General features: G+C 73.5%; 216 protein-coding genes, 1 tRNA gene, 4 pseudogenes and 1 riboswitch (1 of these 222 running past the window's edge). Of the genes and pseudogenes, 90 read left to right on the top strand and 131 right to left on the bottom strand.

The annotated features are described in order from the left end of the window. The 14 genes from mgtE to IF27_RS08300 form a co-directional block, all read right to left on the bottom strand. On the bottom strand, positions 1-1,023 hold the 5' portion of the coding sequence (mgtE, locus tag IF27_RS08365; RefSeq protein WP_052848757.1) for a magnesium transporter. It extends 303 nt beyond the left edge of the window; 1,023 of the gene's 1,326 nt are visible here — the first part of the coding sequence; the start codon lies at positions 1,021-1,023; its stop codon lies beyond the left edge, outside the window. A 316-nt stretch (positions 1,024-1,339) separates the two neighbouring features. Further along, complete coding sequence (locus IF27_RS08360) at positions 1,340-2,623, bottom strand: thymidine phosphorylase (protein ID WP_052848756.1); 1,284 nt, start codon at positions 2,621-2,623, stop codon at positions 1,340-1,342. A gap of 10 nt (positions 2,624-2,633) precedes the next feature. Then, positions 2,634-3,044, bottom strand: a complete 411-nt coding sequence (locus IF27_RS08355; protein WP_223290959.1) for a cytidine deaminase — start codon at positions 3,042-3,044, stop codon at positions 2,634-2,636. A gap of 14 nt (positions 3,045-3,058) precedes the next feature. Next, on the bottom strand, positions 3,059-4,357 hold the full coding sequence (locus IF27_RS08350) for an ABC transporter permease (protein WP_052848754.1): 1,299 nt from the start codon (positions 4,355-4,357) through the stop codon (positions 3,059-3,061). After that, complete coding sequence (locus IF27_RS08345) at positions 4,354-5,490, bottom strand: ABC transporter permease (RefSeq protein ID WP_052848753.1); 1,137 nt, start codon at positions 5,488-5,490, stop codon at positions 4,354-4,356. Before IF27_RS08345 ends, IF27_RS08350 begins: the two co-directional genes overlap by 4 nt. Continuing rightward, a complete protein-coding gene (locus tag IF27_RS08340; protein WP_338058199.1) occupies positions 5,487-7,133 on the bottom strand; it encodes an ABC transporter ATP-binding protein in 1,647 nt (548 codons plus the stop codon). The genes IF27_RS08345 and IF27_RS08340 overlap by 4 nt, the downstream gene beginning before the upstream one ends. Positions 7,134-7,311: 178 nt before the next feature. Continuing rightward, the gene (locus IF27_RS08335) at positions 7,312-8,388 is read right to left on the bottom strand and encodes a BMP family lipoprotein (RefSeq protein WP_052848752.1); all 1,077 of its coding nucleotides are present in this window, start codon (positions 8,386-8,388) and stop codon (positions 7,312-7,314) included. Positions 8,389-8,546: 158 nt separating this feature from the next. Beyond that, positions 8,547-9,758 (bottom strand): amidohydrolase, encoded by a 1,212-nt coding sequence (locus tag IF27_RS08330; protein WP_052848751.1) that lies wholly within the window; start codon positions 9,756-9,758, stop codon positions 8,547-8,549. Positions 9,759-9,913: 155 nt separating this feature from the next. Then, positions 9,914-10,966, bottom strand: a complete 1,053-nt coding sequence (locus tag IF27_RS08325) for a hypothetical protein (RefSeq protein WP_052848750.1) — start codon at positions 10,964-10,966, stop codon at positions 9,914-9,916. 57 nt (positions 10,967-11,023) lie between these two features. Then, on the bottom strand, positions 11,024-11,959 hold the full coding sequence (locus tag IF27_RS08320; protein WP_052848749.1) for an N-acetylneuraminate synthase family protein: 936 nt from the start codon (positions 11,957-11,959) through the stop codon (positions 11,024-11,026). Next, positions 11,956-13,197: an acylneuraminate cytidylyltransferase gene (locus IF27_RS08315; protein ID WP_052848748.1), complete on the bottom strand. Its 1,242-nt coding sequence runs from the start codon at positions 13,195-13,197 to the stop codon at positions 11,956-11,958. Before IF27_RS08315 ends, IF27_RS08320 begins: the two co-directional genes overlap by 4 nt. 58 nt (positions 13,198-13,255) lie before the next feature. After that, positions 13,256-14,611, bottom strand: coding sequence for a DUF6716 putative glycosyltransferase (locus IF27_RS08310; protein WP_052848747.1), 1,356 nt, complete (start codon positions 14,609-14,611; stop codon positions 13,256-13,258). A 600-nt stretch (positions 14,612-15,211) separates the two neighbouring features. Next, the gene (locus IF27_RS08305; RefSeq protein WP_338058197.1) at positions 15,212-15,766 is read right to left on the bottom strand and encodes an RNA polymerase sigma factor; all 555 of its coding nucleotides are present in this window, start codon (positions 15,764-15,766) and stop codon (positions 15,212-15,214) included. 322 nt (positions 15,767-16,088) lie between these two features. Then, the gene (locus tag IF27_RS08300; protein ID WP_052848745.1) at positions 16,089-17,096 is read right to left on the bottom strand and encodes a helix-turn-helix transcriptional regulator; all 1,008 of its coding nucleotides are present in this window, start codon (positions 17,094-17,096) and stop codon (positions 16,089-16,091) included. Between the two features lie 162 nt (positions 17,097-17,258). On the opposite strand from IF27_RS08300, the gene IF27_RS08295 reads away from it, so the two are divergent. Continuing rightward, complete coding sequence (locus IF27_RS08295; RefSeq protein ID WP_052848744.1) at positions 17,259-17,651, top strand: RidA family protein; 393 nt, start codon at positions 17,259-17,261, stop codon at positions 17,649-17,651. A gap of 139 nt (positions 17,652-17,790) precedes the next feature. Here IF27_RS08295 and IF27_RS08290 read toward each other — a convergent pair whose 3' ends face one another. After that, positions 17,791-19,386 carry a beta-N-acetylhexosaminidase gene (locus IF27_RS08290; protein ID WP_052848743.1) on the bottom strand — a complete coding sequence of 532 codons (1,596 nt, stop codon included), beginning with the start codon at positions 19,384-19,386 and terminating at the stop codon, positions 17,791-17,793. 211 nt (positions 19,387-19,597) lie between these two features. Here IF27_RS08290 and sdhC point away from each other — a divergent pair, with 211 nt between their 5' ends. From sdhC to IF27_RS08270, 4 genes are read left to right on the top strand one after another with little or no spacing between them, the layout of a single operon-like run. Next, positions 19,598-19,978 carry a succinate dehydrogenase, cytochrome b556 subunit gene (gene sdhC / locus IF27_RS08285; protein ID WP_110945669.1) on the top strand — a complete coding sequence of 127 codons (381 nt, stop codon included), beginning with the start codon at positions 19,598-19,600 and terminating at the stop codon, positions 19,976-19,978. A gap of 6 nt (positions 19,979-19,984) precedes the next feature. Then, positions 19,985-20,446 (top strand): succinate dehydrogenase hydrophobic membrane anchor subunit, encoded by a 462-nt coding sequence (locus IF27_RS08280; protein ID WP_052848741.1) that lies wholly within the window; start codon positions 19,985-19,987, stop codon positions 20,444-20,446. A gap of 39 nt (positions 20,447-20,485) precedes the next feature. Further along, positions 20,486-22,240 (top strand): succinate dehydrogenase flavoprotein subunit, encoded by a 1,755-nt coding sequence (sdhA, locus tag IF27_RS08275; protein ID WP_052848740.1) that lies wholly within the window; start codon positions 20,486-20,488, stop codon positions 22,238-22,240. Then, positions 22,240-23,019 carry a succinate dehydrogenase iron-sulfur subunit gene (locus IF27_RS08270; protein WP_052848739.1) on the top strand — a complete coding sequence of 260 codons (780 nt, stop codon included), beginning with the start codon at positions 22,240-22,242 and terminating at the stop codon, positions 23,017-23,019. The genes sdhA and IF27_RS08270 overlap by 1 nt, the downstream gene beginning before the upstream one ends. A 343-nt stretch (positions 23,020-23,362) precedes the next feature. On the opposite strand, the gene IF27_RS08265 is transcribed toward IF27_RS08270, so the two are convergent. Next, the gene (locus IF27_RS08265; protein WP_052848738.1) at positions 23,363-23,908 is read right to left on the bottom strand and encodes a GNAT family N-acetyltransferase; all 546 of its coding nucleotides are present in this window, start codon (positions 23,906-23,908) and stop codon (positions 23,363-23,365) included. An 11-nt stretch (positions 23,909-23,919) separates the two neighbouring features. Further along, complete coding sequence (locus IF27_RS08260; protein WP_052848737.1) at positions 23,920-24,420, bottom strand: MarR family winged helix-turn-helix transcriptional regulator; 501 nt, start codon at positions 24,418-24,420, stop codon at positions 23,920-23,922. A gap of 92 nt (positions 24,421-24,512) precedes the next feature. On the opposite strand from IF27_RS08260, the gene IF27_RS08255 reads away from it, so the two are divergent. From IF27_RS08255 to IF27_RS08240, 4 genes are all read left to right on the top strand, one after another. Next, positions 24,513-25,433 carry an EamA family transporter gene (locus tag IF27_RS08255; protein WP_052848736.1) on the top strand — a complete coding sequence of 307 codons (921 nt, stop codon included), beginning with the start codon at positions 24,513-24,515 and terminating at the stop codon, positions 25,431-25,433. 4 nt (positions 25,434-25,437) lie between these two features. After that, a complete protein-coding gene (locus tag IF27_RS08250; RefSeq protein ID WP_052848735.1) occupies positions 25,438-26,043 on the top strand; it encodes an NAD(P)-dependent oxidoreductase in 606 nt (201 codons plus the stop codon). 79 nt (positions 26,044-26,122) lie between these two features. Then, on the top strand, positions 26,123-26,545 hold the full coding sequence (locus IF27_RS08245) for a hypothetical protein (protein WP_190232862.1): 423 nt from the start codon (positions 26,123-26,125) through the stop codon (positions 26,543-26,545). Positions 26,546-26,635: 90 nt separating this feature from the next. Continuing rightward, a complete protein-coding gene (locus IF27_RS08240; RefSeq protein ID WP_052848733.1) occupies positions 26,636-27,628 on the top strand; it encodes a zinc-dependent alcohol dehydrogenase family protein in 993 nt (330 codons plus the stop codon). Between the two features lie 27 nt (positions 27,629-27,655). On the opposite strand, the gene IF27_RS08235 is transcribed toward IF27_RS08240, so the two are convergent. Further along, positions 27,656-28,015, bottom strand: a complete 360-nt coding sequence (locus IF27_RS08235; protein ID WP_223290958.1) for an ArsR/SmtB family transcription factor — start codon at positions 28,013-28,015, stop codon at positions 27,656-27,658. Between the two features lie 230 nt (positions 28,016-28,245). Continuing rightward, the gene (locus IF27_RS08230) at positions 28,246-28,458 is read right to left on the bottom strand and encodes a hypothetical protein (protein ID WP_052848732.1); all 213 of its coding nucleotides are present in this window, start codon (positions 28,456-28,458) and stop codon (positions 28,246-28,248) included. Between the two features lie 959 nt (positions 28,459-29,417). Between IF27_RS08230 and IF27_RS08225 the strand changes: the two genes are divergently transcribed. Further along, complete coding sequence (locus IF27_RS08225) at positions 29,418-30,164, top strand: GNAT family N-acetyltransferase (RefSeq protein ID WP_052848731.1); 747 nt, start codon at positions 29,418-29,420, stop codon at positions 30,162-30,164. Positions 30,165-30,360: 196 nt separating this feature from the next. Further along, a complete protein-coding gene (locus IF27_RS08220) occupies positions 30,361-30,930 on the top strand; it encodes a COG1361 family protein (protein WP_052848730.1) in 570 nt (189 codons plus the stop codon). A gap of 119 nt (positions 30,931-31,049) precedes the next feature. Here the strand turns inward: IF27_RS08220 and IF27_RS08215 are convergent, their stop codons facing one another. Next, positions 31,050-32,507, bottom strand: a complete 1,458-nt coding sequence (locus IF27_RS08215) for an MFS transporter (RefSeq protein ID WP_052848729.1) — start codon at positions 32,505-32,507, stop codon at positions 31,050-31,052. A gap of 156 nt (positions 32,508-32,663) precedes the next feature. Here IF27_RS08215 and IF27_RS08210 point away from each other — a divergent pair, with 156 nt between their 5' ends. Further along, positions 32,664-33,119 carry a MarR family winged helix-turn-helix transcriptional regulator gene (locus IF27_RS08210; RefSeq protein WP_052848728.1) on the top strand — a complete coding sequence of 152 codons (456 nt, stop codon included), beginning with the start codon at positions 32,664-32,666 and terminating at the stop codon, positions 33,117-33,119. Positions 33,120-33,154: 35 nt separating this feature from the next. Here the strand turns inward: IF27_RS08210 and IF27_RS08205 are convergent, their stop codons facing one another. The 3 genes from IF27_RS08205 to IF27_RS08195 all read right to left on the bottom strand — a co-directional run bounded on the left by IF27_RS08205 (position 33,155) and on the right by IF27_RS08195 (position 34,942). After that, positions 33,155-33,772 (bottom strand): hypothetical protein, encoded by a 618-nt coding sequence (locus IF27_RS08205; RefSeq protein WP_052848727.1) that lies wholly within the window; start codon positions 33,770-33,772, stop codon positions 33,155-33,157. 427 nt (positions 33,773-34,199) lie between these two features. Further along, complete coding sequence (locus IF27_RS08200; protein WP_052848726.1) at positions 34,200-34,544, bottom strand: hypothetical protein; 345 nt, start codon at positions 34,542-34,544, stop codon at positions 34,200-34,202. After that, on the bottom strand, positions 34,541-34,942 hold the full coding sequence (locus IF27_RS08195; protein ID WP_052848725.1) for a hypothetical protein: 402 nt from the start codon (positions 34,940-34,942) through the stop codon (positions 34,541-34,543). Before IF27_RS08195 ends, IF27_RS08200 begins: the two co-directional genes overlap by 4 nt. Before the next feature lie 396 nt (positions 34,943-35,338). Here IF27_RS08195 and IF27_RS08190 point away from each other — a divergent pair, with 396 nt between their 5' ends. From IF27_RS08190 to IF27_RS30035, 3 genes are all read left to right on the top strand, one after another. Further along, complete coding sequence (locus IF27_RS08190; RefSeq protein WP_052848724.1) at positions 35,339-36,178, top strand: helix-turn-helix domain-containing protein; 840 nt, start codon at positions 35,339-35,341, stop codon at positions 36,176-36,178. Next, positions 36,175-36,393, top strand: coding sequence for a DUF397 domain-containing protein (locus IF27_RS30040; protein WP_110945667.1), 219 nt, complete (start codon positions 36,175-36,177; stop codon positions 36,391-36,393). The genes IF27_RS08190 and IF27_RS30040 overlap by 4 nt, the downstream gene beginning before the upstream one ends. Before the next feature lie 78 nt (positions 36,394-36,471). Further along, complete coding sequence (locus IF27_RS30035) at positions 36,472-36,684, top strand: DUF397 domain-containing protein (protein WP_110945666.1); 213 nt, start codon at positions 36,472-36,474, stop codon at positions 36,682-36,684. 50 nt (positions 36,685-36,734) lie between these two features. Here the strand turns inward: IF27_RS30035 and IF27_RS08185 are convergent, their stop codons facing one another. Continuing rightward, positions 36,735-37,523: a barstar family protein gene (locus IF27_RS08185; RefSeq protein WP_052848723.1), complete on the bottom strand. Its 789-nt coding sequence runs from the start codon at positions 37,521-37,523 to the stop codon at positions 36,735-36,737. A 23-nt stretch (positions 37,524-37,546) separates the two neighbouring features. After that, complete coding sequence (locus tag IF27_RS08180; protein ID WP_190232861.1) at positions 37,547-41,707, bottom strand: DUF6531 domain-containing protein; 4,161 nt, start codon at positions 41,705-41,707, stop codon at positions 37,547-37,549. Positions 41,708-42,106: 399 nt separating this feature from the next. Between IF27_RS08180 and IF27_RS08175 the strand changes: the two genes are divergently transcribed. Continuing rightward, positions 42,107-43,012 (top strand): NADP-dependent oxidoreductase, encoded by a 906-nt coding sequence (locus IF27_RS08175; RefSeq protein ID WP_052848721.1) that lies wholly within the window; start codon positions 42,107-42,109, stop codon positions 43,010-43,012. Between the two features lie 112 nt (positions 43,013-43,124). Here IF27_RS08175 and IF27_RS08170 read toward each other — a convergent pair whose 3' ends face one another. Continuing rightward, positions 43,125-44,009 (bottom strand): DUF4232 domain-containing protein, encoded by an 885-nt coding sequence (locus IF27_RS08170; RefSeq protein WP_052848720.1) that lies wholly within the window; start codon positions 44,007-44,009, stop codon positions 43,125-43,127. A 289-nt stretch (positions 44,010-44,298) separates the two neighbouring features. Between IF27_RS08170 and IF27_RS08165 the strand changes: the two genes are divergently transcribed. Beyond that, positions 44,299-45,261, top strand: coding sequence for a hypothetical protein (locus IF27_RS08165; protein ID WP_110945664.1), 963 nt, complete (start codon positions 44,299-44,301; stop codon positions 45,259-45,261). A 49-nt stretch (positions 45,262-45,310) separates the two neighbouring features. After that, positions 45,311-45,947, top strand: a pseudogene (locus IF27_RS08160) (DUF6879 family protein). 69 nt (positions 45,948-46,016) lie between these two features. Here IF27_RS08160 and IF27_RS08155 read toward each other — a convergent pair. Continuing rightward, on the bottom strand, positions 46,017-46,601 hold the full coding sequence (locus tag IF27_RS08155) for a DUF6879 family protein (RefSeq protein ID WP_052848719.1): 585 nt from the start codon (positions 46,599-46,601) through the stop codon (positions 46,017-46,019). Positions 46,602-47,135: 534 nt separating this feature from the next. Between IF27_RS08155 and IF27_RS08145 the strand changes: the two genes are divergently transcribed. From IF27_RS08145 to IF27_RS08130, 4 genes are all read left to right on the top strand, one after another. Then, positions 47,136-47,660: a DUF6879 family protein gene (locus IF27_RS08145; protein ID WP_052848717.1), complete on the top strand. Its 525-nt coding sequence runs from the start codon at positions 47,136-47,138 to the stop codon at positions 47,658-47,660. 18 nt (positions 47,661-47,678) lie between these two features. Then, a complete protein-coding gene (locus IF27_RS08140; protein WP_052848716.1) occupies positions 47,679-48,530 on the top strand; it encodes a helix-turn-helix domain-containing protein in 852 nt (283 codons plus the stop codon). A gap of 226 nt (positions 48,531-48,756) precedes the next feature. Then, positions 48,757-48,981: a DUF397 domain-containing protein gene (locus IF27_RS08135; protein WP_052848715.1), complete on the top strand. Its 225-nt coding sequence runs from the start codon at positions 48,757-48,759 to the stop codon at positions 48,979-48,981. A gap of 97 nt (positions 48,982-49,078) precedes the next feature. Beyond that, on the top strand, positions 49,079-49,546 hold the full coding sequence (locus tag IF27_RS08130; protein WP_052848714.1) for a hypothetical protein: 468 nt from the start codon (positions 49,079-49,081) through the stop codon (positions 49,544-49,546). Between the two features lie 38 nt (positions 49,547-49,584). Here IF27_RS08130 and IF27_RS08125 read toward each other — a convergent pair whose 3' ends face one another. Continuing rightward, a complete protein-coding gene (locus IF27_RS08125) occupies positions 49,585-50,487 on the bottom strand; it encodes a glycine betaine ABC transporter substrate-binding protein (RefSeq protein WP_052848713.1) in 903 nt (300 codons plus the stop codon). 102 nt (positions 50,488-50,589) lie between these two features. Beyond that, positions 50,590-51,579 carry a malate dehydrogenase gene (locus IF27_RS08120; protein WP_052848712.1) on the bottom strand — a complete coding sequence of 330 codons (990 nt, stop codon included), beginning with the start codon at positions 51,577-51,579 and terminating at the stop codon, positions 50,590-50,592. 190 nt (positions 51,580-51,769) lie between these two features. Between IF27_RS08120 and trpS the strand changes: the two genes are divergently transcribed. From trpS to IF27_RS31490, 3 genes are all read left to right on the top strand, one after another. Further along, entirely contained in the window at positions 51,770-52,783 is a 1,014-nt protein-coding gene (gene trpS, locus IF27_RS08115; RefSeq protein ID WP_052848711.1) for a tryptophan--tRNA ligase, read from the top strand. A 120-nt stretch (positions 52,784-52,903) separates the two neighbouring features. Continuing rightward, positions 52,904-53,470, top strand: coding sequence for a 2'-5' RNA ligase family protein (locus IF27_RS08110; protein WP_052848710.1), 567 nt, complete (start codon positions 52,904-52,906; stop codon positions 53,468-53,470). 101 nt (positions 53,471-53,571) lie between these two features. Continuing rightward, the gene (locus tag IF27_RS31490) at positions 53,572-54,519 is read left to right on the top strand and encodes a YihY/virulence factor BrkB family protein (protein WP_110945663.1); all 948 of its coding nucleotides are present in this window, start codon (positions 53,572-53,574) and stop codon (positions 54,517-54,519) included. 331 nt (positions 54,520-54,850) lie between these two features. Here the strand turns inward: IF27_RS31490 and IF27_RS32015 are convergent. Continuing rightward, positions 54,851-55,648: pseudogene (locus IF27_RS32015) on the bottom strand (D-alanyl-D-alanine carboxypeptidase family protein); the annotation flags it as partial. Between the two features lie 189 nt (positions 55,649-55,837). Here IF27_RS32015 and IF27_RS08095 point away from each other — a divergent pair. The 4 genes from IF27_RS08095 (at position 55,838) to IF27_RS08080 (ending at position 60,291) form a co-directional block, all read left to right on the top strand. After that, complete coding sequence (locus IF27_RS08095; RefSeq protein ID WP_052848707.1) at positions 55,838-57,106, top strand: metallophosphoesterase; 1,269 nt, start codon at positions 55,838-55,840, stop codon at positions 57,104-57,106. A 197-nt stretch (positions 57,107-57,303) separates the two neighbouring features. Further along, positions 57,304-57,603, top strand: a complete 300-nt coding sequence (locus IF27_RS08090; protein WP_052848706.1) for a carboxypeptidase-like regulatory domain-containing protein — start codon at positions 57,304-57,306, stop codon at positions 57,601-57,603. Between the two features lie 192 nt (positions 57,604-57,795). After that, positions 57,796-59,427, top strand: a complete 1,632-nt coding sequence (locus IF27_RS08085) for an ABC transporter substrate-binding protein (RefSeq protein ID WP_110945662.1) — start codon at positions 57,796-57,798, stop codon at positions 59,425-59,427. Between the two features lie 21 nt (positions 59,428-59,448). Further along, entirely contained in the window at positions 59,449-60,291 is an 843-nt protein-coding gene (locus IF27_RS08080) for a hypothetical protein (RefSeq protein WP_052848704.1), read from the top strand. 23 nt (positions 60,292-60,314) lie between these two features. Here IF27_RS08080 and IF27_RS08075 read toward each other — a convergent pair whose 3' ends face one another. Next, entirely contained in the window at positions 60,315-60,866 is a 552-nt protein-coding gene (locus IF27_RS08075; protein WP_052848703.1) for a YceI family protein, read from the bottom strand. 108 nt (positions 60,867-60,974) lie between these two features. Here IF27_RS08075 and IF27_RS08070 point away from each other — a divergent pair, with 108 nt between their 5' ends. From IF27_RS08070 to IF27_RS08060, 3 genes are all read left to right on the top strand, one after another. Beyond that, a complete protein-coding gene (locus IF27_RS08070) occupies positions 60,975-61,478 on the top strand; it encodes a MarR family winged helix-turn-helix transcriptional regulator (protein WP_052848702.1) in 504 nt (167 codons plus the stop codon). 94 nt (positions 61,479-61,572) lie between these two features. Beyond that, the gene (locus tag IF27_RS08065; RefSeq protein WP_052848701.1) at positions 61,573-62,313 is read left to right on the top strand and encodes a hypothetical protein; all 741 of its coding nucleotides are present in this window, start codon (positions 61,573-61,575) and stop codon (positions 62,311-62,313) included. A gap of 85 nt (positions 62,314-62,398) precedes the next feature. Then, positions 62,399-62,923, top strand: coding sequence for a GNAT family N-acetyltransferase (locus IF27_RS08060; RefSeq protein WP_052848700.1), 525 nt, complete (start codon positions 62,399-62,401; stop codon positions 62,921-62,923). On the opposite strand, the gene IF27_RS08055 is transcribed toward IF27_RS08060, so the two are convergent. Continuing rightward, entirely contained in the window at positions 62,901-64,268 is a 1,368-nt protein-coding gene (locus tag IF27_RS08055; RefSeq protein WP_052848699.1) for an FAD-binding oxidoreductase, read from the bottom strand. The genes IF27_RS08060 and IF27_RS08055 overlap by 23 nt on opposite strands. Before the next feature lie 244 nt (positions 64,269-64,512). Here IF27_RS08055 and IF27_RS08050 point away from each other — a divergent pair, with 244 nt between their 5' ends. Next, complete coding sequence (locus IF27_RS08050; protein ID WP_052848698.1) at positions 64,513-66,078, top strand: choice-of-anchor I family protein; 1,566 nt, start codon at positions 64,513-64,515, stop codon at positions 66,076-66,078. A 13-nt stretch (positions 66,079-66,091) separates the two neighbouring features. On the opposite strand, the gene IF27_RS08045 is transcribed toward IF27_RS08050, so the two are convergent. Continuing rightward, positions 66,092-67,036, bottom strand: coding sequence for an oxidoreductase (locus IF27_RS08045; protein ID WP_052848697.1), 945 nt, complete (start codon positions 67,034-67,036; stop codon positions 66,092-66,094). A gap of 118 nt (positions 67,037-67,154) precedes the next feature. Between IF27_RS08045 and IF27_RS08040 the strand changes: the two genes are divergently transcribed. Next, positions 67,155-67,739 (top strand): TetR family transcriptional regulator, encoded by a 585-nt coding sequence (locus tag IF27_RS08040; protein ID WP_223290966.1) that lies wholly within the window; start codon positions 67,155-67,157, stop codon positions 67,737-67,739. Positions 67,740-67,790: 51 nt separating this feature from the next. Here the strand turns inward: IF27_RS08040 and IF27_RS08035 are convergent, their stop codons facing one another. Next, positions 67,791-68,177: a peptidase inhibitor family I36 protein gene (locus IF27_RS08035; protein WP_110945660.1), complete on the bottom strand. Its 387-nt coding sequence runs from the start codon at positions 68,175-68,177 to the stop codon at positions 67,791-67,793. Between the two features lie 168 nt (positions 68,178-68,345). Between IF27_RS08035 and IF27_RS08030 the strand changes: the two genes are divergently transcribed. After that, the gene (locus IF27_RS08030; protein WP_052848695.1) at positions 68,346-69,356 is read left to right on the top strand and encodes a winged helix-turn-helix domain-containing protein; all 1,011 of its coding nucleotides are present in this window, start codon (positions 68,346-68,348) and stop codon (positions 69,354-69,356) included. A gap of 18 nt (positions 69,357-69,374) precedes the next feature. Here IF27_RS08030 and IF27_RS08025 read toward each other — a convergent pair whose 3' ends face one another. Continuing rightward, positions 69,375-69,971, bottom strand: a complete 597-nt coding sequence (locus IF27_RS08025; RefSeq protein ID WP_052848694.1) for a DUF6226 family protein — start codon at positions 69,969-69,971, stop codon at positions 69,375-69,377. Between the two features lie 48 nt (positions 69,972-70,019). Beyond that, a complete protein-coding gene (locus IF27_RS08020) occupies positions 70,020-70,955 on the bottom strand; it encodes an AraC family transcriptional regulator (RefSeq protein ID WP_052848693.1) in 936 nt (311 codons plus the stop codon). Positions 70,956-71,085: 130 nt separating this feature from the next. Here IF27_RS08020 and IF27_RS08015 point away from each other — a divergent pair, with 130 nt between their 5' ends. The 3 genes from IF27_RS08015 to IF27_RS31485 all read left to right on the top strand — a co-directional run bounded on the left by IF27_RS08015 (position 71,086) and on the right by IF27_RS31485 (position 75,457). After that, entirely contained in the window at positions 71,086-72,105 is a 1,020-nt protein-coding gene (locus IF27_RS08015; RefSeq protein ID WP_052848692.1) for a saccharopine dehydrogenase family protein, read from the top strand. 65 nt (positions 72,106-72,170) lie between these two features. Beyond that, positions 72,171-73,439 carry a tyrosine--tRNA ligase gene (tyrS, locus tag IF27_RS08010; protein ID WP_110945659.1) on the top strand — a complete coding sequence of 423 codons (1,269 nt, stop codon included), beginning with the start codon at positions 72,171-72,173 and terminating at the stop codon, positions 73,437-73,439. A 122-nt stretch (positions 73,440-73,561) separates the two neighbouring features. Next, entirely contained in the window at positions 73,562-75,457 is a 1,896-nt protein-coding gene (locus IF27_RS31485; RefSeq protein ID WP_052848690.1) for a serine/threonine-protein kinase, read from the top strand. Between the two features lie 26 nt (positions 75,458-75,483). Here the strand turns inward: IF27_RS31485 and IF27_RS08000 are convergent, their stop codons facing one another. The 11 genes from IF27_RS08000 to IF27_RS07950 form a co-directional block, all read right to left on the bottom strand. Next, positions 75,484-76,392, bottom strand: coding sequence for an EamA family transporter (locus tag IF27_RS08000; protein ID WP_052848689.1), 909 nt, complete (start codon positions 76,390-76,392; stop codon positions 75,484-75,486). Between the two features lie 62 nt (positions 76,393-76,454). Then, positions 76,455-77,753 carry a YrhB domain-containing protein gene (locus tag IF27_RS30020; protein ID WP_110945658.1) on the bottom strand — a complete coding sequence of 433 codons (1,299 nt, stop codon included), beginning with the start codon at positions 77,751-77,753 and terminating at the stop codon, positions 76,455-76,457. Continuing rightward, complete coding sequence (locus IF27_RS07990) at positions 77,750-78,031, bottom strand: YrhB domain-containing protein (RefSeq protein ID WP_052848688.1); 282 nt, start codon at positions 78,029-78,031, stop codon at positions 77,750-77,752. The genes IF27_RS30020 and IF27_RS07990 overlap by 4 nt, the downstream gene beginning before the upstream one ends. 28 nt (positions 78,032-78,059) lie before the next feature. Further along, entirely contained in the window at positions 78,060-79,613 is a 1,554-nt protein-coding gene (locus tag IF27_RS07985; protein WP_190232860.1) for a toxin glutamine deamidase domain-containing protein, read from the bottom strand. Between the two features lie 189 nt (positions 79,614-79,802). After that, on the bottom strand, positions 79,803-80,084 hold the full coding sequence (locus tag IF27_RS07980; protein WP_052848686.1) for a YrhB domain-containing protein: 282 nt from the start codon (positions 80,082-80,084) through the stop codon (positions 79,803-79,805). A 29-nt stretch (positions 80,085-80,113) separates the two neighbouring features. Beyond that, positions 80,114-81,727 carry a toxin glutamine deamidase domain-containing protein gene (locus IF27_RS07975; protein ID WP_190232859.1) on the bottom strand — a complete coding sequence of 538 codons (1,614 nt, stop codon included), beginning with the start codon at positions 81,725-81,727 and terminating at the stop codon, positions 80,114-80,116. Between the two features lie 287 nt (positions 81,728-82,014). Beyond that, on the bottom strand, positions 82,015-82,827 hold the full coding sequence (locus IF27_RS07970) for a TIGR02452 family protein (protein ID WP_052848684.1): 813 nt from the start codon (positions 82,825-82,827) through the stop codon (positions 82,015-82,017). A 78-nt stretch (positions 82,828-82,905) separates the two neighbouring features. Further along, entirely contained in the window at positions 82,906-84,660 is a 1,755-nt protein-coding gene (locus IF27_RS07965; RefSeq protein ID WP_052848683.1) for an Eco57I restriction-modification methylase domain-containing protein, read from the bottom strand. Further along, complete coding sequence (locus IF27_RS07960) at positions 84,653-85,603, bottom strand: XamI family restriction endonuclease (RefSeq protein WP_052848682.1); 951 nt, start codon at positions 85,601-85,603, stop codon at positions 84,653-84,655. The genes IF27_RS07965 and IF27_RS07960 overlap by 8 nt, the downstream gene beginning before the upstream one ends. Positions 85,604-85,647: 44 nt before the next feature. Continuing rightward, positions 85,648-86,025 carry a DUF3017 domain-containing protein gene (locus IF27_RS07955; protein ID WP_110945657.1) on the bottom strand — a complete coding sequence of 126 codons (378 nt, stop codon included), beginning with the start codon at positions 86,023-86,025 and terminating at the stop codon, positions 85,648-85,650. Next, a complete protein-coding gene (locus IF27_RS07950; protein WP_052848681.1) occupies positions 86,025-86,900 on the bottom strand; it encodes a bifunctional methylenetetrahydrofolate dehydrogenase/methenyltetrahydrofolate cyclohydrolase in 876 nt (291 codons plus the stop codon). The genes IF27_RS07955 and IF27_RS07950 overlap by 1 nt, the downstream gene beginning before the upstream one ends. Positions 86,901-87,160: 260 nt before the next feature. Between IF27_RS07950 and IF27_RS07945 the strand changes: the two genes are divergently transcribed. From IF27_RS07945 to IF27_RS07935, 3 genes are all read left to right on the top strand, one after another. Then, positions 87,161-87,757, top strand: a complete 597-nt coding sequence (locus IF27_RS07945; RefSeq protein ID WP_052848680.1) for a DUF4234 domain-containing protein — start codon at positions 87,161-87,163, stop codon at positions 87,755-87,757. Positions 87,758-87,908: 151 nt separating this feature from the next. Then, on the top strand, positions 87,909-88,538 hold the full coding sequence (locus tag IF27_RS07940; protein WP_052848679.1) for an HNH endonuclease family protein: 630 nt from the start codon (positions 87,909-87,911) through the stop codon (positions 88,536-88,538). Positions 88,539-88,559: 21 nt separating this feature from the next. Beyond that, positions 88,560-88,811, top strand: a complete 252-nt coding sequence (locus IF27_RS07935; RefSeq protein ID WP_052848678.1) for a hypothetical protein — start codon at positions 88,560-88,562, stop codon at positions 88,809-88,811. An 81-nt stretch (positions 88,812-88,892) separates the two neighbouring features. Here the strand turns inward: IF27_RS07935 and purH are convergent, their stop codons facing one another. Both purH and purN read right to left on the bottom strand, forming a co-directional pair. Next, positions 88,893-90,494, bottom strand: a complete 1,602-nt coding sequence (gene purH / locus IF27_RS07930) for a bifunctional phosphoribosylaminoimidazolecarboxamide formyltransferase/IMP cyclohydrolase (protein WP_052848677.1) — start codon at positions 90,492-90,494, stop codon at positions 88,893-88,895. Beyond that, positions 90,491-91,138: a phosphoribosylglycinamide formyltransferase gene (gene purN / locus IF27_RS07925; protein WP_052848676.1), complete on the bottom strand. Its 648-nt coding sequence runs from the start codon at positions 91,136-91,138 to the stop codon at positions 90,491-90,493. The genes purH and purN overlap by 4 nt, the downstream gene beginning before the upstream one ends. A gap of 92 nt (positions 91,139-91,230) precedes the next feature. Between purN and IF27_RS07920 the strand changes: the two genes are divergently transcribed. Next, positions 91,231-92,010 (top strand): hypothetical protein, encoded by a 780-nt coding sequence (locus tag IF27_RS07920; RefSeq protein ID WP_052848675.1) that lies wholly within the window; start codon positions 91,231-91,233, stop codon positions 92,008-92,010. Between the two features lie 31 nt (positions 92,011-92,041). Here the strand turns inward: IF27_RS07920 and IF27_RS07915 are convergent, their stop codons facing one another. Next, entirely contained in the window at positions 92,042-93,493 is a 1,452-nt protein-coding gene (locus IF27_RS07915; RefSeq protein ID WP_190232858.1) for a cell division protein PerM, read from the bottom strand. A 74-nt stretch (positions 93,494-93,567) separates the two neighbouring features. Here IF27_RS07915 and IF27_RS07910 point away from each other — a divergent pair, with 74 nt between their 5' ends. Beyond that, on the top strand, positions 93,568-94,260 hold the full coding sequence (locus tag IF27_RS07910; protein WP_190232857.1) for an RNA polymerase sigma factor: 693 nt from the start codon (positions 93,568-93,570) through the stop codon (positions 94,258-94,260). A 124-nt stretch (positions 94,261-94,384) separates the two neighbouring features. On the opposite strand, the gene sucD is transcribed toward IF27_RS07910, so the two are convergent. The 3 genes from sucD to IF27_RS07895 form a co-directional block, all read right to left on the bottom strand. After that, positions 94,385-95,272, bottom strand: a complete 888-nt coding sequence (gene sucD, locus IF27_RS07905; RefSeq protein ID WP_052848672.1) for a succinate--CoA ligase subunit alpha — start codon at positions 95,270-95,272, stop codon at positions 94,385-94,387. Positions 95,273-95,289: 17 nt separating this feature from the next. Further along, a complete protein-coding gene (gene sucC / locus IF27_RS07900; protein ID WP_052848671.1) occupies positions 95,290-96,465 on the bottom strand; it encodes an ADP-forming succinate--CoA ligase subunit beta in 1,176 nt (391 codons plus the stop codon). 218 nt (positions 96,466-96,683) lie between these two features. Further along, complete coding sequence (locus tag IF27_RS07895) at positions 96,684-97,124, bottom strand: coenzyme B12-dependent isobutyryl CoA mutase small subunit (protein ID WP_052848670.1); 441 nt, start codon at positions 97,122-97,124, stop codon at positions 96,684-96,686. A gap of 320 nt (positions 97,125-97,444) precedes the next feature. Between IF27_RS07895 and IF27_RS31480 the strand changes: the two genes are divergently transcribed. Next, positions 97,445-98,896: a M23 family metallopeptidase gene (locus tag IF27_RS31480; protein ID WP_052848669.1), complete on the top strand. Its 1,452-nt coding sequence runs from the start codon at positions 97,445-97,447 to the stop codon at positions 98,894-98,896. Positions 98,897-99,009: 113 nt separating this feature from the next. Here IF27_RS31480 and IF27_RS07885 read toward each other — a convergent pair whose 3' ends face one another. From IF27_RS07885 to IF27_RS07875, 3 genes are all read right to left on the bottom strand, one after another. Beyond that, positions 99,010-99,726 carry a hypothetical protein gene (locus IF27_RS07885; RefSeq protein WP_190232856.1) on the bottom strand — a complete coding sequence of 239 codons (717 nt, stop codon included), beginning with the start codon at positions 99,724-99,726 and terminating at the stop codon, positions 99,010-99,012. A 155-nt stretch (positions 99,727-99,881) separates the two neighbouring features. Then, positions 99,882-102,383 carry a DNA helicase PcrA gene (pcrA, locus tag IF27_RS07880; RefSeq protein ID WP_052848667.1) on the bottom strand — a complete coding sequence of 834 codons (2,502 nt, stop codon included), beginning with the start codon at positions 102,381-102,383 and terminating at the stop codon, positions 99,882-99,884. 99 nt (positions 102,384-102,482) lie between these two features. Continuing rightward, the gene (locus tag IF27_RS07875) at positions 102,483-103,268 is read right to left on the bottom strand and encodes a class I SAM-dependent methyltransferase (protein WP_052848666.1); all 786 of its coding nucleotides are present in this window, start codon (positions 103,266-103,268) and stop codon (positions 102,483-102,485) included. Between the two features lie 102 nt (positions 103,269-103,370). On the opposite strand from IF27_RS07875, the gene IF27_RS07870 reads away from it, so the two are divergent. After that, a complete protein-coding gene (locus IF27_RS07870; protein ID WP_190232855.1) occupies positions 103,371-103,856 on the top strand; it encodes an Lrp/AsnC family transcriptional regulator in 486 nt (161 codons plus the stop codon). 41 nt (positions 103,857-103,897) lie between these two features. After that, on the top strand, positions 103,898-104,302 hold the full coding sequence (locus IF27_RS07865; RefSeq protein WP_223290956.1) for an SRPBCC family protein: 405 nt from the start codon (positions 103,898-103,900) through the stop codon (positions 104,300-104,302). 18 nt (positions 104,303-104,320) lie between these two features. Here IF27_RS07865 and guaA read toward each other — a convergent pair whose 3' ends face one another. Continuing rightward, positions 104,321-105,895, bottom strand: coding sequence for a glutamine-hydrolyzing GMP synthase (gene guaA / locus IF27_RS07860; RefSeq protein WP_052848665.1), 1,575 nt, complete (start codon positions 105,893-105,895; stop codon positions 104,321-104,323). 305 nt (positions 105,896-106,200) lie between these two features. Between guaA and IF27_RS07855 the strand changes: the two genes are divergently transcribed. Then, complete coding sequence (locus tag IF27_RS07855; protein ID WP_052848664.1) at positions 106,201-106,479, top strand: chorismate mutase; 279 nt, start codon at positions 106,201-106,203, stop codon at positions 106,477-106,479. Positions 106,480-106,826: 347 nt separating this feature from the next. Here the strand turns inward: IF27_RS07855 and IF27_RS07850 are convergent, their stop codons facing one another. The 6 genes from IF27_RS07850 to IF27_RS07825 all read right to left on the bottom strand — a co-directional run bounded on the left by IF27_RS07850 (position 106,827) and on the right by IF27_RS07825 (position 116,116). Beyond that, positions 106,827-108,404 carry a succinic semialdehyde dehydrogenase gene (locus IF27_RS07850; protein WP_052848663.1) on the bottom strand — a complete coding sequence of 526 codons (1,578 nt, stop codon included), beginning with the start codon at positions 108,402-108,404 and terminating at the stop codon, positions 106,827-106,829. Positions 108,405-108,437: 33 nt separating this feature from the next. Continuing rightward, positions 108,438-108,950 carry a hypothetical protein gene (locus tag IF27_RS07845; RefSeq protein WP_052848662.1) on the bottom strand — a complete coding sequence of 171 codons (513 nt, stop codon included), beginning with the start codon at positions 108,948-108,950 and terminating at the stop codon, positions 108,438-108,440. Positions 108,951-108,961: 11 nt separating this feature from the next. Further along, positions 108,962-109,378 (bottom strand): PGPGW domain-containing protein, encoded by a 417-nt coding sequence (locus IF27_RS07840; protein WP_110945655.1) that lies wholly within the window; start codon positions 109,376-109,378, stop codon positions 108,962-108,964. 100 nt (positions 109,379-109,478) lie between these two features. Further along, positions 109,479-112,223, bottom strand: coding sequence for a protein kinase family protein (locus IF27_RS07835; RefSeq protein ID WP_190232854.1), 2,745 nt, complete (start codon positions 112,221-112,223; stop codon positions 109,479-109,481). Positions 112,224-112,379: 156 nt separating this feature from the next. Next, positions 112,380-114,287 carry a serine/threonine-protein kinase gene (locus IF27_RS07830; RefSeq protein WP_110945653.1) on the bottom strand — a complete coding sequence of 636 codons (1,908 nt, stop codon included), beginning with the start codon at positions 114,285-114,287 and terminating at the stop codon, positions 112,380-112,382. A gap of 122 nt (positions 114,288-114,409) precedes the next feature. Further along, positions 114,410-116,116, bottom strand: a complete 1,707-nt coding sequence (locus IF27_RS07825) for a glycerol-3-phosphate dehydrogenase/oxidase (protein WP_052848660.1) — start codon at positions 116,114-116,116, stop codon at positions 114,410-114,412. A 189-nt stretch (positions 116,117-116,305) separates the two neighbouring features. Between IF27_RS07825 and IF27_RS07820 the strand changes: the two genes are divergently transcribed. Further along, positions 116,306-117,538 (top strand): nucleotide sugar dehydrogenase, encoded by a 1,233-nt coding sequence (locus tag IF27_RS07820; RefSeq protein ID WP_052848659.1) that lies wholly within the window; start codon positions 116,306-116,308, stop codon positions 117,536-117,538. 49 nt (positions 117,539-117,587) lie between these two features. Here IF27_RS07820 and IF27_RS07815 read toward each other — a convergent pair whose 3' ends face one another. The 4 genes from IF27_RS07815 to IF27_RS07800 form a co-directional block, all read right to left on the bottom strand. Further along, positions 117,588-118,697, bottom strand: coding sequence for a GuaB3 family IMP dehydrogenase-related protein (locus IF27_RS07815; RefSeq protein WP_052848658.1), 1,110 nt, complete (start codon positions 118,695-118,697; stop codon positions 117,588-117,590). Positions 118,698-118,759: 62 nt separating this feature from the next. Then, positions 118,760-120,265, bottom strand: a complete 1,506-nt coding sequence (gene guaB / locus IF27_RS07810; RefSeq protein WP_052848657.1) for an IMP dehydrogenase — start codon at positions 120,263-120,265, stop codon at positions 118,760-118,762. Between the two features lie 85 nt (positions 120,266-120,350). Further along, positions 120,351-120,926 (bottom strand): RNA polymerase sigma factor ShbA, encoded by a 576-nt coding sequence (gene shbA / locus IF27_RS07805; RefSeq protein ID WP_052848656.1) that lies wholly within the window; start codon positions 120,924-120,926, stop codon positions 120,351-120,353. 246 nt (positions 120,927-121,172) lie between these two features. Continuing rightward, positions 121,173-121,784, bottom strand: a complete 612-nt coding sequence (locus IF27_RS07800) for a response regulator transcription factor (RefSeq protein ID WP_019431595.1) — start codon at positions 121,782-121,784, stop codon at positions 121,173-121,175. A gap of 332 nt (positions 121,785-122,116) precedes the next feature. Between IF27_RS07800 and IF27_RS31475 the strand changes: the two genes are divergently transcribed. Continuing rightward, entirely contained in the window at positions 122,117-122,533 is a 417-nt protein-coding gene (locus IF27_RS31475; RefSeq protein ID WP_223290955.1) for a WhiB family transcriptional regulator, read from the top strand. A gap of 47 nt (positions 122,534-122,580) precedes the next feature. Beyond that, a complete protein-coding gene (locus IF27_RS07790; protein ID WP_052848655.1) occupies positions 122,581-123,375 on the top strand; it encodes an SDR family NAD(P)-dependent oxidoreductase in 795 nt (264 codons plus the stop codon). Between the two features lie 85 nt (positions 123,376-123,460). Here IF27_RS07790 and groL (IF27_RS07785) read toward each other — a convergent pair whose 3' ends face one another. From groL (IF27_RS07785) to IF27_RS07775, 3 genes are all read right to left on the bottom strand, one after another. Further along, positions 123,461-125,083 (bottom strand): chaperonin GroEL, encoded by a 1,623-nt coding sequence (gene groL, locus IF27_RS07785; protein WP_052848654.1) that lies wholly within the window; start codon positions 125,081-125,083, stop codon positions 123,461-123,463. Positions 125,084-125,343: 260 nt separating this feature from the next. Then, positions 125,344-125,652 carry a co-chaperone GroES gene (groES, locus tag IF27_RS07780; protein WP_052848653.1) on the bottom strand — a complete coding sequence of 103 codons (309 nt, stop codon included), beginning with the start codon at positions 125,650-125,652 and terminating at the stop codon, positions 125,344-125,346. Positions 125,653-125,886: 234 nt separating this feature from the next. After that, positions 125,887-126,912 carry a polysaccharide deacetylase family protein gene (locus IF27_RS07775; RefSeq protein ID WP_420821992.1) on the bottom strand — a complete coding sequence of 342 codons (1,026 nt, stop codon included), beginning with the start codon at positions 126,910-126,912 and terminating at the stop codon, positions 125,887-125,889. 73 nt (positions 126,913-126,985) lie between these two features. On the opposite strand from IF27_RS07775, the gene IF27_RS07770 reads away from it, so the two are divergent. Next, the gene (locus IF27_RS07770; protein WP_110945651.1) at positions 126,986-128,263 is read left to right on the top strand and encodes a class I SAM-dependent methyltransferase; all 1,278 of its coding nucleotides are present in this window, start codon (positions 126,986-126,988) and stop codon (positions 128,261-128,263) included. A 95-nt stretch (positions 128,264-128,358) separates the two neighbouring features. Here the strand turns inward: IF27_RS07770 and IF27_RS07765 are convergent, their stop codons facing one another. From IF27_RS07765 to tsaB, 4 genes are read right to left on the bottom strand one after another with little or no spacing between them, the layout of a single operon-like run. After that, the gene (locus IF27_RS07765) at positions 128,359-128,634 is read right to left on the bottom strand and encodes a hypothetical protein (protein ID WP_052848651.1); all 276 of its coding nucleotides are present in this window, start codon (positions 128,632-128,634) and stop codon (positions 128,359-128,361) included. Then, positions 128,634-129,719, bottom strand: a complete 1,086-nt coding sequence (gene tsaD, locus IF27_RS07760) for a tRNA (adenosine(37)-N6)-threonylcarbamoyltransferase complex transferase subunit TsaD (protein ID WP_052848650.1) — start codon at positions 129,717-129,719, stop codon at positions 128,634-128,636. The genes IF27_RS07765 and tsaD overlap by 1 nt, the downstream gene beginning before the upstream one ends. Then, a complete protein-coding gene (gene rimI / locus IF27_RS07755; protein WP_052848649.1) occupies positions 129,719-130,279 on the bottom strand; it encodes a ribosomal protein S18-alanine N-acetyltransferase in 561 nt (186 codons plus the stop codon). Before rimI ends, tsaD begins: the two co-directional genes overlap by 1 nt. Further along, positions 130,276-130,935 carry a tRNA (adenosine(37)-N6)-threonylcarbamoyltransferase complex dimerization subunit type 1 TsaB gene (gene tsaB, locus IF27_RS07750; protein ID WP_052848648.1) on the bottom strand — a complete coding sequence of 220 codons (660 nt, stop codon included), beginning with the start codon at positions 130,933-130,935 and terminating at the stop codon, positions 130,276-130,278. Before tsaB ends, rimI begins: the two co-directional genes overlap by 4 nt. 153 nt (positions 130,936-131,088) lie before the next feature. Between tsaB and IF27_RS07745 the strand changes: the two genes are divergently transcribed. Continuing rightward, entirely contained in the window at positions 131,089-131,670 is a 582-nt protein-coding gene (locus IF27_RS07745; protein ID WP_420821989.1) for a hypothetical protein, read from the top strand. An 88-nt stretch (positions 131,671-131,758) separates the two neighbouring features. Further along, on the top strand, positions 131,759-132,694 hold the full coding sequence (locus IF27_RS07740) for an aminoglycoside phosphotransferase family protein (protein ID WP_052848646.1): 936 nt from the start codon (positions 131,759-131,761) through the stop codon (positions 132,692-132,694). A 7-nt stretch (positions 132,695-132,701) separates the two neighbouring features. Here the strand turns inward: IF27_RS07740 and tsaE are convergent, their stop codons facing one another. From tsaE to alr, 3 genes are read right to left on the bottom strand one after another with little or no spacing between them, the layout of a single operon-like run. Beyond that, positions 132,702-133,211 (bottom strand): tRNA (adenosine(37)-N6)-threonylcarbamoyltransferase complex ATPase subunit type 1 TsaE, encoded by a 510-nt coding sequence (tsaE, locus tag IF27_RS07735; protein WP_052848645.1) that lies wholly within the window; start codon positions 133,209-133,211, stop codon positions 132,702-132,704. Beyond that, on the bottom strand, positions 133,195-134,460 hold the full coding sequence (locus IF27_RS07730; RefSeq protein WP_052848644.1) for an alpha/beta fold hydrolase: 1,266 nt from the start codon (positions 134,458-134,460) through the stop codon (positions 133,195-133,197). The genes tsaE and IF27_RS07730 overlap by 17 nt, the downstream gene beginning before the upstream one ends. After that, positions 134,457-135,617, bottom strand: coding sequence for an alanine racemase (gene alr, locus IF27_RS07725; protein WP_052848643.1), 1,161 nt, complete (start codon positions 135,615-135,617; stop codon positions 134,457-134,459). Before alr ends, IF27_RS07730 begins: the two co-directional genes overlap by 4 nt. Before the next feature lie 51 nt (positions 135,618-135,668). Between alr and IF27_RS07720 the strand changes: the two genes are divergently transcribed. Further along, positions 135,669-137,120 (top strand): bifunctional ADP-dependent NAD(P)H-hydrate dehydratase/NAD(P)H-hydrate epimerase, encoded by a 1,452-nt coding sequence (locus IF27_RS07720; protein ID WP_052848642.1) that lies wholly within the window; start codon positions 135,669-135,671, stop codon positions 137,118-137,120. A gap of 25 nt (positions 137,121-137,145) precedes the next feature. Here the strand turns inward: IF27_RS07720 and IF27_RS07715 are convergent, their stop codons facing one another. Both IF27_RS07715 and IF27_RS07710 read right to left on the bottom strand, forming a co-directional pair. Beyond that, entirely contained in the window at positions 137,146-137,514 is a 369-nt protein-coding gene (locus IF27_RS07715; RefSeq protein WP_052848641.1) for a holo-ACP synthase, read from the bottom strand. 14 nt (positions 137,515-137,528) lie between these two features. Next, positions 137,529-138,254: pseudogene (locus IF27_RS07710) on the bottom strand (glutamine--fructose-6-phosphate aminotransferase); the annotation flags it as partial. A 34-nt stretch (positions 138,255-138,288) separates the two neighbouring features. Here IF27_RS07710 and coaA point away from each other — a divergent pair. After that, a complete protein-coding gene (coaA, locus tag IF27_RS07705; RefSeq protein ID WP_052848639.1) occupies positions 138,289-139,236 on the top strand; it encodes a type I pantothenate kinase in 948 nt (315 codons plus the stop codon). Between the two features lie 17 nt (positions 139,237-139,253). Here the strand turns inward: coaA and glmM are convergent, their stop codons facing one another. The 3 genes from glmM to rplM form a co-directional block, all read right to left on the bottom strand. Continuing rightward, positions 139,254-140,603: a phosphoglucosamine mutase gene (glmM, locus tag IF27_RS07700; protein WP_052848638.1), complete on the bottom strand. Its 1,350-nt coding sequence runs from the start codon at positions 140,601-140,603 to the stop codon at positions 139,254-139,256. Positions 140,604-140,706: 103 nt separating this feature from the next. After that, on the bottom strand, positions 140,707-141,219 hold the full coding sequence (rpsI, locus tag IF27_RS07695; protein WP_052848637.1) for a 30S ribosomal protein S9: 513 nt from the start codon (positions 141,217-141,219) through the stop codon (positions 140,707-140,709). 41 nt (positions 141,220-141,260) lie between these two features. After that, a complete protein-coding gene (gene rplM / locus IF27_RS07690) occupies positions 141,261-141,704 on the bottom strand; it encodes a 50S ribosomal protein L13 (RefSeq protein ID WP_052848636.1) in 444 nt (147 codons plus the stop codon). A gap of 295 nt (positions 141,705-141,999) precedes the next feature. Here rplM and IF27_RS07685 point away from each other — a divergent pair. The 3 genes and pseudogenes from IF27_RS07685 (at position 142,000) to IF27_RS07675 (ending at position 144,195) form a co-directional block, all read left to right on the top strand. Continuing rightward, a pseudogene (locus IF27_RS07685) lies at positions 142,000-142,414 on the top strand (NUDIX hydrolase). Between the two features lie 44 nt (positions 142,415-142,458). Beyond that, positions 142,459-143,337 (top strand): hypothetical protein, encoded by an 879-nt coding sequence (locus IF27_RS07680; RefSeq protein ID WP_052848635.1) that lies wholly within the window; start codon positions 142,459-142,461, stop codon positions 143,335-143,337. A gap of 57 nt (positions 143,338-143,394) precedes the next feature. Further along, the gene (locus tag IF27_RS07675) at positions 143,395-144,195 is read left to right on the top strand and encodes an inositol monophosphatase family protein (RefSeq protein ID WP_052848634.1); all 801 of its coding nucleotides are present in this window, start codon (positions 143,395-143,397) and stop codon (positions 144,193-144,195) included. A 123-nt stretch (positions 144,196-144,318) separates the two neighbouring features. Here the strand turns inward: IF27_RS07675 and truA are convergent, their stop codons facing one another. The 4 genes from truA to IF27_RS07655 all read right to left on the bottom strand — a co-directional run bounded on the left by truA (position 144,319) and on the right by IF27_RS07655 (position 148,109). After that, positions 144,319-145,152: a tRNA pseudouridine(38-40) synthase TruA gene (gene truA, locus IF27_RS07670; RefSeq protein WP_110945692.1), complete on the bottom strand. Its 834-nt coding sequence runs from the start codon at positions 145,150-145,152 to the stop codon at positions 144,319-144,321. An 80-nt stretch (positions 145,153-145,232) separates the two neighbouring features. After that, positions 145,233-146,402, bottom strand: coding sequence for an MFS transporter (locus IF27_RS07665; RefSeq protein WP_052848633.1), 1,170 nt, complete (start codon positions 146,400-146,402; stop codon positions 145,233-145,235). Positions 146,403-146,482: 80 nt separating this feature from the next. After that, positions 146,483-147,055 (bottom strand): TetR/AcrR family transcriptional regulator, encoded by a 573-nt coding sequence (locus IF27_RS07660; RefSeq protein ID WP_052848632.1) that lies wholly within the window; start codon positions 147,053-147,055, stop codon positions 146,483-146,485. A gap of 43 nt (positions 147,056-147,098) precedes the next feature. After that, positions 147,099-148,109, bottom strand: coding sequence for a hypothetical protein (locus IF27_RS07655; protein WP_223290954.1), 1,011 nt, complete (start codon positions 148,107-148,109; stop codon positions 147,099-147,101). Between the two features lie 601 nt (positions 148,110-148,710). Here IF27_RS07655 and IF27_RS07645 point away from each other — a divergent pair. The 5 genes from IF27_RS07645 to pstB all read left to right on the top strand — a co-directional run bounded on the left by IF27_RS07645 (position 148,711) and on the right by pstB (position 153,985). After that, positions 148,711-149,580 (top strand): response regulator transcription factor, encoded by an 870-nt coding sequence (locus tag IF27_RS07645; protein WP_223290953.1) that lies wholly within the window; start codon positions 148,711-148,713, stop codon positions 149,578-149,580. A 241-nt stretch (positions 149,581-149,821) separates the two neighbouring features. Beyond that, positions 149,822-150,949 (top strand): phosphate ABC transporter substrate-binding protein PstS, encoded by a 1,128-nt coding sequence (gene pstS / locus IF27_RS07640; protein WP_052848629.1) that lies wholly within the window; start codon positions 149,822-149,824, stop codon positions 150,947-150,949. A gap of 134 nt (positions 150,950-151,083) precedes the next feature. Continuing rightward, on the top strand, positions 151,084-152,028 hold the full coding sequence (gene pstC, locus IF27_RS07635) for a phosphate ABC transporter permease subunit PstC (protein WP_052848628.1): 945 nt from the start codon (positions 151,084-151,086) through the stop codon (positions 152,026-152,028). After that, entirely contained in the window at positions 152,028-153,161 is a 1,134-nt protein-coding gene (gene pstA / locus IF27_RS07630) for a phosphate ABC transporter permease PstA (protein WP_190232853.1), read from the top strand. Before pstC ends, pstA begins: the two co-directional genes overlap by 1 nt. A gap of 44 nt (positions 153,162-153,205) precedes the next feature. Further along, positions 153,206-153,985 (top strand): phosphate ABC transporter ATP-binding protein PstB, encoded by a 780-nt coding sequence (gene pstB / locus IF27_RS07625; protein WP_052848627.1) that lies wholly within the window; start codon positions 153,206-153,208, stop codon positions 153,983-153,985. A 70-nt stretch (positions 153,986-154,055) separates the two neighbouring features. Here pstB and IF27_RS07620 read toward each other — a convergent pair whose 3' ends face one another. Beyond that, positions 154,056-154,913 carry a helix-turn-helix domain-containing protein gene (locus IF27_RS07620; protein WP_052848626.1) on the bottom strand — a complete coding sequence of 286 codons (858 nt, stop codon included), beginning with the start codon at positions 154,911-154,913 and terminating at the stop codon, positions 154,056-154,058. Between the two features lie 317 nt (positions 154,914-155,230). Here IF27_RS07620 and IF27_RS07615 point away from each other — a divergent pair, with 317 nt between their 5' ends. Further along, positions 155,231-157,636, top strand: a complete 2,406-nt coding sequence (locus IF27_RS07615) for a helicase-associated domain-containing protein (RefSeq protein ID WP_052848625.1) — start codon at positions 155,231-155,233, stop codon at positions 157,634-157,636. A gap of 10 nt (positions 157,637-157,646) precedes the next feature. Here IF27_RS07615 and IF27_RS07610 read toward each other — a convergent pair whose 3' ends face one another. The 4 genes from IF27_RS07610 to IF27_RS07595 all read right to left on the bottom strand — a co-directional run bounded on the left by IF27_RS07610 (position 157,647) and on the right by IF27_RS07595 (position 160,944). After that, positions 157,647-158,450: an ABC transporter permease gene (locus IF27_RS07610; protein ID WP_052848624.1), complete on the bottom strand. Its 804-nt coding sequence runs from the start codon at positions 158,448-158,450 to the stop codon at positions 157,647-157,649. After that, the gene (locus IF27_RS07605; RefSeq protein WP_052848623.1) at positions 158,447-159,424 is read right to left on the bottom strand and encodes an ATP-binding cassette domain-containing protein; all 978 of its coding nucleotides are present in this window, start codon (positions 159,422-159,424) and stop codon (positions 158,447-158,449) included. The genes IF27_RS07610 and IF27_RS07605 overlap by 4 nt, the downstream gene beginning before the upstream one ends. A 68-nt stretch (positions 159,425-159,492) precedes the next feature. Then, on the bottom strand, positions 159,493-160,341 hold the full coding sequence (locus IF27_RS07600; protein WP_052848622.1) for a DUF4097 family beta strand repeat-containing protein: 849 nt from the start codon (positions 160,339-160,341) through the stop codon (positions 159,493-159,495). 87 nt (positions 160,342-160,428) lie between these two features. Further along, positions 160,429-160,944 carry a hypothetical protein gene (locus tag IF27_RS07595; RefSeq protein ID WP_052848621.1) on the bottom strand — a complete coding sequence of 172 codons (516 nt, stop codon included), beginning with the start codon at positions 160,942-160,944 and terminating at the stop codon, positions 160,429-160,431. An 84-nt stretch (positions 160,945-161,028) separates the two neighbouring features. Here IF27_RS07595 and IF27_RS07590 point away from each other — a divergent pair, with 84 nt between their 5' ends. Both IF27_RS07590 and IF27_RS07585 read left to right on the top strand, forming a co-directional pair. Continuing rightward, positions 161,029-161,961 carry an aminoglycoside phosphotransferase family protein gene (locus tag IF27_RS07590; protein ID WP_052848620.1) on the top strand — a complete coding sequence of 311 codons (933 nt, stop codon included), beginning with the start codon at positions 161,029-161,031 and terminating at the stop codon, positions 161,959-161,961. A 189-nt stretch (positions 161,962-162,150) separates the two neighbouring features. Beyond that, complete coding sequence (locus IF27_RS07585; protein ID WP_052848619.1) at positions 162,151-163,815, top strand: DNA repair helicase XPB; 1,665 nt, start codon at positions 162,151-162,153, stop codon at positions 163,813-163,815. 326 nt (positions 163,816-164,141) lie between these two features. Here IF27_RS07585 and IF27_RS07580 read toward each other — a convergent pair whose 3' ends face one another. After that, entirely contained in the window at positions 164,142-164,318 is a 177-nt protein-coding gene (locus IF27_RS07580) for a hypothetical protein (RefSeq protein WP_190232852.1), read from the bottom strand. Positions 164,319-164,684: 366 nt separating this feature from the next. Between IF27_RS07580 and IF27_RS07575 the strand changes: the two genes are divergently transcribed. Next, positions 164,685-166,775: a HelD family protein gene (locus IF27_RS07575; protein ID WP_052848617.1), complete on the top strand. Its 2,091-nt coding sequence runs from the start codon at positions 164,685-164,687 to the stop codon at positions 166,773-166,775. A gap of 281 nt (positions 166,776-167,056) precedes the next feature. Here the strand turns inward: IF27_RS07575 and IF27_RS07570 are convergent, their stop codons facing one another. The 3 genes from IF27_RS07570 to IF27_RS07560 all read right to left on the bottom strand — a co-directional run bounded on the left by IF27_RS07570 (position 167,057) and on the right by IF27_RS07560 (position 168,798). Then, a complete protein-coding gene (locus IF27_RS07570; RefSeq protein WP_052848844.1) occupies positions 167,057-167,992 on the bottom strand; it encodes a metal-dependent hydrolase in 936 nt (311 codons plus the stop codon). Further along, entirely contained in the window at positions 167,989-168,234 is a 246-nt protein-coding gene (locus tag IF27_RS07565; RefSeq protein WP_052848616.1) for a hypothetical protein, read from the bottom strand. The genes IF27_RS07570 and IF27_RS07565 overlap by 4 nt, the downstream gene beginning before the upstream one ends. Positions 168,235-168,336: 102 nt before the next feature. Beyond that, entirely contained in the window at positions 168,337-168,798 is a 462-nt protein-coding gene (locus IF27_RS07560) for a DUF2269 family protein (protein WP_052848615.1), read from the bottom strand. Between the two features lie 83 nt (positions 168,799-168,881). Between IF27_RS07560 and IF27_RS07555 the strand changes: the two genes are divergently transcribed. The 4 genes from IF27_RS07555 to IF27_RS07540 are packed head-to-tail and all read left to right on the top strand — an operon-like array spanning position 168,882 to position 171,252. Continuing rightward, positions 168,882-169,217, top strand: a complete 336-nt coding sequence (locus tag IF27_RS07555) for a PadR family transcriptional regulator (protein WP_052848614.1) — start codon at positions 168,882-168,884, stop codon at positions 169,215-169,217. After that, positions 169,214-169,858 (top strand): permease prefix domain 1-containing protein, encoded by a 645-nt coding sequence (locus IF27_RS07550; protein WP_052848613.1) that lies wholly within the window; start codon positions 169,214-169,216, stop codon positions 169,856-169,858. Before IF27_RS07555 ends, IF27_RS07550 begins: the two co-directional genes overlap by 4 nt. 27 nt (positions 169,859-169,885) lie before the next feature. Further along, complete coding sequence (locus IF27_RS07545; protein ID WP_190232851.1) at positions 169,886-170,581, top strand: YoaK family protein; 696 nt, start codon at positions 169,886-169,888, stop codon at positions 170,579-170,581. 32 nt (positions 170,582-170,613) lie between these two features. Further along, on the top strand, positions 170,614-171,252 hold the full coding sequence (locus IF27_RS07540; protein WP_052848611.1) for an HD domain-containing protein: 639 nt from the start codon (positions 170,614-170,616) through the stop codon (positions 171,250-171,252). Here the strand turns inward: IF27_RS07540 and IF27_RS07535 are convergent. The 4 genes from IF27_RS07535 to IF27_RS07520 are packed head-to-tail and all read right to left on the bottom strand — an operon-like array spanning position 171,215 to position 173,801. Further along, positions 171,215-172,519: a Cmx/CmrA family chloramphenicol efflux MFS transporter gene (locus IF27_RS07535; protein ID WP_052848610.1), complete on the bottom strand. Its 1,305-nt coding sequence runs from the start codon at positions 172,517-172,519 to the stop codon at positions 171,215-171,217. The two genes, IF27_RS07540 and IF27_RS07535, sit on opposite strands and share 38 nt — an antisense overlap. Positions 172,520-172,574: 55 nt before the next feature. Then, on the bottom strand, positions 172,575-173,114 hold the full coding sequence (locus IF27_RS07530; RefSeq protein WP_052848609.1) for an adenylyl-sulfate kinase: 540 nt from the start codon (positions 173,112-173,114) through the stop codon (positions 172,575-172,577). Between the two features lie 11 nt (positions 173,115-173,125). Beyond that, a complete protein-coding gene (locus IF27_RS07525; protein WP_052848608.1) occupies positions 173,126-173,422 on the bottom strand; it encodes a DUF4031 domain-containing protein in 297 nt (98 codons plus the stop codon). 4 nt (positions 173,423-173,426) lie between these two features. Further along, positions 173,427-173,801: a hypothetical protein gene (locus IF27_RS07520; RefSeq protein ID WP_052848843.1), complete on the bottom strand. Its 375-nt coding sequence runs from the start codon at positions 173,799-173,801 to the stop codon at positions 173,427-173,429. Positions 173,802-173,905: 104 nt separating this feature from the next. Between IF27_RS07520 and IF27_RS07515 the strand changes: the two genes are divergently transcribed. From IF27_RS07515 to IF27_RS07505, 3 genes are read left to right on the top strand one after another with little or no spacing between them, the layout of a single operon-like run. Next, entirely contained in the window at positions 173,906-174,850 is a 945-nt protein-coding gene (locus tag IF27_RS07515) for a MurR/RpiR family transcriptional regulator (protein ID WP_190232850.1), read from the top strand. A 34-nt stretch (positions 174,851-174,884) separates the two neighbouring features. After that, a complete protein-coding gene (murQ, locus tag IF27_RS07510) occupies positions 174,885-175,796 on the top strand; it encodes an N-acetylmuramic acid 6-phosphate etherase (RefSeq protein WP_052848606.1) in 912 nt (303 codons plus the stop codon). Then, positions 175,789-176,739 (top strand): phosphotransferase family protein, encoded by a 951-nt coding sequence (locus tag IF27_RS07505; RefSeq protein ID WP_052848605.1) that lies wholly within the window; start codon positions 175,789-175,791, stop codon positions 176,737-176,739. The genes murQ and IF27_RS07505 overlap by 8 nt, the downstream gene beginning before the upstream one ends. Positions 176,740-176,752: 13 nt before the next feature. Here the strand turns inward: IF27_RS07505 and IF27_RS31935 are convergent, their stop codons facing one another. Then, a complete protein-coding gene (locus IF27_RS31935) occupies positions 176,753-177,469 on the bottom strand; it encodes a DUF1330 domain-containing protein (RefSeq protein WP_338058196.1) in 717 nt (238 codons plus the stop codon). Between the two features lie 87 nt (positions 177,470-177,556). On the opposite strand from IF27_RS31935, the gene IF27_RS07495 reads away from it, so the two are divergent. Further along, positions 177,557-178,336: a helix-turn-helix domain-containing protein gene (locus tag IF27_RS07495; protein ID WP_052848604.1), complete on the top strand. Its 780-nt coding sequence runs from the start codon at positions 177,557-177,559 to the stop codon at positions 178,334-178,336. Between the two features lie 13 nt (positions 178,337-178,349). On the opposite strand, the gene IF27_RS07490 is transcribed toward IF27_RS07495, so the two are convergent. From IF27_RS07490 to thrC, 5 genes are all read right to left on the bottom strand, one after another. Beyond that, on the bottom strand, positions 178,350-179,078 hold the full coding sequence (locus tag IF27_RS07490; protein ID WP_052848603.1) for an SMI1/KNR4 family protein: 729 nt from the start codon (positions 179,076-179,078) through the stop codon (positions 178,350-178,352). Positions 179,079-179,181: 103 nt separating this feature from the next. Next, positions 179,182-180,810 (bottom strand): chaperonin GroEL, encoded by a 1,629-nt coding sequence (gene groL, locus IF27_RS07485; RefSeq protein WP_052848602.1) that lies wholly within the window; start codon positions 180,808-180,810, stop codon positions 179,182-179,184. A 271-nt stretch (positions 180,811-181,081) separates the two neighbouring features. Then, positions 181,082-181,285, bottom strand: a complete 204-nt coding sequence (locus IF27_RS07480) for a cold-shock protein (protein WP_004986573.1) — start codon at positions 181,283-181,285, stop codon at positions 181,082-181,084. A 446-nt stretch (positions 181,286-181,731) separates the two neighbouring features. Then, positions 181,732-182,010, bottom strand: a complete 279-nt coding sequence (locus tag IF27_RS07475) for a MoaD/ThiS family protein (protein ID WP_052848601.1) — start codon at positions 182,008-182,010, stop codon at positions 181,732-181,734. Beyond that, positions 182,007-183,296 (bottom strand): threonine synthase, encoded by a 1,290-nt coding sequence (gene thrC, locus IF27_RS07470; protein ID WP_052848600.1) that lies wholly within the window; start codon positions 183,294-183,296, stop codon positions 182,007-182,009. The genes IF27_RS07475 and thrC overlap by 4 nt, the downstream gene beginning before the upstream one ends. Before the next feature lie 17 nt (positions 183,297-183,313). Next, a riboswitch (SAM riboswitch) is annotated at positions 183,314-183,453 on the bottom strand. Positions 183,454-183,661: 208 nt separating this feature from the next. On the opposite strand from thrC, the gene IF27_RS07465 reads away from it, so the two are divergent. Beyond that, entirely contained in the window at positions 183,662-184,627 is a 966-nt protein-coding gene (locus IF27_RS07465; protein ID WP_052848599.1) for a glucosyl-3-phosphoglycerate synthase, read from the top strand. Positions 184,628-184,830: 203 nt separating this feature from the next. Then, complete coding sequence (locus IF27_RS07460) at positions 184,831-186,258, top strand: alpha,alpha-trehalose-phosphate synthase (UDP-forming) (RefSeq protein WP_052848598.1); 1,428 nt, start codon at positions 184,831-184,833, stop codon at positions 186,256-186,258. Here IF27_RS07460 and IF27_RS07455 read toward each other — a convergent pair. From IF27_RS07455 to IF27_RS07445, 3 genes are all read right to left on the bottom strand, one after another. Beyond that, complete coding sequence (locus tag IF27_RS07455; RefSeq protein ID WP_052848597.1) at positions 186,255-187,478, bottom strand: serine hydrolase domain-containing protein; 1,224 nt, start codon at positions 187,476-187,478, stop codon at positions 186,255-186,257. The two genes, IF27_RS07460 and IF27_RS07455, sit on opposite strands and share 4 nt — an antisense overlap. Before the next feature lie 71 nt (positions 187,479-187,549). After that, the gene (otsB, locus tag IF27_RS07450) at positions 187,550-188,377 is read right to left on the bottom strand and encodes a trehalose-phosphatase (protein WP_052848596.1); all 828 of its coding nucleotides are present in this window, start codon (positions 188,375-188,377) and stop codon (positions 187,550-187,552) included. Between the two features lie 16 nt (positions 188,378-188,393). Further along, positions 188,394-188,672 carry a DUF3263 domain-containing protein gene (locus tag IF27_RS07445; RefSeq protein ID WP_052848595.1) on the bottom strand — a complete coding sequence of 93 codons (279 nt, stop codon included), beginning with the start codon at positions 188,670-188,672 and terminating at the stop codon, positions 188,394-188,396. 144 nt (positions 188,673-188,816) lie between these two features. Between IF27_RS07445 and IF27_RS07440 the strand changes: the two genes are divergently transcribed. From IF27_RS07440 to IF27_RS07425, 4 genes are all read left to right on the top strand, one after another. Further along, a complete protein-coding gene (locus tag IF27_RS07440) occupies positions 188,817-189,758 on the top strand; it encodes an SIS domain-containing protein (RefSeq protein ID WP_052848594.1) in 942 nt (313 codons plus the stop codon). Positions 189,759-189,843: 85 nt separating this feature from the next. Then, positions 189,844-190,794, top strand: a complete 951-nt coding sequence (locus IF27_RS07435; protein WP_052848593.1) for an ROK family protein — start codon at positions 189,844-189,846, stop codon at positions 190,792-190,794. After that, positions 190,791-191,945 carry an N-acetylglucosamine-6-phosphate deacetylase gene (gene nagA / locus IF27_RS07430; RefSeq protein ID WP_052848592.1) on the top strand — a complete coding sequence of 385 codons (1,155 nt, stop codon included), beginning with the start codon at positions 190,791-190,793 and terminating at the stop codon, positions 191,943-191,945. The genes IF27_RS07435 and nagA overlap by 4 nt, the downstream gene beginning before the upstream one ends. Continuing rightward, complete coding sequence (locus tag IF27_RS07425; protein WP_052848591.1) at positions 191,942-192,805, top strand: class II fructose-bisphosphate aldolase; 864 nt, start codon at positions 191,942-191,944, stop codon at positions 192,803-192,805. The genes nagA and IF27_RS07425 overlap by 4 nt, the downstream gene beginning before the upstream one ends. A gap of 2 nt (positions 192,806-192,807) precedes the next feature. Here the strand turns inward: IF27_RS07425 and IF27_RS07420 are convergent, their stop codons facing one another. Both IF27_RS07420 and cdgB read right to left on the bottom strand, forming a co-directional pair. Continuing rightward, positions 192,808-193,767: a carbohydrate-binding protein gene (locus IF27_RS07420; protein WP_052848590.1), complete on the bottom strand. Its 960-nt coding sequence runs from the start codon at positions 193,765-193,767 to the stop codon at positions 192,808-192,810. Between the two features lie 137 nt (positions 193,768-193,904). After that, complete coding sequence (cdgB, locus tag IF27_RS07415; protein ID WP_052848589.1) at positions 193,905-195,515, bottom strand: diguanylate cyclase CdgB; 1,611 nt, start codon at positions 195,513-195,515, stop codon at positions 193,905-193,907. Between the two features lie 281 nt (positions 195,516-195,796). Between cdgB and IF27_RS07410 the strand changes: the two genes are divergently transcribed. After that, complete coding sequence (locus IF27_RS07410) at positions 195,797-196,297, top strand: flavin reductase family protein (protein WP_052848588.1); 501 nt, start codon at positions 195,797-195,799, stop codon at positions 196,295-196,297. A 54-nt stretch (positions 196,298-196,351) separates the two neighbouring features. On the opposite strand, the gene arfB is transcribed toward IF27_RS07410, so the two are convergent. After that, positions 196,352-196,792 carry an alternative ribosome rescue aminoacyl-tRNA hydrolase ArfB gene (arfB, locus tag IF27_RS07405; RefSeq protein ID WP_052848842.1) on the bottom strand — a complete coding sequence of 147 codons (441 nt, stop codon included), beginning with the start codon at positions 196,790-196,792 and terminating at the stop codon, positions 196,352-196,354. Positions 196,793-196,950: 158 nt separating this feature from the next. Here arfB and IF27_RS07400 point away from each other — a divergent pair, with 158 nt between their 5' ends. Continuing rightward, complete coding sequence (locus IF27_RS07400) at positions 196,951-197,526, top strand: TerD family protein (RefSeq protein WP_052848587.1); 576 nt, start codon at positions 196,951-196,953, stop codon at positions 197,524-197,526. A 73-nt stretch (positions 197,527-197,599) separates the two neighbouring features. On the opposite strand, the gene IF27_RS07395 is transcribed toward IF27_RS07400, so the two are convergent. Together IF27_RS07395 and IF27_RS07390 are read right to left on the bottom strand one after the other, a co-directional pair. Beyond that, on the bottom strand, positions 197,600-198,154 hold the full coding sequence (locus tag IF27_RS07395; RefSeq protein WP_052848586.1) for a DUF6879 family protein: 555 nt from the start codon (positions 198,152-198,154) through the stop codon (positions 197,600-197,602). After that, positions 198,151-198,837, bottom strand: a complete 687-nt coding sequence (locus tag IF27_RS07390; protein WP_052848585.1) for a pentapeptide repeat-containing protein — start codon at positions 198,835-198,837, stop codon at positions 198,151-198,153. Before IF27_RS07390 ends, IF27_RS07395 begins: the two co-directional genes overlap by 4 nt. 127 nt (positions 198,838-198,964) lie before the next feature. On the opposite strand from IF27_RS07390, the gene IF27_RS07385 reads away from it, so the two are divergent. Then, positions 198,965-199,978 (top strand): zinc-binding dehydrogenase, encoded by a 1,014-nt coding sequence (locus IF27_RS07385; RefSeq protein WP_052848584.1) that lies wholly within the window; start codon positions 198,965-198,967, stop codon positions 199,976-199,978. Between the two features lie 9 nt (positions 199,979-199,987). On the opposite strand, the gene IF27_RS07380 is transcribed toward IF27_RS07385, so the two are convergent. Together IF27_RS07380 and IF27_RS07375 are read right to left on the bottom strand one after the other, a co-directional pair. Continuing rightward, positions 199,988-202,129, bottom strand: a complete 2,142-nt coding sequence (locus IF27_RS07380; RefSeq protein ID WP_052848583.1) for an alpha-galactosidase — start codon at positions 202,127-202,129, stop codon at positions 199,988-199,990. Positions 202,130-202,207: 78 nt separating this feature from the next. Further along, positions 202,208-202,834, bottom strand: a complete 627-nt coding sequence (locus IF27_RS07375; RefSeq protein ID WP_052848582.1) for a TetR/AcrR family transcriptional regulator — start codon at positions 202,832-202,834, stop codon at positions 202,208-202,210. Positions 202,835-202,971: 137 nt separating this feature from the next. On the opposite strand from IF27_RS07375, the gene IF27_RS07370 reads away from it, so the two are divergent. After that, positions 202,972-204,537 (top strand): MFS transporter, encoded by a 1,566-nt coding sequence (locus tag IF27_RS07370; RefSeq protein ID WP_052848581.1) that lies wholly within the window; start codon positions 202,972-202,974, stop codon positions 204,535-204,537. A 31-nt stretch (positions 204,538-204,568) separates the two neighbouring features. On the opposite strand, the gene IF27_RS07365 is transcribed toward IF27_RS07370, so the two are convergent. The 4 genes from IF27_RS07365 to IF27_RS07350 form a co-directional block, all read right to left on the bottom strand. Then, positions 204,569-204,949 (bottom strand): hypothetical protein, encoded by a 381-nt coding sequence (locus IF27_RS07365; RefSeq protein WP_052848580.1) that lies wholly within the window; start codon positions 204,947-204,949, stop codon positions 204,569-204,571. A gap of 43 nt (positions 204,950-204,992) precedes the next feature. Beyond that, on the bottom strand, positions 204,993-205,520 hold the full coding sequence (locus IF27_RS07360) for a hypothetical protein (RefSeq protein ID WP_190232849.1): 528 nt from the start codon (positions 205,518-205,520) through the stop codon (positions 204,993-204,995). Positions 205,521-205,526: 6 nt separating this feature from the next. Continuing rightward, positions 205,527-205,850: a hypothetical protein gene (locus IF27_RS07355; RefSeq protein ID WP_190232848.1), complete on the bottom strand. Its 324-nt coding sequence runs from the start codon at positions 205,848-205,850 to the stop codon at positions 205,527-205,529. A 304-nt stretch (positions 205,851-206,154) separates the two neighbouring features. Then, positions 206,155-206,228: transfer RNA gene (locus IF27_RS07350), tRNA-Thr, on the bottom strand. A 253-nt stretch (positions 206,229-206,481) separates the two neighbouring features. On the opposite strand from IF27_RS07350, the gene IF27_RS07345 reads away from it, so the two are divergent. From IF27_RS07345 to IF27_RS07335, 3 genes are all read left to right on the top strand, one after another. Further along, positions 206,482-207,612 carry an ABC transporter ATP-binding protein gene (locus tag IF27_RS07345; RefSeq protein ID WP_052848577.1) on the top strand — a complete coding sequence of 377 codons (1,131 nt, stop codon included), beginning with the start codon at positions 206,482-206,484 and terminating at the stop codon, positions 207,610-207,612. A 196-nt stretch (positions 207,613-207,808) separates the two neighbouring features. After that, positions 207,809-208,216, top strand: coding sequence for a hypothetical protein (locus tag IF27_RS07340; protein WP_052848576.1), 408 nt, complete (start codon positions 207,809-207,811; stop codon positions 208,214-208,216). A 17-nt stretch (positions 208,217-208,233) separates the two neighbouring features. Next, positions 208,234-208,962: a nucleotidyltransferase family protein gene (locus tag IF27_RS07335; protein ID WP_052848575.1), complete on the top strand. Its 729-nt coding sequence runs from the start codon at positions 208,234-208,236 to the stop codon at positions 208,960-208,962. A 97-nt stretch (positions 208,963-209,059) separates the two neighbouring features. Here the strand turns inward: IF27_RS07335 and IF27_RS07330 are convergent, their stop codons facing one another. The 9 genes from IF27_RS07330 to IF27_RS07290 form a co-directional block, all read right to left on the bottom strand. Then, the gene (locus IF27_RS07330) at positions 209,060-210,088 is read right to left on the bottom strand and encodes a CU044_5270 family protein (protein WP_190232847.1); all 1,029 of its coding nucleotides are present in this window, start codon (positions 210,086-210,088) and stop codon (positions 209,060-209,062) included. 104 nt (positions 210,089-210,192) lie between these two features. Next, on the bottom strand, positions 210,193-210,807 hold the full coding sequence (locus IF27_RS07325) for an RNA polymerase sigma factor (protein WP_052848573.1): 615 nt from the start codon (positions 210,805-210,807) through the stop codon (positions 210,193-210,195). Positions 210,808-210,902: 95 nt separating this feature from the next. Beyond that, positions 210,903-212,462 carry a DoxX family protein gene (locus IF27_RS07320; RefSeq protein ID WP_110945647.1) on the bottom strand — a complete coding sequence of 520 codons (1,560 nt, stop codon included), beginning with the start codon at positions 212,460-212,462 and terminating at the stop codon, positions 210,903-210,905. A gap of 107 nt (positions 212,463-212,569) precedes the next feature. After that, positions 212,570-213,541, bottom strand: coding sequence for a 23S rRNA (guanosine(2251)-2'-O)-methyltransferase RlmB (gene rlmB / locus IF27_RS07315; protein WP_052848571.1), 972 nt, complete (start codon positions 213,539-213,541; stop codon positions 212,570-212,572). A gap of 13 nt (positions 213,542-213,554) precedes the next feature. Further along, complete coding sequence (gene cysS / locus IF27_RS07310) at positions 213,555-214,949, bottom strand: cysteine--tRNA ligase (RefSeq protein ID WP_052848570.1); 1,395 nt, start codon at positions 214,947-214,949, stop codon at positions 213,555-213,557. Between the two features lie 54 nt (positions 214,950-215,003). Beyond that, a complete protein-coding gene (locus IF27_RS07305; RefSeq protein WP_052848569.1) occupies positions 215,004-215,414 on the bottom strand; it encodes a PPOX class F420-dependent oxidoreductase in 411 nt (136 codons plus the stop codon). A gap of 104 nt (positions 215,415-215,518) precedes the next feature. Further along, positions 215,519-216,019: a 2-C-methyl-D-erythritol 2,4-cyclodiphosphate synthase gene (ispF, locus tag IF27_RS07300; RefSeq protein ID WP_052848568.1), complete on the bottom strand. Its 501-nt coding sequence runs from the start codon at positions 216,017-216,019 to the stop codon at positions 215,519-215,521. Further along, on the bottom strand, positions 216,016-216,768 hold the full coding sequence (ispD, locus tag IF27_RS07295; RefSeq protein ID WP_052848567.1) for a 2-C-methyl-D-erythritol 4-phosphate cytidylyltransferase: 753 nt from the start codon (positions 216,766-216,768) through the stop codon (positions 216,016-216,018). Before ispD ends, ispF begins: the two co-directional genes overlap by 4 nt. 513 nt (positions 216,769-217,281) lie before the next feature. Beyond that, the gene (locus IF27_RS07290) at positions 217,282-217,764 is read right to left on the bottom strand and encodes a CarD family transcriptional regulator (protein ID WP_052848566.1); all 483 of its coding nucleotides are present in this window, start codon (positions 217,762-217,764) and stop codon (positions 217,282-217,284) included. Between the two features lie 428 nt (positions 217,765-218,192). On the opposite strand from IF27_RS07290, the gene IF27_RS07285 reads away from it, so the two are divergent. Then, a complete protein-coding gene (locus tag IF27_RS07285; protein WP_190232846.1) occupies positions 218,193-218,936 on the top strand; it encodes a copper chaperone PCu(A)C in 744 nt (247 codons plus the stop codon). 77 nt (positions 218,937-219,013) lie between these two features. Here IF27_RS07285 and phoP read toward each other — a convergent pair whose 3' ends face one another. Together phoP and phoR are read right to left on the bottom strand one after the other, a co-directional pair. Continuing rightward, positions 219,014-219,694 (bottom strand): two-component system response regulator PhoP, encoded by a 681-nt coding sequence (phoP, locus tag IF27_RS07280; protein WP_052848564.1) that lies wholly within the window; start codon positions 219,692-219,694, stop codon positions 219,014-219,016. Then, positions 219,691-221,007, bottom strand: coding sequence for a two-component system sensor histidine kinase PhoR (gene phoR / locus IF27_RS07275; RefSeq protein WP_052848563.1), 1,317 nt, complete (start codon positions 221,005-221,007; stop codon positions 219,691-219,693). The genes phoP and phoR overlap by 4 nt, the downstream gene beginning before the upstream one ends. A 204-nt stretch (positions 221,008-221,211) precedes the next feature. On the opposite strand from phoR, the gene phoU reads away from it, so the two are divergent. Next, a complete protein-coding gene (gene phoU, locus IF27_RS07270; RefSeq protein ID WP_052848562.1) occupies positions 221,212-221,886 on the top strand; it encodes a phosphate signaling complex protein PhoU in 675 nt (224 codons plus the stop codon). 279 nt (positions 221,887-222,165) lie between these two features. On the opposite strand, the gene IF27_RS07265 is transcribed toward phoU, so the two are convergent. Then, positions 222,166-223,542, bottom strand: coding sequence for a sensor histidine kinase (locus IF27_RS07265; RefSeq protein ID WP_110945646.1), 1,377 nt, complete (start codon positions 223,540-223,542; stop codon positions 222,166-222,168). Positions 223,543-223,902 lie beyond the last annotated feature (360 nt).

Here is a 223,902-nt window from a genome sequence, read left to right as displayed (position 1 = left end):
GGTCCGCACCTCGCCGACCGCGAGGGCGCGGACGGCCGCGGTGGCCGCCTGGGCGCCGGTGTTGCCGCCGGTGCCGATCAACAGCGGGACGAACAGCGCGAGTTGGGTGACGGCCTCCAGCTCGTTCTCGTACAGCTGGTTGACGGAGACGGTCATCGTCGCGGCGACCAGCAGCAGCATCAGCCACAGCATGCGCGTGCGCGACAGCTGGAAGACGCTGGCCGACATGTAGTGCCGCTCAAGCGGCTCGGAACCGGCCTGCCGCGCGACGTCCTCGCTGTCGGCCGCCTCGATGACCTCGAACGCGTCGTCGCTGGTCAGCAGCCCGACGAGCCGGTTCTCGCTGTCCACGACCGGCAGGTCGAGCACGTTCGTCTCGCGCATCAGCCGGGCCGCCGTCTCGGCCGGGTCGGTGGCGCGGGCCATCGGCGGCTCGGTGACGACGAGGGCGGAGACCATGGCCTCCGGCTCGCTGAGGACGAGTTCGCGCAGCTCCACGATGCCGGTGAGGCGCCGCCCGCGGTCCACGACGGGGAGGGTGTAGATCGTCTCGGCGCGCGCCCCCCGCAGCCGGACGACCTCCAGCGCCTGACCGACCGTCAGTTCCGACTGGAGCGCGACGGTCTCCGGCGTCATGTAGCGGCCGACCGAGCCCTCCGGGTAGCCGAGGAGGGCGGCGGTCATCTGCCGCTCGTGGGCGCTCAGTCCGGCCAGGACGCGCTGGGCGACCTTCGCCGGGGCCTCCTTGAGCATGCGGGCCCGGTCGTCCGGGTCCATGCCCTCGACGAGGTCGCGGAACGCCTGGTCGCGCAGCCCTTCGAGGATCTGCTGCTGATCGACCGGATCCAGTTCCTCGAAGACTTCGAGCGCGCGGTCCTTGTCGAGGAGGCGGAAGGAGACGACGGACTCGACGGCGTCCATGCGCGCGATCTCGTCGGCGATGGCGTACGGCGGCTGCGTCTCCAGCCATTCGAGGGCGCCGGCGAGGTCGTGCTCCTCCAGCAGCGCGGGCAGGTGCGTCATGACGGGAGAACCCCCGGGGTTCGGAAGGCGGGCACGGGCATCCGAGGTGCGCGCACACGCCTGCCGTCCCGGGCGGTACGGCTGTTACCCGGGCGGTGAGGCGTGGCGCGGCGGATGGCTGGGAGGTTCACTGCGCATCGCAGCCCCACCTCCCGCCGTGTCGTTCCACCGAAACCGTTCTTCAGGGTACTAGGCATCGGACACGATGATGGCAGGCGAATCCGGCATCGCGGACATCACGGGCCGACAAGTGCCCCAGGACACCGTGAACGTCCCGTAGGCGTGGGTGAACGCAGGGTGGTGCGCCCCCGGGCCGTCAGGCGAGCCGGTCGAGCACCGTCCTGCGCGGCCCCGGCGACTCCTGGCCGACCTGGATCGCGTCGCCCTCCAGCGCGGCGAGCGCGGCCGGGAAGCGCTCCGGGGTGTCCGTGTGCAGGGTGAGCAGCGGGGCGCCCGCGCTGACGCGGTCGCCCGGCTTGGCGTGCATCTCGATCCCGGCGGCGGCCTGCACCGGGTCCTCCTTGCGCGCACGGCCCGCCCCGAGTCGCCAGGCGGCGAGGCCGACGGCGTACGCGTCGAGCGTCGTCAGGACGCCGTCGGCGGGCGCGGTGACGGTGTGCGTCTCGCGCGCGACGGGCAGCGGCGCGTCCGGGTCGCCGCCCTGGGCGGCGATCATGCGGCGCCAGCGGTCCATGGCCGAGCCGTCCGCCAGGGCGCGCGCCGGGTCGGCGTCGGTGAGCCCGGCGGCGTCCAGCATCTCGCGGGCCAGCGCGAGGGTCAGCTCGACGACGTCGGCCGGGCCGCCGCCCGCCAGCACCTCGACGGACTCGCGGACCTCAAGGCCGTTGCCCGCCGTCAGCCCGAGGGGCGTGGACATGTCGGTGAGCAGCGCGACGGTGCGGACCCCGTGGTCGGTGCCGAGGCCGACCATCGTCGCGGCCAGTTCGCGGGCGTCCTCGTACGTCTTCATGAACGCGCCCGAGCCGACCTTCACGTCGAGGACCAGCGCGCCGGTGCCCTCGGCGATCTTCTTCGACATGATCGAGGAGGCGATGAGCGGGATCGACTCGACGGTGCCGGTGACGTCGCGCAGCGCGTACAGCTTGCGGTCGGCCGGGGCCAGGCCCTCGCCCGCCGCGCAGATGACGGCGCCGGGACCGCGCAGGACGTCCATCATCTCCTCGCCCGACAGCCGCGCCCGCCAGCCGGGGACGGCCTCCAGCTTGTCGAGCGTGCCGCCGGTGTGGCCGAGGCCGCGGCCCGACAGCTGGGGCACGACGGCGCCGCAGGCGGCGACCAGCGGGGCGAGCGGCAGCGTGATCTTGTCGCCGACGCCGCCCGTGGAGTGCTTGTCGGTCGTCGGCAGCGGCAGGCAGCTGAAGTCCATGCGCTCGCCCGACGCGATCATCGCGGCGGTCCAGCGGGCGATCTCGGCGCGGTCCATGCCGTTGAGCAGGATGGCCATGGCGAGCGCGGACATCTGCTCGTCGGCGACCTCGCCGCGCGTGTACGCGTCGATGACCCAGTCGATCTGCTCGGGCGTGAGGGCCTGGCCGTCGCGCTTGGCGCGGATGACGGAGATGGCGTCGGGCGTGTGCATGGGTTTCCTTCTACTGGGCGAGGTGCCAGGCGTCGGGCAGCAGCACGGACAGCGGGCGGACGCCTTCTGCGGTGTCCACCAGCAGGCCGGGGCCGCCGTGTTCCATGAGGAGCTGACGGCACCGGCCGCAGGGGGTGATGCGCTCGCCCGCGCCGTTGCAGCAGGTGAAGTGCGTCAGGCGTCCGCCGCCGGTGGCGTGCAGCGCCGAGACGAGCCCGCACTCGGCGCACAGGCCGAGGCCGTACGACGCGTTCTCGACGTTGCAGCCGGAGACGGTACGGCCGTCGTCCACGAGGGCGGCGGCGCCGACCGGGTAGGAGGAGTAGGGGGCGTACGCGCGGGACATCGCGGCGCGCGCGGCGGCGCGCAGCGCCTCCCAGTCCGCGCCGCCGTCGTCCTGGCCGCCTGTGCTGTCGTCCACGGGGTGATTGTCCGTCATCCGCCTTGTCCCCTCCGATACTGTCTGCCGATCGCGCGTGGTGCCCGCAGCCGTTGGGCGAAGAGCGTGAGGACCAGGAGCGTCGTGAGGTACGGGCTGGCGCTGACCAGTTCGAGCGGCATCTCGCCCGTCGCCTCGTACCACTGCCACAGCAGCACGGCCACGACGACGCCGACCACGGCCTGGAGGCGCTTGCCGCGCGTGAACCACCAGACCGACAGGGCGGCCAGGATCAGCGCGAACAGCAGCAGCGTGGCGTGCACGGTCTCGCCGCCGCCACGGGTCTGGAGCGCGTCCATGAAGCCGAACAGGCCCGCGCCGGTGGCGACGCCGCCGGGGCGCCAGTTGCCGAAGATCATCGTGGCGAGCCCGAGGTAGCCGCGCCCGCCGGTCTGCCCGTCCTGGTACATGCGGATCAGCACGGCGAGGTACGCGCCGCCGAGCCCGGCGAGGCCGCCCGAGATGATCAGCGCGAAGTACTTGTACGCGTAGACGTTCACGCCCAGCGACTCGGTGGCCTCCGGGTTCTCGCCGCAGGAGCGCAGCCGCAGGCCGAAGGACGTGCGCCACAGCACGTACCAGGTGAGCACGAACAGCGCGACCGCGACCAGCGTCAGCCACGACATCTCGTTCACCAGCGCGCCGAGGATGCCCGCGACGTCCGAGATCAGGAACCAGTGCCTGTCGGCCAGGTCGGTGAGCGCGTCGGACATGCCGGGGACGGTGAACGGCTCCATGCGGTCCATCGACGGCGACTGCTTGTCGTTGCCGCCCGCCTCGGCCGCCGCGCTGCCCTCCGCGCCGAACGCCTCCTTGGCGAGGAACTGCACGACGCCGAGCGCCAGGATGTTCATGGCCACACCGGAGACGATGTGGTCCACGCCGAAGGTGACCGTCGCGATCGCGTGCAGCAGGCCGCCGAGCGCGCCGCCCACGATCCCGGCGAGCACCGCGATCCACGGGCCCCACTGCCAGCCGGCCCAGCCCGCGGCGAACAGGCCGAGCATCATCATGCCTTCGAGACCGATGTTGATCACACCGGCCCGTTCCGCCCACAGCCCGGCGAGACCGGCGAGACCGATGGGCACGGCGAACGAGAGCGTGGACGCCCACTGCGCGGTCGCCGTCAGGCTCTCCTCGCCGGTGATCGACCGCACCACGGACAGCAGGACGAGCCCCGCCGCGATCAGCAGGAGGACGACCGGGTAGCTCAGCCGCCTGCGCCCCGCCTTGCCTGGCGCGGCGGTCGCCTTGCCCGCGGCGGGCGCCGTGCCGGTGTCGAGTTCGGTGGTCACGCGGACACCTCCGCCGAGTTCTTGTCCTGGTCCTTCGCGGTACGGCGGGCACGCGCGGCCAGTTCCTCACCGACCATGCGCTGCTGCCGTTTCACACCCCAGCGGCGCACCGACTCGTAGGCGATCACCACGGACAGGACGATGACGCCCTGCATCACGCCGACGATCTCCTGCGCGTAGCCCTCGAACTCCAGCTGCGTGCCGGTGCGTTCGAGGAAGCACCACAGGAGGGCGGCGAAGCCCATGCCGAGCGCGTTGTTGCGGCCGAGCAGGGCGATGGCGATGCCCGTGAAGCCGAGGCCCTCCGGGAAGTCGATGCCGTAGCTGCCCGACTGGCCGAGCAGCGTCGGCATGCCGACCAGGCCCGCGATGGCGCCGGACAGCAGCATGGCCGTGACGACCGTGCGCCGTACGCTCACGCCGCTCGCCTCTGCGGCGGACTCGGAGCGGCCCACGGCCCGCAGGTCGAAGCCGAAGCGCGTCCTGCTGAGCACCACCCAGTACGCGACGCCCGCCAGGACCGCCAGCACGAACGTGCCGTTGATGGGCTGGACGCGGGTGCTGATCTCGAAGAAGTGGCTGGACTCCGGGATCGCCGGGGTGCGGATGAGGTTGCCCTCGCGCTCGGCGAGGCGGCCCTCCTGGAAGAAGTAGCCGATGAGCGAGCCCGCGATGAAGTTCAGCATGATGGTCGTGATGACCTCGCTGACCCCGCGCGCCGCCTTCAGGTAGCCCGCGATCCCGGCCCACAGGCCGCCGCACACCATCGCGACGAGGATGATCAGCGGGATCTGGACGAAGCCCGGCAGGCTCAGGGCGCCGCCGACCACGGCCGCGAAGAACGCGGCGACGCGGTACTGGCCGTCCACGCCGATGTTGAACAGGTTCATCCGGAAGCCGACCGCGACGGCGACGGCTGCCAGGTAGTAGGGGATCGCCTTGTTGAGGATCCAGACCTGGCTGTCGCTCTTGCTGCCGAAGTCCACCATCACCTGGTAGGCGTGGAACGGGTCGTCGCCCGTCGCCAGCAGCACGAGCGACGTGATGGCCAGCGCGGTGACGAGCGCGAGCAGCGGCGCGGCGAGGCCGAGGACCAGCTTCTCGCGGTCGATACGCCGAAGCGGGGTGTTCACCGGTCGCCCTCCTTCTGGGCCTCGGGGGTCGGGGCGGCGTCGTCGGGCGCGGGCGGGGCCGCCTGCGCGGGGACGGCGGGGGCCGCGGGCGCCGCGGGGACCTCGCCGTGCTCCAGGTGCCCGGAGGCGGCGCCGGTCATGGCCGTGCCCAGTTCCTCGGGCGTGATCGTCGCCGGGTCGGCGTCGGCCACCAGCCGCCCGCGGTACATCACGCGGAGGCTGTCGGACAGGCCGATCAGCTCGTCGAGGTCGGCGGAGATCAGCAGGACGGCCAGGCCCTCGCGGCGCGCGCGCCTGATCTGGTCCCAGATCTGCGCCTGCGCGCCGACGTCCACGCCGCGCGTCGGGTGCGCGGCGATCAGGACCTTGGGGTGGTGGCTCATCTCGCGGCCGACGATCAGCTTCTGCTGGTTGCCGCCGGACAGCGAGCCGGCCGTCACCTCGATGCCTGGCGTGCGGACGTCGTACTCCTCGACGATCCGGCGCGTGTCGGCGCGGGCGTCGCGGGCGGTGAGCCAGGGGCCCTTGCTGCTGGGCCGCTCGGTGACATGGCCGAGCATCCGGTTCTCCCACAGCGGGGCTTCGAGCAGCAGGCCGTGCCGGTGCCGGTCCTCGGGGACGTACCCGATCCCGGCGACGCGGCGGGCGCGTGTCGGGGCCTGCGAGACGTCGGCGCCGTCCAGCGTGATCACGCCGCTGTCCGGGACGCGGATGCCCATGATCGCCTCGACCAGCTCCGCCTGGCCGTTGCCCTCGACCCCGGCGATGCCGAGGACCTCGCCGCGGTGGATCGTGAGGTCGATGCCGGTCAGCAGGTCGCGCGCGACGCCGTCCGCGTCGAGGCCCGTCAGGTGCAGCCCGGCGACGGTCAGCACGGGCTCGTCGGTGACGGTGGACTCGCGGGTCTCGGGGACCGGCAGTTCCGAGCCGACCATCAGCTCGGCCAGCGCCTTCGGGTTCGTCTCCCGGGGCACGACGGTCGCGACCGTGGTGCCGCGCCGGATGACCGTGATGTCGTCGGCGACGGACAGGACCTCGCCGAGCTTGTGCGAGATGAACAGCACGGTCAGGCCCTCGGCGGTCAGCTCCCGCAGGTTCCCGAAGAGCGCGTCCACCTCGTGCGGGACGAGGACGGCCGTCGGCTCGTCCAGGATGAGCGTGCGGGCGCCGCGGTAGAGGACCTTCAGGATCTCGACGCGCTGCCGGTCGGCGACGCCGATGTCCTCGACCAGGGCGTCGGGGCGGACCGCGAGGCCGTACGCCTCGGACAGCTCGGTGATGCGCGCGCGGGCGCGGGCGCCGATGCCGTACGCCTTCTCCGCGCCGAGGACGACGTTCTCCAGCACCGTGAGGTTGTCGGCGAGCATGAAGTGCTGGTGCACCATGCCGATGCCCCTGGCTATCGCGTCCGCCGGGGAGCGGAAGGAGACCTGCTCGCCCTCGACGGCGATGGTGCCCTCGTCCGGCCGCTGCATGCCGTAGAGGATCTTCATCAGCGTGGACTTGCCCGCGCCGTTCTCGCCGACCAGGGCGTGCACGGTGCCGCGCCGGACGGTGATGTCGATGTCGTGGTTCGCGACGACGCCGGGGAAGCGTTTCGTGATGCCGCGCAGTTCGACCGCGCTGCTGCTCGATGCTGGGATGTCGCACTCTCCTCGGACGGGGACGTCGTCGGCCGGTCCTGCTCGTGGCAGACCGTACCGCGCCGGAGGTCCGGTGGTACCGGTTCGGGGCACGCTCACCCTCTACCCGCGTAGCTGCGCCGCCGATCGCCCGCCCCCGGGGCGCGGGGACGGACGACCGGCGGCGTGGCCGCGGCGGTTACGGGGTGTCGCTGACCGTGATCTCGCCGTTGACGATGCCGTCGGTGGCGGCCTGGATCTCCGCGGAGATGTCGTCGATGAAGCCGCCCGAGGTGGCCAGCGAGACACCGCCCTCGGCGAGGGTGTAGCTGTGGACACCGGAGGGCGTCTCACCGTTCTCGACCGACTCGATCAGGTCGAAGACGGCGACGTCCACGCTCTTCACGACCGAGGTGAGGATGCTGTCCTGGTACTCGGCCAGGCCGGGCTGCGCCCACTGGTCGGAGTCCACGCCGATCGCCCAGGCGCCGTCCACACCGGCCACCGTCTCGATGGCGCCGGTGCCGGAGGAACCGGCGGCGGTGTAGACGATGTCGGCGCCGTCGCCGAGGATCGCGTCGGCCGTCTCGGCGGCGCGCGCCGGGTCGTTGAAGCCGCGGTCGTCGTCGCGGTAGAGGTAGCGGACGTCCACCTCGACGTCGGGGTTGGTCGCCTCGACACCCTGGACGAAGCCGGCCTCGAACTTCTGGATCAGCGGGTTCTCGACACCGCCGATGAAGCCGACCTGGCCGGTCTCGGTCGTGAGGGCGGCGGCGACACCGGCGAGGTAGGAGCCCTCGTGCTCGGCGAACGTCATGCCGTAGACGTTGTCGCCCTCGGGGGCGGAGTCCACGACGCCGAAGGTGATGTCGGGGAACTGCGCGGCGACCTCGGCGATGGAGTCGTTGTAGAGGAAGCCGACGCCGATGACCGGGTTGTAACCGGCCTGGGCCATGGCGGTCAGGCGCTGCACGCGGTCGTCATGCGTCTCGCCGTTGCGGGCGGTCTGGTAGTCGATGCTGACGCCCAGCTCCTCCTCGGCGCGGTCGCCGCCGGTCGCGGCCGACTCGTTGAAGGAGTGGTCGTCACGGCCGCCGACGTCGAAGGCGATGCCGACACCGGCCGACTCGTTGCTGTCGCCACCGTTGCTGCCACCGCTGGAGCTGCCGCCGCCGTTGCCGTTGGAATCGGTGGAGCTCTCGCCGCAGGCGGTGGCGGTGAAGGCGAGTGCTGCGGTGAGGGCGATCGTGGCCGAAAGCCGTGATACGCGGCGCAAGAGGACGTTCCCTTCGGTCGAAAGCGCCTCTTACGGCGCCGTTGCGGCAGATCGTAACGCGCGTAGATGAAGGGGGAAGAGGGAAGCTCTTCCCGTTATCAGATCGGTGTTAACGAAATACGTCCGCAACACGGCCGGGCGGCGGCCCGGCCGCCACCTCAGCCCAGCAGCGCCGCCGTGGTCAGGAGGTCAACGCCGACCGCGAGGGCGCGTTCGTCCACGTCGAAATCGCCTTGGTGAATGTCCTTGGCGGCCGGACGCGGGACGCCTGGCACGGCCGGGGGCCGCACGCCGAGCCGCGCCATCGCGCCCGGGACGTGTTCGAGGTACCAGGAGAAGTCCTCCCCGCCGAGGCTCTGTTCCGTCTCCTCGACGGCGGCGGCGCCGAAGCGCAGCGTCATCGCCTCCACGAGCAGCGCGGTGGACGCGGCGTCGTTGACGACCGGCGGGACGCCCCGGATGTACTGGATCTCGGACTTGGCCCGGTAGAGCGCGGCGACCTCGTCCACGGCGGCGTGCACCAGGTCGGGCGCGGCGCGCCAGGCGGCCAGGTCGAGGCAGCGCATGGTGCCGGACAGTTCGGCGGTCTGCGGGATGACGTTGGGCGCGTGGCCGGTGGTGAGGCGCCCCCACGTGACGGCCATCCCGGCGCGGGTGTCCACGCGGCGGGCCAGCAGCGCGGGGACCTCGGTGGCGACCTTGGCGGCTGCGGTGACGAGGTCGGTCGTCAGGTGCGGGCGCGCGGTGTGGCCGCCGGGCCCGGCGAGCGTGATCTCGATGCGGTCGCAGGCGGACGTGATCGCGCCGACGCGGGCGCCGATGCGTCCGGCGTCCACCTTGGGGTCGCAGTGCAGCGCGAGGATCTGGTCCACGCCGTCGAGGACACCGGCGGCGATCGCGTCCTGCGCGCCGCCGGGCAGCACCTCCTCGGCCGGCTGGAAGAGCAGCCGCACGGGGCGCGTCAGACGGCCGGTGGCCGCCGCCTCGGCCAGCACCAGGCCCGCGCCGAGGACGACGGTGGTGTGCACGTCGTGGCCGCAGGCGTGGGCGCGGTCGGGCACGGTGGAGCGGTAGGGCACCGTCTTGGTGTCGGGGATCGGCAGCGCGTCGAGGTCGGCGCGCAGCGCGAGGAGCGGCCCGTCCTGCCCGGGGGCGCGTACGTCGCAGATCAGGCCCGTGCCGCCGTCGAGCACGCGGGGGGCGAGCCCGGCGCGTGCGAGGCGCGCCGCGACGGCGGCGGTGGTGCGGACCTCCTGGTTGCCCAGCTCGGGGTGCATGTGCAGATCGCGGCGGAACGCGATCAGCTCGGCGCGCAGGCGGTCGTCCAGGGGCAGGATCGGCGTGGACTCCGGGGACAGCAGATCACTCACCCGACCGAGATTAACGCCGATCAGGGGCCAAGTGCTGGATGATCATGGAAAGTTCATACGACGGACTTAGTCTCCGGCCGCATAAGCCCGCAATCGACTGGGTATGACTGCTTTCTTTGTCCACATCGCGGACGGCGGGGCGGGCGTGGCCCCTGCTACGGGCGGGCGGGGAGGGACGTCAGGCCGTGGGCGCCGAGCGCCGTGCTGGTGACGTCCGCCAGGAACCCGGAGGCGCGTTCCGTCACGCCCTCCGTGTACCAGCTGCGGTCTATGTCGCAGACGACGACCTCGCTGCCCGTCCCGGCGAGCACGCGCGGCAGCGTGTGCACGACGGTCGAGGGGAAGCTGAGGATGCGGCTGCCGATCGGGCCGCGGCGCGCGACGAGTTCGAGCGGGAAGTCGGGGCGCACGATCTCGACGCCCGCCTCGCGGGTGAGCCGGTGCAGCTTCTCCTGGCTCTCCTTGCGGTGCGCGAAGTAGCGCGTCACGCCCTGGTCGGTGGCGAGCCGGGCGACGGCGGCGACGTAGCGGTCCGCGTCCAGGACGCCCGTCTCGACGAGCGAGGTGCCCACGAGGTCGGCGCCGCCGGTCAGCCGGGGCGGCCCGAAGGTGGCGCGCGTCCAGGCGAACGTGTTGTCGGTGACGGTGGCGCCGTCGAGCGGCGGCACCGCCATGGCCGTGAACACCTCGACGCGGCGCCCGGGGACGGGCCGCAGGCGCCGCACCGCGCGGCGTGCGACCGGGGAGAACAGCAGCGAGGCGGCGCCCCGCGCGCGCGGCCGGTGCCAGCGCACCAGCCGTTCGCCGCGGGACAGTTGGGCCGTGAACTCCATCGTGGCCGTGCCGTCGTCCACGACGACGATGTCGCTGTCGCCCGCCATGGACAGCAGCAGTTGCAGATAACGCGAGAACGGGTCGCCGACGACGAGGCGCCGTGCCCTGCGCAGCGGCCCCGCCAGGGCGGCGAGCGCCTTGGACGGCGCGACGGCGCCGCCCCTGGCCTCCCGCCACAGGACGCGGTGCCCCGCGTCGCGCGCGAGCTGCGCCATGCGGCGCAACTGGCCCCGGCTCGTGGGGTCGTGGGGCGGGAGGATCGCTATCGTGATGCCGGTGCCCGGGGGCAGCGTGGCATGGGCCCACTCCACCGTGTTCAGCAGTTGCACCGGGCTCTCGGCGAACGCCAGGGTCTGCTCGCACTGCTCACTCATGCGGTCCTCACCGTCCCCATCTCCCTTGTTCCCGCGCCGTCCTGGCCGGACGGCGGCTCAGGCGTTGGCGGGCTCGCGCTCCGCCTGCTCGCCCTCGGCGACGACGCCCTGGACGCGGCGCAGCTTCTTCATCGGGCCCAGCTCGCTGTCGTAGACCTTCTTCACGCCGTCGCCCAGCGACTCCTGGATGATCCGGATGTCGCGGACCAGCCGCTGGAGGCCCTGCGGCTCGACGGACGCGGCCTGGTCAGAGCCCCACATGGCGCGGTCGAGGGTGATGTGCCGCTCGACGAAGACCGCGCCGAGCGCGACGGCGGCCAGCGTCGTCTGGAGGCCCGTCTCGTGGCCCGAGTAGCCGATCGGGACGTTCGGGTACTCCGCCTGGAGCGTGTGGATGACGCGCAGGTTCAGCTCCTCGGCCTTCGCCGGGTAGGTGCTGGTCGCGTGGCAGAGCAGGATGTTCTCGCTGCCCAGGACCTCGACGGCGTGCCGGATCTGCTTCGGCGTGGACATGCCCGTCGAGAGGATGACGGTACGGCCGGTGGCGCGCAGGGAGCGCAGCAGCTCGTCGTCGGTCAGGGAGGCGGAGGCCACCTTGTGGGCGGGCAGGTCGAACTTCTCCAGGAACGCGACGGCCTCGGTGTCCCACGGCGACGCGAACCAGTGGATGCCGCGCTTCGCGCAGTAGGCGTCGATCGCGCGGTAGTCCTCCTCGCCGAACTCGACGCGGTGCCGGTAGTCGATGTACGTCATCCGGCCCCAGGGGGTGTCCCGCTCGATGTCCCACTGGTCGCGCGGCGTGCAGATCTCCGGCGTCCGCTTCTGGAACTTCACGGCGTCGCAGCCCGCCTCGACGGCCGCGTCGATGAGCGCGAAGGCGTTCTCCAGGTCACCGTTGTGGTTGATCCCGATCTCGCCCGTGACGTAGACGGGACGGCCGGGACCCACGACGCGGTCGCCGAAGCTGCGCAGGCGCTCGTTGCCAGAAGTCATGATGAGGTCAGTTCCTTTCCGAGAATCCACGAGGCGATCTCGCGGATCGCGCCCGCGCCACCGGCCGCGGAGGTGACCGCGCGAGCGGCTCCGCGGACCACGTCATGGGCGCTGGCGACGGCCACCGGCCAGCCGACGAGGCCGAAACAGGGCAGGTCGTTCACGTCGTTGCCCGCGTAGAGCACGCGCTCCGGCGCGATGTCGTGCTCCTCGCACCACTGCTTGAGGGCGAGGTCCTTGCGGTCGATGCCGTGCAGGACGGGGATGCGCAGCTTGCGCGCCCGCGCGGCGACGACCGGGTTCTCCTCCGTGGACAGGATCAGCAGCGGCAGCCCCGCCCGGCGCAGGGCGGCGATGCCGAGGCCGTCACCGCGGTGCACGGAGACGGTCTCGCGTCCATCGGAATCGACGAACACCCGGTCGTCCGTCTGGGTGCCGTCGAAGTCGAGCACGACCGCGTCGATGTCGGCGCGGGTCGGCAGGTAGCCGGGGAAAGGCCCCGCGGGCAGCTCAGGGGCGTCGCCGTCCAGCAGCGGGGCGAGCGCGCGGGCGCGGGCGAGGTCGTGCGGGTCGTCGATCTCCAGCACGCGGGCCGGGTCGGTGCGCACGAGGTCGGTGCGGCCGAAGAAGCGGTGGCGCGCGGCGCGGAAGCCGTCGGCGCGCATCGCGTAGGCGGCGCCGGTCTCCAGCAGGTCCTGCGGCCGGTCCTGGCGGCGGGGGCGGACGGCCTTGTCGTGGTTCACGCCGTACGCGCCGGTGCCGTCGTCCTTCTCGGCGTCGGTGTCGGCTCCGGCGGTGTCGGCCTCGCGCCAGACGAAGCCGTGGAACGGGGCCGCCGTCAGCGCGCTGTCCGCCCCGGCGAGCACGGCGGCGGTGACGCCGTCCAGCTCGTCCGCCGTGATGAACGGGCTCGTGCACTGCACCAGCAGGACGACGTCGGCGCGCACGCCGTGCCGCTCCTCGTAGCCGTCCAGCGCGTGCAGCACGGCCGCCTCGCTGGTGGCGGTGTCACCGGCGATCGCCGGGGGGCGTTCGATCACCTCGGCGCCGGCGGCCCGTGCCGCCGCGGCTATGTCGGGGTCGTCGGTGGAGACGGCCACGGAGGTGAGCAGGCGCGCCGCGCGGCACGCGCGGACGGCGCGTGTGACGAGCGAGGCGTCGCCGACCGGCGCCAGGTTCTTGCCCGGCACCCCCTTGGAACCCCCGCGTGCGGGGATCACTGCCAGCACAGTGCTCATGCGTGATGCCTTTGCTCGTCGATCGGAGACACGTCGGCCGGTCGGATGCGGGGCGCCGTCACAGCTGGCCCCAGCGGCGGATCATCGGCGCCACCCGCTGCGCGCCCGCGCGGTACGCGCCGCGCGCGGTCTTGCGCAGCAGCCGCCGTGACGCGGCGCGCATGCCGGTGGTCTGCGCCGTCGCCTGCGGGCCGCCCTGCGGCTCGCCCTTGGCGTCCAGGCCGTGGCGGGCGAGGGCGCCCGGCAGGTAGCCGGGCGCGGTGCGGACCGTGTAGTAGGGGTCGAGCGGGGCGAGCCCCGCGTCCTCCGCCGCCTGTTCGAGCAGCCCGGCGAGGCGTCCGCGCGCGGTGGCGAACGCGTGCTCCGTCGGGACGCGCAGCCCCTGGTCGGCGAGCCAGTCGCGGTCGGGCACGGGGACGGCGCCGCCGTCGAGTTCGTCCCAGGAGGCGAAGCAGCCCGAGCCGACGAAGTAGTGGTTGCCGAGCTGCTCGCGTATCCCGAGGTCGGTGAGGATCGCCGTCGGGATGGCGCGGTGGAGCGATTCGAGCGCGGCGGTCGAGCTGACGGTCACCAGCAGGTCCGTGCCGTCCAGGACCTCGCCCATGTTGCCGTAGGCCAGCTGGAAGTTGGGGGGCTGCTCGCCCCGCGCCCGCTCGGCGAGCCGCTGGTAGGGCAGCTCCTCCAGGTGCGTCGTGTGCTCGCCCGGCTTGCTGCGCAGCTTCAGCACGACCTCGCGGCCCGGGTGGCGGCGCGCGTGGTCCATGGCGCGGTCCAGCAGGTAGGCGCGGTCCTTGCGGCTGGACGGCACGGACGGCTGGACGGCGAAGACCACCCGGTAGGGGCGCTCGCCGCGCGCGACGGCGTCGGGGTCGTACGGGGCGCCGCCGAGGAACGGCAGCGCGCACTCGGTGACGGCCCCGCCGTCCGCGCGCACGCCCCGGAAGAGGTCACGGAAGCGGCGCGCGTCGTGCGGGCTGTTGGCCAGGATGAGGTCGGCGCCGTGGCGCGCGAGCAGCCCGCTGGTCAGGTTCTCGTACACGACGCCGACGTAGCCGGTGACGACGGCGGTGCGCCGTACCGTCCCGTGCCAGGTGCGGGCGAGGCCGTGCAGCATGGCCTGCACGGTGTTGCCCACGCAGGCGAGGACGAGGACGTCGTAGGGCGGCGCCTCGGGCGTACGGCGGCGGGCCAGCTCGGCGAGGAAATCGACGGCGGTGATCTCGACGGGCGTGTCGAGATCGGTTCCCGTCTCGGCCAGCTGCCGTTCCGTGGGCGTCGCTCGGCCACGGAGGACATAGCCGGTGACGGATGACTCGGGGGCTATCCGGCGCGCCGTGAGCGCGCCCCATTTCCACCTGGTGTCGGAATCCGCCAGCACGGCCACGCGAAGTGGCGTGGGGGATGAATCGGGCACGGAAAGAACGGTAGGCCGCGTGTCCGAGTGTCGGACCAACTCAGCCTCAACAAAGAGTTAACAGCGCGACACCTGGTGGCCAACTCATCCGCGCCGAAGAGAATTTCGCCTGATCAGCGCCCTGGGTTCACCGTCGCGCGGCCTCCAGGAAAGCGACCGTTCACCTTTACGGCGAAGTGGCCGCCGGAAAGGTGAACGGAGGGAAAGGCAAACGTTTCGTGGAAATGAGGTGACGCCATGGATCACCCGTGGGTAATTCCCCGTTCACCACGGACGGGGCCCGACGCGGAGGTGGGAATCCGGTGCCGCCTGGCGCCGGTTCGTCCGTCCGGTGATCCGGTACGGGACCTGGCGCGCGGAGAAGGGGGGAACCCGGGGGAAGAAAGGTGCGCGGGCGGGGCCGGGAAAAGCACCCCGCCCGCGCGGGGGCACTCTGAGGTACGGGGGGGACCTCGGAGTATGCCCCGCTGAGCCGATGACCAGTCGGCCCGTTCCTTACTGCGCCGTAGCTTCCGGATTCGTTACAGCGCGCCCGCCTCCGTGCCGTCCCCGTGACCGCCACCTGGGCTTCCGCGCCGCGGCGCGCGCCGCCGTCACCCCTTACACCGCCGCCGTGACGCCGCCGCCGTCGAGCCCGAACGGGTCGAGGCGCTGCGCCAGCCGCCGCAGCCCGCGGTGGTTGGCCGTACGGACGGCGCCGGGCCGCGTGCCGAGCAGCAGGGCGGCGCGGTTGGAGTCCATCCCGATCATGGTCCGCAGCATCACCGCGCCCGCCTGCTCCTGCGGCAGCTCGGCGACGAGTTGGAGGACCCGGCTGGTGTCGAGGGCGGCGATGGCCTCCTCGGCGGTGTCGGCGGACGACGGCAGGTCGGCGAGGTCGTCCTCGTCCGCGCACGTCTCCTGGGGGCGCCTGCCGCGCGCCCGTAAGTGGTCGAGCGCCCTGTTCCGCGCGATGCGGGCCGTCCAGCCGCGGAAGCGGTCGGCGTCGCCGCTGAACCGTCCGAGGTCGCGCGCTATCTGGAGCCACGCCTCGGCCGTGACGTCCTCCGCGTCCGGCTCCGCGACGATCGTCCGCACATAGCCGAGCAGCCGCGGGTGCACAGCCCGGTAGACGGCGCGGAACGCCGCCTCGTCCCCCGACTGGGCAGCGTGCACCGCCGCGGTCAACTCGCAGTTCTCCCCGCGCACTTCCCGGCCCCCTCCGCGGCCCTCACACCGCATACCGCCTGGTTCTGGTGACAGTGTGTCTCCCGTGCCTGAACGCTACGCGGCGCGGCGCCATGAGTCCATGGCGCATCCGGTCGTATCCGCTCGGTAACAGTTGCGGGCCGCGCGGCGCTGAGAGAGGTACGGGCCCGAGCCTCAACCGTTCGCGCCCGGTGACAGCCGGGGTCTCTCCTGTGGGGGGTGGCGGCCCCGGCTGTTCCTCGCACCCGCCGCGCCCCGACCTGCCACGACGCGCGGGCCCGGGCGGCCGTCACGCCTCGTCCGTGCCCGGAGCCCGGGGCGCCTTCGCACCGGCCGACAGCAGCCGCTCCGCCAGCTCGCGGCAGCGCTCCCCCAGCTCGGGAGGGTCGAGGATCTCGAAGTCGTGCCCCAGCAGGAGCACGTGCATGAGCACGGCGTCCAGGCGGGCGGCGCCGCTGAGCACCTCGCACAGGTCGCTCCCCCGCCCTCGGACGACGGCCGCCGACGCCGGGATCTGCGCACGCACCGTGTCGGCCGACGCGTGCACGAGGAAGCGCGCCCGGCGCGGATAGACCCGGCTCGCCACCCCCTCCTGCACGAACGCCGCCGCGTCGGGCGCCTCGCGCGGGACGAAGCGCCAGGTCCGTGCGGACGCGCCGGTCATCCGGTCCACGCGGAAGCTGCGCCAGCCGTCGCGGTCGAGGTCGTAGGCCAGGAGGTACCAGCGCCGGTCGGAGGCGACCAGGCGGTAGGGCTCGACCCGCCGACGCCGCACCTCGCCCCCGGACGGGTAGTCGAAACCGGCCTCGGCCTCGTCACGGCAGGCCCTGGCCAGCGTCATGAGCACGTCGGGGTCCACCGACGTGCGGCCTCCGCCGAAGGACTCCACCGCGCCGGAGAGCGCGCGCACCTCGCGCCGCAGCCGGGTGGGCAGCACCTGGTCGAGCTTGGACAGCGCCCGCAGCGCGGCGTCCCCGGCGCCGGCGACCGCGCCCCCCGCGCCGCCCGCACCGGCGAGCAGCGAGACGGCGGTGGCGATCGCCTCCTGGTCGTCGAGGAGCAGCGGCGGCAGGTCACGCCCGGGCCCGAGCCGGTAGCCGCCGCCGACCCCCTGGACGGCGTGCACCGGATAGCCGAGCGCGCGCAGCCGCTCGACGTCGCGCCGCACCGTGCGCCCCGTGACCCGGAGCCGGTCGGCGAGCTCGGAGCCGGTCCAGACCGGGCGCTGCTGCAACAGACCGAGCAGCGTGAGGACCCGTTCCGTCGTGCCCTGCCCGTCACCGCTCGCCCTGTGCACGGCGCCCAGCCTGCCAGGGATTGCGGACCGATCCTGTCCGCCTGTGGTGCCAGAGTGACGCCGTGGGCGCAGGCGGACGCCTGAGCAGGGGGCGTCCCCCGGGACCCACCGGCTCCGGCGTCCGCCCGCCCCTCGACACCCGGCACCTCCAGGGAGACACCGATGACCACGAGGACGACACACCTCGACCCCGAAGAACTGCACTACAACGCCGCCTTCACGCAGGGCGTGATCGCGCCCGTCGCCCGGACGCTGTACGTCGGCGGCCAGCTCGGCACCGACAGGACCGGGCGGCTGTTCGACGGCATCGAGGCCCAGACCACCCAGGCGATGCGCAACGTGCTGACCGTGCTCGCCGCCGCGGGCACCGGCCCCGAGCACGTCACCAAGCTGAACATCTACCTTTCCACGGGAGTTGACGCCCAGGTGGGGTACGAGGCGGCGCGAACGGTGTGGGGCGACCACCGCACGGCCGTCACGGTCGTCTCCACCGCGGGACACGCCCGTCCTGGCGTGCTCGTGGAGATCGACGCGGTGGCGATCGTCCCCGAGTAGGGCGCCGTGCGCCGAACGGGTGACGCGGGGCGGGGGGCGGGTGGGACGTCCCCCGGGCCCGGCCGTTCCTTCGTCCGGGTGAAAACGACGGTGCCGCCGCCGTGCGGGGACACGGCGGCGGCACCCAGGGCGCGGTCCGTCAGCGGACCGCCCCCGCCAGGTCGGTGAACTCCGCCCAGCTCATGTCCGGCTTCCGCGGGTCCCAGACCTTCTGGGCCAGCGCCGTCAGCGGCATCCTGATGCCGTCGGCGACCTGGTCCTGCGTCTGCGCGTCGGCCAGGTCGCACCAGACGGCGAACCGCGCGCCCGGGATGTGCTTCGCGTCCCTGAACTCCTCGGGCACCGGCTCGGTCCCGCGCAGGACGGCCGGGGTCCACTCCTCGAAGATCCGCTCGCCCGTCGGGTACGTGAAGCCGTTCGGCTCGCCGAGCACGTAGTAGAGGTACTCGGAGCTGAGGTTGAGCAGCTTCCAGTCGCCCTCCAGGTACTCAAGCGGCGGGCGGGCGCCGATCTCGCGGCCGGTCCAGTACGTGACCTGCCGCTCGTGGTCCGGCTGCACCTGCCCTCCGGCGTGCATGCCGTCGTTCCAGACCTGCGGCGTCCTGTCCGCGTCGCGCACGGCCGCCGCCCGGTCGTTGATCCAGGCCGTCGCCAGGTCGCGGACCGTCGCGTCGTCCCCGAACCGGTCCCTGGCCTCCCGGGCCAGGTCCGGGTAGGTGGCCTCCGGGTCGTCGGCCGTGACCGCGACGTACTCGTCGCCGCCGACGTGCACGTAGTCGCCGGGGAAGAGGTCGGCGTACTCGCGCAGCAGGTCGTCGATCAGCTCGCCCGCGTCCTGGTCCGCGATGTTCACGGCGCCCCTCGGCTCCTCGCCGCTCGCGCTGCGGAGCTGGAACTGCGGGTACGCCTCCAGCACGGCGCCGAGGTGTCCGGGCGAGTCGATCTCGGGGATCACGGTGATGTGCAGGTCGTCGGCCAGGTCGATGATGCCGCGCACCTCGTCCTTGGTCAGGTGGTCGTCCGAGACGACCTCCGGGTGGCTCTCGCTCTCGATGCGGAAGCCCTGGTCGTCGCTGAAGTGCAGCTGGAGCTGGTTGAGCTTGAGGTCGGCCATCTCGCGGAGCCGGTCCTCGATCCAGTCGGCGGTGAACGGCTTGCGCGCCGTGTCCAGCAGCAGGCCGCGCTGGGGCCGGTCGGGGCGGTCCTCGATGGTGCCCTGCGGCAGGCCGCCCGCGCTCCGCACGGCCTGGACGACGGTGCGGGTGCCGTAGAAGACACCGGCCTGCGTGCGGGCCGTCACGGTGACGCGGTGGTCCTCGGTGTCGATCCGGTAGCCCTCGGCGCCGGTGTCGGCGCCCTTGTCGAGCTTCAGGACCACGTCGCCGTCGCGCGGGCCACGCCCGGCGCGGTCGGCGTCCAACTCGTCCGCGAGGCGGTCGGCCTCGTCGTCCAGGGAACCCTTCGTGTCGGCGACCACCCGGGTGACGCCCTCGGCCGGGGCCCAGCCCGGGCCGTCGGCGGCGTCGAAGGAGCGGACGGCCGGGACGGTGCGCGGGGCGCCGTCGGGTCCGTCCGGGAGATCGGTGGGGGACTGTGGGGGGGTACCGGCGGCGGGCGTCGCGCGTGCGGTCGCCGTGCCGTCACCGGCCTGTTCCGCGGTCACCATGGTCGCTGCGGCGGTGATGACCAGGGCCGCCGCGACCAGGGCGATTATTCGCCAAGGCGCTTCTCGCATACTTCGACGTTAAGCCTTGGCCAGAGCCCGGCAATCGCAGCGAACGGACGATCCCGGGGACCCGTACGGCTGCGTCGGTGCCCCCGGGGCGGAGGAAGCCCCGCCCCGCCGATACCATGGCGGCGGCCGGTGGACCGTACCCCGGCCGGGCCCGACCGACGTCCCCAGAGCTGCCGGCGCGGCTCCGAGACCGCTCCCGGAGGGTTTTTCCGTGCCGGCAGGAACGTTGTACCGCGGCCGGGAAGGCATGTGGTCATGGGTGGCACACCGTGTCACCGGTGTCCTCATCTTCTTCTTCCTGTTCGTCCATGTCCTGGACACCGCTCTCGTCCGCGTCTCCCCCGAGGCGTACGACGACACGGTCGCCGTCTACAAGACCCCGATCGTGGCACTGATGGAGTACGGCCTGGTGGCCGCCGTCCTGTTCCACGCGCTCAACGGTCTGCGGGTCATCGCCGTGGACTTCTGGAACAAGGGCGCCCGCTACCAGCGCCAGATGCTGTGGACCGTCGTCGGTGTCTGGGTGGTCCTCATGGCGGGGGCCGCCTACCCGGTCCTCGCGCACGCCTTCCACGAGCTGTTCGGGAGCTGATGACCGATGTCCACCGAAGTCTTCAAGGTCGAGGACGGCACCGACTACGCGGCCCATCCCGCGCCCGTGATCGAGCCGCCGCGCGCCAGGACCGCCCGTACGCCCAAGGCCACCCGGACGAACTTCGAGCTGTACGGCTGGCTGTTCATGCGGGTCTCCGGCGTCCTGCTGGTCGTCCTGGTGCTCGGCCACCTGCTGATCCAGCTCGTCCTGGAGGGCGGTGTCTCCAAGGTCAGCTTCGCGTTCGTCGCGGGCCGCTGGGCGTCGCCGTTCTGGCAGGCGTGGGACCTGATCATGCTGTGGCTCGCCATGCTGCACGGCGCGAACGGGCTGCGCACGATCATCAACGACTACGCCGAGCGGGACACCACGCGCTTCTGGCTGAAGATGCTGCTGTACACGGCCACGGTGTTCACCGTGCTGCTGGGCACGCTGGTGATCTTCACCTTCGACCCGAACATCCGCTGACGCACGGCGCCGAGCAGGCACGAGGCAGGCAGACCACGCATGCAGATCCACAAGTACGACACCGTCATCGTCGGCGCGGGCGGCGCCGGGATGCGCGCGGCCATCGAGGCCACCAAGCGCAGCCGCACCGCCGTGCTCACGAAGCTGTACCCGACGCGTTCCCACACCGGCGCCGCCCAGGGCGGCATGGCGGCGGCCCTCGCGAACGTCGAGGAGGACAACTGGGAGTGGCACACCTTCGACACGATCAAGGGCGGCGACTACCTGGTGGACCAGGACGCCGCCGAGATCCTGGCGAAGGAGGCCATCGACTCGGTCCTCGACCTGGAGAAGATGGGGCTGCCGTTCAACCGCACGCCCGAGGGCCGCATCGACCAGCGCCGCTTCGGCGGTCACAGCCGTAACCACGGTGAGGCGCCCGTGCGCCGCTCCTGCTACGCGGCGGACCGCACCGGCCACATGATCCTCCAGACGCTGTACCAGAACTGCGTCAAGGAGGGCGTGGAGTTCTTCAACGAGTTCTACGTCCTCGACCTCCTCCTCACCGAGGTGGACGGCGTCCGGAAGACCGCGGGTGTGGTGGCGTACGAGCTGGCCACCGGCGAGCTGCACATCTTCCAGGCGAAGGCCGTCGTCTTCGCCTCGGGCGGCAACGGCAAGTTCTACCGCGTCACCTCCAACGCGCACACCCTGACCGGCGACGGCCAGGCGGCGGCGTGGCGGCGCGGACTGCCGCTCGAAGACATGGAGTTCTTCCAGTTCCACCCGACCGGCATCTGGAAGATGGGCATCCTGCTGACGGAGGGCGCCCGCGGTGAGGGCGGCATCCTGCGCAACAAGGACGGCGAGCGCTTCATGGAGAAGTACGCGCCCGTCATGAAGGACCTGGCGTCGCGTGACGTCGTCTCCCGCTCGATCTACACCGAGATCCGCGAGGGCCGCGGCTGCGGTCCCGAGGGCGACCACGTCTACCTGGACCTGACGCACCTGCCGCCGGAGCAGCTGGACGCCAAGCTGCCGGACATCACCGAGTTCGCGCGGACGTACCTCGGCATCGAGCCGTACACCGACCCGATCCCGATCCAGCCGACGGCGCACTACGCGATGGGCGGCATCCCGACGAACGTCCAGGGCGAGGTGCTGGCGAACAACACCGACGTCATCCCCGGCCTGTACGCCGCCGGTGAGGTCGCCTGCGTGTCGGTGCACGGCGCGAACCGCCTGGGCACCAACTCCCTGCTGGACATCAACGTGTTCGGCCGCCGCGCGGGCATCGCCGCCGCCGAGTACGCGGCGACGGCCGACTTCGTGCCGCTGCCCGACGCGCCGGAGAAGTTCGTCGCCGACGAGGTCGAGCGCATGCGCGACGCCGAGGGCAGCGAGCGCGTGCCGGTGATCCGCCGGGAGTTGCAGGACACGATGGACAAGAACGCCATGGTGTTCCGCACGGAGCAGACGCTGAAGGAGGCGCTGGAGGACATCGCGGAACTCCGCCGCCGCTACCGCAACGTGTCGGTCCAGGACAAGGGCAAGCGGTTCAACACCGACCTGCTCGAAGCCCTGGAGCTGGGCAACCTGCTGGAGCTGGCCGAGGTGCTGGTCGTCTCCGCGCTGGCCCGCAAGGAGTCGCGCGGCGGCCACTACCGCGAGGACTACCCCAACCGCGACGACGTCAACTTCATGCGCCACACCATGGCCTACCGCGAGGTGGACGCGAGCGGCGACCAGACGATCCGGCTGGACTACAAGCCCGTCGTCCAGACCCGCTACCAGCCGATGGAGCGTACGTACTGATGGCTACCCCGACCCTGGAGAAGACGGACGAGGCCCCGGCGGACGCCGGTCACCTCGTCACCGTGACCTTCCGCATCCGCCGGTTCAACCCGGAGGAGGCCCCGGACGCGTTCTGGGAGGACTTCGAGCTGCGCATCGACCCGAAGGAGCGTGTCCTCGACGCGCTGCACCAGATCAAGTGGGAGCAGGACGGCACGCTCACGTTCCGCCGTTCCTGCGCGCACGGGATCTGCGGGTCGGACGCGATGCGGATCAACGGCAAGAACCGGCTGGCCTGCAAGACGCTGATCAAGGACATCACGGACATCAAGGACGGTGTCGCCGCCAAGCCGGTCACCGTGGAGGCCATAAAGGGCCTCACCGTCCTGAAGGACCTGGTCGTGGACATGGACCCGTTCTTCCAGGCGTACCGGGACGTGATGCCGTTCCTCATCACCTCGGGGAACGAGCCGACGCGCGAGCGTCTCCAGTCCTCCGCGGACCGCGAGCGGTTCGACGACACGACCAAGTGCATCCTGTGCGCGGCGTGCACGTCGTCCTGCCCGGTGTTCTGGAACGACGGCCAGTACTTCGGCCCGGCCGCCATCGTGAACGCGCACCGTTTCATCTTCGACTCGCGTGACGAGGGCGGCGAGCAGCGCCTGGAGATCCTGAACGACCGTGACGGCGTGTGGCGTTGCCGTACGACGTTCAACTGCACGGACGCCTGCCCGCGTGGCATCGAGGTGACGAAGGCGATCCAGGAGGTCAAGCGCGCCCTGATCACGCGCCGCTTCTGACCGCCACGCACCACCCCGCACCACACGTCGGCCCTCCACCCCACCCGGGGCGGGGGGCCGTCGGCGTCCCCGGCCACCGGCCCCGGGCCGCGCGGCATGCTGGGGTGCATGGAGGGCGGGGAGCGTCGGGTCGTCGCGGGTGGTGTGCCGCACAAGGGCGGGGTGGCGCGCGTCGAGCAGGAGGCGGGCGGGGCGTCGTGGATGGTGTGCTCGGGCTGCGGGGTGGAGATCCGGCGGCGCGAGCGGTCCGCGGCGCTGAGGCTGCTGGCCGCTCACCTTCCTGTCGGGCGCCGTATCGACGTCGTCCCGCCGGACGGCGGCGGGCGGCAGGGCGCAGGACGTGTCAGTCCCCCGCCGCCGCGGCGTACTCCTCGCGCGTGATCGCGCGGACGACGACGGGCACGCCGGTCGCCGGGACGGCCGTGCGCCGTTCCTCCCGCATGCCGAGCTTGGCCATGACGCGGGCCGAGGCGTGGTTCTCGGTGTGGCAGACGCTGACGACGCGGTCGAGCCCCGCGTCCTCGAAGCCGAAGCGCAGCGCCTCCCGCGCGGCCTCGGTGGCGTAGCCGCGCCCCCAGTGCGCGCGGGCGAGGCGCCAGCCGATCTCGACGGCGGGCATGATCTCGGGCAGGAAGCGGGGGATCGCGAGCCCGGTCCAGCCCGCCAGTTCGCCGCTCTCGCGCACCTCGACGGCGAAGACGCCCCAGCCGCGTTCCGCCCAGCCCGCCCGTATGTTCACCAGCGAGGCGGCGGTCTGCTCCGTCGTACGCGGCTGGCCGTCGCCGATCCAGCGCATCACCTCGGGGTCGGCGTCAAGGGCGGCCAGCGGGGTGAGGTCGGCGTCCCGCCAGGCGCGCAGCCGCAGCCTGGGGGTGAGGAGTTCGGGCATGGGGCCGGATTCTACGCCGGGGGCAGGTCGCCGAGGCCGACGAGCAGCTTCCGCAGGAGACCGGCGAGTTGGTCGCGTTCTGCCGGGGTGAGGGCGGCGAGGAGCCGGGTCTCGTTCTCGACGTGGCCGGTGAGGGTGCCGGAGACGAGGGCGCGGCCCTCGTCGGTGAGGCCGACGAGGATGCTGCGGCGGCTGTCGGGGTCGGGGTCGCGCGTGGCGAGGCCCCGGGCGACGAGGCGGTCGATGCGGTGGGTGACGGCGCCCGAGGTGACCATCGACGCGCGGCTGAGGGCGCCCGCGCTGAGCCGGTACGGGGGGCCCGCGCGCAGCAGCGTGGCGAGGATGTCGAACTCCCAGACCTGGAGGCCGCGCGTCGCGAAGTAGTCGCCGAGGCCGCGCTCCAGCAGACGGGAGGCGCGCTGGATGCGGCCGACCACGCCCATGGGGGTGGCGTCGAGGCCGGGCCGTTCGGCCTGCCACTGGCCGATCACCCAGTCGAGCGTGTCACCCATCGGACTCCTCAACGGTGAACTGTTTGACGCCAAGGTATCACCCGGCCTACTCTCCTCAACGTCAAACAGTTCAATGTTGAGAGGTCTCTCGCGTGACCGCCACCGCCCCGCCCCGCACCCCGTCCCGCGCCTCGTCCCCGGCGTGGGGCGTGACCGGCCTCACCGCCCTCGCGCCCGTCACCTGGGGCACGACCTACCTGGTCACGACCGAGTGGCTGCCACCCGACCGTCCCCTCCTCTCCGGCGCGATACGGGCCCTCCCCGCCGGTCTGCTCGCCATCGCGCTGGGGCGGCACCTGCCGCGCGGCGACTGGTGGTGGCGCGCCGCCGTCCTCGGGACGCTCAACATCGGCGCGTTCTTCGTCCTCCTGTTCGTCGCCGCCTACCGCCTCCCTGGCGGCGTGGGCGCGACCCTCAGCGCCGTGCAGCCGCTGGTCGTCGCGGCGCTGGCCTTCACGTTCCTCGGCGAACGGCCCACCCTGCGCCGTGTGGCCTGGGCCGTCGCGGGCACGGCCGGGGTGGCGCTGATGGTGCTGCGCGGACGGGTCGCGTTCGACGCGCTCGGCGTCGCCGCAGGTCTCGGCGGCACGGCCGTGATGGCGGTCGGCGTCCTCCTGACGAAGCGGTGGGGGCGGCCAGCGGGCGTGAACGTGCTGTCGTTCGCCGGATGGCAGCTCACGGTCGGCGGCCTGCTGCTGACGCCGGTCGCGCTCATCGGCGAGGGCGCGCCGCCGTCGATCGACCTCCCGGCGCTGGGCGGCTACCTGTGGCTCGGCCTCGTCGGGACGCTGCTGGCGTACGCGCTGTGGTTCAACGGCGTGGGCCGCCTGCCCGTCGGCGCGCTGTCGTTCCTGCCGCTGCTCTCCCCCGCCGTCGCGACGCTCGTGGGCTGGATCGCCCTCGACCAGTCGCTCACGACTCTCCAACTGCTGGGCTTCGCGCTGGCGATGACGTCCGTCGCCGCCGCGCAGTACGAGCCCCGCACCGCCCGTTCCCTCAGCAAGGAGCAGTGATCCCATGCACATCACCGTCATCGGAGCCGCCGGGGAGACCGGCAGCCGCGTCGTCGCCGAGGCGCTGCGCCGCCACCACGACGTCACCGCCGCAACGCGCCGTCACGGCGACGCGACGGACCCGGCGACCGTCGCCCGCCTCGCCGCCGGGCAGGACGTCGTCGTCTCCGCCACCCGCCCCGCCCCCGGCGCGGAGCACGAACACGCGGCGGCGGCCCTCGCGTTGCTCGACGGGCTGTCGGGCACGGGCGTGCGGCTGCTGGTCGTCGGTGGCGCGGGCAGCCTCACCGTCCCCGGTACGGACGGCACGCTCGTCGTGGACGATCCGCGCCATGTGCCGCTGGAGATACGCCCGTTCGCCCTGGCGAGCAACGCGCAGTTCGCGGTGTTCGCCGACGCGCCCGCCGACGTGGACTGGCTCTACGTGAGCCCGCCCGTGCACTTCGCGCCTGGCGAGCGCACCGGCCGCTACACGGTCGGGGCGGACGAACTCCTCGTGGACGCTGACGGGTTGTCCGCCTTGTCGATGGAGGACATGGCGGTGGCGCTGCTGGACGAGGCGGAGAAGCCGCGCCACCACCGCACGCGCATCACGGTGGGCCGCGTCTGACGCGCGGCGGTTTCCGGCGTACGCGGCGGCGGTGCGGGGAAGCCGGGCGGCAGTGGCAGCGGCCAGGAGGGGTGGTCCCGTGGGTGCGGAATACCGGGTGGGCGAGGACGGCGCGGGCGAGTTACGTCTGACGCTGACGGCGTCCGAGGTCGAGGCGCTGGGCCAACAGGCCCTGTTGATGGGCGAGTTGCTGGACAGCTGCTTCTGGGCCCTCGGCATGCTCCGCACCGGGCGGAACAGCCGCGACCCCGGGGGCGGCCCCCCGTCGCCCGGCGAATGGGCGGCGGCCCTGCGCGGCCTCGACCGGCTGCCGCCACGGGTCGCGGGCACCGCCGAGGCCGTGCTCCGCGCGTTCGCCGAGGGCCCGGGCGCGACGGCGCACCTGGCGTCCGCCCTCGGCGTGGACGAGGCGACCGCGCGGGAGCGCCGCGCGCGGGCCACCGACCGGGCGCCCGACCCGTGGGCGCGGTGGGCGGACGGCGGCCGAGGCGGGCGGTTGTGAGCGGGCGGACGGGTGCATTATTTCGATGGCGACCGTAGTACGATCGCAGTCGAAGTTCCGTCGCGCGCGACGCATCGACCGGGAGGCACCATGCCCACAGCAGTGCAGTTCGACAGGACAGGGGGCCCCGAGGTCCTGGAACTGAGGGACGTCGAGATCGGCGAGCCGGGGCCAGGCGAACTCCGCATCCGCGTGGACGCGATCGGCCTGAACCGCGCCGACGTCATGTTCCGCCAGGGCACCTACCCCACCGCGCCCCGCTTCCCCTCCGGCCTCGGGTACGAGGCGGCGGGCGCCGTCGAGGCGGTCGGGCCCGGTGTGACCGGGTTCGCGCCGGGCGACCCGGTGAGCGTCGTCCCCGGCTTCCCGCTGACCGCGTACGGCACGTACGGCGACCACGTCCTCGTCCCGGCCGCCGTCACCGTCCCGCGCCCGGCCGACGTCCCGGCGACGGTCGCCGCCGCGACGTGGATGGCGTACGTCACGGCGTACGGCGCCCTGGTCGAGGACGGCCACACGCGGCCGGGCGACCACGTCCTGATCACCGCCGCGTCGAGCAGCGTCGGCCTGGCCGCCGTCCAGACCACCCGCCGCATCGGCGCGATCCCCCTCGCCACCACCCGTACCGCCGCGAAGCGGCAGCGGCTGCTCGACGCGGGCGCGGCGCACGTCGTCGTCACCGACGACGAGGACCTGCCCGCGCGCGTCGCCGAGCTGACCGGCGGCGGGGGCGTGCGTACGGTGTTCGACCCGGTCGCCGGGCCTGGCGTCGAGACGCTCGCGCGGACCGTCGCGCCCGGCGGGCGGCTCGTCGTCTACGGCTCCCTCGACCCGCGCCCCACCCCGCTGCCGCACGCCCCGCGCCTCCCGGCGCTCAGCACGCGTACGTACACGCTGCACGAGGTGACGACCGACCCGCAACGCCTCGCCCGCGCCGTCGAGTTCGTCAACGCGGGGCTGCGGGACGGCTCGTTCGCCCCGGCCATCGACCGGACCTTCGACCTGGCGGACATCGCCGAGGCCCACCGCTACCTGGAGTCGAACGCGCAGGTCGGCAAGATCGTCGTCACCGTCCGCCACTGAGGCGGACGGGCCGCCGAGGGGGCGCGCTCAGCGCGCCGGGGCCACCACCGCGTCGCGCTCGCGCTCCTCGGCGGCCAGCAGCGCCTGGAGCAGGCCGGGGAAGCGCGCCTCCATGTCGGCGTCGCGCAGCGCGTTCATCTTGGACGTGCCGACGTAGTACTGCCGGATGACCCCGGCCTCGCGCAGGACGGTGAAGTGGTGCGTGAGGGTCGAGGCGGAGACCCGTACGTCGAACGTGCCGCACCGCATGTCCTCGTCCGCGCGCGACAACTGGGCCACCAGGGTGCGCCGTACGGGATCGGCCAGCGCTTCGAGGACACCTTGCAGCGAGTACTCCTCCGGCCCGGGATTCTCCACCCGGCGCGGCACAGCGCGTGGACGGGCCACGGTGACCTCCAGGGACGTCGCGAACGGGAACACCCCCATCGTACGACCCCGATCGAACAACCCTGCCCGCGTACGCGCCTTGGCCGGACGGGAGGCCGCTACTCCCTGACAGACGTGCGGCGGTGCGACGAGCCGTGGGCCGAGAGCGCCCGCTTGGCGGGCCTCCGCAGGAAGTGTCACCCCGGCTCGGTGGGCGACCACCGGGATCCACGACAAATCGACCTACGGGTTCACGCAGTGGCCTCGATCCCGTCGATCAGGTCACCGTAGGAGTCCAGTACCTCTTGGGCACCAGCCAGGAAGTCCGTGCGGAACTTCTCGTTGTCCGCACGGATCAGCTGCTCGACATACTCGTTCACCGGCACATGCCGAGTCTCCGCAGCCTGCCGCGCCATTTCGGCTACGGACTCTTCGAGTCCGAGATTCACATGGGTCCTCGCCATGCTCCGCAAGCTATCGCCTGCAAGCAACTCCTGCTGGCGGTGGATAACGACCGGCCGGGCGTCAGCCTGGCGGCGCGGGAGACTCGCACCTTGCGTCCGTCACTCTGGTGAGGTCGGAACCCCTCCAGGGATCGATGACGACGGGTGCGGCCGGTACCCGTCCGGCCCGGGGCCGCAGTGGACGTTGCGATCCCTCTAGGGAGCGATGACGACGCGAGGTACTGCTCGCGGTCCGGAATCGGCTCCATGGTTGCGATCCCTCCAGGGAGCGATGACGGCAAGCAGGCGCTCCAGCGCATGAAGGAGCAGCTCCGGTTGCGATCCCTCCGGGGATCGATGACGACCCGTCGTGCGCCTCGCAGCACATGCAGAACGGGGTCGGTTGCGATCCCTCCGGGGATCGATGACGACGGGCCCGGTGGGCGAACGGCCCCAGCCGTTCGCGTTGTGATCCCTCCGGGGATCGATGACGACCCAAGGGTAAAGTCCCTGGTCAACCCGTGCCCGCCGGGCCCGGTTCGGGGGTGGGTTGCAGCGATCCGGCGGTAGTGCAGCTGTGCTGGTCAGAGGCGTACGGTGGCCTCGTGGTCCGGCCATGAGGTGATTATCCCCACTGTGCCCCCAAGATCACCTGGCCATCGGCCAATTGAGCTTGCCTCCCGCCCCACCGCCGTGCGAGAGTGCCCCGGAACTCAGCTCGACACCTCACCTTCAAGGACTGAAGCCTTTGATCACGGCAGCCCCCAGTGGCCGCCTTCGGCACTGAGCCGTCTGCCCTCCTGCGGTAGTCCGGCTCACCGGTGGACCCCGTCCGCCCGTTTCACGGCGGCGGCCCCATGGCGCGGTGCGTTCAACGTCACGCATCGCCCCCACCTCCCCTTTTCCCGGGAGGTGCGTTCCCGCGCGCCCTCGCCTCTTCTCCGGGCGCGCTCCACCCTGCCATCACGTGAGGTTTCACCATGGGCACCAACGTCCAGCTCTTCGCCGTCGCGCATCTGCGCCGCCGCCCCGAGGTGGCCGAGACGGGCGGCTTCGTCGCGGGATTCGATCCCTCGACCTCCACCCCGTTCCTCAACTACGCCACCCCGCTCCCCGGCGCGCGTCCGACCGCCGAGGACGTCCGCGCGCTGATCGGCGCGTTCCGTGAGCGCGATCTGCTCCCTCGCCTCGAATTCGCCCCCGACGCCGCACCCGACGTCGAACAGGCGCTTCGCCAGGCCGGGTTCACCACCGAGGCTCAGCACGAGTACCTGGTCTGCACCCCGGACACCCTCTCCACACCCCCCACTCCCCTCGCCGAAGTCCCCAACACCGAGGCCGACTTCGCGGCGATCGACGCCGCGCTGTCGGAGGCGTTCGACAACGTCTTCCCTCCCTCTCCCGAGGGCGCGGCGCGGCTGCGGGAGGTCAAGGAGAGCGGTGGCACGATCCGTTTCGTGCGGGCGCCTGACGGCGGGTGCGCCGGGGGCGGGTCGAGTTCCGCGATCGCCGAGGGCACCTCGGAACTCGCGGGCGTCGGCACCCGCCCGGCCTTCCGTGGCCAGGGCATCGCGGGGTCGGTGACGGCCGCGCTGACCGGCGACATGTTCGCGAAGGGCGCCGAGTCGGTGTGGCTGGAGTTCTCGGGGGACGGCTCACGCCGGGTCTACGAGCGCGTCGGCTACCGCCCCAGCGGCACGCGCCTGTACATGTCGCTGACGCAGTGACCGTCTGACGCACGCGGGGGCCCGTCCCGGCCGATCCGGTCGGGGCGGGCCCCCGCGCGTCAACTCGCTTGCCCCACAACCCAATTGTCCGCGTTCGGTAACACGATCCCGTATGGGCGCAACCCGTTCCCCGTGTGAACGATCGAACTGGCACAGAGCAACACTCTGTTCACCTGTTCTCCGTCTGCGAGGTCTCATGCCCATCCGCCGCAACGCCACCGCGACGACCGCCCTGTCCGCCGCGCTCCTGGCCGCCGCCTTCCTCGGCGCGGCCCCGGCCACCGCCGCCCCGGCGGGCGCCATCCACCCGGGAGCGGACGACTCCAGCTGCCTCTGGTGGAGCGACGAAGGCCAGCTCGACGTGCGGCTCGTGAACATCCCCGACCCGGTCGTCGCAGGTCAGTGGGCGACGTTCAGCTACCGCGTCACCAACACCTACGACGAGCCGGTGGACGGCCTGGTCACGATGGCCGACATCAGCGCGTACGACACCACGGACGGCGCGGACGTGCCGCTGACCGCCCAGTGGCGGGTGAACGGCAAGTGGAAGCCGCTGGAGGCGCGCGGCTGGTTCGACTGGTTCGGCACCACCGACCCGCTGGAGCCCGGCCAGTCGGCGACGGCACGCGTCCGCGTCAAGGTCGCGGCGGACGCGCCGGACTGGGCGCTCGGCTCGGCCGCCATCGCAGCGGCGAACGTCAACGGGGGGATGTGCGAACGCACCCTCACCGACCTGGAGTTCGACATCGCCGCCGCCACTCCGTGACACCACCCGCGTGGGCGGGCCGGGCCGTGTCCCGCCCCGCCCACGCGGCACGTCGGCCGCACGCACCGGTGCCCGCCGCCCCGTGCGGCGGCACGGGAGGCGGGCACCGGCGGTCCGTGTCAGGCGGCGGCCGTGTCCGGCACCTTGGCGTCCGGTGTCCCCGGCGCGCCCGCCGCCTCCGGCGCGCCGCTCCGGGGCGCCGGGATCGTCGCCGCCACCGCCGCCGCGACCAGCGCGACGCCGCAGCCGATCAGCAGCCCGGCCCGGAATCCGTCCTCCGACGGCAGCGTGAAGCCGCCCATGGAGACGGTCATCTGCGACAGGACGACGCCCACCACGGCCGCCGACACCGACGTGCCCAGCGAGCGCATCAGCGTGTTGAAGCTGTTCGCCGAGGCCGTCTCCGACAGCGGCACGGCGCTCATGATCAGCGCGGGCATCGCGCCGTACGCCAGCCCGACGCCGCTGTTGCAGATCAGCGTCACGACCAGCACGCCCCACGTGGAGCCGAGCAGCAGCATCGCGCTCCCGTAGCCGAGGGCGATGACGAGCGCGCCCGTGACCAGCGTGAACTTCGGTCCCCGCGCGGCCGACAGCATGCCGCCGAGCGGCGAGACGAGCATCATCATCAGCCCGGCGGGCGCCATCCACAGGCCCATGGCCAGCATCGACTGGCCGAGCCCGTAGCCGGTCTCCTCCGGCAGCTGGAGGAGCTGCGGGATGATCAGCGCCTGCGCGTACATGCCGAAGCCGACGAGGACGGACGCCAGGTTCGTCAGGAGCACGCGCCGCCTGGCGGTCACGCGCAGGTCCACCAGCGGGTCGCCGGTGCGCAGTTCCCAGCGGCCCCAGGCCAGGAGGAGGACGACGGCCGCCGCGAAGAGGCCGAGCGTCAGCCCGTCGCCCCAGCCCCAGTCGGCGCCCTTGGAGACGGGCAGCAGCAGGCAGACGAGTCCGGCGCCGAGCCCGACCGCGCCGACGTAGTCGAAGCGCCCGCCGCCCCGCACCGCCGGGGCCGGGACGAACGACCAGACCATCGCCGCGATGGCGACCGTCAGCGCCGCCGAGCCCCAGAACAGCGCGCGCCAGCTCGCGTACTCCGCGACACCGGCCGCGATGGGCAGGCCGAGCCCGCCGCCGATGCCCATGGACGCGCTGACCAGGGCGATGGACGAGCCGAGCTTCTGCGGCGGCAGGACGTCCCGCAGCAGGCTGATCCCGAGCGGCACGATGCCCATCCCCATGCCTTGGAGCCCGCGCCCGGCGATCATCGGCACGACCGACGACGCGAGCGCGCACACCACCGAGCCCGCGAACAGCGGCACGCAACAGGCCAGCAGCATCCGCCGTTTGCCCAGCAGGTCGCCGAGCCGCCCGCTGATGGGGACGAAGACCGCGCCGGACAGGAGGGTGGCGGTGATCACCCAGGAGGCGTTCGACGAGCTGGTGTCGAGGATCTGCGGCAGCTCGCCGATGAGCGGGGTGACGAGCGTCTGCATGATCGCCGCGACGGTGCCCGCGAGGGCGAGCGTCGCGACGATGCCGCCCGTCCGGGCGGTGGGCTGAGGGCCGTCCATGACGGAGCACCTTCCATAGTGATCAGGACATCAGGCGATGCGCATCGTACATGCTATGTGCACGAGACACACGAAATGCATGATGCACATGCCTGACATACTCTGGTCACGCGGATGACGCGTGCGCACGGGAGCTTCGGCACTGAGGGAGACGACATGGCGGGGCCCACCCACCTGGTGGAGTACGAGCACATGGTGCTGGGGCGGCACACGTTCCTGCGTCCGGGCGGACTCCGCCCCAAGGGCAGCGGGCTCGACCGCAGCGCCTACATCATGCTCAGCCGTATCGAGGTCCAAGGGCCCATGTCCATCGGCGAGTTGAGCGAGGCGTTCGGCCTCAACCACTCGACGCTCAACCGGCAGACGGCGACCGTCGTGCAGGAGGGTCTCGTGGAGCGCATCCCGGACCCGGAGGGCGGGATGGCGCGGAAGTTCAGGATCACGGCGCACGGGCGGCGGGAGCTGAAGACCGCGCGCGAGGCGCATGTCGCGGCGCTGGACCGCGTGATGGCCACCTGGAGCGACGAGGACGTGGCGACGTTCGCCGCCTTCCTCCAGCGCTTCAACACCGATGTCGAACGCCTCGACGGCCGCCCCTGGCCCCGCCCCTGACCTGACAGCCCCGGGCCGCGCGCCCGCCCGCCGTCCTACTCGCTCAGCCCGACGACGCACCAGCCGCGCCGGTCGGCCTCGGTGAGGACGCGGCCCCAGTCGTCCAGCAGATCGGCGAACTCGCCGAACTCCCCGACCCACGAGTCGGGTTCGGCGGCGTGCTCGGTGAAGGCCGCGCGCAGGCCGCCGAGCCGGGGCCCGATCCGCCGCCAGAGCGCGGCCAGTTCACGCACGCCGTCCGGGGTCCGTGCCAGCAGCACGCCGTAGGGGGCGGGCGGTTCTGCGCCGAGGAAAGCGGGGTCGGTGTGCTCCGCCTCGCCGTCCGCGCCCGTCCAGACGAGCCCGCCCAGCAGGGCGTCCAGTTGGGCGCGCAGGAGCGGATCGGCGTGGCCACGGACCGTATCCCAGCGCTGACCGGCCCAGAAATGGGCCTTGAACGACCCGGCGGTGCGCCGGAACTCGTAGACGCAGAAGCGGTCGGCGTCGGCTCCTCGCGGCCACCGCCACGCGCCCTCGGGCACGGTGGCCGCCCAGTCCCACAGCCCGGTCTCATCGGCGTACCAGGCGTCGCGCAGCCGTGCCGACCGGTCCTGGGGCGGGGCCTCCCCCAGCCAGGACCAGTCGGCGATCATGACGGTGATGTCCAGACCCACGGGACGAGCGTAGGGGCGGGGTGTCAGCGGCGTCGCAGGGTCATGAAGAGGACGACGACGACGATGACCAACAGGATGGCGCCCACACTGATGTACATGGGGTACCCCTTTCTCTCGCGGACGGGCACCGTGGGTGCCCTCACCGTCCCGCATGCCCCGGTCGCCGCATTCCACCGCCTCTGTATCGGCTTCTTTGCCGCGCCATGACCCGGCGGGGGTGTCGGCGGGGCGCCGCACGACAGGCGGGGTGGACGCGACCCACGGGCTGGCCAGGGCGGACGTGCCGCTGGAGAGCCGGGGAGGAGAACCACCGGGCGGGACGGGGGCCGGACGGCGCGTCGGCGTGCGTCGGGGCGCGCCACGTCCCCGTACACCCGCCGTGCGGCGGTCAGGGAGCAGCCGTGGGGCGGCCGTGGGGGAGGCCGGGCTACGGGGAGCGGGGGTCGCGGACGTCCCATGAGCACGGGCCGCTGTGCCCGGCGAAGAAGCAGCAGACCTCTTCCTGGACCCCGGGCTGCCCGTTCTTGCAGGGGCAGTCCGGCAGAACGGTCAGGGCGAGTGGATCGCCGGACTGCCAGGCCGCCCAGATCGCGCCGGTCTCCCGGCCGTCGAGGTCGGCCACGTAGACGTGGTGCGGGCCCGACGCGTGGGCGCCGAGTTCGCAGCGCACGAGTCCGGGCGGCAGGTCCTCGGCGTGCTCCCCGAGGAGTGGGGCCAGGCGGGCGGGGGCGTACGTCCAGCCGTCGCACATCCGCACACGCGTCACCGTCATGTCGTCACCAACTTCCTTGTCTTCTGCATGAATCGCTCGCGGCGGCACACCTGCCGCGCCGTGAGCGCGTACCAACAGCCGTCGCCGTCCTGGACGGCGAGGCGGAACGGCAGTCCGGCGGCGAGCCGCCGCGCCGTCTCCTCCTGGCGGGTCACGTCGGCCGCCCAGCGCCGCAGGACGGTCGGCGCGTCCCGGCCGGGGACGGGGGTGACGACCCTCGTCGCCCCGGGGAAGCAGCCGCGCGCCGGGTCCGGGTCGATCCCGTCCGCCAGGCGGAGCGCCTGGCGGCGCAGCCAGAACAGGAGGAGGCGTCTCGACACGGCGGCGTGTGCGCCGAGGTGGACGCTCGTGGCGGCGTCGCCGCCCCACACTTCCGCTTCGTAGCGTGGTTCGATCATCGCCGCCTCAACAAGGCGAGATGCGCGGCGATCTCTGCATTCAAAGTTTCGAATTTCGCCCGTAGAGCGGCAGTTCGTCGCTCACTTTCCGTAGTATCCGGATTGTCGGACTGTTCGCCCGATCCGCCCTCTCCGACCACCGGTTGATCACATTTCCGCTGGTCCCCCACCTGCTCACGCCCCGACCGCCCCCCGGCGCCATCGGGCCCCCCGGTCACCGCACCGCTTCCCTGCGTGACATCGCTCCGCTCCTCACCTCAGCGGCCAACCACCGACCGCAAGTTGTCCGGCACCTAGAGCAACGCACGTGTGCTTCGCTTGGCGACATTGAGGCCCGAGCCCTTAACCCGCTCAACCGTCACCTCGGTCGGCAGAAGGACGAAAGAGGAGGTCACCATGGCTGAAGACACCAACACCCCGGAAGACTTCAAAGAGCCCCCGACACCGCAACAACGGTTCGGAGCGGACCTACGGGCGGTGCGGCTGGGGCAGAAGCTGACGCAAAAGCACCTGGCGACGGCGACCAACTACACCGTCTCGTACGTCAGTCAGATCGAGTCGGGGAAGTTCATGCCCAGCAAGAGCTTCGCCGAAGGCTGCGACACCGTGTTTCGAACAAGCGGCCTGTTCGCCTCGATGAGGGATCGGCTGGGAGAAGAAGACCACCCACAGAATTTCATGCCGTACGTCAATTTGGAACGCAAGGCATCGAGCGTCCGTAGCTATTCGGGCATGCTCATCGAAGGACTCTTTCAGACCGAGGAGTACGCGCACGCAATCTTTCGTTCAGGGCATCCCACCGTCCCGAAGGAGACGATCGAGGCCAAGGTGGCGGCACGCGTCGGACGGCGGAAGCTGCTGACACAGGAACGACCGCCAGCGGTGTGGGTTGTGCTCCACGAGGCAAGTCTGCACTGCCACGTCGGAGGCCGGGAAGCTATGGGACGGCAACTCCAGTACCTGCTGGAGTGGGCTGAACGCCCGGGTATCGACGTGCAGATTCTGCCGTCCTCCGCAGGATCTGCGGGCATCCACATGTTGCCGTTCAGCGTGCTGGACTTCGAACAGGAGCCAACTGTGGCGTACACAGACGATCCGCAAGGAGGCCGGGTGTACCGCAGGCCAGCGACTGTCGGACTGTGCGTTCAGAGCTACGATCGCCTACGTGCCAATGCGCTGCCGCTGAGCAAGTCGCTGGCATTCATCGACACCGTACGGAGAGACTACGCATCATGAGCCACATTCCCACTCTCGTCGGCATCAACTGGACAAAGTCTTCGTACAGTTCGTCTTCAGGCGGCACTTGCATCGAATTCTCGTCGTCCCTTGCGCCCACGGGCATCATCCCCGTACGCGACTCCAAGGTGCCCCACGGGCCCGCGTTGGCAGTGACAACCGGTGCGTGGCGTTCCTTCCTCGGAGCGGTCCAGCTTGGCGAACTGGCTGGCTGACGACTCACGGCCGGTGGCCCCACCACCTCACAGTGGGACCACCGGCCGACGTCCAGCAGCGCCCGAGGAGAACCCCATGTGAGCCAGACACCCACAGCCCGCCAGTGGATCAAGTCCTCCTACAGCGAGTCATCCAGCGGCGGCCGTGGCGAGTACTCCCCGTCCAGCGCATCCATCGGCATCGTCCCCGTCCGGGACTCCAAAGATCCCCACGGCCCGGCCCTCGCCGTACCGATCGGTACGTGGCGCTCGTTCCTCGCAGCCGTGCGGTCCGGCGGACTGGCTGACTGAGCCAGGCGTCCAACAGTGCGCCCGCGAGCAGCGGTTGGCGCGTTCCCCGTTCAGTCGAGGATCACTTCGACGCGGGCCTGTCGCAGGATGTCCAGGGCCTCGTCCGTGAACGTCCGTGACGGGTCGGACGGCACCGTGTACCGCGCGAGGGCGGCGACGGCCTCCGCCGAGGAGCGCCACACCAGGCGGAACGGGGTACGTGCGCCGAAGTCGCCGCGCAGGCAGTCCGCGAGCCCGTCGAGCGTCGCCCCGAAGTAGCCGCCCGGGCCGTTCACCGCCTCGCCGATCGCGCAGTAGAAGCCGACCGGATCGGTGACGCGCGCCGCGTCCAGCGTGTACGTGAGCCCCGGGTCCTTGTCCGCGCCCGCGCTCCGGGCCGTCGCGTCGTGTACCCGCACCACGTGCAGCCAGGCCGCGCGTTCCTCCGGGCCACGGTCCGCCCAGAGTCCGGGCCGTGTCGGCAGCTCCCGGCACCACTCGCGCCACACGCCCTGCGCGGCGGGCGGCGGTAGCTCGAAGAACAGCCCGTTCAGCAGCAGATCGACCGTCTCCCCCGCGCTCCCGGGAAGTTGTTCCACGACGGACGGCCCCCCCACGTAGTAGGCGCCGACGACCCGCCAGGCGTCGTCCGCGACGGCCACCTCGACGTTCGGCAGCTCGGGCCGCCGACGCCCGAGCAGCCGCGTCAGCTCGGGCGTGGGGACGAGCCCCGAGAGCCGGAACTCCCGCCACCCCGAGCCCCGCCCGCCGTCCGGCCCGCCGTCGCCGAAGAAGCCGGTCAGCCCGGCCGCCCGGCCCAGCTCGTCGCCCGCTTCCTCATGCCGCAGGATGTACCGCATCGCACTCCGTTCCGTCGCCGCCGTCACCGAAGCCGGTTGGGCAGCACGCCACCGTCCGGGAACCATGGTGCCGGGAACACGAACGGGCTGCTGTAGTCGTGGTTGAGGACGAAGCCGAGGCGCCCGTCGGGCCGTTCCAGGATCCGGTGGGTCGTGCCCGGCACGTCCCACTCCAACGAGCCACGCCACTGGTCACGTTGCCGTGGCGGGACGTGGTCGGCCCGGTGGATGGTCTGCTGCCCCGTGGCGGGATCGATACGGGGAGTCCCGCGCCCCAGCCGCACGTTGTCGTACTCACGGACGATGGAGCCCGGTATGCGGTGCGGGTCGGACAGCCGGGTCGGCGGATGGGCCGCGAGGCCGAGCGGGTCGCTCCAGGTGTGCGGGTTGTGGACGTACCCGTAGTGGTCGGGGGCCGGGGTGAGGCCGAGCGGGTCGGGGGTGGTGTAGCGGGCGGTGTCGGGGTCGTAGTGGCGGAGGAAGTTGTAGCGCCAGCCCGTCTCCTCGTCCGCGTACTGCCCGGGGAACCGCAGCGGGATGTCGGTGGTGCTGTCCGGGTGCGGCACGCAGTCCCACACGGTGTCGAGCGCCTGCCAGGCGACGGCCCCGTCCTCATCGACCAGCGCGGAGGGCGCGCCCACCAGATCGGTGACGATGGCGTAGAAGCGGCTGTCGATCCCGTCGTCGGGCGCGCTCTCCGTCTGGCTGACGGGATGCTGGTCCTTGCCGTGGTAGTCCCAGGTCAGCGTGGTGGGTCGGCCGTGGTCGCCGCCGGTCGTGGTCTGTTCGACCAGCGTCGTGCCCGACCAGACGAAGCCGGTGCGCTCGGCGACCTCGCCCTCGGCGGTGAGCCGTTCCTTGGCGATACGGCGGCCGAGCGGGTCGTAGTGGTAGCGCCAGCGGGTGCCGTCCGGCGTGGTCAGGTCCGTGAGCCGGTCCTCGGCGTCCCAGGTGTAGCGCCAGGTGTCGGGCTTCTTCGAGAGCCTGACGCGCTGCCGCAGGACGATCCTGCCCGCGGCGTCGTACGTGTACCTGACGTTCCCGGCGCGCACGACACGCGCGCCGTCGTACACCCGCTCCCCCGTGGCGCCCTGGCCCGGCGCGGCCGTCGGGGCGGACCAACGGGCGGACGACTGGGACCCGCCCGGCTCGTACGTGTAGCTCTCGGACCGCCCGGGGCCTGTCGCGGTGGTGACGCGGCCCGTGGGGTCGAGGTCGAAGCGGGTCGTGCCGCCGTGGTCGTCCGTGACGGCGGTCAGGTAGTGGTCGGAGCGGTAGGCGTACGCCCGGCGGCGCACCGGGTCCCGGCCGGGGCCGTCGGCCACGGCCTGAGCGGTGAGTCGGCCCGCCGCGTCCCACTCACGGGTCAGCTCGACGCCGCCCGCGACGCGGCGGGCCGTCTCGCGGCCGACCGCGTCGTAGGCGAACGTGAGGGTGCGGCCCGCGGTGACGAGCGACGTCGGGTCCCCTGCGGCGTTGTGCTCCCAGCCGCTGGTGTGGCCGCTCGGGGTGGTCCTGGACAGCAGGCGGCCCAGCGGATCGTGCGTGTACGTGACGTCGAGGCCGTTGGTGCCTTCGCGGCTGAGCCGCCCCGACGCGTCGTAGGCGAGGGACAGTTCGGCGCCGGGTGAGGCCGCGTGGACCAGGAGCCCCACCTGGTCGTAGGCGTAGGACGAGCGTCGGCCGTCCGCCAGCTTCTCCACGACGTGGCCCAGCGCGTCGCGCCGGTAGGTGACGGCCTGCCCGGCCGCGTTGGTGCGGGAGACGAGACGGCCCGCCGCGTCGAACGCGTAGTGGACCGTCCTGTTGTCGAAGTCGGACTCGGCCACGAGGCGGCCGACCGCGTCGAACGTGTAGTCCCAGGTGGCGCCCCGGTGGTCGGCGACCTGGATCATCCGCAGCTCCGTGTCGCGGGCGAACGCGTAGCGCGTGCCGTCCGGATCGACCCGGGCGCTGGGGAGGTCGAACGCGCCGTACTCGAAGCGCGTGACGCCGCCGTTCTCGTCGGTGTGCGTGAGGCAGTTGCCCTCGGCGTCCCACGTCCACAACTGGACGCCCTCGACCTGATCGACGTGGCGCAGGGGCTTGCCCTCCACCGAGTACTCGGTGGTGGCGGCGGCGCCGAGCGGGTCGATGACCCGCGCCGGGCGCCCGAAGGCGTCCCGCTCGTAGTGCGTGGTCGCGCCGAGCGGGTCGGTGACGGCGAGGGGGAGGCCGGTGGCGTCGCAGCGGATGCGGGTGGTCCGGCCGAGGGCGTCGGTGACGGCGGAGAGCGCGCCGTTGCCGTCGTAGGCGTAGCGGGTGTGGTGGCCGTCCGGGGCGATCACGCCGGTGCGGTTGCCGTGCGCGTCGTACGTCTGCCGCCAGACCGCGCCGTTCGGCTCGGCGATCGCCGTCGGGTGCCCCAGCTCGTCGTACGTGAACCGGGTCGCCAGGCCGTCGGGGCAGGTGACGGCGGTGACGAGGCCGTGGGCGTCGTGACGGTACTCGGTTACGGCCCCCAGGGCGTCGGTCCGCGACACGAGCCGGTCGTGGCGGTCCCACTCGCTGCGGGTGGTGTGACCGGCGGCGTCCGTCTGGGCGGTGAGCTGGTAGGCGTCGTTGAACTGGTAGACGGTCGCGGCGCCGAGGGAGTCCGTGGCCGTGGTGCGGTGGTGTTCCGGCTCGTAGGCGTAGCGGTACTCCAGGGCCCGGTCCGTGCCGGTGGTGAACACGCAGCGGCCCTCGGCGTCGTACTCGTACGCGTACCAGTAGCCGTTGCGGTCCTCCCAGCGGGTCATCCGTGCCTGCTCGTCGTAGCGGAAGAGGAGGGGCAGGCCGGAGGAGTTGCGGACCTCGGAGAGGAGTCCGGCCTGGTCGTAGCCGTACCGGAGGAGGACGGGGTGGTCAGGGGCGCTGAGGAGGCGGAGGGCCGTGACGCGGTTGCCGGCGGAGGTGACGCCGAGGTGGTAGCCGCCGTCGTGGACGATGTCGGTCAGGACGCCCGTGTCGTCGCGGCGGAAGTGGATGTGGTTGCCGTTCCGGTCGGATATGGCGCTCAGGGGGAGTTCGGGGCCGCCTCGTCCCAGCACGCATGCGAAGTGCAGGGTGCGGCCGGTCTCGCGCTGGTGGACGGCCAGCGGGGAGCCGGGCTGTCCGTCCCAGGTGAGGGTCCAGCGAGGGCCTTCGACGGGCAGGACCGGCTCGTCGGGAAGGGGGCGGGGGTAGACGAGGATCATGCCGTCGGCGGTGAACAACCGCGCGCCGTACGCGTCGAGTTGCACCCGCTGGTCCAGCGTCGAGGCCCAGGACGAGCCGAACGACCGGCCGTCCCGGTAGGTCGAGACGTGGTGGCGTTCCAGGACGAGATCGAGGACCCCGGCGAGGTCAACGTCCGTTGCGGACATGAGGAGTTCGCCGGTCGCCATGTCCACGGGGTCGCCGCAGGCGGTGCGGCCGTTCATCGGGATGCCCTCGCCCCGGGTCCGCCGCCCGAGCCCCAACGCGCCCTGACGGATGCCGCGGAGGCCGGTGGAGGCCAGGCCCCGCATGCCGGCGGCGAGTCCGCCGAGGGTGGTGAGGCCCTTCATGCCCGGGATGCAGTCGAGAGCGGCGAAGGCGACGTCCCAGAGCGTCGCGCGGCCTTGGGCGTAGTCGATCAAGGTGTCCGCGAGGACGACCAGCGCTGCGGCGAGGACGATGAGGGCGAGCGGCCCGCCGATGATCATCACGACGACCCCGAGGACGGCGACGATCACCTTGCAGACATCGACGATGGTGTCCCAGTTCTCGGTGACCCAGTGGACGGCCTTCTGCCACCACTTGCGGTTCTGGATGCCCGCGTCGGAGGCTTCGTCGATGTCGCGTGCGGCCTCGCGTGCGGCGTCCTCACGCATCTCCCGCGCCTGCCGGGCGAGTTCGCGGGCGGCGTCGAGGCTGTCCTGGGCAGTGTCCACGCGGGCCTGCGCCGCGTCACGTGCGGAGTCGGCCGCCTGGCGGTCGCGGGTGGCGGCGCGTACTTCCGCCTCGTCCGGCGGCTCGGCACCGGCTCGTTCGCCCTCACGCTGGAGCCGGTCCGACTCGTCCCCGGCACGTGAGACCCAGTCCTGTGCGTCGCCCAACGAGCCCTGTGCCGAGGTGAGATCCGCCTGTGCCGCTATCGCACGGTCCAAGGCACGATCGGCCTGGCCCTGCGCGGTCTGCAACTTCCACATCGTCCGCGAACGTCTGCAAAGCGTCCGCCAGTTCACGGACCTCGTCCGGGTCCCCCGGCGTCGGATCGGAATCCATCCCCACCGGAGACCAATCGGAAGGACGTGCCACGGCTGAACCCCCATGCCCCACAGGCGTCGTGCGTTTCCGTCACCGCAGGCGACGGGATCGGCTTCGCTGAAGGGACGCCGCAGCAACGTGAACGGTTCCGACCTGCGTTTGCGCACAGGGAAGGTCACGTAGCGCAAGCGACGGCTGGAGGGCGGTACCGAACGTCCGAGGCCGGGAGGCGGGCGGCCGTGGTCGTGGTCGTGGCGTCCGCCGGGAATCCCCTCGGGAGCGAGCGCGTTGGACCGCCCGGCATCAGCGAACTGCGAAGGGTTCCCACCATCATGCGTGCGATACGGATCGACCGCTTCGGCGGACACGACGTCCTAGAGGTCACCGACACGCCCGAGCCCGGCCACGGCGCGGGCGACGTGCTGATCCGTACGATCGCGACCAGCCTCAACCCCGTCGATGACAAGACGCGCGCGGGCGCCATCAATCCCGACGGGCTGCGCCTCCCGCTGACCCTCGGCTGGGACCTCGCGGGCATCGTGCTCGACGGCGGCTCCAGCGACTTCCGCCCCGGCGACCGCGTCATCGCGATGTCGCACCAGCTCGGCACCGGCACGGGCACCTGGGCCGACGTGGTCGCGCTCCCCGCAGGCGCCGTCGCGCCCGCGCCCCGGGCCGTCAGCCTGGTCGAGGCGGCCACGCTCCCCCTCCCCGGCCTGACCGCCCTCCAGACCCTCGACTGGCTCACGCTCTCCGCCGGTGAACGCCTGCTCGTCACCGGCGCCGCCGGAGCGGTCGGCGGACTGGCGCTCCAGATCGCCCACGCGCGCGGCGTGCACGTGGACGCCCTCGTCTCCCGCGACGCGCACCTCGACTTCGCCCGGGCGCGGGGCGCCGAGCTGGCCACGACCGACCGGGAGGCCCTCACGTCCGGCGGCTACGACGCGGTGTTCGACACCTTCGGCGCCTTCGTGACGGAGGCCGTCAAGGACGGCGGCCGGTACGCGTCGATCGCCACGCAGGCCGGTCCCGTGCCCGACCTGTCGGCGCGCGGCGTCCGCACCACCGTCAACCAGGTGCACGAGGACGGCGCCGGGCTCGCCGGGCTGACCGAGCTGGTCGAGCGCGGCGCCCTGCGCCTGCGCGTGGACTCCGTCTTCGGGCTCCACGAGATCCGGGCGGCCCACGCGCGCTTCGCCGAGGGCGGGTTGGCGGGCAAGGTCGTCGTGACGTTCTGATCCGCCGACGCACGACGGACGACGCACGACGGCCGGTGGTCCCTGCCTCCCGGGGCGGGAGGGGGAGTCACCGGCCGTCGTCCGGCACAGCACCGTGCGGGGCGACGCGTGGTCACCAGAAGAGCGCGCCGTCCACCGAGGTGTGCCAGTAGGTGACCTGGGCGGACGAGTCGATGTACACCTCGCCGCCGGGCAGGGCGACGTCCTCCATGCCGCCGACGCCCTCCTCCTCAGGACCGGCGAGCTGCACGCCCAGGCTGTGCGCGACGTAGCCGCCCTCGGCCTCCCCGGCGCCGTCCGAGGTGATGATCGCGGCGTACGCGGTCTGCCCCGGGTCGAGCGCGACGACGGCCTGCGGCACGCTGGCCTCCAGGCGCTGGACGGGGGCCTGGGCGTCCTCGAACTTCAGGTACGGGCTGTACCAGATGAAGCAGGTCTCGGCGCTGGTGTTCGTCGCCGTGAGCAGCAGGTGGTTGACGGGCCGCTCGACCGGGACGACGGCCAGTTCCGTCGTCGCGTCCGTGCAGGTCGCGATCTCGGCCTCGGGCTTGTCGTCGCCGTCCTCGCCCGCCGACTCGTCCGGGGCGTGGTGGCCGGTGTCCTCACCGGTGCCGATGCCGGTCCCGGCGCCGCCGTCGCCGTTCGCCTCGGGGTCGCCCGTCCCCCCGGCCTGCCCCGGCCGCGCGCCCTGCCCGCCTCCGACCGCCTCCCGGGCGGCGTCGTCCTGCCCGGCCCCGACCGGCCTGTCCACGGCCTCGCCCCGGTCGTTCCCCTCGGCGTCCTCGGTGTCCTCGGCGTCCTCGGTACGCCCGGCCGCGTCGCCGCCGTCCCGCTGCCCCGCCGACTCCTCGGCGGGCGCCTCGGCCGCCGCACGGCCGGAGGTGTCCGTGTCCTCTCCCCCGCTCTGGCAGGCGGTGAGCGCCAGGGCGAGCGTCGCGCCGAGCGCGGCGACGGCGGCGCGGAGACGGGTGCGGCGGTGCGCTGCGTGGGTGTTCATGTGAGGCTGCCCTCTCGTCGTTCTCGTCGGACCGGTGGAACGATCCGCCGGACCCGTTGGCCCGACGACCGCAGCTTGTGCCCGCCGCCGTCCCACCGGCCAGCGCACACCGCCGGTTCGGGTCGCTGGGACGCTTTCACCCGCCTGACCAGCCCGAACGCCCCCGCGCCGAACGCCGGGACGGGACGCGGGAGGTGGGTGGACGGGGCGGCCGGGGACGTGTTCCGTGGCGCTGTCAGTGGCCCGCCGTAGGGTCGGGACACGTTGCCCCCGGCCCTTCGGAGTCCTCGTGCCGCGAACCGCCCGCCTCGTGTCCACGCTCGCCGCTCCCCTGCCCTTCTCGCGGCCCGACGAGGCTCCCTGCCTGGACCTGTGGCCCACGACGCGGCTGCTCGTGCAGCGCGGGGAGCGGGAGTTGGCCGTGCGGGACCTCACGGCACCGGCCACGAGCCCGACCGTCCGCATACCGGCGCCCTGGCCGGGCGGAATCGGACAGGGCGCGGTCTCGCCCTTCGGCGACCAGGCCGTCTTCACGGGGCCGCACGCGCTGCGGGCCGTTGACCTGACGGGGAACACGCGCTGGGAGCTGCGGCACCGTTGCTGGGCGGGCTGCGCGGGGCATACCGACATCACCGCGTACGCGGACGACCGCGAGCACGGGTACGCGGGCAGCGGCTCGGCCTGCTTCTCCTCCGACGGGAAACTCGTCTGGGCCCACATACCCGCCGACGGCGACGGCGGCGACGGTGCGGATTGGGAGGAGGAGTGGGTGGTCATCGACGCCGTGGACGGCACGGTGCTCGGACGCGTCCCGACGCGCACGGCGGCAGCGGGCTCCCACCACATCCCGCACCCGGACCCGGCGCAGATGGGGCTGTCCATAGGCGAGGGCCAGGACGGCGCCCCGCTGCGGTGGGGACGCTGGGACGGCCACGCCCTCGCCCTCCACCGCACGGCGGACGGCTCGGTGGAGTCCGAACTCACCACCGCGTCGCTCGCCCCGGACGACAGCTCGGTGTACTTCGACTACGACGGACGCTTCCTCGACGCGGACACCCTCGTCGTCGCGACCGTGGACGGCGACGACGAACTCGGCGCCGCCCGCCACTGGCTCGTCACCACCTCCCCGCTGCGCCCGACCGACGAGCTGACCTATCCCTTCCCCGTGGACAGCCTCCCCACAGGACTCGGCGACGGCACCTGGTACACGACCTCCACCACGGACAACTCCCTCCACCTCTGGACCCTCTAGCGCAGCGCGACGCCTTCGCCACGGAACCGAGGGGCCCTTGCCCCTCCGGATGGTGACCATGAGTATCGTGCTGGACACAACTGGTGGGAGGGGCCGGGCATTCGGGCCCTCGAAGCCCCGGCCGATTCCTCCACCGCCCTCGTCGGAAAGGCTGTTCATGACGACCTCGTCCAAGACACTGGGAGACTGGCTCAAGGATTTCGACCGGCAAGCCTTCCGGCTGGAGACGCTGGACGACTACAGCAGGTCGGGAGGCGTGGACGCGTACCGGGCGTTCCTCGCCGGTGAGCCGCAGCCGGAGGGAGTACAGGACCGCCGGATGGATGACGACGGTCGGCGATGCCGTTCAGGCCGGAAAGCGGATCTACCGGGTCCACATCCTCGCCCGCCCCCTGACGGACTATCTCCGCTTCGAGCTGGGCTGGGGATACCGGCGCAACATGACCGCCGGGGAAGAGTTCTTCATCCTCGACACGACCGGGCGCGAGAACCCGATCCCCGACGCGCCCGACTTCTGGCTCTTCGACGAGCGGACCGTCGGGACCATGAGCTACGACGGGGAAGGCGCGTACCTGGGCACCGACTTCCTCGGCGAGGACCACCTGCCCAGGTTCCTGGCCTACCGGGACACGGCGATGGCGGCGGCCGTCCCGTTCACCGCATGGTGGGCCACGCACGGGGAGTGAACAGATCGCCCCTCGGCCCGCCGCCACGGGCACCGCGGAAGCCCTCCGGGGGCGATCACTTCGGGCCGTTCACCCGACGTCTCGCGCAGGGCCCGCAGTGCGCCGCCGCGTTCGCCCGTCTTCACGACCGTGCTCGGTCCACCATTCGGAGAAAGGAACCGCACCGCTCAGAGCGATGTCCCTCCAGTTGAGGAAGTCCCGCACCTCGTCGTCAGCGAGGACGGTACAGCCCGTCATCACACCTTCCCGATACTCCATGGAGGCCGCGATCCTCTGGTCGAACAGCCAGAAGTCCCCCACCCCCTCCAAGGGATCGGGCCGGTCCGTGACGTCGAGGATGTGGAACTCCTCCCCGGCCGTCATGTTGGTCCGGTATCCCCAGCCCAACTCGAAGCGGAGGTAGGGCGTCAACGGGCGGGAGAGGACGTGCACACGATGGATCCGCTTCCCCTGCCGCACGGACTCCCGGATCTCGGACATCCAGTCCTCGTTGTAGCCCTCGGGCTTCTCCCGGCCCTCCAGGAACGCCGCATAGGCATCCGTGCTTCCCGAGCCGCTGTAATCGTCCAGAGTCTCCAGGCGGAAGGCTTCGCGGGTGAAGGAGTCGAACAGTTCGTCCAGCGTGGGAGGCGGCCCTCCGTCAGACGAGCCCATGGGCAACGGTCCTCCGAATCAACGCGTGGGGGATCTTGACGGCCTCTCCGTGATCGGGGCGACATCGGCCCGTGGTCATCGGCCAGGTCGCCGCGCACGAGCAGGGTGCCCCTTTTTTCAGGAACGAGCAACCGGACCCGAAGGACACCATGCGACGGCGCGGGCGTCGCCCAACCCGCACATGCCCGACGCAACTTCTTCAGGCGCGATTCTTGCGGGCACGACTGCCGTGATGTCTCGTTCCCCATACCTTGCCGTGCTCGATCCGCCAGACTAGGACTCACACGACAGACGCCGTACATGTATTGAGGAGCGAAGTCATGGCCTTATATTTCGTCGGCAAGGATCCGAAGTCGGGGGATCACGGATCGCCCGCCGTCTGGGTGGACGAAGAGACAAAAGATCTCCTCATCCAAGGCTGGACGGCGGATGGGCCGACCCTGAGCGAGAGTGCGGAAGACGTCCCGCTTCCCGAAGGCGAGTCCGTGATCAGAGTCCCGAAGCGGATGATTCCGTTTCTCCGAGAGGGGTTCCGTGTCGCAGAGTCTGACTGACTTCTCCGATCTCCTCAGGTCGGTCAGGGAGTCGGCCGTCCATCTGGAGATGCGCGACGGGTACGGCATCGACAACGAGACCGCCGGTTTCGCCGAGTGGAAGCGGGGCCACCGGCTCGACCCCTCCGACCGCGCCTCGTGGTGGCGCCCCTGGCTCGACCTGGTGCAGGAGGTCACGGCCAAGGGGGTCCGGATCCGCAGGGCACGGGTGATCTCCGAGCCCGTCAGCGACTACATCGCGTTCGAGCACTCCGGGACTTTCACGAATGTCGCCGCAGGGGAGCAGATCCGTTGGCTGCCCCGCCGCCGAGCTTCCGACCTGGCTCTTCCCGGCAATGACTGCTGGATCTTCGACGGCCGCCTCGTGCAGTTCAACATCTTCGACGGCGACGGCCGATGGGTCCACACGGACCAGACGGATGACACGGCCGTGACAGCGCTCTGCGTGTCGGCCTTCGAAGCCGTATGGGAGCGCGGTATCCCGCACGAGAAGTACTCCGTCTGAGATCCGACCGGTCGGTTCATGTCCTCCTCCTCACCGCTCTCAAGTGCCCAGGCGGCCCGCGCGGCCGTCGCGTCCCGCCTGCACGGGCTCATGAAGGACGCCGGGCTCTCGGGGCATGAACTGGCCGTCAGATGTGGTTGGCACAAGTCGAAGTCGTCTCGGATAGCTCGGGGAAGAACACCCCCGTCGGACGCCGACATCCGGGTATGGTGCGCGGCCTGCGGCGCGGAGGACCAGGCGTCCGACCTCATCGCGGCCTCGCGCAACGCCGAATCGATGTACGTCGAGTGGAAGCAGATCCACCGCGACGGCATGCGTCGCGTCCATGAGATGACCGTCCCGCTGTACCAGCGAACCCGGACGTTCCGCGTCTATGCGTCGAACGTGGTGCCCGGCATGCTTCAGACAGCCGCGTACACGACCGGGCTTCTGAGGGCGATCACGGATTTCCAGGGCACCCCCGACGATGTCGCCGAGGCGGTGAAGGCGCGCCAGGCACGTTCCCGGGTCGTCGAGGAAGGCGACCACCGGTTCGCCCTGCTGCTGGAAGAGACCGTCCTCCACTACCGGATCAGCGACGACGCGGCCATGGCCGAGCAGTTGAACCACCTGCTCACCGTCATGTCCCGGCCCAACGTGTCGCTCGGTGTCATCCCCGCCACGGCGCGCCGGACGGTGTGGCCGTTGGAGGCTTTCTACGCGTTCGACGACCGTCACGTGGCAGTGGAGACCCTGACCGCCGAGATCAATCTGACCTCCCCGGGAGAGATCCGGAACTACCTCCGCGCATTCTCGGGACTCTCGCGGATGGCGGTCCACGGAACCCAGGCACGCACTCTCCTACGCAAGGCGCTGAACGCGCTCGGGTGATTCCGTGCAACCGTGTGCAACACCGTTGGTGATCGGGCGACACATTCCCTAGCGTCATGTTCAGGCGGAGCGCCCCCAAGGGCACACGGTAATGGCGGTGAACGCCGCTCCGAACAATTGCTCTCCGTTTGCCGTCATCCCATGAGCGCGCTTACCCGCTTTTCGGCCCAGCAGGGCGGAGACGACGCACCACAAGCCGTCCGGCACATCGGGAAAGGACACAGTCATGAGCGATCCGTACGGGATTTCCATCGAGGGAGCCGAGTTCTTCAAGGCGTGCGGCGGCAACACGCATCCGGACGGCGAGGCGTGTGTGACGCTCGCCCGGATCGGGGCGGACGTCTGGGCCGTGGGGGACAGCAAGCGGCCGGACGCCGAGCCGCTGCGCTTCACCCGCGCCGAACTCGACGCGGCGGGCATCGACCCCGGCCGCTTCGGCCTCTCCGCCTGACCCCCGACACGGCCTGACCCCCCACACCACCTGAGCCGACGGCCCTGCCCCGCACGCCGATGGGCAGGGCCGTCGGCATCCCCCGGACGGAGCGGCGTTGCACCACCACGGCTACACCTGGCTCGGCGAGAAGAAGACGTTCGACCGGGAGAGCATCCGTCGGCCACCGCCTGACCAGCCACCGGCGGGCAGCAGCGAGAGGGACGTGCTCGACCGCTACCGCGAGGCCGTGGCCACGTTCCCCACCTCGGAGGTGCCTCCGCTCCAAACCGCGCACTGGCTCATGAAGCCGCCCGCGCTGATCCGGGGGACGTGGGAGGAGCCGAAGGAGGCGGGCGCCTGGCTGGAACGGGAACTCGCCGCGTACGCACCCCGGTTCGCGTCCGTGGCGGATCAGGAGGCGGCCAGGCTGGCGGGGCTGGGAACGGCCGCCGTCGAGCACCTGGCACGCGGCGGGGACGTCTCCCTCGGCCACTACCTGAGGGGCACGCTCTTCCACTCGATCGCCGTGGTCACCTGCTCCCCCCACCACACGGCACCCGAACTCCCCTGCCCCGCGCGCTGACGCGTATCCGGGCGGGTGGCGTGGCGGGGTGGGTGGGGTCAGAGGCCGTCGGTCCAGGCGGCGACCTCGTCGGGGTGGTCGGTCACCCAGCGTTCCGCCGCCGCGCCGGGGCTCAGCCCCTCGCCCGCTATCAGCTCGGCCACCTCGTTCTGGTCCGCCTCGCCCCAGGAGAACGCGCGCAGGAAGTCGGCGGCGGGCCCGCCGTCCTCGGAGAACTCGGCGTTCAGGTACTTCCGCAGCTCTATCCGCGGGTAGTAGCCGGGCAGTTCGACCTCGGACAGCTCCGTCTCGGCGGCCAGCCAGTGCGGTTGCCACAGGTACGTCAGGACCGGCCGCCCGGCCGCGCCCGCCGCGGCTATCTCGGCGACGAGGGCGTCCTCGCTGCCCGCCGCCACCGAGGTGAGGTCCAGGTCGAGGTCCGCGATGATGTCGTCGTCACGGGTGGTGAACAGCGGGTCGCCGTGCAGGAGTTCGCCGCCGAGCTCGTCCGTGTACTCGCCGAGGTTCCGCCAGTTCAGGGCGTCGGGGTGGTCGGCCGCGAACTCCGCGTCGCCCGCCACGTACCAGCCGACGTGCCCCGTGATGCCGAGCGGGCCGCCGTCCACCGCCGTCATACGGCGCTCGACGTACGTGTCCCGCAGCTCGGGCAGCGCGCCCCAGTCCTCCAGGATGGCGTCCACGTCGCCGTCCGCCAGCTGGTCCCACGCGCGGTTCTGCGGCACGTAGACCTTCTCGACGGGTATGCCCAGCTCGTTCTCCAGGACGTACTCGGCCACCGCCACGTTCGCCAGCCCCCCGGGCCACTCGGGCACGGCCAGGCGGACCGGGTCCGCCACCGGCGGCTCCTGGCCGGTCACCCGCCCGGCGAGGCCGCACGCGCTCGTGGCCAGCAGACTCAGCGCGCCCACCCCGGCGAACAGCGGATGACGTATGCGGCGCATGGTGTGGGTTCCTTCGGGCGTGACGGCGGACACGACACGACGCAGTGTGGCCCCGAGAGCGTGTCTGGGGCCACAGGTGCGCCGGAGTCGGTCGGCGGATTGTCAGATCAGGCCGAGCCCGCGGACGGCCTCGCGCTCGTCGGCCAGCTCCGAGACCGACGCGTCGATGCGGGCGCGCGAGAAGTCGTTGATCTCCAGACCCTGCACGATCTCGTACGCGCCGCCCGCCGTGGTGACGGGGAAGGACGAGATCAGGCCCTCGGGGACGCCGTACGAGCCGTCCGACGGCACGGCCATCGAGGTCCAGTCGCCCTCGGCGGTGCCGTTCACCCAGGTGTGCACGTGGTCGATCGCCGCGTTCGCGGCGGAGGCGGCCGAGGAGGCGCCGCGCGCCTCGATGATGGCCGCGCCGCGCTTGGCGACGGTCGGGATGAACTCCTCGGCCAGCCACTTCTCGTCGTTCACGGCCTCGGCGGCGTTCCGCCCGGCGACCTCGGCGTGGAAGATGTCGGGGTACTGGGTGGCGGAGTGGTTACCCCAGATGGTGAGGCGGCGGATCTCGTCCACGGTCACGCCGGTCCGCTTCGCCAGCTGCGTCAGCGCCCGGTTGTGGTCGAGGCGGGTCATCGCGGTGAAGCGCTCCGCCGGGACGTCGGGGGCGGCGGCCTGGGCGATCAGCGCGTTGGTGTTCGCCGGGTTGCCCACGACGAGGACCTTCACGTCGTCGGCGGCGTGGTCGTTGATGGCCTTGCCCTGCGGCTTGAAGATGCCGCCGTTGGCCGCGAGGAGGTCACCGCGCTCCATGCCCTTGCTCCGCGGGCGGGCGCCGACGAGGAGGGCGACGTTCGTGCCGTCGAAGGCGACGTTCGGGTCGTCGCTGATGTCGATGCCGGTCAGCAGCGGGAACGCGCAGTCGTCCAGCTCCATGGCGGTGCCCTCGGCGGCGCCGAGGGCCGGGGTGATCTCCAGCAGCCGCAGGCGCACCGGGGTGTCCGGGCCGAGCAGGTGTCCGGAGGCGATCCGGAAGAGGAGGGCGTAGCCGATCTGTCCGGCGGCGCCGGTGACGGTCACATTGACGGGAGTGCGGGGCATGATGAGTGGCCTTCCGAGGTCGGAACGGTTCAGGCGGCGAGGGTCCGGGGCCGCCGCCAGGTTAGCCGAACGGCTTCCCGCGCCACGCGGCGGGCGGGCCCGGGACAGCGGCGGGACGGCGGTGGGACGGCCGCGGGAAGGGGGCGCAGGGCCGGGGTCGGCTGTCCGGGGGACCTGAGAGAATGGCCCCATGGCCACTGAACGTCTCCGCGTCTTCTCCGGCATCCAGCCCACGGCCGGGTCCTTCCACCTCGGCAACTACCTCGGCGCCGTGCGCCAGTGGGTGGGCCTTCAGGAGACGCACGACGCGGTCTACTCGGTCGTGGACCTGCACGCGGCCACCATCCCGCAGGACCCGGCGGCGCTGCGCGAGTCCAGCAGGCTGGCCGCCGCGCAGCTCCTCGGCGCGGGGCTCGACCCGGACCGCTGCACGCTGTGCATCCAGAGCCACGTCCCCGAGCACACGCAGCTGGCGTGGGTGATCAACTGCCTCACCGGCTTCGGCGAGGCCGCGCGGATGACGCAGTTCAAGGACAAGTCGGCCAAGCAGGGGACGGACGCGACCACGGTCGGCCTGTTCACGTACCCGATGCTGATGGCCGCCGACATCCTCCTCTACCACACGCGGCAGGTGCCGGTGGGTGAGGACCAGCGCCAGCACATCGAGCTGACGCGGGACGTCGCGCAGCGCTTCAACGCGCGCTACGGCGAGACGTTCACGCTGCCCGGCGCGTACATCCTGAAGGAGACGGCGAAGATCCAGGACCTCCAGGACCCCGCCGTCAAGATGAGCAAGTCGGCGTCCTCGGCCAAGGGCATCGTCTGGCTGATGGACGAGCCGAAGACGTCGGCGAAGAAGTTCCGCAGCGCCGTCACCGACACCGGCACCGAGGTGCGCTACGACCGCGCCGCGAAGCCGGGCGTCAGCAATCTGCTGGCGATCTACTCGGCGCTGACCGGGCTGACGGTCGAGGAGCTTGAGCAGAAGTTCGAGGGGCGGCTGTACGGGGCGCTGAAGACGGAGGTCGCCGACGTCTTCACGGAGTGGGTCGCGCCGTTCCGCGCGCGCACCCAGCAGTTCCTGGACGACCCGGCCGAGCTGGACCGGCTGCTGGCGCGCGGCGCGGAGAAGGCCCGCGCCATGGCCGCGCCGACGCTCGACGCGGTCTACGAGCGGGTCGGCTTCCTGCCGCCCGCGCGCTGACGGGCCGAACGGCCCTGGTCCGTCCCGGGCGCGGGCGCCAGACTGGGGCCGTGCGCGGGCGGGGGGACACCCAGGGGGGCGTACGCGGGTTCCGGCCCGCGAGAAGGGAGTGATGCGCCGGTGAGCGTCACGCTCGGTGTGTCGGTCGCGGTCCCCGAGCCGCACGGCAGCCGCCTCCAGCGCCACCGCCTCGGCTTCGGGGACGTCGCCGCGGCCGGTATCCCCACGCATGTCACCCTGCTGCCGCCGACCGTGGCGGACCCCGCGGACCTGCCGGTCGTCGAGGCGCATCTCGCCGCCGTGGCCGCCGCCGGGCGGCCGTTCCGGCTGCGTCTCTCCGGCACCGGCACGTTCCGCCCGCTGACGCCCGTCGTGTTCGTGCGCGTCGCCGAGGGCGGGACGGCGTGCGCGCGGCTCCAGGCGGCGGTGCGGGCGAGCGGCGGGCCGCTGGCGCGCGAGCTGCTGTTCCCCTACCACCCGCACGTGACGGTCGCGCACGGCATCGCCGAGGAGGCGATGGACCGCGCGCAGGCCGAGCTGGCGGGGTACGAGGCGGCGTGGACGGTGCGCGGCTTCTCCCTGTACGAGCAGGACTCCTCGGGCGTGTGGCGGCTGTGCCGCGAGTACCGGTTCACGGCGCCGCGCGCCGCCGCGCCGGTGTGTGAGCCGCTGGCCGGGGTCGAGTGACCGCCCGCTGACGCCGCCCCGCAGCCCCGGCGCCGCCCGCCCGCGCACGGGGCGTGTCAGAACCGTTTCCCGGGGCAACCCGACCTAGCGTGGGCGGCGCAATGGAGACACTGACCCGGCTGCCGTGGATCGGTCCACTGGCGGCGTGGTTCTTCCGTACGCGTGTGTGGCACGTGTACGAGCATCTGGACGCGCGGAACTGGAGCCGTCTCGCGGCGGCGATCACGTTCACCAGCTTCGTCACCCTCTTCCCCGTCCTCGGGCTCGTCGGCGCGATCGGCGCGGCGCTGCTGACGGACGGCCAGCTGGACACCGTCGAGAACTGGGTGACGGACCAGGTGCCGGGCATCTCGCGCGAGCTGCACGTCCGCTCGCTGTTCGAGAACGCGGGCACCATCGGCATCATCTCGCTGGCCCTGGTGCTGCCCACGGGGGCGAGCTGGGTGGACGCGCTGCGCGGCTGTCTGCGCGCGGTGTGGGACCTGCCGGACCCGGAGGACAACATGTTCCTGCGGCGCGGCAAGGACATCGGGGTCCTCGCCGGGCTCGGGGTCGTCGTCCTCGTCTCGCTGGCGGCCTCGGGGCTCGCGCTCAGCGGCGTGCGGCAGCTGGCGCAGTTCGGCCCGGGTGCCGTGCTGATCCAGGTGGCGGCGTACGCGGGCGCGATGGGCGTGACGTTCCTGCTGCTGTCGTACGTGCTGGTGTGGCTGCCGGGGGTACGGCCGCCGCGCCGGGCGGTGATCGTCGCGTGCGTGATCGGCGCGGTCGGCTTCGAGGTGCTGAAGCTGCTGATCAGCGGCTATCTGACCGAGGTGGCGACGCGCAGCGTGTACGGGGCGTTCGGCGTGCCGATCGCGCTGCTGGTGTGGATCAACCTGATGGCGAAGCTGCTGCTGGTGTGCTGCGCGTGGACGGCGACGGCCGTCACGCCCCAGGACCGCCCTTGCGCCGACGCCTTGGAAGACCCGCCAGCGGATGAGTGCGGTGGAACAGATACGCCGCCCCCGCCACCACCGCCAGACCACCGGCCGCCACCGTCAGGACCGTGAGGCCGCCGACCGCGGAGCCGTCGGCGCGCGCCGCGCTCTCCTGCCCGCTGCCCGACCGGCCGCCGGCCTGCCCGGACTCGGGGGTGCCGTCGCCGCCCGCGTCGTCCGTGCTGTCGCCGCCGCCGGTGGCCACGCCCTCGCCGTCGGCCGCGTCGCGCTCGCTCAGCGGCGGGACGAGTTCGCCGACCGGTTCGACGGCCTCGGCCGCGGCGAAGCCCCAGTCGAGGAGCGCGGCGCTCTCGCGGTAGACGGCGAGGGAGTCGCCCTCGGGGTCCATCGCGGTGACGAGCAGGACGCGGCCGTCGCGTTCTGCGACGCCGGTGAAGGTGTGCCCGGCGTCCGAGGTGTAGCCGTTCTTGACGCCCGCGAGGCCCTCGTACGGTTCGAGCCCGGGGGCGCCGACGAGGAGGCGGTTGGTGTTCTGGATGCCGTACGTCTCGCGGTCCTCGCCGCTGCCCGCGCCGGGGAAGTCGATGGAGACGGTGGAGACGTAGTCGCGGAAGTCGGCGTTCTGCATGGCGTCGCGGGCGATGAGGGTGAGGTCGTAGGCGGAGGACGTCTGGCCGTCGGCGTCGTAGCCGTCGGGGTTGACGACGTGCGTGTCCCCGGCCTGGAGTTCCTCGGCGCGCGCGTTCATCTGGGCGACGGTGTCCTCCTTGCCGCCGTTCATGGCGGTCAGGGCGTAGACGGCGTCGTTGCCCGAGGCGAGGAAGACGCCGTACCAGAGGTCCTCGACCGTGTAGGTCTGGTGGTCGGCGATGCCGACGGCGCTGCTGCCGGGACCCATCTCGGCGAAGTGCTCGGGCCGGGCGCGGTACAGGTCCTCCCGGTCGAACAGGGGCAGCACGGTGTCGGCGAAGAGCATCTTCAGCGTGCTGGCCGGGGGGAGGGGGCGGTGGGCGTCGTGCGCGGCGAGGACGTCGCCCGTCTCCGCGTCGGCGACTATCCAGGACTTGGCGGTGAGGTCGTCGGGCAGCGCGGGGGCCCCGGAGCCGGGGCGTACCTGCGTGCCGGTGCGGGCGAGCAGCTCGCCGCCGACCGCGGACCGTCCGGCGTCCTCGTCGGCGGCGACGACGGGCGCGGCGGCGGTCAGGACGAGCGCGGGCGTGACCAGGGCCGCCGCGAACACGGCCCGAACGGGAGTCCGACAAGAGGACGAGCGATTGAACGGCACACGGTGAACTTAACCGTGTCGTGCCGCGTCAGGACCAGTGGAGGGGCCCGAATCGGTGAGCGGGGCCGGGCAACCGGCGGAACCCCGTGCGTCGCATACTGGCCCCACGGACGCCCGCCACGGGCAGGAGGAGGGGCACACCCGTTGGTTCTCTTGGTCATCCTGGTGCTGTTCGCCATCGCCGGAATCCACTGGTATCTGTGGAAACGCCTGGTCCGTGACGTGTCGGCGCCCGGCTCGGTGTACCGGCGCACGGCCACGGTCGTGCTGATCGCGCTGGCCGTGACGGTGCCGTTCGCGATCAGGGGGCGGCAGATGGGCCTTCCTTTCGGGGCGCAACAGGTCGTGGCGTGGCCGGGATTTGTCTGGATCGTTGCGGTGCTCTACCTGGTGCTGGCGCTGCTGGTGGGCGAGGTCGTGCGGCCGGTGGTGCTGCGGCTGCTGCGCCGCAGGGACGCGGCGCGGGCGGCGTCGGCCGAGCCCGCGGGGGTGCCCGTCGCGGCGGCGCCCGAGCCGGAGGCCGCGCCCACCGCCGACGTCGAGGCGCACGCCGCGCCGGACGGCGGCGCGCCGGTGGACGCGCCGGTGGACGCGCCGGGGCGGCGGCTGGTCGTCTCGCGCGGCATCGCGGTGGGCGCCGGGCTGATCGCCGCGGGCACGCTGGGCTACGGCGTCGCCAACGCACGGAACCTGCGGACGAAGCACGTCACCGTGACGCTGCCGAAGCTGCCGCGCGCCGCCGACCGCTACCGCGTCGCCGTCGTCAGCGACATCCACCTCGGCCCGGTCCTGGGCGGCGGGCACTGCCGCCGCGTCGTGGACGCCGTGAACCGTACGCGGCCCGACGTCATCGCCGTGGTCGGTGACCTGGTGGACGCCGACGTGGACGACCTGCGGTCCGCCGTCGCGCCGATGGCGGACCTGAGCGCCCCCGACGGCACCTTCTTCGTCACGGGCAACCACGAGTACTACGTCGAGACGGCGGAGTGGATCGACCACCTGCGCGACCTCGGGCTGCTGCCGCTGGTCAACGAGCGGGCCGAGCTGCCGTACTTCGCGCTGGCGGGCGTGAACGACATCAGCGGCGAGGGCAGCGCCTTCGGCGGCCCGGACTACGGGGCGGCGCTCGGCGACCGCGACCGCTCGCGCGCCACGGTGCTGATGGCGCATCAGCCGGTGATGATCCACGACGCCGTGGACTGGGGCGTGGACCTCCAGCTCTCCGGGCACACGCACGGCGGGCAGATGTGGCCGCTCACGTACATCGCGGGCGCGGCGAACCCGACGCTGGCCGGGCTGGAGCGCTACGGGGACACGCAGTTGTACGTGACGCGCGGCGCCGGTGCGTGGGGGCCGCCGGTGCGGGTGGCGGCCGATCCCGACGTCACGCTCATCGAGCTGCGCACCCCGTGACCGGGGGTCCACGGTCCGTACGTCACCCGGCCTGTCAACCGCCCCATTCCTCGGGTTGTCCGGTTGTCCGGTTTTCGTCTCGGTTCGCCGGGCGGGTCAACTATTCGCGCCCAGTTGGTGTCCTGGATAACAAGCTGGGCACAAACTGACAGCGTGATGGAAACGGTCGGCATCGCGGCAGCGAGGAGTGGTGGGGAATGTCGGAGGACGTGGGACTGGTGGAGGCACTCGTCATCAGAGGCCGCGTGAGGGACGCCCTGGGCGTCGCCCTCCCGCGTGCCGTGGTGACCCTGACGGGGGCGGACGGCGGGCGGCATCTCGTGAAGACCCGCAGCGCGGACGACGGCGGCTTCACCGTGACCGCCCCTGAGCACGGCGAATACACCCTGGTCGCCTTCTCGCCGCAACTGGGCAGCCAGAGCGTGGCGGTGGTGCTCGACGGGCGCGCGGTCGAGGTCGAGTTCCGGATGGACGTGCCGGGCGCCGCTCCCGAGTGAGCGGCCCCGGGGCGCGCGGGAGCGCGCGCCGCCCGCCGCCCGCGTACCGTCCGTAGGACCACCGGGGGCGCTGTGTGGCGGTACGGGCGGAAGGCGCCCACTCCGTGACCTCCCGCCGCTCCACCCCGGTACCCCCTTGTGGTTGGCTGGGCCCGCACACTCTGACGAGAAAGGGCGCGCCTGGTGCGACGGATGAAGGGTCGAGGGGCGATAGGCATCGGGCTGGCCATGGTGCTGGTGATGGCCGGTGCGGGCGGCTGGGTGTACTACCAGACGCTGGACGAGAACGACGAGCCCATCAGCGTGGGCACCACGATGGCGCCCACCGTGCTTGACCCCGCCGGTGCGTACGACATCGGCTCGTGGGCGCTGACCAGCAACCTCTTCCAGTCCCTGCTGACGTTCGTGCCGGGCAAGGAGCAGCCGGTCCCCGACGCGGCGGAGAGCTGCGACTTCACGGACGAGGAACTGACCGTCTTCCGCTGCACGCTCCGGGACGACCTGCGCTTCAGCAACGGCAACGCCATGACGCCCGACGACGTCAAGTTCTCCTACGAGCGCATCATCGGCATGGCGGCCCGCGCGCAGCGTGAGGCGGAGGACGACACCATCCCGGAGGAGGAGAAGTTCGCCTTCGCCGGGCCCGCCGGTCTGCTGGGCAGCCTCGCGGCCGTCCGCACCGACGGCCAAGACGTCATCTTCGAACTCAACCAGTCGGACGCGACGTTCCCCTTCATCGTCGCGGGCGCGGCCGGTGCCATCGTGGACCGGCAGAGCTACCAGGAGCTCGACCTGCACGCCGACGACTCGGTCGTCGGCTCCGGTCCCTTCGTCCTGGACCGGTACGTCGCGGACGACGTCGCCGAGCTGTCGCCCAACCCGAACTACAGCGGCGCCGCCGACCCGGCCGAGAACGCCATCACCGTGCGGTACTTCGTCCAGCAGGGCGACGGGCCCACGGCCGAGGAGCAGCTCGCCGAGGCGTGGGAGAACGAGGAGATCGACGTCAACGGCGGCGTCATGCCGCCGGAGGCCATGGCGGAACTCAACCGCAGCGACCCGGACATCGCGTTCGCCGAGCAGGCGGGCGCCAACACCAGGGTCATGGGCTTCAACACCGACGAGGACCGCACCTTCGGCTCCCGGGCCGCCCGCCGCGCCGTCGCCGCCCTGATCGACCGCGAGGCCATCGCGCGGCGCGTGCAGCAGGCCACCGTGCAGCCGCTCTACTCGCTGATCCCCGCGGGCTTCACGGGCCACTCCACGCCGTACTACGACCTGTACTACGACATGGAGGTCGAGGACGTACGCGAGGAGTTGACGAGCGCCGGGCTCGAACTGCCGGTGCAATTCGACCTCGCCTACTCCCGCGGCGCCGCCAACACGGCCGAGGCCGAGTTCATCGCGGAGACGCTGGAGGAGTCGGGCCTGTTCGAGGTCACGACGACCTACTACGACTGGTCCGAGTTCGTGCCGACGCTCTTCGGTGAACGGGCCTTCGACGCCTACCTGTTGAGCTTCGCGGCCGACTTCCCCGACCCCGCGACGTTCACCGACAACCTCATCGGCCCGGTGGACGGTATCGCCACCGGCTTCAGCGACGACGAGATCAACGCGCTGATCGAGCCGACCAGGGCCGTCATGGACCGCGGCCGGGTCGCCCCCGACTTCGAGCACATCCACCAGCTCGCCGCCGAGGAGGCGCCGGTCATCCCGATCTGGCAGGAGACCCGCGTCACCATCAGCACCTCGGACATCGCGGGTATCCAGCAGCTCGCCTCCAACAGCGGTGTGTGGCGGCTGTGGGAGCTGCACAGGATCTGATCGTTACGGCAGGATGCGTTCATGGCTCGTCTACGGCACACCATCGACCTGGCACCGGTCGCGCGCGGCCAGGTGGAGGACGCGGTCCGTGTCCTCCACGACGTGATCGAGGGGCTCCGCCCGGAGGACGGGCGGCTCGTCACGGAGGACGGCCGCACCGTCCCCGACGCCGTGCTGCGCTCGGGTGAGCACGCGCGGCCCGGGGCCGTCTACAGCGTCCCGGGGCCCGCGCAGGAGGGCACGGGGCCGCCCGCCGACCGGCTGGCGGTGCTGGAGTGGGACCGCGCCGTCGCCAGCGCCGTGCGGTACGAGGCCGAGCGGCCGGAGCCGCCCTCGCGCGGCAGCGCCGAGCTGCGGCTGCGCAGCGCGGAGCGGCCGACGACCGTGCGGCTCGTGGTGCGCGGGGAGCTGACCAGGCCGGACGGGCACCGGCGGCGGATGCGCTGGTTCGCGCTGCGCGCCGAGGTGGACCTCGACCGCTGGTGGGAGGCCGTCGGCGGCGGTCTGGGCAGCGGGGCGGGCGCGGGCGCCCGCAGCCGCCCGGCGCTGACCGTGCTGATGCGGCACCCGCTGCTCCAGGCGACGACCGTCGTCGTCCCCCGTCCGGGCAAGGACGGCGGCTGGCGGCTCGACATCGAGACGACGCTCAGGGGCCGCCGCCTGGTGCGGCCGGTCGCCGCGATCCCGCTGCGCGCCACGCGGCGGCTGACGCACCGGGCGATCGGCGAGGCGTTGCAGCGCATGGCCGACGACTGGCGCACGCACGCCGTCCCGCGCATCACGCGCACGCCGGACGAGACGCGCCGCGCCCTGCTGGACGACCTCGCGGGCCACGGCAGCAGGACGCGGGCGCCCGGGGAGTGACCCGGGGGGGGTGCCCCGCGGGGTCACTCCTGGTGGGCCTCGACCTCCAGGGTGATCTTGATGGCGTCGCTGACGACGGCACCGGCCGCGCCGCCGGTCACGCCGAACTCGGAGCGCTTGATCTCGGTGGTCGCGGAGAAGCCGACGGCGGGCTTGCCGGTCGGGCCGGTGCCGAAGCCGTTCAGCTCGACGGCCAGGGTGACGGGCTTCGTCACGCCGCGCAGCGTCAGCTCGCCGTCGATGAAGCCCTCGCCGTCCTCGACGCGCACGCCGGTGGACCGGAAGGTCAGGGCCGGGTGCTCGGCGACGTGCAGGAAGTCCTCGCCGCGCACGTGCTCGTCGCGCTGCGCGTTGCCGGTGGACACCGAGGACGTGTCGATCGTCGCGGTCACGGCGGACGCCCCGGGGTCCTCGGCGGTGGTGATGCTGCCCTCGAAGGTGTCGAACCGGCCGCGCACCTTGGCGATGCCCAGGTGGCGGACGACGAAGGAGACCTCGGAGTGGACGGGGTCGATGGCCCAGGTGCCGGTGGTGTAGCCGGGCAGGAGGGCGCTGAGGTCGGCGGACGCGGTCATGGTGTGCTCCTCGGATTGCCGTGGACGGGCTGTGGTGCGCCGGTCGGTGACTGCTCGCTCAACCTAGCGCGTTCTTGTTGAAGCATCAACCACAGGTAGGGTCGATGTATGCCCGAGCAACCGGAGACCCACTGGCTCACCGACCGTGAGCAACGCGTGTGGCGTACGTACCTGGCCGCGACCGCCGGCCTCCAGGCCCATCTCGACCGGCGGCTGCGCGCCGACGCGGGCATCCCCGTCGCGTACTACGAGATCCTCGTCGTCCTCTCCGAGAGCCCGGGGCTGACCCTGCGCATGGGGCGCCTAGCCGAGCTGTGCCGCTCCTCGCGCAGCCGCCTCTCGCACGCCGTCGCCATGCTGGAGAGCTACGGCTGGGTGAGCCGCTGCGCCACCGAGGACGACGGGCGCGGCTCCCTCGCCCGCCTCACCGACGCGGGCCTCGCGGCGCTGCGCGAGGCGGCACCCGGGCACGTCGCGGAGGTGCGGGCCTGCCTGTTCGACGCGCTCAGCCCGCAGCAGCTCGACGCGTTGGACGGCATCGTCCACACGCTGCGCGACGCCGTCGCGGCCCGCTCGGGCGGCGCCGTGCCCGGCTGCCAGGGCGCGCCGTGAGGGCGCCGGTGGCCCGGTTCTCCGGAAAAGAACGTCACCCGACCGGAGGAATGGAAGACTCGGCCGGGACGTGACGACCCGAGGAGTTCGAGGCATGGCGACAGACGTCCCCGGCGATCCCGCCGACCCGACGGCCGACGGACGGGGGCAGCGCGTCCTCGACCTTCTCGACAAGGCGATCGAGGTCCAGAACGGCCTGGTGCGCAGGAACATCGCGCGGGCCAGGCAGCGCAATCCCGACGCGACACCGGCGCAGGTCGTGCGCGGGCTTGAGCGCATGTACATCGGCGCCATGACGGGTACGGGCGCTGCGGTCGGCGGCACCGCGGCGGTGCCCGGCATCGGAACGGGGGTGGCGCTGGCGCTGTCGGCTGGCGAGGCGTTCTCCTCCCTGGAGATGAGCGCCCTCTTCACGCTCTCGGTCGCCGACGTCCACGGGGTCCACCCCGACGAGATCGAGCGCCGCAGGACGCTGGTGATGGGCGTCATGCTCGGCGGGACCGGCTCCGCCACCATCGCCAGGGTCGCCGAGCGTACGGGGCAGGACTGGGGACGTCAGGTCGTCACGAAAGCACCGGTCACGACGTTGCGGCGGGTCAACAGGGCCCTGGCGAAGCACTTCATCAGGAAGTACGGGACCAAGCAGGGCATCGTCCTCCTCGGCCGGGCGGCCCCCTTCGGCATCGGCGCCGTGATCGGCGGGACGGCCAACGCCGCCATCGCCAGGGGGACGGTGCAGGCGGGGCGGCGCGCGTTCGGCCCGCCGCCGGAGTCCTGGCCCTGGGAGGCGCACGACGCCCCCGCGCCGTCCGCCGACCTGCCCGGCGGGGCGTAGAATCCCGTGGTCATCAGAAGCCTTCCCGGCCGGGACGTCACGTCCGCCGGGGAGGCTTTTCCCATGTCCGAGAGGAGCATTGCCCATGCCCGACGTACCCGACGTGTCCGTGTACCGCGCCACCGCCGCCGACCTGCCCGTGACGGAACGGCTGTGGCTGATGTTCCGCCACGACATGTCCGAGTTCACCGGGCTGCTGCCCCGCCCCGACGGGACGTTCCGCGACGACCGGCTGCGCGCCGCGTTCACCGACGAGGACGTCGCCCCCTACCTGCTGACGAGCGAGGGGCGCCCGGCCGGGCTCGCCTTCGTCCGCGGCCTCACGGGGCAGGTCCGCGTGCTGAGCAGCTTCTTCGTGGTGCGCGGGGCGCGCAGGGCGGGCGTCGGGCTGCGCGCCGTGCGCGAGGTCACGGCCCGACACCCGGGCCGGTGGGAGGTGGCGTTCCAGGACGAGAACGCGGGCGCCGTCGCCTTCTGGCGCCGCGTCGCCGCCGATCTCGCGGGTGACGCCTGGACCGAGGAGCGCAGGCCCGTGCCGGGGCGCCCCGGCCTGCCGCCCGACGTCTGGATCTCCTTCCGGGTCGCGCCTACAGGACCTTCCCCGGATTGAGGATGCCCAGCGGATCGAACGCCTGGCGCACCGACCGCTGCAACTCAAGCCCGACAGGCCCCAGTTCACGGGCCAGCCAGTCCCGCTTCAGGACGCCGACGCCGTGTTCGCCGGTGATCGTGCCGCCCAGGGCGAGGCCCAGCTCCATGATCGCGTCGAACGAGGCGTGGGCGCGGGCCCGTTCGTCCGGGTCGGTGGCGTCGAAGCAGACGACGGGGTGGGTGTTGCCGTCCCCCGCGTGCGCGCAGACGCCGATGGTGAGGCGGTGCTCCTCCGCGATCGCGGCGACGCCTTCCAGCATCTCCGCGAGGCGCGAGCGCGGCACGCACACGTCGTCGATCATCGTCGTGCCCTTCACCGCCTCAAGGGCGGGCAGCGCGGCCCGCCGCGCGGCGAGCAGCAGGTCGGACTCGGCGGCGTCGTCGGCGGGCACGACCTCGGTGGCCCCCGCCGCCCGGCACAGCGCGCCGACCGCCGCCAGGTCGGCGGCCGGGTCAGGGGTGTCGAAGGCGGCGATCAGCAGGGCCCGCGTGCTCTCCGGCAGGCCCATACGCGTCAGCGCGTTGACGGCGCGCACCGTCGTCGCGTCCATCAGTTCGAGGAGGGACGGGGTGTGGCCCGCCGCCATGATCTCGGCGACGGCCTGGCCCGCCGCGACGGTGGAGGGGAACTCGGCGGCCAGCGCCAGCCGGGGCGGCGGCGCCGGGCGCAGCGCGAGCACGGCCCGTACGACGACGCCGAGCGTCCCCTCCGCGCCGACGAACAGGCGCGTCAGGTCGTAGCCCGCCACGCCCTTGGCCGTCCGCCGCCCGGTGCGCAGCAGCCGCCCGTCGGCGAGCACGACGTCGAGGCCGAGCACGTACTCGGCCGTCACGCCGTACTTGACGCAGCACAGGCCGCCCGCGCCGGTGCCGATGTTGCCGCCGATGGTGCACTGCTCCCAACTCGACGGGTCGGGCGGGTAGGTGAGGCCGTGCGCGGCGACGGCCTTCGACAGGTCGGCGTTGACGACGCCTGGCTCGACGACGGCGACGCGGTTCACCGTGTCGATCTCCAGGACGCGGTCCATCCGGATCAGCGAGAGCACGACGCAGCCGTCCACGGCGTTCGCGCCGCCCGACAGGCCGGTGCGCGCGCCCTGCGGGACGACGGGGACGCGCAGCGCGTGCGCCGTCCGCAGCACGTGCTGCACCTCCTCGACCGTCCTCGGCAGCACGACGGCCGCGGGCTCGCCCGCGGGGCAGAAGCCCGCCATGTCGTGCGCGTAGGCGGCAGTGACGTCCGGGTCGGTGAGGACCGCGCCGTCCGGCAGGCCCTCGCGCAGCGTCGCGACAAGAGTGCTCATGCACGCCACCTTCGCACCGCGGCGGGCCCCCGTCACCCCCGCCGTGCCAGGGCGCGTCTTCACAGGGGTCGCCCTGCTCGCGCCGCCTGGCACGCACGCCGCGTCACCGCATCGCCCGAGTACGCCCGGTACGAGGACGATCCGGCGCGCCCAGGGTCGTGACGGCCGGGATTGCTCCGCTGTTCACCTGGCGAACGGACCGGGTTCACACGGCGGGCCCCGGTCGTCCGCGACGATCCGCCCCATGAAGCACCGAAGACTCGCCGTCCTGGGCACGGTCGCCGTGCTCGGGGCCACCCTCGTCACCCCGGCCGCCGCGCACGGGCGCCACCACGACGACGGCCTCGACCTGACCCTGATCGGCCGCTACGAGACGGGCGCCTTCGACGAGGGCGCCGCAGAGATCACCGCCTACGACCCGCGCACCGAGCGGGTGTTCACCATCAACGCGGAGCGCGGCACCGTCGATGTCCTCGACATCTCCGACCCCCGCCGCCCCCGCAAGGTCGCCGAGCTGGCGACGCCCGGCGCCAACAGCGTCTCCGTCCACGGCGGCCTCGTCGCCGTCGCGCAGGAGGCCGCCGACAAGACCGACCGCGGCACGGTGTCGATCTTCCGCGCCCGTGACGGCCGCCTCGTGGACTCCCAGCGCGTCGGCTCGCTGCCCGACATGGTGACGTTCACGCCCGACGGCCGCCGCCTCGTCGTCGTCAACGAGGGCGAGCCCGACTCGTACTGCGCCGACGGCACCGACCCCGAGGGGTCCGTCTCCGTCGTCTCCCTCGACCGCTCGGGCCGCGTCACCGGCACCCGTACGGCCGACTTCCGCGCCTGGAACGGCCGCGAGGACCGGCTGCGCGCCGAGGGCATCCGCATCTACGGGCCCGGCGCGTCCGCCGCGCAGGACTTCGAGCCGGAGTACGCGGCCGTCTCCCCCGACGGCGACACCGCGTACGTCACGCTCCAGGAGAACAACGCGCTCGCGACCGTCGATCTGCGGCGCGGCCGGGTCACCGGCGTCGAGGCGCTGGGCACCAAGGACCACAGCCGCCGCGGCCAGGGCCTCGACGCGTCCGACGAGGACGGCGGCGCGCAGATCTCCCGCCGCCCGGTGGAGGGCCTGTACGAGCCGGACGCCATCGCCGCCTTCGGCGGGGGCCGTTACCTGGTGACGGCCAACGAGGGCGACGCCCGCGACTGGGACTGCTACGCCGAGGAGGTCCGCGTCGGCGACCTCGAACTCTCCCCGCGCGCCTTCCCCGACGCCGCGTACCTCCAGCGTGAGGACGTCCTCGGGCGCCTCACCGTCACGGACACCTCGCCGCGCGACTCCCAGGGGCGCGTCACCGAGCTGCACGCGATGGGCGGCCGGTCGCTGTCCGTCCGCGACACGCGGGGCCGCCTGCTGTGGGACTCGGGCGACGAGCTGGAGCGCCTGATCGCCGAGCGGCACCCGGACGACTTCAACACCGACAACACCGAGAACGACCCCGACTCGCGCAGTGACGCCAAGGGCCCCGAGCCCGAGGGCGTGACGGTCGGCACGGTGCGCGGCACGACGTACGCGTTCGCCGGTCTTGAGCGGGTCGGCGGCGTCGTCGCCTACGACCTGTCGGACCCGCGCGACCCGGAGCTGGCTGGCTATGTGAACTCCCGTGATTTCAGCGGCGATCCGGAGTCCGGGACGGCGGGCGACCTCGGCCCCGAGGGGCTGACGTTCATCTCCGCGCAGGACAGCCCGAACGGCCGTCCGCTGCTCGTCGTCGGCCACGAGACGAGCGGCACGACCGCGATCTACCAGATCGGCTGACGCGCCGGTCCGTTCAACCGGCGGGTGTGAACACGTAGCGCACGCCGGTCAGTTCCTCCGACACGTCCCACAGGCGGCGGCCGGTCCCCGGATCGGCCGCCGCCTGCGCGGCGTGCACGCGTGTCGGCGCGCCGCGCAGCTCGGCCGTGCCGTCGGGCCCGATGAACTCGCCGCCGCGCACGCCCGGTTCCGTCGCCGCGTACAGCTGCGGGAGCGCGCCGCGCTCCACCGGCTGAGCGAGCAGCGGATTGCCGATCCGGCCGAACACCAGCCGCCACACGCCGATCGGCGCGGACGTCTGGAGGCCGGTCGCCGTGTAGCCCGGGTGCGCGAGGACGCTGCGCACGGGGCTCCCGGCCGCCGTCAGCCGCCGGTGCAGCTCCAGGCCGAAGACGGCGTTGGCCAGCTTCGACTGGTTGTAGAAGCCCATGGCGGAGTAGCGGCGCGCGCCGGTGAGGTCGTCGAACCGCAGGGTGGCCTTGCGGTGGTTGACCGAGCTGACGGTCACCACGCGCGGGTCGCGCCCCTGTGCGAGCGGCCCGAGCAGCAGCCCGGTCAGCGCGAAGTGGCCGAGGTGGTTGGTCGCGAACTGCGCCTCGTGCCCGGCGGCGGTCAGCGTCCTGGGCGGCGCCATGATCCCCGCGTTGTTGACGAGCAGGTCGAGCGCCGCGTGCTCGGCGCGCAGCCCTGCGGCGAACTCCTCGACCGAGGCGGGGTCGGCCAGGTCGAGGCGGCGTACGTCGAGCCGCGCGTCCGGCTGCGCGGCGGTGATCTTCCCGGCCGCGCGCCGTCCCTTCTCCTCGTCGCGCACGGCGAGGACGACCCGCGCGCCCCGGTCGGCGAGCGCGCGGGCGGTGGCCAGGCCGAGGCCCCCGGCGGCGCCCGTCACGACGGCGACGCGCCCGGTCTGGTCCGGTATGCGCGCGGTGGTCCATGGCTGCTGTTTCACGGATGACATGTGTCGCATGGTGCCGTGCGTGGCATTCAGTGTCAACATGGCACTGGATGCCGCGCACGGCATGGTGTGTACCATGGGTCGGGTGTCCAGCCTCCAGGAGCAGCCGCCGAGCCTCGCGATGCGCAAACGCCAGCTCGTCGCCAGGGAACTGACCGAGGCCGCCCTGCAACTGCTGGCCCGCAAAGGGTTCGACGCGGTCACCATCGACGAGATCGCCGCCGCCGCCGGGGTGTCCCGGCGCACGTTCTTCCGGCACTTCGCGTCCAAGGAGGACGTGGTCGTCCAGTTCCTCGCGGGGCTCGGCGCCGCCATCCGCGCCGAGCTGGCGGCCCGTCCCCCCGCCGAGCCGCCGTCCGTCGCGCTGCTGCACGCCGTGCGGGTCGCCGTGGACGCCTGCTCGGGCCGGGCAGAACGCGCGCTGCCCGTCGTACGGCTGATCCTCCGCACGCCCCCGCTGCTCGCACGCTTCCTCGAACACCAGGGTCAGTGGCGCGACGACCTGGCGGTGGAGCTGGCCGAGCGCCTCGGCCTCGACCCCGCCACCGCCCTGTACCCGCCCCTGGCCGCCGGGATGGCGCTGGCCGCGTTCCACACCGTGCTGGTCCGCTGGAGCGGCAGCGACGGCGCGCAGGACCCGGCCGCGCTGCTCGACCTGGCCTTCGCCGTCCTCGCCCCCGCACTCGACACACCCCCCACCGCATGAACCGCGCCGCGCCCACCCTCGCAGGACGCGGCACGGCAGGTCACGCCCCGCTCAGCACTCGGGGCCCCACACGGCGGAGTTCAGCGTCACGCCCCCGCCGCCGGTGAACCGGTGCGCGTTGGAGTCCGGCGGGTAGTGCAGGCAGCCGCTCGCGTACTGCCCGTCGTCCCAGGTCACGCGCCAGCGGATGTGGTCGGCCCCCGGGTCGGCCACGCCGTTGTTGACGATCGACATGCCGTTCTCGGAGTGCAGTCCTGACAGGTTGCCCTGCGACTTCCAGCGCGGCAGGCCGCTGAAGTTCGGGTTGTCCCACACGCAGACGTGGCCGCGCGGGCAGTCGCTCTGCGCGGCGGACGCCGTCGGCGCCAGGGCCACCCCCGTCGCCGTCATGACGAGCGCCGCCCCCGCGACGCCCACGCTCCTGCGGATTCGCCTCATGATTCCCCCTCGGTCGTGATGTCCCGCGGAGCCGTCCCGGCCCCGCGGCGTGCCCCCACCCTGCCGCGCCCCCTGCGGGCGGCGGCGACGATTCACCCCTGTATGAAACGTCCGCCCTCTGCTTCACTGGGTGGTACTGCAAGGGGGATTGCACGGGGGATGGTTCACGTGCTGCGTGTGCACTTCTCGGGGGAGGACCTGGGGCGTACCCGGCTGGCGGACGGGCCGCTGCCGATGTGGGAGACGATCCTCAGCCTGCACCGCTTCCAGCGGCGTGACGGCGGGCTGCTGGTGCGACGGTGGCGGAGCGCGGCGTCGCGCGCGCTGCCGCCCGACTGGCGCCTGCTGTCCGCGCTCGTCCCCCCGGCGGGCTACTTCCCCGACTTCCTCACCCCGCCCGACCCGTTCACCGACGTCGGCGAGGCCGTCACCCACGTCGCGGCCACCCCGCGCGCCACCGTGCGCCGCGACCTCGCGCACCTGGACCGGCGCCGTACGCCCGCCCCGTTCGCCGACGCCCTGTGGCGCGGGGCGCCGCTCGCGTACGAACGGCTCGGCGCCGCCCTGGCCGCCTACCACGCCGCCGTGCTCGCGCCGTTCTGGTCGCGCGTCGAGGAACAGGTGCTCGCCGACCGTGCGCGGCGGGCGGCACGGATGCTCGGCGAGGGCACCGAGGGGCTGCTCGGGGCGCTGCCGCCCGCGCTGCGCTGGCGCCCGCCGGTCCTTGAGGTGGACTACCCGGTGGAGCAGGACCTCGTGCTGGGCGGGCGGGGGCTCGTGCTCGTGCCGTCGTTCTTCTGTCTCGACACCGGCGTGACGCTGCTGCACGACGACCGCACGCCCGTGCTCGTCTACCCGGTCGAGCACCGGCCCGCCGCCGAACCGCCAGGGGCGCAGGCGCACCGGCTCTCGCTGGCCGCGCTGCTCGGCCACACGCGGGCTGCGCTCCTCGAAGCGCTCGAACAGAGCGGCAGCACGGGCGCGTTGGCCCGCCGCGCGGGGGTCCTGCCGTCCTCGGCGAGCCAGCACCTGGCCGTGCTGCGCGACGCGGGCCTCGTCAGGACGGTCCGCTCGGGCAGGACGGCGCTGCACTCGCGCACCGCGATGGGCGCGGCCCTCGCGCGGCGGGGGTACGTCAACCCGGCGGCGTTCGCGCCGGATCGCGAGCCCGGCGAGTGACGTGCGGCGTCAGCGGTGTCAGGCGCGCGCGGGCCAGGGGCGCCAGCCGTCGGGCGGCAGGGGCGGCCCGGCGCCGACGCGGGCGACCCGGTACTCGGTGCTGCTCTCGTCCCCGTCGGGCGAGGAGACCGCGCAGGTCACCCTGCCCCGGCGCATGGTCTCCCGCAGCCGCCCGGCCGCGACCGCGAGGACCTGCCACTCCAGCTCGTCCGCGAGCCCCGCCACCGAGTCGTCGCACGCGTCGCACCCGCAGTGCGGGAACGCCGCCGCGAAGTACGAGCCGCCCCGCACCGTCACGGACGGGAAGCCGGTGAACGCGAACGACAGCGGCGCCGCGTCCGCCGCGCCGGGCGTCAACGTCACCGTCCGCACGCGCTCGCCGTCCCGCTCCTCCTCGCCCTCCTCCACCACCACGTCGAACTCCGCGGTGAGATGCGCGATCAGCGCCTCGGCCACCGTCAACAGCGGGGCGAAACGCTCCGGATGCGCGGTGACGCTGTACGCGTCCTCGGGCGGCTCCTCCTCGAAGGGCCAGCGGTCGCCGTAGGCGATGACGGCGCCCGAACCGTCGCGGAAGACGGGCGACGCCAGGGCAGGGCGTACGTACTCGGCCATCCCCCGACCGTACGCGGCCCGCCGTCAGGGCGTCATGCCGTCATGGCGTCATGCCGACAGCGCGCCGTACCGCTCGGCCGGGACACCGCCCTGGCCCCGGTGCGCGGCGCGGTACCGGCCGGGCGCCGTGCCGAACTCCCGCCGGAACGCCTTGGCGAACGCGTACTCCGACGTGTAGCCCGCGCGCTCCCCCACCGTCCGCAGCAGCAGATCGCTCTCCCGCAGCAGCCGCGCCGCCGCCGTCATCCGCCACCACGTCACGAACGCCAGCGGCGGCGACCCCACCGCCGCCGCGAAGCGCTGCGCGAACGCCGACCGCGAAAGCCCCGCCTCCTCCGCGAGCCCCCGCACCGTCCACGGGTGCCCGGGGTCCCGGTGCACGGCCCGCAGCGCCGCCGCCACGGCCGGATCGCGCAGCGCGGCGCCCCAGCCCGTACGGTCCTCGCGGTCGTACCACGCGCGCAGCATGTACAGCAGCAGCACGTCCACCAGCGCGGGCAGCACGCCGGGCGTGCCGGGCAGCGGCTCGGCAGCCAGCTCGTGCCGCAACAGGTCCACGGCCCCGCGCAGCGACGGGTGCGGCCCGTCCCCGGCCGGGAGGTGCACGACGTCCGGCAGCTCGGCCAGCAGCGGATGCGCGCGCGACTGGTCAAGCCGGTACGCGCCGCACAGCATCAGCGTCGCCGGGGCGGACGGGTCCTGCCGCCCGGTCGCGGCCGGCGTCCCCGCGTCGGCCAGGGGCGTCACCGGGGAGTCGGCGATGGCGTGGCCCAGCTCGCGCGGCAGGAACGCGACGTCACCCGGGCGCAGCTCGATCGGCTCCCCGCGCACCGGCAGCAGCCAGCAGACGCCGCGCAGCACCACGTGGAACCCGGCGCCCTGCTGCGGGGCGAAACGTATGCCCCAGGGAGCGCGCAGCTCGGTCCGCGACGAGTGCGGCGCGCCCGTACGCATCGCGGCGACCGCGTCGCTCAGTACGTCCACGGGCCCAGCGTACTGACGCGGGCCGCGCCGCGTGGACGGACGGATATCCAGGGAGGACGGCAGGACATGGGCCGCCGCCGGGGCGCTGCCTAGCGTCGGTGGCGCAAGGATCGACGGTTAGGGAGCTGGCATGAGGATCGCGGTGTACGGCGCGAGTGGGTTCACCGGTGGGCTGGTCGTCGGGGAGGTGGCGCGGCGGGGGTTCGCGCCGGTGCTCGTCGGGCGGGACGGGGCGCGGCTGCGCGCCGTGGCCGCAGGTGAGGGCGCCGAGGTGCGGGTCGCGGACCTGGGGGACGCGGCGGGGCTCGCCGCCGCCTTCGCCGACTGCGACGCGGTGGTGAACTGCGCCGGGCCGTTCACGCTGTGGGGCGAGCCGGTCGTGCGCGCGGCGCTCGCGGCGCGGACACCGTACGTGGACACCACGGGCGAGCAGGGGTGGATACAGCGGGTGCACGCCCTGTTCGGCGACGAGGCGGCGCGCGCCGGGGTCGCCGTCGTGCCCGGCATGGCCGACGACGGCGGCCCAGGCGACCTGGTCGCCGCGCTGACGGCGGCCCGCCTCGACGCCGTGGACGACCTGCTCGTCGCCGACCTGCGGCTCCCGACCGGCGGCGCGTCGCGCGGCACGGCCAGGTCGATGGCCGCCATCGCCGCGGAACCCGGCCTGGAGTACGCGGACGGCGCGTGGCGTGTGGCGAAGGGCGAGCCCGCGCCGCTCGTCCCGCCGGGGGAGACGCGGGCCGCGCCGATGCGGGCGTTCCCGCTGCCGGGCGTGGCCACCGTGCCGCGTCACGTGACGGCGCGGCGCGTGCACGCCGCGATACGGGCCGAGGTGGCCGCGATGTTCGCGTCGCTGACGCCCGAGGTGCTCGACTCCGTGCCGGAGACCGTCCCGGAGGACGTGCGCCGGGCGGGGCGCTGGCTGATGCTGGCCGAGGCCACCGCCCCCGACGGCCGCCGGGCGCGCGGCTGGGCGGGCGGCCCGGACGGGTACGGCCTCACCGCGGTGATCGCCGTGGAGGCCGCCCACCGCCTCGTGACGGAGCCGCCGGGCCCCGGCGTCCTGTCCCCTGCGCAGGCGTTCGCCCCCCGGCCGTTCCTCGACGCGCTCGCGCCGCACGGCGTGACATGGCGCGTCGAGGCCGCCTGAGCGACCGCTACGCTGGCCGCTGTGCCAGGACAGGCGGCCGGACAACGAGAACGAGAAGGCGGAACGTGATGGGAATCGTCGAGGAGCTGACGTGGCGCGGGCTGATCGCCCAGTCCACCGACGAGGACGCGCTCCGCAAGGCCCTCGGCGACGGCCCCGTCACCTTCTACTGCGGATTCGACCCCACGGCGCCCAGCCTGCACGTCGGCCACCTCGTGCAGGTGCTCACCGTCCGCCGCCTCCAGCAGGCGGGGCACCGGCCGCTCGCGCTGGTGGGCGGCGCGACCGGCCACATCGGCGACCCCAGGCCGACCGCCGAGCGCACCCTCAACGACCCGGAGACCATCGCCCGCTGGGTGGACCGGCTGCGCGAACAGATCACGCCGTACCTGTCGTTCGAGGGCGACAACGCGGCGGTCATGGTCAACAACCTCGACTGGACCGCCGCGTTGTCCGCCATCGACTTCCTGCGCGACGTCGGCAAGCACTTCCGCGTCAACAAGATGCTGACCAAGGACTCGGTCGCCCAGCGGCTCCAGTCGGAACAGGGCATCAGCTACACCGAGTTCAGCTACCAGCTGCTCCAGGCCAACGACTTCCTGGAGCTGTACCGACGCCACGGCTGCACCCTCCAGCTCGGCGGCAGCGACCAGTGGGGCAACTTCACCGCGGGGCTCGACCTCATCCACCGCCTGGAGCCGGGGGCCGAGGCGCACGCCCTCGCCACGCCGCTGATGACGAAGGCGGACGGCACGAAGTTCGGCAAGTCGGAGACGGGCACCCTCTGGCTCGACCCCGAACTCACCTCGCCCTACGCCTTCTACCAGTTCTGGCTGAACACGGACGACCGCGACGTCTCCCGCTACCTGCGCGTCCTCTCCTTCAGGTCCCGTGCCGAGCTTGAGGAGTTGGAGAAGGTCACCGAGGAACGCCCCCAGGCGCGGGCCGCGCAGCGCGCGCTCGCCGAGGAACTGACCACGCTGGTGCACGGCGCCGCGCAGTGCGCCGCCGTCGTCGCCGCGTCGAAGGCGCTGTTCGGGCAGGGCGACCTCGCCGCGCTCGACGAGCCGACCCTCACGGCGGCGCTCGCCGAACTCCCGCGCGTCACGGTGCGCGAGCCCGGCCAGGTCGTCGATCTGCTCGCGGACTCGGGCCTCGTCGCGAGCCGTTCGGCCGCGCGCCGTACCGTCAAGGAGGGCGGCGCGTACGTGAACAACGCCAAGGTGGCCGCCGAGGACGCCGCCGTCACGGCGGACGACCTGCTGCACGGCCGCTGGCTGCTGCTGCGGCGCGGCAAGCGGAACCTGGCCGCCGTCGAGGTGACCGGCGCCTGACCCGGCCCCGGCCCCGTCACGGGCCGGAGGCGTCTGCTAGCTTGCCGTGTTGACTGCGAACGCGTGCGCGACACGGGCACGGGGCGCGGGTGCGGGCGGACGGCGGGGAGGAGCCGGGGGGCGTGGAGGTTCTGGGGGCGGGCGATCCGCGTCAACTGGGCGGTCACCAGCTGCTCGGCAGGCTGGGCGCGGGCGGCATGGGGGCCGTCTACCTCGCCCGTTCCGAGCTGGACCGGCTGGTCGCGGTGAAGACGGTACGGCCCGACCTGGCAGAACAGCCCCAGTTCCGCGAGCGGTTCGAGCGCGAGATCCGTGCCGCGATGCGCGTGGGCGGGAACTGGGTCGCCCGGGTGCTGAGCCACAACGTCGAGACGGCCACGCCCTGGGTCGTCACCGAGTACGTCCCCGGCCCGCCGCTTGACGAGGTCGTCGCGGAGTTCGGCCGGCTGCCGGAACACAGCGTCGTCGCCCTGGCGAACGGCCTCGCGCAGGCCCTGCGCGACATCCACGCCGCCGGGCTGGTGCACCGCGACCTGAAACCGTCGAACGTGCTGGTCACACTCGACGGCCCCCGCATCATCGACTTCGGCATCGCCCATGTCGTCACCTCGGCGGCCGAGCGGCTGACCGGCACCGGCGCCACCATCGGCTCGCCGGGGTTCATGAGCCCGGAACAGCTGGAGCCCGGCGCGCCCCTCACCCCGGCCGGCGACCTCTTCACCCTCGGCGCGGTGCTGACCTTCGCCGCCACGGGCCGCACACCGTTCGGCCCGGAGGACGCGGAACCGCTGGCCCTCATGTATGCCATCCGGTACGGCGAACCCGACCTCGACGGCGTGCCCGAGGGGATACGTCCCCTCGTCGCCGCCTGCCTGGCGCGTGACCCCGCCGCGCGTCCGGCCCTGGACCGGATACTCGACGTCACGCTCGGCCGGCTGGACGGCGTGCCCCGCGGGTGGCTGCCGGACAGGGTCCTGGCCTCGGTGCGCGCCAGGAACGACGCCATCGTCTCGGCCGCGCAGGAGGTGACGCGCCCCGCCTCGCCCCCGGCGTCGCCCTACGCCCCGACCGTCACCGCGTTCCCGCCGCCTCCTCCCCCGACCCCGGCCCCGGCCCCGCCCGCGCCGGTCAGGCGGCGCCGCCCGTGGATCGCCGCCGCGGCGGTCGCCGCGGTCGCCGCCGGTGTGGCACTCGCGGCGTCGCTCCTGCCGGGCGGCGGCGAGGACGGCACGGCGGCCGACTCGTCCCCTTCGGCGACCACGACGCAGGACGCGCCGTCCACCGAGGGGCCGCCCGAGGTCTTCGTCAACTCCTGGCTCGGTTCGAACGAGAGCTACATCGTCGATTTCTCCGTGGACGAGAACGGCGCCGGGGTCCTCTACTGGACGAGCCGGTACGTCATGTGCGAGATGACCATCCGGCTGACGGACGAGCCGTACACCGATGCGGAGCCCGTCCCCGGCGGCGCGGGGGCCTGGCTGCTCGACTGGGAGATCACCCAGGTGAGCCCCGACCCGGGGCTCGGGGAGCTCTGCCCGGCGACGACGGCAGACGGCGTCCTGTGGCTGGACGACCTCGAAGGCGACTTCGTCGGCCTCGGCTGGCGGGACGAGTTCACCGACGGCATGCAGACCGCGGCGCAGCCCGAGGGACGGCCCTTCCCCACCGAGGTCTTCGGCCGCTACGCCCTGCCCGCCGAGCAGATGACCGAGTTCTGGGACCTCCCCGCGACGGACGGGCCGTGGACACTGACGCTGCTCAACGGCGCGCAGGGCAGCGTCGTGGCGACGATCGCCCCGCCGGACCGTGACGCCACCTGCTCCTTCCGGGCGCGGCTCGCCGCGTGGGACGAACTGAGCCTGGCGGTCGGACCGTTCGAGCCCGTGGACGACTGCCGTGTGACGCAGGGGGAGGCTCCGGGCACCTCCGTCATCGGCAGCGACGACGGCGGAGAGAGCGTGACGCTCGAACCCCTCGGCCAGGAAAGCCTGACGCTCTTCGCCGACCGGATCGGCTGAATCCGCCGGACGCAGGACGCGCGGGCTCAGACCTCCGGGCGGGCGCCGCGCGTGGCGCCCGCCGACGCCGCGACCACGCACAGCACCGCGATCCACTGCGACCACAGCAGCGTCTCGCCCAGCAGGACGAGGCCGATGAGGGCCGCCATCGCCGGTTCGAGGCTCATCAGGATGCCGAACACGCGCGGCGGCATCCTGCGCAGCGCCTCCAGATCCAGCGAGTACGGGATCACCGAGGACAGCAGCGCCACGCCGAGCCCCGCGAGCAGGACCCACGGCGCGAGCAGCGCCGTCCCGCTGTCGGCCACGCCGAACGGCACGGTCACCAGGGCCGCGACGACCATGCCGAGCGCGAGCCCGTTGCCCTCCGTGGTGTGACGGCCGAGCGCCGCGCCCGCCAGGATGTACAGGCCCCAGCACGCCCCGGCGGCGAGGGCGAACAGGAAGCCCCCCACGTTGAGTTCGCCGCGTCCGCCCAGCAGCAGGACGACGCCGCCCGCCGCGAGCAGGGCCCAGAACGCGTCCAGCCAGCGCCGCGACCCGGCGAGGGCCACGGTCAGGGGGCCGAGGAACTCGACGGTCACCGCGATGCCGAGCGGGATGCGGTCGAGCGCCAGGTAGAAGCACAGGTTCATCAGGCCGAGGACCACGCCGTAGCCGCACACCACCGTCCACGCGCGGCGGTTCATGCGCGGTGACGGCCGCCACAGCAGCATCAGGATCGCGGCGGCGAAGAACAGGCGCAGCGCGACCGTGCCGAAGCTGCCGACGGTGTCGAACAGGTTCTTGGCCAGCGCCGAACCCACCTGCACGCTGACGATGCCGAGCAGCACCAGGGCTGTCGGCGGGACGGCGCCGAGGCCGCGACCGGCCGCGATGGACAAGGGAGTTGACGGCGCCGGGCCGCGCTCCGTCCCGTCGTCGATGGTGGCCACCCGTGGAGTGTGGACGATCGACCGCCGGGCGTCATGCGATTTTCGAGGGGGCCGGACGGGCCCTACCGGTAGCGGATCAGGTGCAGCGCGCGTACGTCCTGCGTCTCCAACTGCGCCGACTGACCGGTCATGCTGTCGATCAGCACGACGCCGTCGGCCGTGGTCGCGCCGTTGATCAGCAGCCCCACGGACTCGCGGCCCCGCTCGTCGTTCCTGCGGACCCAGGCCAGCGCCCTGCTGCCCTCGGGGAAATCCGCCAGCTCGGCGATCAGCGTGCGCCAGTCCATGTGGTCGCTGGCCGAGACGACGCCGCCGAGCCGCTTCATCGTGGGGGCGAGCCAGGCGCCGGTGTCCGGAGCCGGGGGCGCCCCGGCCGGTGTCCCGCCCGCCTGCCACTCCCTGAGCCACTGCCACGGCGAGGAGTTGGGCAGGGCGAAGGGCTGCGACGCGTCCTTCGGGACGACGAGGGCGGCGTCCAGCATGCCGTCCTGCCAGCGGCCCGTCTCGGCGAACCGCTTCGTGTTGCAGGCGAAGAGCCAGCCGCGCGGCCCCTCGTCCGTGGCGTCGGGCGCGACGAGGACCACGTCCCCGCCGTACACCTCACCCAGCCAGGACTCGGCCTTCGCGACCGCCGCGTCGAAGCCCTCGGCACGTGTCTGCCACGGCGGAGCGGCGAACGCGGGGCCCGGCACCTCGTCGGGGCTCGGGGCCACCGCGAGGGTGAGCCTGCGGACGCCCTCGACCTCCGCACGGCCCAGCCGCCCGGCCATGGGATCGACCAGCGCCACACGGCCGTCGGTGTGGTGGGCGTAGAGCAGGTGACCGCTGGACTCCTCCCCGCCCAACTCCCTGCGCATCCAGACGAGTCCGCGCGCGTCGGGCCCGTACGACGCGACCACGGCGACCACTTCGTCCCAGTCCCGGCAGGGCGCCACCTCGGTCTCGGGCGCGAACTGGTCCACCAGCCGCTCCCACCACCCGGCGCGCTCGTGCTCCGGCCGCCAGGGCAGCGGCGTCGCCTTGGCGCCGCCGAGCGCCGCGTGCATGGCCAGCACGCAGCCGCGGGAGTTGAGGCGCCCGGCCTGCGCGCGGGGCAGGCGGGGGGTGGGGGCGGCGTCGAAGGCCGCGACGTCCGCCCAGGGGTCGTCCGTCGCCGGGTGGAAGGGGATGGACCCGTTCCGCGGCACGGCCAGCGACACGGTGAGCAGGGCCTCGTCCCCCGCCCCGGCCGCGTCGGTCGCGGTGCAGGAGAACAGCCATGTCTCGGGCGTCTCCAGCACGGGATCGGGACGGCGCAGCGCGACCCGTCCGCCGTAGGTCCGCTCCAGCCACCGCGTGGCCACCTGCCGGGGATCGCTCACTGCCCGCCCTCCAGCTGCGTGACGTAGTCGCTCAGGGGCCGGGCCGAGGGCGGGAAGCTGGGCGTGGAGCCGTCCTTGGGGACGACGAGCACCAGGGTCATCGGGGCCTTGAACGGGTCACCGGTGTCCAGATGCTCCTGGGTGTCGAACGCGACGGTCCACAACGTCCGGTACTCATGGGAGAGTTCGGGCAGCATCACAAAGGTGTAATCCATGTCGCGGTACGCGTCCCGCAGGAACTCGGCCGCGTTCCGCAGTGCTTCCTCGAACGAGATCATGTCGTCACTTCCTGGCGAATTCCGGAGTCTATCGATAGGGAAGATGGCCTATGGCCGTCAATCCCACTTCCAATTGGGCCAACTGGCCCGATTGGCCGTCCAGGAAGACGACCCCCTGCGGGGTGTTGACCGCATTGAAGACATGGGCCGTACGGTCGGGTCTCGCGATGTACACGATACTCCTGGAGCCAATTCCCCTGCGCGCCAGATCCAGTCCGATCTCCTCGTAGTTCCTCACCCACTGGTAGTTCATACCCTCGGCGCCCAGCGCGCGCTGATTCACGGGCCGGGGCCCGGGGAGAGGCGCCGCGCTCACGGTGACCCCGTCGAGGCGGCGATCGACCGCGACGACGCAGTTGGTGCAGTTCTGGGTGTAGCCGGGGCGGCCCGTGTTGTTCACTTCGCGGAGCCAAGGATAGTTGGTGTCGATGAACCGCTGTGCGTCGGCCGGGTGCATCGATTGCGCATGAATGGCGGGCGGCAGCGACGGCTGCTGCGGGGGCAGCGGTGTCGCCCCCGGCCTGGTCGGGGCGCGCCGCACCGCCGCGGCGAGGCTCCGCAGCCCGCCCCGCGCCGCCCTGATCCCGCCGCGGAGGCCGCGGGCGAGTCCGCCGAGGGTGGTGAGGCCCTTCATGCCCGGGATGCAGTCGAGGGCGGCGAAGGCGACGTCCCAGAGCGTCGCGCGTCCTTGGGCGTAGTCGATCAAGGTGTCCGCGAGGACGACCAGGGCCGCCGCCAGCACGATGAGGGCGAGCGGCCCGCCGATGATCATCACGACGACCCCGAGGACGGCAACGATCACCTTGCAGACATCGACGATCGTGTCCCAGTTCTCGGTGACCCAATGAACCGCGTCCTGCCACCACTTGCGGTTCTGTATCCCGGCGTCGGACGCCTCGTCGATGTCACGGGCCGCCTCGCGCGCGGCCTCCTCACGCATCTCCCGCGCCTGCCGCGCCAGTTCACGCGCGGCGTCAAGACTGTCCTGCGCGGCATCGACACGCGCCTGCGCCGCCTCACGCGCGGCATCAGCCGCCTGACGATCGCGGGTGGCGGCCCGCACATCCGCCTCGTCCGGCGGCGGCGCGTTGTCCCGCTCACCCTCACGCTGGAGCCGTTCCGCCTCATCCCCCGCCCGCGACACCCAACTCTGCGCATCACCCAACGAGCCCTGCGCCGAGGCGAGATCCGCCTGCGCGGCTATCGCACGGTCCAAGGCACGATCCGCCTGGCCCTGCGCCGTCTGCAACCTGGGCCAGTACGTCTGCAACGCCTGCGCACACAAGTCGTAGGAATCCCGCAACTTGGTGAGATTTCCCGGCACACCGTCGAACTCGGACCGGAACGCCTCAGCCGACAGACCGGCCCAGTCCTGCATCGCGCGGTCCGACGCCAACCCCCGCACCCGCCCCAACGCCTCGTCAACCGTGTCGGAGAACTCCTGGAGTTCTTCGGCCAGGTTCCTGACCTCGTCCGGGTCCCCCGGCGTGGGATCGGAATCCATCCCCACCGGACTCCAGTCATACGGCCGCGCCACGTCCGACACCCCCTCTGCGATCAGACGATCGGCAGAAGCGACCATAGTGTCCGTACACGGAACCTTCAACGTTCGCCCCGGCACAGCAGCCCACTCCTGGGCGACACCGAGCCGTCGTCCGAAATCTCGCGTGCACGGGCAAACGCCGCTTCGAGGCCGGTGAACGAGACGACGCCGCCGAGCCGCTTCAGCCTCGGGGGGAGCCGGGCGCCGACGCCCGGAGCCGGGGATCGCTCACTGCGGGGGGCCGAGCTGCGCTTCGAACTCGCCGACGGACCATGCGGACGGCGGGAACCACGGCTCGGCCCCGTCCTTGGGCACCAGGAGAAGGCGCGTGAAGGGCGCCTTGGTCATGTCGCCGGTGTCCCGGCGCTCCTCGGTGTCGAAGCGGATGGCCCAGACCTCGCGATGCTCCGTCGTCAGCTCAGGCTCCATCACGAAGGTGTAGGGCATGTCCCGGTAGGTATGCCGCAGATACTCGACCGCGGCCCGCAACGCTTCCTCATGCGAAACCATCTGCGCGCTCCTTCGTGACTTCCCGAGGGCTACCGATAAGGGAGATGGGATATCTCGGTGACATCGCTCTCCAATCGCGCCAACGCGCCTGACTGGCCGTCCAGAAAGGCGATCCCGTCCGGTACGTGGACCGCGTTGAACACATGGGCGATCCTGTTGGGCCTCTGAACGTAGACGACGCTCCTGGAGCCGACTCCTCTGCGGGCCAGATCAGCGGCGATGTCGTCATAGGAATCCACCCGCTGGTACTGCATGCCCTCCGCGCCCAAAGCGTGCAGGTCCGGCCACCGACCACGCCACAGCGGCGCCACACCCACCGCGATGCCGTCGAGTCGGCGGTCAACCGTGACCACGCAGTTCGAGCAATTGTTGATGTATCCGAGCTGACCACGGTTGTTCACGTCCATGAGCCAGGGGAAGTTGTTCACGACGAATTCGCTCCTGGCCCGCAGGGTCAGCGCATCCGCGTGGAAGACGAGGGGAGATGAAGGTGACGGCAGTGACGACGGTGACGGCGGCGTCCCTGTCGGCGGTCGTGCCGCCCCGGCCCTGCCCGGGGCGCGCCGCGCCGCCGCGCCCAGGCTCCGCAGCCCGCCCCGCGCGGCCCTGATCCCGCCGCGGACTCCGACGGCGAGTCCGCCCAGGGTGGTGAGGCCGCGCATGCCCGGGATGCAGTCCAGGGCGGAGAACGCGACGTCCCACAGGGACGCTTCACCGCGCGCGTACTTGATCAACGTGTCCGCCAGGACGACCAGCGCCGCCGCCAGCACAAGAAGCGCGAGGGGCCCGCCGATGATCATCACGACGACCCCGAGGACGGCGACGACGACCTTGCAGACATCGACTACCGTGTCCCAGTTCTCCGTCACCCACCGGGCGGCCTCCTGCCACCACTTGCGGTTCTGGATCCCGGCGTCGGACGCCTCGTCGATGTCACGGGCCGCCTCGCGCGCGGCCTCCTCACGCATCTCCCGCGCCTGACGCGCCAGTTCACGGGCGGTGTCAAGACTGTCCTGGGCCGCATCCACACGCGCCTGCGCCGCCTCACGCGCCGCATCGGCCGCCCGGCGATCGCGGGTCGCCGCCCGCACCTCCGCCTCGTCCGGCGGCGGCGCGTTGTCCCGCTCACCCTCACGCTGCAACCGGTCCGACTCGTCCCCCGCCCGCGACACCCAGTCCCGCGCATCGCCCAACGAGCCCTGCGCCGACGTCAGATCCGCCTGCGCCGCTATCGCACGATCCAGCGCACGATCCGCCTGACCCTGCGCCGTCTGCAACTTCGGCCAGTACGTCTGTAACGCCTGCGCGCACAGGTCGTACGAGTCACGCAACTTGGTCAAGTTCCCCGGCACACCGTCGAACTCGTCACGAAACGCGCCCGCCGACAGCCCCGCCCAGTCCAGCAGCGCACGGTCCGACGCCAACCCCCGCACCCGCCCCACCGCCTCGTCCACCGTGTCGGAGAAGCGCTCAAGTTCCTCCGCGAGATCGCGGACCTCCTCGGGCTCGCCAGGTGTCGGGTCGGAGTCCATACCGACCGGACTCCAGTCATACGGCCGCGCCACGCCCAACACCCCCTGTGTGATCAGACGATGAGCTAGGGCGACCGTAGCGTTTCCACTCGCAACCTTCAACGCGCCCACCGGCGCAACCGAGCAGTTCACCTGCACTATGCGAACGAGTGGGAGGACGACCGACCACACGAGCAACAACGTGAGCCAGCAAGCCAATTGAGGCGAACCCCGCCCTGGACAGACCTGGTCGCAGGCGCGAATCAGGTCAGATCACCCGCACCCGCCCCGTCGAACTCACCACCTTGACACCTGCAACGCCGCACCCGTGGCCGATGAGCGGGGCGCGGACAGGAGCCGCGCCCCGCCAGCATGAGCACGTCGTCCCGGAACCCGCCGTCCCGCCGTCCGGGCCGTCCTCACGACATGCCGGGCAGCGCGCGCTCGAAGGGCTCGCGGGTGGTGCCGTCCCGGTCCAGGACGGCGAACACGACGCGTGTGAAGACCCCGGCGAAGTCGCCGCGCAGGTGCGCCGCGAACGCCTCGGCGACCTCGGCCGGTTCGTTGCCGAACACGCCGCAGCCCCACGCGCCCAGCACGAGACGGGAGTGCCCGTGATGCGCCGCCACGGCGAGCACGCCGCGGGCGCGCGTCGCCAGCGCGCCGGGAATCCTCCCCACGGCGCCCGGCCGGTCGCGCTCGATCATCCGCCGGTTCGGCGCGGCCGACGTCAGGAACGCCACCGGCAGCGGCGCGGGCAGCCAGGACCCGTCGTCCCGGCGGAACACCGGCACGTCCGGCGCATACACGACCTGGTCGCTGTAGAACGGATCGGGGTGGTCGCGGTGGAAGGCGTAGAACTCCGGGCAGCGGACCAGCGCGTCGTACAGCGCGCTGGCACGGGCCAGGCTCTCCTCCTGGGCACGCGCCCCACGGGCCACGCCCCCGCCCGGGTTGCGGGCCGACGCGAAGTTCAGCGCCGCGAGCCGCCCCGCCCCGCCACCGGCCCCGGCCAGCCGCTCCACCGCCTCCAGGGTGCTCTCGTCCGTCACCTCGACGCGCGTGGTCCCCCTGCCCTCGGGGAACGGCAGGCGGCGCAGCTCACCGGGGTGGTGCAGCCTGATGCCCGCGCGCATGGCGTCGAGACCGGCCGACAGATCGACCCTGTGCCCCTCGTGCTCGTACCAGCCGCGCTCGAAGGCCGCCCGGGTCTCCTGCCATCTGCGACGCACCGCGCGAGCCTCCGTGGTCCGGCCTGCCCCCGACGCCTGCGCCGGGGCTGCACACCCGCCCCCGGCGGGCGAGTACGTTCACCACAGGGCGGGTTGCGTCCCCGAGTCCGCCTTTCGTGGACCGTCCGTACCCTCGGACTGCGCGCGATTCCACGCGTCCCACACGTCAGGGCCCAGGCGGCCACGATCCGTCACGCGCATGCCCCGCGCACGCGCCCAGGCCCGGACGACGCCGGTGGCCGCTCCGGGGGCGGAGGCACCGTGCTGCTCCCCGTCCTGCTCCCTGTCCGCGAGAAGTTCGGGGGCGAGGGCGGCGATGCTGTCGGCCGGGAGCGCCGCGAGTTCCCTGGGCTCCATCTTGTGCAGCCCGCCGCCGTACACCCTGCCGCCTCCGCGCATCTCCTCGGCGGTGAGCGAGAGCAGCGCCTCGTGGACGCGCCGCATCCCGTCCGCGCCGCGCTCCAGGTAATGCCGCAGTCGCGCCGTGGGGTAGAGCATCAGGTACATGTTGGTGGCGACCGCGTCGGAGTCGTTCCTGAGGAACCGGAGCGGGCGGCGATCGTCCTTGCCTCTCCCCATGTAGGTCAGGAGGACGGGGGCCGCGTCGCGCGATTCCTGCTTGTACCAGGGGGAACGCTTGCTGACGAGATAGCCGCTCCGGACCTTCTCGTCGGCGCTCTCCAGATAGGCGGCCAGCTCCGGGTTCTCCCTGACCAGTTCCTCCGGGGACAGCGAGCAGTCGATGAGGGCGAGCTGGTCCGGGATGTCAGGCCAGCCGGAACTGTCGGCCGCCACCGCGTCGCCCGTCAATTTCCGTGGACTCGGCAGGATGGGGCGCAGGAATCTCTCCTGAATGCCGATCCGCTCCGCCTCACCGCGCGGGAGGATGAAGAACGCGTTCGAGCCGGTCGCCAGCCCTCGGCGGATGGTGAAGAAATCGGAGAGTCTCGGCCCCGTCGCGCTGCTCGCGGGCCCCGCCACCGACGTCGCGGCATACAGGTAGCGCGACCATTTCTCGGCGGGGTTCAGCTCCGCGTTCCTGACGGACCGGGAGACCTTCGGCGCCGACAGCGTGCCGCCGAAGGAGAATGCGGCCGCGCTTTCCGGAGAAGGGGGGGAATTCCGGAAGACGACGACGCTCGACGTGACCAGCGCGTCGTCGAACTGCGTCTCCGCCGCGTCGTACTGATGGACGCGGACGAGCTCGACCTCGGTCGAGAGGTAACGCTTCAGCGCAACGCCGTAGTTGACGTCCATGAACTCGCTCGGGACCAGCCACGCGGAGACCGCTCCCGGGGCCAGCAGGCGATGGCTGAGCAGCACGAAGTACAGGTAGAGGCCGGAGAGGCCCGAAGGTTTGATCCCCACCTGATCCGCGCACAGGGAGCCCAGTGCGCGCTTCTTCTCCGCGCTCAGGTGGTGGTGGCGGACGTAGGGAGGATTGGCGACGAGCAGCGACGCGGCGGCGCCGGTCGGCGTGCCCGCGTGCGTGAAGTCGCCCTCGACGATCCGGACCCCGTGCTCCCGCCACAGGTCGGCGGCGACCGCCGCGAAACGGGGATCGAGTTCGACGCCGACGGCCCGGCCGATCGTCCTGTCCCCCACGTGCCGCAGCAGGGCCGAGAGCAGCGCTCCCGATCCGCAGGACGGCTCAAGGAAATCGACACGCGTCCCGCCGTGCAGGCTCAGCGCGTACCGCATGATCTCGGAGGCCAGGGGCGGAGGCGTCGCGAACTGCCCCCATGCGTTGCGGGCGGCCTGCGTCCGTTCCGAGTCCAGTTCGCGTTGGAGGACGACCCGCCGCTCCTCGGTCTCGCGCAGCCTGTCAGACACCCGCGGCCTCCAGGTCGTCGATGCGGTGCTCCCACACCCAGTCGAGCCCCTCCGCCGCGGAGTACCCGAGATATCCGGTGTTGAAGTATCCGCAGAGGAAGAGGAGGAGCGAGATGTCGGCGCCGTAGGTCGCCTTGAGCTGGTGGATCTTCGCGGCTTCCTCCTTGCGGCGCTTGTTGGTGTTGGTGAAGTCGCCCGCGGACTTGGCCTCTATGAGGACGGGGAAGCCGTGCGGGCGCGGGGTGTGCGGCTGGATGACGGCATCGACGGGGATGTTGACCGGGTGGCCGTCGCCGACCACCACGATCTGGCGGAACGAGAAGGTGCCGGGCTGCATGGTCCGCAGCGGCAAGGACGCGGGGTGCGCCTTCCTGCTGTACCCGCGGGCGAGCAGCCATTCCTCGATCAGCGCCAACTGGCGCTGCTCCTGGGCGTTCCGCACGATCGGGTCCGCGACGGCTCCGCAGAGGCGGTCGGCGACGACGGTGGCGGCGCGCTCGCGCTGCCGCGGGTCCACCGGGCCGCCCGTGCGGGACCAGGGGAAGAGGTCCTGGTCCAGCAGGTCGTTCAGGACGGCGCACATGCGCCGGAGGTGCCCCGAGAGCACCTCCCGCCGCATCCTCGGGGGGAGCCGCCCGCTCTTCTCCATCGAGTCCAGCAGCGACCTCGACCCGGACGAGAGGCCGACGAGGCGGTCCCTGGCGAGCGGGGGCGCGGTGCTCATCCGGAGGGCGGCCAGGACATCGGGGTGCTCCTCCAGCACCTCGGGGGTGACGGCCGTCATGTCGGCCGTCCAGCCGAAGGCCCGTTCCACCTCGTGCACCGTGACCAGCCGCGTGTCCTGGTACGCCTGGGGAGCAGCCGCCAGGAACCACGCGTTGTAGAGCCGCACGGATGCCCGCACGTCGTCGTTCCAGCGCTGCGGTTTGTCGGCGTTGATCACAGGGGGCGCACCTTCGGCTTGCGGGAGGGAGCGGTGAGGCCGACTCAGCCCGCGGAGAAGCGGAGGAGGTCGTTGAGGAAGGGCAGTTCGAGCCACGGGGCCGGTTCCGCCATCAGCGTCAGCAGCACGATCAGCGCGCCGAGGACGCCGTACGTCAGCACGTCCGTGAAGCGCGACCTGACCGCCAGCATCCCCACCGCCGGGAGCCAGCCGCGCAGCACCGCGCCGCCGAGCAGCGCGCCGCCGACGAGGAGCAGGCCGACGCGGAAGTTCGCCAGCGTGACGAGCAGCCCGAGCAGCGTGACGCCGAGGACGGCGAGCAGCGGCCACTGGCGGATGGGCGCGGGCGCGGAGCCGCTGGCGATGCGGCGCCCGCCCTCGGGGCGGGCGGTGCCACGCGTCGGGTAGCTGCCGGGCGCCATCAGTCCGCCGCGAGGACGTCGGGGGCGGCGGCGCGCTCCGCGGCCTCGACCACGTTCTGGAGGAGCATCGCGCGGGTCATGGGCCCGACGCCGCCGGGGTTCGGCGAGAGCCAGCCCGCGACCTCGGCGACGCCCGGGTGCACGTCACCGGCGATCTTCCCGTTCTCGTCGCGGCTGACGCCGACGTCGAGGACGGCGGCGCCCGGCTTCACGTCCTCCGGCTTCACCAGGTGCGGCACGCCCACGGCGGCGACGACGATGTCGGCCCGCCGCAGCTCGGCGGAGACGTCACGGGTGCCGGTGTGGACCTGCGTGACGGTGGCGTTCTCGCTGCGGCGCGTCAGCAGCAGCGGGAGGGAGCGGCCGACCGTGATCCCCCGGCCGATGACCACGACGTGCGCGCCGTCGATCGTGACGCCGCCGCGCCGCAGCAGGGCGATGATGCCGTTCGGCGTGCACGGCAGCGGAGCGGGCTCGCCCAGGACGAGGCGGCCGAGGTTCGTCGGGTGCAGGCCGTCGGCGTCCTTGGCCGGGTCGATCAGCTCCAGGACGCGGTTGACGTCGATGCCGCGCGGCAGGGGGAGCTGGACGATGTAGCCGGTGCACGCCGGGTCGTCGTTCAGCTCGCGGACCACGGCCTCGATGTCGGCCTGGGAGGCGGTCGCGGGCAGCTCGCGCTGGAGCGACGCGATGCCGACGGCGGCGCAGTCACGGTGCTTGCCCGCGACGTACTTCTGGCTGCCGACGTCGTCGCCGACCAGCAGCGTGCCGAGCCCTGGGGTGACGCCGCGTTCCCGCAGAACGGCGACCCGGGCGGTGAGGTCGGACTTGATGGCCGCCGCGGCGGCCTTGCCGTCCAGAATCTTCGCGCTCATGTCCCCATCCTCCCGGATGGGGGGCGCCGGGGACGAATCCGGGCCCCGGCGCGCGCGGGGCGTCCGTGGGGGGCGTGTTCCGACTTCGCCACAGGTCGGTGAACCCTCTGGACACGACAACAGGACAGACGGTCGAATATGCACTCGCGCGGGTCGGGGGCTCGCTCCCCGTGTGTCGTTTCGCGCTCCGCCGCCCGTCCCCACCGGACCGGGGCGACCGCGCGCCGGACCGTTTCGAACTCATGAGGAGTCTCACAGTCGTGAGCACTGACCACACCCCGCCCGGCCCGTCCCCGGCCGGGCAGCCAGGCCCCTACGGGGCCCAGGGACCGTACGGCGCGCCGCAGCCCGGCGCCTCGGCGCCCTACGGAGCGCCGCCGCCCGCCGCTCCCGCCCCGTACGGCGCCCCGCCGCCCGGCGCCCCCGCCCCCTACGGCGTGCCGCAGGGGGCCACCGGCTTCGGCAGGGCGATGCGCTCGCGCAACGTCTTCGCCGTCTGGCTGGGCCTGCCGATCATCACGCTGGGCATCTACCACCTGGTGTGGTGGTACAAGATCAACAAGGAGCTGTCGCAGTACGACAGCCGCATCGAGGTCAACCCGGCGCTGTCCGTCCTGGCCGTCTTCCCCGGTTGCTTCATCTACGTGCCGATGTTCATCACGGCCTACAACACGGGGAAGCGCGTCGCCCAGGCGCAGCGCGCGGCGGGCATGGCGCCGACGTGCAGCCCGGCCATCTCGTGCGTGCTGGTGCTCCTGCTCAGCGCGCACGCGCTGTACCTCCAGTCGGAGATCAACAAGATCAACGACCACTACGGCAACCCCCCGGAGGGGACGCAGATCCCGCACGTCGCCTGACCGACGCGCGCGGCGCGCACCGGGGCATCCGGTGCGCGCCCCGGGCGCGCGGGTGCGGGGCGCACCGCCGCCCGACATGACGTTCCGTCATGGAGATATCACCATCGGGTAGACCGGTAGTCAGGTGACCCCGCACCACCGGAGGTACCCGATGCGTTCCCCCCGCCCCCTCCCCACCACCCTCGTCGCCGTCCTGGCCGCCCTGGTGACGCTGCTCGTGCCGGGCCCGGCCCACGCGGCGCCGCCCGGCATCCCCGACGCCGCGACCGCCCGCACGCAACTCGCCGCCCTGACCGTCGCCCCCGAGGCCGGGATGTCCGGCTACTCCCGCGACAAGTTCCCCCACTGGATCACGCGCGGCGGCTGCACCACGCGGCAGACCGTGCTGAAACGTGACGGCAGCGACGTCACGACCGGCGCCAACTGCCGCGTCGAGTCCGGCACCTGGGTCAGCCCCTACGACGGCGCGACGCTGACGTCCCCCTCGAAGGTGGACATCGACCACATCGTGCCGCTCGCCGAGTCGTGGCGCTCGGGCGCGGCGGAGTGGACGACACCCCGCCGCCAGGACTTCGCCAACGACCTCGACCACCCGCAACTCCTCGCGGCCAGCGCCTCGTCCAACCGCTCCAAGGGCGACCAGGACCCGGCCGACTGGCAGCCGACGGCCGACTTCCACTGCGCGTACGCCCGGATGTGGGTGAGCGTGAAGCACACCTGGGAACTCGCCGTGGACGAAGACGAGAAAGCCGCGCTGGACGAGATGCTGGGTACGTGCTGACGCATCCGGTATGAGTGGGGCATGAGCGACAGATACACCGTCTTCACGGCGCCGCGCGGCGGCGTGATGACCAAGGAGGTCGGCGTCATCACCGGCGAGTTGGAGCTGCACACCGGCGCCGACGAGCAGGGCACGCTGACCATGCGCATCCGCTACGCGGGCGCCGACGAGTGGTACACCGTGGACGGCGGCCCCTTCACGCTGTACGACCCGCGCGACCACGAGGTGCTGCACGAGGTCGTGGTGCGGCTGCTGCACCGGGACCAGCCCTGACCCACGGCAGAACGGCCGCGCCGCCGACCGGAGTCCGGTCGGCGGCGCGGCCGTGCGTCGTCCGTGCGCCGTGCGCGCGGGTCAGTGGAAGAAGTGCCGCGTCCCGGTGGTGTACATGGTGACCCCGGCCGCCTTCGCCGCCTCGATCACCTGCTCGTCACGGACCGAGCCGCCCGGCTGCACCACGGCGCGCACCCCGGCCGCCGCCAGCACCTCGAAGCCGTCGGGGAAGGGGAAGAACGCGTCGGACGCCGCGTAGGAACCGGCCGCGCGGTCCGCGCCCGCGCGCTGCACGGCGAGCTTCGCCGAGTCCACGCGGTTCACCTGCCCCATGCCGACGCCGACCGTCGCGCCGTCCTTGGCGAGCAGGATGGCGTTCGACTTCACCGCGCGGCAGGCGCGCCAGGCGAAGGCGAGCTGCGCCAGCTCCGTCTCGGGCAGCTCGGCGCCCGCGACCAGCTGCCAGTTCGCCGGGTCGTCGCCCGGCGCCTGGAGCCGGTCGGTGACCTGCACGAGCGTGCCGCCGTCGATCGGACGGTGCTCGGTGCGGGCGGCCGGGGGCTCGGGGCAGCGCAGCACGCGGATGTTCTTCTTGCGCGTGAGCGCCTCCAGCGCGCCGTCCTCGTAGGCGGGCGCGACAATGACCTCGGTGAAGATCTCCGCGACCTGCCCGGCCAGTTCGGCGCTGACCGGCCGGTTGACGGCGATGACGCCGCCGTACGCGGACAGCGGGTCGCAGGCGTGCGCCTTGCGGTGGGCGTCGGCGACGTCGTCACCGACGGCGACACCGCACGGGTTGCTGTGCTTGATGATCGCGACGCACGGCTCGGCGTGGTCGTACGCGGCCCGGCGCGCGGCCTCGGTGTCCACGTAGTTGTTGTACGACATCTCCTTGCCGTGCAGCTGCTCGGCCGCGGCGAGGCCCGTGCCGCTGCCGTCGCGGTAGAGCGCGGCGGCCTGGTGCGGGTTCTCGCCGTAGCGCAGGACGCTCTCCCGCGTGAACGCCAGGTCGGCGCTGTGCGGGAAGAGTTCGTCCGCGTCCGCGTCCTCGCCGGCCTCAGTGTCCAGCCCGGCGAACCAGCCCGCGACCGCGACGTCGTACTCCGCCGTGTGCCGGAACGCCGCCGCCGCGAGGCGCCGCCGTTCGACCAGCGTGAACCCGCCGCCCGCGGCGGCCGTCAGCACGTCCGCGTAGCGCGCCGGGTCGGTGACCACGGCGACCGACGGGTGGTTCTTCGCCGCCCCGCGCACCATGGACGGGCCGCCGATGTCGATCTGTTCGACGCACTCGTCGCGCGAGGCGCCCGACGCGACGGTCCGCGTGAACGGGTAGAGGTTCACCACGACGAGGTCGAACGGCTCGATGCCCAGCTTCTCCAGCTCGGCGCGGTGCTCGGGGCGGCGCAGGTCGGCGAGGATGCCCGCGTGGACGCCCGGGTGGAGCGTCTTCACGCGGCCGTCCAGCGTCTCGGGGAAGCCCGTCAGCTCCTCGACCGGCGTCACCGGCACTCCGGCTGCGGCGATCCGCGCGGCCGTGGAACCGGTGGAGACCAGCTGCACCCCCGCCGCGTGGAGCCCGCGGGCCAGCTCGTCGAGACCGGTCTTGTCGTACACGCTGACCAGCGCGCGGCGCAGGGGCCGGCGCGTCTCGGCGGTTCCTTCGGGGGTTCCTTCGGCCGTCACGGGATATACACCTTTCGTCCCTCGATGCGGTAGCCGTCGCGGGCGAGCCGCCCCACGACCTCGACGAGCAGCCGCCGCTCGACGTGCTTGATGCGCTCGTGGAGCGACGCCTCGTCGTCGTCCGCCTCCACCGCCACCGCCTCCTGGGCGATGATCGGTCCTGAGTCCACCCCGCCGTCCACGAAGTGGACGGTGCAGCCGGTGACCTTCACGCCGTGGTCGAGCGCGTCCCGTACGCCGTGGGCGCCGGGGAAGCTCGGCAGCAGCGCCGGGTGCGTGTTGAGGAACCGTCCGCCGAACTCGGCGACGAAGTCGGGGCCGACGATCTTCATGAACCCGGCCGAGACGACGAGGTCGGGCCGGTACGCGGCGACCGACGCGGTGAGCGCGCGGTCCCAGGCGGGGCGGTCCGTGAAGTCCCTGACGCGGTGGACGAAGGTCGGCACCCCGGCGCGCTCCGCACGCCGCAGCCCCTCGATCCCCGGCCGGTCGGCGCCCACGGCGACGATCTCGGCGCCGTACGCCGCACCGCGCTGTGTGACCGCGTCCAGCAGGGCCTGGAGATTGGTGCCCGACCCGGAGACGAGGACGACGATGCGAGCCACGGGGAGGTCTTTCTTTCGGGGAGGTCTCGGCGCAACGATACCGGCACGCCTCGCTCCCCCCGTGCCGTGGGGCGACCCCGGGCAGGTACCGTCGGGACAACGGCACCTAAGAGGGAGATTCGACGACCACGATGACGGACCGACGCCGTGCCCCCGAACCCAAGGACCGGCCCGACGGGGAGGACAACCCCTTCGCCCCGCCGCCCGAGGGCACCCCCGACCGTCCGTGGCAGCCGAGGCTCCCCGAAGGCGGGGCGGGGAACGGCGACGACCGCCCGGGGGACGATCGGGGCAAGCAGGGCGGCGGCGGTCCCCGCTGGGGAAGCCAGTGGAGCAGCAAACAGCCGGAGCGCGAGAAGGGCCGCTGGGGCGACCCGGCGGGCGGGCCGGAACGGCGGCCAGGCGGCCTCGGCGGCGGCCCGCGCGGCTGGGACCCGACCGACCCGGCGCAGCGGCACGCGCGGTACGCGATGCTCGCCGGGATGTGGGGCGTGTGCAGCGGCGTGCTGCTCGGCTGGCTGTGGCTGGCGCTGCTGCTCGGCGCGCTCGGTCTGTACTGGGGTGTCAGCAGTCTGCGCGGCGGCCCGAAGGACGGCCCGGACGCCAGGGACAAGAAGGTGGACGCGCTCCAGGGGCGCGGCGAGTCCGCGCCGCCTCCGCCTCCCCCGCCGCCCGGCGCGGTCCCGGCGCCGCTCCCGCCGCCGCGCGACAAGCCGCTGCGGACACCGGCGATCGCGGGCATCGTGCTGTCGGGCCTGGCGCTGGTGATCGTGGTGGCGTCCTACACGCTCCAACTCGTCTACAAGGACTACTTCGACTGCGTGGACGACGCGCTGACGCAGCCGTCGCGCCAGTCGTGCGAGCACCTGCTGCCGCGCGAACTGCGGCCGATCCTGGGCGAACAGAACTGAACTGAGCTGATCAGGCGCGCGTGGCGCGGCGTCAGCCGCCGTCCCCCGGCCGGGACGGACGCGGCACGCCGCGCCGCTGCGCGTCGTCCTCCGTCCCTTCCGGCGCCGGCATCTCAGGGACCAGCGCGCCCGACGTCCTGCGCAGCGCGGCCCAGCGCGTCAGCCGGGCGTCCGTACGGTGCCACGCCTTCGCGTCGGCGGCCTCGCGCGGGCGCCGCACCAGGCGTTTGAGCCGCGCGTCCAGCCCGCTCACGCGGGAGGCCCGCAGCAGCAGCGCGAGCGGCGGGACGAGCACCGCGGTCCACGCGGCGGCGGCCAGGCCCGTCAGCCAGGGCTCAGGCCCGAAGTCGGCGAGGGCGCGCGTGCCGAGCGGGCCGCCCGACCAGGACGCGAGGACGCCGAGGCCGACGCCGGAGCCGCAGGCCGTGCCGAGGCCCACGAGCGCCGTGGCCGCCACTCCCTCGTCGGCCGCGCGCGAACGCGACACGAACCACGCGGCCACCAGCGCGCCCGCCACCGGCACGGCGACCGGCAGCGCCCACGCCAGCGGGTGCCCCGGCGTCCCCGAGGGGAGCGCGGCGAGCAGCGGGAAGCCGGGCGCGGCCCCGGCGCCCTGGACGGCGAACGGGCCGACGGCGCTGCCCGCCCCGACCGTGAAGCCGGGCCCGAGGCCGTAGGCGGCGCCCCAGACCGCGGCGTTGGGCGCGAGCGCGCAGGCGAGCAGCAGGACGGACAGCCGTCCCGACCATTCGGTGCCGAGCGCGCCGAACGACGTCTGCGCCGCGTCGGCCCGGACGGCGAGGCATCCGGCGACGAGCAGCGCGCCCGCGCCGCAGGTGGCCGCGAGCCCGGCGACGGACGCGCGGGCGGCGGCGGCGATCCGCGCGCCGGGCAGCCGTCTGACCCAGCCGGGCAGCGCGGCGGCGGGCAGGGCGCCGCAGACGGCCCAGGCGGCGCAGAGCGTCACGGTGAGCGTGAACAGCGGGAGTTGGACGGCGGCGCTCAGCGGATCGACGGCCAGCGGGCCGCCCCGCGCGCACAGGGTGACGACGGCGGCGGCGGGCAGGTAGCCGCCGGTCACCCACAGCGCGGCGCGCGGGCCGTCGGCCGGGTGCACGCCCCAGTCGTGGGCGTACCGGTCGGGGACGAGCGCCGTGCGGACCGCGCGGTGGAGCAGCCAGGCGGGCAGGGCCGTGAGCAGGAGGGGGGTCAGGCCGACGGGGGCGGGGAGTCCGTCGAGGGCGCCCGGCCGCGTGAGGTCGGCGCCGTGGCCGAGGAGCCACAGGTCGGCGGCGACATGCAGGGCGCCGCCCGCGCCGCTGTCGGGGAAGGGTGAGAGGGTCCACAGCAGGAGGACGAGCGCGGCCGGGACGCCGAGGCCGAGCCCGGCCGCGAGCAGCCCCTCGAACACCCAGCGGGCGCGGACGCGGCCGAGCGGGGCGGTCTGCTGGAGCAGCCGGAGAAGGTGTCGCACGTGTCGCACGCGGCCATGCTGCCAACAACACCCCATATGCCCGGGTAACAGGTTTTTGCCGCTGTGTCGCCCACTATGTCGGTATGACCGTATTGACTGATCATCCGGCAAGCCAGCCACCGCCCCAGGAGACGCCGGAACCCGTGGCCGGGTTCGACGCCCTCTACGCGCGGCACGCCGCGTCGCTGAGCCGCCAGTCCTACCTGCTCACCGGCAGCGGGCTGCTGGCGGACCGCGCGGTGGGCTGGGCGTTCCGGCGCGCCTGGGAGCAGTGGTCCGACGTGTCCGCGCACGGCGATCCCGGCGGCTGGGTCAGGGCGGCGGCGTACGACTACGCGCTCTCGCCCTGGCACACCTTCTCGCCCGGCCACCGCCGCCGCACGGCCGAGGTCCCCGGGGAGCTGCTGCCCGTCATGGTGGGCCTGCCGCCCGCCTACCGCAGGGTCGTGCTGCTGCACGAGGTGATGGGGCTCGACCTCGTGCGCACGGCCCTGGAGTGCGAGGCGACCATCGGCGCGACCGAGCGGCGCGCGGCCCACGCCCGTGAGCTGCTGGCCGCCCGGGTGCCCGCGCTGACGGCGGCCGAGCCCGACCGGCGGCGGGACGTGCTGCGCGAGCTGATGGCCGAGGCCGTCGCGCGCCACACGCCCGCCACGGTGCCGCCCGAGGCGGTGCGGAAGGCGGGTGAACGCTCCACGCGGCAGCGCACCCTCGCCGGGCTCGGCGGCAGCGCGGCGACGGCGGGCGCGCTGGTGGCCGCCGCGCTGCTGCACTGACGGCGGCCGGGGGCCCGGGGGCCCGGGAGCGCGGCACAGCGCCGCGCCCCCGGGTCCACGGGGGACCGGCGGGGGCGCGAGCACGGGTCCCGGCGCGTGACGGACGCGCCGGGCTGCGGCCGGATCAGTCGGCCGCCAGCAGTTCCCTGGCAAGACGCGCGGTCTCCGACGGGGTCTTGCCGACCTTCACACCGGCGGCCTCCAGGGCCTCCTGCTTCGCCTGGGCGGTGCCGGACGAACCGGAGACGATGGCACCGGCGTGGCCCATCGTCTTGCCCTCGGGCGCGGTGAAGCCCGCGACGTAGCCGACGACCGGCTTGGTGACGTTCGCCTTGATGAAGTCGGCGGCACGCTCTTCGGCGTCGCCGCCGATCTCGCCGATCATCACGATGAGGTCGGTGTCGGGGTCGGCCTCGAACGCGGCGAGCGCGTCGATGTGCGTCGTCCCGATGATCGGGTCGCCGCCGATGCCGACACAGGACGAGAAGCCCAGGTCACGCAGCTCGTACATCATCTGGTACGTCAGCGTGCCCGACTTCGAGACCAGGCCGATGCGGCCCGGCTTCGTGATGTCGGCCGGGATGATGCCCGCGTTCGACTGGCCGGGCGTGATGAGGCCGGGGCAGTTCGGGCCGATGATGCGGGTCTTGTTGCCCTTCTGGCCCGCGTACGACCAGAACGTGGCGGTGTCGTGCACCGCGACGCCCTCGGTGATGACGACGGCGAGCGGGATCTCGGCGTCGATCGCCTCGATGACCGCGTCCTTGGTGAACTTCTCCGGGACGAAGATGACGGTCACGTCGGCGCCTGTCGCCTCGATCGCGTCCTTCACGCCGCCGAACACCGGTACCTCGGTGCCGTCGAAGTCCACCGTCTGACCGGCCTTGCGCGGGTTCACGCCGCCGACGATGTTCGTGCCGGAGGCCAGCATGCGCCGGGTGTGCTTCTGGCCCTCGGACCCGGTCATCCCCTGGACGATGACCTTGCTTTCCTTGGTGAGGAAGATAGCCATGGTGAGTGTGGGTTCCTTTACTTCGCGGCCAGCTCGGCGGCGCGGGCAGCCGCTCCGTCCATGGTGTCCACCTGCTCGACGAGCGGGTGGGCGGCGTCGGTCAGGATCTTCCGCCCCAGCTCGGCGTTGTTGCCGTCGAGCCGCACGACCAGCGGCTTGCTGACGCTCTCGCCCTTGCTCTTCAGCAGTTCGAGGGCCTGCACGATGCCGTTGGCCACCGCGTCGCAGGCGGTGATGCCGCCGAAGACGTTGACGAACACGGAGGTGACCTCGGGGTCGCCGAGGATGATCTCCAGGCCGTTCGCCATCACCTCGGCCGAGGCGCCGCCGCCGATGTCGAGGAAGTTGGCCGGCTTCACACCGCCGTGGGCCTCGCCCGCGTAGGCGACGACGTCCAGGGTGCTCATGACGAGACCCGCGCCGTTGCCGATGATGCCGACGCTGCCGCCGTCCAGCTTCACGTAGTTGAGCCCGCGCTCCTTGGCGGCGGCCTCCAGCGGGTTGGCCGCGGCCTTGTCCTCAAGCGCGGCGTGGTCGGGCTGGCGGAACTCGGCGTTCGCGTCGAGCGACACCTTGCCGTCCAGCGCGACGATCCGGCCGTCGCCGGTCTTGACCAGCGGGTTCACCTCGACGAGGAGCGCGTCCTCCTCGACGAAGACCGTCCACAGCCGCTGGAGCACGTCCACGACCTGGTCGGCGATCTCGGCCGGGAACTTCGCGGTCTCGACGATCTCGCGGGCCTTCGCCTCGGTCACGCCCTCGACGGCGTCCACCGGGACCTTGGCCAGCGCCTCCGGGTTGGAGACGGCGACCTCCTCGATCTCGACACCGCCCTCGACGGAGGCCATCGCGAGGAACGTCCTGTTGGTGCGGTCCAGCAGGAAGGAGACGTAGTACTCGTCCACGATGTCGGCCGTCTGGGCCAGCATCACGCGGTGGACCGTGTGCCCCTTGATGTCCATGCCCAGGATCGCCCGAGCCTTCTCGACGGCGTCCGCCGGGTCCGCGGCCAGCTTGACGCCGCCCGCCTTGCCTCGGCCACCGGTCTTGACCTGGGCCTTGACGACCGCGCGGCCACCGAGCCGCTCCGTCGCCTCGCGCGCCGCCTCCGGTGTGTCGATGACTTCGCCGGCCAGCACCGGCACGTCATGCTTCGCGAAGAGATCCCTCGCCTGGTACTCGAACAGGTCCACGCGCGTCCGTCCCTCAATCTGATGTCTCGCGGTTCGTTGTCAGCGTGGGCGTGCCGCGCGGTCGCGGCGTGAGCAACGGTCGCGTCTGACGGCGTCCGGCGCGTCGTGAGCAACGGACGCACTCTCGGGCGTCCGGCACGCGGCATGTCCGGAGACGAGCGTATCCGTGCCCCCAGGGGCCTCGTAAACCGCAGGTCACACCGGAGTGGTGAGACCCGTCACAATTCGGCCCTGCTGTCCCCTCCCGCGGCCTCCCGCGCGGCCCCGACGTGCTCCTCCACCCACCGCACGATGTCCGCCATGGGCGCCCCTGGCGTGAAGATCGCGGCGACGCCGAGGGCGCGCAGCGGCGGGATGTCCTCCTCGGGGATGATCCCGCCGCCGAAGACGGTGATGTCGGAGGCGTCGCGTTCGCGAAGAAGTTCGAGGACGCGCGCGAAGAGCGTGTTGTGCGCGCCGGAGAGGATCGACAGGCCGACGGCGTCGGCGTCCTCCTGGATCGCGGTGTCCACGATCTGCTCCGGGCTCTGGTGCAGCCCGGTGTAGACGACCTCCATCCCCGCGTCACGCAGGGCGCGGGCGATGACCTTCACGCCCCGGTCGTGCCCGTCGAGCCCCGGCTTCGCCACCACGACGCGGATCGGACCCTGAACACCCATCTGTGCCTCCAGTGCTTCCCGGCGGCGCTGCCGGGCGAGGGGGACGTCGCTGTCGTCCCCAGAATCTCCCATGCGCGCCGCGCCAGGCGTCGGAACGGGCACGGTTCTTCATCGATCAGAATTCGAACTGCCTTCGAACACATCGTGCGGTCTCGATGGCCGAGCCGCCAAAAGACGGCTTATTGCCCCTTTCCTCTCCCCAGGAAACCCGCGAACAGCCAGCGGAAGATTGTGGCTACGCGTCGGCGACGGGTACAGTCGCCGCACTACAGCCGCAGGGGGCCACCCCAGCCCTGTTGTCGAGCCGAAAGGCATGGTCGGTGAGCGATCGTCTGCTGTCCGGAGTATCCGGGCATACGGATTACCCCGGCTTCGGCTCTTACCCCGATACGGGGTACGGCACGCCCGACGCGTACGGCTCCGCCGCCGCCTACGAGGGCGCGCAGCAGTGGACCGCCACGACGGCGGTGCCCCAAGTCGCCCCGCAGGACCCCTGGTACGGGCAGCAGCACACGTTCGCCGCCGATCCGTGGAACACGGCCGGGGGGCACGGCGCCACCTCGCTGCACGACGCGCCGACCAGCACCGTTCCCGTGATGGAACAGGGCGGATACCCGGGCGTTCACACGCAGGGGTACGACGGCGGATATCCGCAGGCCACCGGTGATTTCGGCGTGCAGCAGCATGGCGGAATTACGCCCGGATATCCCGCGCAGGTGCAGCACGACCACGGCGCCGCGGCATACGCGCAAGGCGGCCCGGCGGAATACGCCGACGCCCACGACACGTACGACAACGACGCCTACGGCAATGAGGCGGCCGACCCGTACGCCCCGGAACAGCGGTACGACGCCGACCCGTACGACGCGTACGACGCCTACGCCACGCCTGAGACGCACGACCGGCCCGACGCGACCACGCAGCTGGGCGCCGTCCGCGAGGACGACGACGAGCCGGCCCCCGCGCCGGAATCCGCCCCCGGGCCCGAGGTCACCGTCGATGTGACGCCTCCCCCGCGCGCGGCGGGCCGGGGACGGCGCCGGTCCGTACGGCCGCGCGCCCGCTCCGCGTTCCTGACCGTCGCGGCGCCTTCCCTGTGCGTCCTCGGCGTCACGGCCGTCGCGACCGCCGCGACCGTCAACGACACGACGGGCGGCGCGGAGGACCGGGCGCCGGTCGCCGCGCCCGACCCGGCCGAGGCCGGACCGATCGAGGCCAACGAGCAGTTCGACACCCAGCTCGTCAGCCTCTCGACCGCCGCCGACGACTACGCGGAGCGCGCCAGCCGCACCCAGGGCCGGATGGACCTGGAGGTGCAGCAGGAGGCGGAGGCCGAGGCCGCCGCCGAGGAGGCCGCCCGCATCGAGGCGGCGCGGCCCAAGTTCTTCGTGCCCGTGGAACAGCACGGCCTGAGCGCCTACTACGGCCAGGCGGGCGTCAACTGGATGTCCCAGCACACCGGCATCGACTTCCCGGTCAGCTACGGCTCCCCCGTCCTGGCCGCGACGGACGGCACGATCAGCACGCAGTGGCACCCCAGCTACGGCAACCTCGTCGTCCTCACCGCCGCCGACGGCACGGAGACCTGGTACGCGCACCTGGACAGCTCGGCCTACCAGTCCGGCTGGGTGCAGGCGGGCACCGTCATCGCCTACTCGGGCAACTCGGGCAACTCCACGGGCCCGCACCTGCACTTCGAGGTCAGGCCGGGCGGCGGCTCCGCCATCGACCCGCTGACCTGGCTGCGCAGCCACGGCCTGGAGCCCACCTGACGCGACCGGCCCCCCGCGGCCCGGCAGGACGCGAACGCCGGAAGGCCCGCCGTACCTCCGTCCTCTCGGACGGCAGGCGGCGGGCCTTCCGGCGTTCGCGTCGCCGAGCGGCGTCAGTGCTGGCCGCTCCTGCGCTGGACACCCTGGGTGAGCGAGATGGCGCCGAGGGGGGCCAGGAACATCAGGACCCAGTCGATGGCCGCCAGGTCCTCCTGCCACACGTCCCACGTGTCGCCGAAGTAGGTGAAGAAGATCGTGACCGCGCTGTCACCCGTCACGTCGGTCAGCAGGTCCGACATGATGAGCGCCGTGCCCCACAGGCCGCCGAGGACGATGCCGACGAAGCCGAGGACCGCGGCGAGGATGTAGGCGGGCCAGTTGCCCCGCGCGAAGAACGCCGGGCCGAGCGCGGTGATCACACCCACGACGACGGCCACGTACAGGGTCTGCGTCAGCTCGCCGGTCTCCTCGTCGAAGCCGAGCTGGTAGATGAAGCCGTAGAGGACGGCCGCCACCAGCATGCCCAGCACGGACAGGAGGATCGCGAGCGGGATGTTGTTCTTCGAGGGGGACGGCTGCCCGGGAGGCATGTAACCGCCGGGCGCGCCGTACGGGCTGGGCTGCTGCGGCGGGTAACCGTAGCCCGGCTGCTGCGGCGGCGGGGCGCCGTACGGGTTGGGCTGCTGCGGAGGAGCGCCGTAGGGAGAGGCGGGCGGCGGGGGCGGGGCGCCGTACGGCTGCTGCGGCGCTCCACCGGGCGGCGGCGGGGGCGGGGGCTGCTGCCCGCCGAAACCACCGTTGTCCGGCGCCGGCTGCCAGGGCTGACTCATGACTGTGTTCCCCCTGGGAATCCTTGAGTGTTACGTACTCCGGGGAGAGAGGAACTGGAGTACGAGCTTTGCGAGGGAAGCTAACCGCCTCCGCCACGCCCGCGACAAGCCCCTTCCCCCGTCTGTGACATATCGGCGACACTACCGGGCACAGGTCACAGCTTCTCCACGGGGGCGTAGCGGAGCAGCAGCCGCTTCGGCTTCTCGCCGCCGAAATCAATGGTCGCCTCGGCCCTGTCGCCCGCGCCCTGCACCGCGACGACGGTGCCGAGGCCGAAGCTGTCGTGCGTCACGCGGTCGCCCGCGGCGAGCGCGACGGTGGGACGTTCCGGGGTGCGGCCGGTGGCGAATCCGCGGGCGCCGAGCGGTCCGCGTTCGCTTCCGGAACCACCGCGGGCGGTCCTGGTCCTGACCGGCGTCGCGGGCAGCGCGGCGGGGCCCGAGCGGCGCCAGTCGAGGTGCGCGTCCGGGATCTCGTCGAGGAAACGGGAGGGCGGGTTGTGCTGCGGCTGGCCCCACGCGCTGCGCAGCGCGGAGCGGGTGACGTACAGCCGCTGCCGCGCGCGGGTGATGCCGACGTAGGCGAGGCGGCGTTCCTCCTCCAGCTCCTTGGTCTTGCCGAGGGAGCGCATGTGGGGGAAGACGCCGTCCTCCATGCCGGTGAGGAAGACCACCGGGAATTCGAGGCCCTTGGCGGTGTGCAGGGTCATCAGGGTGATGACGCCCGCCTCCTCGGCCGCCGGGTCGGGGTCGTCGGGGATGTCGTCCGAGTCGGCGACGAGCGCGACGCGTTCGAGGAAATCGGCGAGCGTCCCGGGGTCGTCCTCCTCCCGGTCCTGCTCGAATTCGAGGGCGACGGCGGCGAGTTCCTGAAGGTTTTCGACGCGGGTCTCGTCCTGCGGGTCGGTGGACGCCTGCAACTCGGCCAGATAACCGGTGCGTTCGAGGACGGCCTCCAGCACGGTCGCGGGCCCCACGCCCGACTCGGCGACGGTGCGCAGCTCTTCGAGGAGCGTGTTGAACCGCTTGACGGCGTTCAGCGAGCGGGCGGCCATCCCGTACGCCTCGTCCACCCGGCGCAGGGCGTGGGCGAACGGGATGCGCTCGCGCAGCGCGAGGGCGTCGATCATCGCCTCGGCACGGTCGCCGATGCCGCGCTTGGGGACGTTCAGGATGCGGCGCAGCGGGACGGTGTCCTCGGGGTTCGCGAGGACGCGCAGGTAGGCGAGGACGTCGCGGACCTCGCGGCGCTCGTAGAACCTGACGCCGCCGACGACCTTGTACGGCAGGCCGACGCGGATGAACACCTCCTCGAAGACACGGGACTGCGCGTTGGTCCGGTAGAAGACGGCGACCTCGCCGGGGCGCGCGTCGCCCTTGTCGGTGAGGCGGTCGATCTCGTCGGCGACGAACTGCGCCTCGTCGTGCTCGGTGTCGGCGACGTAGCCGGTGATGCGGCTGCCCGCGCCCTCGTTGGTCCACAGGTTCTTCGGGCGGCGGTCCTCGTTGCGGGAGATGACCGCGTTGGCGGCCTCAAGGATCGTCTGTGTGGAGCGGTAGTTCTGTTCGAGCAGCAGGGTGGTGGCCTGTGGGTAGTCGTGCTCGAACTGGAGGATGTTGCGGATCGTCGCGCCGCGGAAGGCGTAGATCGACTGGTCGGCGTCGCCCACGACGCACAGCTCCGCCGGGTCCTGCTCGCCGACGAGCAGGCGGATCAGCGTGTACTGCGCGATGTTGGTGTCCTGGTACTCGTCCACCATGAGGTGCCGGAAGCGCCGCCGGTAGTGCTCGGCGACGTCGGGGAACGCGTCGAGGAGGTGGACGGTCGTCATGATGATGTCGTCGAAGTCCAGCGCGTTGGCCTCGCGCAGCCGCGACTGGTACATCGTGTACGCCTCGGCGAGCGTCTTCTCGAAACCGTCGGTGGCCTGCGCCGCGAAGTCCTCCGGGTCGATCAGCTCGTTCTTCAGGTTGGAGACCTTGGCGCTGAACGACTTGGGCGGGAAGCGCTTGGGGTCGAGGTCCAGGTCACGGCAGACCAGCGCCATGAGGCGGCGGGAGTCGGCGGCGTCGTAGATCGAGAAGCTGGACGTGAAGCCGAGCGTCTTGCTCTCACGGCGCAGGATGCGCACGCACGCGCTGTGGAACGTCATCACCCACATCGCGTTCGCGCGCGGGCCGACCAGCTCCTCGACGCGCTCGCGCATCTCGCCCGCGGCCTTGTTGGTGAAGGTGATGGCGAGGATCTGCCCGGGGTGCACGCCACGCGCGGCCAGCAGGTGCGCGATCCGGTGCGTCAGCACGCGCGTCTTGCCCGAGCCGGCGCCCGCGACGATCAGCAGCGGCGCGCCGCTGTGCGTGACGGCGGCGCGCTGCTGCTCGTTCAGCCCGGCGAGGAGCTGGGCCGGGTCGTGGACGGGCTTGTGGGCGCCGTTGCGGTAGAACGCCTCCGCGTCGGCGGCGTGCGGCTCGGCGAGCGCGCCGCCGAACAGGTCGTGCGGCACCTCCTCGTGCGGCTCCTCGGGCCCGTACGGGTCGGGGTCGCCAGGGGCGTCCGGCCCGTCGGGCCCGTCGTCGTGTGCGCCGGGCGCGCCGGTGTCCGCCGGGGCGGAGGAGCCGAGGCGGGCGAGGAAGTCGTCGTCGAAGAGGCCGCTCATCGTTGCCGAGTCTAGGCGCTGGGTCGGGGACGGCGGTGGTCGCCGGGGGTCGAGGAAGGCCGTGACCGGCCGCTCACGTTCCGTGCCGCGCCCGGGTGTTCAGCGCCCCCAGGAGCCCGTGGCGTGACGCAGGACGACCGTGCGCATGCCGCCGGGCCCGACGCGTTCCTCCGTCACCCGGAGACCGGCCGCCCGGCACTGGCCGAGGACCCAGGCATGGGAGATCCGCAGCTTGCGGTAGCTGCTCTTGCGCAGCGTCCAGCCGTCGGCGGGCCCGCCCCTGGTGTGCAGCAGGTCGTGCACGACGACCGTGTAGTCGTCGTAGTCCTCCGGGTATTCGAGGAAGCAGGTCATGATGCGGTCCTCCGTCGCGCGGACCGGCAGGAAGCGTTCCGTGCCGGTCAGCGGCTCGGTGAGGTCGCGGTACGCGAGGACGGCCAGGCCGCCGGGCGCGAGCGCGGCCCTGATGCCGCCGAGGAGCGCGGCGACGTCCCCCCGCGTCGGCAGGTGCGTCAGGGTGTCCCCCAGGCACACGACGACCCCGGCCCCGCCCGGGCCGACCCGGTCGCGCAGCACGGCGCGCAGGTCGGCGTGGACCGGCTCGACGGCGGGGACGCCCACCGCGTGCGCGGCCACCTCGTCCAGCAGCGGGCGGCTCAGGTCCACGGCGAGCACCGGGTCGAAGCCGAGCCCGGCCAGCGCCAGGCTGCTGTGCCCGGGGCCGCAGCCCAGGTCCACGGCGAGCGGCCCTGCCGGGTCGTCGCCCACGCCGAGACCGGCGAGGTACGCGCGCTGGGCCGCCGCGAGCGCGGGCATGTCCCCACCCAGCATCCAGGTGTAGTGCTCCGCGAGAAACCGGTCGTAGTGCTCGACGGCAGTCGTCATGGTGCGCGGCCCTTCTGCGGGTACGGCGGGACACCACCGAATCTAGGCCGGTATACGGCGCGTTGGTGGGCCCGCCGAACACTGTTCGGCGCGCGCGGGAGAATGACGGCCGTGGACCCCATAGATTCGGCGATCCTCGGTCATCTCCAGCGCGACGCACGGCTGACCAACCGCGAGTTGGCCCGGCTCGTCGGCGTCGCCCCCTCCACCTGCCTGGAACGCGTCAGGAACCTGCGTGCCCGCGGCGTGATCACCGGCTACCACGCGGCCGTCGAGCCGCGCGCCCTCGGACGTACCCTCCAGGCCCTCGTCTTCGCCCGGCTGCGCCCGCTGAGCCGGGAGGTGATCACCAGCTTCGAGAGCTACCTCTCGGAGCTGCCCGAGGTGGTGTCCGTCCTGGTCGTCTCGGGCGACGAGGACTTCGTCGTGCACGTGGCGGTGCCGGACATCGAGCATCTGCACGGCTTCCTGATGGACCGCTTCAGCGCGCGGCGCGAGGTGGTGAGCTTCCGCAGCTCGATGATCTACCGGCAGACCGCCACCCGGACGCTCGTCCCGATGGAGGGCGCCGAGGACCGGCACCGGTGACGTCGCGCGACACGCGCCTCCCGCCGCATTACGGTGCGGGGGTGAGCGGCAGGACGGCGGTGACTCTCCGCGCCTCGGGGCGCGCGGATCCCGGGACGGTGTGGGAGCGGTACGCGCGGCCCGCGCTGTGGTCCGGCTGGTCGCCGCAGATCCGGGGCGTGCGCACCGAAGGGGAGCGCATCGTCCCCGGCATGACGGGCGAGGTGGTGACGTTCCTCGGCGTCCGCGTCCCGTTCACGGTCGAGACGGTGGACGAGGCACGGCGCGCCTGGACGTGGCGGGCGCGCCTCGGCCCGGTCACCGTCCGCCTCCACCACACCGTCACCGCGCGGCCCGGCGGCGGCACGGCGACGGTGCTGCGCGCCGAGGGGGCCGCGCCGGTCGTGGCGGCGTACGCCGTCCCCGCGTACGCCGCGCTGCGCCGCCTGGTCAGGCCCCGGCCGTGAGGCCAGAGCCCCGGCGGCTCACTCCCACTCGATGGTGCCCGGCGGCTTGCTGGTGACGTCGAGGGTGACGCGGTTGACGTCCCGCACCTCGTTGGTGATCCGCGTGGAGATCTTCGCCAGCAGGTCGTACGGCAGCCGCGACCAGTCGGCCGTCATGGCGTCCTCCGACGACACGGGCCGCAGCACGACGGGGTGGCCGTACGTGCGCCCGTCGCCCTGCACGCCGACGCTGCGCACGTCCGCGAGCAGCACCACGGGGCACTGCCAGATCTCCTTGTCGAGCCCGGCAGCCGTCAGCTCCTCGCGGACGATCGCGTCCGCGTCGCGCAGGATCGCGAGCCGGTCGGGCGTGACCTCGCCGACGATGCGGATGCCGAGTCCCGGGCCGGGGAACGGCTGGCGGTGGACGATCTCGTCCGGCAGGCCCAGCTCCTGGCCGACCATCCTGACCTCGTCCTTGAACAGCTTGCGCAGCGGCTCGACCAGCTCGAACTCCAGGTCGTCGGGGAGGCCGCCGACGTTGTGGTGGGACTTGATGTTGGCGGTGCCGGTGCCGCCGCCCGACTCGACCACGTCCGGGTAGAGCGTGCCCTGCACGAGGAACGCGACGTCCTCCCCGGCCGCGCCCGCCTCGGCGACCAGCTCGGCCTGGGCCTGCTCGAAGACGCGGATGAACTCGCGGCCGATGATCTTCCGCTTCTGCTCGGGGTCCGACACCCCGGCCAGCGCCGCCAGGAAGCGGTCCGCCGCGTCCACGACGCGCAGCCGCACGCCCGTCGCCGCGACGAAGTCCTTCTCGACCTGCTCGGTCTCGCCCTTGCGCATCAGCCCGTGATCGACGTAGACGCAGGTCAGCCGGTCGCCGATGGCCCGCTGGACGAGCGCGGCGGCGACGGCGGAGTCCACGCCGCCCGACAGCCCGCAGATCGCGCGCTTCCCGCCGACCTGCGCGCGGATCGCCGTGACCTGCTCCTCGACGATGGACCCGGCCGTCCAGGTGGGCGCGAGGCCCGCGCCGCGGTAGAGGAAGTGCTCCAGGACCTGCTGGCCGTGCGTCGAGTGCATGACCTCGGGGTGGTGCTGCACGCCGTACAGCCGCCGCTCGTCGTTCTCGAACGCGGCGACCGGCACCGTGTCGGTGGCGGCGGTGACGGTGAAGCCCTCGGGGGCGGCCGAGCAGGCGTCGCCGTGCGACATCCACACCTGCTGCTCGTCGGGCGTGCCCTCGAAGAGGGTGGACGCGGGACGGCTGACGGCGAGGCGCGTGCGTCCGTACTCGCGGGCCCCGGTGTTGTCCACCGTGCCGCCGAGCGCCTGGGCCATCAGCTGGAAGCCGTAACACATGCCGAAGACCGGGACCCCGGCCTCGAACAGGGCGGGGTCGATGCCCGGGGCGTCGTCCGCGTACACCGACGAGGGGCCGCCGGACAGGATGATCGCGGCGGGCTTGCGGGCCAGCATCTCGGCGACGGGGGTGGTCGAGGGCACCACCTCGCTGTAGACGCGGGCCTCGCGGACCCGGCGGGCGATGAGCTGCGCGTACTGGGCGCCGAAGTCAACGACGAGGACGGTGTCGTTGTCCGTGTCTGCCACGAGGTGCCTTCCGTGCCTTTCGGGGGTGCGGTGGGAGGGCTGAAGGCCCGAACGGTTGGTCGGTGCGGGACGGCCTCTCCCCCTCCGAGTCTAGATGGCATACTCGGAGGCATGTCCCGCACCGCTCACTTCCGCTCCTTCACCTATGGCACCGGCCCGGCCGGCTGCCACAGGGAGCGCTGCGAGCGGTACTGAACCAGCAGCGTCCTTCGCGCCCCGGGCCCCACAGCGGCTGCCCGGGGCGTTCGCTTTTCCCGGTGGCCGCCCTCCGACCGACCGCACGACCTCCGAGGGAGACCACCGGTATGACCACCGAGACGCACACCACCCCGAGCACCGACACCGACCTGACCATCGCATCAGCCCGCGCGCGCATCGACGCGCTGGACGAACAGATCATCGCCCTCATCACCGCCCGCGTGACGGCCTCGGCCGAGGTGCAGCGCGCCCGTCTCGCGGCGGGCGGGCGCCGCGTCCACCTGGCCAGGGAGAACGAGATCCTGCGCCGCTACCACGCGGGCCTCGGCAGCGCGGGCACGCACGTCGCGATGCGGCTGCTTGAGCTGTGCCGCGGCACCCTGTGACCCAGGGACCGCCGCCCGCGTAAAACACCGGCCCCGCCTGTCACCCGTACGGAGCGTGACCGGGGGCGAGCGGGGTTCGTTGAAGGGTGTGTCCCCGGGGCGATGAGACGCACCGGCCCTCCGCGGTGTGGCGAGGGCGGGAGCGTCGTGGGACCTCGCTCCGGTGCGGTGGCCGGGCAGCAGGGGACAGCGGGCCGGTCACGACCTCGGCGGCCGGCTTCCGGGACGCCGGGAGTCGGCCGCCGTACCGTTTCTGCGCCACCGGCGCACCACCGAGGACCGTCGCTCAGGCGCCGCCCTGTCGCCCGGCGACCACGGGCCCCGGCCGCCCCCGGCCGGGGCCCGCCTCAGCGGCGCCGCAGCGCCTTCAACACCCGCAGCCCGCCGCTCAGCAGCGCCGCGTACCGCCGGTCGTCCAGGCCGAACGCGGGCGCGAGCGGCAGCAGCCGCTGCTCGGCGACGGTCTGCGCCTCGGTGTGGCGCAGGATGCCCTCCGCGCCGTGGCGGCGGCCGAGGCCGGACGCCCCCCGGCCGCCCATCGGCGCGCGGACGCTGCCGTACGCGGCGGCGTAGCCGTCGTTGACGGTCACCGTCCCCGTGCGCAGCCGCGCGGCGACGCGGCGGGCCCGCCGGACGTCGCGCGCCCAGACGCTCGCGTGCAGCCCGTACGGGCCCTCGTTCGCGCGGGCGATCGCGTCGTCCTCGTCGGTGAAACGGTCCACGGACACGACGGGCCCGAACGTCTCCTCGCCGTAGGCGAGCATCGGCGGCGCGACGCCCGCCAGGATCGTCGGCTCGTGGAACCACGGGCCGAGGTCGGGGCGCGGCGCGCCGCCCGCGAGGACCGTCGCCCCGTGCGCGACGGCGTCCTCGACGTGCCGCCGCACCCGGGCGAGCTGCGCGGGGGAGGCGAGCGAGCCCATGTCCGTGCCGTAGTCGAGGGACAGGCCGAGGCGCAGCGCGCGGGTGCGGGCGGTGAAGCGGTCGAGGAAGGCGTCGGCGAGCGACGCGTGGACGAGGATCCGCTCCGCCGAGACGCACAGCTGCCCCGCCGAGGAGAAGCAGGCGCGGACCGCGCCCGCCGCGGCCTTGTCCGCGTCGGCGCCCGCGAGGACGAGCAGCGGGTTCTTGCCGCCGAGTTCGAGGCTCGCGCCGACGAGCCGGGCGGCGGCGGCGCGCGCGACCTCGCGGCCGGTGCGCGTGGAGCCGGTGAACGTGACGTGGTCCGCGTGCCGGACGAGCAGCGGGCCGGTGACGGGCCCCTCGCCGAGGACGATCTGCCACACGTCGGCGGGCAGCCCCGCCTCCGCCATGAGACGGCGGGCCCACAGGGCGGTGAGGGCCGTCTCGGTGTCCGGCTTCATGACGACGGCGTTGCCCGCGACCAGGGCGGGCAGGGCGTCGCCGACAGAGAGTTCGAGCGGGTAGTTCCAGGGCGAGATGTGGCCGATCACGCCGTGGGGGTGGCGCAGTTCGCGGACCCGGGTGAGGAGCGGGACGACGCCGCCGTGCCGCCGTGGCCGCAGGTAGGCGGGGGCGGCGCGGCCGTAGTGCCTGGCCGCCTGGCAGACGGCCTGCACCTCCTCGTGCGCGTGCAGCCTGGCCTTGCCCGTTTCGAGCTGCACGAGGTCGAGCGCCTCGTCCTGGCGGCGCAGCAGCAGGTCGTGGAAGCGCAGGAGGACGGCGGCGCGCCGTCGTACGGGCAGGGCCGCCCAGGCGGGCTGCGCGGCGCGGGCGCGGGCGAACACGGCGGCGACCTCGTCCTCGGTCGCGGCGGGCAGCTCGGCGAGCCGGGCGCCGGTGAACGGGCTGTGGCAGGCCGTGCGCCCGCTGCCCGTCACGCCCTCGGTGAGCGCCCTGACCCGTTCCGCGGTGACCACGCGCGCGGCGCGGCCCTGGACGTCGTCGGACCGCGCTGTCGTCATGCCGGGAGGGTAAGGCCGCGTGACACCCCGTGGCTACCTGCCGGTAACGCCCCGGTCCCCGTCCCCGTCCCCGTCGCCGTCGAGCGCGTCCAGTTCCTCGGCGATCGCCTGCCGGAGCACGTCGTGCCGCGGGCCGAGCGCCCAGCGGCCGTCGCTCCAGCGCTCCCGCGGGTACAGCCACACGGGCCCGCCCACCCGCTCGTGCGGCTCCCAGGCGTACCGCGGCCACACGTGGGCGTGCAGATACGGGTCGGTGTTCCCCAGGATCTCCAGGTTGACCCGGAGGAAGGCCGGGTCGAGCCGCCCGCAGGCACGTTCGACGGCCTCGCCGAGGCGGTCCATGCCGGACAGGAACGCCGCCCGCCGGCGGCGCGAGAGCGTGGACAGCCGCTGCACGGCGGGATCGTCCACCAGCAGGACCGAGTAGCCGGGCAGGAACTGGACGTCCCCGATCACGGCGAAGCCCGCCTCCAGCCTCCGCAGCACCGTCGGGTTGCCGCCCCGCAGGGCGCTGCCGATCCGGTCCCGCCGCCAGTCGTCGGCCATGCCCGTCCCCGTCAGTCGTCGTGCTCCATGACCGGCGCGCGGTGGCCGTGGACCTGCCGGTAGCTCCACACGAGCAGCCCGGCCAGCACCAGCCCCGACAGGATCAGGCCAGAGCCGACGCTCCACCCGCCGAACGGCAGGTCGGGCACCACGCCCCACACCACACCGCCGCCGATGAGACACAGCGCGGCGAGCACCGAGCCCGCGATCCGCCAGCCCGAGGACACGCTCTCCTCCGACGCCCACACGGCGCGCTTGCGCACCGGCTCGATGTGCCGGTTCACGCCGGGGAACTCCCTGCCGAGGACCAGCAGGCCCGCCAGGACGAGCAGCAGGCCGGGGCCGGGAAGGACCAGCAGCGCGACGCCGACCAGCAGCAGCGCACCCCCGGCGGCCAGCGCGAACACGCGTCTGATGTGCCGTGCCATGTCGATCCCCTCCGCGGGCGGCCGTCTACCCGGCAACCGTAGCTGTGTTCGGTCCGGGAACCACGCACCGCCCCCGTACGAACGCTCCGGCCGTCCCGCGCTAGCCCGCCGCGCGGTAGCTCCCGGCCGTCACGCCGTAGACCTCCTGGAGGCGCTGCTCCTGGTCGGCCGGGCCACGGACGAGCACGACGTGGTAGGCGCCGTCCACGAGCATCACCCGGTTGAAGGCCACGAGGTCCCCGTTCTCTCGCCAGGAGAAGACGCCTTCGGCCATCTCGACGTTGCCCACGCGGGTCTGGATCAGCCCGGATTCCTCGCCGAACTGGTACGCGCGGTACGCGGCCAGCTCCGGCTGCTGCGACAGCTGGTACGCCATCGGGTCGTCGCCGAACTCCTCCGCGCTATCCCGGCCCGCCACCACGACGATCTCCAGCGCGCCGTCGGCGTAGACGATCCGGCCGCCGCCGTCCTCGCGGCGCTGCCAGCCGTCCGGCACGGCCAGGGAGAACCCGGCGGGGTCGTCCTGCGCCGTCCAGCCGTCCGGGAGCGGCGCGGGCTCCTGGTCGCCCTCGGCGGGCGAGGGGCGGGTGGTGTCGTCGGTCGGCTCGGACGAGGGCGCGGCCGGGTCGTCCCCCGGGGGGTCGGCGGGGGGCTCCTCGGCCGGGGGCTGTTCCTGCGCGGTCCCCTCGCCGCCCGCGGAACGGTCGTCCTCCCGGCCGCTGTCCGGCATGAACGCGAGGACGTAGCCGATGCCGCCCGCGAGCCCGAGCAGGACGAGCGTGACCAGCAGCATCCCCAGGCGGCGCGGGCTCCTGGGCGCGCGCGGCGCCCGCTGCCTCGGCCTGCGGCGCGGCCCGACCAGCTCGCCGCGGCGGCGCACGATCGGCAGCCGCCTCGGGTCGGACGGGCGGCCCGGTTCGAGCGCGGGCGGCGCCGTCACCGTGCGGCGGCCCACCTCGGGCTCGGGCGCGGAGCGCAGCAGCGACCGCAGCCAGCCGCGCAGTTCCTCGGCGCTCGGCCGCTCGGTCGGGTCCTGGCGCAGCAGCGACTCGATGACGGGGCGCAGCGCGCCGCAGTCCTCGGCGAACGCGGGGGACTCCCCGCAGATCGCCTCGACGAGTTCGGCCGCGTTGTCCTCCGGGTAGGGCGGGTATCCCTGCACGGCGCGGAACAGCAGGACGCCGAGGGCCCAGAAGTCGGCCGGGGGGCCGACCGGCGGGGCGAGCTGCCAGTGCTCGTAGACGGGACCTGCCTGCTCGGGCGCCCACCGTTCGGTGACGGCGCCGACCGTCATGATCCGCGCCTGCCTGGCGCGCTCGGCGGCCAGCGCGCCCTCGGGGCCGCGGTACCGGCCGCCGGGGGCGCGGGACGTCCGCTGCGCCGGGAGGAGGGCGGGGTCGGCGGCCTCGCGCTCCCGCTCGCGCTCGCGTCCCGCCGGGGGGAGCGCGGCGCGCTGCTGCTGTTGCTGCTGCTGTCGTTGCTGCTGCTGCGCGGGGGACTCCCAGCCGCTGCGGGCGGCGGGGTGTCGCGGCCCGGCGGGGGCACGGTCGGCGCCTGCCGCGTCGTCGCCCTGGCGCCGGGCGGCGGCCTGCGTACCGGCGCGGTAGGCGGCGATGGCGCCGCTGCGCGCGGCGCGGTCCGGCGCGGGGGTGCCGGAGGCGGGCCCGGTCGTGCGCGGCGCGCCGGCGTCACGGCCGGGCGTGCGGGAGTCGCGCCCGCGCTCGGCGTCACCGGCGGACGGACGTGCCCAGCGCTCGTACGAGGCGGTCGTGTGCCCCGGCCGCTGCGTGCGTGCGGCGCTCTCGCCGCGGCTCTCGCGCGGCGGGCCCTGGTCCTGGGGGCCGTGCCAGTCGTGGCCCGCGACCGGCCCGGTGCCGGGGCCAGGCCCGGCGGCGTGGCCGTTGTCGCGTTCCCAGCCCTCGGGGACGGGCGGCAGCTGCCCCGTCGCGTCGCCCCACCGGTCCTGGCGGTCCGGCTCGCGCCGCTCCCAGCCCTCGGGGACGGGCGGCAGCTGCGTCGTGACGTCGGCCCACGGGTCCGGGCGGCCCGGCTCGCGCTCCGGCACCTCGTCGTACGGCTCCCAGCTCTCCGGCGCCCAGGGGCCCGTCGATCCGCCGTTCCGCTCCCAGCGGTCCAGCGCCTCGGCTGGCGGCTCCACGGGGCGCACGTCGGCGGGGCGCGGCGCGTCCGGGACGGGCGGCGGGACGGGCCCTGGCCGCTCGGCGCGCGGCTCCGGGGCGGTGCGCGGCTCGGGGGAGGTACGGGGGCCCGCGAAGGTCTCGGGCACCCCGGCGGGCAGCGGGTCGTAGCCGCAGAGCACTTCCTCGGCCGCGCCCGCGACCAGGCCGGTCAGCAGGGCGCGCCCGTCGTCCAGGACGAGCACGGTGCGCGCCGTGACGTTCCTGTGGGTCCAGCCGTGCGCGTGCACGATGCGGAGCGCGGCGAGCAGGTCGGCGGCGACCTCGGCGGCGCGGAACGGGCCCATCCGCCGCTCGGCGAGCAGCGCGGCCAGCGGCCTGCCCGACACCAGCTCGCTGACGATCCACAGCCCGTCGCCCTGCACGAAGACGTCGAAGACCTGGTCGAGCCTGGGGTGGTCGGGCAGCCGGGCGGCGGCCGTCGCCGCCTCCAGCGCGCGCCGCACGACCGGGTCGTCCGGCGTACGCGTGGCGCGGTCGGGGTCACGCCCGCCGGGCGTCCCGGTGCCACGCCCGCTCGCGTCCAGCACCTCCGCGTCGAGCACCTCGGGCAGGGGGACCTGACGGACGAGCACTTCCTGCCCGCTCGCCGTGTCGAAGGCCCGGGACTCGACGAACTCGAACTCATCCGAGGGAGTCCTCGGCAAGCGATAACGATCGGCAAGCAGTCGTCCCGCGTAGTGATCCACGCCGCCTCCCCACCGCGCGCGCCGTCCAGACGATTCCGGTCTCACACGATACGTGCCATGGACGTACCACGGCTACGGTCCGTCAACTCCCGTTACAATCCAGTCGTCTGTCACTCAGTCGAGTGGCTCGAAGGTGTCGAAAGCGGTCTCGCGCAGTGCCTCGCACTCCGGTTCTTCCCACGCGTCGGACACGCAGGTGATCATGATCGCGTAGCCCCGCTCGTCGTCCACCCGGAAGCCGCGGTCGAGGACACGTACCCGTTCGCCGCCCTGCGTACGCCTGAACTCCCAGTCGGCGACGGTCGGGTAGCCGCGCCACTCGACGGCCCTGATGTCGCCGACGCGCTCGTAGTCCTCGCTCGTCGCGCTCGTGTTCCGCTCCTGCTCCTCCCAGGACCGCACCGCGTCCTCGCCCGGCGAGTCGGTGAAGTCCACCTGGAGCCTGGCCGCGCCGCCGTCGGCCGGGCCGTAGATCGCGCCCGAGTTGGCGCCCGCGGTCCCGAGGCGTTCCCAGCCCTCGGGCATGGCTATTCGGAAGTTGAAGTCCGGGTTCTCCTCCTGGACGAAGCCGTCCGGCAGGCCTGGGACACCGGCGTCGGGGTCGGTCTCAGGGGCGGTGCCCGGCGGGTCGTCCTGCCCGTCCTCCTCCCCTCCGGCGCCGTCCTGACCGTCCTGGCCGTCCTGGCCTTCCTCGCCGCCGTCCCCGCCGTCGCCGTTCTCCGGCGCGGGATCGCCCGTGGGCTCGTCGGGGGCCTCCGTGGCCGGGTCCTCGGTCCGCTCCTCCGCGGTCGAGCCCGCGCCCGACGAGGCGCCTGAGCTGCCGTCCGCCGTGTTGTCGTCGTCGCCGAGCGAGGCCGCGATGGCGACGCTGATCACGGCGAGCACCACCACGACGACCGCCGCGATGATCAGGTTCCGCCGCCGCTCCGCGGCCCCGGCCGTGGCGACCGGGGGCAGGGGCACGCCGGGCGCGGGCGGTGTGGCGGGCTCGCGCGGGCGCCGCGGGGCGCGCGGCTCGGGCGCCTCCGCCTTCCCCGCGGCGGCCAGGCCGTCGGCGAGCGTGGCGTCCGGCTCCTCCCGGGGGGCCGCCTCGGCCGTCAGCGCCTCGGCGAGCAGTTCACGCGCGCCGGTCGCGGTGAGCCGGGCCGCCGGGTCCTTGACGAGCAGGCCCGTGATGGCCTCGGTCAGCGGGCCGCTGTGGCGCGGGGGCCGCACCGGGTTGTGCATGACGGCGGCCAGCGTGGCGATGGCGCCGCCCTCGTCGTAGGGGGGACGGCCCTCGACGCAGCAGTACAGCAGGGCGCCGAGCGACCACATGTCGGCGGGCGGCCCCGGCGTCTCGCCCTTGGCGCGCTCGGGCGAGATGTAGGACGGCGCGCCGACCAGCATGCCGGTGGAGGTGACGGAGGGGTCGCCCTCGACCTTGGCGATGCCGAAGTCGGTGAGGACGACGCGGCCGTCCTCGTCCGCGACCAGGACGTTGGACGGCTTCACGTCCCGGTGGAGGATGCCCGCGGCGTGCGCGGCGCGCAGGACGTCGAGTATCGCGAGGCCGGTGCGGGCGGCGTCCTTCGGCTCCATCGGGCCGTCCTCGCGGATGATGTCGGCGAGCGAGCGGCCCTCGATCAGCTCCATGACGAGCCAGGGTCTGTCGCCCTCGTCCACGACGTCGTAGATGGTGACGACGCCCCGGGCGCGGATCGCGGCGATCGCCTTGGCCTCCCGCAGCGTGCGGGTGACCATCAGGCGGCGCTCCGCCTCCTCCACCCCGGCGGCCAGCCGCAGTTCCTTGACGGCGACATGACGGCCGAGCACCTCGTCGGTGGCGTGCCAGACGGTGCCCATCCCACCCCGGCCGACGACGGCGCCCAGGCGGTAACGGCCGTTCAGCAGACGCCCGCCGCCCGCGCTCTTCCCCGTGTCCGCCGGCGCGTCGGCGCGCTCGCCGGAGGCGTCCGCGCGGGGTGGCGTGCCCCGCGGCGATTCGTCCCGTGCCTCGTTGTCCCCGCTGCCTTGGCCCATTGCGTCGCGTCCCCTCCGGCTTCCCCGGACATTGTGACCCATCACGCCGACAGCCGGACCGCGGGGCGGCACGGCACCGGTGAACACGCGTCAGCGCCGCGCCCCCGCGTCGGCACACCGGCTCACAGCGGCGCGGTGTCCGGCGCGCCGAGCCGGGCGGCGTCCGCCGTACGGTCGTCGGGTTGCAGCTGCGACTCCCGCTCGGCCTGCACCCGCTTCCCGTAGTTCTCCACCTCGCGCTCGACCTGCTGCGGCGTCCAGCCGAGGACGCCCGCCATCAGCTCCGCCACCGTCCGCGCGCTGCGCGTGCCCCGGTCGAACGTCTCGATGGAGATCCGGGTGCGCCGCGTCAGGACGTCCTCGACGTGCCGCGCGCCCTCGTGCGAACAGGCGTACACGACCTCGGCCTTCAGGTAGTCGTCGGCGGCGGGCAGCGGCTCGGCCAGCGCCGGATCGGCGGCGATCAGCTCCAGCACCTCCTCGGTCATCGAGCCGTAACGGTGCAACAGGTGCTCGACGCGCGCCTCGTGCAGCCCGGCGCGGGCGGCCAGCCGGGCGCGCGCGTTCCACAGCGCGTGGAAGCCCTCAGCACCGGCGAGCCGCACCTCGTCCGTGCAGCAGGGCGCGACCCGGCGGTCCAGGCCGTGCACCGCCGCGTCCACCGCGTCCTTGGCCATGACCCGGTACGTCGTGTACTTGCCGCCCGCCACGACGACCAGGCCGGGCACGGGATGCGCCACCGTGTGCTCGCGCGACAGCTTGCTCGTCGCGTCCGACTCGCCCGCCAGCAGCGGGCGCAGCCCGGCGTACACGCCCTCCACGTCGTCCCGCGTCAACGGCACGGCGAGCACGGAGTTGACGTGTTCCAGGAGGTAGTCGATGTCGGCGCTGGAGGCCGCCGGGTGCGCCTTGTCCAGGTCCCAGGCCGTGTCGGTCGTGCCGACGATCCAGTGCCTGCCCCAGGGGATGACGAACAGGACGCTCTTCTCCGTCCGCAGGATCAGCCCGGTCGAGGAGTGGATGCGGTCCTTCGGCACGACGAGGTGGATGCCCTTGGACGCCTTCACGTGGAACTGCCCGCGCTCGGCGATCATCCCCTGCGTGTCGTCCGTCCACACCCCGGTCGCGTTGACGACCTGCCGGGCGCGGATCTCGTACGTGCCGTCCAGCTCGACGTCCCGCACCCGCACGCCGACGACCCGCTCGCCCTCCCGCAGGAACTCGGTGACCCGCGCCCGGTTCGCGACATGCGCCCCGTACCCGGCGGCGGTGCGCACGAGCGTCGCGACGTACCGCGCGTCGTCCACCTGGGCGTCGTAGTACTGGAGCGCGCCCACCAGCGCGTCCTTCTTCAGGCACGGCGCGACGCGCAGCGCCCGGCCGCGCGTCAGGTGCCGGTGCGGCGGCAGGCCCCTGCCGTGTCCGGACGAGAGCGACATCGCGTCGTACAGCGCCACGCCCGAGCCCGCGTAGAACCGCTCCCAGCCCCGGTGCTTCAGGGGATAGAGGAACGGCACGGGCCGCACGAGGTGCGGGGCGATGCGGCCGAGCAGCAGCCCGCGTTCCTTCAGCGCCTCGCGCACCAGCCCGAAGTCCAGCATCTCCAGGTAGCGCAGCCCGCCGTGGATCAGCTTGCTGGAGCGGCTCGACGTGCCGGACGCCCAGTCCCGCGCCTCGACGAGCCCGGTGGACAGGCCCCGGGTCACCGCGTCGAGGGCGGTGCCCGCGCCGACGACGCCGCCACCCACCACCAGTACGTCCAGCTCGCCCTCGGCCATCCGGGCGAGCGCCGCGGCCCGTTGCTCAGGACCCAGTGCGGCTGTCCTCACAGATGCCTCCCTGTTCGCTCCGCCCCGGGGGGCGGTGTGTGTCGGTGGAAGTCGGCGTACGTCGATGGTCCCCCATTTCCCGGTGATCGGCGCGCCACAGCCCGCCGCCCGAGGTCAATCATCCCGAACTGTCATATATGCCCCTAAGCTGACTTGACGTGCATCGGGGGAGAAGGGAGCCCGCAGCGCATGCCCGCCGATCTCGCCGTTCTCGACCCCGGGCAGCTCGGGCTGCCCGTCGCCCAGGCCGCCACCGCCGTCGGCATCGCCACCGTCGGCTTCACCTCCGATCCCCGGGCCGCCGCGCTGCTCAACGCGGGCCGCCCGCCGGGCGACGGCGCCCTCGCCGCCTCGGACCTGCGGCGCATGCTCGCCGCCGGGTTCCACGCCACCAGCGACCCCGTCGTCCTCGGCCGGGTCCGTACCGCCCTGATCTGTGCCCCTACCCCGCCGGGCCCCGACCACGCGCCCGACCTCACCGCCCTGCGCGCCGCCGCCTCCGCCCTCGCCGCCCGGCTGCGCCCGCGCACACTCGTCGTGCTGGAGTCGGCCGTCTCCCCCGGCACCACGGAGGAGGTCCTGCGCCCGCTCCTCGAAGCGGGCTCGGGGCTCCGCGCCGGACGGGACTTCCACCTCGCGCACGCCCCCGGACGCCAGGACCCGGGCGTCCGCGCCGCAGGGCACGGCGTCCCCCGCGTCATCGGCGGCCTCACCCCCGCCTGCACGGAGGCCGCCGCCGCGTTCTACGGCCGCTTCACCGACAAGGTGGTCCGCGCCCGCGGCCTCGCCGAGGCGGAGGCGGTCAAGCTCCTGGAGACGAACTACCGGCACGTCAACATCGCGCTGGTCAACGAGATGGCCGTCCTGTGCCACGACCTCGGGATCGACCTGTGGGACGTCGTGCGCTGCGCCGAGACGAAGCCATCCGGCTTCCAGGCGTTCCGCCCCGGGCCCGGCGTCGGCGGCCACGCACCGCCCGTCGTCCCGCCGGGGCGCAGCCTGCCGCTGGTCGAGCTGGCACGGCAGACGAACGCCCGCATGCCGCGCTACGTCACCCGCCGCGCCGCCGCCCTGCTGAACGAGCACGGCAAGTCGGCCCGCGGTGCCCGCGTCCTGCTCCTCGGCGTCACCCACCGGTCCGACCTGCCGGACGAGCACGGCACCCCGGCCCGTGAGATCGCCGGCCGGCTGCTCGGCCTCGGCGCGCAGCTGACCTACCACGACCCTTTCGTCGCCGCCTGGCAGGTGCAGGGCCGCCCCGTGCCGCGCGCCGACTCGCTGTACGAGGCGGCGGCCGACGCCGACCTCACCGTCCTGCTCCAGCACCACAGCACGTACGACCTCCAGGGCCTCGCCGCCAAGGCGCAGCTCCTGCTCGACACGCGCGGCGCGACCCCGGCGGGCGCGGCCCACCGCCTGTGACCGGCACGCCGACGGCCCGGCACCCGCGCGGGTGCCGGGCCGTCATGGCTCAGCGGGAGACCGTCACCTCGACGCGCTGGAACTCCTTCAGCTCCGAGTAGCCCGTCGTCGCCATCGCCCGGCGCAGGGCGCCGAAGAAGTTCATCGACCCGTCAGGCGTGTGCGAGGGACCGGTCAGGATCTCCCGCGTCGTGCCGACCGTGCCCAGGTGCACCTTCTTGCCGCGCGGCACGTCCTCGTGCACGGCCTCCATGCCCCAGTGGTGACCGCGCCCGGGGGCGTCGGTCGCGCGGGCCAGCGGCGAGCCGATCATCACGGCGTCCGCGCCGCAGGCGATGGCCTTCGGCAGGTCGCCCGACCAGCCGACGCCGCCGTCCGCGATGACGTGCACGTACCGGCCGCCCGACTCGTCCATGTAGTCACGCCTGGCCGCCGCCACGTCGGCGACCGCCGTGGCCATCGGCACCTGGATGCCGAGGACGCTGCGCGTGGTGTGCGCCGCGCCGCCGCCGAAGCCGACGAGGACGCCCGCGGCGCCCGTCCGCATCAGGTGCAGGGCCGCCGTGTACGTGGCGCAGCCGCCGACGATCACGGGGACGTCCAACTCGTAGATGAACTGCTTGAGGTTCAGCGGCTCCGCCGCGCCCGACACGTGCTCGGCCGAGACGGTGGTGCCGCGGATCACGAAGATGTCCACGCCCGCGTCCAGCACGGCCTTGGAGAACTGAGCCGTGCGCTGCGGCGACAGCGCGGCGGCCGTGACGACGCCCGCCTCGCGCACCTCGCGGATGCGCCGGAAGATCAGCTCCTCCTGGATCGGCGCCTCGTAGATCTCCTGCATGCGCCGCCCGGCGGTCGCCTCCGGCAGCTCGGCGATCTCCGCCAGCAGCGGCGCCGGGTCCTCGTAGCGCGTCCAGAGCCCTTCGAGGTTCAGCACGCCGAGGCCGCCCTGCTCACCGATCGCGATGGCCGTCGCCGGGGAGACGACGGAGTCCATCGGCGCGGCCAGGAAGGGCAGTTCGAAGCGGTAGGCGTCGATCTGCCAGGCGATCGAGACCTCCTTCGGGTCGCGCGTGCGGCGGCTGGGCACCACGGCGATGTCGTCGAAGGCGTACGCCCGCCGCCCGCGCTTCCCGCGCCCGATCTCGATCTCAGTCACGTCCTGTGCCTTTCCTCACGCAGCGCCCGTCCACACGATGAGCGGTGTCAAGTATCCCCGCCTCATCGCCCGGAGTAGTTGGGGGCCTCCGCCGTCATCTGGATGTCGTGCGGGTGGCTCTCCTTGAGCCCGGCCGAGGTGATGCGGACGAAGCGGCCCTTGTCCTGGATCTCCGGGACGGTGCGGCTGCCGAGGTAGTACATCGACTGGTGCAGGCCGCCGATCAGCTGGTGCACGACCGAGGACAGCGGGCCGCGGTAGGGCACCTGGCCCTCGATGCCCTCGGGGATCAGCTTGTCGTCGTCGCCGATCGCGTCCTGGAAGTAGCGGTCCTTGGAGTACGAGCGCCGCTCGCCGCGCGACTGCATCGCGCCCAGCGAGCCCATGCCCCGGTAGGACTTCCACTGCTTGCCGTTGATGAACTTCAGCTCGCCCGGCGACTCCTCGCAGCCCGCCAGCAGGCTGCCGAGCATGACGGTGTCCGCACCGGCCGCGATGGCCTTGGCGATGTCGCCGCTGTACTGGAGGCCGCCGTCGCCGATCACCGGGATGCCCGCGGCGCGGGCGGCGAGCGACGCCTCGTGGATCGCCGTCACCTGCGGCACGCCCACACCGGCGACGACGCGGGTCGTGCAGATCGAGCCGGGGCCGACGCCGACCTTGATGCCGTCCACGCCCGCGTCCACCAGGACCTGCGCGCCGTCCCTGGTCGCGACGTTCCCGGCGATGACATCGACCCGGTCGTAGTTGGACTTGATCTTGGCGGCCATCTCCGGCACGAGCCGCGAGTGGCCGTGCGCCGTGTCCACGACGAGGAAGTCCACCCCGGCCTCGACCAGGGCCGAGGCCCGCTCGAACGCGTCGCCCGCCACGCCGACCGCGGCGCCGACGACGAGGCGGCCCTCGGCGTCCTTGGCGGCGTTCGGGTACTTCTCGGCCTTGACGAAGTCCTTGACGGTGATGAGCCCCTTGATGCGGTTCTCGCCGTCCACCAGGGGAAGCTTCTCGATCTTGTGCCGCCGCAGCAGCCCGGCCGCGTCCTCGGCGGAGATGCCGACCCGGCCGGTGACCAGCGGCATCGGCGTCATCACCTCGCGGACCTGCCGGTCGCGGTCCGACTCGAAGGCCATGTCACGGTTGGTGACGATCCCCAGCAGCCGCCCCGACGCGTCCGTCACCGGGACGCCGCTGATGCGGTACCGGCCGCACAGCTCGTCGGCCTCGCGCAGCGTGGCGTCCGGGCGGATGGTGATCGGGTCGGTGACCATGCCGGACTCGGACCGCTTCACGCGGTCCACCTGCGCGGCCTGCTCCTCGATCGACAGGTTGCGGTGCAGGACACCGGCGCCGCCCTGACGAGCCATGGCGATCGCCATCCGCGCCTCCGTGACGCGGTCCATCGCGGCCGAGAGCAGCGGCACGTTCACGCGGACGTTGCGCGAGACACGTGTGGAGGTGTCGATCTCGTGCGGTGCCAGATCGGCGGCGCCCGGCAACAGCAGCACGTCGTCGAACGTCAGCCCGAGCGTCGCGAACTTCTCCGGTACCTCACCCGCGTAGTCAGTCATGACTGCCTCTCCCGCACCCGCTGCGTTACTCCCTCCGGGCTCATCCGGCCGGGGTCTCCATGCTACGGCCATGCCGGTGATGGTCTCAGCGCCCGGCGAGGGCCCGCAGCCTGCTCAGCGCGCGGTGCTGCGCCACCCGTACGGCCCCGGGCGACATGCCCAGCTTCTCGCCGGTCTCCTCGGCGGTCAGGCCGATGGCGACGCGCAGCATGACCAGTTCGCGCAGGTGGTCGGGCAGGTTGGCCAGCAGGCGCCTGGCCCACTCGGCGTCGCTGCTCTGGAGGGCGCGCTCCTCGGGCCCGAGGGAGTCGTCGGGCCGCTCCGGCATCTCGTCGGAGGGCACCACCGTGCTGCCGGGGCGGCGCAGGGCGGCGCGCTGGAGGTCGGCGACCTTGTGGTGGGCGATGGCGACGACGAACGCGTCGAACGGACGCCCGGTGTCGCGGTAGCGCGGGAGCGCGCACAGGACGGCGAGGCAGACCTCCTGCGCCAGGTCGTCCACGAAGTGCCGGGCCTCCCCGGGCAGGCGGGCGAGGCGCGTCCGGCAGTAGCGGACGGCGAGGGGGTGCACATGTGCGAGCAGATCGTGGGTGGCCTGGGGGTCTCCCTCGGCCGCACGGTGGACGAGGGTGCCGATCCCCGGTGCCTCGTCGTCGCGCATCGGTCCATGGTGCACTGTCGCCGCGCGGTCCGTGTCACCGCGGGCGGAGTTGTGCATCGAAGCGTTATGTGCGGGAGCGCTCAGAGTCATGTTCCGGGCCCTCCCCTCGCGCCTGGCCGGCTCGTCCCCAAGGAGCGTCATGCATTCAAGCATGCGTCAACCCCGGATGTTTTGAGTCGCCTCCTCACCGGACGGGGGGTGACGGCCTGTGCCGCGCTCCCCGTCCGGTCCCCGTGCCCGCCCGTGTCAGCGGACCAGACCCCACCGGAACCCCAGGGCCACCGCGTGCGCCCGGTCCGAGGCGCCGAGCTTCTTGAACAGCCGCCGCGCGTGGGTCTTGACCGTGTCCTCCGACAGGAACAGCTCGCGGCCGATCTCCGCGTTCGACCTGCCGTGGCTCATGCCTTCGAGGACCTGGATCTCCCGCGCGGTCAGCGTGGGGGCCGCGCCCATGTCGGACGAGCGCAGGCGGCGTGGGGCGAGCCGCCAGGTCGGGTCGGCCAGGGCCTGCGTGACCGTGGCGCGCAGTTCGGCGCGTGACGCGTCCTTGTGCAGGTATCCACGGGCCCCGGCGGCGACGGCGAGCGCGACGCCGTCGAGGTCCTCCGCGACCGTGAGCATGATGATGCGCGCCCCCGGATCGGCGGACAGCAGCCGCCGCACGGTCTCGACACCGCCGAGACCGGGCATACGGACGTCCATGAGAATGAGGTCGGAACGGTCGGCACCCCAGCGGCGGAGGACTTCCTCGCCGTTGGCCGCCGTCGTGACCCGCTCGACGCCGGGCACGGTCGCGACCGCGCGGCGCAGCGCCTCCCGGGCGAGGGGGGAGTCGTCGCAGACGAGGACGGAAGTCATGGCCGCCCTCCGCAGCTGATGCGCATCACCTTGTGCCTCCAGGCAGTTATGTGTCGTCACCTGGGCGATTGACGGGCCTTGAACTCCCCTGTCAACCGCCTCCGCCCTCTCAACGACGGTCACCCGAAAGAGTTACGGTCGCCGACCAGAGAGTGAGAACACTCTACGTGAGCATCCGGCCACAGGAGCGGCGCAATTTACTCAACACGCCGAACATTCATTTTTGCCCTTTTTAGACCTTGTTGCCCATCTTTGGGTGTCTGCGGCTATATTCAGCGGGTAGTCATATTTACATCTACTTCCGCGGTACCGAAGACGATGGGACACCTGTCATGGCAGATTTCTCCCGCCTTCCCGGCCCCAACGCCGACCTGTGGGACTGGCAGCTCCTCGCTGCCTGCCGGGGCGTGGACAGCTCGCTGTTCTTCCACCCGGAGGGCGAACGCGGCGCGGCACGCAGCTCGCGGGAGGAGGCCGCGAAGGAAGTGTGCATGCGCTGCCCGGTGCGCTCCGAGTGCGCGACGCACGCGCTCTCCGTGCGCGAACCGTACGGCGTCTGGGGCGGCCTGACCGAGGACGAGCGCGAGGAACTCCTCGGCCGGGCGCGGCGCGACCTCGTCCACTCCGGCGGACATTCCGGCGGATCCGCGCACGGCGCGGCAACAGGAGCGGTCAACACGGCGAACGGCGTCAACACCGCGGCCACGCCCGGCCGTACCTCTCCCGACCCCGGGGACATGCCTGTGTGAACCACGCCCGGTAGGCCCCCGGGCGGGCGACCACTACCGTCCCCCTCATGACAACTGCATTGGTGACGGGCGCCACCACCGGGATCGGCGCCGCCTTCGCGCACCGGCTGGCGCGTGACCGGCACGACCTCGTGCTCGTGGCCCGGGACAAGGACGCGCTGCGCCGCCAGGCCGCCGAGCTGCACGACCGGCACGGCATCGAGGCGGACGTGCTGCGCGCCGACCTGTCCACGGACGAGGGCATCGAGCGCGTGGAGGCGCGGCTCACCGATCCGGCGCGGCCGGTCGGACTGCTCGTGAACAACGCGGGTTTCGGTCTGCCGGGCAGCTACCTGAAGGTGCCGGTTGCCGACGAGCTGCGGATGCTCAAGGTGCACTGCGAGGCGGTGCTACGGCTGACGACGGCCGTGGCGGGGCCGATGCGGGAGCGCGGGCGCGGCGGCGTGGTCAACGTGGCCTCGGTCGCGGCGTTCCTGCCGCGCGGGACGTACGGGGCGTCGAAGGCGTGGGTGGTGCAGTTCACGGAGGGCGCGGCGCGTGACCTCGCGGGCGGCGGCGTGCGGCTGATGGCGCTGTGCCCCGGCTTCGTGCGCACCGAGTTCCACCAGCGGGCCGGGATGCGGACGGACAGCATCCCCGGCTGGATGTGGCTGGACGCCGACCGGGTGGTGGACGTGGCGCTGCGGGACCTGGCGCGTGGGCGCACGGTGTGCATCCCGGACGCGCGCTACCGCGCCCTGCTCGGCGCCGCGCGCCTGGTGCCGCGCGGGGCGCTCGGCGGCCTGTCGTCACGGGCCGGGCGCCGCTTCGGCCCCCGCAGGGGCGGCGACACGGCGGCCTGACCCGGGAACGGCGGGACCCCGCCGCGCGGTGCGCGCGACGGGGTCCTGTGCCGTGTCCCGACGGGCGGACCCGTCCGGGCGTGGGTCAGTGCGAGTGGCCGTGGCTGTGGCCGCCCTGCTCGGGCTCCTCTTCCTTCTTCTCCACCACGAGGGTCTCGGTGGTGAGCAGCAGGGAGGCGATCGAGGCGGCGTTCTGGAGCGCGGAACGGGTCACCTTGACGGGGTCGATGACGCCGTCCTTGACCAGGTCGCCGTAGGTGCCGGTGGCGGCGTTGTAGCCCTCGCCCTTGTCCAGCTCGGCGACCTTGGAGGTGATGACGTAGCCTTCGAGGCCCGCGTTCTCCGCGATCCAGCGCAGCGGCTCGACGGCGGCGCGGCGGACGATGCCGACGCCCGTCGCCTCGTCGCCGGTGCGGCCGAGGTCACCGTCGAGGACCTTCGCGGAGTGCACGAGGGAGGCACCGCCACCGGGGACGATGCCCTCCTCGACCGCCGCGCGGGTCGCCGAGATGGCGTCCTCCAGGCGGTGCTTCTTCTCCTTCAGCTCCACCTCGGTGGCGGCGCCGACGCGGATGACGCACACGCCGCCGGCCAGCTTGGCGAGGCGCTCCTGGAGCTTCTCGCGGTCCCAGTCGGAGTCCGTGGCCTCGATCTCGGCGCGGATCTGCGCGACCCGGCCCTGGATGTCGGCGCTCTGACCGGCACCGTCCACGATCGTGGTGTCGTCCTTGGTGATGGTCACGCGGCGCGCGGTGCCCAGGACCTCAAGGCCGACCTGGTCGAGCTTGAGGCCGACCTCCTCGGAGATGACGGTGCCGCCGGTGAGGGTGGCCATGTCGCCGAGCATCGCCTTGCGGCGGTCGCCGAAGCCGGGGGCCTTGACGGCCACCGAGTTGAAGGTGCCGCGGATCTTGTTCACGACCAGGGTGGACAGCGCCTCGCCGTCCACGTCCTCGGCGATGATCAGCAGCGGGCGGGACGCGCCGGACTGCATGACCTTCTCCAGCAGCGGCAGGAGGTCCTGGATGGAGGAGATCTTGCCCTGGTGGATCAGGATGTACGGGTCGTCGAGGACGGCCTCCATACGCTCCTGGTCGGTGACCATGTAGTGCGAGAGGTAGCCCTTGTCGAAGGCCATGCCCTCGGTGAAGTCCAGGTCGAGACCGAAGGTCTGGGACTCCTCGACGGTGATGACACCGTCCTTGCCGACCTTGTCCATCGCCTCGGCGATCAGCTCGCCGACCTTCTTGTCCTGGGCGGACAGGGCGGCGACCGCGGCGATGTCCTCCTTGGAGTCGATCGGGCGGGCGCTGGCCTTCAGGTCCTCGGCGACGGCGGCGACGGCCGCGTCGATGCCGCGCTTCAGGCCGGAGGGCGACGCGCCCGCGGCCACGTTGCGCAGGCCCTCGCGGACGAGCGCCTGGGCCAGGACGGTGGCGGTGGTGGTGCCGTCACCCGCGATGTCGTTGGTCTTGGTCGCCACCTCCTTGACGAGCTGGGCGCCCAGGTTCTCGTAGGCGTCCTCGACCTCGACCTCGCGGGCGATGGTCACGCCGTCGTTGGTGATGGTCGGCGCGCCGAACTTCTTGTCGATGACGACGTTGCGGCCCTTCGGGCCGATGGTCACCTTGACGGCGTCGGCGAGCGCGTTCACGCCGCGTTCGAGGGCGCGGCGGGCGTCCTCGTCGAACTTCAGGATCTTCGCCATGGCTTGGGTGTCCCCTTGTGCCTAATCACTCGGACTTGTTACGGACCTGCGGCGCCGCGTGTCCCGGCGGGATGTCCCGCGCGGGGCACGCGGCCGACGCGGGGTCGGCCGGCCGTTCGGGCGGCGGACGGACGGAGGAGCGCGCCGTCCGTCCGTCCGCCGCCTGAGCGGCCGGCGGACGCGTCCGTGCCCCGGGCCCGGTCCGCCCGGACGGGTCGGCGGGGGTACCGGGGCACGGTCCGGCGTCGCGTGCGATGCCGTTACTTCTCGATGATCGCGAGGACGTCGCGAGCCGAGAGGACGAGGTACTCCTCGTTGTTGTACTTCACCTCGGTGCCGCCGTACTTGCTGTACAGCACCACGTCGCCGACCTTCACGTCGAGCGGCAGGCGATTGCCGTCCTCGAAACGGCCGGGACCGACGGCGAGGACGGTGCCCTCCTGGGGCTTCTCCTTCGCGGTGTCGGGAATGACCAGGCCCGAGGCCGTGGTCTGCTCGGCGTCGAGCGGCTGGACCACGATGCGGTCCTCAAGCGGCTTGATGGCAACCTTGCTGGCGGTCGTCACGATCCGACCTCCCCCTTCGGAGATCTCACGGGGCTTCTATGGCTGGATGGCGACCTGGTGGACCCGTCGTCGCGGGTGCCGAGTCCGCCTGTCGCGCGTAGCTGGCACTCTCATGGTGTGAGTGCCAGCCTTGAGACTAGGCGGCAGTTAGCACTCAGTCAACCAGAGTGCCAATGACGCCGGTCGCGAGCCTAACGGACGGCGGCGCCGCGTGCGGCCGACAGGCCCGCGTGGGCGTCACACGTAGTCCTCCAGCCGGGCGATGGCGAACCCCTGTTCGGCACAGGTGTCGAGCACGCGGCGGAGCATGTCCGCCATGCTCCCGTCCCACTCACGCTCGCCCCGGAAGTGGGTGAGGATGATGTCGCCCGGGTGGAGGCGCCGGTCGGTGCGCCCGTACTCGATGCGGTCGGGGAACGCCTCCTCGGCCCACAGCGGGACGGCCTCGATGCCACAGTCGGCGGCGGCGCGGAGGGTGTCGCGGTTGTAGGCGCCGTACGGCGGGCGGAAGAGGGTGGGGCGCTCGTCCAGTTCGCGGGTGAGGTTCGTCTGCTGCCCGCAGATCTCGGCGCGCTGCTCGGCGTAGGTGAGCCGGGTCATCTCGCGGTGGTTGATCGTGTGGTTGTGGCTGTGGTGGCCGTCGTCGAGGGCGTCGCGGAAGTAGCCGTAGTCCTCGCGGGCGACCTCGTCGGACAGGAAGCCGGTGACCGGGATGTCGAGTTCGCGGAGCATGCGCAGGAGTTCCGGGTCCTTGTCTGCGCCGTCGTCGATGGTGAGGAAGACCACCTTGTCGTCCGTGGGGACGCGGACGATGACCGGCGGCAGGCCCTTGCCCGACACGTGCCCGCGCTCGCTGGTCAGGCGGAGCGGGGCGGCCGGGGGCTCGGGAGGGCGCAGGGGGACGCGGCGCAGGCCCCAGGTCTTCGCGGCGGCGGTGCGGCGCGCCTCGGCCCGTTCCAGCTTTCCGGCGTACGACTCCAGCGCGTGGGCCGCCGTGCGCACCTGCTCGCGCTGCGGCGCGCCGAAGGAGAGCGTCGCGGCGGGCCCGGCGGCGCCGGGCCCCGGGGCGCTGTCGGTGGTGGCGCCCAGGGCGTGCTGCTGCTCCTGCTCGTGCCGCGTGAGGTCGGGGCCGAGGAGTCGGACGGGCAGGCCCGAGCAGGCGACCGCGAGTATCGTCGCGCCGCCGATGGCCAGGGAGCGGCGGACGCCGGACGGGGCCCGTCGTCCGTCCTGCCGCTTATCGTTTTGTCGTACTTGTCCGATAATCTCCATGGTTCGGGATGCTGCCACCGCCACGGGACCGCTCCCCGGACGACGTTCCGCGCGAGCGGGGAGAATGACCCGTGTGGCCGCACACTCACGCCCTTCGCCTCCCTCACAGCCCCCGCCGCCCGCCGAGCCGTCCGCCGAGCCGTCCGCCGCCTTCCGCGCGCTGCTGACCGCGACAGGCGAGGACCTCCTCGCGCACCTGCGCGACCTCACGCCAGCCGGTGAACTGGCCGCGGCGACCCGGCTGCGCCGCGACCACCCGGCCGCGCTGGTGTCGGCGGCCATCGGGCAGGCACGGCTGCGGCAGCGGGCGGCGGCCAAGTTCGGCGCCGACGCGGAGCGGATGTTCTTCACCCCGGACGGCGTCGAGCAGGCGACGCGTACGCCCGTCGCCGCGTGGCGCGCGGCCCGCTTCGCGGCCCTCGGGGTGCGGCGGGCCGCCGATCTCGGCTGCGGCGTCGGGGGCGACGCCATCGCCCTGGCGCGCGCCGGGATCTCCGTCCTGGCCGTGGACCGCGACCCGCTGACCTGCGCGGTCGCGGAGGCCAACGCCGCCGCGCTCGGGCTCGCCGACCTGATCGAGGTGCGGCAGGCGGACGTGACGGAGGTGGATCTCGCGGGGATCGACGCGCTGTTCGCCGATCCGGCGCGGCGGGGCGGGCGGGGGCGCGTGTTCGACCCGGAGGCGTACTCGCCGCCGCTGTCGTGGGCGATCGGGGCGGCGCGGCGAGTGCCGTACGCGGCGCTGAAGACGGCGCCCGGCATCCCGCACGAGGCGGTGCCGTCCGACGCCGTGGCGGAGTGGGTCTCGCACCGGGGCGAGGTCAAGGAGGCGGTGCTGTGGTTCGGGCGGGGGGGCGCGGCGCCCCGTACGGCGACGCTGCTGCCCGGGGGTGACGTGCTGACCGGCGACGGCGGCAGGCAGGCGCCCGACGGGCCGCCGTGCCGCTACCTGTACGAGCCGGACGGCGCGGTGATCCGCGCGCACCTCGTCGCGGAGGCGGCGGAGCGGCTCGGCGGGCACCTGCTGGACCCGACGATCGCGTACGTCACGGCGGACGCGCTGCGGGCCGACCCGTTCACCAGCGCGTACGAGATCACGGACGTGCTGCCGTTCAACGAGAAGCGGCTGCGGGCGCTGCTGCGGGAGCGGGGGGTCGGGACGGTGACGGTAAAGAAGCGCGGTTCGGCGCTGACGCCCGAGGAGTTGCTGAGGCGGCTCAAGCCGCGGGGGGAGGGGAGCGCGACGGTCTTCCTGACACGGGTGGCGGGGGCGGCGGCCATGCTGGTCGGGCACCCGGTGCGCGCGGAGGGGCCGGAGGGGCCGGGGTCGGGTTCACCCTGACGAGGGATACCGGGGTCGTCGCGGAGCGTATACGTTTGCGGCATGAGTGAATACGGAGAGTCACGGAAGGGGTGGGGGTGCGGCCCCGTCGGGTGTCAGTCGCGAGGGGGTGGCGGCGGGTCTTCCGGCACGGGTTCGAAGCGCCAGCGGTGCACGGGGCGGTGCAGCAACTCCGGCGGTGGATCGGGGAGTTCGGCCGGTGTCACGCCGTCGGGCCACCATGTCAGCACGAGTACGCGGTCCGGCTCCGCGCGGAACGTCTCGCGCCGGGCGGGCGCGGGCGTGAGGGCGCGGGCCCTGGCCCAGGACAGCAGGTCGGCGCCGCGGCCCGCCGCCGCCCGTGCCTCCCACATCAGCGTGACGGCGGCCATCAGTGGTGATGCCCGGCGTGGTGGTGGGTGTGGTGGTGGTCCTCCCCGGGGATGTGCGGCTCGGTCACCGGCAGGGAGGAGTCGGCGGGCAGGGCGAGCGCCGAGGGCGTCCGGCCGCGCGCCACCATCTCGGCGCCGAGCGCGGCGACCATCGCGCCGTTGTCGGTGCAAAGACCCGGCCGGGGCACGCGCAGGACGATCCCGGCGTCGGCACACCGTTCCTCGGCCATCGCGCGCAGCCGTGAGTTCGCCGCGACACCGCCGCCGATCATCAGGTGGTCCACGCCCTCGGCCTTGCACGCCTTGATGGCCTTGCGGGTGAGCACGTCCGTCACGGCCTCCTGGAAGGACGCCGCCACGTCCGCGACCGGCACCGTCTCACCGGCGGCCCGCCGCGTCTCCACCCAGCGCGCAACTGCCGTCTTGAGACCGGAGAAGGAGAAGTCGAACGGGGCGTCGCGCGGGCCCGTCAGCCCGCGCGGGAAGCGGACGGCGGCCGGATCGCCCTCCCGGGCGAGGCGGTCGATCGCCGGGCCGCCGGGGAAGCCGAGCCCGAGGACGCGCGCCACCTTGTCGAACGCCTCGCCCGCCGCGTCGTCGATCGTCGCGCCGAGCGGACGGACGTCCCGCGTGATGTCGGGCGCGAGCAGGAGGGAGGAGTGCCCGCCGGAGACGAGGAGCGCCATCGTCGGCTGCGGCAGCGGGCCGTGCTCCAGCTGATCGACGCAGATGTGGGACGCGAGGTGGTTCACGCCGTACAGGGGCTTGCCCAGCGCGTAGGCGTACGCCTTCGCCGCGGACACGCCGACCAGCAGGGCACCGGCCAGGCCTGGCCCGGCCGTGACGGCGACGGCGTCGAGGTCGGCCGCGGCGACCTTGGCGTCGGCGAGGGCCCGCTCGATGGTGGGGACCATCGCCTCCAGGTGCGCGCGGCTGGCGATCTCGGGGACGACGCCGCCGTACCGCGCGTGCTCGTCCACGCTGGAGGCGATGACGTCGGCCAGCAGGGTCGTCCCGCGCACGAGGCCGACACCGGTCTCGTCGCAGGACGTCTCGATGCCGAGGACCAGGGGTTCGTCAGCCATCACCGTTCCGTGTTCTCCATGGTGTCGGGCGCCGGGGTCCGGGCCGCGCCGTCCTCGGCGGCGGTCTCCTGGGCGGCGCTGTCCTGCGGCCGGTGGGGCGGCAGTTCGCGGCGCATGACGAGGGCGTCGATGTTGCCCGGCTGGTAGTAGCCGCGCCGTATGCCGATGGCGCGGAAACCGAAGCGCGTGTAGAGGCGCTGGGCCCGCGCGTTGTCCTTGCGGACTTCGAGCAGCACCTCGCCGCAGCCGAGACCGGCCGCGGCGGCGAGCAGGGCGGCGAGCAGGCGTCCGCCGAGCCCGGTGCCCTCGTGGGCGCGCGTCACGCCGATGGTCAGGATGTCGCCGGTGCCGCCCGCGACGCCCAGGCCGCCGTATCCGGCGAGCCGCCCGTCCGGGCGTTCCGCGACGAGGTAGCGGCGGGTCGGGGCGGTGCCACGGGCCGACGCCAGTTCGTTCCAGAACATCCCGGCCGACCACGCGTCCTCGGGGAACAGTTCGGCTTCGAGCCCGAGCACGGGCTCGATGTCCCACCACCGCATCTCGCGGAGCACCACGGTCATGCGCGGGTGACCGCCTTGTAGCCGGCCGGGACCTTGGCGTCGGGACGCCGGAGGTACTGCGGGTGCGGCGCGTCCAGGGGCAGCCCCGCGGCGAGCCGTTCGGCCGCCAGCGCGGCCAGGGCGGCGGCGGACGCGTGTGCGGGAAGGTCCTCGCGCACGGCGCGGAAGGCGTCCCGGTACAGCAGCGCGCCCGCGCCCGCGGCGGGCAGCGCGAGGACGTCGGGCGGGAGGTCGGCGGCCTTGGCGACGCCTGGACCGTCCAGGCGCGTACGGGCGTCGGCGTAGCGCGCCCAGTACACCTCCTTGCGGCGCGCGTCGGTGGCGACGGTGAACGGCTCGGTGAGCCCGGTCGCGTAGGCGATCGCGTCGAGCGTGCCGAGGCCGTGCACGGGGACGCCGAGCGCGGCGCCCAGCGCCGCGGCGGTGGCGAGGCCGACGCGCAGCCCGGTGTACGGGCCGGGCCCGGTGCCCACCACGACGGCGGTCACCTCGCCGATGCCGCGTCCCGCCTCGCCGAGGGCCCGGTCCACGGCGGGCATCAGCAGTTCGCCGTGTCTGCGGGCGTCCGTCTCCTCGGCGAGGGCGAGGACGCCGTGGCCGTCGTGGAGGGCGGCGGTGACGGCGGGCGTGGCGGTGTCAAGGGCGAGCAACAGCACCCCGCAAGGGTACGGCTCCCCGCCGGGACCGCCCGTCCCTGGTAGCGTCGGCAGGCGGCCCAGGACGCCGAGGCCCCAGAACGCACAGCTCCGTGAAAGGCAGGCAGCTCGACCGTGGCGCGCCATACCTCCGGTTCCGGCTCCGGTTTCTTCGTGACCGCGCTGACCGCCGCGGCGATCGCCGTCGTCGCCTTCTTCGCGTACCAGGCGTCGGCCGCCGACGACCGGCCGTCCGCCGCCGCGAGCGAGGAACCCTCGGCCTCCGCGTCCGAGGGCGACTCGGACGGCGCGGGCGGCGGAGGCGGCGGCGGCGAGGGCGCCGAGGAGCCCACCGACCCCGCCCTGCCCGAGGAGTCGGGCACGGGACGGCGCGTCGTGTACGCGCTGGCCCAGCAGCGCGTGTGGCTCGTGGACGCGGCGGCCGACGGCTCGGGCGAGGAGGTCACCTCCACGTTCGAGGTGTTCCCCAGCTCGGTGGGCCCCGAGCCGGGCGAGTACGCCATCACCTCGCGCACCGCGCAGGGCACCGGCTCCGACGGGGTTCCCATGGAACACGCGGTGATCTTCCACGCGGACGCCGAGGGCATCGTCTTCGGCTTCTCGGCGGCGACGGACGGCTCGGTGCCCAACCCCGAGTCGGAGCTGCGCACCGGCGCGATCCGGCAGAGCAGGGGCGACGGCGACACGATGTGGGAGTTCGCCGAGGAGGGCACGGCGGTCGTCGTCGTCGCCTGACCTGGCCCCCTGAACCGGCGGGCAGGCGAACAGGCCGGCCGGTCATAAGCGTTCGACAAGCCGCGCCGGGCGGCGGTGGGATGGCCGTATGTCGCACCCACGGATGCACGCCGACGAGGTGGGCACCGACGCGGACCTCGTCCGGCGTCTGGTCGCCGCCCAGTTCCCACGGTGGGCGCACCTGCCGGTGACCCCGGTGGTCTCGTCGGGCACGGAGAACGCCGTCTACCGGCTCGGACCCGACCTGGTGGCCCGTCTCCCCCGGATCCCCGGCGCGGTCGGCGGCGGCGCGGCCGAACGGCGCTGGCTCCCCCGGCTCGCCCCGCACCTGCCCGTCGCCGTCCCGCTGCCCCTGGCCCACGGCGAGCCGGGCGAGGGCTTCCCCTGGCCGTGGACGGTCCTGCGCTGGCTGGACGGCGAGAACCCGGCCGTCGGCCGCGTCACCGCCCCCGACCTGCTCGCCACCGGTCTGGCCCGCTTCGTCACCGCCCTGCGCGCCGTCGATCCGGCGGACGGCCCGCCGTCCCGGCGCGGCGCGCCCCTGGCCACCGAGGACCACTCGGCCCGCGCCGCGATCGCGAAGCTGCGCGCCCTCGCCGCCGCCGGGACCCCCGAGGGACGCGACGGGCGCGCGTTCGACCTCGACGCCGTCACCGCGGCGTGGGACGAGTCGGCGCACGCCCCCGCGTACGAGGGACCGCCCGCCTGGTCCCACGGCGACCTGCTGGCCGGGAACGTCCTCGTCGCCCCTGACGGGCGGCTGACCGCCGTCATCGACTTCGCCTGTACGGGCACCGGCGACCCCAGCGTTGACCTCATGGCCGCGTGGACCCTGCTGCCCGCCAGCGCCCGCCCCCTCTTCCGCGACCTCACGGGCGCCGACGACGCCGCCTGGGCCCGCGCAAGGGCTTGGGCGCTGGTCGTCTCCCTGAACCAGCTCCCGTACTACCGGGAGACGAACCCCGTCCTGGCCGCGGGCGCCCGCCACACCCTCGGGGAGATCCTGGCCGAGCGCGGCGCCTGACCGCCGGTCACTCCTCGCCGGGCAGCCGCACGCCGCGCCACCGCTCGCCGACGCCGGTGAGCGTGACCTCGCGCACGTCCTCGGCGCCGTCCCCGCCGTCGTCCCCGCCGGTCCCCCGGTGGATCACCACGTGCAGGCGGTCCTCGGACAGTTCCTCGACGCGCCCCTCGCCCCACTCCACGACCACCACGGACTCGGGCAGCGCCACGTCCAGGTCGAGGTCCTCCATCTCGTCGAGGCCGCCCCCGAGCCGGTACGCGTCCACGTGCACCAGCGGCGGCCCGTCGCCGAGCGAGGGGTGCACCCGGGCGATGACGAACGTGGGCGACGTCACCGCGCCCCGCACGCCGAGCCCTTCGCCGAGGCCCCGGGTCAGCGTCGTCTTGCCCGCGCCCAGCTCGCCCGTCAGCAGGACGAGGTCACCAGGACGCAGCAGGGCGGCCAGACGGCGGCCGAGGCCGCGCATGCGCTCGGGTCCCGTGACGGTCAGCGCCACGCTCTCAGACAGCTGGTTCATGGGACGGGATGCTACGCGCGAGCAGCGCGCCGAGCCGTTCGTTCACCTCGGCCGGTGCCTCAAGCAGCAGCAGGTGCCCGGCCTCCGGGAGGACGGTGTGCTCGGCGCCCGGCAGCGCCCGCGCGATCCGCTCGCTGTGCTCGGGCGGCGTGACGAGGTCCTTGCCACCCGACAGGACGGCGACCGGGAGGTCGGCGGCGAGCCCGGCGAGGACGGGCAGCGCGCCCGTCGTGTCGTGCTCGCCGAAGGCGGGGTAGAAACCGGCGACGATCTCCATCGGCACGGATTCCAGCAGCCGTTCGGCGAAGCGCGCCACGCCGGGGTCCACCGCGTCCGGCCTGCCGAACGCGTACCGCCGCACCACGCCGCCGTACAGCTCACCGGCCGCGCGGCGCCCCCGGTCCACGAGGCCCTGCCTGGTGCCGAGCGCCCGCACCACGCCGGGCAGCACCGTGCGGACGGCGCGCGCGGCGGACGGCGGGAGGCCCCAGCCCACCTCGGCCATGCGCCCGGCCGACGTGCCGAGCAGCGCGATGCCCGCGACGCGGCTCGCCACGTAGTCCGGGTACTGCTCGGCGAGGGCCATGACGGTCATGCCGCCCATCGAGTGCCCGACGAGCACCACGGGCCCCTCGGGCACCGTCGCGTCGAGCACGGCCTTCAGGTCGCGGGCCAGCAGCGGGATCCCCACCGGCCGACCGGGGGGCCCGGCGGCGGAGCGGCCGTGGCCGCGCTGGTCCCAGTAGACGGCGCGGACGGCGCCGCGCAGGGCGGCGCGCTGGAAGTGCCACACGTCCTGCGCGAGGCAGAAGCCGTGGCAGAAGACGACGGTGGGCGGACGGGGCGCGGCGTCCGCGCCGCCCTCGCGCGCGGCCCGGCGCAGCAGCCGGGCGAGGCGGCCGGGGGCGCCGGGCGTACGGGGGGCGGGGACGGCCGGGGGCGCGGGGACGGCGAGGGGTTCGGTGACCGGGCCGCCCGCGCCGTCGTCGGCGGGCCGGTCGGCCTTGGCCGCCGCGTCCGCGCCGAGGTCGTCGATCTCGTAGTACAGCTCGGTGCCGTCCTCGGCCGTGACGGTGCCAGGGGTGCCGCGCAGCGTGCCGTAGGGACCGGCGGCGTCCAGCGCCGCGACCGCCTCACGGCGCACCGAACGGCTCGCCGTCAGCCGATCGACGGCCACCGTGGTGGCGACCGTCGTCGCGACCGCGCCCAGCGCCGCCCCGGCGATGCCCACGCCCCGCGTCCACCTCACGTCCTGGTCTCCCCGTGGTGGACCCTCGGGACGCGGTGGCCGACCCGGGTGACGATCTCGTACCCGATGGTCCCGGTCGCGCGGGCCCAGTCCTCGGCGGTGGGCTCGCCCCGGTCGCCCGGGCCGAACAGCACCGCCTCGTCGCCCGCCTCGGCCGTGTCGCCGCCGAGGTCCACCACGAACTGGTCCATGGCCACCCGTCCGGCGATCGTCCGCCACTTCCCGGCGACGAGCACGGGACCGCTGCCCGACGCGTGCCGGGGGATGCCGTCCGCGTACCCGGCGGGCACCAGCGCGAGCGTGGTGTCGCCGGGCGTCGTGTACTGATGGCCGTAACTGACTCCGTGCCCGCCGGGGACGCGTTTCACTCCCGCGAGGGCGGCCCGCAGGGTCATCACGGGGCGCAGGCCGAAGTCCTCGGATGCGCCGATCTCGGGCGAGGGCGAGAGGCCGTAGACGGAGATGCCGGTGCGGACCATGTCGTAGTGGCTGGCGGGGAGGGTGAGCGTCGCCGGGGAGTTGGCGAAGTGCCGCACCTCCGGGTCGAGTCCGGCGCGGTCGGCGATCTCCAGGGCCTCGGTGAACGCGGTCTGCTGCGCCGCGATGGAGGGGTGGCCCGGCTCGTCGGCGCAGGCGAAGTGCGACCACAGGCCGGTGACGGTGATCGCGCCGGTCGCCTCGGCGGCGCGCGCGGCGGCGACCAGCTCGGGCCAGTCGCGGGGGGCGCAGCCGCTGCGGCCGAGCCCGGTGTCGATCTTGAGGTGTATCCGTGCCGTACGGCCGGTGGCGCGGGCGGCGTCGGCCGCCGCGTCGAGGGCCCAGGGGGCGCTGGCGGAGACGTCGATGTCCTGTGCGACGGCCTCGCGCCACGGCCCGTGCGGGGTCCACAGCCAGCACAGCACGCGGCCCGTGTCGCCGTCGGCGCGCAGGGCGAGCGCCTCCTCGGGTGTCGCGGCGCCGAGCCAGGCGGCGCCCGCGACCCGTGCCTCGCGGGCGCACGGCAGGAGGCCGTGACCGTACGCGTCCGCCTTGACGACGGCCATCAACGCGGCGCCCGACGTGAGGCGTTCGCGCAGCGCACGCACATTGGCGCGGAGCGCGGACAGGTCGATGTGCGCCCGCAACCGCCCGCTTTCTTCCGCAGTGTGCTCGTTCATCGCCCACCAGTGTCGCAGGAAGACCGGGCGTGCGGGCGTCAGACTGGGGGCATGAGGACTGCTCACCCTGTCGAGACCGTGCGGGCCGCGGAGCGCGCCCTGATGGCCACCCTGCCCGAGGGAACGCTCATGACACGCGCCGCGGCGGGCCTGGCCGCTGCGGCGGCGGAGTTGCTGCGGCCCCGGCTGTACGGCGCGCGCGTCGTCCTGCTGATCGGCAGCGGCGACAACGGCGGTGACGCCCTGTACGCCGGTGCCCGGCTCGCCCGGCGCGGCGCGGCGGTCACCGCGCTGCTGCTGCGACCCGAACGGGCGCACCCCGGCGGGGTGGCCGCGCTGCGGGCGGCGGGCGGCCGTACGGACGACGCGGCCACGCCGGGCGCGGACGGGCGCGTGGACGGCGCCGCGCTCGTCGTGGACGGCATCACCGGCATCGGCGGGCACGGCGGCCTGCGCCAGGACGCGGCGCGGCTGGTCGCCAGGGTCGCGGCGGCCGGGGTGCCCGTGCTGGCGGTCGATCTGCCGAGCGGCGTCGAGGCGGACACAGGGAAGGTCCCCGGGGAGGCCGTACGGGCGGCGATGACCGTCACCTTCGGCACGTACAAGCCGGGGCTGCTGGTCGATCCTGGGCGGGAGTACGCGGGCGAGGTGCGGCTGGTGGACATCGGCCTCGGCCCGCATCTCCCGCACGACCCGGCGGTGAGCGCGCTCGGCAGGGCCGAGGTGGCGGCGCTGCTGCCGCGTCCTTCGGCCGAGAGCGACAAGTACCGGCGCGGGGTCGTCGGCGTGGTGGCGGGGTCGGCGCGCTATCCGGGCGCGGCCGTCCTCGCGGTGGGCGGCGCGCTGCGCGGCGGGGCGGGCGCCGTGCGCTACTCGGGCCCGGCGGCGGACGCGGTGATCGCCCGCTACCCCGAGGCGCTCGTCTCGACGGGGACGCCGCGCGAGGCCGGGCGGGTGCAGGCGTGGATCGTCGGCCCTGGCCTGGGCCAGGACCCGGACGCCCCGCGCCGCGTGGACGACGTGCTGGACGCGGACGTGCCGGTCCTGATCGACGCGGACGGCCTGCGCGGGCTCGACCCCGCGCGGCTGCGCGCCCGTTCCGCGCCGACGCTCCTCACCCCGCACGCCGGGGAGGCGGCGGCCCTGCTCGGCGCCGACCGGGCGGAGGTCGAGGCGTCGCGGCTGGCGTCGGTCCGTGAACTGGCGGCCAGGTACGGTGCGACGGCCCTGCTCAAGGGCTCCACGACCCTGATCGCCGCTCCGGAGGGCGGCACCGTCCGCGTCAACCCGACCGGCACGCCCTGGCTCGCGACGGCGGGCAGCGGCGACGTGCTCTCCGGGCTGACGGGGGCGCTGCTGGCCGCCGGGCTCGGCCCGCTGGACGCCGCCTCGGTGGGCGCCTACCTGCACGGCCTGGCGGGCTCCCTCGCCCAGGCGCCGCCTACGGCCTCGACGGTCGGCGAGGCGCTGCCGGAGGCGTGGGCGCGGGTGACCGACGCGTAGGGCGGCGGCGCTCACCCCCCGGCGCTCATCCCTCGGCGATCACCACGGCGGAGGCGACCCCGGCGTCGTGGCTGAGCGACACGTGCCACGCGCGCACGCCCAGCTCGGCCGCGCGCGCCGCGACCGTGCCCCGCACCTCAAGGCGCGGGCGTCCCGAGTCCTCCTGGCACACCTCCGCGTCCGTCCACCGCAGCCCGCCGGGCGCCCCCAGCGCCTTGGCCAGCGCCTCCTTCGCCGCGAACCGCGCGGCGAGCGACGCCGGGCCGCGCCGCTCCCCGGACGGCAGCCACAGCTCCCCCGGTACGAACAGCCGGTCCGCCAGCTCGGGCGTCCGGTCGAGTGACCGCGCGAACCGGTCGATCTCCGCCACGTCGATGCCCACCCCGATGATCACGCCCGCACCACTCCCCCGTCGGCGTCGGTGATCTCGCAGACGACCTCGTCGGCCTCCCGGCGCAGCACCACGACCTCGCCGCCCCCCGCCTCGTCCAGCCGCAGCGTCTCGCGCACTGCCTCCGCCGCGAACGCCGCCTCGTCCGACGCCACGAACGCCTCGCCGTCGCCGAGGCCCACCACGAGCGGCAGCCCGCGCCGCGCCGCCACCAGCGCGTCCGGCGCGTCCGCGTGCACCGCGAGGAGGACGAACGAGCCGCGCACGGCCCGGCACACCTGCCGCATCGCCTCCCCGGGGTCGCCGCAGGACGAGAACGCCTCCGCGAACAGATGTGCCACGGCCTCGGTGTCCGTCCCGGAGGCCAACCGGTGCCCGCGCGCGGCCAGTTCGGCGCGCAGCGCGGCGTGGCCTTCGAGAGCGCCGTCCTGGACGACCGCGACGCGGCCCGCGTTGTCCGACTGCGGATGCGCGTCCGCGTCCGTCACCGGGGAGCCGCCGCCGCTCCCGCCCAGGCGCGCCACGCCCGTGGCCGCCGCGGGGAGGGGGCGCGCGGCGAGGAGCGCGCCGAGGTCCTGGAGCGTCCCGGCGCGTTTCGCCGCCGCGAGACCGCCGTCCGCGAGCACCGCGACACCGGCCGATCCGTCCGCCCCGGCCGCGCGTCCCGGCGTCAGCGCGCCCAGACCGGCCAGCAGCACGTCGAGCGCCGACCTGACCCCGACATAACCCATGCACCCGCACATGCGGGCAGATTAGCCCGCCCGGAAGAATGACCGCGTGGCCACCTCACCCCGTCGGACGACGCCGTACACCGAGCTGAGCCGTGCCGAGTGGAGCGCGGCGGGCGCCCGCGACCCACTGCCGATCACCGCCGCGGAACTGGCCGGGCTGCGCGGCCTCGGCGACGTCACCGACCTCGCCGAGGTGCGCGACGTGTACCTGCCGCTGGTCAGGCTGCTGCACCTGCACGTCGCGGCGGCGCACCGGCTGCGCGGCGCGGTCGGCGCGTTCCTGAGCGGCGGCGGGGGCGTCGCGGCGCCCGCGGGCCCGTTCGTCGTCGCCGTCGCGGGCAGCGTCGCGGTCGGGAAGTCCACCGTCTCGCGGCTGATCCAGGCGCTGCTGGAGCGCAGCCCCGGGCGGCCCCGGGTCGCGCTGGTCACGACGGACGGCTTCCTGCTGCCGTCGGCCGAGCTGCGGCGGCGCGGGCTGATGGCGCGCAAGGGCTTCCCCGAGTCGTACGACCGGCGGGCGCTGACGCGCTTCGTCAGCGACGTGAAGGCGGGCCGCCCCGAGGTGAGCGCGCCCGTCTACTCGCACGTCACCTACGACATCGTCCCGGGCGAACGGCTCACCGTCCGCCGCCCCGACGTCCTGATCATCGAGGGGCTGAACGTCCTCCAGAGCCCGCCGCCGGGACGGGTCGGGCTGGCGGACCACTTCGACTTCTCGCTCTACGTGGACGCGCGGCCCGAGGACATCCGCGCCTGGTACCTGAGCCGCTTCGCCACCCTGCGGGAGACGGCGTTCCGCGACCCGGACTCGTACTTCAGGAAGTTCGCCGACCTGCCGGAGGAGGCCGCGCTCGACCTCGCCCGCGACACCTGGCGGACCGTCAACGAGCCCAATCTGCGGGACAACATCGCGCCGACCAGGGCCCGCGCCACGCTCGTGCTGCGCAAGGGCCCGGACCACGCGGTACGGACCCTGCGGCTGCGTCGGCCCTGACGGCCGGGCGCCCCCGGTCAGCCCAGCTGCGACTTCACCACGTCGGCGAGGCCGGAGGCGACCGTCCTGGCCTGCGCGGCGTCGGCCGCCTCCACCATGACGCGGACCAGCGGCTCCGTGCCCGAGGGGCGCAGGAGGACGCGGCCCGTCGTGCCGAGCTGCCGTTCGGCCTCGGCCACGGCGTCGGTCAGCTCGCGGCAGTCGGCGACGCGGCTGCGGTCCACGTCCCGCACGTTGATGAGCACCTGCGGCAGCCGTTCCATGACGCGCGCCAGCTCGGCGAGCGGCTTGCGCGTGGCGGCGACGCGGGCGGCCAGCAGCAGCCCGGTGAGCGTGCCGTCGCCCGTGGTGGCGTGGTCGAGGACGATGACGTGCCCCGACTGCTCGCCGCCGAGCGAGTAGCCGCCGCGCCGCATCTCCTCCAGCACGTAGCGGTCGCCCACGGCGGTCTGGAGCAGGCGCAGGCCCTCGCGCTCCATGGCGAGGCTGAAGCCGAGGTTGGACATGACGGTGGCGACGACCGTGTCGTGCGCCAGGCGGCCCGCCTCGCGCATCGCGAGGCCGAGGACGGCGAGGATCTGGTCGCCGTCCACGTCCTGGCCGTCCGCGTCCACGGCGAGGCAGCGGTCGGCGTCGCCGTCGAGGGCGATGCCGAGGTCGGCGCCGTGCTCCCTGACGGCGGCGCGCAGCGGGTCGAGGTGCGTGGAGCCGTAGCCGTCGTTGATGTTGAGCCCGTCGGGCTCGGCGCCGATCGTGATGATCCGGGCGCCCGCCTGCGCGAACGCCTCGGGGCCGACGCGGGAGGCCGCGCCGTGCGCCGCGTCCAGGACGATCTTCAGGCCGTCGAGCCGGTTCGGCAGCGCGCCGACGAGGTGGCTGACGTACTCGTCGAAGCCCTCGTCCCAGTCGGTGACCCGGCCGACGCCTGAGCCGACCGGTCTGTCCCACGGCTGCCCGGCGGCGTGGTCGCGGTAGACGGCCTCGATGCGGTCCTCCAGCTCGTCGGCCAGCTTGTGGCCGCCGCCCGCGAAGAACTTGATGCCGTTGTCCGGCATCGGGTTGTGACTGGCGGAGAGCATCACGCCGAAGTCCGCGGTGAGGGAGCCCGTGAGGTGGGCGACGGCCGGGGTCGGCAGCACGCCGACCCGCAGGACGTCCACCCCGGCGCTCGCCAGCCCGGCGACCACCGCCGCCTCCAGGAACTCGCCGGAGGCCCGTGGGTCGCGGCCGACCACCGCCAGGGACCCTCCGACGCCGGTGCCGCCGAGCACGCTCGCCGCCGCGACCGAAAGACCGAGGGCCATCTCGGCGGTGAGGTCCGCGTTGGCGACGCCGCGTACACCGTCCGTTCCGAAGAGTCGTCCCACTGTGTTTCCTCCGAGTTCCCGAGCACGACCAACGGCGTAAACCCTATAAAAGGAACGCCCCGACAGCACGGATGTGCTGCCGGGGCGCCGGGAATGACCCCGATTAGCGCTTGCTGTACTGGGTACCCTTACGCGCCTTCTTCAGACCGGCCTTCTTCCGCTCGACCGCGCGGGAGTCGCGGGTCAGGAAGCCGGCCTTCTTCAGCGGGGCGCGGTTGTTGTCCACGTCCGCCTCGTTCAGGGCGCGGGCCACGCCGAGGCGCAGCGCACCGGCCTGACCGGAGACACCGCCGCCGGAGATGCGGGCGACGACGTCGTAGCGCTCGTCGAGTTCGAGCACCTTGAAGGGCTCGTTCACGGACTGCTGGTGCACCTTGTTCGGGAAGTAGCCCTCAAGGGTGCGACCGTTGATCTTCCACTTGCCACTGCCGGGCAGGATGCGGACGCGGGCGATCGCGTTCTTGCGACGGCCGGTACCGGCGCCGGGCAGCGGGTCGCCGAAGCGGCCGGTCAGCTCCTCGGCGGACGCCGCGAACTCCTCCGGCGTGCTCTCGGTGGTGTACTCCTCGACCTCGGGGACCTCGGTGTCAAGGGACTCAGCGGTGGGCTCGGCCACGATTCTCCTCAGATTCTTTCCGTCTTTGGGGGTGGCCGGGACTACTGCGCGACCTGGGTGATCTCGAACGCCACCGGCTGCTGGGCGGCGTGCGGGTGCTCGGGGCCCGCGTAGACCTTGAGCTTGGAGAGCATCTGACGGCCGAGGGTGTTCTTCGGCAGCATGCCCTTGATCGCCTTCTCGACGGCGCGCTCGGGGTTCTTCTCGAGCAGCTCCCCGTACCGCACGGAGCGGAGACCGCCCGGGTAGCCGGAGTGCCGGTAGGCGAGCTTCTGGGTCCGCTTGTTGCCGGACAGGTGCACCTTGCCCGCGTTGACGATGATGACGAAGTCACCGGTGTCCACGTGCGGCGCGTACACCGGCTTGTGCTTGCCCCGCAGGAGGGTGGCGGCCTGGGAGGCCAGTCGTCCCAGGACGACGTCGGAGGCATCGATGACGTGCCACTGACGCTGGACGTCGCCGGGCTTGGGGCTGAACGTACGCACGGTCGTAGCCTTCGCTTCTTCAGTGATGGGTTCCTGACAAGGCCACCAGTCGTCCGCAACGGCGCAGGCCGTACCCCGGTGACGCATACCGTGGTACTGGCCGCCGGCGAATTCCTGGCGGACCGGCGCAAGGCCCGTCACGTGAGATCGAGCAAGCCATACGCTGAGAGTTTCCAACGACGCAGGTTACCGTCCACGCCACGGACGGGTCAAAACAGCCCGGGAACGGCCCCTCCTCCAGCGGGCGCCGGACCGTCCCGTACCCGTACCCGTACCCGTACCGAAGGGTTGTGGGATGGGACGGACCGAGTACGACGACGACCCCGAAGCGCCCGAGCCGAACAGCCTGGTGGTCGCTGCGTCCGCCGTGGTCACGGACGGCCGGGGGCGCGTGCTGCTCCAGCGGCGGGTGGACAGCGGGCTGTGGGCGCTGCCCGGCGGCGGGACGGAGGCGGACGAGTCGCTTCCCGGCGCGGCCGTGCGCGAGGTCAGGGAGGAGACGGGCCTCGACGTGGAGATCACCGGCCTCGTCGGCACGTACACCGATCCGAGCGGCCGGCATCACCGGCGGGACGCCCGCCGTCTCCGACGAGTCGTCCGCGCTGCGGTTCGTGGCGGCGGACGAGATCGACGGCCTGCCGATGCACCACACGCAGCGGCTCCGCCTGCGGCACTTCTTCGAGCGGCGCGCGGCGCCCCATCTCGGGTAGCCCGCCGGGGTCGGCGCGCCCCGGGCTCCCCTTAGACTGCGCGCATGAGTTACGGGCAGGGAGGACCCGCCTGGGTCCCGGGGGGCTCGCAGCAGCCCGACTGGAACGCGCTCGCGGCCGACGCGGAACGGCGGCAGCGCCGCAGGCGTGGCCTCCTGGTCGGCGGCGGGGCGGTGGGCGCCCTGGCCGTGGGCACCGTGGTGGCGCTCCTCATCGTGGGCCAGGGCGGCGGGGGCGGCGGCGACAACGCGTCGGGCGACTCCTCGACGCTGCCCGCGGAACCGTCCGGCTCGTCCACGTCCGACTCGGGCTTCGAGCCGACGCAGCTGCCGCCGCTCCCGGAGCCCAGCGCGTTCATCTCCGACGCGGAGATGGACGTCGCCGCCTTCGAGCCCGAGACGTTCTTCTCCGGCGAGGGCATGGAGTTCGACGGCCGCGCCTACACGCAGGTGGCGACGGACGCGGCGGAGGGCTGCCCGGCCGAGATCTTCTCGGGCGACCTGTCGGCCGCGCTCACCGAGCTGGAGTGCGGCACGACGCTGCGCGCCACGTTCACGGGTGAGGGCGTCGCCGTGACGGTCGGCGTCGCGCAGTTCCCGACCGTCGAGGCGGCGGAGCAGGTACGCGGCGCGGCGGACGGCAACCTGGCCGCCCTGACCGGCGGCGGCGCGCCCGCGTTCTGCCAGAACGGCGGCTGCCGCACGACGACGAACCAGGTCGGCCGCTACGCGTACTTCACCATCGCGGGCAACGCGGACGGCACCCCGGACAGCGGCGACGGCACGGCCGCGCAGCAGGCGTCACGCGACGGGAACGACCACGCGTTCGACCGCATCATCCAGCGCGGCGAGACCCAGGCGTCGGCGTCGGCCAGCGCGATCGTGGAGGAGCGCCGCCGCAGCCAGGAGGAGAACGGCGGCTAGCGCTCCGCCGAGGGGAGCTCGCCGGGGCGGTGGCTTCGCCTCGCTAGTCTGCACGGCGTGATCACCTCCTCCGCACGTTCGGACGATGCCGCAGTCGCGACAGCCGCGGCGCGGGCAGGGGCGGACGTGGTCCGCACCCTGTACGGCCAGCGGCTCGACCGCATTGACAAGGGTGCCGGGGACTTCGCCACCGCTGCCGACGTGGAGGCCGAGAGGACGATCCTCGCCGTCCTCCGTGCCGCACGGCCCGATGACGCGGTGCTCGGCGAGGAAGGCGGGCAGCAAGGCGCCACCGACGCCGTGCGCCAGTGGTTGGTCGATCCCCTGTGCGGCACGCTGAACTACGCCGTCGGCACCATGCTGGTGGCCGTCAACGTGGCGCTGCGCGAGGGGGCGGCGGCGGTGGCCGACCCGTTCAGCGGCGAGGTGTTCTTCACCGACGGGGAGACGGCCTGGGTGCGGCATGACGGGGCCGACGACGCACTGCTGACGCCCACGGCCGCCACCCGCTTGGTGGACGTCAACCTGGACCCGCCGTTCCCGAGCGCGCCGGGATTCCGGGCCGTGGATCTGCTGGCCTGCCCCGAGTTCATCGAGGTTTTCCGGCCGCGCGTCGTGTCCACGACGCTGGCGCTGGCCTGGGTGGCCGCCGGGAAGCGCGCAGCGTACGTCACCGATGGCGGCGACCTCTCCGGGAGCGTGCATTTCGCGGCCGGTATCGCTCTGTGCCGGGCTGCTGGCTGTGTCGTCACCGGCATCGACGGTGCCCCGACAGGTGAGGCAGGTCGTGGGCTCGTGGTCGCCGCCGACGACGAGACCCACGGGCTGCTGATGTCGATGATGCGCGGCCGAGGCTAGTGGTGGCCGTCTGCACGACGAAGTCCTCGTCGTCGGGGCCGAGTACGCACAGGCTCAGCCACCACACGCCCGGCGGTCGGGCCGGACGTCGCCGTACGTCAACCCTGCCCCCGCCGCGTCACGTCACGGCAGCAGCAGCGTCCGCAGGTTGCGGGATGCGCTGTTGCGGGCGGCGAGTTGGTCGTCCGGCGGGTAGCCGACGGTCTCCAGCGTGAGCCCGTGGGGCCGTACGACGTGCACCGCCGAGTCGCGTACGCCGCCCGCCAGGACGGTGGCGGGCCAGTCGGGCGGCCGGTGGCCGTCGCCGACGAACAGCATGGCGCCGACGAGGGCGCGCACCATGTTGTGGCAGAACGCGTCCGCCTCGACCGTGCACTCCAGGATGCCGTCCGCGCCGCGCTCCCACCGCAGGTCGCGCAGCGTACGGATGGTGGTCGCGCCCTCGCGGCGCTTGCAGTAGGCGGCGAAGTCGTGCTCCCCCAGCAGGCGCCTTGCCGCCTCGTTCATGGCATCGACGTCCAACGGCCAGTTGTGCCACAGCACATGGCCGCGCCGCAGCGGATCGACGCCGCCCGGGTGGTCGCCGACGCGGTAGACGTACCGCCGCCAGATCGCGGAGAAGCGGGCGTTGAAGTACGGGGGCGCCTCGGCGGCGCGCCACACGCGCACGTCCTGCGGCAGGCGGCCGGTGAGGCGGCGCAGGAGCAGGTCCTCCTGCCCGGTCCAGACGTCGGCGGGCAGATCGACGTGCGCGACCTGCCCGCGGGCGTGGACCCCGGCGTCGGTGCGGCCCGCGACGGTCAGCTCGTACGTCCGCCCGCCCGAGCGCGTGACGACGCGCAGCGCCTCCTCGATCTCGCCCTGGACGGTCCGCCGCGCGTTCTGCCGCGCCCAGCCGGAGAACGCCGCCCCGTCGTAGGCGAGGTCGAGCCGTACGCGGACATGGCCGTCCGGCACGGCGTCGCGCCCGGGGACGGCCGCGCCGTCCGCCGTGTCCTCCGCGGCGCAGCCCGCCACGCCCTTCCGCACACCGTCGTTCACATGGCCGATCCTCTCAGAACGGCGGGGGCGCCCCTGCGCGCCGTCAGTTCCGGCAGGAGCAGCGCGAGACCCGCGAGCGCGAACGCGGCGCCGAGCCACAGCGGGGCGCGCAGCCCGGCCGCGCCGATGACGAGGCCGCCCACGGCCGAGGACAGGATGATGCCGAGGGTGATGAACGACGCGTGGACGGTGTTCACGAGCGGCCCGGCGTTGGCGGCGTGCTGGACGCGTGTGGCCATGGCCGGGTTCATCGTGACGCCGACGAGGCCGATGCCGAGGAACGCGGCGACGGCGGCCGGGGGCAGGTCGGTGAGGAGCGCGAAGGCGGCGAGGAAGAGGGCGTTCAGGCCGAGCCCGGTGGCGAGGACGGGGAGGGCGTGCCGGTCGGCGAGGCGGCCGACGACGGTGTTGCCGACGACGGTGGCGGCGCCGTACGCGACGAGCAGCAGGGGGATGGTGGAGGTGGCGAGGCCGGTGACGTCGGTGAGTATCGGGGTGGCGTAGCTGAACGCGGAGAAGGTCGCGGCGATCACGCACGTGCTGGTGAGCAGGCGCGTCCACAGGGCGCGGCTGCGGAAGACGGCGAGCTGGGCGCGGAACCCGCCGTCCTCGACGTGCCGTTCGAGCTTCGGGACGCCGACGGCGGTGGCGAGCGCGGCGAGGAGTGCCAGGGCGGTGATGACCCAGAACGCGGCGCGCCAGCCGTGGCGTTCGCCGACGAGCGTGGACAGCGGCAGCCCGAGGAGGGTGCCCAGCATCAGGCCGTTGAGGGTGACGGCGATGGCGCGGCCCCGCCTCTCGGGGCCGACGAGGCGGACGGCGAGGGAGATCGCGGTGCCGAACAGCGCCTGGGACGCGACGCCGCCGAGGATGCGGGCGGCGAGCATCGTGCCGTAGCCGGTGGCGGTGGCCGCCATGACGTTGCTCGCGAGGAAGAGGGCGAAGAGGACGAGGAGCGCGTTCTTCGGCGGCAGCCGCAGGAGGGCGACGGTGAGGACCGGGCCGCCGAGCGCCATCGCGGCGGCGAAGGCGGTGATGAGGTAGCCGATGCGCGGGACGGTGGTGTCGAGCCCTTCCGCCATCTGCGGCATGAGTCCGGCGACGGCGAACTCGCTGGTGACCATGGCGAAGATGCCGAAGGCGAGGAGAGGGATGGCGCGGGGCACGGGCCACTTCCGTTCACTTGTTTTGGATCGATCTGTACAAAACTTGGGCAGGGGTCGGCACGACGGGGTGCGGCAGGGGGTCAGACGAGGGCGTCGAGCGCCGTGGCGGCGATGTCCTCCAGGGCGGCACGGTCCGCGCCGCCCTGCGCGGCCACGCGGATGCCGCTGATGACGGCGACGAGGTAGCGGGCGAGCGCGTCCGGGTCACGGCCCCCGGCGATCTCGCCGTCACGCTGCCCGGCCGCGAGGACGGCGCTCATCCTGGCGAGGCGCTGCGCGGTGTCCCGTTCGAGCGCGGCGGCGATCTCCGTGTCGCGGCCGGCGAGTTCGACGGTGGTGTTGACGGTGAGGCAGCCGAGGCCCGCCTCGGTCGCGACGACCCGGTCGAGCACGGCGCGCACGCGCTCCAGCGGCGAGCGGTCGTGGTCGTCGAGGAGCGCGAACTGCGCCTCGTTCATGGCGTCCATGTAGCGGGTGAGGGCGCGGCGGAAGAGGTCGCGCTTGCTCACGAAGGTGTTGTAGATGCTGCTGCGGCCCAGTCCGGTCGCTTCGCAGAGGTCCTGGGTCGAGGTGGCCTCGTAGCCGTTGATCCAGAACGCGCGCATCGCGGCGTCCAGGGCCCGGTCCTCGTCGAACGTCCTGGGGCGGGCCACGGGGAGCACGCTACCCGTTCTGGAACGGCCGGTGCAATACCCGTCAGGACGCCGCGGGCGGCACGTGGCGCCTGGCCCGGTACAGGAGGAACGCGGCGCTCGCCAGGGCCGCGACGCGCAGCAGCACCGGCCAGTCGCCGTCCAGCATCTCCTGCGCCTCGCCCTGCGCCAGCGGCTCGCCCCAGTACCCGCCGTTCCTGCCGCCGAGCCACAGCGCGTACGCCCCGGCGACGAGCGCGGGCATGCCGAGGGCGGCCCACTGCGCCTCGCGGCGGCCGAGGCGCGGCGACCACCAGGCCGCCAGCCAGCCGAGGGCCAGGGGCGCGATCGAGCCGACGACCGTACCGGCGACGAGGAGCAGCACGGCGGACAGCTCGACGAAGCCGCCGACCCGCCGCCCGGCCAGCGCCGCGCGCGCCAGGCGCCGCCCGCCGCCCGGCGCGGGCGCGTCGGCGGCGGGCGGTACGGCCTCCTCGGCCGCCGCCTCGTCCGCCGTGGCCGCCGTGGGCTTCTCGTCCTCCTGCTCGGCGGGCGGGTGCAGCATCTCGGGGAGTTCGATGCCGCCCCTGAAGAGGCCGATGTCGCCGTCGGGCCAGTAGGTACGTCCGGGCGGCGCCGGTCGCAGGAACGGTGACCGGCTCGGCCCAGGGCCCCGCTGCGGCGGCAGCGGCACGGACGGGCCCTCGACGCCCGCGCCGTCGGGCGGCGTCGGACGCGGCGTGGCACGCGGCGCGGCGGCACGGGCGGGCGGGGGCTGGGGCGCGGGCGCGGACGGCGCGGCGGGAGTGGTCGCCGCTGCCGCGACCACGTCCTCCGGGCTCCCCATCCGCCCGAGGATGCGCTTCACCGACGCGCGGCTCTCCGTGGGCCCGGCGGCGGACCTGGCACGGTGAATGTCGTCGCGCAGCCGGTTCACCAGGGCGGCGCGCTGCGCGGCCGACAGGCTGGTGCCGTGCGCCAGGTCGCCGACGCGGCTGAGATAGTCAAGTACGAGCTGTTCGCCTTCGATGCCCACAACCAACTGCCCTGCGCCTGGCGGGTGGACCCCACCCACGGACCGGAATCCCCCCGATGCTACGCGGACGACTCCCGCGCGGGCGAGCGGATCGCGGCGAAGGACGGCGGAACCGAGGGGAACGCCGTTGTTCATCGCGGGTTCACCGAACGCCGCACAACCCGCTACCCACAGCTCGTTACATGGTGAACGTCCCTGCCTGACCGCCTTTTCACGCCCGGGGGTCCCGCCGTGCCGTCCGCCGCACCAGCCCACCACGGCCCTGCCACGGCCGGGCGCCGTGGCGCGGGACGGGAGGGGCGGGCGCCCGCGCCGCCAGGCGGCGGGAGACCGCGTCCCCCTCGCGGGCGGAGGACCGGCCCGCCCGGCCACGGCGGTACGACCGCGCCGCGCCCCCCGGCCCGCACGGGGCCACGGGCGGAACGGACCCGCGGGCACCTGGAGAAGGCGCTGACGGGCGCGGCCCCGCGACACGGGGCCGAGGACGAGGTGAAGAGCGGCGGGCCCACCCTCCCCGGCGGCCGGCAGCAGCGCACGCGCGCCGCCCACGCGCTCGTGACCCCCCGCACGCGCCAGGCCGCCCGGGTCATCGACCGCACCGCGTTCTTCACTGCCGACACCGACAGCGAGGGAGTGCGCCATGGGCGCCTGGTTGAACACGACGCAGCCGAGAAGAGCCTCGGCAGGCCCGACGGCCAAAGCGCCGCGGATCTTCCCCGTAGCCCCGGCTGACGGCCCCGGCGGGCCGGACGACGAGCCCTACGGCCGCGACGGCGTGCCGTCACGCGACGAGGGCCCGGAACCGGCACAGGCCAGCATCCCGCTGGGCACCAACCCCGTCGTGCTGCTCGCCGACTCCGACGAGCGCATACGGCAGGGGCTGACGGCGCAGCTCGCCAAGTACCAGGTGTCGGTGGTGCACTGCCCGGACGGCGCGGCGGCGCTGCTGGAGGCGGGGCTGCGCAAGCCGGACGTCCTGCTCGTCTCGGCGGACCTGCCGGTGATCGACGGCGCGACCGTACTGCGCCTGGTGCGGCGGCGGTTGTCCATCCCGGTGGTCCTCGGCGTGGGCCCCGACGACACGGACCAGGTCGGCCCTGCGCTGGCGGCGGGGGCGAGCGCCTGCGTGGCCCGCCCGTACCGGCCGCGCGAGGTGGCGCAGCTGCTGAGCCTGGCGGACCGGGGCCACCGGGGCTGGGACCAGCCGCTGGTCTGCGGGCCGCTGACGCTGGACCCGTCCACGTACGAGGTGCGCATGCACGGCATCTCGACGGCGCGGCTGCCGCTGCGCGAGTTCCAGTTGCTGCACCTGCTGATGCTGCACGCCGAGAAGGTGATCACGCGTGATCGCATCAGGGCGGAGCTGTGGGGCGAGGGCGCGCGGCGGTCGAACACCATCACCGTTCACATTCGGCGCCTGCGCGAGCGGCTCGGTGACGACCCGCACCACCCGGAGATCATCCAGACCGTCCGGGGCGTCGGATACCGCCTCGTGCCGCCGGAGAGCTGAGCGGCGCGGCCCTGCGGGCGAGCGGTGGACGCCGCCCGCAGGCTGCCGGGGTCTCACCGAGGCTGTCGTTTCCTTAACGATTCCAACTCTTTTTGTGAAACCGCCGGTTCCTTTGAACCTACGTTTCTGTTCACCTTCTGGCCCTCACTGCTTCGCTGGCCGCTCTTACGTTCTCCTCGACACCGTCAAGACATCACCATGATCCCGGCCGTCGGCCGGGGACGAACGAGGAGCAAAGGCCATGCGCAACTGGCGCGCCCGAACCGCCGCGATAGCCGTGGTATCCGCCCTGGCCCTGGTCACGGCGTGCAGCAGCGAGAACGAGGACGAGGGGAGCGGCGGCAGCAGCGGCGGGACCAGCGGCGGCGACAGCGGCAGCCCCGCGTCGGAACTGTCCGGCAGCCTCGCCGGTGCGGGCGCCAGCTCGCAGGACGCGGCGCAGCAGGCGTGGATGGCCGGCTTCCAGGACGCCAACCCGGACGTCACCGTCACCTACGACCCGGCCGGTTCCGGCGCGGGCCGTGAGCAGTTCATCGCGGGTGGCGTCGCCTTCGCGGGCTCGGACGCGTACCTCGACGAGGAGGAGCTGGCCGCCGCCAACGAGCGCTGCGGCGGCGAGGTCGTCGAGCTGCCGATCTACGTCTCGCCGATCGCCGTGATCTTCAACCTGCCGGGCGTGGAGTCGCTGAACCTGAGCGCCGAGACCATCGCGGGCATCTTCAACCAGCAGATCACCACCTGGAACGACGACGCGATCGCCGCCGACAACCCGGAGGTCGAGCTGCCGGACACCGCGATCACGCCGGTCAACCGCGCCGACGACTCCGGCACCACCGAGAACTTCACCGACTACCTGGCGGCCGTGGCCCCCGACGCGTGGCCGCACGAGGCCAGCGACGTGTGGCCGGTCGAGGGTGGCGAGGCCGCGCAGGGCACCTCGGGTGTCGTCCAGGCCGTCACCAGCGGCGAGGGCACCATCGGCTACGCCGACGCCAGCCAGGCGAGCGGCCTCGGCACCGTGCACGTCGGTGTCGGCGACCAGTTCACCGAGTACTCCCCCGAGGCCGCCGCGGCGGTCCTTGAGGTCTCCGAGCGCGCCGAGGGCCGCGGCGAGCACGACTTCGCCTTCGACCTCGCCCGTGAGACGACCGAGGCCGGGACCTACCCGATCGTCCTCGTCTCCTACGGCCTGGCCTGCGCCGCGTACGACGACGCCGCCACCGCCGACCTCGTGCAGGGCTACTTCAACTACATCCTGAGCCCGGAGGGCCAGCAGGCCGCCGCCGACACGGCCGGTTCCGCGCCGCTGTCCGCCGACCTGAGCCAGCAGTTCCAGGCCGCCGTGGACGCCATCGGTTCCGCGGCCTGAGTCCGCGCACGGTCGGCAGGTCCGGCCCGCCACCCGCCCGGGGGCGGGCCGGGCCTGCCGCGTTCCGCCGCCCGCCCGGCCGCACGGCCCGGCGGACGGCCTGACGGACTCCCGCACGAGAAAGGGACAAGACAGTGCCCTCCACCACCGAGAAGACACCCAGGCGCGGGACGGTGCAGCGGCCGGGCGACCGTGTCTTCGCCGGAGCCTCCACCGGGGCAGGGATCACGATCCTCGCGATCCTGGCCGGGGTCGCGGCCTTCCTGGTCATCGAGGCATGGCCGGCCCTGTGGGCGTCGGACGAGGAGATGCCGGACGGCGAGGGCCTCGTCCTGTACGTCTGGCCCCTGCTGTTCGGCACGCTCATATCCGCGACGTTCGCCCTCCTGATCGCCACGCCGTTCGCCGTGGCGATCGCGCTGTTCATCTCGCACTACGCGCCGCGCCGCGTCGCCGTGACGCTCGGCTACCTGATCGACCTGCTCGCGGCCGTGCCGAGCATCATCTTCGGCCTGTGGGGCGCGGCCGAACTGGCGCCGCTCACCGTGGAACCGACGCAGTGGCTCGCCGACAACCTGGGCTTCATCCCGCTGTTCGAGGGCCCGGCGTCCGCCACCGGCCGCACGATGCTCGTGGCGTCGATGGTGCTCGCGGTGATGATCCTGCCGATCACCACCGCCGTGGTGCGCGAGGCGTTCCTCCAGACGCCGCGGCTGCACGAGGAGGCGTCGCTCGCGCTGGGCGCGACCCGCTGGGAGATGATCCGCATGGCGGTGCTGCCGTTCGGCCGCTCCGCGATCATCGGCGGCGCGATGCTCGGCCTCGGGCGGGCGCTCGGCGAGACGATGGCGGTGGCGATCGTGCTGTCCGGTTCCGCGGGCGTCACGTTCAACATCATCGGCTCGGGCAACCCGTCGTCGATCGCGGCGAACATCGCGCTGCGCTTCCCCGAGTCCTCAGGACTGGACATCAACGTCCTGATCGCCTCGGGTCTCGTCCTCTTCGCCGTCACGCTCTTCGTCAACATGGGCGCCCGTGCGGTGATCAACCGGCGCCGCGACTTCTCGGGAGCCAACTGATGAGCACCCCTCCCACCAACCCCGCCACGGGCCCCGCCGAGTCGCTCGACACGGACCGCCTCCCGGCCCACGAGGACCCGGGGCCGCAGACGGTGACGCTCGCCGCCGTCCCGCTGACGCGGGGCAGCCTCCCCCGGCACGCGGCCCGTCTGGTGCTGCTGGGCGCCGTCGGTCTCGGCGCGGCCCTGTTCGCGGCCGGTCTCGGCGCGACGTGGGGCGCCGTCCTCGCCGCCGTGGCGTACACGGTCGTGATCTACCTGTGGTCGCGCTCGGTCGAGGGCACGCGCCGGGCGTTCGACCGGTTCGTGACGGCGGTGGTCAGCTCGGCGTTCCTCGTCGCGCTGGTGCCGCTGGCGTCGGTCGTGTGGACCGTGGTGGACCGCGGCCTCGCACGCTTCGACACGGAGTTCTTCAGCTACTCGATGCGCGGCGTCGTCGGTGAGGGCGGCGGCGTCAACCACGCCATCTTCGGCACGCTGATCATCACGGCGCTCGCCGCGCTGATCTCCGTGCCGGTCGGCATGCTCACCGCCATCTACCTGGTCGAGTACGGGCGCGGCGCGCTGGCGCGGGCGATCACGTTCTTCGTGGACGTCATGACCGGCATCCCCTCGATCGTGGCGGGCCTGTTCGCCTACGCGCTCTTCGAGCTGTTCTACGGTCCAGGCGTCCGCATGGGCTTCATGGGCTCGGTCGCGCTGAGCATCCTCATGATCCCCATCGTGGTGCGCTCCACCGAGGAGATGCTCAAGCTGGTGCCGAACGAGCTGCGCGAGGCGTCGTACGCGCTGGCCGTCCCGAAGTGGCGGACGATCGTGAAGGTCGTCCTGCCCACCGCGATCGCGGGCATCGCGACCGGTGTGACGCTGGCGATCGCCCGTGTCATCGGCGAGACGGCGCCGCTGCTCATCACGGTCGGCATCACCACCAGCGACAACTTCGACCCGTTCGACGGCCGGATGGCGACCCTGTCGGTCTTCTCGTTCAGCCAGTACGCCACGCCGGGCATCCCCCGTGAGGCGTACTTCGACCGGGCCTGGTCCGCCGCGCTGCTGCTGATCCTCATCGTGATGGTCCTCAACCTGGGAGCGCGGCTGATCTCCCGGCTGTTCGCCCCCAAGACCCGCGGCTGACGGCCGCCGCCCCCCGGAACCCCGGACGAAGAAAGCGAAGCACTGTGGCCAAGCGCATCGAGGTCAAGGGCCTCGACATCTACTACGACAAGTTCCTCGCCGTGCAGGGCGTGTCGATGACGATCGAGCCGCGGTCGGTGACCGCGCTGATCGGCCCGTCGGGCTGCGGCAAGTCCACCTTCCTGCGCACGCTCAACCGCATGCACGAACTGGTGCCGAACGCGCGGGTCGAGGGCAAGGTCCTCATGGACAACGAGGACCTGTACGGCGCGAACGTGGACCCGGTCAACGTCCGGCGGCACATCGGCATGGTGTTCCAGCGGCCGAACCCGTTCCCCACCATGTCGATCTACGACAACGTGGTGGCGGGCGTCCGGCTCAACAGCAAGCGGATGAAGCGCGCCGACCTCGACGCCCTGGTGGAGCGGTCCCTGCGCTCCGCGAACCTGTGGGAAGAGGTCAAGGACCGGCTGAACCGGCCGGGTTCCGGCCTGTCGGGCGGCCAGCAGCAGCGGCTGTGCATAGCCCGCGCGATAGCCGTGCAGCCGGACGTCCTGCTCATGGACGAGCCGTGCTCGGCGCTCGACCCGATCTCCACCCAGGCCATCGAGGACCTGATGCTGGAGCTGAAGGAGCAGTACACGATCGTCATCGTGACCCACAACATGCAGCAGGCCGCGCGGGTCAGCGACGTCACGGGCTTCTTCAACCTGCGGGCGGTCGGCGAGCCCGGCGGCCTCGTGGAGATCGACGAGACGACGAAGATCTTCTCCACGCCGAGCAACCAGGCCACCGAGGACTACATCTCGGGCCGCTTCGGCTGACCGGGCCGGCTGCCCCGGCCCGGCCACGCGCCGGGGCGGCCCGTTCGCCGCGCCGGTCCCGCCCGGCGCGTCACAGCTCGCGGGCGATGTGGTGGATGAGCTGCCTGGACTCGCCCGGATCGAGCGAGAACTTCTCGCAGCGGCCGAAGAAGAGCCGGTAGCGCTCCAGTTGCGCCTCGGTGTCGATGAACGAGCCCCCGCCGGTGGCCGCGTCCACCTGCACGGTGTCCAGCTGAGGCACGACACCGTCCGCGTACAGCACGGGCTGGATGGCCTCGAAGTAGTTCTCGTTGGTGAACGGGACGACGCGCAGCGTGATGTGGGGCCGCTCGGCGTCGGCCATGAGCTGGTCGAGCTGCCGCCGCATCACCTGACGGCCGCCGATCCGCATCCGCAGCGCCGCCTCGTGCAGGAAGACGTCGAACGGCGGCGGGTGCGCCCGCTCCAGCACGACCTTGCGCCGCATCCGGTGCCGCGTGCGCAGCTCGACCTCCTCCGGGGGCAGTTCGACCAGGGCCCCGGTGAACAGGGCCCGCGCGTACTCCTCGCTCTGGAGCAGCCCCGGCACCGAGACGGTGTGGAATATGCGCATCGAGACGGCATGGTGCTCCAGCTCGCACATGTCCATCCACAGCGGTGCAAGGATGCCCCGGTACTCGTCCCACCAGAACTGGCCCCGGTGCTCGCGGGCGATGGCGCACAGCGCGCCGACCAACTCCTCGTCGCCGCACTCGTAGAAGCCGGTCAGACGGCGGATGCGCTCCTCGCTGACGCCGATGCGGCCCGACTCTATGTGGCTGATCTTCCCCTGATCCGTGCCGAGCATGGCGGCGGCCTCACGCGCCGTTCTCCCGGCCCGTTCGCGCAGACGGCGCAACTCCGTTCCCAGGCGCACCTGTCGGGCGGTCGGGCTCTCCCTCGGCGGCATCGGTCATCCGGTCCTTTCCGTCACGTGGGACGAGTCTGCCGCCCGGTCACCCCCTGAGTCCACTTGCCTACGGAGCCGCTCACGCGTACGCATCCCCGGTGGCGCAACGTTATCCCCGTGGCACGCGGGGCCACCGGGGCGGGCCACGCCCGGCCGCACGGCAGGACCGGCACGGACGCGCGGGGCGGGTACGGCCGGGTGGCGCCGGGGCGCGCGACCGCGCGGGCCCGCGTGCGGCGGGCTCTTTACCGGAAGTTGTCGCCGAGAGTGACGTCCGACCGGTGCCACGCGCGTGCGGTGCGGGTAGCGTGGGGGGGATGACCGCTCCGTCCACAGTCCCGCCCCGCACCCTCGCCGACGAGCTGCGCGCCCGCTCGGACGCGGAACTCGCCGGGCTGCTGCGGACACGCGCCGACCTGCTCTCCCCGCTCCCCGGCGACCTGTCACAGCTGGCCACCCGCGCGGGCGCCCGCGCGTCCGTCCTGCGCGTGCTGGAACGCCTGGACACCTTCACGCTCCAGACGGCCGAGGCACTCGCCGTCGCCCCGCAGCCCTGCCCCGTCGAGAACCTGACGGCGCTGCTGCCCGGCGGCGAGGAGAAGGTACCGGCCGCCGTCGCGACGCTCCGTGCGCGCGCGGTGCTGTGGGGGCGACCCGACGGCCTGCGGCTCGTGCGGACGGCGCAGGAGCTGCTGGCGCCCACCGCCGCGCGCCCCAGCGCCACCGGCCTCGGCCCGACCCTCGCGGAGACGGCCAACGGCATCTCCCCGCGCCGCATCCAGGAACTCCTGCTGCACGCCGGACTCCCCGGCACGCACGACCCCGTCAGCGCCCTGACCGCGCTCACCGGCCTGTTCCGGGACGCCGACCGGCTCGCCGCCCTGCTCGCCGACGCCCCCGACGGGTCGCAGGCCGTCCTCGACCGGCTGACGTGGGGGCCGCCGTACGGCGAGATCTCCGCGCAGCCCGCCCCGCATCTGCGCTGGCTGCTGGACCGCGGCCTGCTGATGCCCACCTCCCCCGGCACCGTGGTGCTGCCCCGCGAGGTGGCGCTCCAGCTGCGCGGCGGCCGTGCCCACCGCGTCCTGTCGCCCGAGCCGCCGCCCCTGACCCCGCGCGCCACGCCAGGACCCGGCGTCACGGACGCCACGGCGGCCGGTGCCGCGTACACGGCGCTGACGGTCGTCGAGGAACTGCTCAGCGAGTGGGAGCGCGAGGGGCCGCCCGTGCTGCGGGCCGGTGGCCTGGGCGTGCGCGACCTGAAGCGGACGGCCGTCGTGCTCGACGTCCCCGAGCCCGAGGCGGCCTTCTGGGTCGAACTGGCCTACGCCGCCGGGCTGCTGGCCTCCGACGGCCAGGCCGACGAACGGTACGCGCCGACCCCCGCGTACGACCGCTGGCTCGCCGCCCCGTCGCAGTGGCGCTGGCTGCTGCTGGTCACCGCCTGGCTGGCCGGGACACGCGTCCCCGGGCTCGTCGGGGGCCGTGACTCCAAGGGCCGCCCGCTCACCGCGCTCGGCCCCGGGCTCGACCGTGGCCCGGCCGTGGCGCTGCGCCGCCGGGTCCTCGCCCTGCTCGCGTCCGTCGAGCCGGGCACGGCCCCGGCGCCCGAGGCGATGGCGGAACGCGTGCGCTGGGAGCTGCCGCGGCGCTGTCCCGCCGAGACGCGGGCGCTGCTGAGCGAGGCGGCGTTCACCGAGGCGGAACGGCTCGGCGTCACCGGGCGCGGCGCGCTGGCCGGTTTCGTCCGGCCCCTGCTGGGCGACACGCCCGACACCGAGGCGGCGGCCGTCCTGCTGGCCCCGCTGCTGCCCGAGCCGCTGGACCACTTCCTCCTCCAGGCCGACCTGACGGCCGTCGCCCCCGGGCCGCTGCGGCGCGACGTACGGCAGGTGATGGCGGTGCTGGCCGACGTCGAGTCCACCGGCGGCGCCACCGTCTACCGCTTCACGACCGCCTCGGTGCGCCGCGCGCTCGACTCGGGCCGGACGGCGGGCGAGCTGCACGCGTTCCTCGCCGAACGCTCCCGCACCCCCGTGCCGCAGCCGCTGTCCTACCTCGTGGACGACGTGGCCAGGCGTCACGGCCAGCTGCGGGTCGGCGCGGCGTCCGGATACATCTGCTGCGAGGACGACGCCGTCCTCACCCAGCTGCTCGCCGACCGGCGCTCGGAACCGCTGCGGCTGCGCCGCATCGCGCCGAGCGTGCTGGTCACCCCCACGCCGCCCGACCTCCTCCTGACGCGCCTGCGGGAGCTGGGCTTCGCCCCGGCGGCCGAGGGCACGGACGGCACGGTCGTCGCCCTGTCCACCGAGCCGCGCCGCACCCCGCCGCGCAGCGCGCCGGAACCGGCCCCCGACAGCCCGCCGCGCGCCGACGACACGCTGCTCACGGCGGCCGTACGGGCGATCCGCGCCGGGGACCACGCGGCGGGGGACGGCCCCCGTCCGGTGGGCGGCAGGCTGCCCGCCACGGTCGCGGACCCCGGGGGCCCCGCCCCGCGCACGTCGGCGACCGAGACGCTGGGCGCCCTGCGCGTGGCGGCCGGGAAGGGCACGCCGGTGCGCATCGGGTACGTCGGCGCGGACGGCGTCGCGGCGCAGCACGTGCTCACGCCGGTGCGGGTGGAGGGCGGCTTCGTCACGGCCTTCGACCACACGGCCGACGAGGTCCGCACGTATCCGCTGCACCGCATCACGGGCGCGGCGGCGCTGCCGGAGTGAGCGGGGGCCGTCAGCGGGCGGCTGCCCGTGCGAAGGCGACGCGCGCCCACAGCAGGCCGACGACCGTCAGGCCCGCGCACCAGGCGAGCGCGACGGCGCCGTCGGTGCCGATCGCGGTGCCCGTCAGCAGGCCGCGGAGCGTCTCGATGACCGGCGTGAACGGCTGGTGCTCGGCGAACCACCGGGTGGCCGCGGGCATGGAGTCCGCGGGCACGACGGCGCTGCCGAGGAACGGCAGGAACTGGAGCGGCAGCGGCCCGTTGCTCGCCGACTCGGGGGTGCGCGCGACCAGGCCCATCGCGGCGCCGACCCAGCTGAGCGCCAGCGCGACGAACGCGAGGAGCCCGGCGGCGGCGAGCCATTCGACGGGCGTGGCGTCCGGCCGGAAGCCGACGGCCACCGCGACGGCGATCACCAGGGCGATGCTGACGAGCGTCTGGAGCGTGGTGCCGAGGACGTGCCCGGCGATGATCGAGGCGCGGGAGATCCGCAGGGTGCGGAACCGGTTGACGATCCCCTCGGTCATGTCCATGCACAGGCCGACCGCCGTGGCGACGGCGCCCGAGGCCGCCGCCATCAGGAAGATGCCGGGGGCGACGTACTCGATGTACGCGCCGCGCGTCCCGATGCCCTCGCCGAGCGCGCCGCCGAAGGCGTAGGTGAAGACGAGCAGCATCAGCACCGGCATGCCGACGACGACGGTGGTCATGGCGGGGTAGCGCAGGGCGTGGCGGAGGTTGCGGCGCGTCAGGGTGAGCGAGTCGGTGAGCACATGGGACGGGGCGAGGGCGGGCGCAAGGATCGGGGCGCTCATCGGGCGTTCTCCTCCGGCGTGGCGGGCGGGGTGTCGTGGCGCCCGGTCAGGGCGAGGAAGACGTCGTCCAGGTCGGGGGTGTGGACGGTGAGCGCGGTGGCCTCGACCGCCGAGGCGTCGAGGATGCCGAGGACGGAGCGGACGGCCGTGATGCCGCCGTCGCAGGGGATGTCGAGGAGGAGCGCGGCGTCGTCACGGCGGGCCGCCTCCCCGAAGACGGCGACGGCGCGGGCGTACTGCTCCTGGGCGTCGAAGCGCAGCCGGATGTGGCCGCCGGGGACGCGGCGCTTCAGCTCGTCGGGCGTCCCCTCGGCGACGAGGCGTCCGCCGTCGAGGACGCCGACGCGGTCGGCCAGCCGGTCGGCCTCCTCCAGGTACTGCGTGGTGAGGACGACCGTCACGCCCCGGCCGCCGACCAGCTCCCGGATGATCCGCCACATCGTGCGGCGGCTTCGCGGGTCGAGGCCGGTGGTCGGCTCGTCCAGGAAGAGGACGCGTGGGTCGCCGATCAGGGTCATGGCGAGGTCGAGCTTGCGGCGCATGCCGCCGGAGAAGGTGGCGACGGGATTGCGCGCGGCCTCGGCCAGGTCGAGGCCTGCCAGCAGCGCGTCGGCGCGGCGGCGGCCCTCGTGGCGGCCGAGATGGTGCAGGTCGGCCAGCAGGATCAGGTTCTCCCGCGCCGTGAGCAGGTGGTCCACGGCGGCGAACTGTCCGGTGACGCCGATGACGGAGCGCACGCCGTCCTGGTCGCGGGCCAGGTCGTGGCCGCCGATGGTGGCGCTGCCCGCGTCGGGGCGGGTGAGGGTCGTGAGGATGCCGACGGTGGTGGTCTTGCCCGCGCCGTTCGGGCCGAGGAGCGCGTAGACGCTGCCCTCGGGGACGTGCAGGTCGATGCCGTCCACGGCGGCCTTGCCGCCGTAGGACTTCCGCAGCCCGGTGGCCGTGAGCGCGGCGGTGGTGCCGGTGACCGTCATGCCGGTCCCCCTCTTGGTGTCGGTCGGCGGGGCGGTGGGTCGTCCGCGGTGGGGGCGGACGCGGCGGGTCAGACGCGGTGGACGACGATGTCGCCGACGTCGGCGCGGGCGCGGATCTCGACCGTGGCCTCGTCCGCGGCGGGGCTGCCGGTGGCGGCGAGGTCGTTGCGTACCCGGCCGAGGCCGGTGGCCAGGTCGAGCCAGGCGGCGGTCGTGCCGGGGACGCCCACCTCGATGTCGCCCATGGCGGTCTTCAGGGTGACGGCCGCGCCCGGCACCGCCTCGGTGACGTGGATGCTGCCGCGCGCGGAGCGGACATCGACGGTGGCGAGGGCGACATCGACGGTGATGGTGCCGTCGGACGAGGCCGCGCGCAGCTCGCCGGTGACCCGGCCGACGGCCGTCTCGCCGGTGAGGTTGCTGAGGTCGGCGGCGCCGGTGACCTCGCCGACGGTCAGCCGCCCCGTGCAGCCCGCCTTCGTGTCGCCGGTGGCGCGGCCGATCCTGATGTCGCCGTGCGAGGTCTTCAGCTGGGTCCTGGCCGCCGACTCGACGGTGAGGTCGCCGAGCGACGTCTTGAGGTGGACGTCGCCCAGGGGGCCCTCGCAGACCATGTCGGCCATCGGCACGGTCGCGCGGACGTGCGACCCGGCGGGCAGGCCGACCAGGACGCGGAGGGCCCCCGGCCTGCCGAACAGGGAGCGCTTGCGGGGGCCCTTGACCGCGAGCGTGGTGCCGCTGAGGGAGGCCCTGGTCTGCTCGGCGGCGCGGACGTCGGTCTCGCGCGCCGGGTCCTGCGGCAGGACCTCGACGGAGGCGTCGTCGCGGTCGCTCGCCGTGACGACGACCGCTCCGACGTCGAACTCCAGGGTGAGGGTGAGGGGCCCTTGGGTGGGTTGGGTGGGGAAAAGAGGCATGGCTGTCCCGTCCTGCTGGCTCGGAAGGCGCGTCCCCGCTGGGGGGCGGCCGGTGAAGGGGTGTGCGGAGGGTGGGCCCGACGCCCGTCAGCGGGCCCAGCCGCTGAACTTCTGGCCGACGGCGGACCGTCCCCTGACCGTCCCGGCGTGGGCGTCCGGCTCCAGCGCGGCGGTGGTGGCGCGGACCAGCCAGGCGTTGACGGAGAGACCGTCGCGGGCCGCCGCCTCCTCCAGGCGGCTCTTGAGGTGGGCGGGGAGGCGGAAGTTGACGCGCGCGGTGGCGCCGTCGTCGGCGTCGGAAGGCGAGGCGACGGGGGCGGCCGTGACGTCCGGCGCCACGTCGGCGCCGTGCTCGGGCCCGGGCGGGGCGGTGACGACGAACTCCGGGTCGAGACCGCGCAGCCGCACATCGACGGAGCCGGGAGCCAGGTCCCGCGTGACCTCCTCCATCGCGTCGGACAGCGCGTTCAGCAGGGTCAGCCGCGCGCCGGACTCCAGGGGAGCGGTCAACCGCTCGGCCAGGGCACGGGCGTCCGCGCCGCCCGCCTCCGCGGCGACCGCCAGCTCGTGGCGCAGATGATCGACATAGGGCGTGAGGTCCATGACGCCATCATGGCACCACATTGGCGCCATCCACAAGCCTTGCGCGCCCCACTTGGCGCCACTCATGCGCCAGAGTGGCGCCCGATGGCGCACTCCCTGTCGGCCAACCGCGCCCCGCCCTACGCTGGCGCCGTGATCACCGTCCCGCCGCGCCTCGCCGCGCACCACGCCGCCTTCTCCGGCGACGCGGGGCGCGCCTGGACGGCCGCCCTCCCCGCGCTCGCCGACCGCATGCTGGCGGAATGGCGGCTGCGCCCCACCGGCCCGGCCATGCACGGCATGGTCGCCCTCGTCCTCCCGGTCACGACCGGGGACGGCATCCCCGCCGTCCTCAAGCTCCAGCCGCCCGACGAGGAGACCGAGGGCGAGCCGTCCGCCCTCGCCGCCTGGGACGGGGACGGCGCCGTACGCCTCCTCGCCCACCACCCCGGGACCGGCTCGATGCTGCTGGAACGCCTGTCGCAGCGCTCACTGGCCGACGTCGCCGACGCACGCGAGGCCGTCACCCTCCTCACCGGGCTGCTCGCCCGCCTCACCGCCGCCACGCCCCCGCCAGGGCTGCGGCAGTTGCGCGACCTCGCGGACGCCATGCTCGCCCGCGTCCCCACGGCCCTGCGGGACGCCGATCCCGTCTGCCGCCCGCTGCTGCGGGACTGCGCGGCGGCCGTCCGCGAGGTGCGCGACGAGCCGGGCGACCGGCTCCTGCACTGGGACCTGCACTACGAGAACGTCCTCGCGCCGCTCCTCGGCTCCGGCCGCGAACCGTGGCTCGCCATCGACCCGAAGCCCCTCGTCGGCGACCCCTGCTTCGACCTCGCGCCCGCCCTCCACAACCGCTGGACGCCGGACGGCACGCGCGCCCGCTTCGACCTGATGACCGGCCTCCTCGGCGTCGATCGCGCGCGGGCCCGCGCCTGGACCCTCGGCCGGGTGCTCCAGAACGCGCTGTGGTCCGTCGCGTCGGGCGCGGGCGGCCCCTCCCCCGAGCAGACCGGGATCTACGCCGCCCTGCGCTGACGCCCGCCCCGGCAGAACACCTGGCAGACGGCCCGCCGCGCCCTGGACCGGGGTAGAATTCTTTGTTTCGCGTGAACGTCGAACGCGGATGGCGGCACGCTTTTTCCGGTTTCCCGGAAGGCACCGGCCGGGACGGCCGGGGAGCACCGTGCCGTCCGTCACAGGACGATCCCGACCCCGGAGGTATGCGTGTCCTGCCTGATCGTCCAGAGTGACAAGACCCTGCTCCTCGAAGTCGATCACGAGCAGGCCGACGAGTGCCGCCGCGCCATCGCCCCGTTCGCCGAGCTGGAGCGCGCGCCGGAGCACATCCACACCTACCGCGTCACGCCCCTCGGCCTGTGGAACGCCCGCGCCGCGGGGCACGACGCCGAGCAGGTCGTGGACGCGCTCGTCACGTACTCCCGCTACCCCGTGCCGCAGGCGCTCCTCGTGGACATCGCCGAGACCATGGCGCGGTACGGCCGCCTGTCCCTCATGAAGCACCCCGCGCACGGGCTCGTCCTCCAGACGACGGACCGGCCGGTGCTGGAGGAGATCCTGCGCAGCAAGCGCATCCAGCCGCTGGTCGGCGCGCGGCTCGACCCGGACACCGTCGTCGTCCACCCCTCGGAGCGCGGCCAGATCAAGCAGGCGCTGCTGCGGCTCGGCTGGCCCGCAGAGGACCTGGCGGGCTACGTGGACGGCGAGGCGCACCCCATCAAGCTGGACGAGGACGGCTGGCAGCTGCGGCCCTACCAGCGGCAGGCCGTGGAGGGCTTCTGGCACGGCGGGTCGGGGGTCGTGGTGCTGCCGTGCGGCGCGGGCAAGACGCTGGTCGGCGCGGGGGCGATGGCGCGGGCGGAGTCCACGACGCTGATCCTCGTCACCAACACCGTCTCGGCCAGGCAGTGGAAGTCCGAGCTGGTCAGACGCACCTCGCTCACCGCCGACGAGATCGGCGAGTACAGCGGCACGCGCAAGGAGATCCGCCCGGTCACGATCGCGACCTACCAGGTCCTCACGACACGGCGGAAGGGCGTCTACCCGCACCTGGAGCTGTTCGACTCCCGCGACTGGGGGCTGATCGTCTACGACGAGGTGCACCTGCTGCCCGCGCCCGTCTTCAAGTTCACCGCCGACCTCCAGGCGCGGCGGCGGCTCGGGCTGACGGCGACGCTGGTGCGGGAGGACGGGCGGGAGTCCGACGTCTTCTCGCTCATCGGGCCCAAGCGCTTCGACGCCCCCTGGAAGGAGATCGAGTCCCAGGGGTACATCGCGCCCGCCGACTGCGTCGAGGTCCGGGTGGACCTCACCGAGTCGGAGCGGCTCGCGTACGCCATGGCGGAGCCCGAGGACAGGTACCGCTTCTGCGCGACCACGGACGCCAAGCAGCGCATCACCGAGGCCCTGGTCAGACAGCACGCGGGCCAGCAGACGCTGGTGATCGGCCAGTACATCGACCAGCTGGACGAGCTGGGCGAACGGCTCGGCGTCCCGGTCATCAAGGGCGAGACGACCAACACGCAGCGCGAGAAGCTGTTCGACGCGTTCCGCTCCGGCGAGCTGAACGTCCTGGTCGTCTCCAAGGTCGCGAACTTCTCGATCGACCTGCCCGAGGCGACGGTCGCCATCCAGGTGTCCGGCACCTTCGGCTCGCGCCAGGAGGAGGCGCAGCGGCTCGGCCGGGTCCTGCGGCCCAAGGCGGACGGTCACGAGGCGCGCTTCTACTCGGTGGTCGCGCGCGACACGATCGACCAGGACTTCGCGGCGCACCGGCAGCGGTTCCTCGCCGAGCAGGGCTACGCCTACCGGATCATGGACGCGTCCGACGTGCCGTCCTTCGGCGACGAGGGCCGCCGCGACGCCTCCTGACCGCCGCCCGTCCGCCCGTCCGCCCGTCCGCCCGTGTCCCGGAGGATGCGGCGACCTCGCGACCGGCCCGGGCCGCGAGGGCGGCCCGACCGGCGCCCGTCCGCCCGTCACCAGGCCGTCCGCCGCGCCTGACGTCCGGCGGACGTCGCCCGGTGCCCGAGGACGCCCGGGTGGTCCCCTCGTCCACCCGGACGCCCCACCGGTGCGGACGGCACAGGACCGGGCCACGCCCGGCCCGGTGCCCGCGCGCCGCCGCCCGCCACCGCACGGCACGGACCGGTCGGTCACGTCCCCGGCGGCGGCCCCGACGGCGGGGCCGACGGGCCTCAGCGCGGCTGGCGCACGAGGCCGGGCTCCCCATCGACGCGCCCGAGGACGGCGACCTCGACGGCCGTACCGGCCATGACCCGGACCGCGCGCAGGGCGCCGCTCAGCAGGTGCCTGGTCCGCCTGACGGCGATCCGGCCGGTGGTCGTGGTGGCGTGTGCGCTGATGCTGCTCATGCCGACCAGACTGCCGTCCGCCCTGGTCACCCGGCATCGCCCGCAGGTCCGAGCGCGCCCCCGATCCTGCTGGGGTCCCGGCCGGGCAACCCCCTAGGGAACGCCCCCGACACCGGCCCGCGCCCGCGGCCGAACCACGCCCGCCCCGGCCCACGCCCGGCTCGGACTGGCCCTGCCGTGCCACCGGGGCGGAGCCCGCGCCGTGCGGCGGGAAACAATTTGCGCGCCTCCGGCCGCCCGCCCTATGCTCCCGTGCTTCCCCTCCTGCGGCGCCACCGCCCGGCAGGAGTCGGCCGGACGGAAACCGGCCGACGAGTCCGCTGCCACGGACGTACCCGCCCCGATCCACCCGCCGGAGGCACCGCCATGCCCGCTTCTTCCGCGTCCGCCGCCTCGTCGGCCTCCCCCGAGCCCGCCCCGCCGCCCCCCGACCAGGACGACCACGCGCCGCTCGCCAGGGAACAGGCCCATCTCGCCGCCTCGCGGGCCGCCCTGCGCGCCATGCGCGCGGAGACCGAGGCGCTCGACATCTCCGACGTCGCCGCGAACTGGGTGAACGCCGAGGTCCTCGCGTCCGGGATCGCCCTGCGCATCAAGGCGCTGGCCGACCTCTCCGGGACGCCCCTCTTCTTCGGCCGCCTCGATTTCGACCACTCCGTGGACGACGACGGCGAGCACGGCCACCGCTTCTACATCGGCCGCCGCCACGTCCACGACGCGCACGGCGACCCGATGGTCATCGACTGGCGCGCGCCCGTCTCGCAGCCCTTCTACCGGGCGACCAGGAACGACCCGCAGGACGTCGGGCTGCGCCGCCGCTTCGGCTACGACGGCGGGGAGCTGACCGCCTACGAGGACGAGCACCTCACGGACCCGGCGGAGGCGGAGACGGCCAGCGCGCTGCTCCAGCAGGAGATCGAGAAACCGCGCGTCGGCCCGATGCGCGACATCGTCGCGACGATCCAGCCCGAGCAGGACGAACTCGTCCGCGCCCCGCTCACCGGCACCGTCTGCGTCCAGGGGGCGCCCGGCACGGGGAAGACGGCCGTGGGCCTGCACCGCGTCGCGTATCTCCTGTACGCGCACCGGGAGCGGCTGGCCCGTACCGGCACGCTGGTCGTCGGGCCGAACCGCTCCTTCCTGCGCTACATCGAGCAGGTCCTGCCGACCCTGGGCGAGCTGGAGGTGAAGCAGGCGACCGTGGGGGAGCTGGTCGGCCGGGTCGAGGTGCGCGGCGCCGACGACGCGGTGGCCGCCGGGATCAAGGGCGACGCGCGGATGGCGGAGGTGCTGCGCCGGGCGGTACGGGCCGGGGTGCGGATGCCGGAGGAGGGCGTCGTCGTGGTGCGCGGCTCGCGCCGCTGGCGCGTGAGCGCCGGGGAGTTGGGGGAGCTGGTCCGCCAGCTCCTCGACCGGGACATCCGCTACGGGGCGGCGCGCGAGGCGCTGCCGCAGCGGATCGCGCACCTCGTGCTCGTCCAGATGGAACAGGCGGGCGAGGCACCGGACGACCGCGTGCAGAACGCGGTGGCCCGCACCCCGGCCGTGAAGGCGGCGGTGAAGGCGGCCCTTCCGCCGGTGGATCCGGCGAAGCTGGTCCTGCGGCTGCTCTCGGACGCGGACTTCCTCGCGGAGCAGGCGGACGGCGTCCTCGACGCGGAGGAGCAGCGCGCGATCCTGTGGGAGCGGGCGCCGCGCGGCCTGAAGTCCGTCCGCTGGTCGGCGGCGGACGCCGTCCTCATCGACGAGGCGCACGACCTGGTGGAGCGCACCGGCTCGCTCGGCCACGTGGTGCTCGACGAGGCGCAGGACCTGTCGCCGATGCAGTACCGCGCGGTGGGGCGGCGGTGCAGCACGGGCTCGGCGACGATCCTCGGCGACATCGCGCAGGGCACGACGCCGTGGGCCACCGACGACTGGGCCTCCGCGCTGGCGCACCTCGGCAAGCCCGACGGCCGGGTCGAGGAGCTGACGCAGGGCTTCCGCGTGCCGCGCACGGTCATCGCGTACGCCTCGCGCCTGCTGCCCGCGATCGCGCCCGAGCTGACGGAGGCGACCTCGGTCCGTGACGCCGCCGGGTCGTTCGCGATCCGGCAGGTGACGAAGGACGGCGCCGTGGTGGACGCGTGCCGTGACGCGCTGCGGCGCGAGGGCTCGGTCGGCCTGATCGCCGCCGACGCGCGGCGGCCCGCCCTGGCCGAGGCGCTTGAGGCGGCGGGCCTGCCCTTCCTCGCGCCGGGCGAGGAGACGTCGGCGGGGGCGCGGCTGACGCTGGTGCCCGCGTCGCTCGCGAAGGGCCTGGAGTACGACTACGTGGTGCTCGACGAACCGGCGGCCGTCGTGGCGGGCGAGCCCGACCGCCGCACCGGGCTGCGCCGCCTGTACGTCTGCCTGACCCGCGCGGTCTCCGGCCTGACCATCACGCACACCGAGCCGCTGCCGGGCGAGCTGGGCTGAGCGCGGCCGTAACGTCCGCCCGCACCGGTCCGGCGCCCCCACCCGCCGGACCGGGCGGAGCCCTCTCCCCCGCCCAGGGGACCGCGCCCCTCCCCCGGCACGCTCCCCGCGCAACCACCCCCACGCCCCTCGCCACCACCGCGCCCACAGCGCCGCGCCCCACCGGCGCCAGACCCCGGTACCGCCCCCGCCGTCCATGCCTCACCCTCCATGTCACCGATCAACGAACGATCCGTCACAGAGTGTGACATCGACCACTGACAATCGCGCCGGAGCGCTGGTCACCCCTTCCCCGCCGACGCCGAAACCGGCCCCGGCCCCGGCACCGGCCCCGGCACCAAGCCCTTGGAGGCTCCCCCGGCCTCCGGGTCCGGGCCCGCCGCCCGCCACAGGCGCCGACCGACCACCAGCCACAGCACCCACACCGTCACCACGAGGCCGCCCATCCCGACCCCCGTCCTGACGGCCAGCTCCCCCAGCGGCGTCGGCTCCGGCGTGACCTTGTCCACCCAGTAGGGCCCGCCCCACTCCCAGTCCATCGGCGCGCCCTCGACGAGCCGCGCCCACGCCGTCCAGCCGAAGATGCGGCAGGCCCCGTAGACGAAGTAGGCCCGGTAGCACGCCAGCATGACCCGGTCCGACATCCGCAGCCGCCGCCGCAGCCACCCCCACGCCGGATCGGACGGCACGACCTCCCCGAAGAAGTACCGCGCCCGCAGGGCCCGGAAGCCGACGAGGGCCAGCGCGAGCCAGAGGAGGTCCCAGACGAGACCGAGGCTGCCGTAGTAGGCGGCGGCGTCGCCGTACCGCCCGGCCTGCGCCGCGTACGCCCACATGCCCGTCGTGTAGTGCTGCGTCGTGAACGGGAAGAGGGCCATCGTCCCGACGCTGTCGAAGACGTCGGTGAGGACGTGCGCCGACGTGCCGACGAACAGCCCGAGCGCCCACGGCCTGCTCCTGAACAGCCACAGCACGAGCAGGCCGAGGACGACCCCGAACATCAGCGAGTGCGTGAACCCGGCGCCAGGCCAGCCCCGGTGGTAGTCCCACGGCTCGTCGGGCCGGACGACGAGGCTGCCGAGCCGGATGCCGTACACCGGCAGCTTGGTGAGCATGTCGGGCGCGAGACAGCCGACGAGGATGGCCAGGAAGGACACCTTGACCTTGAGGTGCTTGTGCAGGAGATAGCTCTCCAGCTCGTGCGCGGCCCAGCTCACCGCGCCCGCCGCCACTCGCCGACGCGCCCCGCGACCGCGACGCACGCCACGACGACCGCCGGGCCGACCAGCCAGTTCAGGACGACGGACGTCAGCAGCGCGCCCCCGACGACGAGGATCAGCCCGGCGACGGCGTACCCCACCGTCTCGGCGCGGCCCGTGCGGTGACGACGGACGCGCGGCGCGGGACGGCCGGTCGCGGGGGCGCCGCCGCCCGGCGGCGCGAGAGGAGGTGCTGTCATGCCAGGAACGCTAGGAACCGGCCGCCGTCGCGGTCGTCACCTGCGGCGCCGATCCACCGGCCTCCCCCGCGAGGACGACGCCGCTCCCCCGCGGGTACGACGTCACGCGCCCGTCGTGGATCCCGGGCGGACGATCATCAGGACGACGACGACCGCCCACAGCAGGTTGAACAGCCCGGTGGCCATGGCCAGGCGGCCGTTCACCGCCGCCGCGCCCGGGTCCGCCGCCCCGCCCCCGGCGACGGCCTCGACCGAGGCCATCACCCGCCGCTGCCCCGGCACGACGAGCAGGCCGAGCACCGCGGCGGCCAGCGCCGTCAGCACGATCGACACGAGCAGCCAGGCATCGGTCAGCACCCCCATGTGGAGGGCCGTCGCGAAGCCGAAGACGGGCACGGTGACGGCCGCCACCGCGTAGCCGCCGCATATCCGGTGCAGCAGCGCGGCGGCCCCGGTGGGCCCGGGCTGCCGGGCGTGGCGCGGGAAGAGCGAGGCGGCGACGGCGATCGGCCCGATGGCGAGGATCGCCGCGAGGACGTGGACGGACAGCAGCAGCTCGGTCATGACCTGACTCCCGGTGGACACGCAGATAAGTTGGCTGCCAATACATAGCACGCCAAGCCATCCGACAGGTAGGCTGCCTACCCATGAAGACCGACGCGGTACGCGGCCACCTCGACGGCGTCCTGCTCGCCGTCCTCGAAGCGGGCCCGCTCCACGGCTACGCGATCATCACCGCGGTCCAGCGCCGCAGCGGCGGCGCGCTCGAACTGCGCACCGGCACGATCTACCCCGCCCTCAGCAGGCTGGAGCGGACCGGGCTGCTGCGCGGGAGCTGGCAGTCCTCCGGCGAACGACGGCGCCGCAGCTACGAGCTGACGGACGCGGGCCGCCGTCGCCTCGCCGAGGAGCGCACCGCCTGGCAGGAGTTCACGGCCGTCATCGGCGCCGTCCTCAACCCCGCGCCCGAGCCCGCCTCATGACCGCCACCCGCCCGCACGACCCGGTCGAGGACTACGCGGCGGCGCTCACCTCGGCCCTCCACGGCCCCGCCCGCACGAAGGCCCGCATGGTGGCCGAGATACGCGACGGCCTCGCCGACGCCGTCGCCGCGCGCACCCGCGACGGGATGCCGTACGGGCCCGCCACGGACGCGGCCGTCCGCGAGTTCGGCACGCCGGACGAGCTTGTCCCCGACTGCCAGCGCGAACTGACCCTCGCCCAGACGCGCCACACCGCCAGGACCGCCGCCCTCACCGTGCCGCTCCTGCTCCTGTGCTGGCTCCTCACCCGCGCCGACGCGGGGCTCGCGCGCGACGTGGCCGTCCACCTGGTCGCCGCGTCCGCGTCCGTGGCGCTGCTGGCCGCGGCGGCACTGCCGGTCACCGGCCCTCTCGCGCGCACCCTGCCCGTCCCACGGCGCCTGCCCCTCGCCGTCGCATGGACCGGCAGCGCCGCCGCCGTGACGCTGGGGGCCGCCTCGCTGGCCCTCGCCCTCGTGTCGGCCCTCGCCACGGACTGGCCCGTCACCGCCCTGGCCTGCGCGGTCACCGTCACGTCGCACGCCGTCCTGGCGACTTCCGCCCGCACCTGCCGCCGCTGCGCGCGGCTCGCCCTCCCCTGACACGGCGGCGCCCTAAGCTCGGTGGCCGTGCCGCACACCGCTCCCCCGGCCCTCTATCCCCGGGCGCTGCTCGTCCTCACGGCCGCCACGGGCGCGGTGGACGCGGTCAGCTTCCTGGCGCTCGACCGCGTGTTCAGCGGCAACATGACGGGCAACGTCCTGCTGCTGGGCTTCGGCCTGGTCGGCGCCGAGGCACGGCCCGTCGTGCAGCCGCTCGTCGCCCTCGCCGCCTTCTCCCTCGGCGCCGCGCTGGGCTCACGGCTGGTACGCGCGGCGGCACGCGACCAGGCGAGCGCCACGGGCCCGCGGCTCCCCCGCGTGGCGCTCCACGTCGTCGCGGCCGAGTTGTGCCTCGTGAGCGCCCTCGCCGCGCTGTGGCCCGTGCTGGGCGACAGCCCCGGCAAGCCCGTGACGAGCCTGCTCACCGCCCTGCTGGCGCTGATGATGGGCGCCCAGACGGCGGCGATGCGCCCGACCGGCCTGTCGGACCTCAGCACAGTCGTCATCACGTCCGCGCTGGTGACGCTCGTCTCGCCGGGCGGCAGGGACGCCGTACCGCGCCAGGCCGGGGCCCTGGCCGCGCTGCTGGGCGGCGCCGCCGTGGCCGCCCTCGCCGTGATCCACGCGCACGCCGCGCTCGCGCTGGCCGGGGTCGCCGTCGCGCTGGCCACCGCGCTCGTCCTCCTGCGGCACGTGCGCGACGCCGACCTGCGCCCCGTATAACGGAACGGCATCGCCCGCGCGAGAATGGCCCCATGGCCGCCACCCCCGCCCCCGCCCCGCCCGACGACGCGCTGCTGCGGCGCTTCACCTCGCTGCCAGGCAACGGAGGCCCGGCGGGCAGCCGCCTGGGCCGCGAACTCCTCGCCCGCTGGGCCGAACCGCACCGCCGCTACCACACCACCGCCCACCTGGCCGCCGTCCTCGGCCACCTCGACGAGCTGACGGGCCACCCGGCGGACCCCGCCGCCGTCGAGCTGGCCGCCTGGTTCCACGACGCGGTCTACGACCCGTACTCCCCCGACAACGAGGAGATGAGCGCGCGCCTCGCCGAGGACCTGCTCGGCGGCGGCCCGCGCGCCACCGAGGTCGCGCGCCTCGTCCGTCTCACGGCGGGCCACGACCCCGACCCCGCCGACCGCAACGGCGCAGCCCTGTGCGACGCCGACCTCGCCGTCCTGGCGGGCACGCCCGAGCGGTACGCGGTCTACGCGGCCGAGGTCAGGCAGGAGTACGGGTACGTGGACGACGACGCGTTCCGCGAGGGCCGCGCCGACGTGCTGCGGCGCCTCCTCGCGCTGCCCGCCCTCTTCCACACCCCGTACGCGGTGGAGCACTGGGAGCAGGCCGCGCGCTTCAATCTGCGTGCGGAGCTACAGCTTCTGACCGTGTGACGGGCAGCCCGGCCGCGACCACGACCGACTGCCCCGCCCCGCGCGCCTGGAGCCACGCGCCGCCGAACGCGCCGAGCACGAGCAGGGCGCCCAGCCAGGCCGTCCAGGCGTAGCCGAGTCCCGCGCTGATGACGAGGCCGCCCACCCAGGGGCCCACCGCGTTGCCCGTGTTGAACGCCGAGGTGGCCGACGCGCCCGCGAGGGTGGGCGCGCCGGTCCCCGCGACGTTGAAGATCCGCGCGTTGAGGCCGGGGGCGCACAGGAACGACGCGAAGCCGAGCAGCCCCGCGGCGACGACCACGACCCCGGCGACGTCCGCCGCCAGCGCGGCCACCACCAGCACGCCGACGGACGTCAGCAGCCCCGAGTACAGCGTGCCGAACATGTGCTCGTCCGCGAGCCGCCCGCCCAGGACCGTGCCGAGGAACGCGCCGATGCCGTACAGCACCAGCACCACCGGCACCCAGCTCTCGTCCAGCCCGGCGACGTCGGTGAGCAGCGGGGCGAGGTAGGAGAAGAAGCAGAACGTGCCCGCGGCGAACAGGGCGATCGTGCCCATGGCGAGCCACACCTGCGGGTCACGGTAGATGCGCGCCTCCTGGCGCAGCGGCGTCCGCTCCTCGGCGCTCACGGCGGGGGTGGCGGGCACGAAGAGGAGCACGCCGACCAGGCCGATCACGGCCAGGGCGCCCACCGCCCAGAACGCGGAGCGCCAGCCGAGGCTCTGCCCGAGCACGGCGCCGCCCGGCACGCCGGTGACGTTCGCGATGCTCAGGCCGCCGATCATGACGGCCATGGCGCGCGCCCGCGCGTCGGCGGGCACCAGCGAGATCGCGACGGCCGCGCCGACCGCCCAGAAACCGGCGCACGCCAGCGCGCTCACGACGCGGCAGACGAAGAGCACGCCGTAGCCGGGCGCCAGGGCGCCGACGACATGGCCGAGCGCGAAGACGGCCAGCAGCCCGACGAGCGTGAGCCGCCGGGGCAGCCGCTGCGTCGCGGCTGCAAGCACGGGCGCGCCGACGACCATGCCGATGGCGAAGGCGGATATCAGGAGACCTGCGGTGGGGATGGAGACGTCGAGGTCATCGGCCACCTCGGGCAGCAGCCCGGACAGCATGAATTCGCTCGTCCCCAAAGCAAATACCGCCCCGCCCAAAACGTAGACGGCGAGGGGGAGTCGGGTCGTCCGCTCGGGCGCGGAGGGCACGGGGGAAGTCGGGGTAGCGGCCACGCGGACAGGAACGCCCCGCCGTCCGCCGCCCATTCCCCGCACGGAGTGATTCCGGACACCTGTCCGCATACCGGACGGGCGTGGCCGCTCAGAGCCAGCCGACGCCCGTGAGGACGGCGCGGGCGACGTCGGGGACGGTCCCGGCCGTGCTCGGGACGGCGAGGTCGGTGGTGCCCGAGGCCGCGATGATCTCGTCCAGTTCGGCGCAGCGGTCGAGGTGCCAGCGCAGTTCGGCGTCACGCCCCGAGTGCCGGGCGCGCAGCCGCGCGCGCACGACGTCGAGGTCGGCGGTGAGGCGGCAGACGGTCATCGGCACGCCGAGCGCGTCGGCGAACGCACGGCGGTCGTCCGCGCCTTCGACGACGCCCGCGAGGACGAGGCGGACGGCCCCGGCGGCGCGGGCGTTACGCGTCACGTCCCGCACGTTGCGCAGCAGCAGCGCGGCGTTGAACGGGTCGTCCGCCGGGGCGGGCCACACGCGGCGCAGCTGGTCGAGGTCGAGGACGGCGTGCGGGACCCCGGCGTCGGCCAGCAGCTCCCCGGCCGCCTCGGCCACCGACGTCTTGCCCGCCCCGACCGTGCCGTTGAGGAACAGCGCCGCGGGCTCCCCGCCCCCTGGAATGCTCATGCCGCCCGATCCTAGGAACCGGCCCCCGGCGTGTCGCCCGGGTTTGCGGAATGGCGCTTGCGGCGGCGCAGCCCCGCGGCGGTGAGGCGCACGACCAGCTCGCGGCTCGACGCGGGGACGGCGCCGAGGCGCAGCGCGTCCCCGTACCGGTCCGCGGGGATGTCGTAGTGGTCCCGCTCGAAGGCGCGCGGCGGGGCGCCGAGGCGCGCGGCGAAGGCGTGCAGTTCGCCGTACGACGCGTCGCTCACCAGGTGCGACCACAGCCGCCCGTGGCCCGGCCAGGTGGGCGGGTCGATGTAGACGGTCACCGGCTCACTCCCGCGCCTCGCCCAGCGCGCCGAGCGGCGCGACCGTGCGCCCGGTGACGCCGCAGACCCAGCGCGGGTCCTCACCCAGCTCGGGTTCGAGGTCCAGCGCGTGCTGCTCCTCGCGCGGGTCCACGCCGCAGTACGGGCAGACGGGCCACCGTCCGTGCCGCTCCAGCAGGGCGTCCTGCACGTCCTGCGCGAGCAGTCCCGGCACGAAGACCGCGCCTTCCGGCCACTGGTCCGACCACCAGCGGCGGTGCGACACTGCTGCCTCCAGCAAGGAGACCTGTTCCGGCCCCGCAAGCCCGTCCGCCGCCAGATCCGCCAGCACCAGGGCCCTGCCCCGGTGGATGGCTCCTTCCGCAGTCGGCTCGTCCATACGGACCATTGCAGCAGAGTCAGGCCGAAATCACCCAGTCGTGTCCACCGGTGGCCTTGACGAGGTGTCAGGATCGAAAATATGTTTCATCTGTGAGGATCGCGATGAAGGAAAATTTCGCCCGACGGGCAGGCCGACCGCGGCCCGTCGCCGTACCTCCCCGCCCCGCGCCCCCCGAACCGGCCGCGCTCGCCGCCAAGGTGCGCACGATGGCCCCCTCCATGACCCGTTCCATGCAGCGCGTGGCCGAGACCGTCGCGGGCGACCCGGCGGGCTGCGCCGCGCTCACGGTCACGGGCCTCGCCGAACGCACCGGCACGAGCGAGGCCACCGTCGTCCGCACGGCCCGGCTGCTCGGCTACCCCGGCTACCGTGACCTGCGGCTCGCCCTCGCCGGACTCGCCGCGCAGCAGGCGTCGGGCGCCGCCCCCGCCGTCACCGCCGACATCTCCGTGGACGACCCGTTAAGCGATGTCGTCGCGAAGCTGGCGCACGACGAGCGGCAGACCCTCACCGACACGGCGGGCGCCCTCGACCTCGTCCAGCTGGAGGCCGCCGTCAGCGCGCTGGCCACGGCCCGGCGCGTCGATGTGTACGGCACCGGGGCGTCGTCCCTCGTCGCGCAGGACCTCGCGCAGAAACTGCTGCGCATCGGGCTCATCGCCCACGCCCACGCCGACCCGCACCTCGCGGTCACCAACGCCGTGCAGCTGCGCACGGGCGACGTCGCCGTCGCCATCACGCACTCGGGCCGCACGGTGGACGTCATCGAACCGCTCCAGGTCGCCTTCGACCACGGCGCGACCACGATCGCCGTCACCGGCCGCCCCGACGGCGAGGTCACGCACTACGCGGATCACATCCTCACCACGTCCACCGCCCGGGAGAGCGAGCTGCGCCCGGCGGCGATGTCCAGCAGGACGAGCCAGCTCCTCGTCATCGACTGCCTGTTCATCGGCGTCGCCCAGCGGACGTACGACTCGGCGGCGCCCGCGCTGCACGCGAGCTACGAGGCGCTCGCGCACCGCCACACACCGCGCGAGCGGTAGAAGCGTCCACACCCGCACGGAAAGAGCCGCCCGGATGTCCACCGACTTCGAGTCGCTGACCACGGAAGCACACCGTTCCGACCTGTCCGACATCGACCGCCGCACCACGCTCGACATCGTCCGTCTGATGAACGCCGAGGACGCGCTCGTCCCCGGCGCCGTCGCGCGTCAGCTCCCCCTGATCGCGGCGGCCATCGACGCGGCGGCGGACCGCATGGCCCGCGGCGGCCGGCTGCTGTACCTGGGGGCGGGTACGGCCGGCCGGCTCGGCGTGCTGGACGCCAGCGAGTGTCCGCCGACCTTCAACACCGATCCGGGTGAGGTCGTCGGACTGATCGCGGGCGGCCCGGCCGCCATGTCCGAGGCCGTCGAGGGGGCGGAGGACAGCCCCGCGCTGGCCGCCGCCGACCTCGACGGCCTCGGTCTCGCACCGGAGGACGTCGTCGTGGGCGTCTCGGCGTCGGGCCGCACCCCGTACGCCGTGGGAGCCGTCACGCACGCGCGGGCCCGGGGCGCGCTGACCATCGGCGTGTCCTGCAACGCCGGCTCACCGCTGGCCGCCGCCGCCGAGCACGGCATCGAGGTCGTCGTCGGCCCCGAGCTGATCGCCGGCTCCACCCGGCTGAAGGCGGGCACGGCGCAGAAGCTCGTGCTCAACATGATCTCGACCGTCAGCATGATCCGGCTCGGCAAGACGTACGGGAACCTCATGGTGGACGTCCGCTCGTCCAACGAGAAGCTCCGCGCGCGCTCCCGCCGCATCGTGCAGCTGGCGACCGGCGCGGCCGACGCCGAGATCGAGGCGGCGCTGACCGCGACGGACGGCGAGGTGAAGCACGCGATCCTGACGATCCTCGGCCGCGTGGACGCCGGGACCGCCGACCGGCTGCTCTCCGAGTCCCGCGGCCACCTGCGGGCCGCGCTGAACAGGACAGGACGTGCCTGACGCGCCCGGCGTGCCCGCCGTCCTCGCCGCCGCCGGGCTCTCCCCCGGCGACGTGGCCGCCCACGAGCCGCTGACCGGCGGCACCTACAACGGCGTCCACCGCGTCCTGCTGACCGACGGCACCCGCCTCGTCCTCAAGATCCCGCCCGGGCCCGGCACCCCCGCGATGACGTACGAGCGCGGACTCCTCACCGGCGAGGCCGTGTTCTTCCACGAGACGGCCGCCCACGCCGCCGCCCCCGTGCCCCGCGTCGTCACGGCGGGCGAGGGCTTCCTGCTGATGACCGAGTGCCCCGGCACCCCGTGGTCGGCGGCCGGGGAGAGCCTGACGCCGGGGAGCCGCGCCGCGCTGCGCCGCGAACTGGGCGCCACGGTCGCCAGGTTGCACCGGATCACCGGCCCGCGCTTCGGCTACCCCGGCGGGGCCGTGAAGGCGGCCGACGACTGGCGCGGCACCTTCACCGCCATGCTGGACGCGGCCCTGGCCGACGCCGAACGGTACGGCGCCGACCTGCCCGTCTCCCCCGCCGCGATCCGCGCCACCGCCGCCGCGGCCTCGCCCGCGCTCGACGCGGTAACGGTCCCCGCGCTCGTCCACTTCGACCTGTGGGAGGGCAACGTCCTCCTGCACGAGGGCCGCATCGGCGCGCTGATCGACGGCGAGCGCATGTTCTGGGGCGACCCGCTGGCCGACTTCGCGTCCCTCACGCTGCTGTCCCCGCCCGAGCCGGACGCCGACCTGCTGGCCGGGTACGCGGCGGCGGGCGGCGACGTGGACCTCGACGCCCCCGCCAGGACGCGGATGGCCTTCTACCGCGCCTACCTCTACCTGATCATGCTGGTCGAGGGCATACCCCGCGCCTCCCCGCCCGCGCACCTGGAGTGGGCACGGCGCGAGGTGACGCCGCATCTGCTCGCGGCGCTCGACGTCCTCGCCGCCTGACCGCCCCTGACCGTCACGGCCGCAGCACGTCGGTGGCCCGGTGGTCCGCCGGGACCCCGTCGATGAGGAACACGGGGCCCGCCGTGCCGGACCGCCGCAGCGGCAGGATGCGCCGGTAGGCGTCGGACGCGTACCAGCCCTCGGCCCGCGCCCGGTCGGGGAACCCGATCACGACCAGGTCCCCCGACCACTCGCCCTCCAGCACCTCGGGCCGGTCGCCGTGGACGAGGAAGCGCCCGCCGAACGGCCGCAGCGTCGCGTCGATCCCCTCCAGGTAGCGGACGACCCCGTCGCCAGGGCCCGTGCCGGTCAGCACCGCGACGGCGTAGGCCGCCGCCGGCTCGTCCTCCCCCGCGGACCCGCCCCCGTCGCCGGGGACCTTGTCGAGGAAGCCGAGCACGTCCACGAACCGGCCGTCCGCGTCCAGGGTCAGCACGTCGGAGCCGATCACCAGCGGCTCCTCCCCCGCCGGGCCGAGGCCCCAGCGGAAACGTGCCTGCGCGTGGTGCCCGTCCACGGCGCCGACCAGCGTGAACACCATCCCGGGGAACTGCCGCCGCACGGCCCCGATCGTCGCGCCGATGGCCTCGTGGCCGACCGCCTCAGCGAGCGGATCGACATAGCGGCCCCCGGGGGCCCAGGTCTCCGCCACCAGCGCCAGGCGCCGGGCGTCGTCCGCCTCGTTCCAGAGGGACAGGTACGTCTCTGCGATCTTCGTGTAATCCGTCATGGCAGCGAGTCTCGACCGGGCGGGTAAGCGTCGCAATTACCTCGGAGGTCATGGCACCACCTACGCCTGCCATGGGAGCCTGGCCGCATGAGCGTCGCCACGGAACCGTCCGCCGTCGGCCCCCTGCTGCGCGCGTGGCGCAGGCGCCGCAGGCTCAGCCAGCTCGACCTGTCCCTCGACGCGGGCATCTCCGCGCGGCACCTCAGCTTCCTGGAGACGGGCCGCTCCCGGCCGAGCCGCGCGATGGTGCTGCGGCTCGCCGAGGCGCTGTCCGTCCCGCCGCGCGAGCAGAACGGCCTGCTGGTCGCCGCCGGATTCGCGCCGGTCTACGGGGAACGCTCGCTGGACGACCCCGACCTCGCCCCGTTCAGCGCGGGCATCGACCGCGTCCTGGCCGCGTACGAGCCGTACCCCGCCCTCGTCGTGGACCGGGCGTGGAACATCCTGAACGCCAACGCGGGCGTGGCGCTGCTCACCGAGGGCGTCGCGCCGCACCTGCTGGAGCGGCCCAACGCCCTGCGCCTCGGGCTGCATCCGGACGGCCTGGCCCCGCGCATCCTCAACCTCGGCGAGTGGCGCCACCACATCCTGACCGGCCTGGCCCGCGAGGTGGCGTCGAGCGGCTCGGCCGCCCTGCGCGACCTGCACGACGAGCTGGCCGCCTACCCGGGCGGCACGGCGCACGTCCCCGGCACGCAGGAGGTGGCGGTGACGCTGCGGGTCGCGTCGGACGCCGGGCCGCTGGCGTTCGTGAGCATGGTCACCACCTTCGGCACCGCGCTCGACCTGACCGCTGCCGAGCTGAGCATCGAGGCGTTCCTGCCCGCCGACGCGCACACGGCGGCCGTCCTCGCGGGCGAGGGCTGAGCGCGCGTCCGCGTCAGCCGGTGGGCGGGGCCTGCTGCCAGGTGCCCGGCAGGAGGGCGCGCGCGGCGGCGAGCCCGGCCGCGGTCCTGGCCGCCGCGAGGACGACGCGGGGCCCGGCCGTGCACAGCAGGGTGTCGGCGGCTGCCAGGTGGTACCGGCCGCCGGGGTGGGCGAGCGCGAGGGGGGTGCAGTGCGCCGTGAGCGCGTCCAGCCCGGGGTCGTCGGGGGCGAGGAGCACGTCGTGGTGCGCGTCCGGCCAGTCGGTGAGCCACTGCCACAGCACGATGTCGAGGAACGCGGCGGACAGCCGGTCGAGGTAGGGCCGCCAGCCGTCCTGCTCGCCGCCCTCGACCACCGGCGGATCGTCCTGGCCGAGGTCGGCGACGCGGACGCCCAGCGCGGAGTTCTCCTCCGGATGGAAGACGAGGACCCCCGCGTCGTCGCCCGCGCCGACGCCGTCGTGCACACGCAGCAGGTTGGGCGGCACGAGCAGGGCGGCCAGCTCGCCCGTCAGGTCCTCACGAGCGCCGAGCAGCGCGTACCCCTCGCGCAGCGCGGCGGGCAGCGGCACACCGAGCCGGGCCGACGCGGCGTCCATCACCGGGGCGTCCCATCCGGGGCCACGGTCGGCCGGGAGGACGGGGGCCCACTCGCGCGCGAAGCGGTCGAGGAACGCCCAGGCGGCCGAGCGGTCGCGCAGGGCGGCGGCGACTCCGCCGACAAGATCGAAAGCGTCCGTCACCCGCACAGGCTATGCCGCCCGGCATGCGGCGAGGGCCCGCCCCGGGCGGCACAGGCCGCCCGGAACGGGCCCTCGGAGCGCGGGACGCGCGGAGCGGGACTTCTCAGAAGTCCATGCCCCCGCCCATGCCACCGGCGTCGGCACCGCCACCGGCGGCGGCCTTCTCCGGCTTGTCCGCGATGACGGCCTCGGTGGTGAGGAACAGCGCGGCGATGGAGGCGGCGTTCTGGAGCGCGGAGCGCGTGACCTTGGCCGGGTCGATGATGCCCTCGGCCAGCAGGTCCACGTACTCGCCGGTCGCGGCGTTGAGGCCGTGGCCCGGGGTCAGGTTGCGCACCTTCTCGACGACGACGCCGCCCTCGAGACCGGCGTTGACGGCGATCTGCTTCAGCGGGGCCTCCAGGGCCAGCTTCACAGCGGCGGCACCGGTGGCCTCGTCACCCGTCAGGTCCAGCTTCTCGAAGACCGAGGCGGCCTGGAGCAGGGCCACGCCACCACCGGCGACGATGCCCTCCTCGACGGCGGCCTTGGCGTTGCGCACCGCGTCCTCGATGCGGTGCTTGCGCTCCTTCAGCTCGACCTCGGTCGCGGCACCGGCCTTGATGACGGCCACGCCGCCGGCCAGCTTCGCGAGGCGCTCCTGGAGCTTCTCGCGGTCGTAGTCCGAGTCGGAGTTCTCGATCTCGGCGCGGATCTGGTTGACCCGGCCCTGGACCTGGTCGCTCTCGCCCGCACCATCGACGATGGTGGTCTCGTCCTTGGTGATGACGACCTTGCGCGCGCGGCCCAGCAGGTCGAGGGTCGCGTTCTCCAGCTTGAGACCGACCTCCTCGGAGATGACCTGGCCACCGGTGAGGATGGCGATGTCACCGAGCATGGCCTTGCGGCGGTCGCCGAAGCCGGGGGCCTTCACCGCGACGGACCTGAAGGTGCCGCGGATCTTGTTCACGACCAGCGTGGACAGGGCCTCGCCCTCGACGTCCTCGGCGATGATCAGCAGCGGCTTGCCGGACTGCATGACCTTCTCCAGCAGCGGAAGGAGGTCCTTCACGTTGCTGATCTTGGAGTTCACGATGAGGATGTAGGGGTCCTCAAGCTCGGCCTCCATGCGCTCCATGTCGGTCGCGAAGTACGCCGAGATGTAGCCCTTGTCGAAGCGCATGCCCTCGGTGAGCTCCAGCTCAAGCCCGAAGGTCTGCGACTCCTCGACAGTGATGACGCCTTCCTTGCCGACCTTGTCCATCGCCTCGGCGATCAGCTCGCCGATCTGCGTGTCACCGGCGGAGATGGAGGCGGTGGAGGCGATCTGCTCCTTGGTCTCGACCTCCTTGGCCTGGCCGAGCAGGGCCTCGGAGACCTTCTCGACGGCGGCCTCGATGCCCCGCTTCAGGGCCATCGGGTTCGCGCCGGCGGCGACGTTGCGCAGCCCCTCGCGGACGAGCGCCTGGGCCAGTACGGTCGCCGTGGTCGTGCCGTCACCGGCCACGTCGTCCGTCTTCTTGGCAACTTCCTTGACGAGCTCGGCCCCGATCTTCTCGTACGGGTCCTCCAGCTCGATCTCCTTGGCGATCGACACACCGTCGTTGGTGATCGTGGGGGCGCCCCACTTCTTCTCCAGCACGACGTTCCGGCCCTTGGGGCCGAGCGTGACCTTGACGGCGTCGGCGAGCTGGTTCATCCCGCGCTCAAGGCCGCGCCGCGCCTCCTCGTTGAACGCGATGATCTTGGCCATGTGAAGTGGTCCTCCCAGAACAGGGGTGGATTGCGCCGGACCGCGCTGGCGCCCGCGACGGACGGCCCCCGGCCCTGCGGTTCCCTGCCCCGCCTGGCACCCGGACCTCACCGAACCGGTCCTTGCTGTCACTCTCACCTCTAGAGTGCTAACCCCATGATTAGCACTCTCCCCCGGTGAGTGCAAACCCCTGGGGGGTGACACGCGCCAGGGCCCGCACCCCGTCCGGGGTGCGGGCCCTGGTCATAGCGGTCGCGGTGCGGTCGGCGGTTCAGGCGGTCACCCGGACCATGTCTGCCTGCGGACCCTTCTGACCCTGCGAGATCTCGAACTCGACCCGCTGTCCTTCTTCCAGGGTGCGGTAGCCGTCCATCTGGATCGCGCTGTAGTGGACGAACACGTCCGCACCACCGTCTACCGCGATGAAGCCGTAGCCCTTCTCCGCGTTGAACCACTTGACGGTGCCCTGAGCCATTTCCTAACTCCCCATTTTGCCGGCCCATTCTCGAGCACCGCACTCCGCGGGCCCGGGTCAGACCTGTCAGACCCCACCCCCGGCCGTGTGGGGGTGTGCGCCGGAACGCGTGACCGCCGCTGAATGTATCTGCACGGACGCCCAGCGCAACAGGCCATTCGAAGGAGAATTATTGAGGCCGCGATCCGGGCAAACACCGCACCACGCTTGATAGTTGGACCATTCACTCCGGACCGAAAGTGCCAACCCGACAATTGGTGCACCATTTTTCGGCACAAGATTTGCGTGATGTGTCGCGAATTCATATGCACCCGGCACAGGCCGCGGTGGGGGCGCTCGTCACTTTAGCGTTCCCGCTGCACGCGACCGCCCCGGAACCTGTGGTTCCGGGGCGGAGGGGTCGATATGACGGTGCGCTTTTCAGCCAAGCAGCACCGGAGGGGCCGTCAGCAGCCGCCCGCGACGGCCGGGATGATCGAGACGCCCGCGCCGTCCGGCGTCGGCGTGGCGAGCCCCTCGGCGAACCGGACGTCGTCGTCGTTCACGTAGACGTTCACGAAACGCCGCAGCTTCCCCTGGTCGTCCAGCACCCGCGCGGCGATGCCCTGGTGGTTGCGGTCGAGGTCGGTCAGGACCTCCTGGAGGGTGCCGCCCTCGGCGGCCACCTCGGACCGGCCGCCGGTGTAGGTGCGGAGGATCGTCGGGATACGGACGGTGACGCTCATGCCAGCCCAGCCTCTCGGAAGGCGTCCAGGTTCGGACGGATGGTCGCGGTAGGACCGGTGGTCGGGGCCACCGCGTCCAGGGTCTTCAGGCCGTCGCCCGTGTTCACGACGACGGTGGTCAGCGTGGGGTCGAGCGTGCCCGCCTCGATGAGCTTGCGGGTCACACCGAGCGTCACGCCGCCCGCCGTCTCGGTGAAGATGCCCTCGGTCCTGGCCAGCAGCTTGATGGCGTCCACGATCTCCGCGTCCGTGACGTCCTCGACCGCGCCGCCCGTCCGGCGCGCGATGTCCAGGACGTAGGGGCCGTCCGCCGGGTTGCCGATGGCCAGGGACTTGGCGATGGTGTCGGGCCGCACCGGGCGGACCACGTCGTGCCCCTCGCGCCAGGCGCGGGAGACCGGCGAGCAGCCCTCGGCCTGGGCGCCGAAGATCCGGTAGGGACGGTCCTCGACGAGGCCCGTCTCGATCAGCTCCTTGAACCCCTTGTCGATCTTCGTGAGCTGGGAGCCCGAGGCGATGGGGATCACGATCTGGTCGGGCAGCCGCCAGCCGAGCTGCTCGCAGATCTCGTACGCCAGGGTCTTGGAGCCCTCGGCGTAGTACGGCCGCAGGTTGACGTTGACGAAACCCCAGCCCTCGCCGATCGGGTCGCCGATCAATTCGCTGCAGAAACGATTCACGTCGTCGTAGGTGCCCTCGATGGCCACGACGTCGCCGCCGTAGACCGCCGCCATGATGACCTTGCCCTGCTCCAGGTCGTGCGGGATGAACACGCAGGACCGCAGCCCGGCGCGGGCGGCGGCGGCGCCGATGGCACCCGCCAGGTTGCCGGTGGAGGAGCAGGAGAGGGTGGTGAAGCCGAAGGCGCGCGCGGCCTCGACGGCGTTCGCGACGACGCGGTCCTTGAAGGAGTGCGTCGGGTTGCCCGAGTCGTCCTTGACGTGGAGGCCGCCGGTCACGCCCAGCTCGGCGGCGAGCCGGTCCGCCTTCACCAGCTGGGTGAAGCCGGGGGCGAGGTTCGGCTTGTCGGCCACGTCGGCGGGCACGGGCAGCAGCGGGGCGTAACGCCAGATGCTCTTCGGCCCGGCCTCGATCCGGCGGCGCAGGCCCTCGGGGTCCCCCGTGGGGAGGTCGTAGGCGATCTCCAGGGGGCCGAAACAGGACGTACAGGCGAAGCTGGGACTGAGCGGGAACCGCTCGCCGCACTCGCGGCAGGAAAGGGCCACGGCGGGACCGAGATCGACGGTGACGGCGGGTGACTGGTCGGCTGTGGTCAGCGCGGACATGAGTCTGGAAGCCCTTCTCCTCATCTTCCCCGGGCGTCTTTCGCCTCAGGACGGAATTGGCACCTTCCCCACCGGGCTCCCCGTGCACTGACACGGAACCGGCGGAAGGGTTGCCGGGGCTTCAACGGGCCGTTCCCTCTGCCCCTCTGGATGAGCGGTATGCGATTGTCTGCGCCGTGACCTGATATCCGGAGGACACCTGCGCTGTTCGAGATCGTAACGGACGACCCCGACAATGGCTCGGGCCGTCCGGTCCGCGAGACACAGGGCAAAATCAGGTGGCCGAGCGGGTTGGGGCACCCCAGGAAGGGGCAGATACGGCCATACGGAGTAAAAGTGGCCGAACGCGAACAGGAGCGACATTCGTGCTGGTAGAGGCAGAGGAATGGCTGAACCGCCGATCCTGGACCGCCGCTGACCGCCCGCTGCCGCAGCTGTTGCACGCGAAGCGGACAGCAGGCGCGGCAGGGAGCATCAGCGTGGTCCTCCCCGCGTTGAACGAGGAGGAGACCGTCGGTGCCATCGTGGAAGCGCTCAGGCGCGACCTCATGGAGGACGTGCCACTGATCGACGAGCTGCTCGTGGTGGACTCCGGGTCCACCGACCGCACCTCCGAGGTCGCGGCGGCGGCGGGCGCGAAGGTCGTCCACCGCGACGAGATCCTGCCGCGTATGCCCACCGTGCCGGGCAAGGGCGAGGTGCTCTGGCGCTCGCTGCTCGCGGCGAGCGGCGAGATCATCGCCTTCGTGGACGCCGATCTGCGGGACTTCGACTCCCGCTTCGTCTCCGGCATCCTCGGCCCGCTGCTCACCGAGCCCGACGTGCAGCTGGTCAAGGCGATGTACGACCGCCCGCTCGGCGACAAGCCGGGCGGCGCCCACCAGGGCGGTCGTGTCACCGAGCTGGTCGCCCGCCCGCTGCTGAACCTGCACTGGCCGCAGCTGGCCGGTGTGGTGCAGCCGCTCGGCGGGGAGTACGCGGCCCGCAGGTCGCTGCTCGAACAGCTGCCGTTCCCCGTCGGGTACGGCGTCGAGCTGGGCATCCTGATCGACACGCTGCACGTGGCGGGCCTCGACGCGGTCGGCCAGGTGGACGTCGGCGTGCGCAAGCACCGCCACCAGGACGGGCAGGCGCTCGGCCGCATGGCCACCGCCATCATGCGGACGGCGCAGAGCAGGCTGCCCGGCACGGTCCTGCCGCGGCGGGTGGGGCTCACCCAGTTCGAGCGGACGGACGCGGGCTCCTTCAGCCCGCGGACGCACCCGATCGACGCGGACGAGCGCCCCCCGATGTGCGGCGTCCCCGAGTACACGGCACGGCAGGCGGCCTAGCCCAAGGGCCCCCTGAGACGTCGGCGCGCGGGCGGTGTGACGGTGAACACGTTTCACCGGCCGCGCGGTCGGACAGCCTCCGCCACGGGGGCCGCGGCTCCCCCGGCGCCCCGTCCGTCACCGCACGTCACGTCACCGCACGTCCGTCACGAAACGATCCCCCACGGGACAGTCCCCCGCCGCCCGCCCCACAGGGAGACCCGATGACCACCGAGCAGGTCCTCGTCGCATCGAACCGTGGCCCGGTGAGCTACACCCTGGCCGAGGACGGCTCGCTCACCGCGCGGCGCGGCGGCGGCGGCCTCGTCTCCGGCCTCAGCGCCCTCGGCCCCGAGGCGGGCACCTGGGTCTGCGCGGCCCTCGGCGACGGCGACCGCGCCGCGGCCTCCCGGTACGGCGGACGCCCCCCGGCCGAGGACACGGGCGGCCAGGCCGTACGGATGCTGGACATCCCGGCCGACACCTTCGACGCCGCGTACAACGGCGTAGCCAACTCCGTCCTGTGGTTCATCCATCACCTGCTGTACCAGACCCCGCTCGAACCGGTCTTCGACACGGCGTTCGAGCGGCAGTGGGCCGGTTTCGAGACGTACGGCGCCGCCTTCGCCGACGCGCTCGCCGCCGACGCCGAGCCGGGCGCTGCCGTGCTCGTGCAGGACTACCACCTCTCGCTCGTCCCGGGGCTGCTGCGCGAGCGGCGCCCCGACCTGCGGATCGGGCACTTCTCGCACACGCCGTGGGCCCCGCCCGACCTCTTCAGGCTGCTGCCGGACGCGATCGGGCGGCAGGTGCTGCTCGGCATCCTGGGCGCCGACCGCGCCGCGTTCCTGACGCGGCGCTGGGCCGACGCGTTCGCCGCGTGCTGCGCCGACCTCCTCGGCGCGACGATCGGCGACGGCACGGTGACGTACGGCGGCCGGACGACGCTGCTGGGCGTGCACGGGCTCGGCGCCGACGCGGACTTCCTGCGGGAGCGCGCGTTCCGCCCCGACGTGGACGAACGCCTCGCGGCGCTGCGCGAGCAGGTCGGCGACCGGCGCACGGTCGTGCGCGTGGACCGCACCGAGCTGTCCAAGAACATCGTGCGCGGCCTGCTGGCGTTCCGGCGGCTGCTCACCGACCGGCCCGAGTGGCGCGGGAAGGTGACGCACGTGGCGTTCGCCTACCCGTCGCGGCAGGACCTCGCGCTGTACCGCGCCTACACGGTGGAGGTCTCGCGGGTCGCCGAGGAGATCAACGCGGAGTTCGGCGCGGGCGACTGGACGCCGGTCGTCCTGCACGTGAAGGACGACTTCGCGCGGTCGCTGGCCGCCTACCGCATGGCGGACGTCGCGCTGGTGAACCCGATCCGCGACGGCATGAACCTCGTGGCCAAGGAGGTGCCGGTCGTCTCCGAGCGGGGCGTCGCGCTCGTCCTGTCCCGCGAGGCGGGCGCGGCGGCCGACCTCGGCGAGGACGCGCTGCTCGTCAACCCTTACGACATCGCGGGGACGGCCGACGCGCTGCACGCCGCGCTGACGATGGCGCCCGACGAGCGCGACGCCAGGACGAAGCGGCTCGCGGAGGCGGCGACGGCGCTGCCGCCGTCCGCCTGGTTCCTCGACCAGCTGACGGCGCTGCGGGCGCTCTAACGCGCACCGCACAGCGCCCGGTCGGTCAGGCGGCGGGCCGCCGCGTTCCTCGCCTCCTGGGCCTGCTGGTCGGCGAAGCTCAGCGTGTAGATCCCGGCCGCCACCGCCGCGCGGCCGTCGTCCGTGACGGCGCCCTCCGACGCGGTGCCGAACGACGTCCCGCCGTGGAACCAGAGCCCGTCGGGGCAGCCGCGGGCCGGGCGCCAGGCGATGCCGAGCCCGTAGCGGGTGCCGGGTACGGCCGAGAAGCCGGGGGCGGGGACGGTGCGCCGCAGCTCGGCCAGCTCGCCGGGGCCGAGCAGCGTGCCGTCCATGAGGGCGCGGTGGAAGGCGGTCATGTCCTCGGCGGTGCTGATGACGCCGCCGTCCGCGCCGCCGTCCACCATCAGCGTCGTGTCGATCAGCTCGTCGTGGCCGGGGAACTGGAGGTACGCGGTGGCGGTGGGCTCCGGCACGTACGCGGAGGTGCCGGGTGTGAGGGTGTGGCGCAGGCCGAGCGGTCCGATGATCCGCTCGTGGATCTCCTGGGCCCAGGGGTTGCCGGTGGCCTCCTCGATGATCATCCCGGCGAGCACGTAGTTGGTGTTCGAGTACGCCCACCGCGTCTGGCCCGGGGTGGGGAGCCAGCCGGGGGCGCGGCTCATGGCGAGGGCGACCTGTTCGCGGGGCGTGAGGCCGCGGAAGCGGTCGGCGAGGTATGCCTCGGGGGTGAGGTCTTCGGGGTCGGCGTAGAGGACGTCGGTGTAGTTCGTGATGCCGCTGGTGTGCTGGAGCAGGTCGCGCACGGTGACGCGGCTGCCGTCGTTGCCGTTGCCGGTGACGACACCGGGCAGCCATCGCTCCACCGTGTCGCCCAGGGAGAGGCGTCCCTCGCCGACGAGTTGGAGGACCACGGCGGCGGTGAACGTCTTCGCGTCGCTGCCGACGCGGTAGTAGGAGTCGTACGCGAGCGGCTGCGGGTCGTCGAGATCGGTGACGCCCGCGCGGGCGCGCTGCACGCGCCCGGCGGCGTCGCTCGTCGCCGAGACCACGGCGGTGGCGCCCGTGTCCCGCAGCGCCCTGGTGTCCCGTTCGAGCCCGGTGTGGCCGCGCCCTTCGGCGGCGCCGGTGTCGGCGCCGCCGATGAGGGTGGCGGCTCCGATGGCGAGGGCCGCCGTCCCGGCGAGCCCTGCGCGGGCCCAGGCGGTCCTGCGTGTGCTGTCGTGTCGTCGTCCGGTCATGCCGCAGACGCTACGGAGCGTGGCGACGGTGATCCATCCCGCTGCCCCGAGGCCCGGTGGTGGGGCTTTCCTTACCCGAGGCGTTCGGAGAGCGCGGTGAGGAACGCGGCCACGCCCGCCGGGCCGTCCACCTCCAGGTCGGTGACGGTCGCGAGCCGCGCCACCTCGTGGCTGCCGCTGCACACGCGCAGGCCCGGGATGCCGACGGCGCGCAGGCGTGCGACGGCCTCGAAGGCGGGCATGTCCCCGAGGTCGTCCCCGGCGTAGAGCACGGATTCGGCGCCCGCCGTGCGGGCCAGCTCGGTCAGCGCGGCGCCCTTGTCCATGCCGGGCGGGCGCAGTTCGAGGACCATGCGGCCCGGTTCGAGGGCGAGCCCGTGCTCCTCGGCGAGGCGGGCGAGGGGGTCCTTCAGCGTGGCGAACGCGCCCTCGGGGTCGGGGGCGCGGCGTGTGTGGACGGCGAGCGCGATGCCCTTGTCCTCGACGTACGCGCCGGTGCGCTCGGCCCAGGACGTCAGCTCGTCGCGGACGGCGTCGATGCCGGGCGGGGGCGGGGGGGTGTGGAGTTCGCCGGTGGCGGCGTCCCAGCGTTCCGCGCCGTAGGCGCCCAGGACGGTGAGCCCGGCGAGTTCCGGATGGCCGTCGAAGCCGCCGAGGCGGACGGCGACGTCGGCGGGGCGTCCCGTGACGATGGCGACGAGCGCGACGCGCGGGGCGATCCTGGCGAGGGCGGGCACGGCGTCCGGGTGGGCGCGGGCCTGCGTGGGGTCGGGCACGATCGGCGCGAGGGTGCCGTCGAAGTCGAAGGCGAGGAGGGCGCGCTCGGGGCGGTCGAGCAGCGCGGCGAGCCCGGCGCGTCCCTCGGCGGTGGCGGGTTCGGGGAGGTTGCCCATGTACATGACTGTAGCCGTGGGGTCACCGGCGGGCACGGCGGGCGTCCCGCAGGCGGCGCAGCCGGTTGACGGTCACCGGGTCGTGGGCGAGGGCGCGGGGGTCGTCCAGCAGGGCGTTGAGGAGTTGGTAGTAGCGGGTGGGGGTGAGATCCAGCCGTTCACGGATGGCGCGTTCCTTGGGTCCCGGGCCGCGCCAGCCGCGCCGTTCGACGGCGAGGACGGCGCGTTCCCTGTCGGTCAGCTCCCCGGGCCGCCCGGCCTGCCCGCCCTCCTCCGCTTCGTCCGCTTCCTCCTCGCCCATCCCGCCAGTCTAGGCCGGGGCACCGACAGGGCGGCCGGGGGCGGCTCGCCGGGGTGAGCGTGCGCGGCGGGGAGTGTGGACGCGCGCGGGCCGGGCAGTGCTCCCTCACGCCGAAACGCCCGAGCCGCCCGAGGAGACCGCCGTATGACCGAACGTTCCTTCACCGCCGACGAGATCGCCGCGCAGCCCGACTGCTGGCGGCGTGCCGCCCGGGACGCGCGGGCGGCCGTGGACGGCGGCTTCGGCCCGGCGGCGCTGCCGCGCGCGGGGGAACGGATCGCCGTGACCGGCTGCGGCACGTCCTGGTTCATGGCGCAGGCGTACGCGGCCCTGCGCGAGGCGGCGGGGCAGGGCGAGACGGACGCGTTCGCCGCCTCCGCGTTCCCCGTGCACCGGCGCTACGACCGCGTGGTCGCGCTCACCCGCTCGGGGACGACGACCGAGGTCCTCGCGCTGCTGGCGCGGCTGCGCGACACCCACCCGAGCACCCCGTTGCTGGCCCTGACCGCCGACCCCACCTCGCCCGTGCTCCGCGCGGCGCCGCACGTGGCCGTGCTGGACTACGCGGACGAACGGTCCGTGGTGCAGACCCGGTTCGCGACGAGCGCCCTCGCCTTCCTGCGGGCCGCGCTGGAGACGGGCGGGCCGCTGCCCGAGGGCGTGGCGACCGTGGAGCGTGCCGCCGCCGACGCCGCCACGGCCCTCGCCGTCCCGCTGCCCGAGGGGCTGACGGCGGCGGAGCAGTGGACGTTCCTCGGCTCGGGCTGGGCGTACGGGCTGGCCTGCGAGGCAGCGCTCAAGCTGCGGGAGGCGGCGGGCGCGTGGACGGAGAGCCATCCCACGATGGAGTACCGGCACGGCCCGGTGGCGATCGCGGCGCCGGGCCGCGCCGTGTGGCTGCTCGACGGCCCGGCGGGCGGGCTCGCCGCCGAGGTGGCCGCCACGGGCGCGCACGTGGAGACCGGCGTCCTCGACCCGATGGCGGAACTGGTACGCGCCCAGCGCCTCGCCGTCGCCGTGGCGCGGGCGCGGGGGCTCGACCCCGACCGGCCGCGGAACCTGACGCGCTCGGTGATCCTCCCGTGACGCCGCGGCCCGCCGCGTCATCCGGCGTCTCATTATCCCGTAGTGGACTAGACCTCTTCCCCCGTCTCGGGCGAAACTTGCGCGTGTGACTCTCCAGGAGAACTACGTGGTCGCCCTCGACGTGGGCGGCACCACGGTCAAGGCCGCGCTGTACGGCCCCGGGCACCGGCCGCTGTACGAGACCCGCAGACCGACCGGCGGCCCGGACGGGGCCGTGGAGACCGTCCTCGGCCTGGCCGCCGAGCTGTACGCCACGGGCACGGCCCGCTTCGGCCGCCCGCCCGAGGCCGCGGGCGTGTGCGTGCCCGGGATCGTGGACGCCCCCGCGGGCGTCGCGGTCTACTCCGCCAACCTCGGCTGGCGCGACCTGCCGCTGCGCCGCCTGCTGTCCGAGCGTCTGCACGGCATCCCGGTCGCCATCGACCACGACATGCGGACGGCGGGCCTGGCCGAGGCGCGGCTCGGCGCCGCGGTGGGCAGGTCACGCTTCCTGTTCGTCGCCCTCGGCACCGGCATCGCGGGGGCCATCGGCATCGACGGCGTGATCGAGCCGGGCGCCAACGGCGGGGCGGGCGAGATCGGCCACGTCGTGGTCCGCCCCGGCGGCGCCGAGTGCGGCTGCGGCCTGTACGGCTGTCTGGAGACGGTCGCCTCCGCCGTCGCGGTCGGCCGCGCCTGGGCCACCGCGTCGGGCGACCCCGAGGCCACGGCCGCCGACGCCGCCCGCGCCGTCGCCGCCGGTGACCCGCGCGCCCTCGCCGTCTGGCAGGCGTCCGTGGACGCGCTCGCGGACGGCCTGCTCATCGCGGTGCGGCTCCTCGACCCGGGCACCGTCGTCGTCGGCGGCGGGCTCGGCGAGTCGGGCGAACTGCTCCTCGGGCCGCTGCGCGAGGCGCTGGCCTCCCGGGTCACCTTCCAGCAGATGCCCGACATCCTTCCGGCGGCGCTCGGCGACGCCGCCGGCTGCCTGGGCGCGGGCCTGCTCGCCCTGGACGCGCGCCCGCTCCCCACATCCACGGAGGTCCCCCAGCCATGACGAGCCCCAGCCGTACCGTGCTCACCGGAGCACAGGTCGTCCGTCCCTCCGGCGTCGTGCCGGACGGACGGGTCACCGTCGAGGGCACCCGCTTCGCCGCCGGGGTGCGTGACGAGGCGGACAGCACCGAGGTCGTCGCCCTGCCCGGCCACTGGATCGTGCCCGGCTTCGTGGACCAGCACGTGCACGGCGGCGGCGGGGCCTCGTTCTCCGCCGGAACCGCCGACGAGGCCCTGCGCGTCATCGCGGCGCACCGCGTGCACGGCACGACGACGCTCGTCGCCTCGACCGTCACCGGCGAGCTCGGCGACCTGGCGGCCCAGGCGGGCGCGCTGTCCGAGCTCGTCGAGCAGGGCGAGCTGGCCGGGCTGCACTTCGAGGGCCCGTTCATCTCCCCCCACCGCCGCGGCGCGCACGACCCGACGCTCCTGCGCGACCCCGCCCCCGCCGACATCCGCAAGCTCCTCGACGCGGCGCGCGGCACCGCCCGTATGGTCACGCTCGCGCCGGAACTGCCGGGCGGCACGGAGTCGGTGCGCATGCTGCGCGACAGCGGCGTCGTCGCGGCCGTCGGCCACACGGAGGCGACGTACGAGCAGGTGCGCGACGCCGTCGAGGCGGGCGCCACCGTCGCCACGCACCTGTTCAACGCGATGCCCGTCCTCGGCCACCGCGCGCCCGGCCCGGTCGCGGCGCTGCTGGAGGACGAGCGCGTCACCGTCGAGCTGGTCAACGACGGGACGCACCTGCACCCGTCCGTCGTCGGCCTCGCCTTCCGCACGGCGGGCCCCGACCGCGTCGCGCTGATCACCGACGCGATGGGCGCGGCCGGGATGGGCGACGGCTCCTACCCGCTCGGGCCGCTGACCGTCGAGGTGCGCGACGGCGTGGCCCGGCTCAGCGAGGGCGGGGCCATCGCCGGTTCGACGCTGACGCTGGACGACGCGTTCCGCCGCTCGGTGCTCGTGAACGGCCTGCCGGTGGCCGACGTGTCGCGGGCGCTGAGCGGCACCCCGGCGCGGCTCCTCGGGGTCGCCGACCGGGTCGGGTCCATCGAGGAGGGCAAGGACGCGGACCTCGTCGTGCTGGCGGACGGCACGTTCGACGTCGTCGGCGTCATGCGGCGCGGGGAGTGGGTGGTCCGGCCGTGACGCTGGTGTCCCCCGGCCGGTTACTCGACGCCGCCCGCGCGGGCGGACGCGCGCTGCCCGCGTTCAACGTGATCACGCTGGAGCACGCCGAGGCGGTCGTCGAGGCCGCCGAGGCGGCGGGCGCGCCGCTGCTGCTCCAGGTGTCGCAGAACGCGGTCGCGCACCGCGGCGGCCGTCTCGCGCCGCTGGCCGCCGCGCTGGCGGCCCTGGCGCGCGGGACGGCGGTGCCGCTCGGCCTGCACCTGGACCATGTGACGGACGGCGCGCTGTTACGTGAGGCGCCCGGCGCGGGCTTCGGCTCGGTGATGTTCGACGGGTCGCGGCTGCCGTACGCGGCGAACGTCGCCGCTACGGCGGAGGCCGTCGCGTTCGGGCACGCGCACGGGCTGCTGGTCGAGTCGGAGCTGGGCCGCGTCGGCGGCAAGCCGGGGGACGCGCACCTGCCGGGCGTGCGCACCGATCCGGGCGAGGCCGCGTCGTTCGTGCGCGCCACGGGCGTGGACGCGCTGGCGGTGGCGGTGGGCAGCGCGCATGCGATGACGGCGCGGACCGCCGTGCTCGACCACCGGCTGATCGCGCGGCTGCGCGCGGCGGCCGGGGTGCCGCTGGTGCTGCACGGCTCCTCCGGCGTGCCGGACGAGGAACTGCGGCGCGCGGTGGCGGCCGGGATGACGAAGATCAACGTCGGGACGGCGCTGAACGCGGCCCTCACCGGGGCGGTCCGCGCCCGCCTGGCCGCCGCGCCACGGGACCGGGTGGACCCGCGTCCGTGGCTGGCGGCGGGCCGCGCCGCGATGCGCGAGGCGGCGGAACACCTGCTGGGCGTCCTGGCGACGGTCAGGACGGACGACCGGGCCTAGGCCTAGTTGCCCTCCCGCTCCTCCGTGAGGCGCATCTGGTCGATCAGCACGTCGCACGAACCGGCGCACGTGAGCTGGATGGTGTTCTCGCCCTCGTCGAGGTTGATGTTCTTGTACGTCTTCACCCAGCCGGTCTCCAGCTCGTCGCCCGGGCTGTAGTCCTCGAACGCGATCGGGTCCTCGCGCGGTTCGCCGTTGACGGAGAAGGACATCGTCTGACCGTCGGACACCGTCGAGTAGCCGACGTAGAAGAAGTACTCCTCAAGCGGCTCGCCCTCGATGTCGAACGTCCAGGTGACCGTCGAGCCCTGGGCGTTGCGCACGGCGATGTAACTGCCGTCGTCCGAGCGGGCGTTGGCCACCGAGTTCTCGACGGCGGCGCCGCCGGCGGCCTGGAGGTCGGCGAGGGCCGCGACGGGCGGTCCCTGCGGCTCCTCCTCGTCGTCGCCCGAGGGCTCGTCGCTCGGCGCCTCCTCGCCCTCGCCGTCGTCGGTGGCGTCCTGGCTCGGGGTCGGGGTGTTCGCCTCCGGGTCCTCGTCACCGCCGCCGTTGCTGAAGATGATCGCCGCGGTCACACCGAGCACCACGGCGAGGACGACGGCGATGGCGCCGATCAGCAGCCCGTTGCGCCGGGCGTCGGGCGCGGGGGGCCGACGGCGGTCCGGCGGGCCCTGACGGGGGCCGCCGTTGCCACCGCCCTGCGTCTCGGGGGCGGCGTAGCGCGCGTCGGGGGCCACCGCGTTCTGCTGAGGCTGGCGGTAACCCTGCTGGCCGCCGTTCTGCTGCCCGCCGTAGCCCTGCTGCCCGCCGTAGGTGCGCTCACCGACCGGACGGACCTGGTTGTACGACGGCTGGCGCGGGCCCTGCTGCCGCGGTGCCTCGCCGTCGGCGGGCCGGTAGAGGTAGGCGAACGGGTCATCGCCCTCGTCGGGCGTTCCCGCGCCGGTGTGCCCCGAGCTCATCGACTACCGCTCCTTAGTGACGGGTGTACGGCGGCGAGCCTACCGCGTTCGGGTGACAGACCGACCCGTGCGGCGACAGGGCCGACGCCCTTCGGCCAGCCCCCGGCGGGCCCTCGCGACGACCACCGCGGCGCACGTCAGCCCGCCCGCCTGCGGCCCGCGGAGCGGGACCGCTTCTCGACGTACATGCGCTGGTCGGCGGACTTCAGGATGTCCTCCACGCTCGTCCCGCAGGAGGCCCATCCGATGCCGAAACTGGCCCCCACGCGCACCACCCTGCCCTCGATCCGCATGGGCGGGATGATGGCGTTCCGCAGCCGTACGGCGAGGTCCGACGCGTCCGCAGGGCCCAGGCCCTCGGCGAGCACCACGAACTCGTCGCCGCCGAGCCTGGCGACGGTGTCGTTGTCCCTGACGCCCTGCTCCAGGCGGCGCGCGACCTCGACCAGCACGGCGTCCCCGCACACATGGCCGAATCGGTCGTTGATCGACTTGAAACCGTCCAGGTCGCAGAAGAGGACGGCCAGGCCCTTGCCGTCCCCGCCCGGCATGTCGGGCGTCCGGACGTGCTCGTGGTGGTCGTACGGGCGCCCGGCCGGTGTCCCGAGGCCCCGGAACGCGTCCTTCGGCTGCCCCGCCGCCGCGCCCTTGCCCCGGCCGAAGCGCTCCGGCGGGACGTCGCACACCCGGCCGCCCAGCCGCGCACGCAGCTCCGCGCTGTTCGGCAGGCCGGTCAGCGAGTCGTGGCTCGCCCGGTGCGCGAGGGCCAGCTCGTGCCGCTTGCGCTCCTCTATGTCCTCGACGTGCGTGAGCTGCACCTGCGGGCCGTCCGCCGCGTCGGCGACGACCGAGTTCCGCAGGCTCACCCACACGTAGGTGCCGTCACGGCGCGCGAGCCGCAGCTCCGCCCGGCCGCCCTCCGCCGACGTCCGCAGCAGCACGCCCGTGTCCTCCGGATGCACGAGGTCGGCGAAGCTGTAGCGCTGAAGGACGGCGACAGGGCGGCCGAGCAGGCGACACAGCGCGTCGTTGACACGGATCAGCCGCCCCGGGTTGTCCCCGCCCACCTCGGCGATGGCCATGCCGCTCGGCGCGTACTCGAACGCCTGCCGGAAGCTCTCCTCGCTCGCGCGCAGCGCCTGCTGCTCACGCTCCAGGCGGACGAGGGCCCGCTGCATGTTGCCGCGCAGCCTGGCGTTGCTGATGGCTATGGCCGCCTGGGACGCGTACAGCTCCAGCGCCTCGCAGCCCCAGGCGCCCGGCCTGCGGCCGTTGCGCGGCCGGTCCACGTCGAGGACGGCGAGCAGGTCGCCGTCCGAGGCGTACATCGGCGCGAAGAGGCGGTCCATCGGGTGCCACTCGTCCGGGTAGCGCGGCGCGGGCCCTGTGGTGTGCCACTGCGGGACGTCGTCGTGGTCGAGGACCCAGCCCTCGGTGTACGGGATGAACCGCAGGCCGCCCCAGCGCTCCCCCATCGTGAGGCGCCGCTCCCACGACGTGCGCGAGCCGGTGCGCCCGGCGAGCGCGGCCTCGGCGCGCTCGTTCCCCGCGACGGCCGCGACGAGCAGGTCGCCGTCGGGCCGGACGACGTTGACGGCGGCCAGCTCGAACCCGAGGGCGGTGACGGCCCCGTCGGCGATGGTCTGGAGGGTGTCCGCCATGCTGCGGGCGGTGGCGAGCTGGGCGACGACCTGGTGCAGCTCCCGCAGTGACGCGAGGCGCACATACGGCTCGGTCTCCGTTTCCATCACTCCCCCGGGTGCGCGAAATGCACGTGCAGATACACAGGCCACTGAATCACAGGGAGCTGCCCACTAGGTACACAGGGTCAGCGATTAGTTGCCTACTGTGATTCTTGTCACACTAAGAGAGGGATCGGTCGCGCGACGTAGGACGTGGTGAGATGCTGCCTGGTTCCCTGGTCCGATGCGGGCCCGGGACCTGCCCGGTTAGCGTTGCGGGTGTGTCTTCTTCTTCCCGGCAGGCCCCTGTCCCCGCCCTCCCCGCCGCTCCGGCGACCCTCGACGGCGTGAGCGGGGAACAGTTCCGCGGCGCCATGGCACGGCTGGCCGCCGGCGTGGTCCTGGTGACGGCGCACGACGACGAGGACGGCCCGCGCGGCGCGCCCGCCGGGATGACGGCGACCGCCTTCCTGTCCGTCTCGCTGGACCCGCCGCTGGTCCTCGTCAGCGTCCGCACCGGCTCCCGCATGGACGAGTTGCTGGAACGGCAGCCGCTGTGGGCCGCCGCGGTCCTCGCCGCCGAGCAGCGGACGACGGCGGCGCGCTTCGCGATGAAGGGGCGGCTGAGCGACCGTCTGCTCTTCCAGGACATCCCGCACACGCTCGGTGACGTCTCGGGCGCGCCGCTCGTGACGGGCGCGCTGGCGACGATCGAGTGCCGGACGTCGCAGCGCGTCGCGGCCGGGGACCACACGCTCGTCATAGGCCACGTGGTGACGGCTCAGCTGCCCCCGCCCTCGGGCGGCCCGCTCCTGTACTACCGCGCGGCGTACCGCGCCCTGCCCTGACGGCCCGCCGCCCGGCGGGCGCGTGGCCCGCCGCGCGCGCCCGACGTACGCGGCTCACTCCCAGTCGCCCCGGCGCCCGCGCCCCCGCTTCACGTCGGCCCGGTGGTGCTTGGCGCGCAGCCGACGCTCCACGACGCCGCGCGGCGTCCTGCGGGCACGGCGTTCCGGCGGCGGTGGCGCGGTCGCCTCGGCGAGCAGCGCGGCCATGCGCCGGGCCGCGGTCTCGCGGTTGCGCCACTGGGAGCGGTGCTCGCTGGCGTATACGACCAGCACGCCGCCGTGCAGCCGCCCGGCGAGGCGGTCGAGGGCGCGTTCACGCCAGACCTCGGGGAGGGCACGGGTGGCGGCGAGGTCGAAGCGCAGCTCGACCTGGCTGTCGGTGGTGTTCACATGCTGGCCGCCTGGCCCCGACGACCGGGAGAAACGCCACTGCAGCTCGGCCTCCGGCAGGCTGACAGCGCCTCGGATGGCGTAGGGACCGGACATGCGTTCCATGATCCCGCGCCCCGACGGGTGCCGCACACCGTTTTCCCCTTCCGCCACTTTTTGACATCGGCCCGTGGAACCCGGGCAGGTGGTGTCTTCGTTGGGGTCGGTAAGAGTAACGTCATCGCAAAGGCGATCCTGAGCGAAACGGAATAAGGGGATCAAACATGGGTGTGAGCCTGTCCAAGGGCGGCAACGTCTCGCTGACCAAGGAAGCTCCTGGTCTGACTGCCGTCACGGTGGGCCTCGGCTGGGACGTCCGCACCACCACCGGTGCTGATTTCGACCTGGACGCGAGCGCCCTCGGTGTGAACCCGGGCGGCAAGATCGTCTCGGACCAGCACTTCATCTTCTACAACAACCTCAAGACCCCGGACGGCACCATCGAGCACACCGGTGACAACCTGACCGGCCAGGGCGAGGGCGACGACGAGCAGATCAAGGTCAACCTGGCCGGTCTGCCCGCCGACGTGGACAAGGTCGTCTTCCCGGTCTCCATCCACGACGCGGACAACCGCGGGCAGAACTTCGGCCAGGTGCGCAACGCGTTCATCCGCGTCCTGAACCAGGCCGGTGGCGCCGAGATCGCCCGTTACGACCTCACCGAGGACGCGTCCACCGAGACCGCCATGGTGTTCGGCGAGCTGTACCGCAGCGGCGCCGAGTGGAAGTTCCGCGCCGTGGGCCAGGGCTACGCCTCCGGCCTCGCCGGGATCGCCCAGGACTTCGGCGTCAACGTCTGACCCCGTCGCCCGACCCACGGAACCCCCCGGCCCACCCCGGGGGGTTCCGTCATGTCAACGCCGCGCGGGTGGCTCACGCACCATGGGCCGCCACGTACTCCCGGAAGGGAACCGCGTGGTCGAGGGCGACGCGCTGCCACGCGCGGTAGGGAGCCGGATCCCCCTCGTACGCCTCACGGTTGATCTGCGTGCCGTCCGCCCGGAAGTTCAGGTGCGCGACACGCGCGCCGTCGAACAGCCACCAGTCGCGGCCGGTGAGCGGCAGCCGAAAATCCCGCGCCGTCACGTCGAGAACGCGGATGTCCTCACCTGCGGCGATGTTGCCCGGGATCCCCCACTCGAACTGATAACGCTGGTAGTCGGTCAGCGGACGCCGGACGACCCGCACGCGCCCCACGCGCCGCCCCGTCGCGCCATAGGCCCTGACCCGTTCGTGCCAACGGGCGTTGTGCCCCTCGGGCCTGTCCTCGCCCCGGAGGAAACGCGCCACGTGCTCCCGTTCCCTCGGCATGGAATACGTCGGCTGGGCCTCGAACCGCCACGCCTCGTGGGTGAAGGCGTCGAAGTACGCGCGCCAGCCCTCACCGTCCAGGACCGCGCCGCCCGGTCCTTCCTCCCCTGCGGTCACGAGACGTCGTCGGGTTCGACGCGGAGGCCGAGTTGGGCGGCCAGGCGCGGGGCCAGGTCGAGGAGCTGCGCCGGGTTGATCACCGCGCCCGCGAGGCGGTCGAAGCCCCGCGTGACGTCCAGCGACGCCGCGCGCCGCAGATCGACCTCGCTCAGCGTCGCCCCGGTGAAGTCCGCGCCCCGCACCTCGCAGTCCAGGAACGCGACACGCTCGAGACGCGCCCCCGCGAAGTCCGGCTCGGACAGCACACAGTTCTCGAAGACGACGTCGGTCAGCTTCGCCTGCCGCAGGTTGAGGAAGTCGATCTTCCCGCCCCGGAAGCGCACCCGCGTCAGCACCGCCGCGCTGAGCTGCACGCCGCCGAGCCTGGCGTCACGCACCTCGACGTCCCGCAACTGCGCCTCGCTCAGGTCCGCGCCGACCCCCCGCACCCCCTCCAGCGCGCTGTCCACCACCCGCGCCCGTTTCAGCACGGCCCCGTCGAGCACGCAGCGCCGCAGCGCGCAGTCGAGGAAGTGCGCGCCGCGCGCCTCGGCCCCGCTCAGGTCGAGGCCGTCGAACTCCACCCCGTCGTAGTCCCCCTCCACCTCCAGTCCCCCGCCGTCGAACGCCCGCAGCTCCGGCAGCGAGAACTCCGGCGCCTTCGGCCGGGCCACCGGCTTCACCTTCCGCGCATCCACCATGCCGCCATCGTGCCGCACACCACTGACAACAGCCGTCCCGCCGGGAACACCTTGACCTCCAGGGAACTTGAACTTCTAGCGTGAGGGCATCGGCCACCCGCTCCCCCGCACGAAAGCGAGACCGCCCATGCGCGCCATCCGTCAGTACGCCTTCGGCCCGGCCGGGAACCTGCGCCTCGAAACGGTGGACGACCCGGTCCCGGCCCCCGGGCAGGTCCGCATCGCCGTCGAGGCGGCCGGGGTGCATCTCATCGACACCCTCCTGCGCCAGGGCCCCCAGGACGGCGACTCCTTCCCGTTGCCCTTCCCCGAGCTGCCGACGACCCCGGGCCGCGAGGTCGCGGGCACGGTGGACGCGCTCGGCGACGGGACCGACCCGTCGTGGCTCGGCCGCCGCGTCGTCGCCCACCTCGGCATGGTCCCCGGCGGCTACGCCGAGGCGGCCGTCACCACGCCCGACAAGCTCCACCCGCTGCCCGACACCCTGCCCTCCGACCACGCCGTCGCCATGGTCGGCAGCGGCCGGATGACGGCCGGCATCCTGCGCTTCACCGACCTGACGCCCGCCGACATCGTCCTCGTCCTGGCCGCGGCGGGCGGCATCGGCGCACTCCTCGTGCAGTACGCGAAGCACCGCGGCGCGACCGTCGTCGGCGCCGCGGGCGGCCAGGAGAAGGCCGCCGTGGTGGCGGGTCTCGGCGCCGACCTCGCCCTCGACTACACCGCGCCCGGCTGGGCGGACCGCGTCCGCGCCGCGTACGGCGACCGCCCCGTCAGCGTCCTGTTCGACGGCGTCGCCGGGCCCCTCGCGGGCACGGCGGCCGGGCTGGTCGCGCCCGGCGGCACGCACCTGGTGTACGGCAACGCGTCGGGCGCGGCGGACAGCGGCGAGCCCCCGGCCGACATCGTCACCCGCACCGTCTTCGGCCAGGCCCTGTTCGAGCGCATCGGCGGCCGGCAGAACCTGCGGCTGCTGGAGGACGAGGCGATGGCGCTCGCCGCCGCCGGGACGCTCACGCCGCTCGTCACCCGCTTCCCCCTCGCCGAGGCCGCCCGCGCCCACGAGGCGCTGGAGAGCAGGGCGACCACCGGCAAGGTCGTCCTCGTCACCGACCGCGCCACCGACCGCGCCACCCCCTGACCCGGCGGCTCAGACGCGGACCGCCTCCAGCAGCACCAGCGCCTCCGGGTGCTGGAGCGGCGCCCGCACGCCGACCGCCTCCAGGACGCGGCCCGGCAGCGTCACGCCCCCGTCCGCCCACCACGGCAGCTCGCGCCGGGACCTGCCGCGCACCTCGCCGCCCGGCGCGAGCGGCGCGACGCGGTAGTCGGCGTCGGGCAGGAGCCCCGGGAGGCTGACGCGTCCCGGCGGCGACTGCACCGTCGTCGCCATCTGCGCGAGCGTGTAGACGGCGCGGGAGCCGTCCTCCGCGACCACGCCGTGCACCCACAGCGCCGGGTCCGGGTGGTCGCCGCGCACGACGGTGCCCGTGTGCAGCAGGGGCCGCAGCCGCTTGTACAGGGCGATCCACCCGGCCAGCTCCGCCTTGTCCGACGCGCTCGCCCGCGTCAGGTCCCACTCGATGCCGAAGTGCCCGAACAGGGCGGTCCCGGCGCGGAAGCCGAGCGTGTGGGTGCGGCCCGTGGTGTGCGCCTCGGGCGCGCCGACGTGGGAGCCGAGCAGTTCGGGCGGCAGCAGCAGGCCGGTCCAGCGCTGGATGCGCTGCCGTTCCAGGGCGTCGATGCAGTCGCTCGTCCAGACGCGGTCGGTGCGCTCCAGGATGCCGAGGTCCACGCGTCCGCCGCCCGAGGAGCAGGACTCGATCTCCAGGCGAGGGTGGCGGGCGCGCAGTTCGTCCAGGAGCCGGTAGACGGCCTCGGTGTGGGCGTGGACCCCGGCCTGCCCCGTGGGGCTGTGCCCTGCCTCGACGAGGTCGCGGTTGTGGTCCCACTTGATGTACGTGAGGTCGTACTCGGTGACCAGCGCGTCGAGCCGCTCCAGCAGGTACGCGTAGCACTCCGGGTGCGCGAGGTCGAGCACCTGCTGGTGGCGGGACTCGGGCGGCACGCGGCCCCCGGTGGCGAGGATCCACTCGGGGTGCGCGCGGTAGAGGTCGGAGTCGGCGTTGACCATCTCCGGCTCGAACCAGAGGCCGAACTCGAGACCGAGGCCGCGCACGTAGGCGGCGAGCGGGTGCAGTCCTTCCGGCCAGACCGTCCCGTCCACGAACCAGTCGCCGAGCCCGGCGTGGTCGTCGCGGCGTCCGCGGAACCAGCCGTCGTCCAGGACGTAGCGTTCCGCGCCGACCTCGGCGGCGGCGTCGGCGAGCCGCTTGAGGCGTTCGACGCCGTGGTCGAAGTAGACGGCCTCCCAGACGTTGAGCGTGACGGGCCGGGCGCCGTGCGGGTGGGTGGCGCGTCCGCGCAGGTGGCCGTGGAAACGCCCGGCGAGTTCGTCGAGCCCGGTGCGGCCGTAACTGCCGTACAGCCAGGGCGTCGTGTACGCCTCCCCCGGGCCGAGCGCGACCTCGCCCGCGAGCAGCAGCTCGCCGCCCGCGAGGAGCGAGACGCCGCCGTTGGTCCGCTCGGCCAGGGAGCGGGCGTTGCCGCTCCACGCGACGTGCAGGCCCCACACCTCGCCGTGCCGGAAGCCGAAGTCCCGCGTGCCCGCGACGTGCACGGTGACGGCGTCGGTGCCGGTGCGGCCCCTGCGGTTCTCGCGCAGGTGGGTGCCGATGGTGAACGCGTGCCGCTGCGGGCTGCGTTCGCGCAGGTGGCGGCCGGTCATGTCGAGCAGTTCCGTCGCCCGGTCGGGCACGGGCAGGGCGAGGAGGACGCCGGAGAGGGTGAAGGGGGCGGCGGAGGCGTCGGCGGTGCTGGTGACGGTCGCGCGCTGCCGTACGAGGCCCGCGTCCGTCAGCTCGATCTCCAGGCGCAGCGCCAGCGCGGCGGTCGCGTCCTCGGCCAGGACGACGGCGCGGCGCTCCCCGGCGTCGAGCGAGGTGACGGTGAAGGCGGTGGAGAAGTCGGCTCCGGCGCGGTGGCCGGTGAGCCCTGGGGTGCCGAGCCATCCGGCGGAGTGCTCGGGCAGGAGGGCGAAGGGGACGGGCTCGTCCAGCGTGTTCGACGGGCTCTGCGGCAGGTCGGCCCTGACGAGCGCGGCGAGGGCGTCGGGCGTCAGCTCGCCGAGGTCGGGGCCCCAGTGCGCGACGCGGGGCAGGCCCGTTCCCGTGCCGTCCAGCAGCAGGCTGGTCCCCGAGGACCGGAAGTAGAGGAACGTCCCGTCGCGCATCTGTGATCCTTTGATCGATCCTGTTCACTCCTGCGCGATTATTCTGCGCGGCACGCCCCCCGCGCCGTCAAGGGGTCCTCACCCCCGGTCGCGGACCGAGCGGACGACGTCCCCGGCCCGGCCGGGCGGCACGCCGACGGTGACCAGGTAGGTGACGGCGGCCAGCGTCTCGTCGTCGTCCAGCTCCCCCCGGTCGATGCTCTCCCAGAGCGCGAACAGGATGTCCCGCAGCACGACGGCCATCACCGGCGGCGGCAGGTGCCGGGCGAAGCGGCCCGCCTCCTGGCCGCGCTCCAGCAGGGCACGGCCGCAGTCGTAGGCGGGCGCGAGGAGGTCGCCGAACCGCCGCTCCCCCAGGTGCCTGCGCCCGAGCGAGAGCAGCATGCGGTAGCGGTCGCCGACCCGCCACATCTGGAGCGCGAAGCGGACGAGCGCCTCCTCCGGGTCGTCCCCCTCGCGGTGGGACGCGGCGACCGCATCGACGAGCGACGCCGCGGCGTCGTCGGCCAGCGCGTCGAGCAGGGCGTCACGGCCGGGGAAGTGGCCGTAGAGCGTACGGCGCGCGACGTCGGCGGCCTGCGCGATCTCGTCCAGCGTCGCGTCCGGCCGCGCGCCCAGCTCGCGGCGCGCCACCTCCAGGATGCGGGCGCGGTTCGACCGGGCGTGGCTGCGCTGCGGGGCGGAGGGAGAGGGCGAGGGCGTCATGGCGTCGGTTCTCTCACGGGACGGCGGCGGACGGAAAGCGAGCAGGGCCCTCGCCCCATACTTGCACACGGGTGTGCGAGTATCTAACCTGCACATCGATGTGCAACCACGCCCCCGACCCCTCAAGGACCCGGACCATGCCCCTCGTCGTCTCCACCCCCGTGGACCGGATGACCGGCCCCTACCCACGGCGCCGATGGGCGCTGCTCGTCCTCTGCCTCAGCCTGCTGATCGTGGTGATGGCGAACACGTCGCTGATCGTCGCCGCCCCGGACATGACACGTGACCTCGGCCTCGACAGCAGCCAGCTCCAGTGGGTCATCGACGGCTACACCGTCCCGTACGCCGCGCTGATGCTCGTCCTCGGCGCCGTGGGCGACCGGTACAGCCGCCGGGGCGGCCTGCTCGCCGGACTCGTCGTCTTCGCGGCGGGCGCCGTGCTCGGCAGCCTGGCCGACAGCACCGGCGTCGTCATCGCCGCCCGCGTGATCATGGGCGTCGGCGCCGCCACGATCATGCCCGCGACGCTCTCGCTGCTCGTCGCGACCTTCCCGCGCGCAGAACGGGCCCGCGCCATCACCGCGTGGACCGCCACGTCCGGCCTCGCCATCGCGGTCGGCCCGCTGGTCGCGGGCTGGCTGCTGGAGGACCACGGCTGGGGCTCGACGTTCCTGATCAACGTGCCGGTCGCGGCCGTCGCGTTCGTCGCCGCGTTGACAGTCGTCCCGCCGTCACGGGCCGCCACCCCCGGCCGCCTCGACCTCGTCGGCGGCCTGCTGTCCGTCGTCGCCGTCGGCGCGCTCGTCTACGCGATCATCGAGGGCCCACACTTCGGCTGGGGCGCGGGGCCCGTCAGCGCCGCCGTCGTCGCGGGCGCCGCACTCGTCGCGTTCGTCCTGTGGGAGCTGCGGCACCCGCGCCCGCTGGTGTCCATGCGGCTGTTCCGCGACCGGCGCTTCAGCGGCTCGATGCTGGCCGTCCTGCTGTTCTTCCTCGGCACCTTCGGCGCGATCTACTACGCGACCCAGCACCTCCAGTTCGTCCTCGGGTACGGGCCCCTGGACACCGGAGTCCGGCTGCTGCCGCTCGCCGGGGCCGTCTTCGCCGGGGCGGCCCTCACCGGCCTGCTGACGCCGCGCCTCGGCGTGAAGGTCATGGTCGGCGTCGGCATGGCCATCGGAACGGTCGGTGTCCTGCTGCTCACCCGCATCGACACCGGCTCGGGCTACGCCGACTTCCTGACGCCGTTCCTGCTGCTCGGCTTCGCCATCGGCCTCAGCGTCTCGCCGTGCACCGACACGATCATGGGCCTGTTCCCCGAGAACGAACTCGGCGTCGGCGGCGGCCTGAACGACACCGCGCTCGAACTCGGCGGCTCCCTCGGCATCGCCGTCCTCGGCTCGCTGCTGGCCACGAGCTACCGCGACGAACTCACCGGCACGGTCGGCGACCGGCTCCCGCCCGAGGCCCTGGACACGGCGCGGGACTCCGTCGGCGGCGCGCTCGGCGTCGCCGAACGCATCGCCGCGGAACCGGGCGCGGGCGCCGAGGCGGCGGGGCAGCTCGTCGCGGCGGCACACGACGCGTTCGCCCACGCCGTCGCGCAGACGAGCCTGGTCAACGGCGTCATCATGGCCGCGGGCACCGTCGTCGTCCTCCTCGTCCTGCCGCGGCGCGGGCGGGCGGGGAAGGCCGAGGACTGACGCCCGCGGCGGGTCCGCGCCCGCGCCCGGCTCACTCCGGCGCGGAGCGCGGCAGCCCGGCCGCGTCCACCGCGCGCCGGAACCGCAGGTCCCAGTCCCACCACGTCACCGTCGCCAGCCCGCCAGCGACCTGGAGCCCCGGGGGCTCCACCGACGCCCACAGGTACGGGCCGCCGCTGCCCTCGCCGGTGAACCACCGCGCGACGTCCGGCGCGTCGGACCGCCAGCCGGGCAGCGTCCGGTAGATGCGGTCCAGGCCGTCCCAGTGGACGTCCAGGAACCGCCGCCAGTCGAGGCAGTAGACGCGGTCAACGGACATCCACTGCTCCGCGACCGGCCCGGACGGCGCCTCGTCCCCTGTGCCCGGGGGCAGTTCGTCGTCGTTGTCGTAGTACCACTCGCGCCCGTCCACCGGGACAGTGTGTACGACCGCGCGCCGTGCGCGGCACCGGGGCTCAGCGCGTGGACGACCCTCGCCTGTGCGCGACGATCCGTGCGATGTCCCAGGCGTGGTGGACGGCGTCGTGCGCGTTGTTGCGGGCGACGTCCTCGGTGGACTGGCTGCCCCGGGTGGCGTGGTCGAGCACCACGCCCGCGTCGAGCGCGGCCGACACCGACTCGGCCCAGGCAGCGGCGGCCCACCGCAGCGACCACAGCGCGCCCGCGAGGGGGATCTCGGCGTAGTGGCGGGCGTTCGCCAGGAGGTCCTGGTCGTATCCGGGGACGCGGTGCGCGTCGGACAGCCGCGCACCGGCGAGCCGTTCGGCCCAGTTCCGCAGGTTGTCCGTGACGTGGCTGACGTAGGCCGTGACGTTCCACGCGAGCCCGGGGAGCCGCTCGTCGCCCCGCAGTCCCTCGACGAGACCGGCGTACCTGGCGGGCAGCGCCCCCACCAGCACGACGGCCTCACGTGGCGTCAGCGACCAGTCGAACCCGCAGTCACGGCACGGATCGCCGTACAGGCTTGCTCCCCAAAGTTCCATGACGGCTCAGCCTATTGCCCTGCCGACCGCCGGGCGGGCGAGCAGATGCGTGACGTAGCCGACGCATGACGGCGCGCAGACGATCACCACCTCCCGATCGCCGTCACGGCACTGCACGGCCAGGCAGGTCCGCGGAATCCGCTTCTCGGGCCCCGACCCGCGCAGCCGCCGCACCCCGACCAGTTCGAGCCCCCCGAGGGGAACGGCCCACCGCGGGTGACGCGCCGCCCGCCCGCGCGCCGCCCACAGCTCGCCGTCCACGAGGAACAGGCACCGGGCCGCCGACGCCGCGTCCTGCGTCATGCCGAGGACGCGGCCTCCGAAATGCACTTCCTCCCCTGCCGCGAAACGGCGTTCACACGACCGCCTCCCCGATCCGCCGCCGTCGCCGCCCCACCCGAGCAGGGCCCCGATCAGCCCCTCCAGAAGCAAGCCCAGCATCCGCTCCCACCCCCACTTCCCCCTGAGGCACCGAGGAGCCCGCACGACCACGCCGCACGGACCACACGCCACCGTCCCCTCCATCGTCGCACCCCGGCCCACGCCGTACGGCGGCTGCGGGAGGGCGGCCGACCGTGCCGGACCGTGACGCACGGAAACCCCGCCCACCCGGGGGTGAGCGGGGTTCCTGGTGAGCCGCCTGTCGGATTCGAACCGACGACCTGCTGTTTACAAGACAGCTGCTCTGGCCGGCTGAGCTAAGGCGGCGGGGCGTGAAGCCGCTCCAGGGTACACGGCACGACCACCGACCGCCGGGGAATATCCGCAGCCCGAGGCCCCTGTATCACCCTGCGTGACCGGTACGCGGCATTCTTCCGTTAACACGCTTTTCTTTTACCGTCAGGTACTGACAGACCCCGTTGTTTCGCGTTAGGTTGCGGATGCCGCCCATACATATGGGCGTAACACCTTCCTACTCGGATCGTCCGGCACGTTCCTGCCGGTAGAAGGAGACTGCACAATGGCGACGGTCAGTTACGACAAGGCCACCCGCGTCTACCCCGGCGGTGACAAGCCCGCCGTGGACCAGCTCGACATCCAGATCGCCGACGGCGAGTTCCTGGTGCTGGTCGGCCCCTCCGGCTGTGGCAAGTCCACCTCCCTGCGCATGCTCGCGGGCCTGGAGGACGTGAACGGCGGCTCCATCCACATCGGCGACCGCGACGTCACGCACCTGCCGCCGAAGGACCGGGACATCGCCATGGTGTTCCAGAACTACGCGCTCTACCCGCACATGACCGTCGCGCAGAACATGGGCTTCGCGCTCAAGATCGCGGGCGTCAACAAGACGGACATCCGCACCAAGGTCGAAGAGGCCGCCAAGATCCTCGACCTCACCGAGTACCTCGACCGCAAGCCGAAGGCGCTCTCCGGTGGTCAGCGGCAGCGTGTCGCGATGGGCCGCGCCATCGTGCGTGAGCCGCAGGTGTTCCTCATGGACGAGCCGCTGTCGAACCTCGACGCCAAGCTCCGCGTCCAGACCCGTACGCAGATCGCCGGGCTCCAGCGCCGCCTGGGCGTCACGACGGTCTACGTCACGCACGACCAGGTCGAGGCCATGACCATGGGCGACCGCGTCGCGGTCCTCAAGGACGGCATCCTCCAGCAGATCGACTCCCCGCGCCGCATGTACGACCGCCCGGCCAACCTCTTCGTCGCGGGCTTCATCGGCTCCCCGGCGATGAACCTCATCGAGGTGCCGATCACCGACGGCGGCGTGAAGTTCGGCAACAGCGTGGTGCCCGTCGAGCGCAGCGCGCTCTCCGAGGCCCAGGCCAAGGGCGACACGCACGTCGTCGTCGGCTGCCGCCCCGAGCACTTCGCGGTCGTCACCGGCAACGGCGAGAGCGCGTCGCTGGAGAAGGCGGACGAGAAGCAGGAGCACGGCCTGGCCGTCACCGTCAACGTGGTGGAGGAGACCGGCGCCGACGGGTACATCTTCGGCACCGCCAGGATCGGCGGCGAGGACAAGGACCTGGTCATCCGCGTGGACAGCCGTGACGTCCCCGAGCGCGGCGCGACCGTGAACGTCGTGCCCCGGCCCGGCGAGACCCACGTGTTCTCCACCAGCACGGGCGAGCGCCTGAGCTGACCCGGCCACGAGCCCACGGGCCGCCCTCTCCGTACATCTGACGGAAGGGCGGCCCTTCGTGCGTCAACACGACGGGCTCATTCCCCCGGACTTGGTCACTCGTCAGAGTGACGGAATGTCACCGAAACACTTCGCCTCGCTACCATCGTCGGGCCAGTCATCGTTACCGACACCGCTTCGCGAGGAGTACCACCCAGTGAACCAGGCACTCCGCCACATCGGCCGAACTCTCGCCATCGCCCTGCCCGTTGTCCTCGTCCTCTCCGGGACGCTGGCGGTCTCGCGCGTCCCGTGGGTCGGCGGCCCGGCAGGCGACCAGATGCTGACCGCCTCAAGCGAGGAGCAGGCGCGGGAGCTGACCCCCGAGGCGGCCCTCCAGGAGCGGCTGCTCGTCACGCTCCGCCAGGACGACCCCACCGCCGCCCTCACCGCGCTCCAGCAGGCGGTGGACCGTGACCCGGAGCTGGCCCCGCACTGCGGCGAGATCGCCCAGGCGCTCGGCGAGGCCGCCGTCGAGAAGTACGGCAGCACCCGCCGCGCCCAGGAGCACGCCCGTCCGGTCTGCGACACCTCCTACGCGGCAGGTGTGGCCGCCACGAACTGACCCCGTAGGCTGCGGGTATGCCCCAGAGCCCGCTCGACGCCCCGCAGCCCACACAGGCCGTGATCCTGGCCGGCGGTCAGGGGTCGCGTCTGCGCCCGTACACGGACGACCGGCCCAAGCCGATGGTGGAGATCCCCGGCACCGGCGTCCCGATCATCGGGCACCAACTGACCTGGCTCGCCCAGGAGGGGGTCACGGACGCGGTGATCTCCTGCGGGCACCTCGCCGAGGTCCTCCAGGAGTGGCTGGCCACCGCGGACCTCCCGCTGCGCGTCGGCACGGTCATAGAGCCTGAACCGCTCGGGCGGGGCGGCGGCCTCAAGTACGCCGCCGCCGCGCTGCCACGGCAGGACGAGCCGTGGTACGCGACCAACGGCGACATCTGGACGCGCTTCTCGCTGCGCGAGATGGCCGGCTTCCACGACGAACGCGACGCCCTCGCCACCCTCGCGCTCGCCCGCCCGCGCATGCCGTGGGGCGCCGTGGACACCGACGACTTCGGCCACGTGCGGGACTTCATCGAGGCCCCGCCGTCGCCCTACCCGATCAACGCGGGCGTGTACGTCTTCGCCGCCGAGTTCACCAAGCTGCTGCCCGACCGCGGCGACCACGAGCGCACCACGTTCCCCCGCCTCGCCCGCGAACACCGCCTGGCCGGCTTCCCCATCCCGCAGGGCGCGTACTGGCGGGCCATCGACACCGCCAAGGACCTCACGGAAGCGGCCCGGGAGCTGGCGCGCGGCTGAGACCCGCGCCGCGCCACCGGCCCCCGGGCCGTTCTCCCCCTCCCCCTCCGCCCGGACGCGTCCCGGCCTGCGAGGACCCGGGCCGCGTCCGGGACGCTCAGGCGGCCCCGCCGCCCTCGCCGGGCCGCTGCCTGACCTCGTCCACGACGGCCCGCTCCAGCACGGTGAAGTTCTGGAGCAGCGTCCCCGCCTCGACGCCGTCCCGCGTCTCGACCTGGACCTCCTGGAAGCCGAGGTAGTCGTACGTCTCGGGGTCGAAGAGGTACGTGGGCCGCGTGCCGGTCTCCTGATCGACGCGCGCCACCCCGACGGCCGCCCGCCCCGCGGCGTCCTCGATCCCCTCAAGCAGCTGCACGCCCGGCACCTGGCCGATCGCCTCGTAGAGCCCGGCCGCCAGACCGGGCGGCAGCAGTTCCCCGAAGGCGAGGTCGCCGAAGCCGCGGAAGGCGCGCTGGTCCAGGACGTCGCCGGTCAGCCCGTCCCGCTCGCCGAACTCGCCGTACACACGGTCCCACAGGCCCTCGGCGTCGGTCGGAAGCCCGGCGAGGAAGTCGTAGGTGGTGGCTTCGAGATACGGCTCCCAGGGCCCCTGGTCGGTCGAGCGGCCCTCACCGTCGGTGTTCATCTCGTCGAAGGGGTCGATCGTCCAGCCGCGCGTGCCGTCGGGGGAGATCCACCGCTCGCTCTCGTACGGCTCGACGGCGAGGAGCATCGGAGCCTGCTCCACCTCCACCGTGATGCCGTGGGGCGTGTCCTGCGTGTCCACGCCCGCGGGACCCGACTGGCCGAGCTGGCCGGACTGGTCGGTCCGGTCGGTCATCTCCTCGATCGTCGGGCCCCGGAACGTGTTCAACTGGCGCACGTAGATGTACTGGTCGGCGCGCGGAACGGGCACCTCCTCGGCGCTGTCCAGCACATGACTGAGGAACTGCGCCGGAGTCCCCGACGCGACGACCCCCGTGTGCGCCGCCGGGTCGTCCCCGTCGGTGACCGCGTACGTCACGACGCCCGCCACCAGGGCCGCCGCCACCGGTATCGCCACCCACGGCGCACGGCGGCGCCACGGGCGGGCCGCCAGGGCGGCGGGGCCGTCCGCGCGCTCCTGCTCACGTGTGATCTCACCCATCACGAACTCCTCCACCACACGTCGGCGGTCACCGGGAAGGACCGGGACGCCCGGCGCCGGGAGCAGCCGCGACAACTCGTCATGATCCGGAGCGTCCTGGCGCTTCATCGGCTCGTCCCCTCACTGGACCGGACCGCCCGGTGCGGGCGGTCGCTGTGGAGTTGTCCGGCACGCGCGGCACGTTCCCTGGCGATCTCCTCGTCGGCGAGACGGCGCAGCCGCGCCCGTGCGCGGAACAGGCGCGTGCGCACGGTCCCTTCACGGATGCCGAGGGCCGACGCGGCCTCGACGTGCGACAGTTCCGACCAGACGCAGAGCATGAACACCTCGCGGTCGCCAGGACGCATCCGCTCCAGCGCGCGCCGCGCCGCCGCCGCGCGTTCGGCGTCGGCCATCCGGCCGACCACCTCGTCGGAGAAGTCGGGTTCCGCGTTCCGCGGCGGCATGCGGGAGAGCGCGGCCTCGTAACGGCGCCGGGCGCGTGTCGTGTTGCGTAACACGTTGACGGCGATCCCCATCAGCCACGGCCGCAGGTCCGTGCCCTCGTCCCGCACACGACCGCGCAGCCGCCAGGCTTCGAGGAAGGTCAGGGAGACGACGTCCTCGGCGAGGGCACGGTCCCCTGTCCAGCGGGCCGCGTAGCCGTGGATCAGGCGGGCGTGGGCGTCGAACAGCTCACGGAACGCCTCGGGGTCGCCGTCCCGTACCCGGGCGTGCATCGTATGGTCCACTCCCCGGGTTGTCCGCGCGCGGAGGCAGGTTACTCCGCGCGCGGCGTGACCCGGGTCACGTCATGAGGTGCCGAGTACCTCACCTAACCGAGCAGCCCGCCGATAGGGCCGAGGCTGCTCCGCTCACCCCCGTCCTCCGCCGGAGCTTCCTGCTCGGCGGAGTCGCCCGCGTCGCCCGTCTCCGGGGCGGGCGCGGGTTCCTCGGGGACGTAGCTCTCCGTCGGCGGCGCGGACCGCTGGGGCGCGGGCACCGTCTGCTGGGCGGGCGGGGCCTCCTGGACGGGCGTCTGCGAGGCGCCGCCCGTCTCGCCGGTCCCGGCGGAGGGGCCCGTCGTCGCGCCGGACTCGGTGCCCTCTGGCGTCGCCGTGTCGTCGGCGCCGGGCTCCTGGGAGGCGTCCTCGTCGGCCGAGGGGCTGCTGGACGCGTCGGACCCGCCCGTCTCCTCCTCCTCGAACAGCGACTGTCCCGGCAGGTGGTTGCGCGGCGGCTGGCCGGGCTCCGGCGCCTCGGGGAACGCGGCGGAACGCACCGCGCTGCCCAGCATGGAGCCGATCAGGAGGGCGACGCCGATCAGCAGCGTCGCCATCAGCGCGCCGCGCCGCAGGACGCGGCGCCGCAGCTCGGACAGCGGCGCGCGCGGGCCGAGCGTGCGCCACGCCTCGGTGGCCAGGCGCGCGTCGAGCGCGTACACCGGCGCGCCCGCGATGATCAGCGGGCTCCAGGCGGCGCACAGGATGATGTCCGGGGTGTCGTACGCCGGACCGTTCCGCCAGCTGACGGTGACCAGCAGCGCGAGCGACAGCAGCGCGCCGAGCGAGGCGGCGAACCGCTGCCACAAGCCGAAGACGGTCAGGACGCCGACGATGATCTGGGTGAACGCGACGGTCAGGCCCGCGCCGATCGGGTGCGCGAGCGCCCACTCGTGCAGGGGCGCGGCGACGGTCCACGGTTCGAGGGTGTCCAGCCAGGCGTAGAGCGAGCCGCGCACGCCGCCGTCGAAGTAGACGGGGTCGGTGAGCTTGCCCATCCCGGCGTAGATCGCGATGAAGCCGAGCAGGATGCGCAGCGGCAGCAGGACGACGCCGAGGCTCATCCGGCTCGTACGGCGGCCGGGCGCGTACGCCTGGCGGCGGTCGCCGGAGCGCGGGCCCGGCGGCGTGCGGCGTACCTCGACGGTCTGCTCGCCGCCGTGCGGCGGGGTCGGCGCGGCGGGGCGCCCGGCGGCGCCGGGACGGCCGCGCTGCGCGGGCGGGACGGCGGCGGAGAGCAGCCTGGTGCTCTCCGGCGGCAGGGGGGAGCGCGGGGAGATGAGGGTCTTGCGGGGCGTGACGCGCGGAAGCACCTGGGTCGCGCCGGGGATCCCGGCGTCGCGCACCGCCTGGACCAGCGTGCTCGCCGCGGGGTCGCCAGGCGAGCTGCGGCCCGTCCACACGACGGGGCGGCGCCTGCCGCCCGCGACGGGTACCCGGGTCAGCCGGGTGGGGTCGCCGACCGCTCCGCTGACCGGGGACGGACCGGGGAGCTGCACCCGGAAACTGACGTGGTTCACGACGACCTGGGCGGGGTCGCACGGCACCTTGACCATGCTCAGCACCGGCTCGTCCATCGCGAGACCGCGGGGTGTTCTGGTGTCCACACTCATCTAACTGAGTGACACGCCTTAAGACACTGCCTCGCCCGCACAAAGTATGTCCGCGACCCGTCAAACCGGGCGGGAAGCGGCGAGTCGCCGTCCCCGCCCGGGGCGTCTCACGCGCGGCGGCGCGCCACCTCGTACAGCGCGATCCCCGCCGCCACACCGGCGTTGAGGGACTCGGCGCCGCCCGGCATCGGGATGCGGACGCGCACGTCGCAGGTCTCGCCGACGAGGCGGGACAGGCCCTTGCCCTCGCTGCCGACGACCAGGACGACCGGCCCGTCGAGCGCGGCCACGTCCGCCAGTTCGGTCTCGCCGTCGCCCGCGAGGCCGACGACGATGAGCCCGGCCTTCTGGTAACCCTGGAGCGCACGCGTCAGGTTGGTGGCGCGCGCGACCGGCGTACGGGCTGCGGTGCCCGCGGACGTCTTCCACGCCCCGGCCGTCATCCCCGCCGCCCGCCGCTCCGGCACGAGCACGCCGTGGCCGCCGAACGCGGTGGCGGAGCGCACGACGGCGCCGAGGTTGCGCGGGTCGGTGACGCCGTCCAGGGCGACGATCAGCGCCGCCTGCCCCGTGTCGGCCGCGGCGTCGAGCAGGTCGTCGGGGTGTGCGTACTCGTAGGCCGGGATCTGGAGCACGAGGCCTTGGTGCGACAGCCCGTTGGTCATACGGTCGAGCTCGGCGCGCGGCGCCTCCATGAGGTGCACGTCGCCGCGGTCCATGGCCAGCTTCACGGCCTCGGTGACGCGGTCGTCCGTGTCCAGGAACTGCTGGACGTACAGCGTCCTCGCGGGCACGCCGCCGCGCAGCGCCTCCACGACCGGGTTGCGGCCGACGACCAGTTCGGCCGGTGTCCTGCCGCCGCGCCTGGCGGCGGGGCCGCCGCCTGAACGGCCGGACTGCCTGCGGGCCTTGGCCTCCTTGGCATCCGCGGCGCGCTTCTTGGCGTGCCCGGTACGCATCTCGGCGGGCGGGGTCGGGCCCTTGCCCTGAAGTCCCTTGCGGCGCTGGCCTCCGCTGCCGATCTGCGGGCCTTTCTTGTTGCTGGTACGGCGATTGGGGCGGGCGCTGTTGCCTGGCATGTCTGTGTGTGTCCTAACTGAGTTCCCAGCGGGGGCCGCTGGGCGTGTCCTCGATGACCAGGCCGGCGGACTGGAGTTCATCACGGATGGCGTCTGCGGTGGCGTAGTCCCGCCGCTCACGGGCGGCCTGCCGCTGGGCGAGCACGAGCCGCACCAGCGTGTCCACCGCGCCGGTCAGCTCCTCGCCGCGTCCGGCCGCAGGACCCGCCCAGACCGGGTCGAGGGGGTCGAGGCCCAGCACGCCGAGCATGGCGCGGACCTGGCCGCCGAGCGCGGCGGCCGACTCCTTGTCGCCCTCGGCCAGCGCGGCGTTGCCCTGCCTGACCGTGGTGTGGACGGCGGCGAGCGCCTGCGGGACGCCCAGGTCCTCGTTCATGGCGGCGGCGAAGTCGGAGGGCACCTCGCTCGCCGGTGTGATCTCGCCGAGCTGCTCGACGGCCCGCGTCAGAAAGCCCTCGATGCGGGCGAACGCGGCCTCGGCGTCGGAGAGCGCGGCCTCGCTGTACTCGACGGTCGAGCGGTAGTGGGGCGTGCCCAGGTAGTAGCGCAGCACGACGGGGCGCCAGCGCTGCGCCATCTCGCTCACGAGCACGGAGTTGCCGAGCGACTTGCTCATCTTCTCGCCCGCCATGGTCACCCAGGCGTTGTGGACCCAGTAGCGGGCGAAGTCGTCGCCGAACGCGCGGGACTGGGCGATCTCGTTCTCGTGGTGCGGGAAGACGAGGTCGATGCCGCCGCCGTGGATGTCGAAGACGGGGCCGAGGTACTTGTGGGCCATCGCCGAGCACTCCAGGTGCCAGCCGGGGCGGCCCGCGCCCCAGGGCGTGTCCCAGCGCGGCTCGCCCGGCTTGGCGGCCTTCCACATCGCGAAGTCGCGCGGGTCCCGCTTGCCGGTCTCGCCCTCGCCCGAGGGCTGGAGCAGCCGGTCGAGGTCCTGGTTCGACAGCTGGAGGTAGCCGTCGAAGGCGCGGACGTCGAAGTAGACGTTGCCGTCCGCCGCGTACGCGTGGCCGCGCTCGATGAGCACGCGCATCATCTCGACCATCTCCGGGACATGCCCTGTGGCGCGCGGCTGGTAGGTGGGCGGCAGGCAGCCGAGCAGGGCGTACGCGGTGTCGAAGGCGCGCTCGTTCTCGTACCCCACGGCCCACCAGGGGCGGCGCTGTTCCGCGCTCTTGGCGATGATCTTGTCGTCGATGTCCGTGACGTTGCGCACGAACGTGACGTCGTACCCCTGGTGCGTGAACCAGCGGCGCATGATGTCGAAGCTGACCCCCGACCGCACATGACCGATGTGCGGGGCCGCCTGCACCGTGGCACCGCACAGGTAGATCGAGACACAGCCCGGTACGACCGGGGTGAAGTCACGGATCTGCCGGGCGTTGGTGTCATACAGGCGAATGGTCACGTCTCAAGAGTAGTGGGCACCGGGGCGCCGGTGGGACGCCCGCGGCGCCGGTTCTCAGACGATGCCCTGACCGTTGACACGTACCGGGGTGACGCGCACGACGACGCGGGGATCGTCCAGCGCGGAAGCCGGGTTGAAGTCCGCGTAGGACTGGCCGGTGTACTTGCGGGACAGCGCGTCGATCAACTCCCCGGCGCCGTCGGTGGTGAGCGTGACGGTGCCGCGGATCTCGGCGTAGGAGTAGGGGTCGCCGTCGGGGAGGACGGAGACGGTCGCGCGCGGGTCGCGGCGCAGGTTCTTCTCCTTGCGGCGGTCCACGGTGGTGGAGATCAGCAGGTCGTCACCGTCCCGCAGCACCCACACCGGGGTGACCTGGGGCGACCCGTCGGGCTGGATGGTCGCGAGGGTGACGACCGTCCGGTCGTCGAGCACGGACTTGAGCGGTTCAGGGAGTGCGACGGACACGAGGGGACCTTCCTGTTCGCTTCTTCTGCGGGGCGGACGCGTGGGGCGCGCCACGGGTGCAAGCGCCGTGGACGCCCTGGTTCTTCCCGGGCGCGGCGCCCGGTTCAGCGCGGCGGCAGCACCAGCGCGGTCGCGACGGCGGCGAGCCCCTCGCCGCGCCCGGTGAGCCCGAGCCCGTCCGTGGTCGTGCCGGAGACGGAGACGGGCGCGCCCGCCGCCGCCGACAGGGCGGCCTGCGCCTCGGCACGGCGGGTGCCGATCTTGGGGCGGACGCCGATGACCTGGATCGCGACGTTGCCGATGGTGAAACCGGCGGCCGTGACGATGCGGGCGGCCTCGGCGAGCAGTGTCGTCCCGGCCGCGCCCGACCACTCGGGCCGGTCGGTGCCGAAGTGCGCGCCGAGGTCGCCGAGCCCGGCGGCGGAGAAGAGGGCGTCGCAGGCGGCGTGCGCGGCGACGTCGCCGTCCGAGTGCCCGGCCAGGCCGTACGCGGCGTCGGGCCAGTGCAGCCCGGCGCACCACAGCGCCCGGCCCGGCTCGAAGGCGTGCACGTCGGTGCCGATGCCGGTGCGGGGCAGCGGCGGTGGCGTGGTGTTGTCGGTCATGGGGCGGGCCTCCGGCGGGCGAGGACGGCCTCGGCGAGCACGAGGTCGAGCGGACGGGTGATCTTGAACGCCTCCTCGTGCCCCGGCACCAGGACGACGGGGACGCCCTGCCGCTCGACGAGCCCGGCGCAGTCCGTGGCGTCGTCACCGGCGGCGTGCGCGGCGTGGGCGGCGGCGAGCGTGGCGTGGTCGAAGCCCTGCGGGGTCTGCACGGCGCGCAGCAGGGCGCGGTCGGGCGTGCCGACGACGGGTTCAGGCTCCCCTGGGGCTGCGGGCGGCGCGATCTGCTTGACGGTGTCGGTGACAGGCAGCGCCGGGACGACGGCGGGCGCGCCGCCCCGAACGGCGTCCACGACGGCGTCCACCGTGGCGACGGGCACCAGCGGCCTGGCCGCGTCGTGGACGAGGACGACCTCGACGTCCTCGGGCAGCGCGGCGAGGCCGAGCCGTACGGACTCCTGCCGCGTCGTGCCGCCGGGGACGACGAGTTGGGTGACGCCGGGCGGGGGCGGGTGCTCTTCGAGCAGGGAGCGGGTCTTGCCGACGCCGTCCGCCGGTGCCACGACGACGACCAGCGAGACGGAGCGGGCGCACGCCATGGCGCGCACGGCGTGGACGAGTATCGGCGTCCCGCCCAGCTCACGCAGGGCCTTGGGGGTGCCGCCGCCGAGCCGAAGTCCCTGACCGGCGGCCGGAATGACCGCCGCGGTGCGCGGAATCGCGCCGGAGTGCGGTGTGATCTGTGACATGGACCAGGTCTACAGGTTTGTTCGCGGGCCGGTGGTGGGTATGGCCTCAGCGTGCCGGACGCGGCCCGATCGGACCCTTCCGTGACGTCCCGGTCGAGTCGGCCCCCTGGGGGACCGGCACACTACGGCGACAACAGCGGTGAGGCTTTCCGGTGCTTTTCCCGCCGGGACGCGTCTGCCGCGGGTCGTCCTCCACATGCCACAGCGCCCGCGTGGCACCAGGAATGCCTGTCGGGCGCTGCGGCAATGCGTGACCTGCGTCAGCGTGTCATGTGGGCGAGGTGTTCCGCGGGGAAACACTGCACGCACACATCACTCGGCCGGAAATCCGCTCCGGAAGTGGAGGGACGGTGAACTCCGGTGATGATCACGGGGTGATCTCGGCGATCACCCGAGGTTGTCCGCCGGGCGGACCTCGTCGTGCGATCAGAGCTGATCCATGATCGATTCCGGTCAATCATTCAGGAGCCGATCAACGATCAGGCCCGATGCAGGATCGGAAAAGAGCGGAACTCAGGAAGCGAGAACCTCGTCCAGCAGGGATTCGGCCTTGTCCTCGTTGGTGGCCTCGGCGAGCGCCAGCTCGCTGACCAGGATCTGCCGCGCCTTGGCGAGCATGCGCTTCTCGCCGGCCGACAGGCCGCGCTCACGCTCACGGCGCCACAGGTCGCGGACGACCTCGGCCACCTTGATGACATCACCGGAGGCGAGCTTCTCGAGATTCGCCTTGTAGCGACGGGACCAGTTGGTGGGCTCCTCGGCATACGGCGCGCGGAGCACCTCGAAGACCCGGTCCAGACCTTCCTGCCCGACCACGTCGCGGACACCGACCAGCTCGGCGTTTTCCGCGGGAACACGCACTTCCAGGTCACCTTGCGCGACCTTCAGTACCAAGTAGGTCTTCTCCACGCCTTTGATCGGGCGCATTTCGATGGCCTCGATCGTCGCGGCCCCGTGATGGGGATAGACCACGGTGTCGCCAACCTTGAACGTCATGTGACAGGTACCCCTTCCGTGGCTCTCCATGCTAACACGGGAAGAGAGCCCTTTGAATGACGTTTTCGCAGGTCAGGCCACATCTCGGGGGTTGACAAGGGCACCCGCGGCATGCTTCGGGGCGGTGGTCACGGCGGGTATGCGCAGGTGGGAGCGGGGTTCGGCGGTCCGTACGGTTCGCGCCGCTATGCGCGGGAGCGCACGAAGAAGTTCCGTCGATCACGGAAAGGTGTCCGTTTTGCCCCGGTTGACAGAAAAGCTTCGTGTGCGTGTGCAGGACTCGAAGAATTGATCACCGAAGCGGCGTCGGAAAGCGGCCAATTACCGGACACCTCCCGTGGGTGGGCCGGATGCGGACCCCGCGGGGGCGGTCGGTACGCTGACCCCTGAGAGATCATTCTGACCGTTACGAGGAGAGTGCCGCCGCCGTGAGCAGCAGCCTTCGACGCGGCGTGGCCGCCGCCTTCTTCGCGTTCTCCCTCACCGGGCTGACGGCCTGCGGTGCCGGACACGACGCCGAGACCGGCCAGATCCGCCCCGACAACGCCTCCGCCCATGTGGAGGACATCAAGATCCAGAACGTCAACGTCATCCTGCCCGACCCGGAGAACGGTCCGGCGGCGGTGGCGGCGCGGCTGTTCAACGACGGTGACGAGGACCAGGTCCTCGAATCGGTCGAACTGCCGGGCTCCGGCACCTCGGCCGAGCTGACGCCCGCCGAGGGCGAGGGCCGCGTCGTCGTCCCGGCGCACGGGTCGGTCGCGCTCGGCGGCGAGGGGAACCCGGCGGTCGTCATCGGCGACCCGCGGGCCTCGGACGTCGCGCTCGGCAACGCGCAGCGGATCGTCTTCGTCCTCAGCGACACCGGGGACATCGAGCTGCGGGCGACCGTCGTCTCGGACAGCGACGCCTACGCCCACTACGCCGACTGGGGCCCCTCCCCGGCCGCGTCGTCGCCCGGCGCGGACGGCGCCGAGGACACCGGCGACGTGCCGGGCGTGGACCCGGGCACCGAGCCGGGCGAGTCGGCCGACCCGGGCAACGAGGCCGGTGAGACGGGCGAGACCGGCGAGCCCGCCACCGAGGACCAGGGCGAGGGCACCGGCGACGACGTCTCGGGCGACGACGAGCCCACGAGCGGCGCGTCGGACGAGCCCGGCCTCGACGACTGACGCGCGGCAAGGACGGACAGGGGTGAGGGGCGGGTCCGTCGTGACGGACCCGCCCCTCACCCCTGCGCGCGGGCGGCCTACGGCTCGAACTTGTAGCCGAGGCCCCGGACGGTCACGAGGTAGCGCGGCGCCCCCGGGTCCGGCTCGATCTTGGCGCGCAGCCGCTTGACGTGCACGTCCAGGGTCTTCGTGTCACCGACGTAGTCGGCGCCCCAGACGCGGTCGATCAGCTGCATGCGGGTGAGGACACGCCCGGCGTTGCGCAGCAGCATCGCCAGCAGGTCGAACTCCTTCAACGGGAGATCGACCTTGCGCCCCGAGACGGTGACGACGTGCCGGTCCACGTCCATGCGGACCGGACCGGCCTCCAGGGCGGCCGGGCTCTCCTCCTCGGACTCGCCCCTGCGGCGCAGGACGGCGCGGATGCGCGCGACCAGCTCGCGGGAGGAGAACGGCTTGGTCACGTAGTCGTCCGCTCCTATTTCGAGACCGACGACCTTGTCGATCTCGCTGTCCTTGGCGGTGACCATGATGACGGGGACGTTGGACCGGCCGCGCAGCTGACGGCAGACCTCGGTGCCGGGCAGCCCCGGCAGCATGAGGTCGAGCAGCACGAGGTCGGCGCCGTTGCGCTCGAACTCGTCCAGGCCGTCGGGCCCGGTGGCCGCGACCGCGACCTCGAAACCCTCCTTGCGCAGCATGTAGGAAAGGGCGTCGCTGAAGGACTCCTCGTCCTCGACGACGAGCACTCTGGTCACGGGAGGACCTCCCGGGCGGGATCGTTGGTGCGGGTGGCGTGCGCCCGAGGCTCCCCGGCGGCGACGTCCGTGTCGTCGGCCCCGGGGAACTCGGCCGGTTTGTGGAGTGCGCCGCCGAGCCCGTCGCGTTCGCGGCGGGCGGCGAGCCGGCGCTCCTGCGCGTTGCCGGGGTCCGGCAGGCGCAGGGTGAAGGTGGAGCCTTGGCCCTCGGCGCTCCACACGATGACCTCCCCGCCGTGCGAGGCGGCCACGTGCTTGACGATGGCGAGGCCGAGGCCGGTCCCGCCGGTGGCGCGGGAGCGGGCGGGATCGACCCGGTAGAAGCGCTCGAAGACGCGCTCGCGGTCGGTCTCGGGAATCCCTATCCCCTGGTCGGTGACGGCGATCTCGATCACCTCGCCCTGGCGGCTCGGGCCGTGGGAGCCCGCGATGGCGACGCGGGTGTGGGGCGGGCTGTAGTTGACGGCGTTCTCCACGAGGTTGCCGAGGGCCGCGGCGAGCTGCCCGCGGTTCCCCCAGACGCTGAGCCCCGTGGTGCCGCCCGAGGCGATGGTGATCTCCTTGCTGCCCGCCTGCTGGCGGCAGCGGTCGATGGCCTCGGTGACCAGTTCCTCGACCGGGACCAGCTCGGCGGTGGCGAGCATGTCGTTGTCCTGGACGCGGGAGAGGTCGATCAGTTCCTGGATGAGGTTGGTGAGGCGCGTCGCCTCGTTCTGCATGCGGCCCGCGAAGCGGGCGACGGCCTCGGGGTCGTCCGACGCGTCCAGCACGGCCTCGGACAGCAGGGACAGCGCCCCTGCCGGGGTCTTCAGCTCGTGGCTGACGTTCGCCACGAAGTCGCGGCGCACGGCCTCGATGCGGCGGGCCTCCGTCAGGTCCTCGACCAGCAGGAGGACGAGCCGGGCGCCCAGCGGCGCCGAGCGCGCCGAGACGGCCAGCACGTCGGGGCGGCCCACCCGGCTCTGCCGGGGCAGGTCCAGCTCGACCTGCCGTATCTCGCCGTCCCGCCGCGTGTCCCTGGCCATCTTGAGCATGGGCTCGACCGCGAGCCGTCCGCCGCGGACCAGGCCGAGGGCGTACGCCGCCGAGCTGGCCTTGACGACGCCGTCCCCCTCGTCCAGCACGACGGCCGAGGAGCGCAGCACCGACAGGACCGTGTCCACACCGGGCGGAAGAGTGGCCTCGGCGGGCTGCGTGGCGTGCGGCGGACGTGTTCGCTCGCGCTCGCTGAGCCGGAATGCCAGCATGGCGATGACACCGGTGCACAGACCGGCGATCGCCGCCACTGCGGCGACCGCCGCGTTCACGTCCATATGCTCAGGTTATGCGGGGCGTGGCCGTGAACCACAGGGCCGAGCGGAGATGCTCGTCCGGGCGCCGGTGAGAGTTCACTTTGGTGACAGCATTGGTTCACTTGTCGGGGCGGGAGCGGCTGCTTTCCGGACAGAGTGTGTGGGCCGGACCGAAGGTGTGAGCGAAAGCAGCCCGCTGGGCGAGGAGAGGACGGAACGGTCAACATGCGTGACGCGTATCACGAGGAACTGGACGCGGTCAGCGACAGCCTGGTGGAGATGGCGAGGTTCGTCGGGTCGGCGATCGGGCGGGCGACGACCGCCATGCTGGACGCCGACCTGAAGCTGGCGGAGACCGTCATCGCCGCCGACATAAAGGTCGATGAGATGCACCGCGACCTGGAGAACGCCGCGATAGCACTGCTGGCGCGCCAGCAGCCGGTCGCCACCGACCTGCGCATCGTCGTGACCAGCCTGCGGATGAGCGCCGACCTGGAGCGCTGCGGCGACCTGGCGCAGCACGTGGCGAAGGTGGCGCGGCTGCGCTTCCCCGACTCCGCGGTGCCGCGCGACCTGTCGGCGACGATCCTGGAGATGGGGCAGCTGGCGCAGCGGCTCATGGCGAAGGCGACCGAGGTGCTGATCACCAAGGACGTCGATCTGGCCATGCAGCTGGAGCAGGACGACGACGAGATGGACTCGCTGCACCGCACGCTGTTCAGCCACCTGCTGGACGAGCGGTGGAAGCACGGCATCGAGACGGCGGTCGATGTGACGCTCCTCGGCCGCTACTACGAGCGGTTCGCCGACCACGCGGTGTCGATCGCGCGGCGCATGGTCTACCTGGTGACGGGTGAGCACGCGGACGAGTTCTCGCCGGAGCCCGACCCGACGGTCTGAGCCGCCGGTGCGACCGCGCGCCCCACCGCGCGCGGTTGACGGTGGGGGGCGTGGCGGGCGTCCAATGAGGCACGGGGACCGTCCCGTCCGCGGGGCCGTCCGCCGTGTTCCGCCGTGTCCACTGCCCCAGGAGGGTTCCATGGCTGCCTCACCGGCCTCCCCCGCGCCGATATCCGCGCCCCAGCCCGTGACCCCGAAGGAGCGCCGTCCGCTGCCGCTGCTGAGCGGCTGCGGCTGCGCCTCGGGGTGCAGCTGCGGGTGCCAGTCGGGCTCCGGCTGTCAGTGCGGGGGCAGCTGCGGCTGAGCCGCAGCGGTGCCCGTACGGTCCGCTCCCGGCGCCGCCGCCGTCCCGTCGCCCTCCCCGGCGCCGGGGCGTGCGGCGGCGCCGGGCCAGGGCAGCTCGGCGACGAGGGTGAACGTGCCCTGGGCCGCGCCGTGGCGCAGCGTGCCGCCGTCGAGCGCGACGCGTTCCTCCAGGCCCGTCAGCCCGGCCCCGGCGCCGGGTATGGGCCGGTCGGCGTCGTCGGTGAGCCCGTTGCGCAGGGCGACGGTCAGGCCGCGTCCCGGGGCGCCGGAGAAGGTGACGGTGACGGGCGCGCCCGGCGCGTGCTTGCGCGCGTTGGTGAGACCTTCCTGGACGACGCGGTAGACGGTCCGCTGGACCGGGCCGCGCAGTTGGTCGGCGGCGTCCGGGGTGTCCGTGGCGTCGTCGCGGACGAGGGTGATGCGCTGGCCCGCCCGCTCGGCGTCCGCGAGCAGGTCGGGCAGGTCGCCGATGCCGGGCTGCGGGCCCTCGGCGCCGCGCGCGCTGCCGCGCAGGACGGTGAGGACGTCGCGCAGCTCTTCGAGCGCCTGGTGCGCGGTGTCGCGGATGAGCTGGGCGCTGTCGCTGATCTCGGCGTCCGTCAGCGCCGGGACGTCCCTGCTCTCCTGCTGCTTGGCCGTGCGGTACGCGAGGGCGCCCGCGTGGACGGACAGCAGGGAGATGCGGTGGGCGAGGACGTCGTGCATCTCGCGGGCGATGGCCTCGCGCTCGGCCCGGCGGACGTCGGCGAGGCGGCGCGCGTGCTCGGCGCGCTCGCGCTGGGCGTCGTCCCGTAGGCGGGTGACGAGCTGCCGCCTGGCCCGGAGCGCGGCGCCCCAGGCGTAGAAGAACAGGTAGTAGGCGATGAAGAAGAACGCCGCCGCCCAGTCGCCGGTGTCCTCGCCCGCGGCGAGGATGCCGTAGGGCAGCCCCAGCGCGACGTGCAGGGCGAGGACGGCCCAGGCCGTCCGGCGGGGGACGCGCAGCCCGAGGTTGAGGATGACGACGGCCAGCGCGCCGAAGACCGTGGTGGACAGGGCGCCGATGGGTATCAGCGCGATGGCGAGGGCGAGCGGGTGGCGGCGGCGCCACCACAGTCCGACGCAGGCCAGGGCGCCGAGCGGCGCGTCGAGGGTGACCATCCAGTCGGGCAGGTAGTCCAGGTCGGGCAGCGACGGGAGCAGCGCGCACCACAGACCGACGGCCCAGGCGAACAGAGTGAGGTCCACGAGCCAGTCGCGGCCGGTGCGACGGACGCGGTCACCGGTGCCGCAGGTCTCGGCCGCCAGCAGGGCGCTCGGCAGCATCCAGGTGCGCTGCCCCTCGGCGCGAGCCGTCGGCGTGTCGGTCATGCCTTCGAGCGTAAGCGGTCGGCGGCGGTGCGCGGCAAGGTTTTCCACGCCCGCACCCCACCGGACCAGCCACGACGCGGCGGGGTCCCGTGGTCCCGGCCGACGCCCCCGGGGAGCCGCGGCACAGGGCGTCGGTGAAGTTGTTCGGTGCGGTTTCCCCTCTTCGGACCGAACAGGATCGAGGGCGTCGCGACAGGTGCGAGCAGATCCACCCGTCCCTCGACGGGGACGGCCGGACGGGGCGGCTCGCTCTCAACCTGCTCCTCGGCCGCCTGGGCTACCCCCGGCGATCATCTACAAGCGGGACCGCGAGTAGTACCTGCGGGCGATGTAGCGGGCCGACGGATAGGAGCGCGGCCC

Source organism: Streptomyces avicenniae, from assembly GCF_000719135.1.
Taxonomy (GTDB): domain Bacteria; phylum Actinomycetota; class Actinomycetes; order Streptomycetales; family Streptomycetaceae; genus Streptomyces; species Streptomyces avicenniae.
This window is presented reverse-complemented; position numbering and strand designations above follow the sequence as displayed.

What these genes read in the sequence shown, in the direction of transcription:
- IF27_RS08360 (WP_052848756.1), bottom strand. Translation starts at nt 2,623, where the DNA reads ATGCACACGCCCGACGCCATCTCCGTCATCCGCGCCAAGCGCGACGGC.
- IF27_RS08325 (WP_052848750.1), bottom strand. Translation starts at nt 10,966, where the DNA reads ATGAGTGAGCAGTGCGAGCAGACCCTGGCGTTCGCCGAGAGCCCGGTG.
- IF27_RS08320 (WP_052848749.1), bottom strand. Translation starts at nt 11,959, where the DNA reads ATGACTTCTGGCAACGAGCGCCTGCGCAGCTTCGGCGACCGCGTCGTG.
- IF27_RS08315 (WP_052848748.1), bottom strand. Translation starts at nt 13,197, where the DNA reads ATGAGCACTGTGCTGGCAGTGATCCCCGCACGCGGGGGTTCCAAGGGG.
- IF27_RS08295 (WP_052848744.1), top strand. Translation starts at nt 17,259, where the DNA reads ATGACCACGAGGACGACACACCTCGACCCCGAAGAACTGCACTACAAC.
- IF27_RS08290 (WP_052848743.1), bottom strand. Translation starts at nt 19,386, where the DNA reads ATGCGAGAAGCGCCTTGGCGAATAATCGCCCTGGTCGCGGCGGCCCTG.
- IF27_RS08280 (WP_052848741.1), top strand. Translation starts at nt 19,985, where the DNA reads ATGTCCACCGAAGTCTTCAAGGTCGAGGACGGCACCGACTACGCGGCC.
- sdhA (WP_052848740.1), top strand. Translation starts at nt 20,486, where the DNA reads ATGCAGATCCACAAGTACGACACCGTCATCGTCGGCGCGGGCGGCGCC.
- IF27_RS08270 (WP_052848739.1), top strand. Translation starts at nt 22,240, where the DNA reads ATGGCTACCCCGACCCTGGAGAAGACGGACGAGGCCCCGGCGGACGCC.
- IF27_RS08265 (WP_052848738.1), bottom strand. Translation starts at nt 23,908, where the DNA reads ATGCCCGAACTCCTCACCCCCAGGCTGCGGCTGCGCGCCTGGCGGGAC.
- IF27_RS08260 (WP_052848737.1), bottom strand. Translation starts at nt 24,420, where the DNA reads ATGGGTGACACGCTCGACTGGGTGATCGGCCAGTGGCAGGCCGAACGG.
- IF27_RS08250 (WP_052848735.1), top strand. Translation starts at nt 25,438, where the DNA reads ATGCACATCACCGTCATCGGAGCCGCCGGGGAGACCGGCAGCCGCGTC.
- IF27_RS08240 (WP_052848733.1), top strand. Translation starts at nt 26,636, where the DNA reads ATGCCCACAGCAGTGCAGTTCGACAGGACAGGGGGCCCCGAGGTCCTG.
- IF27_RS08230 (WP_052848732.1), bottom strand. Translation starts at nt 28,458, where the DNA reads ATGGCGAGGACCCATGTGAATCTCGGACTCGAAGAGTCCGTAGCCGAA.
- IF27_RS08225 (WP_052848731.1), top strand. Translation starts at nt 29,418, where the DNA reads ATGGGCACCAACGTCCAGCTCTTCGCCGTCGCGCATCTGCGCCGCCGC.
- IF27_RS08220 (WP_052848730.1), top strand. Translation starts at nt 30,361, where the DNA reads ATGCCCATCCGCCGCAACGCCACCGCGACGACCGCCCTGTCCGCCGCG.
- IF27_RS08215 (WP_052848729.1), bottom strand. Translation starts at nt 32,507, where the DNA reads ATGGACGGCCCTCAGCCCACCGCCCGGACGGGCGGCATCGTCGCGACG.
- IF27_RS08210 (WP_052848728.1), top strand. Translation starts at nt 32,664, where the DNA reads ATGGCGGGGCCCACCCACCTGGTGGAGTACGAGCACATGGTGCTGGGG.
- IF27_RS08200 (WP_052848726.1), bottom strand. Translation starts at nt 34,544, where the DNA reads ATGACGGTGACGCGTGTGCGGATGTGCGACGGCTGGACGTACGCCCCC.
- IF27_RS08195 (WP_052848725.1), bottom strand. Translation starts at nt 34,942, where the DNA reads ATGATCGAACCACGCTACGAAGCGGAAGTGTGGGGCGGCGACGCCGCC.
- IF27_RS08190 (WP_052848724.1), top strand. Translation starts at nt 35,339, where the DNA reads ATGGCTGAAGACACCAACACCCCGGAAGACTTCAAAGAGCCCCCGACA.
- IF27_RS30040 (WP_110945667.1), top strand. Translation starts at nt 36,175, where the DNA reads ATGAGCCACATTCCCACTCTCGTCGGCATCAACTGGACAAAGTCTTCG.
- IF27_RS08185 (WP_052848723.1), bottom strand. Translation starts at nt 37,523, where the DNA reads ATGCGGTACATCCTGCGGCATGAGGAAGCGGGCGACGAGCTGGGCCGG.
- IF27_RS08175 (WP_052848721.1), top strand. Translation starts at nt 42,107, where the DNA reads ATGCGTGCGATACGGATCGACCGCTTCGGCGGACACGACGTCCTAGAG.
- IF27_RS08170 (WP_052848720.1), bottom strand. Translation starts at nt 44,009, where the DNA reads ATGAACACCCACGCAGCGCACCGCCGCACCCGTCTCCGCGCCGCCGTC.
- IF27_RS08155 (WP_052848719.1), bottom strand. Translation starts at nt 46,601, where the DNA reads ATGGGCTCGTCTGACGGAGGGCCGCCTCCCACGCTGGACGAACTGTTC.
- IF27_RS08140 (WP_052848716.1), top strand. Translation starts at nt 47,679, where the DNA reads ATGTCCTCCTCCTCACCGCTCTCAAGTGCCCAGGCGGCCCGCGCGGCC.
- IF27_RS08135 (WP_052848715.1), top strand. Translation starts at nt 48,757, where the DNA reads ATGAGCGATCCGTACGGGATTTCCATCGAGGGAGCCGAGTTCTTCAAG.
- IF27_RS08125 (WP_052848713.1), bottom strand. Translation starts at nt 50,487, where the DNA reads ATGCGCCGCATACGTCATCCGCTGTTCGCCGGGGTGGGCGCGCTGAGT.
- IF27_RS08120 (WP_052848712.1), bottom strand. Translation starts at nt 51,579, where the DNA reads ATGCCCCGCACTCCCGTCAATGTGACCGTCACCGGCGCCGCCGGACAG.
- trpS (WP_052848711.1), top strand. Translation starts at nt 51,770, where the DNA reads ATGGCCACTGAACGTCTCCGCGTCTTCTCCGGCATCCAGCCCACGGCC.
- IF27_RS31490 (WP_110945663.1), top strand. Translation starts at nt 53,572, where the DNA reads ATGGAGACACTGACCCGGCTGCCGTGGATCGGTCCACTGGCGGCGTGG.
- IF27_RS08090 (WP_052848706.1), top strand. Translation starts at nt 57,304, where the DNA reads ATGTCGGAGGACGTGGGACTGGTGGAGGCACTCGTCATCAGAGGCCGC.
- IF27_RS08085 (WP_110945662.1), top strand. Translation starts at nt 57,796, where the DNA reads ATGAAGGGTCGAGGGGCGATAGGCATCGGGCTGGCCATGGTGCTGGTG.
- IF27_RS08080 (WP_052848704.1), top strand. Translation starts at nt 59,449, where the DNA reads ATGGCTCGTCTACGGCACACCATCGACCTGGCACCGGTCGCGCGCGGC.
- IF27_RS08075 (WP_052848703.1), bottom strand. Translation starts at nt 60,866, where the DNA reads ATGACCGCGTCCGCCGACCTCAGCGCCCTCCTGCCCGGCTACACCACC.
- IF27_RS08070 (WP_052848702.1), top strand. Translation starts at nt 60,975, where the DNA reads ATGCCCGAGCAACCGGAGACCCACTGGCTCACCGACCGTGAGCAACGC.
- IF27_RS08065 (WP_052848701.1), top strand. Translation starts at nt 61,573, where the DNA reads ATGGCGACAGACGTCCCCGGCGATCCCGCCGACCCGACGGCCGACGGA.
- IF27_RS08060 (WP_052848700.1), top strand. Translation starts at nt 62,399, where the DNA reads ATGCCCGACGTACCCGACGTGTCCGTGTACCGCGCCACCGCCGCCGAC.
- IF27_RS08055 (WP_052848699.1), bottom strand. Translation starts at nt 64,268, where the DNA reads ATGAGCACTCTTGTCGCGACGCTGCGCGAGGGCCTGCCGGACGGCGCG.
- IF27_RS08050 (WP_052848698.1), top strand. Translation starts at nt 64,513, where the DNA reads ATGAAGCACCGAAGACTCGCCGTCCTGGGCACGGTCGCCGTGCTCGGG.
- IF27_RS08045 (WP_052848697.1), bottom strand. Translation starts at nt 67,036, where the DNA reads ATGTCATCCGTGAAACAGCAGCCATGGACCACCGCGCGCATACCGGAC.
- IF27_RS08040 (WP_223290966.1), top strand. Translation starts at nt 67,155, where the DNA reads ATGCGCAAACGCCAGCTCGTCGCCAGGGAACTGACCGAGGCCGCCCTG.
- IF27_RS08035 (WP_110945660.1), bottom strand. Translation starts at nt 68,177, where the DNA reads ATGAGGCGAATCCGCAGGAGCGTGGGCGTCGCGGGGGCGGCGCTCGTC.
- IF27_RS08025 (WP_052848694.1), bottom strand. Translation starts at nt 69,971, where the DNA reads ATGGCCGAGTACGTACGCCCTGCCCTGGCGTCGCCCGTCTTCCGCGAC.
- IF27_RS08015 (WP_052848692.1), top strand. Translation starts at nt 71,086, where the DNA reads ATGAGGATCGCGGTGTACGGCGCGAGTGGGTTCACCGGTGGGCTGGTC.
- IF27_RS07990 (WP_052848688.1), bottom strand. Translation starts at nt 78,031, where the DNA reads ATGATCTCGTTCGAGGAAGCACTGCGGAACGCGGCCGAGTTCCTGCGG.
- IF27_RS07985 (WP_190232860.1), bottom strand. Translation starts at nt 79,613, where the DNA reads ATGGTCGCTTCTGCCGATCGTCTGATCGCAGAGGGGGTGTCGGACGTG.
- IF27_RS07980 (WP_052848686.1), bottom strand. Translation starts at nt 80,084, where the DNA reads ATGGTTTCGCATGAGGAAGCGTTGCGGGCCGCGGTCGAGTATCTGCGG.
- IF27_RS07955 (WP_110945657.1), bottom strand. Translation starts at nt 86,025, where the DNA reads ATGGCGCCCGGCAGCTACCCGACGCGTGGCACCGCCCGCCCCGAGGGC.
- IF27_RS07950 (WP_052848681.1), bottom strand. Translation starts at nt 86,900, where the DNA reads ATGAGCGCGAAGATTCTGGACGGCAAGGCCGCCGCGGCGGCCATCAAG.
- IF27_RS07940 (WP_052848679.1), top strand. Translation starts at nt 87,909, where the DNA reads ATGCGTTCCCCCCGCCCCCTCCCCACCACCCTCGTCGCCGTCCTGGCC.
- IF27_RS07935 (WP_052848678.1), top strand. Translation starts at nt 88,560, where the DNA reads ATGAGCGACAGATACACCGTCTTCACGGCGCCGCGCGGCGGCGTGATG.
- IF27_RS07920 (WP_052848675.1), top strand. Translation starts at nt 91,231, where the DNA reads ATGACGGACCGACGCCGTGCCCCCGAACCCAAGGACCGGCCCGACGGG.
- IF27_RS07910 (WP_190232857.1), top strand. Translation starts at nt 93,568, where the DNA reads ATGACCGTATTGACTGATCATCCGGCAAGCCAGCCACCGCCCCAGGAG.
- sucD (WP_052848672.1), bottom strand. Translation starts at nt 95,272, where the DNA reads ATGGCTATCTTCCTCACCAAGGAAAGCAAGGTCATCGTCCAGGGGATG.
- IF27_RS07895 (WP_052848670.1), bottom strand. Translation starts at nt 97,124, where the DNA reads ATGGGTGTTCAGGGTCCGATCCGCGTCGTGGTGGCGAAGCCGGGGCTC.
- IF27_RS07885 (WP_190232856.1), bottom strand. Translation starts at nt 99,726, where the DNA reads ATGAGTCAGCCCTGGCAGCCGGCGCCGGACAACGGTGGTTTCGGCGGG.
- pcrA (WP_052848667.1), bottom strand. Translation starts at nt 102,383, where the DNA reads ATGAGCGGCCTCTTCGACGACGACTTCCTCGCCCGCCTCGGCTCCTCC.
- IF27_RS07875 (WP_052848666.1), bottom strand. Translation starts at nt 103,268, where the DNA reads ATGACGACTGCCGTCGAGCACTACGACCGGTTTCTCGCGGAGCACTAC.
- IF27_RS07870 (WP_190232855.1), top strand. Translation starts at nt 103,371, where the DNA reads ATGACGGCCGTGGACCCCATAGATTCGGCGATCCTCGGTCATCTCCAG.
- IF27_RS07855 (WP_052848664.1), top strand. Translation starts at nt 106,201, where the DNA reads ATGACCACCGAGACGCACACCACCCCGAGCACCGACACCGACCTGACC.
- IF27_RS07850 (WP_052848663.1), bottom strand. Translation starts at nt 108,404, where the DNA reads ATGACGACAGCGCGGTCCGACGACGTCCAGGGCCGCGCCGCGCGCGTG.
- IF27_RS07845 (WP_052848662.1), bottom strand. Translation starts at nt 108,950, where the DNA reads ATGGCCGACGACTGGCGGCGGGACCGGATCGGCAGCGCCCTGCGGGGC.
- IF27_RS07840 (WP_110945655.1), bottom strand. Translation starts at nt 109,378, where the DNA reads ATGGCACGGCACATCAGACGCGTGTTCGCGCTGGCCGCCGGGGGTGCG.
- IF27_RS07830 (WP_110945653.1), bottom strand. Translation starts at nt 114,287, where the DNA reads ATGGGCCAAGGCAGCGGGGACAACGAGGCACGGGACGAATCGCCGCGG.
- IF27_RS07820 (WP_052848659.1), top strand. Translation starts at nt 116,306, where the DNA reads ATGCCCGCCGATCTCGCCGTTCTCGACCCCGGGCAGCTCGGGCTGCCC.
- guaB (WP_052848657.1), bottom strand. Translation starts at nt 120,265, where the DNA reads ATGACTGACTACGCGGGTGAGGTACCGGAGAAGTTCGCGACGCTCGGG.
- shbA (WP_052848656.1), bottom strand. Translation starts at nt 120,926, where the DNA reads ATGCGCGACGACGAGGCACCGGGGATCGGCACCCTCGTCCACCGTGCG.
- IF27_RS07800 (WP_019431595.1), bottom strand. Translation starts at nt 121,784, where the DNA reads ATGACTTCCGTCCTCGTCTGCGACGACTCCCCCCTCGCCCGGGAGGCG.
- IF27_RS31475 (WP_223290955.1), top strand. Translation starts at nt 122,117, where the DNA reads ATGGCAGATTTCTCCCGCCTTCCCGGCCCCAACGCCGACCTGTGGGAC.
- IF27_RS07790 (WP_052848655.1), top strand. Translation starts at nt 122,581, where the DNA reads ATGACAACTGCATTGGTGACGGGCGCCACCACCGGGATCGGCGCCGCC.
- groL (WP_052848654.1), bottom strand. Translation starts at nt 125,083, where the DNA reads ATGGCGAAGATCCTGAAGTTCGACGAGGACGCCCGCCGCGCCCTCGAA.
- IF27_RS07770 (WP_110945651.1), top strand. Translation starts at nt 126,986, where the DNA reads ATGACCCGTGTGGCCGCACACTCACGCCCTTCGCCTCCCTCACAGCCC.
- IF27_RS07765 (WP_052848651.1), bottom strand. Translation starts at nt 128,634, where the DNA reads ATGGCCGCCGTCACGCTGATGTGGGAGGCACGGGCGGCGGCGGGCCGC.
- tsaD (WP_052848650.1), bottom strand. Translation starts at nt 129,719, where the DNA reads ATGGCTGACGAACCCCTGGTCCTCGGCATCGAGACGTCCTGCGACGAG.
- rimI (WP_052848649.1), bottom strand. Translation starts at nt 130,279, where the DNA reads ATGACCGTGGTGCTCCGCGAGATGCGGTGGTGGGACATCGAGCCCGTG.
- IF27_RS07740 (WP_052848646.1), top strand. Translation starts at nt 131,759, where the DNA reads ATGTCGCACCCACGGATGCACGCCGACGAGGTGGGCACCGACGCGGAC.
- tsaE (WP_052848645.1), bottom strand. Translation starts at nt 133,211, where the DNA reads ATGAACCAGCTGTCTGAGAGCGTGGCGCTGACCGTCACGGGACCCGAG.
- alr (WP_052848643.1), bottom strand. Translation starts at nt 135,617, where the DNA reads ATGAACGAGCACACTGCGGAAGAAAGCGGGCGGTTGCGGGCGCACATC.
- IF27_RS07720 (WP_052848642.1), top strand. Translation starts at nt 135,669, where the DNA reads ATGAGGACTGCTCACCCTGTCGAGACCGTGCGGGCCGCGGAGCGCGCC.
- IF27_RS07680 (WP_052848635.1), top strand. Translation starts at nt 142,459, where the DNA reads ATGAGTTACGGGCAGGGAGGACCCGCCTGGGTCCCGGGGGGCTCGCAG.
- IF27_RS07645 (WP_223290953.1), top strand. Translation starts at nt 148,711, where the DNA reads ATGGGCGCCTGGTTGAACACGACGCAGCCGAGAAGAGCCTCGGCAGGC.
- pstS (WP_052848629.1), top strand. Translation starts at nt 149,822, where the DNA reads ATGCGCAACTGGCGCGCCCGAACCGCCGCGATAGCCGTGGTATCCGCC.
- pstA (WP_190232853.1), top strand. Translation starts at nt 152,028, where the DNA reads ATGAGCACCCCTCCCACCAACCCCGCCACGGGCCCCGCCGAGTCGCTC.
- IF27_RS07620 (WP_052848626.1), bottom strand. Translation starts at nt 154,913, where the DNA reads ATGCCGCCGAGGGAGAGCCCGACCGCCCGACAGGTGCGCCTGGGAACG.
- IF27_RS07615 (WP_052848625.1), top strand. Translation starts at nt 155,231, where the DNA reads ATGACCGCTCCGTCCACAGTCCCGCCCCGCACCCTCGCCGACGAGCTG.
- IF27_RS07610 (WP_052848624.1), bottom strand. Translation starts at nt 158,450, where the DNA reads ATGAGCGCCCCGATCCTTGCGCCCGCCCTCGCCCCGTCCCATGTGCTC.
- IF27_RS07605 (WP_052848623.1), bottom strand. Translation starts at nt 159,424, where the DNA reads ATGACGGTCACCGGCACCACCGCCGCGCTCACGGCCACCGGGCTGCGG.
- IF27_RS07600 (WP_052848622.1), bottom strand. Translation starts at nt 160,341, where the DNA reads ATGCCTCTTTTCCCCACCCAACCCACCCAAGGGCCCCTCACCCTCACC.
- IF27_RS07595 (WP_052848621.1), bottom strand. Translation starts at nt 160,944, where the DNA reads ATGGACCTCACGCCCTATGTCGATCATCTGCGCCACGAGCTGGCGGTC.
- IF27_RS07590 (WP_052848620.1), top strand. Translation starts at nt 161,029, where the DNA reads ATGGCGCACTCCCTGTCGGCCAACCGCGCCCCGCCCTACGCTGGCGCC.
- IF27_RS07580 (WP_190232852.1), bottom strand. Translation starts at nt 164,318, where the DNA reads ATGAGCAGCATCAGCGCACACGCCACCACGACCACCGGCCGGATCGCC.
- IF27_RS07575 (WP_052848617.1), top strand. Translation starts at nt 164,685, where the DNA reads ATGCCCGCTTCTTCCGCGTCCGCCGCCTCGTCGGCCTCCCCCGAGCCC.
- IF27_RS07565 (WP_052848616.1), bottom strand. Translation starts at nt 168,234, where the DNA reads ATGACAGCACCTCCTCTCGCGCCGCCGGGCGGCGGCGCCCCCGCGACC.
- IF27_RS07560 (WP_052848615.1), bottom strand. Translation starts at nt 168,798, where the DNA reads ATGACCGAGCTGCTGCTGTCCGTCCACGTCCTCGCGGCGATCCTCGCC.
- IF27_RS07555 (WP_052848614.1), top strand. Translation starts at nt 168,882, where the DNA reads ATGAAGACCGACGCGGTACGCGGCCACCTCGACGGCGTCCTGCTCGCC.
- IF27_RS07550 (WP_052848613.1), top strand. Translation starts at nt 169,214, where the DNA reads ATGACCGCCACCCGCCCGCACGACCCGGTCGAGGACTACGCGGCGGCG.
- IF27_RS07540 (WP_052848611.1), top strand. Translation starts at nt 170,614, where the DNA reads ATGGCCGCCACCCCCGCCCCCGCCCCGCCCGACGACGCGCTGCTGCGG.
- IF27_RS07535 (WP_052848610.1), bottom strand. Translation starts at nt 172,519, where the DNA reads ATGGGCGGCGGACGGCGGGGCGTTCCTGTCCGCGTGGCCGCTACCCCG.
- IF27_RS07530 (WP_052848609.1), bottom strand. Translation starts at nt 173,114, where the DNA reads ATGAGCATTCCAGGGGGCGGGGAGCCCGCGGCGCTGTTCCTCAACGGC.
- IF27_RS07520 (WP_052848843.1), bottom strand. Translation starts at nt 173,801, where the DNA reads ATGGACGAGCCGACTGCGGAAGGAGCCATCCACCGGGGCAGGGCCCTG.
- IF27_RS07515 (WP_190232850.1), top strand. Translation starts at nt 173,906, where the DNA reads ATGAAGGAAAATTTCGCCCGACGGGCAGGCCGACCGCGGCCCGTCGCC.
- murQ (WP_052848606.1), top strand. Translation starts at nt 174,885, where the DNA reads ATGTCCACCGACTTCGAGTCGCTGACCACGGAAGCACACCGTTCCGAC.
- IF27_RS31935 (WP_338058196.1), bottom strand. Translation starts at nt 177,469, where the DNA reads ATGACGGATTACACGAAGATCGCAGAGACGTACCTGTCCCTCTGGAAC.
- IF27_RS07495 (WP_052848604.1), top strand. Translation starts at nt 177,557, where the DNA reads ATGAGCGTCGCCACGGAACCGTCCGCCGTCGGCCCCCTGCTGCGCGCG.
- groL (WP_052848602.1), bottom strand. Translation starts at nt 180,810, where the DNA reads ATGGCCAAGATCATCGCGTTCAACGAGGAGGCGCGGCGCGGCCTTGAG.
- IF27_RS07480 (WP_004986573.1), bottom strand. Translation starts at nt 181,285, where the DNA reads ATGGCTCAGGGCACCGTCAAGTGGTTCAACGCGGAGAAGGGCTACGGC.
- IF27_RS07475 (WP_052848601.1), bottom strand. Translation starts at nt 182,010, where the DNA reads ATGAGCGTCACCGTCCGTATCCCGACGATCCTCCGCACCTACACCGGC.
- thrC (WP_052848600.1), bottom strand. Translation starts at nt 183,296, where the DNA reads ATGTCCGCGCTGACCACAGCCGACCAGTCACCCGCCGTCACCGTCGAT.
- IF27_RS07460 (WP_052848598.1), top strand. Translation starts at nt 184,831, where the DNA reads ATGACCACCGAGCAGGTCCTCGTCGCATCGAACCGTGGCCCGGTGAGC.
- IF27_RS07455 (WP_052848597.1), bottom strand. Translation starts at nt 187,478, where the DNA reads ATGACCGGACGACGACACGACAGCACACGCAGGACCGCCTGGGCCCGC.
- otsB (WP_052848596.1), bottom strand. Translation starts at nt 188,377, where the DNA reads ATGTACATGGGCAACCTCCCCGAACCCGCCACCGCCGAGGGACGCGCC.
- IF27_RS07445 (WP_052848595.1), bottom strand. Translation starts at nt 188,672, where the DNA reads ATGGGCGAGGAGGAAGCGGACGAAGCGGAGGAGGGCGGGCAGGCCGGG.
- IF27_RS07440 (WP_052848594.1), top strand. Translation starts at nt 188,817, where the DNA reads ATGACCGAACGTTCCTTCACCGCCGACGAGATCGCCGCGCAGCCCGAC.
- nagA (WP_052848592.1), top strand. Translation starts at nt 190,791, where the DNA reads ATGACGAGCCCCAGCCGTACCGTGCTCACCGGAGCACAGGTCGTCCGT.
- IF27_RS07420 (WP_052848590.1), bottom strand. Translation starts at nt 193,767, where the DNA reads ATGAGCTCGGGGCACACCGGCGCGGGAACGCCCGACGAGGGCGATGAC.
- cdgB (WP_052848589.1), bottom strand. Translation starts at nt 195,515, where the DNA reads ATGGAAACGGAGACCGAGCCGTATGTGCGCCTCGCGTCACTGCGGGAG.
- arfB (WP_052848842.1), bottom strand. Translation starts at nt 196,792, where the DNA reads ATGGAACGCATGTCCGGTCCCTACGCCATCCGAGGCGCTGTCAGCCTG.
- IF27_RS07400 (WP_052848587.1), top strand. Translation starts at nt 196,951, where the DNA reads ATGGGTGTGAGCCTGTCCAAGGGCGGCAACGTCTCGCTGACCAAGGAA.
- IF27_RS07390 (WP_052848585.1), bottom strand. Translation starts at nt 198,837, where the DNA reads ATGGTGGATGCGCGGAAGGTGAAGCCGGTGGCCCGGCCGAAGGCGCCG.
- IF27_RS07385 (WP_052848584.1), top strand. Translation starts at nt 198,965, where the DNA reads ATGCGCGCCATCCGTCAGTACGCCTTCGGCCCGGCCGGGAACCTGCGC.
- IF27_RS07380 (WP_052848583.1), bottom strand. Translation starts at nt 202,129, where the DNA reads ATGCGCGACGGGACGTTCCTCTACTTCCGGTCCTCGGGGACCAGCCTG.
- IF27_RS07375 (WP_052848582.1), bottom strand. Translation starts at nt 202,834, where the DNA reads ATGACGCCCTCGCCCTCTCCCTCCGCCCCGCAGCGCAGCCACGCCCGG.
- IF27_RS07370 (WP_052848581.1), top strand. Translation starts at nt 202,972, where the DNA reads ATGCCCCTCGTCGTCTCCACCCCCGTGGACCGGATGACCGGCCCCTAC.
- IF27_RS07360 (WP_190232849.1), bottom strand. Translation starts at nt 205,520, where the DNA reads ATGGAACTTTGGGGAGCAAGCCTGTACGGCGATCCGTGCCGTGACTGC.
- IF27_RS07345 (WP_052848577.1), top strand. Translation starts at nt 206,482, where the DNA reads ATGGCGACGGTCAGTTACGACAAGGCCACCCGCGTCTACCCCGGCGGT.
- IF27_RS07335 (WP_052848575.1), top strand. Translation starts at nt 208,234, where the DNA reads ATGCCCCAGAGCCCGCTCGACGCCCCGCAGCCCACACAGGCCGTGATC.
- IF27_RS07330 (WP_190232847.1), bottom strand. Translation starts at nt 210,088, where the DNA reads ATGGGTGAGATCACACGTGAGCAGGAGCGCGCGGACGGCCCCGCCGCC.
- IF27_RS07325 (WP_052848573.1), bottom strand. Translation starts at nt 210,807, where the DNA reads ATGCACGCCCGGGTACGGGACGGCGACCCCGAGGCGTTCCGTGAGCTG.
- IF27_RS07320 (WP_110945647.1), bottom strand. Translation starts at nt 212,462, where the DNA reads ATGAGTGTGGACACCAGAACACCCCGCGGTCTCGCGATGGACGAGCCG.
- rlmB (WP_052848571.1), bottom strand. Translation starts at nt 213,541, where the DNA reads ATGCCAGGCAACAGCGCCCGCCCCAATCGCCGTACCAGCAACAAGAAA.
- ispF (WP_052848568.1), bottom strand. Translation starts at nt 216,019, where the DNA reads ATGACCGACAACACCACGCCACCGCCGCTGCCCCGCACCGGCATCGGC.
- ispD (WP_052848567.1), bottom strand. Translation starts at nt 216,768, where the DNA reads ATGTCACAGATCACACCGCACTCCGGCGCGATTCCGCGCACCGCGGCG.
- IF27_RS07290 (WP_052848566.1), bottom strand. Translation starts at nt 217,764, where the DNA reads ATGACGTTCAAGGTTGGCGACACCGTGGTCTATCCCCATCACGGGGCC.
- phoR (WP_052848563.1), bottom strand. Translation starts at nt 221,007, where the DNA reads ATGGACGTGAACGCGGCGGTCGCCGCAGTGGCGGCGATCGCCGGTCTG.
- phoU (WP_052848562.1), top strand. Translation starts at nt 221,212, where the DNA reads ATGCGTGACGCGTATCACGAGGAACTGGACGCGGTCAGCGACAGCCTG.
- IF27_RS07265 (WP_110945646.1), bottom strand. Translation starts at nt 223,542, where the DNA reads ATGACCGACACGCCGACGGCTCGCGCCGAGGGGCAGCGCACCTGGATG.